This is a genomic window from Paenibacillus puerhi (genome assembly GCF_009846885.1).
Lineage (GTDB): Bacteria > Bacillota > Bacilli > Paenibacillales > NBRC-103111 > Paenibacillus_G > Paenibacillus_G puerhi.
Genome location: NZ_WUWM01000010.1, coordinates 1 through 189892 on the forward strand (window position 1 = coordinate 1; position 189892 = coordinate 189892).

The 189892-nt window shown below is 55.6% G+C and carries 166 protein-coding genes, 1 other RNA gene and 2 other annotated features; of the genes, 140 read left to right on the forward strand and 27 right to left on the reverse strand.

Annotated elements, in window-relative coordinates:
- Positions 1 to 227: 227 nt before the first annotated feature.
- Positions 228 to 1430, reverse strand: a complete 1203-nt coding sequence (locus GSF01_RS10755) for an MFS transporter (protein WP_159883764.1) — start codon at positions 1428 to 1430, stop codon at positions 228 to 230.
- A 279-nt stretch (positions 1431 to 1709) separates the two neighbouring features.
- Here GSF01_RS10755 and GSF01_RS10760 point away from each other — a divergent pair, with 279 nt between their 5' ends.
- The 4 genes from GSF01_RS10760 (at position 1710) to holA (ending at position 6009) form a co-directional block, all read left to right on the forward strand.
- Positions 1710 to 2627 (forward strand): EamA family transporter, encoded by a 918-nt coding sequence (locus tag GSF01_RS10760; RefSeq protein ID WP_159883766.1) that lies wholly within the window; start codon positions 1710 to 1712, stop codon positions 2625 to 2627.
- Between the two features lie 239 nt (positions 2628 to 2866).
- On the forward strand, positions 2867 to 3427 hold the full coding sequence (locus tag GSF01_RS10765; protein WP_159883768.1) for an RNA polymerase sigma factor: 561 nt from the start codon (positions 2867 to 2869) through the stop codon (positions 3425 to 3427).
- Between the two features lie 81 nt (positions 3428 to 3508).
- Positions 3509 to 4834, forward strand: a complete 1326-nt coding sequence (locus GSF01_RS10770; RefSeq protein ID WP_159883770.1) for a zf-HC2 domain-containing protein — start codon at positions 3509 to 3511, stop codon at positions 4832 to 4834.
- A gap of 155 nt (positions 4835 to 4989) precedes the next feature.
- The gene (gene holA / locus GSF01_RS10775; RefSeq protein ID WP_159883772.1) at positions 4990 to 6009 is read left to right on the forward strand and encodes a DNA polymerase III subunit delta; all 1020 of its coding nucleotides are present in this window, start codon (positions 4990 to 4992) and stop codon (positions 6007 to 6009) included.
- 105 nt (positions 6010 to 6114) lie between these two features.
- Here holA and rpsT read toward each other — a convergent pair whose 3' ends face one another.
- Positions 6115 to 6387, reverse strand: coding sequence for a 30S ribosomal protein S20 (gene rpsT / locus GSF01_RS10780; protein WP_159883774.1), 273 nt, complete (start codon positions 6385 to 6387; stop codon positions 6115 to 6117).
- A gap of 194 nt (positions 6388 to 6581) precedes the next feature.
- Here rpsT and gpr point away from each other — a divergent pair, with 194 nt between their 5' ends.
- The 13 genes from gpr (at position 6582) to GSF01_RS10845 (ending at position 20542) form a co-directional block, all read left to right on the forward strand.
- Positions 6582 to 7580, forward strand: coding sequence for a GPR endopeptidase (gene gpr, locus GSF01_RS10785; protein ID WP_159883776.1), 999 nt, complete (start codon positions 6582 to 6584; stop codon positions 7578 to 7580).
- A 186-nt stretch (positions 7581 to 7766) separates the two neighbouring features.
- On the forward strand, positions 7767 to 9029 hold the full coding sequence (spoIIP, locus tag GSF01_RS10790) for a stage II sporulation protein P (protein WP_159883778.1): 1263 nt from the start codon (positions 7767 to 7769) through the stop codon (positions 9027 to 9029).
- An 86-nt stretch (positions 9030 to 9115) separates the two neighbouring features.
- Positions 9116 to 9523 carry a hypothetical protein gene (locus tag GSF01_RS10795; protein ID WP_159883780.1) on the forward strand — a complete coding sequence of 136 codons (408 nt, stop codon included), beginning with the start codon at positions 9116 to 9118 and terminating at the stop codon, positions 9521 to 9523.
- 87 nt (positions 9524 to 9610) lie between these two features.
- Positions 9611 to 11422, forward strand: a complete 1812-nt coding sequence (lepA, locus tag GSF01_RS10800) for a translation elongation factor 4 (RefSeq protein WP_159883782.1) — start codon at positions 9611 to 9613, stop codon at positions 11420 to 11422.
- 162 nt (positions 11423 to 11584) lie between these two features.
- Positions 11585 to 12757, forward strand: coding sequence for a radical SAM family heme chaperone HemW (gene hemW, locus GSF01_RS10805; RefSeq protein WP_159883784.1), 1173 nt, complete (start codon positions 11585 to 11587; stop codon positions 12755 to 12757).
- A gap of 107 nt (positions 12758 to 12864) precedes the next feature.
- Entirely contained in the window at positions 12865 to 13326 is a 462-nt protein-coding gene (locus tag GSF01_RS10810; protein ID WP_201305365.1) for an N-acetyltransferase, read from the forward strand.
- Positions 13327 to 13492: 166 nt separating this feature from the next.
- Positions 13493 to 14524 (forward strand): heat-inducible transcriptional repressor HrcA, encoded by a 1032-nt coding sequence (gene hrcA, locus GSF01_RS10815; RefSeq protein ID WP_159883788.1) that lies wholly within the window; start codon positions 13493 to 13495, stop codon positions 14522 to 14524.
- Positions 14521 to 16062, forward strand: a complete 1542-nt coding sequence (locus GSF01_RS10820; protein WP_159883790.1) for a TCP-1/cpn60 chaperonin family protein — start codon at positions 14521 to 14523, stop codon at positions 16060 to 16062. The genes hrcA and GSF01_RS10820 overlap by 4 nt, the downstream gene beginning before the upstream one ends.
- An 87-nt stretch (positions 16063 to 16149) precedes the next feature.
- Entirely contained in the window at positions 16150 to 16743 is a 594-nt protein-coding gene (gene grpE / locus GSF01_RS10825) for a nucleotide exchange factor GrpE (protein WP_159883792.1), read from the forward strand.
- Between the two features lie 33 nt (positions 16744 to 16776).
- On the forward strand, positions 16777 to 18612 hold the full coding sequence (dnaK, locus tag GSF01_RS10830) for a molecular chaperone DnaK (RefSeq protein ID WP_159883794.1): 1836 nt from the start codon (positions 16777 to 16779) through the stop codon (positions 18610 to 18612).
- Between the two features lie 227 nt (positions 18613 to 18839).
- Positions 18840 to 19949: a molecular chaperone DnaJ gene (gene dnaJ / locus GSF01_RS10835; protein ID WP_159883796.1), complete on the forward strand. Its 1110-nt coding sequence runs from the start codon at positions 18840 to 18842 to the stop codon at positions 19947 to 19949.
- A 171-nt stretch (positions 19950 to 20120) separates the two neighbouring features.
- On the forward strand, positions 20121 to 20261 hold the full coding sequence (locus GSF01_RS10840) for a YfhD family protein (RefSeq protein ID WP_159883798.1): 141 nt from the start codon (positions 20121 to 20123) through the stop codon (positions 20259 to 20261).
- A 74-nt stretch (positions 20262 to 20335) separates the two neighbouring features.
- Entirely contained in the window at positions 20336 to 20542 is a 207-nt protein-coding gene (locus GSF01_RS10845; RefSeq protein ID WP_159883800.1) for a hypothetical protein, read from the forward strand.
- Positions 20543 to 20577: 35 nt separating this feature from the next.
- Here GSF01_RS10845 and GSF01_RS10850 read toward each other — a convergent pair whose 3' ends face one another.
- Together GSF01_RS10850 and GSF01_RS10855 are read right to left on the reverse strand one after the other, a co-directional pair.
- The gene (locus GSF01_RS10850) at positions 20578 to 21054 is read right to left on the reverse strand and encodes a CBO0543 family protein (RefSeq protein WP_159883802.1); all 477 of its coding nucleotides are present in this window, start codon (positions 21052 to 21054) and stop codon (positions 20578 to 20580) included.
- Positions 21055 to 21064: 10 nt separating this feature from the next.
- Complete coding sequence (locus tag GSF01_RS10855; protein ID WP_159883804.1) at positions 21065 to 21550, reverse strand: CBO0543 family protein; 486 nt, start codon at positions 21548 to 21550, stop codon at positions 21065 to 21067.
- A 190-nt stretch (positions 21551 to 21740) separates the two neighbouring features.
- On the opposite strand from GSF01_RS10855, the gene prmA reads away from it, so the two are divergent.
- From prmA to GSF01_RS10920, 13 genes are all read left to right on the forward strand, one after another.
- Complete coding sequence (gene prmA, locus GSF01_RS10860) at positions 21741 to 22715, forward strand: 50S ribosomal protein L11 methyltransferase (protein ID WP_159883806.1); 975 nt, start codon at positions 21741 to 21743, stop codon at positions 22713 to 22715.
- A 7-nt stretch (positions 22716 to 22722) separates the two neighbouring features.
- The gene (locus GSF01_RS10865) at positions 22723 to 23412 is read left to right on the forward strand and encodes a site-2 protease family protein (protein ID WP_159883808.1); all 690 of its coding nucleotides are present in this window, start codon (positions 22723 to 22725) and stop codon (positions 23410 to 23412) included.
- A 134-nt stretch (positions 23413 to 23546) separates the two neighbouring features.
- On the forward strand, positions 23547 to 24353 hold the full coding sequence (locus GSF01_RS10870) for an RsmE family RNA methyltransferase (RefSeq protein WP_159883810.1): 807 nt from the start codon (positions 23547 to 23549) through the stop codon (positions 24351 to 24353).
- The gene (mtaB, locus tag GSF01_RS10875) at positions 24354 to 25775 is read left to right on the forward strand and encodes a tRNA (N(6)-L-threonylcarbamoyladenosine(37)-C(2))-methylthiotransferase MtaB (RefSeq protein WP_159883812.1); all 1422 of its coding nucleotides are present in this window, start codon (positions 24354 to 24356) and stop codon (positions 25773 to 25775) included.
- Between the two features lie 129 nt (positions 25776 to 25904).
- A complete protein-coding gene (locus GSF01_RS10880; protein ID WP_159883814.1) occupies positions 25905 to 26336 on the forward strand; it encodes an NUDIX hydrolase in 432 nt (143 codons plus the stop codon).
- Complete coding sequence (gene deoC / locus GSF01_RS10885; RefSeq protein ID WP_159883817.1) at positions 26337 to 27017, forward strand: deoxyribose-phosphate aldolase; 681 nt, start codon at positions 26337 to 26339, stop codon at positions 27015 to 27017. It abuts the gene before it with no gap.
- 187 nt (positions 27018 to 27204) lie between these two features.
- The gene (locus tag GSF01_RS10890; RefSeq protein ID WP_159883819.1) at positions 27205 to 28575 is read left to right on the forward strand and encodes a class I SAM-dependent rRNA methyltransferase; all 1371 of its coding nucleotides are present in this window, start codon (positions 27205 to 27207) and stop codon (positions 28573 to 28575) included.
- A gap of 109 nt (positions 28576 to 28684) precedes the next feature.
- Positions 28685 to 29257: a nitroreductase family protein gene (locus GSF01_RS10895; protein WP_201305363.1), complete on the forward strand. Its 573-nt coding sequence runs from the start codon at positions 28685 to 28687 to the stop codon at positions 29255 to 29257.
- Between the two features lie 270 nt (positions 29258 to 29527).
- Positions 29528 to 33142, forward strand: a complete 3615-nt coding sequence (gene addB / locus GSF01_RS10900) for a helicase-exonuclease AddAB subunit AddB (protein WP_159883823.1) — start codon at positions 29528 to 29530, stop codon at positions 33140 to 33142.
- Positions 33139 to 37107 (forward strand): helicase-exonuclease AddAB subunit AddA, encoded by a 3969-nt coding sequence (gene addA / locus GSF01_RS10905; protein ID WP_328803667.1) that lies wholly within the window; start codon positions 33139 to 33141, stop codon positions 37105 to 37107. Before addB ends, addA begins: the two co-directional genes overlap by 4 nt.
- Positions 37108 to 37177: 70 nt before the next feature.
- Positions 37178 to 38362, forward strand: a complete 1185-nt coding sequence (locus tag GSF01_RS10910; protein WP_159883825.1) for an exonuclease SbcCD subunit D — start codon at positions 37178 to 37180, stop codon at positions 38360 to 38362.
- Positions 38363 to 38466: 104 nt separating this feature from the next.
- The gene (locus GSF01_RS10915; protein ID WP_159883827.1) at positions 38467 to 42150 is read left to right on the forward strand and encodes an AAA family ATPase; all 3684 of its coding nucleotides are present in this window, start codon (positions 38467 to 38469) and stop codon (positions 42148 to 42150) included.
- A gap of 148 nt (positions 42151 to 42298) precedes the next feature.
- Positions 42299 to 44521, forward strand: coding sequence for a stalk domain-containing protein (locus GSF01_RS10920; protein WP_159883829.1), 2223 nt, complete (start codon positions 42299 to 42301; stop codon positions 44519 to 44521).
- Between the two features lie 121 nt (positions 44522 to 44642).
- Here GSF01_RS10920 and GSF01_RS10925 read toward each other — a convergent pair whose 3' ends face one another.
- Complete coding sequence (locus GSF01_RS10925; RefSeq protein ID WP_159883831.1) at positions 44643 to 46559, reverse strand: FAD-dependent oxidoreductase; 1917 nt, start codon at positions 46557 to 46559, stop codon at positions 44643 to 44645.
- Positions 46560 to 46752: 193 nt separating this feature from the next.
- On the opposite strand from GSF01_RS10925, the gene GSF01_RS10930 reads away from it, so the two are divergent.
- The 24 genes from GSF01_RS10930 (at position 46753) to rnpB (ending at position 67922) form a co-directional block, all read left to right on the forward strand.
- Positions 46753 to 47094, forward strand: coding sequence for a histidine triad nucleotide-binding protein (locus GSF01_RS10930; RefSeq protein WP_159883833.1), 342 nt, complete (start codon positions 46753 to 46755; stop codon positions 47092 to 47094).
- Positions 47095 to 47222: 128 nt separating this feature from the next.
- Positions 47223 to 47396: a 30S ribosomal protein S21 gene (rpsU, locus tag GSF01_RS10935; RefSeq protein ID WP_010491812.1), complete on the forward strand. Its 174-nt coding sequence runs from the start codon at positions 47223 to 47225 to the stop codon at positions 47394 to 47396.
- A 12-nt stretch (positions 47397 to 47408) separates the two neighbouring features.
- Positions 47409 to 47852 carry a GatB/YqeY domain-containing protein gene (locus GSF01_RS10940; RefSeq protein WP_159883835.1) on the forward strand — a complete coding sequence of 148 codons (444 nt, stop codon included), beginning with the start codon at positions 47409 to 47411 and terminating at the stop codon, positions 47850 to 47852.
- A 163-nt stretch (positions 47853 to 48015) separates the two neighbouring features.
- The gene (locus tag GSF01_RS10945; protein WP_235941406.1) at positions 48016 to 49413 is read left to right on the forward strand and encodes an NfeD family protein; all 1398 of its coding nucleotides are present in this window, start codon (positions 48016 to 48018) and stop codon (positions 49411 to 49413) included.
- A 38-nt stretch (positions 49414 to 49451) separates the two neighbouring features.
- A complete protein-coding gene (gene floA / locus GSF01_RS10950; protein WP_159883837.1) occupies positions 49452 to 50450 on the forward strand; it encodes a flotillin-like protein FloA in 999 nt (332 codons plus the stop codon).
- A 42-nt stretch (positions 50451 to 50492) separates the two neighbouring features.
- Positions 50493 to 51095 carry a hypothetical protein gene (locus GSF01_RS10955; RefSeq protein ID WP_159883839.1) on the forward strand — a complete coding sequence of 201 codons (603 nt, stop codon included), beginning with the start codon at positions 50493 to 50495 and terminating at the stop codon, positions 51093 to 51095.
- A 213-nt stretch (positions 51096 to 51308) separates the two neighbouring features.
- Positions 51309 to 51587, forward strand: coding sequence for a sporulation protein YqfC (yqfC, locus tag GSF01_RS10960; RefSeq protein ID WP_159883841.1), 279 nt, complete (start codon positions 51309 to 51311; stop codon positions 51585 to 51587).
- A gap of 21 nt (positions 51588 to 51608) precedes the next feature.
- On the forward strand, positions 51609 to 52790 hold the full coding sequence (gene yqfD / locus GSF01_RS10965; RefSeq protein ID WP_159883843.1) for a sporulation protein YqfD: 1182 nt from the start codon (positions 51609 to 51611) through the stop codon (positions 52788 to 52790).
- A gap of 20 nt (positions 52791 to 52810) precedes the next feature.
- Positions 52811 to 53773, forward strand: coding sequence for a PhoH family protein (locus GSF01_RS10970; RefSeq protein WP_159883845.1), 963 nt, complete (start codon positions 52811 to 52813; stop codon positions 53771 to 53773).
- Positions 53774 to 53793: 20 nt separating this feature from the next.
- Positions 53794 to 56025 (forward strand): HD family phosphohydrolase, encoded by a 2232-nt coding sequence (locus tag GSF01_RS10975; RefSeq protein ID WP_159883847.1) that lies wholly within the window; start codon positions 53794 to 53796, stop codon positions 56023 to 56025.
- A gap of 52 nt (positions 56026 to 56077) precedes the next feature.
- Positions 56078 to 56671: an rRNA maturation RNase YbeY gene (ybeY, locus tag GSF01_RS10980; protein ID WP_159883849.1), complete on the forward strand. Its 594-nt coding sequence runs from the start codon at positions 56078 to 56080 to the stop codon at positions 56669 to 56671.
- Complete coding sequence (locus tag GSF01_RS10985) at positions 56668 to 57369, forward strand: diacylglycerol kinase family protein (RefSeq protein ID WP_159883851.1); 702 nt, start codon at positions 56668 to 56670, stop codon at positions 57367 to 57369. Before ybeY ends, GSF01_RS10985 begins: the two co-directional genes overlap by 4 nt.
- 29 nt (positions 57370 to 57398) lie before the next feature.
- The gene (cdd, locus tag GSF01_RS10990; RefSeq protein ID WP_159883853.1) at positions 57399 to 57815 is read left to right on the forward strand and encodes a cytidine deaminase; all 417 of its coding nucleotides are present in this window, start codon (positions 57399 to 57401) and stop codon (positions 57813 to 57815) included.
- On the forward strand, positions 57815 to 58732 hold the full coding sequence (gene era / locus GSF01_RS10995; RefSeq protein WP_159883855.1) for a GTPase Era: 918 nt from the start codon (positions 57815 to 57817) through the stop codon (positions 58730 to 58732). The genes cdd and era overlap by 1 nt, the downstream gene beginning before the upstream one ends.
- Before the next feature lie 150 nt (positions 58733 to 58882).
- The gene (locus GSF01_RS11000; RefSeq protein WP_159883857.1) at positions 58883 to 59026 is read left to right on the forward strand and encodes a YqzL family protein; all 144 of its coding nucleotides are present in this window, start codon (positions 58883 to 58885) and stop codon (positions 59024 to 59026) included.
- A gap of 52 nt (positions 59027 to 59078) precedes the next feature.
- Positions 59079 to 59831 carry a DNA repair protein RecO gene (gene recO, locus GSF01_RS11005; RefSeq protein WP_159883859.1) on the forward strand — a complete coding sequence of 251 codons (753 nt, stop codon included), beginning with the start codon at positions 59079 to 59081 and terminating at the stop codon, positions 59829 to 59831.
- A 235-nt stretch (positions 59832 to 60066) separates the two neighbouring features.
- Complete coding sequence (locus GSF01_RS11010) at positions 60067 to 60879, forward strand: pyruvate, water dikinase regulatory protein (protein ID WP_159883861.1); 813 nt, start codon at positions 60067 to 60069, stop codon at positions 60877 to 60879.
- A 104-nt stretch (positions 60880 to 60983) separates the two neighbouring features.
- On the forward strand, positions 60984 to 61436 hold the full coding sequence (locus tag GSF01_RS11015) for a YaiI/YqxD family protein (RefSeq protein WP_159883863.1): 453 nt from the start codon (positions 60984 to 60986) through the stop codon (positions 61434 to 61436).
- Between the two features lie 49 nt (positions 61437 to 61485).
- Positions 61486 to 63327, forward strand: a complete 1842-nt coding sequence (gene dnaG, locus GSF01_RS11020; protein ID WP_159883865.1) for a DNA primase — start codon at positions 61486 to 61488, stop codon at positions 63325 to 63327.
- Positions 63328 to 63374: 47 nt separating this feature from the next.
- On the forward strand, positions 63375 to 64499 hold the full coding sequence (gene rpoD, locus GSF01_RS11025; protein ID WP_159883867.1) for an RNA polymerase sigma factor RpoD: 1125 nt from the start codon (positions 63375 to 63377) through the stop codon (positions 64497 to 64499).
- A 136-nt stretch (positions 64500 to 64635) separates the two neighbouring features.
- Positions 64636 to 65481, forward strand: coding sequence for a hypothetical protein (locus tag GSF01_RS11030; protein ID WP_159883869.1), 846 nt, complete (start codon positions 64636 to 64638; stop codon positions 65479 to 65481).
- On the forward strand, positions 65478 to 66287 hold the full coding sequence (locus GSF01_RS11035) for a tRNA (adenine(22)-N(1))-methyltransferase (protein ID WP_159883871.1): 810 nt from the start codon (positions 65478 to 65480) through the stop codon (positions 66285 to 66287). The genes GSF01_RS11030 and GSF01_RS11035 overlap by 4 nt, the downstream gene beginning before the upstream one ends.
- A complete protein-coding gene (locus tag GSF01_RS11040) occupies positions 66254 to 67369 on the forward strand; it encodes a Nif3-like dinuclear metal center hexameric protein (protein ID WP_159883873.1) in 1116 nt (371 codons plus the stop codon). The genes GSF01_RS11035 and GSF01_RS11040 overlap by 34 nt, the downstream gene beginning before the upstream one ends.
- A gap of 108 nt (positions 67370 to 67477) precedes the next feature.
- Positions 67478 to 67922: RNase P RNA component class A (gene rnpB, locus GSF01_RS11045), an RNA gene on the forward strand.
- A 118-nt stretch (positions 67923 to 68040) separates the two neighbouring features.
- Here rnpB and GSF01_RS11050 read toward each other — a convergent pair.
- Complete coding sequence (locus GSF01_RS11050; RefSeq protein WP_159883875.1) at positions 68041 to 69906, reverse strand: S8 family peptidase; 1866 nt, start codon at positions 69904 to 69906, stop codon at positions 68041 to 68043.
- 184 nt (positions 69907 to 70090) lie between these two features.
- On the opposite strand from GSF01_RS11050, the gene GSF01_RS11055 reads away from it, so the two are divergent.
- The 14 genes from GSF01_RS11055 (at position 70091) to GSF01_RS11120 (ending at position 81131) form a co-directional block, all read left to right on the forward strand.
- On the forward strand, positions 70091 to 70591 hold the full coding sequence (locus GSF01_RS11055) for a DUF3907 family protein (protein WP_159883877.1): 501 nt from the start codon (positions 70091 to 70093) through the stop codon (positions 70589 to 70591).
- Between the two features lie 225 nt (positions 70592 to 70816).
- On the forward strand, positions 70817 to 71323 hold the full coding sequence (locus GSF01_RS11060) for a hypothetical protein (protein ID WP_159883879.1): 507 nt from the start codon (positions 70817 to 70819) through the stop codon (positions 71321 to 71323).
- A gap of 58 nt (positions 71324 to 71381) precedes the next feature.
- A complete protein-coding gene (locus tag GSF01_RS11065; RefSeq protein WP_159883881.1) occupies positions 71382 to 72527 on the forward strand; it encodes a glycoside hydrolase family 15 protein in 1146 nt (381 codons plus the stop codon).
- 35 nt (positions 72528 to 72562) lie between these two features.
- Positions 72563 to 72772, forward strand: coding sequence for a DUF1540 domain-containing protein (locus GSF01_RS11070; RefSeq protein ID WP_159884085.1), 210 nt, complete (start codon positions 72563 to 72565; stop codon positions 72770 to 72772).
- A 20-nt stretch (positions 72773 to 72792) separates the two neighbouring features.
- Entirely contained in the window at positions 72793 to 73248 is a 456-nt protein-coding gene (locus tag GSF01_RS11075) for a hypothetical protein (RefSeq protein WP_159883883.1), read from the forward strand.
- A 183-nt stretch (positions 73249 to 73431) separates the two neighbouring features.
- Positions 73432 to 74103: a lytic transglycosylase domain-containing protein gene (locus GSF01_RS11080; RefSeq protein ID WP_159883885.1), complete on the forward strand. Its 672-nt coding sequence runs from the start codon at positions 73432 to 73434 to the stop codon at positions 74101 to 74103.
- A gap of 105 nt (positions 74104 to 74208) precedes the next feature.
- Complete coding sequence (locus GSF01_RS11085; RefSeq protein WP_235941407.1) at positions 74209 to 75408, forward strand: cysteine desulfurase family protein; 1200 nt, start codon at positions 74209 to 74211, stop codon at positions 75406 to 75408.
- Positions 75405 to 76622, forward strand: a complete 1218-nt coding sequence (gene thiI / locus GSF01_RS11090) for a tRNA uracil 4-sulfurtransferase ThiI (protein ID WP_201305364.1) — start codon at positions 75405 to 75407, stop codon at positions 76620 to 76622. Before GSF01_RS11085 ends, thiI begins: the two co-directional genes overlap by 4 nt.
- Positions 76623 to 76648: 26 nt before the next feature.
- Complete coding sequence (locus tag GSF01_RS11095; protein ID WP_159883887.1) at positions 76649 to 77311, forward strand: TerC family protein; 663 nt, start codon at positions 76649 to 76651, stop codon at positions 77309 to 77311.
- 209 nt (positions 77312 to 77520) lie between these two features.
- The gene (gene typA, locus GSF01_RS11100; protein ID WP_159883889.1) at positions 77521 to 79368 is read left to right on the forward strand and encodes a translational GTPase TypA; all 1848 of its coding nucleotides are present in this window, start codon (positions 77521 to 77523) and stop codon (positions 79366 to 79368) included.
- A 113-nt stretch (positions 79369 to 79481) separates the two neighbouring features.
- Positions 79482 to 79748, forward strand: a complete 267-nt coding sequence (locus GSF01_RS11105; protein ID WP_159883891.1) for a YlaH-like family protein — start codon at positions 79482 to 79484, stop codon at positions 79746 to 79748.
- A 36-nt stretch (positions 79749 to 79784) separates the two neighbouring features.
- Positions 79785 to 80258, forward strand: coding sequence for a hypothetical protein (locus tag GSF01_RS11110; RefSeq protein ID WP_159883894.1), 474 nt, complete (start codon positions 79785 to 79787; stop codon positions 80256 to 80258).
- Between the two features lie 6 nt (positions 80259 to 80264).
- Positions 80265 to 80537: a hypothetical protein gene (locus GSF01_RS11115; RefSeq protein ID WP_159883896.1), complete on the forward strand. Its 273-nt coding sequence runs from the start codon at positions 80265 to 80267 to the stop codon at positions 80535 to 80537.
- A gap of 141 nt (positions 80538 to 80678) precedes the next feature.
- Entirely contained in the window at positions 80679 to 81131 is a 453-nt protein-coding gene (locus GSF01_RS11120; RefSeq protein ID WP_159883898.1) for a pyridoxamine 5'-phosphate oxidase family protein, read from the forward strand.
- A 53-nt stretch (positions 81132 to 81184) separates the two neighbouring features.
- Here the strand turns inward: GSF01_RS11120 and GSF01_RS11125 are convergent, their stop codons facing one another.
- A complete protein-coding gene (locus tag GSF01_RS11125; protein ID WP_159883900.1) occupies positions 81185 to 81733 on the reverse strand; it encodes a YhcN/YlaJ family sporulation lipoprotein in 549 nt (182 codons plus the stop codon).
- A gap of 109 nt (positions 81734 to 81842) precedes the next feature.
- Here GSF01_RS11125 and GSF01_RS11130 point away from each other — a divergent pair, with 109 nt between their 5' ends.
- Complete coding sequence (locus GSF01_RS11130) at positions 81843 to 83177, forward strand: PhoH family protein (RefSeq protein ID WP_159883902.1); 1335 nt, start codon at positions 81843 to 81845, stop codon at positions 83175 to 83177.
- Positions 83178 to 83257: 80 nt separating this feature from the next.
- Here the strand turns inward: GSF01_RS11130 and GSF01_RS11135 are convergent, their stop codons facing one another.
- From GSF01_RS11135 to GSF01_RS11145, 3 genes are all read right to left on the reverse strand, one after another.
- Positions 83258 to 83791: a hypothetical protein gene (locus GSF01_RS11135; RefSeq protein WP_235941408.1), complete on the reverse strand. Its 534-nt coding sequence runs from the start codon at positions 83789 to 83791 to the stop codon at positions 83258 to 83260.
- A 30-nt stretch (positions 83792 to 83821) separates the two neighbouring features.
- Entirely contained in the window at positions 83822 to 84943 is a 1122-nt protein-coding gene (locus GSF01_RS11140) for a hypothetical protein (protein WP_159883904.1), read from the reverse strand.
- Between the two features lie 158 nt (positions 84944 to 85101).
- Positions 85102 to 86040: a hypothetical protein gene (locus GSF01_RS11145; protein WP_159883906.1), complete on the reverse strand. Its 939-nt coding sequence runs from the start codon at positions 86038 to 86040 to the stop codon at positions 85102 to 85104.
- Between the two features lie 93 nt (positions 86041 to 86133).
- On the opposite strand from GSF01_RS11145, the gene GSF01_RS11150 reads away from it, so the two are divergent.
- On the forward strand, positions 86134 to 87258 hold the full coding sequence (locus GSF01_RS11150) for a class I SAM-dependent methyltransferase (RefSeq protein ID WP_159883908.1): 1125 nt from the start codon (positions 86134 to 86136) through the stop codon (positions 87256 to 87258).
- Positions 87259 to 87306: 48 nt separating this feature from the next.
- Here the strand turns inward: GSF01_RS11150 and GSF01_RS11155 are convergent, their stop codons facing one another.
- The gene (locus tag GSF01_RS11155; protein WP_159883910.1) at positions 87307 to 87537 is read right to left on the reverse strand and encodes a DUF2626 domain-containing protein; all 231 of its coding nucleotides are present in this window, start codon (positions 87535 to 87537) and stop codon (positions 87307 to 87309) included.
- Between the two features lie 305 nt (positions 87538 to 87842).
- Between GSF01_RS11155 and GSF01_RS11160 the strand changes: the two genes are divergently transcribed.
- The 10 genes from GSF01_RS11160 to GSF01_RS11205 all read left to right on the forward strand — a co-directional run bounded on the left by GSF01_RS11160 (position 87843) and on the right by GSF01_RS11205 (position 99352).
- Positions 87843 to 88484, forward strand: coding sequence for an RsfA family transcriptional regulator (locus GSF01_RS11160; protein ID WP_159883912.1), 642 nt, complete (start codon positions 87843 to 87845; stop codon positions 88482 to 88484).
- 192 nt (positions 88485 to 88676) lie between these two features.
- A complete protein-coding gene (locus GSF01_RS11165) occupies positions 88677 to 89660 on the forward strand; it encodes a ketopantoate reductase family protein (RefSeq protein ID WP_268893708.1) in 984 nt (327 codons plus the stop codon).
- A gap of 27 nt (positions 89661 to 89687) precedes the next feature.
- The gene (locus tag GSF01_RS11170) at positions 89688 to 90080 is read left to right on the forward strand and encodes a DUF3397 domain-containing protein (RefSeq protein WP_159883914.1); all 393 of its coding nucleotides are present in this window, start codon (positions 89688 to 89690) and stop codon (positions 90078 to 90080) included.
- A 369-nt stretch (positions 90081 to 90449) separates the two neighbouring features.
- Entirely contained in the window at positions 90450 to 92117 is a 1668-nt protein-coding gene (locus tag GSF01_RS11175) for a peptide ABC transporter substrate-binding protein (protein ID WP_159883916.1), read from the forward strand.
- 228 nt (positions 92118 to 92345) lie between these two features.
- Complete coding sequence (locus GSF01_RS11180; protein ID WP_159883918.1) at positions 92346 to 93281, forward strand: ABC transporter permease; 936 nt, start codon at positions 92346 to 92348, stop codon at positions 93279 to 93281.
- Positions 93281 to 94195 (forward strand): ABC transporter permease, encoded by a 915-nt coding sequence (locus GSF01_RS11185; protein ID WP_328803670.1) that lies wholly within the window; start codon positions 93281 to 93283, stop codon positions 94193 to 94195. The genes GSF01_RS11180 and GSF01_RS11185 overlap by 1 nt, the downstream gene beginning before the upstream one ends.
- A 28-nt stretch (positions 94196 to 94223) precedes the next feature.
- Positions 94224 to 95255 (forward strand): ABC transporter ATP-binding protein, encoded by a 1032-nt coding sequence (locus tag GSF01_RS11190; protein ID WP_159883922.1) that lies wholly within the window; start codon positions 94224 to 94226, stop codon positions 95253 to 95255.
- Complete coding sequence (locus GSF01_RS11195; RefSeq protein ID WP_159883924.1) at positions 95252 to 96208, forward strand: ABC transporter ATP-binding protein; 957 nt, start codon at positions 95252 to 95254, stop codon at positions 96206 to 96208. The genes GSF01_RS11190 and GSF01_RS11195 overlap by 4 nt, the downstream gene beginning before the upstream one ends.
- A gap of 194 nt (positions 96209 to 96402) precedes the next feature.
- Positions 96403 to 98046: a bacillithiol biosynthesis cysteine-adding enzyme BshC gene (gene bshC, locus GSF01_RS11200; RefSeq protein ID WP_235941410.1), complete on the forward strand. Its 1644-nt coding sequence runs from the start codon at positions 96403 to 96405 to the stop codon at positions 98044 to 98046.
- Between the two features lie 34 nt (positions 98047 to 98080).
- On the forward strand, positions 98081 to 99352 hold the full coding sequence (locus GSF01_RS11205) for an adenosylhomocysteinase (RefSeq protein ID WP_159883926.1): 1272 nt from the start codon (positions 98081 to 98083) through the stop codon (positions 99350 to 99352).
- Positions 99353 to 99541: 189 nt separating this feature from the next.
- On the opposite strand, the gene GSF01_RS11210 is transcribed toward GSF01_RS11205, so the two are convergent.
- Entirely contained in the window at positions 99542 to 99925 is a 384-nt protein-coding gene (locus tag GSF01_RS11210) for a hypothetical protein (RefSeq protein ID WP_159883928.1), read from the reverse strand.
- Positions 99926 to 100172: 247 nt separating this feature from the next.
- Here GSF01_RS11210 and GSF01_RS11215 point away from each other — a divergent pair, with 247 nt between their 5' ends.
- From GSF01_RS11215 to sigE, 19 genes are all read left to right on the forward strand, one after another.
- Entirely contained in the window at positions 100173 to 101357 is a 1185-nt protein-coding gene (locus GSF01_RS11215) for a DUF4349 domain-containing protein (protein ID WP_159883930.1), read from the forward strand.
- 165 nt (positions 101358 to 101522) lie between these two features.
- On the forward strand, positions 101523 to 101960 hold the full coding sequence (mraZ, locus tag GSF01_RS11220) for a division/cell wall cluster transcriptional repressor MraZ (RefSeq protein ID WP_159883932.1): 438 nt from the start codon (positions 101523 to 101525) through the stop codon (positions 101958 to 101960).
- 33 nt (positions 101961 to 101993) lie between these two features.
- A complete protein-coding gene (rsmH, locus tag GSF01_RS11225; RefSeq protein WP_159883934.1) occupies positions 101994 to 102950 on the forward strand; it encodes a 16S rRNA (cytosine(1402)-N(4))-methyltransferase RsmH in 957 nt (318 codons plus the stop codon).
- A 42-nt stretch (positions 102951 to 102992) separates the two neighbouring features.
- Positions 102993 to 103436: a cell division protein FtsL gene (locus GSF01_RS11230; protein ID WP_235941412.1), complete on the forward strand. Its 444-nt coding sequence runs from the start codon at positions 102993 to 102995 to the stop codon at positions 103434 to 103436.
- 28 nt (positions 103437 to 103464) lie between these two features.
- Positions 103465 to 105852 carry a penicillin-binding transpeptidase domain-containing protein gene (locus tag GSF01_RS11235; protein WP_159883936.1) on the forward strand — a complete coding sequence of 796 codons (2388 nt, stop codon included), beginning with the start codon at positions 103465 to 103467 and terminating at the stop codon, positions 105850 to 105852.
- Between the two features lie 73 nt (positions 105853 to 105925).
- Positions 105926 to 107932, forward strand: coding sequence for a stage V sporulation protein D (locus tag GSF01_RS11240; protein WP_159883938.1), 2007 nt, complete (start codon positions 105926 to 105928; stop codon positions 107930 to 107932).
- 71 nt (positions 107933 to 108003) lie between these two features.
- Complete coding sequence (locus tag GSF01_RS11245; protein ID WP_159883940.1) at positions 108004 to 109497, forward strand: UDP-N-acetylmuramoyl-L-alanyl-D-glutamate--2,6-diaminopimelate ligase; 1494 nt, start codon at positions 108004 to 108006, stop codon at positions 109495 to 109497.
- The gene (locus tag GSF01_RS11250) at positions 109494 to 110903 is read left to right on the forward strand and encodes a UDP-N-acetylmuramoyl-tripeptide--D-alanyl-D-alanine ligase (RefSeq protein ID WP_159883942.1); all 1410 of its coding nucleotides are present in this window, start codon (positions 109494 to 109496) and stop codon (positions 110901 to 110903) included. The genes GSF01_RS11245 and GSF01_RS11250 overlap by 4 nt, the downstream gene beginning before the upstream one ends.
- 4 nt (positions 110904 to 110907) lie before the next feature.
- Positions 110908 to 111870, forward strand: a complete 963-nt coding sequence (gene mraY, locus GSF01_RS11255; protein ID WP_159883944.1) for a phospho-N-acetylmuramoyl-pentapeptide-transferase — start codon at positions 110908 to 110910, stop codon at positions 111868 to 111870.
- Between the two features lie 2 nt (positions 111871 to 111872).
- On the forward strand, positions 111873 to 113294 hold the full coding sequence (murD, locus tag GSF01_RS11260; protein ID WP_159883946.1) for a UDP-N-acetylmuramoyl-L-alanine--D-glutamate ligase: 1422 nt from the start codon (positions 111873 to 111875) through the stop codon (positions 113292 to 113294).
- Between the two features lie 103 nt (positions 113295 to 113397).
- Complete coding sequence (gene spoVE / locus GSF01_RS11265; protein ID WP_159883948.1) at positions 113398 to 114495, forward strand: stage V sporulation protein E; 1098 nt, start codon at positions 113398 to 113400, stop codon at positions 114493 to 114495.
- A gap of 8 nt (positions 114496 to 114503) precedes the next feature.
- Positions 114504 to 115577, forward strand: coding sequence for an undecaprenyldiphospho-muramoylpentapeptide beta-N-acetylglucosaminyltransferase (locus GSF01_RS11270; RefSeq protein ID WP_159883950.1), 1074 nt, complete (start codon positions 114504 to 114506; stop codon positions 115575 to 115577).
- 198 nt (positions 115578 to 115775) lie between these two features.
- Complete coding sequence (murB, locus tag GSF01_RS11275; protein ID WP_159883960.1) at positions 115776 to 116681, forward strand: UDP-N-acetylmuramate dehydrogenase; 906 nt, start codon at positions 115776 to 115778, stop codon at positions 116679 to 116681.
- Between the two features lie 15 nt (positions 116682 to 116696).
- A complete protein-coding gene (murA, locus tag GSF01_RS11280) occupies positions 116697 to 117965 on the forward strand; it encodes a UDP-N-acetylglucosamine 1-carboxyvinyltransferase (protein WP_159883962.1) in 1269 nt (422 codons plus the stop codon).
- A gap of 108 nt (positions 117966 to 118073) precedes the next feature.
- Positions 118074 to 118910: a cell division protein FtsQ/DivIB gene (locus tag GSF01_RS11285; protein WP_159883964.1), complete on the forward strand. Its 837-nt coding sequence runs from the start codon at positions 118074 to 118076 to the stop codon at positions 118908 to 118910.
- Between the two features lie 223 nt (positions 118911 to 119133).
- Entirely contained in the window at positions 119134 to 120381 is a 1248-nt protein-coding gene (gene ftsA, locus GSF01_RS11290) for a cell division protein FtsA (protein WP_159883966.1), read from the forward strand.
- Between the two features lie 50 nt (positions 120382 to 120431).
- On the forward strand, positions 120432 to 121574 hold the full coding sequence (gene ftsZ / locus GSF01_RS11295) for a cell division protein FtsZ (RefSeq protein WP_159883968.1): 1143 nt from the start codon (positions 120432 to 120434) through the stop codon (positions 121572 to 121574).
- Positions 121575 to 121794: 220 nt separating this feature from the next.
- On the forward strand, positions 121795 to 122706 hold the full coding sequence (gene spoIIGA, locus GSF01_RS11300; RefSeq protein ID WP_159883970.1) for a sigma-E processing peptidase SpoIIGA: 912 nt from the start codon (positions 121795 to 121797) through the stop codon (positions 122704 to 122706).
- Between the two features lie 67 nt (positions 122707 to 122773).
- Positions 122774 to 123496, forward strand: coding sequence for an RNA polymerase sporulation sigma factor SigE (sigE, locus tag GSF01_RS11305; protein ID WP_159883972.1), 723 nt, complete (start codon positions 122774 to 122776; stop codon positions 123494 to 123496).
- A 106-nt stretch (positions 123497 to 123602) separates the two neighbouring features.
- On the opposite strand, the gene GSF01_RS11310 is transcribed toward sigE, so the two are convergent.
- Positions 123603 to 124700, reverse strand: coding sequence for a MerR family transcriptional regulator (locus GSF01_RS11310; protein WP_328803671.1), 1098 nt, complete (start codon positions 124698 to 124700; stop codon positions 123603 to 123605).
- A 157-nt stretch (positions 124701 to 124857) separates the two neighbouring features.
- Here GSF01_RS11310 and sigG point away from each other — a divergent pair, with 157 nt between their 5' ends.
- From sigG to ileS, 9 genes are all read left to right on the forward strand, one after another.
- Positions 124858 to 125640 (forward strand): RNA polymerase sporulation sigma factor SigG, encoded by a 783-nt coding sequence (gene sigG, locus GSF01_RS11315; RefSeq protein WP_159883974.1) that lies wholly within the window; start codon positions 124858 to 124860, stop codon positions 125638 to 125640.
- Between the two features lie 140 nt (positions 125641 to 125780).
- On the forward strand, positions 125781 to 126080 hold the full coding sequence (locus GSF01_RS11320; RefSeq protein ID WP_159883976.1) for a YlmC/YmxH family sporulation protein: 300 nt from the start codon (positions 125781 to 125783) through the stop codon (positions 126078 to 126080).
- Positions 126081 to 126151: 71 nt separating this feature from the next.
- Complete coding sequence (pgeF, locus tag GSF01_RS11325) at positions 126152 to 127006, forward strand: peptidoglycan editing factor PgeF (protein WP_159883979.1); 855 nt, start codon at positions 126152 to 126154, stop codon at positions 127004 to 127006.
- A gap of 92 nt (positions 127007 to 127098) precedes the next feature.
- The gene (locus GSF01_RS11330) at positions 127099 to 127788 is read left to right on the forward strand and encodes a YggS family pyridoxal phosphate-dependent enzyme (RefSeq protein ID WP_159883981.1); all 690 of its coding nucleotides are present in this window, start codon (positions 127099 to 127101) and stop codon (positions 127786 to 127788) included.
- Between the two features lie 52 nt (positions 127789 to 127840).
- Positions 127841 to 128269 (forward strand): cell division protein SepF, encoded by a 429-nt coding sequence (locus GSF01_RS11335; RefSeq protein WP_159883983.1) that lies wholly within the window; start codon positions 127841 to 127843, stop codon positions 128267 to 128269.
- A 29-nt stretch (positions 128270 to 128298) separates the two neighbouring features.
- Positions 128299 to 128568 (forward strand): YggT family protein, encoded by a 270-nt coding sequence (locus GSF01_RS11340; protein ID WP_159883985.1) that lies wholly within the window; start codon positions 128299 to 128301, stop codon positions 128566 to 128568.
- Between the two features lie 17 nt (positions 128569 to 128585).
- Positions 128586 to 129368 (forward strand): YlmH family RNA-binding protein, encoded by a 783-nt coding sequence (locus GSF01_RS11345; protein ID WP_159883987.1) that lies wholly within the window; start codon positions 128586 to 128588, stop codon positions 129366 to 129368.
- A gap of 171 nt (positions 129369 to 129539) precedes the next feature.
- Positions 129540 to 130019 carry a DivIVA domain-containing protein gene (locus GSF01_RS11350; protein ID WP_159883989.1) on the forward strand — a complete coding sequence of 160 codons (480 nt, stop codon included), beginning with the start codon at positions 129540 to 129542 and terminating at the stop codon, positions 130017 to 130019.
- A 90-nt stretch (positions 130020 to 130109) separates the two neighbouring features.
- Positions 130110 to 130362 (forward strand) — a binding site (T-box leader).
- A 63-nt stretch (positions 130363 to 130425) separates the two neighbouring features.
- On the forward strand, positions 130426 to 133197 hold the full coding sequence (gene ileS / locus GSF01_RS11355; RefSeq protein WP_159883991.1) for an isoleucine--tRNA ligase: 2772 nt from the start codon (positions 130426 to 130428) through the stop codon (positions 133195 to 133197).
- A 108-nt stretch (positions 133198 to 133305) separates the two neighbouring features.
- Here the strand turns inward: ileS and GSF01_RS11360 are convergent, their stop codons facing one another.
- Positions 133306 to 134076 (reverse strand): TraR/DksA C4-type zinc finger protein, encoded by a 771-nt coding sequence (locus GSF01_RS11360; RefSeq protein ID WP_159883993.1) that lies wholly within the window; start codon positions 134074 to 134076, stop codon positions 133306 to 133308.
- Positions 134077 to 134194: 118 nt separating this feature from the next.
- Here GSF01_RS11360 and lspA point away from each other — a divergent pair, with 118 nt between their 5' ends.
- The 3 genes from lspA to GSF01_RS11375 are packed head-to-tail and all read left to right on the forward strand — an operon-like array spanning position 134195 to position 136877.
- Positions 134195 to 134725, forward strand: coding sequence for a signal peptidase II (gene lspA / locus GSF01_RS11365; RefSeq protein WP_159884101.1), 531 nt, complete (start codon positions 134195 to 134197; stop codon positions 134723 to 134725).
- On the forward strand, positions 134722 to 135699 hold the full coding sequence (locus GSF01_RS11370; protein ID WP_159883995.1) for an RluA family pseudouridine synthase: 978 nt from the start codon (positions 134722 to 134724) through the stop codon (positions 135697 to 135699). Before lspA ends, GSF01_RS11370 begins: the two co-directional genes overlap by 4 nt.
- 14 nt (positions 135700 to 135713) lie before the next feature.
- The gene (locus tag GSF01_RS11375; protein ID WP_159883998.1) at positions 135714 to 136877 is read left to right on the forward strand and encodes an aminotransferase A; all 1164 of its coding nucleotides are present in this window, start codon (positions 135714 to 135716) and stop codon (positions 136875 to 136877) included.
- 103 nt (positions 136878 to 136980) lie between these two features.
- On the opposite strand, the gene GSF01_RS11380 is transcribed toward GSF01_RS11375, so the two are convergent.
- The 3 genes from GSF01_RS11380 to dapD all read right to left on the reverse strand — a co-directional run bounded on the left by GSF01_RS11380 (position 136981) and on the right by dapD (position 139720).
- Positions 136981 to 137640, reverse strand: a complete 660-nt coding sequence (locus tag GSF01_RS11380; protein ID WP_159884000.1) for a pyridoxamine 5'-phosphate oxidase family protein — start codon at positions 137638 to 137640, stop codon at positions 136981 to 136983.
- 55 nt (positions 137641 to 137695) lie between these two features.
- The gene (locus tag GSF01_RS11385) at positions 137696 to 138850 is read right to left on the reverse strand and encodes an N-acetyldiaminopimelate deacetylase (RefSeq protein WP_159884002.1); all 1155 of its coding nucleotides are present in this window, start codon (positions 138848 to 138850) and stop codon (positions 137696 to 137698) included.
- Between the two features lie 153 nt (positions 138851 to 139003).
- Complete coding sequence (gene dapD, locus GSF01_RS11390; RefSeq protein WP_159884004.1) at positions 139004 to 139720, reverse strand: 2,3,4,5-tetrahydropyridine-2,6-dicarboxylate N-acetyltransferase; 717 nt, start codon at positions 139718 to 139720, stop codon at positions 139004 to 139006.
- Between the two features lie 413 nt (positions 139721 to 140133).
- Here dapD and pyrR point away from each other — a divergent pair, with 413 nt between their 5' ends.
- The 11 genes from pyrR to GSF01_RS11445 all read left to right on the forward strand — a co-directional run bounded on the left by pyrR (position 140134) and on the right by GSF01_RS11445 (position 152916).
- The gene (gene pyrR, locus GSF01_RS11395; protein ID WP_159884006.1) at positions 140134 to 140709 is read left to right on the forward strand and encodes a bifunctional pyr operon transcriptional regulator/uracil phosphoribosyltransferase PyrR; all 576 of its coding nucleotides are present in this window, start codon (positions 140134 to 140136) and stop codon (positions 140707 to 140709) included.
- Positions 140706 to 141611: an aspartate carbamoyltransferase catalytic subunit gene (locus GSF01_RS11400; RefSeq protein WP_159884009.1), complete on the forward strand. Its 906-nt coding sequence runs from the start codon at positions 140706 to 140708 to the stop codon at positions 141609 to 141611. Before pyrR ends, GSF01_RS11400 begins: the two co-directional genes overlap by 4 nt.
- A 95-nt stretch (positions 141612 to 141706) precedes the next feature.
- Positions 141707 to 142990: a dihydroorotase gene (locus tag GSF01_RS11405; RefSeq protein WP_159884011.1), complete on the forward strand. Its 1284-nt coding sequence runs from the start codon at positions 141707 to 141709 to the stop codon at positions 142988 to 142990.
- Positions 142991 to 143086: 96 nt separating this feature from the next.
- A complete protein-coding gene (gene carA, locus GSF01_RS11410) occupies positions 143087 to 144268 on the forward strand; it encodes a glutamine-hydrolyzing carbamoyl-phosphate synthase small subunit (protein ID WP_159884013.1) in 1182 nt (393 codons plus the stop codon).
- Positions 144255 to 147470: a carbamoyl-phosphate synthase large subunit gene (gene carB, locus GSF01_RS11415; RefSeq protein ID WP_159884015.1), complete on the forward strand. Its 3216-nt coding sequence runs from the start codon at positions 144255 to 144257 to the stop codon at positions 147468 to 147470. The genes carA and carB overlap by 14 nt, the downstream gene beginning before the upstream one ends.
- Positions 147471 to 147600: 130 nt before the next feature.
- The gene (gene pyrF, locus GSF01_RS11420; protein ID WP_159884017.1) at positions 147601 to 148332 is read left to right on the forward strand and encodes an orotidine-5'-phosphate decarboxylase; all 732 of its coding nucleotides are present in this window, start codon (positions 147601 to 147603) and stop codon (positions 148330 to 148332) included.
- A 47-nt stretch (positions 148333 to 148379) separates the two neighbouring features.
- A complete protein-coding gene (pyrE, locus tag GSF01_RS11425; protein ID WP_159884019.1) occupies positions 148380 to 149039 on the forward strand; it encodes an orotate phosphoribosyltransferase in 660 nt (219 codons plus the stop codon).
- A gap of 169 nt (positions 149040 to 149208) precedes the next feature.
- The gene (locus GSF01_RS11430; RefSeq protein ID WP_159884021.1) at positions 149209 to 149730 is read left to right on the forward strand and encodes a sigma-70 family RNA polymerase sigma factor; all 522 of its coding nucleotides are present in this window, start codon (positions 149209 to 149211) and stop codon (positions 149728 to 149730) included.
- A 23-nt stretch (positions 149731 to 149753) separates the two neighbouring features.
- A complete protein-coding gene (locus GSF01_RS11435; RefSeq protein WP_159884023.1) occupies positions 149754 to 151013 on the forward strand; it encodes a hypothetical protein in 1260 nt (419 codons plus the stop codon).
- Positions 151010 to 152038, forward strand: a complete 1029-nt coding sequence (locus GSF01_RS11440) for an ABC transporter ATP-binding protein (RefSeq protein WP_159884025.1) — start codon at positions 151010 to 151012, stop codon at positions 152036 to 152038. The genes GSF01_RS11435 and GSF01_RS11440 overlap by 4 nt, the downstream gene beginning before the upstream one ends.
- Complete coding sequence (locus GSF01_RS11445) at positions 152035 to 152916, forward strand: ABC transporter permease (protein WP_159884027.1); 882 nt, start codon at positions 152035 to 152037, stop codon at positions 152914 to 152916. The genes GSF01_RS11440 and GSF01_RS11445 overlap by 4 nt, the downstream gene beginning before the upstream one ends.
- Before the next feature lie 95 nt (positions 152917 to 153011).
- On the opposite strand, the gene GSF01_RS11450 is transcribed toward GSF01_RS11445, so the two are convergent.
- The 7 genes from GSF01_RS11450 to GSF01_RS11480 form a co-directional block, all read right to left on the reverse strand.
- On the reverse strand, positions 153012 to 153656 hold the full coding sequence (locus GSF01_RS11450; RefSeq protein WP_159884029.1) for a methylthioribulose 1-phosphate dehydratase: 645 nt from the start codon (positions 153654 to 153656) through the stop codon (positions 153012 to 153014).
- A complete protein-coding gene (locus GSF01_RS11455; protein ID WP_159884103.1) occupies positions 153653 to 154321 on the reverse strand; it encodes a 2-hydroxy-3-keto-5-methylthiopentenyl-1-phosphate phosphatase in 669 nt (222 codons plus the stop codon). The genes GSF01_RS11450 and GSF01_RS11455 overlap by 4 nt, the downstream gene beginning before the upstream one ends.
- The gene (locus GSF01_RS11460; RefSeq protein ID WP_159884031.1) at positions 154321 to 155601 is read right to left on the reverse strand and encodes a 2,3-diketo-5-methylthiopentyl-1-phosphate enolase; all 1281 of its coding nucleotides are present in this window, start codon (positions 155599 to 155601) and stop codon (positions 154321 to 154323) included. The genes GSF01_RS11455 and GSF01_RS11460 overlap by 1 nt, the downstream gene beginning before the upstream one ends.
- A gap of 19 nt (positions 155602 to 155620) precedes the next feature.
- Complete coding sequence (gene proC / locus GSF01_RS11465) at positions 155621 to 156496, reverse strand: pyrroline-5-carboxylate reductase (RefSeq protein ID WP_159884033.1); 876 nt, start codon at positions 156494 to 156496, stop codon at positions 155621 to 155623.
- Positions 156497 to 156539: 43 nt separating this feature from the next.
- Entirely contained in the window at positions 156540 to 157829 is a 1290-nt protein-coding gene (locus GSF01_RS11470; protein WP_159884035.1) for a glutamate-5-semialdehyde dehydrogenase, read from the reverse strand.
- Positions 157830 to 157866: 37 nt separating this feature from the next.
- Positions 157867 to 159000, reverse strand: coding sequence for a glutamate 5-kinase (proB, locus tag GSF01_RS11475; RefSeq protein WP_235941413.1), 1134 nt, complete (start codon positions 158998 to 159000; stop codon positions 157867 to 157869).
- A 98-nt stretch (positions 159001 to 159098) separates the two neighbouring features.
- Positions 159099 to 159316, reverse strand: a binding site (T-box leader).
- Positions 159317 to 159391: 75 nt separating this feature from the next.
- Positions 159392 to 160594, reverse strand: a complete 1203-nt coding sequence (locus tag GSF01_RS11480) for a pyridoxal phosphate-dependent aminotransferase (RefSeq protein ID WP_159884039.1) — start codon at positions 160592 to 160594, stop codon at positions 159392 to 159394.
- 240 nt (positions 160595 to 160834) lie between these two features.
- Here GSF01_RS11480 and GSF01_RS11485 point away from each other — a divergent pair, with 240 nt between their 5' ends.
- Positions 160835 to 161635, forward strand: a complete 801-nt coding sequence (locus tag GSF01_RS11485; RefSeq protein ID WP_159884041.1) for a carbon-nitrogen family hydrolase — start codon at positions 160835 to 160837, stop codon at positions 161633 to 161635.
- Positions 161636 to 161855: 220 nt separating this feature from the next.
- Entirely contained in the window at positions 161856 to 162830 is a 975-nt protein-coding gene (locus GSF01_RS11490; protein ID WP_159884043.1) for a diaminopimelate dehydrogenase, read from the forward strand.
- Positions 162831 to 162998: 168 nt separating this feature from the next.
- Here GSF01_RS11490 and GSF01_RS11495 read toward each other — a convergent pair whose 3' ends face one another.
- The 3 genes from GSF01_RS11495 to GSF01_RS11505 are packed head-to-tail and all read right to left on the reverse strand — an operon-like array spanning position 162999 to position 168124.
- Positions 162999 to 164480 carry an alpha/beta fold hydrolase gene (locus tag GSF01_RS11495; RefSeq protein WP_159884045.1) on the reverse strand — a complete coding sequence of 494 codons (1482 nt, stop codon included), beginning with the start codon at positions 164478 to 164480 and terminating at the stop codon, positions 162999 to 163001.
- A gap of 3 nt (positions 164481 to 164483) precedes the next feature.
- Positions 164484 to 167120: a tetratricopeptide repeat protein gene (locus GSF01_RS11500; RefSeq protein WP_159884047.1), complete on the reverse strand. Its 2637-nt coding sequence runs from the start codon at positions 167118 to 167120 to the stop codon at positions 164484 to 164486.
- Positions 167121 to 167176: 56 nt separating this feature from the next.
- Complete coding sequence (locus tag GSF01_RS11505; protein WP_159884049.1) at positions 167177 to 168124, reverse strand: LysR family transcriptional regulator; 948 nt, start codon at positions 168122 to 168124, stop codon at positions 167177 to 167179.
- Between the two features lie 131 nt (positions 168125 to 168255).
- On the opposite strand from GSF01_RS11505, the gene GSF01_RS11510 reads away from it, so the two are divergent.
- The 16 genes from GSF01_RS11510 to GSF01_RS11585 all read left to right on the forward strand — a co-directional run.
- On the forward strand, positions 168256 to 169122 hold the full coding sequence (locus GSF01_RS11510) for a YitT family protein (protein ID WP_159884051.1): 867 nt from the start codon (positions 168256 to 168258) through the stop codon (positions 169120 to 169122).
- Positions 169123 to 169343: 221 nt separating this feature from the next.
- Complete coding sequence (gene leuC / locus GSF01_RS11515; protein WP_159884053.1) at positions 169344 to 170762, forward strand: 3-isopropylmalate dehydratase large subunit; 1419 nt, start codon at positions 169344 to 169346, stop codon at positions 170760 to 170762.
- 57 nt (positions 170763 to 170819) lie between these two features.
- Positions 170820 to 171419 carry a 3-isopropylmalate dehydratase small subunit gene (gene leuD / locus GSF01_RS11520; RefSeq protein ID WP_159884055.1) on the forward strand — a complete coding sequence of 200 codons (600 nt, stop codon included), beginning with the start codon at positions 170820 to 170822 and terminating at the stop codon, positions 171417 to 171419.
- 217 nt (positions 171420 to 171636) lie between these two features.
- A complete protein-coding gene (locus tag GSF01_RS11525; protein ID WP_159884057.1) occupies positions 171637 to 172509 on the forward strand; it encodes a 3-hydroxyacyl-CoA dehydrogenase family protein in 873 nt (290 codons plus the stop codon).
- Positions 172506 to 173720 (forward strand): acetate/propionate family kinase, encoded by a 1215-nt coding sequence (locus tag GSF01_RS11530; RefSeq protein WP_159884059.1) that lies wholly within the window; start codon positions 172506 to 172508, stop codon positions 173718 to 173720. Before GSF01_RS11525 ends, GSF01_RS11530 begins: the two co-directional genes overlap by 4 nt.
- An 88-nt stretch (positions 173721 to 173808) precedes the next feature.
- A complete protein-coding gene (gene asnS, locus GSF01_RS11535; RefSeq protein ID WP_159884061.1) occupies positions 173809 to 175107 on the forward strand; it encodes an asparagine--tRNA ligase in 1299 nt (432 codons plus the stop codon).
- A 69-nt stretch (positions 175108 to 175176) separates the two neighbouring features.
- Complete coding sequence (locus GSF01_RS11540; protein WP_159884063.1) at positions 175177 to 175854, forward strand: DnaD domain-containing protein; 678 nt, start codon at positions 175177 to 175179, stop codon at positions 175852 to 175854.
- A 175-nt stretch (positions 175855 to 176029) separates the two neighbouring features.
- On the forward strand, positions 176030 to 176884 hold the full coding sequence (locus tag GSF01_RS11545) for an ABC transporter ATP-binding protein (protein WP_159884065.1): 855 nt from the start codon (positions 176030 to 176032) through the stop codon (positions 176882 to 176884).
- Positions 176844 to 177941: an efflux RND transporter periplasmic adaptor subunit gene (locus GSF01_RS11550; RefSeq protein ID WP_407945759.1), complete on the forward strand. Its 1098-nt coding sequence runs from the start codon at positions 176844 to 176846 to the stop codon at positions 177939 to 177941. The genes GSF01_RS11545 and GSF01_RS11550 overlap by 41 nt, the downstream gene beginning before the upstream one ends.
- Positions 177941 to 180862, forward strand: coding sequence for an ABC transporter permease (locus tag GSF01_RS11555; protein ID WP_159884067.1), 2922 nt, complete (start codon positions 177941 to 177943; stop codon positions 180860 to 180862). Before GSF01_RS11550 ends, GSF01_RS11555 begins: the two co-directional genes overlap by 1 nt.
- A gap of 7 nt (positions 180863 to 180869) precedes the next feature.
- Positions 180870 to 181757 (forward strand): ABC transporter ATP-binding protein, encoded by an 888-nt coding sequence (locus GSF01_RS11560; RefSeq protein ID WP_159884069.1) that lies wholly within the window; start codon positions 180870 to 180872, stop codon positions 181755 to 181757.
- 44 nt (positions 181758 to 181801) lie between these two features.
- The gene (locus GSF01_RS11565; protein ID WP_159884071.1) at positions 181802 to 183274 is read left to right on the forward strand and encodes an ABC transporter substrate-binding protein; all 1473 of its coding nucleotides are present in this window, start codon (positions 181802 to 181804) and stop codon (positions 183272 to 183274) included.
- Positions 183275 to 183333: 59 nt separating this feature from the next.
- On the forward strand, positions 183334 to 185541 hold the full coding sequence (locus GSF01_RS11570) for a hypothetical protein (protein ID WP_159884073.1): 2208 nt from the start codon (positions 183334 to 183336) through the stop codon (positions 185539 to 185541).
- Positions 185542 to 185727: 186 nt separating this feature from the next.
- On the forward strand, positions 185728 to 186267 hold the full coding sequence (locus GSF01_RS11575) for a GbsR/MarR family transcriptional regulator (RefSeq protein ID WP_159884075.1): 540 nt from the start codon (positions 185728 to 185730) through the stop codon (positions 186265 to 186267).
- A 95-nt stretch (positions 186268 to 186362) separates the two neighbouring features.
- Positions 186363 to 189473, forward strand: a complete 3111-nt coding sequence (locus GSF01_RS11580) for an efflux RND transporter permease subunit (RefSeq protein WP_159884077.1) — start codon at positions 186363 to 186365, stop codon at positions 189471 to 189473.
- Between the two features lie 49 nt (positions 189474 to 189522).
- Positions 189523 to 189892, forward strand: a 370-nt coding sequence (locus tag GSF01_RS11585) for a biotin/lipoyl-containing protein (RefSeq protein ID WP_159884079.1), incomplete at its 3' end; no start/stop codon positions are given.

Genomic DNA, 189892 nt, shown 5'->3' on the forward strand with positions numbered 1-189892 from the left:
GAGTTGCTTGATGAGCACCTTCCATGGAGTCCAGCAGTTAGGCAACATTGTACATAACGCAAAGCCTATGGATTCTCATGAACCATGGGCTTTTCTTTTTCAATACACCTGGTTATTAGACGCTTACACTCTATATAGAAGAAACCCGCTTTGCCGGGTGTTCGGCAAACCGAAAGGTTCACGGAACGCCCCGCAAGCGGGTCTTTGACGGTTGGAAATGAACTGGCTCAGGCGCCTGCCGTATGAACCTCGTTAGCAGGAGCAGGCAGTTCAGCTTCTCGGGCTTTTTTCGAGAAGAAAGGAATCGCCAGGGCGCAGGCAATGGAGATCAGCAGGAGCATAATGAACGGAAGCCCGTGCAGATTTTCGATCCCCAATATCCAGACAAGGATCACGACCCGCGACCCGATCAAGAGCCACTCCCGCCAAATCAATAAACGGGCCTGCTCGATAGCCGAGTGCTTGCTGATCAACCGGAAGTGCTCCGTGTTCCATACGGTTCCGAAATAAAACATACCTATGGTCATCAGGATGTTCGAGATAACGAGAAATACCGACACCTGCAGAAGCGGAAACAGGAACCCCGTGCTCATCGCCACAACGCCGATCACAAGCCAGCGACGTTCAGGCACGCGCAGTTTCCGATAGAGCAGCATGGCGCCCATGGTGGACAACGTATAGAGAACGTTCAGCAGGGCGATGACGAGCTTGTCGCCGGAAACGGAGAAGGTGAAGATCAGCGTAAATAAATTGTGAAACTGCAAGACGACGCCCGCTGCCAAACAAGAGGGGACCATCCACCGCAACGCGCTGTACGAGAACACCTGCCGGAAGCTGATGCTCTGAAAGACAGTCCCCGACTGATCCGACAGCGTGATTTTTGGAATGAAGAAGGATACGACCATCAGAATGGTGACAAAGACGAGCATGAGCATAAAGGAGCCGTTATATCCGATCCATTGAATCACCAAGGCGGATATGACCGGATTGATGATCGAGATGACCTGTCCGACGATACTGGCCGTGGCGAAGTACTGCTCGAAATCCTTCCCCTTGCCGATCAGGCTCAAGGTGATGTTTTGAGTAGAGGCGTAGGTTCCCCACATAATCCCGACCGGGGTAGCCAGTATGGCCATCCAGAGCAGCCGGTTATCCAGCGTCAGAGTCGTCAACAGAAGAAAGGTCAGGCCGCCGCAAACGGCCGTAATCTGGATCAGCAGTCTCGTCGTGAAATGGGTAAGCAGCCGGGAGCTCGTAGCGAAGGAAAAGCCCCAGGCCAGGAACATAATCAGGTTGAACCAGGCGACATCGAAGATCCGATGGCTTTGTTCCCAAATATATAGATTTACGAAAATTCCGATATAGTTGAAAATGATCGTGGAGGACGCGTTCATCAACAGCATTCTGCGTACGGTTCCGGTAAGCTGCAAGCTCATTCCACTCCCTTGAGTCTAGTTGTTTTGATTGGTTATTCTTGGAATCATGACTTGCGGCTGACTTGCCCCTGTACGGCAGTCTGCGGTATGAACGACGGCTCTATTATATATGATTTTGGATGGCTTGGTAAGATGGCGAATTCCATATCTTTCTTCCGGGGAAACTATTCATGTTGTGTTAGGTTTATATTTCTGTTATATTTCACTGTTGGCAGGGGTCTTTCATGAGACCGACATGCGGGTGGGTGAGGGATTCTAGTAAAGAGGTTGAACATGGAAAAAAACAACCGATGGAGGGCTATCGTTTATGTGCTGATCGGTGCGGCATCTTACGGTGTGCTATCCAGTGTGGTGAAGCTGGCCTACGGGGAAGGATTTACAGCGGGAGAAGTGACGGGAAGTCAGGTCTTGACGGGCTGCTTGGCCATGTGGCTGCTCAGCATTCCGCAGTGGCGTCGCTTCCGGCAACTGTCGGGTGCTACCGTTGCCAAAATGATCGGTAGCGGAACGTTTACAGGGATGACGGGTATATTCTACTACCAGTCGCTCCAGAAGCTGGATGCCTCGTTTGCGGTATTGCTGCTGTTTCAATTCGTATGGATGGGCCTCGCGGCGGAATGGCTGTTCCTTCGCAGGCGTCCCGGGCGGATGCAGATTGCGGGAGCGGTCGTCGTGGGGGGCGGTACGCTGCTTGCCTCAGGGCTTTTGGGCGGGAGTCAACCGGCCTATGATGGACTGGGCATTATGCTCGGGCTGCTTGCTGCCGTTTCCTATACGTTATCTATGTATGTTAGCGGCCGAGTAGCCACTGAGGTGCCTGCGACACTCAGAAGCGCCTGTATTCTGACGGGAGCTACTATTTTGACGCTGATGGTATATCCGCCTCATTTTATATGGAATGGATCGCTGCTGGCCGGATTATGGCTCTGGGCGCTTGTCCTGGGCTTGTTCGGGATGATTCTGCCTCCGTATCTGTTCGCGAAGGGGGCGCCGAAGCTGAACACCGGCCTGACCACTATTCTTGGCTCCGTTGAGCTGCCGGTCGTTATGCTCTGCTCGGTTTGGCTGCTCCGGGAACATGCAGATGGCTGGCAATGGCTCGGGGTTGCGATTATTCTGATGGGGATAGGCGTATCCGAATGGAAAGGCCGCTTCCCGTTCCGAAGGAAAAACAAAGCATCTGCGACTTAGCCTCGTCTTGCGGCCGCTCTCCGAACGGAGGCGGCCTTTTCCATTTACTTGCTTTTATCGAGTCGCGGATAAAGGTCTGGCGGCGCTGTCATCCGCCGCACTTTCGCAACAAACCGAAACAAATCCGGCTTTGCCGCGTATAACAGAGCAGCGTATCATCGAAAATTCGATAAGCAAAATCTAGTGCAACATTTTTAAAGACGGGTACGTTTATAAGGTTGCAAGAGAGGGGGATCACCTTGGTAGCGCCAGATTTGATCAAGGCTGCCCAGATGGGCGATCGCGACGCTCTAATTACCCTATTGCGAGAAATAGAGAATCATGTTTATCGCACGGCTTATTACATTCTGGGCAACGAGCAGGACGCGCTTGACGCGGCCCAGGAAGCTTTAATCCGAATTTATACCAAAATCAACTCCTACGAAGAAAAAGCTCAGTTCAAGACGTGGGTACAGCGCATCGTTACCAATCTTTGTATCGACAAATTCCGTCGCACGAAGCCAACGGTCTCGATCGAGCAGCATGATATGAGCTTTACCGATCACAAAACGGTGGAAGACGAGGTTATGTCTACGTATATCGCTCAAGACATTCGGGAGGCGATCGACAAGCTCCCCGAGCACCATCGCTCCGTGGTCGTACTCAGGTATTTGCAGGATTTCTCGTATAATGAGATTGCGGAATCACTGGATCTCCCCATCAATACGGTCAAGTCGTATTTATTCCGGGCGAGACAGCAGCTGCAGGGCATATTGAAGGATTACAACAAGCAACAACGCAGCGATGCGGTGCGGGGATAAGCTAAGCAGCAGTAGAGTCGGTATACGAATCGTTAGGAAAGGTAGTGTACGGGGATGATGTGTCAAGAGGTGATCGAACTGATGCAGAGATACCTTGATCGGGATCTCGAAGAAACCGAATACCGCCGGATGCTGGGGCATCTGCAGCAGTGTCCGGATTGCTCTGAACTGTTCGAACGTCTTGTTCATGTATCGACTGAGCTGGAGAGCTTGCCAAAGGTTATGCCTCCTTATAGCCTGGTCGATGCGATATTGCCTGAAATTGAGCGGATGGAGGCAGGTATCGGGGGAAAAGAAGCCGGATGGCTCTTCCCCGCCCAGGAGGAAGCCGCGGGACAAAGCGCTGAGCAGCCGGACGATTTGACATCTCGGACGCGCTCTAGACAAAAGCTTGGCTGGCGCGGCCAGGTGCGCGAATGGATATCGTTCCCTGTGCTGGGCGGCGTAGTCGCCGCCGGATTGATCTTCGGCTTTTTCGCCTTTCAGCAGGATCTCGCAGTCAAAAATAAGATGGCGGAGGAGGTAGCTTCGAAGTCCGATCGGTTGTTGAGTACGCCTCAGTTAACCAACAAGGCGTCAACCGGCAGCAGCGATTCTTTGTCTGCCGCCGGCAGCAACAGGGCCGATGCTACCACGGCTCCGCCCGCGGTGGAAGGAGGCGGGGGGCAGCAGCCGTTTGACGCGAGTCAGCCGGCGAAGCCTGAGGAGAAGCAGGCCCAGCCTGAAGCCGGACAGACCCCGGCTACTGAAGGGCAGCCGTCTGGCGGGACGGCCCCCAAGCCGGCGCCAGGAGCAGGCGCCGTACAACCCCCTGCAAGAGCGGAGACGCCTAAGTCGGGTGAAGAGGATCGCAAGCCGGCGGCCAGTTCGGCTTTGCCGGTCCCGCAGGAGCCTGTCTCAGGTCTTCCCTCCCCGGGCGAGCAGAAGATAGATGACCAGCAGGGTGCCGTTAGCAAGGGCTTGCCTCCGTCCGGTAGCGTTAACGGGGATCAGCCTCCTGTGGCCGGGACGCCGGCTGACGGCCGTGCAGATGAAATCAACCGGCCGATGGGTCTGGCCGTCCCAGACGAACGGGAGTCTGCTCAAGATCCGAACAACCACGGATCCGCGGATCGGATGATCGGGCCGAGTTATACGATTTCCGGAATTCCGTCTGCACCGAAGCATGATCTTCCGTCCAAGGATGGCAACTATCAGGCGGTGGTCAAGGACAATCAGGTGTTCGTCCATGACAAGAGCGGCAAGGAAGTCTACGCATCCAAATTCGACCAGTGGAACGGCGCGGACCGTATCGAATTGGTCGAATGGAATGGACCTAAACTCAAATACGCAGTTAAAATGAACGAGCAGACAAGAACGTTCGAGATCGATCTGGAGACGCTAACCGAGATCGAGATCAAAAACTGACTCGTTTTGATAATGGTTGCTTCGAGTACCGGGGCAGCAGGTTCAAGGAGGGATTACGTCGAATCCGTGAAACGGTTTTGACGTAATCCCTTCGTTGTTGTTATGATAAATGAACGGTATACCCATAAGAATGATTCTAGCGGAGTTGGATGAGAATGGACTACAAGCAGGCGCTAAAGCAGATTGCGAAGGGACAGGTTGCTCCCGTATACATAGCTTACGGTTCTGAAAGCTATCTGATTCAGGAGCTTGTGCATCGCTTGACCGATAAGCTGATCCCTGAGGATCAGCGGGCATTCGCTGTCGGCAGGTATGACCTGGCGGAGACGTCGATCGATGCCGTGCTGGAAGAGGCGGAAACGCTGCCTTTCCTGGCCGAACGGAAGCTGGTCGTCGCCTCGGGCGCCGCGTTCCTGACGGGAGCCAAAGATACGGGCAAGGTGGAGCATAATCTGGATCGTCTGGCCGCTTATTTAAAATCCCCGGCCGACTTTACGGTATTGGTGTTGACCGTGGATGCCGAGAAGCTGGATGAACGCAAGAAAATCGTCAAAGCTCTGAAGGAAGCGGATGCCCTTATTCCCTGCGGAATGCTAGGCGAGGCGGAGCTGATCCAGTGGGTTCAGCAGCAGGCAGGGAAGGCGGGGTTTTCTTTTGCCCCCGGCGCAGTGGAGCAATTAATCCAGTTCACAGGCACCAGTCTGCAGGCGCTTGTGAAAGAGATCGAGAAATGCTATCTCTACATTGGAGCGGGCGGGACGATAACCGGAGCTGATCTCGATCAGCTGGTGACGAAGACCGTGGAGCAGGACATTTTTCAAATGGTCGAGCACATCGTGCAAATGCGGATGGAGCAGGCGTTCACCATGCTGGCCGAGCTGCTGCGCCGTAAGGAAGAGCCGATCAAGATCGTGATTCTGATCGCCCGGCAGTTTCGCATTATGCTGCAGGTGAAGGATCTGATGCAGCAGGGCTATTCCCAGCAGCAGGTCGCCTCTCAGATCGGCCTCCATCCCTACGCCGTCAAGATCGCCGCCGGCCATGCGGGCCGGTTCGAAGCGAAGCAGCTGATGCTTATTCTCCAGCAGCTAGGTGAGCTGGACTATCAGATGAAGAGCGGCAAGATCGATAAGGTGCTAGGGCTCGAGATGTTTCTGTTGAAGCTGGCTGCCTGACAGGGCAGCCCCAGCCCTGGGCGTCTTGAGCAGACGAAAAAAGACCATGCAGCCTCCCGAAGGGGCGCATGGTCTTTGCTTTTGTCGCATGCTTGTATGTGTCGCTTAGCCTTGAGCGGCAAGCGCGTTAAGCTTTTTAGCGAGGCGGGATTTCTTGCGGGCAGCGGTATTTTTATGCACGAGACCTTTGGTCGCTGCTTGGTCCAGCTTTCTGCTGGCAGTGATCAAAGCTTCCTTAGCGGTTTCTACGTTGCTGCCTGCTGCGGCCGTTTCAAAAGCTTTCACAGCAGTACGAAGCGCGGATTTGTGAGATGCGTTACGCTGACGGCGCTTCTCGCTCACTTTCACACGTTTAATCGCGGATTTAATGTTTGGCATGTGACGTTCACCTCCTACTACAACTTGCGAACAATCATGTGGCATGATTTGTTGACAACTCTAGATATTCTAACATGGGCATTTCCAAATTGCAATAGAGTGAAGTAAAACGTATGCAAGCGCTCCATGCATAAGGAATAAGGATTTATCGCACTCTAAGTGGCGATAGCCGACTAAGAAGGGGGAGCCGCTCGATGAGTTTGGATTTAAGCGCCTATTCGGTGCGAACGGACCTGGCTTTGGAAGCGCATGATCTGGCAGCGTCCTCCGGGACCTCCATTCCCGGGGTGCAGATGTCCAAGCGGGAGGATCAGGGCATCCGTATCAGTCTTATCGATATTACGTCGCAAGAAGGATCGCAGGCGATAGGGAAGCTGCCGGGCCATTATATAACGATTGACGTGCCGGAGCTGCGCAAGCAAGATACCGATCTGCAGAACCGGGTAGCTACCCTTTTTGCCCAAGAGTTCGAGAAATTCCTCGTTAAGCTGAACATTCCGGCTAACGCAAGCGTGCTGATCATCGGACTGGGCAACTGGAATGTCACGCCGGATGCACTCGGGCCCCTGGTAGTGGAGAATGTGATGGTGACCCGGCATTACTTCGAGCTGATGCCTGGCGAAGTAAGCCCGGGATACAGGCCGGTCAGCTCGGTTGCGCCCGGCGTTCTGGGTACGACGGGGATCGAAACCGGCGATATCGTTCAGGGGATCGTGGAACGCTCCAAACCCGATCTGGTCATCGCGATCGATGCCTTGGCCTCTCTTTCGCTGGAGCGGGTGAACACGACGATCCAGATCGCAGATACCGGCATTCATCCGGGCTCGGGGATCGGCAACAAGCGGAAAGGGCTGACGCTGGAATCGCTGGGCGTGCCGGTTATCGCGATCGGCGTGCCGACGGTCGTCTATGCTTCTACTATTGTCAACAATGCGTTTGACATGATGCATGCGCATTTTGCGAGGCAGACGTCCAATACGGGCCAGATTCTGGGGTTGATGGATACGATGCAGGAGCGGGAACGGTTGGAGCTTGTGAAAGAGGTCCTGAACCCGCTAGGCCACGATCTGCTGGTCACGCCCAAGGAGATCGATCAATTTATCGAGGATATCGCCAATATTATCGCCAGCGGGCTGAATGCAGCTCTGCATCAGGCGGTGGATGTGGACAATGTGTCCGCCTATACGCACTGACGGCGTCACAGAACAAGCCTGCTCTTTCGCTCAAGGCGAAAGAGCAGGCTTCTTCTGTGACGAAAACAAGTTCTATCTCTTTGCGAGGACTCATAGAGTAGTTACTAGAGAATCGGGGGAGCACCGTTTCCCCGTACGATGCCAGCAGCGATCGATGCCGGTCCGAAGCAAAGGAGGAATAGAACGATGAAATGGCCTGCCGTTACCGTCAATGCGAGCAAGTTCCGTAGAACGGGACAAGCGCTCGGAATCTACTCCAAAACGTTCTCTTTGTTAATGATAGGGTGTCTCGTCATTTTTATAGCCCTAGGTCTGCTTGGCTATGTGCACTCGCGCGTATCCGGCAGTTCGCCGAACGCTTCGATGAAGGGACTCGCCGCCAGCGTATCGAGCCGATTTTTCATGGATATGATGGGGCTGGAGGTACCCGGACTTAAGGAGGACGGCAAAACCTTTACCTTCTCGCAATCGAATGTCTCCCAGTTCCTGTTCTCGCTCGTGACGGATTTGAATCCCAAGGATCCGAAGACCCTGATCGCTCGCGAAGTTCCGGGGATGTCTCAGATCCGCTCGGTTCCCTTGAATGGGGCGATAGGGGGCATCGATGCGCCGGAGGACTATAGTCCCCGCTCCGATGTATTTGACCGCGATAATCTGGGGGAGGCCGGAGCGATTACCGCCATTCCGGGGACGAGCACGGATGCCCCTCCTGTGGATCTTGCCGCTCCGGGATCCGTTGAGACGTCGGCAAAGCCACCTATTACGGCTGGGAAAAACGTAGCCTTCATCTATCAATCCCATAATCAGGAATCGTATCTGCCGGAGCTGCCAGGAGAGAAGGACCCGGATAAAGCGTACGACCCGAAGAAAAACGTCACCCAGGTCGGATTAAGACTCGCCCAGCGTCTGGAGAAGGAAGGAATCGGAGCCGTTCATTCCGACAAAAATTACCCGGCCATCGAGAAAGGCTTTAACTATTATTATTCCTATAAATATTCCTTGAAAACGCTGCAGGAGGCCTCTGCCGGCCATCCCGATCTGAAATATTACTTCGACATCCATCGCGATTCTCAGCGCCGCGACAAGACGACGGCTACGATCAATGGAAAAACGTATGCTCAGGTGTATTTTATCATCGGAGGCAAGAACCCGAATTACAAGGAAAACTACGAATTCGCCGAGCGCATCGACAAGGTGCTGCAAGCCAAGTATCCGGGCTTATCCAAAGGGATCCATGCCAAATCGGGTGAAGGCAATGGGGTATATAACCAGACGTTCTCCTCGACCAGTGCCCTTATCGAGGTGGGCGGGGTGGACAATTCGCTGGAGGAATGCTATCGAACGGCGGATGCGCTCGCCGTTGCTATAGCCGAAGTGATTACCAACGCCGAGAAGGTGGATGCCCAGCCTGCGCCTGGCAGTGTGGAAGGCGGGAAAGTGGAGGGTTAAGCAAGAAGAGTCAAGACTTGGAGCGTTAAGCGAATACGGTGAACAAGCTCGTTGAACAAGTACGGTGAAGAGGGGGCGTGCCTCGGATGGCTGGTGGAAAAGGTTGGCTCAAGCTTGGTTCGGTAGCGCTGGGTATGGCGTTCTGCCTGTTCTTCGGCGTCTCGCTGGCGACGCAGGGAACCGAGCGGATTCATGGCCCGCTTACTGCGGGGGGAACTGGAGCGCCTGCAGGTCCCGCTCGGGCTTACAGTGCCGAGCCGGCCGGGGCGAAGAAGGTGTCCGGAACGGAAGCAAAGACGGCTGGTGTGAAGTCAAGCGCGAAGGAGAAGGAGGCGCCGGGCGCAACGGGCAAGCCGGTCCCCAGACGACCGGAGGAGCCAGCCGCGGAGACAGGGATTAACCGGGTCGGGAACAAAGCCGGGGAGCTGCTGCAGATCCTCTCCTATCACGCGATCAGGGGCGTTGTCTCGCTTTTTGAAACGCTTCTGAAATAACGGTGTCGATGCTCATTGCTGGCGGACTTCACAACTGCTATAATAAGTTATTGTACAAAAAGCGAGTTTAGTGAGGTTTTGCTGCCAATGGATATTCAAGCCCGTCAGAAGAAAATTAGAAATTTTTGCATCATCGCTCATATCGACCATGGAAAATCGACGCTCGCAGACCGTATTCTTGAATTTACGGGCGCTCTGACAACCCGCGAGATGCAGCAGCAGGTGCTGGACACGATGGACCTGGAGCGCGAGCGCGGCATTACGATCAAGCTGCAGGCCGTTCGGCTCAATTACCGCGCCGACGACGGCGAGGACTATATATTGAACCTGATCGATACTCCCGGACACGTCGACTTCACTTATGAGGTGTCGCGAAGCCTGGCTGCCTGTGAGGGCGCTCTGCTCGTCGTGGACGCGGCACAAGGTATCGAGGCCCAGACACTGGCCAACGTTTATCTGGCGCTGGACAACAACCTGGAGATATTGCCGGTGATCAACAAGATCGATCTGCCGAGCGCCGACCCGGATCGGGTGAAGCAGGAGATCGAGGATGTGATCGGCCTGGATGCCAGCGAAGCGGTACATGCCTCCGCCAAAGCGGGTATCGGCATCAAGGAGATACTGGAGCAGGTCGTGCAGAAGGTTCCGGCTCCGGAAGGCGATTCGACGAAGCCGTTGAAGGCTTTGATTTTTGACTCTCACTATGATCCGTACAAGGGAGTTATCGTCTACGTGCGAGTGATCGACGGCTCGATCCGTGCCGGTTCCCATATTAAGTTTATGGCGACGGATAAGGTGTTCGAGGTGATCGAGGTCGGCGCGTTCAAGCCGCGGATGGGAGCTGTAGATTCGCTGGAGATCGGAGATGTCGGCTTTATCGTCGCGGGGGTCAAGCACGTCGGGGACACCCAGGTCGGGGATACGGTTACCGATGCTAAGAATCCGACGCCCGCTCCTTTGCCTGGCTACCGTAAGATCAACCCGATGGTATTCTGCGGTCTTTATCCGATCGAGACCAGCGACTACAACGATCTGCGCGAGGCGCTTGAGAAGCTGCAGCTGAACGACGCATCGCTCAGCTTCGAGCCGGAGACGTCAACCGCGCTTGGCTTTGGCTTCCGCTGCGGCTTCCTCGGACTTCTGCATATGGATGTCATCCAGGAACGGATCGAGCGCGAGTTTAACATTCCGCTTATCACGACCGCCCCGAGCGTGGTGTTCCGAGTGACGCAGACGAGCGGCGAAGTGATGAGCATCGAGAACCCTTCGCTATTCCCGGAGCCGGGCAAGATCGAGTTCGTGGAAGAGCCTTTCGTCAAGGCGTCGGTCATCGTGCCCAATGACTATGTCGGGACTATTATGGAGCTGTGTCAGGGCAAGCGCGGCGAATTCATCAATATGGAGTATCTCGATACGACACGGGTTACGCTGACCTATGATATTCCGCTGTCGGAGATCGTCTACGATTTCTTCGACCAGCTCAAGTCGAGCACGAAGGGCTACGCCTCGTTCGATTACGAGCTGTCGGGCTACAAGCGGACGAATCTGGTCAAAATGGACATCTTGCTTAACAACGAGCAGGTCGACGCGCTCTCTTTCATCGTACACCGCGACCGCGCCTACAACCGCGGACGGATTATTTGCGAGAAGCTGCGCGAGCTGATCCCGCGTCAGATGTTCGAGGTGCCGATCCAGGCCGCGATCGGACAGAAGGTCATCGCCCGCGAGACGGTCAAGGCGATGCGCAAAAACGTACTTGCCAAGTGCTACGGCGGGGATATCAGCCGGAAGCGGAAGCTGCTTGAGAAGCAGAAGGAAGGTAAGAAACGGATGAAACAGATCGGCAGCGTGGAGGTTCCGCAGGAAGCGTTCATGGCTGTGCTGAAGATCGACGAATAACGGAAGCTTGCCGGGCTCTGTCCGGGAAGCTTGCGCGAAGGAATGAAGCAATGCGCCGAGCAGGGGTTTGCATGATGCGAATCCCTGCTTTTGGCTATGAAACGGCTGTACGAGGCGCCAGGCGCGCAGCCGCGAGAGCAAAAAAGGAGGCTTACCCGAAAGATGAAGCAGCGAACGCAAACGCCGGCCGCAGTCTATTTGCACATCCCGTTCTGTACGAACAAGTGCCATTACTGCGACTTCAACTCGTATATATTGAAGGGCCAGCCTGTGATGGATTATTTGGACGCGCTGGAGCGGGAGATGGAGCGCACGGCTTCGGAGGTGCCTCCCGGGGAGATTGAGACCATCTTCGTCGGAGGCGGCACGCCGACCGTACTGACCCCCGAGCAGATGGAGAGCTTCCTTCGTCGGGTACGGGCCTACTTTGGCAACTGGACGGCGAATATCGAGTTTACGATGGAGGCCAATCCGGGAACGACGGATCTGGAGAAGCTGCAGGCGATGAAGGAAGGCGGCGTGAATCGGATCAGCTTCGGCGTCCAGTCCTTCGACAATGTCTTGCTGGAGCGGATCGGCCGCATTCACAATACGGATGACGTCTACCGGAGCTTGGAAAATGCTAGACAAGCCGGGTTTACCAATATGTCGATCGATCTGATGTTCGGACTGCCCGGACAGACGATCGAGATCATGGAGGCGACGCTGAAGGAAGCGTTGGCCTTGGATTTGCGGCATTATTCCATCTACAGCCTGAAGGTCGAGGAGAATACGCTGTTCCATGCCCTCTATGAGCGGGGAGACCTTCCGCTTCCGGAAGAAGAAGAGGAAGTGGGCATGTTTCTTCATATTATGAAGCGTCTGAACGAGGCCGGGTATGGGCAGTACGAGATCAGTAATTTCGCGAAGCCGGGGTATGAAAGCCGGCATAACTCGATGTACTGGCGCAATCAGCCTTATTATGGTCTGGGCGCAGGCGCCCATGGCTACGTTCACGGAAGGCGCCATGTCAATATAAAGGGCGTTCAGCCTTATATAGAAGGAACCCGAAAAGGACAGCCTCTGCTCGACGTCCAGGAGGTGAGCCTGACGGAAGCCATGGAGGATTTTATGATGGTCGGACTGCGGCTGCTCCGTGGGGTACGCCGAGCCGACTTTGCCGGGCAATTCGATCGGCCGCTGGAGACGGTATTCGGCACGGCTATCCGAAGCTTGGTGCATAAGGGACTGCTGGAGGAGACGGCTGAAGGGTACAGGTTAAGCGCACAAGGGCTGCTGCTTGGCAACGATGTGTTCGGACATTTTCTGGGTGCGGCTGAAGCCGTCGAAGCCTAAAAATATTATTTTTCTTTGCACGAAAAAAGGATTGCCCATTTATACGTTGTGGTGTATATTTATTCATATCATTTTTTTACTTGCGAATGGTGGGATCTCCAGTGACAATGACTCTGACCTGTCGGAAAGCAACCGAACAGGACATCGACACGTTATACGACATAATTCAAGGCTATGCGGAGAAAGGGATCATGCTTCCGCGAACGAGGGAGATGCTGACCGCACAGCTCGAAACGTTCGTCGTTGCCGAGGTCGGCGGGCAGCTTGTCGGCTGCGGATCCAACACCCAGCTCGGTCCTGACTTGGTGGAAATTCGCTCGCTCGGCGTCACCGAAGGCTACAAGGGGCTGGGCATCGGCAAGTCCATCGTCAATCTGCTCATCGAAGAAGCGCGCAAGCTCGGAATTCCCAAAATCATGGCGTTGACCTATGAGGTTGCTTTCTTCGAAAAGATAGGCTTTACCGTTGTGCAGAAGGAGATATTCCCGGAGAAAGTATGGCGGGACTGCATCCACTGTAAAAAACAGCATTGCTGCGATGAAATCGCCGTGCTCAAAAGGCTCGATTGACTTGACACAGACCCTTGAGGTCTGTTATTTTTGTAGTAGCTTAGCACTCGCTCGGATGGAGTGCTAACGAAGTGAACGAAGAGGCTTGCGGCCGGCGGTGTTTCGGACCATGATTCGAAGCGGATAACGGCTTGGGACTTTTGTAAACCGGAGGTGGAGTTCGCCTATGCTAACCGAACGACAAAGACATATATTGAGTGCCATCGTAGACGATTATATCCGTTCCGCGGAGCCGATCGGCTCTCGCAGCATATCCAAACGCGGCGACGTAGGGTTTAGTCCCGCCACCATTCGCAATGAAATGTCGGATTTGGAAGAAATGGGATTCCTCGAGCAGCCGCATACATCGGCCGGGCGGATTCCTTCCCATAAAGGCTATAGATATTATGTCGATCATCTGATGGCGTATGGCGATCAGTCGGTCGACGAAGACATCGGCGTCATGAAGCAGTTTTTCGCAGACCGTCTGCAGCAGATGGAGCGGGTCATTCAGCAGGTGGCGATGATTTTATCTCAAGTGACTCCGTATACCTCGATTGTGATGGGCCCTGAGATGCTGACCACGACGATGAAGCATCTGCAGATTGTCCCGCTTAACGAGCGTACGGCGGTAGCGATCGTCGTCACCAATACGGGACAGGTCGAGAACAGAACCGTTACGATTCCCGAAGGCATTCCGATGTCGGAGATCGAGAAGTTCGTAAACATCTTGAATACGAGACTGAAGAATGTGCCTTTGCTGCACTTCAAGTCCAAGCTTTATACCGAGATTGCTTCGGAGATGAGCCGGTATGTGTCCGGTTATGAAGAACTGCTGGTCATGCTGGATTCGATCATCGAGCGCGAGGAGGAACGAGTCTTCCTCGGGGGCGCGACGAATATGCTGACGCAGCCGGAATTCAAGGATGTCGATAAGGTGAAAAGCATTCTGGATCTGCTCGCCGAGACGCCCAAGATCATTCAGCTATTCGAAGGGACCAGCGCGGCCGGCGGCATCCAGGTCAGGATCGGCAGCGAGAACAAGCTGGAGGCGGTCAATGATTGCAGCTTCATCACGGCTACTTATGCGTTCGAAGGACAGACGCTCGGTACGATCGGCATACTCGGGCCGACACGGATGGATTACGCCAAGATGATCAAATTGCTGGACCATTTGTCCAAAGACATGACCCAGCTCATGGAGCGTTGGTATAAATGAGTCAGAACAGACAGCCGGGCGCAGGCCAGGAAGGCGAGGAAGCTTTCGCCACTCTGCGCAATAATGTGAACGCCGTTCGGGCGATCTGCTCCGCCGTTGAGGGAACGCTGGGCCCTAAGGGACTCGACACGATGCTGGTCGGCGCTCGCGGCGAGGTTATCATTACCAATGACGGCGTCACGATTCTTGAGAAAATGGACGTCGCTCACCCGGCCGCGCAGCTGCTTGTTCAGGTGGCGCGAGCTCAACAGGAGCGCATCGGGGATGGGACTACGACCGCAACGGTGCTTGCCGGAGCGCTTGTCGCCGAAGGAGCCAGACAAGTGATGCGCGGCGTCCCGGTAGCGAAAGTGGTGCGCGGCATCCAGGAAGGGGTCGCGCAGGCGGCGCAATCCTTGACCAGCCGGGCGCGGCCGGTGAAGGGGCTGGACGATCCGGCCTTGTACCGGATCGCCTATGTCGCCGGCAGGGAGCATGCCGATCTGGCCGGGCTGATCGTTAGCGGAGCCCGGCAGCTTGGCGCGGGCAAGCTGCGCGTAGAGAGATTCCGCTTCGCGGACGTCGTGCAGTCGCTCGGCCAGGCTCGCGGCGAGGTATGGCCGGGGGTAATCCTGTCCAAGCGGCCGGCTAACGCACAGGCGGAATTTCCGGCGCAAGCCGCGCAGGTGTTGATTCTCCAAGATGCATTCGCTCCGGAAGAAGTTGAGGAAGAGGCATTGACGACGGAATCCGGTTATGGCAGGCATATGCAGCTGCGGGAGCAATTCCGCGCCGCGCTGGATAGGCTGTCTGAGCTCAAGGTAGGCCTCATCGCGAGCGAGCGCAGCGTGGATGCCGAGGCCGAGCAGTTCTGCACGGATCGCGGCATTATGGTGCTTCAGCGGGTACCGCGGGCTCTGCTCCGGCGGCTGGCCGAATACACCCTGGCCCGTCCGGTCCGGCGCTCGGCGCTGTATCGGCCTGCTGCCGAGTGCGCAGGCTATCTCGGATATGCCGGGCATATCGCTTACGACGAGCGGCTCGAATGCGTCCGGATCGCCGAGGGGCGAGGTCAGGCACAGGTGTCGATTATCGTCGGAGCCAGCACGAACGAGATTGCCGGAGAAAGGCTGCGTATTGCGCGCGATGCCGCCTCCGCGCTTCAGGCTGCGCTCCGGAGCGGCTGGCTGCCTGGCGGAGGCGCAGCCGAGATCACGGCCGCTTATGAGCTGGACCGTCACAGGGAAACCGTGAGGGGGATGGAAGGCTTCGGAGTCGAGGCCGTAGCTCATGCGCTGCGCAAGCCCTTGTCGCAGATTGTCGTGAATGCCGGCTACAATCCGCTGGAGAAGGTCGAGGAAGTCAAAACCGCCCAGCTGGCTGCAGCCAGCGATGCCCTCGGCATTGATTGCGATACCGGAGCGGTTGCCGACATGACCGAAGCGGGAGTAATGGATCCCGCGGATGTGAAGCTTCATGCTCTGCAGGCTGCCGGAGAAGTAGCGGCGGCGGTGCTGCGCATTCATACGGTCATCAAGATGCGTCAACTGGAGGATTAGTCCGTTAAGAAGCTCTGCAAGGTTTCGACACTAGCCAGGTGGTTACAATATATAGAGGGACAGATTTATTTAAGGAGGTGACAGAAATTGAATACGGAACACCAGAACCAGCCGCAAAGCGGCGAGCAAGCTGATAACAAAGAGCAAACGGATAACGCTACATATCAAGCTCCTGAGAATGAGCAGGCGGAACCCGTACAAGCTGACTCTTCCAAGCCCGAGGATGCTGTCGAAGGACAGCTGGAGGAAGCGAAGAAGCAGGCTGAGGAGCATTACCAGCGGTTGCTGCGCACTCAAGCCGACTTCGACAACTTCAGAAGACGGACGCAGAAGGAAAGAGAGGATCTGGCCAAGTATGCATCGCTCAAGGTGATCGAGCAGCTGCTGCCGGTCGTCGACAACTTCGAGCGTGCGCTGTCGGCTAGCAAAGAAAACAATGATTATGACGCCCTTGCCAAAGGGATCGATATGATATTCCGTCAGTTGGAGCAGGTGCTGGCCGCTGAAGGCCTTAAGCCGATGGAAGCGGTCGGTACGCCATTTAACCCTGAGTTTCACCAAGCGGTCATGCAGGTGGATTCGGAAGAGCACGAAGAAGGCATCGTAGTCGAAGAAGTTCAGAAGGGCTACCTCCTGAAGGACAAAGTACTGCGTCCTGCGATGGTTAAAGTAAGTTCTTAAGCAATTCCAACAAAATAAAGGAGGAATTCCCTCATGAGTAAAGTTATAGGTATTGACCTTGGTACCACCAACTCCTGCGTAGCCGTGATGGAAGGCGGCGAAGCCGTCGTAATCCCGAACGCCGAAGGTAACCGCACGACCCCGTCCGTAGTTGGCTTTAAAAAGGATGGAGAGCGGGTAGTCGGTGAAACGGCGAAGCGCCAGGCGATTACGAACCCGGACCGCACGATTATTTCGATTAAACGCCATATCGGTACGAATCATAAGGAAGCGATCGACGGCAAGGATTATTCGCCGCAAGAAATTTCCGCAATCATCCTGCAGAAGCTGAAAGCGGACGCGGAGGCCTACCTCGGCCAAACGGTGACTCAAGCCGTTATTACGGTACCGGCTTACTTCAACGACAGCCAGCGTCAAGCGACCAAGGATGCAGGCAAAATCGCCGGTCTCGAAGTGCTTCGTATCGTCAACGAGCCTACGGCAGCGGCGCTTGCTTACGGCCTTGAGAAAACCGAAGATCAAACGATCCTCGTCTATGACCTCGGCGGCGGTACGTTTGACGTTTCGATCCTGGAGCTTGGCGACGGCTTCTTCGAAGTTAAAGCGACCAGCGGCGACAACAAGCTTGGCGGCGACGACTTCGACCAAGTCATCATCGACTACCTCGTGGCCGAATTCAAGAAAGAGCAAGGCATTGACCTGAGCAAAGATAAAGCGGCTGTCCAGCGCTTGAAGGATGCTGCGGAGAAAGCGAAGAAGGAATTGTCCGGCGTACTGACGACGACAATCTCCCTGCCGTTCATTACAGTAGCTGACGGCGTGCCGCAGCACTTGGAGCTCAACCTGACCCGCGCCAAGTTCGAAGAGCTGTCCGCAGCGCTGGTTGAGCGCACGCTGGGGCCGACTCGCCAAGCGCTGAGCGACTCCGGTCTGTCTCCTGACCAGATCGACAAGATCGTCCTGGTCGGCGGATCCACTCGTATTCCGGCCGTACAGGAGGCTGTCAAGCGTCTTACCGGCAAAGAGCCTCACAAGGGCGTTAACCCGGATGAAGTCGTAGCACTCGGCGCGGCTGTTCAAGCGGGCGTACTGACAGGCGACGTCAAGGATGTCGTACTGCTCGACGTTACTCCGCTTTCCCTCGGTATCGAGACGGCAGGCGGCGTCTTCACGAAAATGATCGACCGCAACACGACGATTCCGACGACGAAATCGCAAGTGTTCACAACGTATGCAGACAATCAGCCAAGCGTAGAAATTCACGTTCTGCAAGGCGAGCGCGCGATGGCGAACGACAACAAGACGCTGGGCCGCTTTATTCTCGGCGATATTCCGACGGCTCCGCGCGGCATCCCGCAAATCGAAGTTACCTTCGATATCGATGCCAACGGGATCGTCAATGTCTCTGCCTTGGATAAAGGTACGGGCAAAAGCCAAAAAATCACGATCACGTCCTCCAGCGGCTTGTCCGACGAGGAAATCGACCGCATGATGAAGGATGCCGAATCGCATGCCGAAGAGGACCGCAAACGTAAGGAAACGGTTGAAGCCCGCAACAACGCGGATCAGCTGGTTTACTCGGTAGACAAAACGATCAAGGACCTGGGCGACAAGGTAGAGCAGGCCGAAATCGATAAAGCCAATGAAGCTAAAGAGAAGCTCAAGAAGGCTCTCGAAGGCGATAATCTGGAAGAAATTAAAGCGGCAAGCGAGGAGTTGACGCAAGTCGTGCAGCAGCTGTCCGTGAAGCTTTATGAGCAAGCGGCACAGGCTCAAGGCGGAGGGGAAGCAGGCGGCGAACCGCAAGGCTCTTCCAAGAAAGACAATGTGGTAGATGCCGATTACGAAGTTGTGGACGACAAGAAGTAAGCAATTGTCGTAGAATAAGAAGAGCGAGTTCAAGAAGTCACCGTTTCGGCACCAAAGGGCCCGGCCCCGGAAGGGGAAGGCAGCGCTTTTGAACTCGCGTCTGACATAGGTTAAAGCCGTGGAGTCAAAGCCGAAAAGCGGCTTTGACTTTCGGTTTTCCTGCGTAGAAAACCCGGCGCCTTGCGAGGACGCCGCTTTAATGGAAGGCTGGGGAGTGGGAGTGAAGGATGAGTAAACGCGATTACTATGAAGTGCTAGGGGTTGGCAAGGACGCTTCGCAAGAAGAAATCAAGAAAGCCTACCGCAAGCTTGCCCGCACGTATCACCCTGACGTGAACAAGGCCGACGATGCCGAATCCAAGTTTAAAGAAGCGAAAGAAGCGTACGACGTGCTGGGCGACGATCAGAGGAAAGCCCAGTATGACCGGTTCGGCCATGTGGATCCTAATCAGGGCATGGGCGGCGGAGCTGACTTTGGCGGCGGCTTCGGCGACTTATTCGACATGTTTTTCGGCGGCGGCCAAAGACGGAATCCGAATGCGCCTCAGCGCGGCAACGATCTTCAATATACGATGACGATCGAGTTCAAAGAGGCGGTATTCGGCAAGAAAACCGATATCGTGATCCCACGGACGGAAACTTGCGATACTTGTCACGGCAGCGGGGCCAAGCCGGGAACGAAGCCGGATACGTGCGGAGTCTGTCATGGCTCCGGGCAGCAGGAGGTCGTGCAAAATACGGCGTTCGGCCGCATCGTGAACCGCCGGGTTTGTTCCGCCTGCCAAGGGCAGGGTAAGATCATCAAGGATAAGTGCGGAACGTGCCATGGTGCGGGCAAGGTCAAGAAGCAGCGCACGATCAACCTGAACATTCCGGCCGGCGTAGATGACGGTGCGCAGCTGCGTGTCACCGGCGAGGGAGAGGACGGCTTGCGCGGCGGTCCTTCAGGAGACCTGTATGTGGTGATCAGGGTCAAGCCGCATGATTTCTTCGAGCGGGAAGGCGACGATATTTATTGTGAGGTTCCGCTTACGTTCACCCAGGCTGCGCTTGGCGATGAGATCGAAATTCCGACGCTGACCGAGAAGGTGAAGCTGAAGATTCCTGCCGGCACGCAGACGGATACGTACTTCCGGTTGAAGGGCAAGGGCGTTCCGCACCTTCGCGGCTACGGACAAGGCGATCAGCATGTGAAGGTGGTCGTGGTAACGCCTACCTCCATGAATGAAGAGCAGCGTGAGCTTCTTCGGGAGTTCAGCCGACTCAGCGGCGAGCATACGCATGAGCAGAACCAATCGATTTTTGAACGCATGAAAAAGGCTTTCCTGGGCGACTAGCCGGGAGGGCGCAATGGTGGACGCAGAGGACGGCGGGAGTACCTGCCGTCTTTTTGTGTTGCCCCGGCTCTTGATAGCTGCAGCAGCTGGCACTTCCTGTGAAATTCGCATATTCGTTTTCGAATATGCGGACAATAGAAAGGAGCAAAGCGCAGAAGGGAGGCTAACGGCATGACTAGACAAGCAGAGGATCGGCAGCTGCCGCAAGCTAAGAATGAGGACGTTGAATTCTCCGAGCAGCTGGCTGACTCGGATGATCGGGAAGCGGCCAAGCGTGCGGCCGAGGCTGACGCCCGACAGGAAGGCGTCTAACAACGGTTCAAGCGGCTTCTGAGAATCCATCGTACATCGTATCGGCAAATCCGAAGAGAAATGAGGCTGGTCTTATGTCGGAGAGAGGAATCATGGCATCCTTCGGCTCGCCTGAAGAAGCATTAAGCTGCATCTCCAAGTTGCAGGCTCTGCGGGCGACCGATCTCCAGGTCGATCACGGGCATCTTCAGTTGTCCGGAGCGGTGAGCGAGTCGGCTTACGAGCAAGCGCTGCGCGTAATTCGCGAAGCGGGCGGCAGCATGCAGGGGCAAATGGGATAGTAACAATACAGAGCGGCTCCACAGCTTGAGACTTCTCAAGCCAGGAGCCGTTTTTGCGCGAAGAACCACATGCAGAACAACCGCGAAAGCATAAGGGTGATGAGCAGCGACAGCCAGGTCCAATACCATTTCCACTGGTGATACTGGATCACATGCAGAGATTTGCTGGTCTCCAGGATTGATTCTACTATCGTGATCACCGTGGAATAAGCTATCGCATATCCGATCTGGTAGAGGATCGAACGGGTGGAAGGATATCGGCTGTTGAACACCGCGCATACGGCCGGAAAAGCAAAATATTCAAAGGTGAAGCTGGCCCGGTTGACATCGGCGAAAAATCGGACCGGATATTCCAGCCAGCCCTTCTCTACGACATAAAGACCGGTTACCCAGGTTATCATCTGCTTGAACAGAAAGGCAGCTTGGCCCACTCTTCTTTTATCCCTCGGCACCGCAAAAAGCAACAGAGCGGCGGAAGTCGCCCATACCCCATATAAGATTAAATAATCCAATGCGGCACCTCTACTCCCCGTTCGGACGGGCGGATTCGGAATAACGGAAAAACCAATAGCAATAAGCTCTGGCAGCTGCGAACTGGCCCGTAAACACGATCCAATTCCAGTACCAGGTATAGCGCTCATAATGGACAAGATGAGTAAACGAAACGAGCAGTACATCGATCAAAACAACCGCCCCTGTCAAGCTGAGCAGCAGGATCCAGTTGATGGTACGCCGATGCACAGGCTCGTTAACCACGTAGAGGCAGCAGAGGAAAGGGTAGAAAAAATATTGGGTCGTAACCAGCAGATGCGTTGCTTTAGGAAACTCGCGCACCGGGAATTCCAGTATCTTATATTGGCTCAGCGAAAGCGAAGATACCCATAGAAGAGCCTGGCACGCTAGAAAAGAGATGACAGCCACGCGGATATGGCGTCTTGGGATGAACAGGAAAGCGAGCATGGCGCTCAGCAGCCATAGAAGGACAAGAACTAAGCGGTCTATCGTCATGAGCAAGAGGCTCCTTGGTCAGATTAAGCAAGCTGCATAGAGTAGGCGCAAGCAGCCCCATCCTGCGCCGTTAGTTTCTAAGGTTTGGCAGGGCCTGCAGCAAGTATGTGCGCACGTTATTTTACCCTCACATCTAATTGTTGTATACTAGGGCGTATGTGATTATTTGAGTTGATAGGGAGGAAACCCGGTGCGTTGGCATGAAATTACGGTTCACACAACCGAAGAAGCGATCGAAATGATCTCCAACTTTATACACGAGCTCGGCGCCGGAGGCGTCTCCATCGAGGAGTCCGGCACCTTAAACAAGCAGAGAGATACCTCTCTCGGGCAATGGTACGAGCTGCCTCTCAACGACATCCCCGAGGGGCGTGCCGAAATCAAGGGTTACTTTGCCGAAGGTACGGATACCGAAGCGGTGCTGGCCGACCTGAAGGCAGCGGTGGATCGGCTGGCCGAGTATGATATCGATACCGGCAGCCCGGTCTATGAGTGGAAGGAAGTGGACGATGAGGACTGGGCAACGGCCTGGAAGCAGTATTTCAAGCCCTTGCGCGTTTCGGATCGTCTGACTATCAAGCCTACCTGGGAGGAATACGAGGCTCAGGAGGGCGAGATTATTCTTGAGCTCGATCCCGGGATGGCCTTCGGCACAGGGACGCATGCAACCACGGCGTTATGTCTGAAAACCTTGGAGAAGGTTATCCAGGGCGGCGAGGATGTCATCGATGTGGGGACGGGCTCGGGGATTTTGTCCATCGCGGCGGCCAAGCTCGGGGCCCGGCATGTGCTGGCGCTCGATCTTGATCCCGTGTCCGTCTCCAGCGCGACAGAGAATACCTTATTGAACGGCCTGCAGGACCGTATCACGATCAAGCTGAGCGACCTCCTGCAGGTGCTGACCGAAACACGCGAAGCCAGTCCTTCCGAGTTGGGCGTCAAGCTGCCGGCGCAGGTCGTTGTCGCCAATATTTTGGCCGAGATCATTCTTCTCTTTATCCAGGATGTGTATGAGGCGCTTGAATCCGGCGGAACGTACATTGTTTCAGGCATTATCAAGAGCAAGCAGGAGGTCGTGCAGGATGCGCTGCAAGCTGCGGGCTTCATCATTTCCGAGGTGAACGAGGACCAGGATTGGGTCGTGCTCGTTGCCAGAAAGCAGTAGGTGAGTCATGGATTGGAACTCCTTCCTGGCCTACCCCGTAGAGGAGCTGCCCTTTGTCTTTCTCGTGCTGCTGCTGGCGTTTACGGTGCACGAGTTTGCACATGCTTATGTGGCGGATAAATTCGGGGATCCTACCCCCCGCGCCATGGGCCGGGTCACGCTGAATCCGCGTGTCCACCTGGACTGGCTGGGAATGATTTTTTTCCTGATCGTCGGGATCGGCTGGGCAAGGCCGGTGCTTGTGAACCGGGCGCGCTTCAAGCGTCCGAGAGCTATGGGCATCACCGTATCGTTCGTCGGACCTTTTAGCAATCTCGTGCTAGGCTTTGTCAGCTTGATCGTGATGTACGCGGTTCATAATTCCGGTGTGCTGCAGGGCATGAGCTCCGGTATGGCTCTGGCGCTCTCGACCTTCCTGAAATATATGGTGATTCAGAACATTTTTCTGTTCATTCTTAATTTAATCCCGTTCCCGCCGCTGGACGGGTACCGGATATTGGAGGACCTTCTGCCGGTACGCTGGGCGATAAGACTGCAGCAGGTACAGCAGTGGCTGTTCTACATCGTGCTGCTTATGTTCTTCATCCCGCCGCTGCGCGCTGTGACGCTCGGCCCGATTTTTGCGCTGCAGTACGATATTTTGGGCGCTTTTATGCGGGTGCTGACCCCCATATTCGGCCCGTTGCAAGCCTTGTGAGGGCTGAAGGGGACCCGCTTTTGGCAAGGCCTGGACTGGTATTTTTAGTGGAAAACGTGTAAGATGAGGGATGACCGTTCTACGTTTCTTGTATAACGGTCTCACCTTTTTTTAAAGGAAAGCGATGGTTGCTTATGCAAAGATATTTCATTCAGCCGGAGGGCTTCTCCGCTGATCATGTTACGATAACGGGCGATGACGCCCATCATTTAATCCGCGTGATGCGCGCCAAGGCCGGGGATCGCGCGATCGTCAGCGATGGATGCGGACGAGAGGCGGTTGTGGTCGTCCGTTCGCTGGAGGGCGGCGAGGTGACAGCCGATGTGGAAGCATGGCTGCCGCCGGACCGTGAGCCGGGCGTGGATGTTTGGATTGCGCAAAGCTTGCCGAAGGGCGATAAGATGGAATTGGTCATCCAGAAGGGGACCGAGATTGGGGCAGCCCGCTTTATCCCTTTCTCATCGGCGCGGACCGTGGTACAGTGGGATGCCAAAAAAGAAGGCAAGCGGCTGGAACGCTGGCAGAAAATAGCGAAGGAAGCGGCTGAGCAGGCGCATCGCAATCGTATCCCGTCCGTGGATTCGGTCCAGAGCTGGAAGCAGCTTCTCAAGCTTGCGGCCGAAGCGGATGCCGCCTGGTTCTGCTACGAGAAGCAGGATGCCCAGGAGCTGCGCAGCCTGATCCGATCGGCGCTGGGGAAGACTGGACGGGCGGACAGGCCGAGCGGGGAGGCCGGGAGCAGCCGGGACCGAGAACGGCTGCAGCTGCTGATCATCGTCGGGCCGGAGGGCGGCTTCAGCGAACGCGAGGCGGAGGAAGCGGAGCAGGCCGGGTGTCGCCCGGTTTCGCTTGGCAAACGGATTCTGAGGACAGAGACAGCCGCGATGGTCGGTCTGACGTGCATTCTGTACGAAGCCGGAGAAATGGGAGGAGAAGAATAGATGGCGACAGTCGCTTTTCACACGCTGGGCTGTAAAGTGAACTTCTACGACACGGAAGCGATCTGGCAGTTATTCAAGCACGAAGGCTATGAACAGGTCGATTTCGAATCGACGGCGGATATTTATGTCATCAATACCTGTACCGTAACGAATACGGGAGATAAAAAAAGCCGGCAAATGATTCGCCGCGCCATACGCCGCAATCCGGAAGCGATCGTGGCGGTGACGGGATGTTACGCGCAGACTTCTCCTGCCGAGATTCTGGCTATTCCCGGGGTGGATCTGGTTATCGGCACGCAGGACCGCGATAAGATCCTGACCTACGTTCAACAGCTGCAGGCCGAGCGTGAACCGATCAATGCGGTTCGTAATATCATGAAGACGCGCGCATTCGAGGAGCTGGACGTGCCGGACTTTGCGGATCGTACCCGGGCGTTCCTGAAAATACAGGAGGGCTGCAATAACTTCTGCACCTTCTGCATCATTCCTTGGTCGCGGGGCCTGATGCGCAGCCGTGAACCGCAAAGCGTGCTCAATCAGGCGCGCATGCTGGTCGATGCCGGGTATCAGGAGATCGTGCTGACAGGTATCCATACGGGCGGTTACGGCGAAGATATGGAAGACTACAGTCTGGCCAAGCTCTTGTGGGATTTGGACAAGGTGGAGGGGCTGAAGCGCATTCGCATCAGCTCGATCGAGGCCAGCCAGATCACGGACGAGGTGCTGGAGGTGCTGCAGCATTCCGACAAGATGTGCCGGCATCTGCATATTCCGCTTCAGGCTGGCAACGACGAAGTGCTGAAGCGGATGCGGCGCAAGTACACGACGGCCGAGTTTGCCGCCAAGATCGAGCATATTCACCGCATCATGCCGGGGGTCGCGATTACTACGGATGTGATTGTCGGCTTCCCTGGAGAGACCGATGAGATGTTCCGGGAAGGTTACCGGTTTATGGAGCGTATGGGCTTCTCGGAGATGCATGTATTCCCTTACTCCAAACGGACGGGAACGCCTGCGGCACGGATGGAGGATCAAGTGGACGAGGAAATTAAAAATGCCCGCGTTCATGAGTTGATTGATTTGTCAGAACGGATGCAGCTGGCCTATGCCGAGCGCTTCGTAGGCGAAGTGCTGGAGATTATTCCCGAGCGGGACTTCAAGGGTCAGCCGGATAGCGGCTTGATTATGGGCTACTCGGACAATTATTTGTCGGTTGTATTCGAAGGCAGCGAGGATTGGATCGGCCGGGTATGCCGGGTAAAAGTAACCGAAGCCCATGTCAATGATTGCCGTGGAGAGATCGTCGAGGAGCCGAGGGCGGCTGCAACGGGGAAAGGCGCTCTAAGACTTGCCTCCCCGTTGAACGCCGCTGCAGGCAGCAACGATACGATTCCCGGACAAGCAGAGAAGGCGATCGTTTAGAAAAGTCCGCAAGAAGCAGGATAATGAGAAGCGACCGAGGATTTCACTTGCGCTGGGAGCCTATGCGTCAGGTGGAATCCTTTCGTTACGGAAGGCTGCTGGTCGTTATTGGTGGAAAGGATGTTGGCGATGAAGGAGATCTCAGCAGGCGGAGTGGTATACCGGAAGACCCATGACGGCGGGCTGCAGGTGCAGATGATTCAGGACAGATATGGAAAAATTACACTCCCTAAGGGGAAAATGGAGCCCGGCGAAACAGTGGAACAGACCGCACTCCGCGAAATTCTGGAAGAGACGGGTATCCAAGGCCATATTATTCAGCCTTTGGAGACGATCGCGTATCAGTTTCAGCTCACTGGAGTCGGTCAGGTAGATAAGGAAGTGCATTACTATCTGGTGGAAGCGACGGGCGGCGAATTACAGGCTCAGGTAGAAGAAATTCGAGGCGTCGAATGGCTTCATCCGCTGGATGCCTGGCAGCAGCAGACGAATGCCGGATATGGGAATAACGACATCGTACTAAAAAAAGCGCTCCATGCGCTTGGATATGAGGTGAATTAGATGAGTTTTGATGTTAGCAAGCTGCCGAGCTATATTGACCATACGTTATTGAAGGCGGATGCAAGCGAAGAGATGATCCGCCAGCTATGTGCGGAAGCGAAGGAGCATGGCTTCTATAGCGTGTGCGTAAACGGTACCTGGGTTCCCCTGTGCCGTGAACTGCTCGCCGGCTCAGGCGTGAAAATCAGCGTCGTCTGCGGGTTTCCGCTCGGAGCGATGGATAGCTCGGCGAAAGCTTGGGAAGCTGCGAAGGCAGCCGAGCAAGGTGCGAATGAAATCGACATGGTGCTGCAAATCGGACGCTTGAAGCAAGGGGACTACCAGGCGGTTCGCGACGATATCCAAGCGGTCGTCAAGGCCGTAGAAGGCAAGGCGATCGTCAAGGTCATATTTGAAACGGGCTCGCTGAATGAGGAGCAGAAGCTGGCAGCCTGCAAGTTGTCTGTAGAAGCGGGCGCGCACTATGTAAAGACGTCCACCGGCTTCGGCCAAGGCGGAGCGACGGCGGAGGATATCGCCCTGATGCGGCGCGCGGTGCCAGAGAGCGTCGGCGTTAAGGCCTCCGGCGGTATTCGAGATCTGGAGACGGCCGTGAAGATGATCGAGGCGGGAGCGACCCGGCTTGGCACAAGCTCGGGCGTAGCGCTGATGCGGGGCTCAAGCGGGTCATCCGCTTACTAGGCCGAAGGATAGATTCAAAAAGCGGGGTTCCGTCTTTCATGGACTGGCGGAGCCCTGAGTTTGTTGCAAGGAGAATCGATGGATGAAGTAGCGGAACCAGGATGTCTTATTGTGCGGCTTTATAAGATACCGTGGTTCCGTTATTTTATGGTTGCAGGCTAATCAGGGAAGGCGGAGGAACGAACGCATGAGTAAAGTTTATTTACATAAAAAAAGGAAAAAAAGACTCGAGGAGGGTCATCCCTGGGTGTATCGCACCGAGATCGAGCGGGTAGAGGGGGAGCCTTTGCCTGGCAGCCTGGTGGCTGTACACCGTCATGACGGAGCTTACCTGGCAACCGGATATTATAACGAAGCTTCCCAGCTTACGGTTCGCATCGTTTCTTATGAGCCGATGGAGAGCTTAACGCGGGAATGGTTCGTGGCGAAGCTGAATGCTTGCCGGCAGCTGCGGGAGCGGTTCGTGCCGGAGGCAAGATCGTACCGGCTCGTCTACGGCGAGTCTGATTTTTTACCGGGGCTGATTGTCGATAAGTTCGAGGATACGCTCGTTGTTCAGATCTTGACGTATGGGATGGAGGCGGCCAGGGAAGAGCTCGTGGCGGCGCTTATCGAGGTTATGCAGCCGACAGGGATCTACGAACGGAGCGACGTGTCCGTCCGGGAGCTCGAAGGTCTGGAGCAGCGTAAGGGTTTGCTGTATGGAGAATGTTCGAGCCCTATCACGATTCGCGAGAATGGGCTGCTTCTGGAAGTCGATATCGTCGAAGGACAGAAGACCGGGTATTTCTTCGACCAGCGGGAGAATAGGGCGGCGATCGCCCCTCTGATGCTCGGCTGGGGCAAGCGCAGCGGCATTCAAAAGGCGGACCGCGTTCTGGACGATGGGACCGTGGCAAGCGTACCGGTTAACAAGAGCGGACAGGAAGTGACCTTCCCTTACTGGGACGGCGCTACGGTGCTCGAATGCTTCTCCCATACCGGCAGCTTTACGCTGCATGCCTGCAAGTACGGAGCGAAGAAGGTAACCTGCCTGGATATTTCGCAGCATGCCGTTGAATCCGCCAAACGCAATGTCGAGCTGAACGGGTTCGGCGATCGTGTTGAGTTTGTGGTGGCCGATGCCTTCGATTATTTGCGCGAACAGGTGCGCGGCCAGGAACATCGGGAGGCAAGAGGACAGGCTGACCGCCGCAAGGTGGACACCTCCGTCCCGCTGGCAGCCAAAGGCCGGACCTGGGATGTGGTTATTCTCGACCCGCCGGCATTCGCCAAATCCCGCAGTGCGGTAGAGGGCGCTTGCCGAGGCTACAAGGACATTAATCTGCATGGCATGAAGCTTGTGAATGAAGGCGGATTTCTCGTTACGGCGAGCTGCTCCTACCACATGAAGCCGGACTTATTCCTTGAAACGATACATGATGCGGCTCAAGATGCGGGCAAGACGCTCCGATTGATTGAATTCCGCGGAGCAGGCAAGGATCATCCCCGGATCTTGGGCGTCGACGAAGGGCATTACTTGAAATTTGCCATTTTCGAGGTTAGAACGCGCCGTTAACAACGGTGAAGCTATACGTCAGGCTGATCGATGGGGGAAGTTCTGCAGTCGGCAAGTAGAAGGCACTGAAGAAGGCACAGAAAAAGGCATGGACGAAGGGAGTAGAATCATGGAAGTATTCGAAGCTATCCGTACGCGAAGGACGACCGGACGCGTGAAGAACGAGCCTGTCCCGACGGAGCTTATCGAGCGTATTCTGGAAGCGGGCAACTGGGCGCCTAGCCATCATGCGACGGAGCCTTGGCGATTTTTCGTCATGACGGGCAGCGGACGGCTGCCGCTCGGAGAGGCTTACGCCGCCATCGCTAGCGAAGAGGCCGGCGTAGCGCTGGACGAAGAGGCTCTGGCCAAGCATCGGGGTAAAGCGCTGAGGGCTCCGGTTGTTCTTGCTGTCGCGGTCTCCCCTTCGCAGGAGAAGGGCGTCATCCGCATCGAGGAATATGCTGCGGTCCATGCGGCCGTTCAAAACATGCTGCTGGCTGCTCATGCGCTGAAGCTGGGAGCGATCTGGCGTTCAGGCGAGCCCATGTACCATCCGCGGATGCAGCGGACCTTCGGGCTTGAAGAGGGCGAGGAGCTCGTCGCTTTGCTTTACATCGGTTACCCGGAGATGAGCCTGCCTGCAGGTAAGCGAAGGCCTGTTACCGGGAAGACGATGTGGATGACGGATGACGGAAGCTAGCCACGTTCGATCAGCCGCCCGTCTCGGATTCACCCCGCAACGAAGGAAGCCTCCCGTCCACTTTGGAAGTGGCGCGGGGGCTTTTTGCTTTCTGCGATTCTTGGAGCGGCGGCTCTATCGGAACAGATGTTCTGAGTGCGTCGAATATGGTATAATTCAGACAGATCATTGGATCGCTTCCATAACCTACCTTTTACCAATACGCCCGAATATTTGGTAGAATAGTAGAACCTTGAGGAAAGCGTTCGGTTGGAAGGGGAGAGCTTGCGAATGGCGTTTCAATATATACTTGGGCGTGCAGGAACGGGGAAGACGACCTATTGTCTGAAGGAGATCAAGCAGAGGCTGAAGGCGGAACCGCAGGGGGCGCCCCTTGTCTGGCTTGTCCCGGAGCAGGCTACCTTTCAGGCGGAGTATGCCCTTGCATCGGACACGGAGCTAGGCGGTACGTTGAGGGCCCAGGTGCTAAGCTTTCGCCGTCTGGCCTGGAGAGTGATGCAGGAGGTTGGAGGAACATCCAGGCTTCCGATCGACGATACGGGTAAAAAATTGCTGCTTTACCGCATTCTACATAGACAACGCGACCGGTTGAGAAGCATGCATGGAGCGGCCGGCCAGACGGGCTATTTGGAACATATAAGCGAGTTTTTCACCGAACTGAAACGATACCGGATATCAGCCGATGAATTAAACGCCTTTTATTCCTCCCGAATTTCGGCTTCCGAACGGGCGGGAGCGTCGTTTTCCAATAAGCTCCACGATCTGCAGCTGGTGTACGCCGAATTTCAGGAAGAGCTATCCCGGCTATATCTGGATGGGGAGGATTATTTGACGCTGCTGGCCGCGCAAATCTCGGAGTCTGCTTATTTGCGCGAAGCTTCGTTCTGGCTTGACGGCTTTCATGGATTTACGCCTCAGGAATCGGCGGTTCTTGAGCAACTGGCGCTGCATGTTCGCGATGTCAGCATGACGCTTACTCTGGACCGTCCGTACGCGGCCGGAGAGCCGGTCCATGAGCTTGAGCTGTTTCACCCGACCGCGCGCACGCAGGTGCAGCTGACCCGCAACCTGGTCGAGCTCGGGGTTGAGGTGAAGCAGCCTGTCTTGCTGGAGGCGCAGCCCCCGGCGAGATTTGCGGCGAATCCCGTGCTGGCCCATCTGGAGCGGCATTGGGGACTTGGAGCCAAGCCCGCCTATCGGATGAAGGCTGAGGAGAAGGCGGCCAGCCGCTTGCGGCTCACGGCGGCCGTACATCGACGGGCCGAGGTAGAAGGGGTGGCGCGCGACATCCGGCGGCTTGTCCGTGAAGAAGGCGTGCGCTGGCGGGATTGTGCGGTAGCGGTGCGCAGCATGGAAGCTTACGGCGATTTGATTGCAGGCACGTTTGCGGATTATGAGATTCCGTTGTTTCTGGACCAGAAGCGCTCGGTGCTGCACCACCCCATGGTAGAGTTCATCCGTTCGGCGCTGGAAGTCGCCCGGCAAAATTGGCGATACGACGCCGTGTTCCGCTGTGTCAAGACCGGTTTTTTTCTGCCGATGCAGCAAAAAAAGGGTAGGGGATCGGACGAAGGGACAGAGCCCGTTTCCCGCTACGGGTTCGATCAATTGGAAAATTACGTGCTGGCCTTTGGGCTTCAAGGAGCCAAATGGCGGGACGGCTCGGATTGGACCTATAGATACGATACGTCCATCGAGCAGGAAGGCGAGCTTAGCGGAGACTCCGGCTTCCTGCGCTCCATTAACCGGTACCGCAGACTCGTTACCGAGCCGCTTGGCGCCTTCCAAGACCGGCTGCGCGAGCGGAAAACGATACGCGGCCGGGTAGAGGCGCTGTACGAGCTTCTGGCCGGGCTGCACATACCGGAGAGGCTGGAAGCCTGGGCCCAGACGGCCTTGAAAGCCGGTCAGCCGGAGAAAGCGCGCGAGCATGCCCAGGTCTGGGACAGGGTGGTCGATATGTTCGACCAGCTTGTCGAGTTGACGGGGGATGAAGAAACCTCGCTGGAGCATTTCGCCAAGCTGATCGAAGCAGGGGTGGAGAGTATCAAGCTCGGTCTTGTCCCTCCTACGCTGGATCAGGTGCTCATCGGCAGTATGGGCCGAACGCGGTCTGCCGGGATCAAGCATTTGTTCGTGCTGGGTGTCAATGAAGGCGTAATGCCTGCCAAAATCGCCGAAAGCGGTGTGCTTACCGAGGCTGAGCGCCTTTATCTGGCTTCGGCGGGGCTGCAGCTTGCGGAAGACAGCAGAAGAAGGCTGCTGGATGAAACATTTCTGATCTACGATACGTTGTGTACGCCCAGCGAGTGTTTGTGGGTTAGCTATCCGCTGGCTGATGAGGAAGGGAAATCGCTGCTGCCTTCGGATGTCATCCGCCAGCTCAAGCGGCTGTTCCCCGACGTGACCGAACGCCTGATGCTAAACGAGCCGGCTGCGCAGACGGAGTCCGGCGAGCAGCTTGACTTTGTTGCCCATCCGGACAAAGCACTTTCCCTGCTGGTTGTTCAACTGAAGCAGTGGTTGCGGGGAACGCCGATGCATGGCGTATGGTGGTCGGTATACAACTGGTTCGCCAGGCAGCCGGAGTTCGGCGGAAAGCTGGCGCGGATGATGGAGTCTTTGCAGTATACGAATCGAACCGCCCCGCTCGCGGAAGCGACGAGCCGGGAGCTGTACGGAGAGACGATCGATACGAGCGTGTCGCGGATGGAACGATTCGTCGCATGTCCCTTCTCGCAGTTCGCCTCGCACGGACTGCGTCTCAAGGAGCGCCGCATGTTCCGGCTGGAGGCCCCGGATGTCGGCCAGCTTTTCCATGCGGCGCTCAGCCGGTTTGCCGAGCAGATCGTCGCCGAGGGCGCCGACTGGGGAGGGCTCACAGCGGCTGAATGCGAACGGCGCGCGGCACTCGTCATCGATGCTTTGTCGCCCAGGCTGCAGGGCGAAATTCTGCTCAGCTCCAAGCGCTATCACTACATTGCGCGTAAGCTGAAGCAGGTCATTGGCCGAGCGGCGTACATGCTGGGCGAGCATGCCAAACGGGGGCAATTTCAACCGATCGGGCTCGAGATCGGGTTCGGAGCGGGACAGCAGATTCCGGCTCTGCAATACGAGCTGGACAATGGGGTGAGCATGAACCTGCGGGGACGTATCGACCGGATCGACCGTGCCGATACCGAGCAGGGGGCGCTGCTCCGCGTGATCGACTACAAGTCAAGCTCCAAGGCTCTTCAACTGGGAGATGTGTATTACGGCCTGTCGCTGCAGATGATGACCTATCTAGATGTAATTCTGACCCATGCCCCGCTCTGGCTGGGTACCGAGGCGCAGCCGGCGGGCGTGCTGTACTTCCATGTTCACAACCCCGTGCTTCAGGTGAAAAATGCGCTGAGCGCCGAGCAGGTCGACAAAGAGCTGAAGAAGCGGTTTAAGATGAAGGGTCTGCTCACGGCCGACCCGGACACGGTGCGCATGATGGATAGCGGACTGATCGGGGCTAGCGGCTATTCCGAGCTGCTTCCTGTCGCTCTGAAGACGGACGGAGGGTTCTACAAGTCGTCATCCGTCGCCACGGAGCAGGAGTGGGGGACGGTCAGACGCCATGTTCAGCGCACGATCCGGGAGATTGGCACCGCGATGACCGACGGTCATATTGCTATCGAGCCTTACCGGAAGGGAACGGCCGTTGCCTGTCAGGGCTGCTCGTTCCAGCCGGTATGCCAATTCGATCCCCAGCTTGCAGGCAATACGTACAAGCAGCTGCCGCTGCTGGGGAAAGAGCTGGCACTGGAGCTGATGGAGCGCAAGGGGTCCTCGCCCGGCAGAGGCGGAGCGAAGGAAAATCACTTGGGCGGGAACGGGAAGGATGGAAACGATCGATGATGATGACGAATCTGATGCCAAAGCCGGAAAACAGCAACTGGACGGACGACCAATGGAAGGCGGTCGCGGTCCGCGGAACCTCGGTGTTAGTTGCCGCCGCCGCCGGCTCCGGCAAGACGGCCGTACTGGTCGAGCGGATCATTCGCCGTATTTCGGACCCGCAGGAGCCGATGGACGTCGACCGGCTGCTGGTCGCGACATTTACGAAGGCGGCTGCCGCCGAGATGCGGCATCGCATCAGCGACGCGCTGGAGAAGGCGCTGACGGCCGATCCCGGCTCCGAGCATCTGCGCAGACAATTGGCGCTTATTCCGCGCGCTTTTATTACAACGCTGCACTCCTTCTGCATGGAGGTCATTCAGAAGCATTACCAGTCGATCGGGCTGGACCCGGGCTTCCGCATCGCCAATGAAACGGAGAGCGCGCTGCTGCGCCAGGAGCTGCTTGAGGAGCTGCTGGAGGAGCGGTACGGCGAGGCGCTGGAGGGCGAGCCATTCTGGCTGCTGGCCGATACGTTCAGCGGGGACAAAAACGATGAGGGGCTTTTCCGGCTTGTGCAGCGGCTGTATGACGATTCCCGAAGCCATCCTTGGCCGGAGCATTGGCTTGCGAGCTGCGTAAGGATGTTCGAGGAACGCCTGGATACCGAAGACCACCCATGGCTGGCTAGTCTCCGTGCGGCAGTTAAGTTGGAGCTGCAAGGGATGGAGGGCTTGCTGCGCGAAGCGGTCCGGCTGGCCGCCGGCCCAGGCGGCCCCGCTCCCTACCTGGCCAATCTGGACGACGATCTTGCCGTGGTGGGTCATTTGCTCGACATGTCCGAAGAATCTTCTTGGGGGCTTCTGTACAACGCCTTCCAAGGCGCTGCGTTCGGCAAGCTGAAGCCCTGCAAGGGCGAGCAGGTGGACAAAACGCTGCAGGAGCAGGTCAAGGATCTGCGGAATGCCGCCAAGGACAAGCTGGCGCAGGTTAAGGAGGAGTGGTTTGCCCGCTCTCTGGAGGAGTATGCCCGGGAGCTTGCCGTGATGGCCCCCTTGATGCAGGCGCTGGCCGATCTGGTCACCGACTTTGGCGAGTCCTACAAGAAAGCCAAGTCGGACAAAGGATTGGTCGATTTTGCCGATCTGGAGCATTATTGCCTGCAAATTCTATGCGGGGCGGACTCGGAGCCGGGGAAACCGCAGCCGTCCGCGGCTGCGCTCGAATACCGCGAGCAGTTCGTGGAAGTGATGCTGGATGAATACCAGGACACCAACCGGGTACAGGAAACGATCGTGGCGCTCATCTCTCGGGAGGAACCGGGCAACCGGTTCATGGTGGGCGACGTGAAGCAGAGCATCTACCGGTTTCGTCTGGCGGAGCCGGGGCTGTTTCAGGAGAAATACAAGAGCTTCCGGCCCGATGGGATCCTACCCGGACAGCGTATCGATCTGGCGCGCAACTTCCGCAGCCGTCCCGAGGTCGTAGACGGGACGAACTATATTTTCCGCCAGGTGATGAAGGAGAGCGTCGGCGAGATCGACTATGACGAGCGGGCGGAGCTTGTATACGGCGCTGCCTATCCGGAAGCGAAAGGGAGAGCGCAGGCAGCCGAGCTCGTGCTGATCGATCGCTCCGCGACGGCAGATCCGGGGGAGGAGCCGACAGCCGACTCCGAAGGAGAGCCGGGAGATGCCGCAGGCGGGATCGAGGGAATGACCGAAGCCAAAGACCTGGAAACCGCCCAACTGGAAGGCAGATTGCTGGCCGAACGGATCCGCCTGATGATGGGTGCGGATGGCGGAGGGAAGTATCAGGTTCTGGATAAGCAGTCGAAGGAGATGCGGGACGTCACTTACCGGGATATCGTCGTACTGCTTCGCGCGACCCAGCAGTGGGCGCCGGTCCTGATCGAGGAGCTGAGGCAGCAGGGCATTCCCGCCTATGCGGAGCTGAATACCGGCTACTTTACGGCTACGGAAGTGCAAGTCGTCTTGTCGCTGTTGAAGATTATTGACAACCCTTATCAGGATATTCCGCTTGCTGGCGTGCTTCGTTCTCCGCTTGTGGGCCTTAGCGAAGAGGAGCTGGCCGCTATCCGTATCGCGCGCAGGAACGGCTCGTATTTCGACGCTGTGCGCGCCTATGTCCGCGGAACCGGAGCTGTGGAGGAGCCGGGCCCCTCTCAAGGAGCCGCTGAGCCGGCACGCGCCTTATACCTTGTGGGCAAGCAGAGCGTCGAGGATAAGGAAAGCTCGCTTCGCAGCAAGCTTGAACGGTTTCTCGCCGCATTAGCCGCCTGGCGAATGCAATCTCTGCAAGGGCCGCTGGCTGAGCTGATCTGGGAGATATACCGGGAGACGGGGTATTTTGACTTTGTCGGAGGCTTGCCGGGGGGCGAGCAGCGGCAAGCGAACCTGCGGGCGCTTTATGATCGCGCGAAGCAGTATGAAGCGACGAGCCTGCGGGGATTGTTCCGCTTCCTGCGCTTCGTCGAGCGGATGCAGGATACGGGGGGCGATCTGGGCACGGCCCGGGCGCTCGGCGAGCAGGAGGATGTCGTGCGCATCATGACGATCCATAAGAGCAAGGGGCTCGAGTTCCCGGTTGTTTTCGTGGCCGGCTGCGGCAAAATGTTCAACCGCCGGGACCTGACGGATGCTTTCCTTCTGCATAAGGAGCTAGGCTTCGGACCGAAGCTGCTGGAGCATGGAACCCGGGTCAGCTATCCCACGCTTCCTTGGCTGGCGATCAAGCAGAAGATCCGCATGGAAATGCTTGCGGAAGAGATGCGCGTCCTTTATGTGGCTCTGACGCGGGCCAAAGAGAAGCTGATTCTGATCGCCAGCGTCCGGGGGCTGGAGAAGCTGCTCGGTTCCTGGGCGCGTTATGTCAGCCATAGCGGGCAGACACTACCGGATGACACGCTGGCAGCGGCGAAATGCTACCTCGACTGGATCGGGCCGGCGATCATGCGCCATCCCGATGGGGAAACGCTTCGTCAGGCGATCGGTCTGGAGGAAGAGCTGCATCCTTCGATGAGGCAGGAGGCGTCCCGGTGGACAATTCAAGTGTTCAGTCCCGATCGCTTTGCGTATATCGCACAGGCGGCCCCCGCTCTGGAGGCGGTGCCGGCTGACCCCCGCAGGTCTTCGCTGCTGCGGCTTGAGCCGGTCGACGGTACGGAGCGGTGGGAGCAAGAGGTTTGGGGACGTTTGTCCTGGGAATACGGTCATCAGGAAGCGACGCAAGTTTTCTCCAAGACGTCGGTTACGGAGCTGAAGCGGCTGTCGGAGCATGAGAGGCTGCTGGAGCTGTTCGCGGAAGAGCCTGCCCCCGTTTTTTGGAACGAGGAAGGACTGGATTCGGGAGCTGGGGAAACCTTGAACGGGCGGCGGCAGCAAGCGGGAGGCGGCTACCGGCCTCTGATCGTAAGAAGACCCCGCTTCCTGGAGCAGCGGGAGGTGAATGCGGCCGAGCGCGGTTCCGTCTTTCATGCCCTGATGCAGCAAATCCCGCTCCGCCGCCTTCCGCAGCAGAGCGATATTGAAGAAACGTTAGCCGACATGGTGCGCCGGGAGCTGCTGACGGAAGCCCAGCAGGTCTTGGTCGATCCGCAGGTGATCGTATCGTTCTTTGCGAGCGACCTTGGCGCCCGGCTGTTATCCGCTCAGCGGGTATACCGGGAGCTGCCCTTCAGCTTCGGCATGCCGGCAGCGGATGTATACGGAGGGGAGAATGCCGGTCTTGAGGCGGAAACTGTGATGCTGCAGGGGGTCATCGATTGTTTGATCGACGAAGGAGACGGCTATGTGCTGGTCGACTACAAGACGGACCGGCTGAAGGGCTCTTCGCCCGACCGGATCGCCGAGCGGTACCGGCTGCAGCTGGAGCTGTACGCCAAAGCCGTGGAAGGAATATGGAAGAAACCGGTTAAGAGCACCTTTGTTTATTTATTCGACGGGGCGCATCTGGTGGAGTTATAAATGCAGACGACCGGTGAACGGCAGCTGACAGCTGACCGGCTTCACCGGGTTTATTGGGGAGGAACTGGGCATGCGTATATTGCATACGGCAGATTGGCATCTTGGGCGAACGCTCGAAGGGCGGAGCCGGTTGGCGGAACAGGAAGCGTTCATCGACGAGCTGGCGGCGATCGTCCATGAGCGGCAGATCGATCTGGTTCTGCTCGCGGGCGATGTGTATGATTCGGTGAATCCGCCGGCTGCTGCCGAACAATTGTTCTATGAGGCGCTTGCCCGACTGTCGGATCAGGGTCACAGGCCGGTTTATGTGATTGCCGGCAACCACGATCATCCTGACAGGCTGGCTGCGGCCGCGCCGCTTGCGGACAAGCTGGGCGTCAAGCTGATCGGCCTGCCCGAGGCGCGCGTTCACCGGATCGCGATCCCGCGGACCGGGGAGAGCGCCGTGCTGTTCGCTTTGCCTTATCCTTCCGAGTCCCGGCTTAAGGAGCTGCTGACCGACGAGACGGACGAAGCCCTGCTCCGCTCGGCCTATTCCGACCGGGTCCGTCATATCGCCTTGGAGCAGGCGCGCCACTTCGGGCCGGATACGGTCAATCTGCTGATGAGCCATTTGTACGTGATGGGCGGCAAGGAAACGGAATCGGAGAGGCCTATCCAGGTCGGAGGCGCCTATACGGTCGATGCTTCGGCGCTATCGGCAGGCGCAAGCTACGCGGCTTTAGGCCACCTGCACCGGCCGCAGCAGCAGATGAGCGGGGACTGCTTGATCCGGTACAGCGGCTCTCCGCTGGCGTACAGCTTCTCCGAGGCGGGGCAAGCGAAGTCGGTGACGATTATCGAGATCGCCCCGGGGGGAGCTCCGGTGCTGGAGGAGCTTTATCTATCCTGCGGGAGGCCCTTGGTCGAATGGCAGGCTCGCGGAGGGCTTGCCGAAGTGTACCGCTGGCTGGAGGAGGGCAAGGACGCCGCAGCGTGGATCGATCTGGAGCTGCATCTGCAGGAGACGATCTCGCTGGAGCAAATTCACCGGCTGCGGCAGGCGCGCGAAGGGTTCATTCATATTCGTCCGGTCTATCCCGAGCTGCAGGCTGAGGCGGACCGGATACGGGAAGTAGCCAAGGTGCCGATGGACGAGCTGTTCCGCCGCTTCTACGAGCGGCAAACCGGAGGGGCTCAGCCGGAGCCGGAGCTGATCCAGCTGTTCCTGGAGCTGCTGGCGGATGAGGAAGACGATCCGGCTTCTGCCGTGTAGATCAACGGAAACGGAATCAGCAGCCACCGGAATCGGAAAGGTCGCCTGGAGGGAAGAGGAGAGGGGACCGCGGATATTGCACTTTTCTAGAAGGAGTCGATGAAATGAGACCCATATTGCTGCAAATTACGGGCCTGCAAAGTTACCGAGAGCTGCAGGAGATCGATTTCGCCGCTTTGACGGGAGCGGGCGTTTTTGGCATCTTCGGCCCGACGGGCAGCGGGAAGTCGTCGCTTCTGGATGCGATAACGCTGGCGCTGTACGGAAAAGTGGAGCGCGCTCCAGGAGGAACGCAGTCCGTCATGAACCAGGCCGAGGACGTGCTGGCCGTATCGTTCAGCTTCGAGCTGGCCGCTCCCGGCGGAGCGATCCGCTACCGGGTGGACCGGCAGTTCAAGCGAAACGGCGATCAGTCCATGCTGGGCAGCTTGTGCCGGCTGATCCGACAGCAGGACGGAGAGACAGTCGTCCTGGCGGATAAAGCAGGCGAGGTCAATCACCAGGTGCAGGAACTGCTCGGTCTGTCTATGGCCGACTTTACTCGGGCGGTTGTCCTTCCGCAGGGCAAATTCGCCGAGTTTCTGACGCTGGCGGGCAAGGACCGCCGTGCGATGCTGCAGCGGCTGTTCCACCTGGAGCCCTATGGGGATCGGCTAAGCGCCAAAACAGCCTCCCGCTACAAGCAAGCCGATGCGGGCGTGAAGCAGCTGCAGGCGGAGCAGCAGGGACTTGGCGATGCGTCTCAGGAAGCACTGGCCTTGGCCGAAGCCAGGCTGGCGGAAGCGCAGGCTGCCGCCCGTGCTGCGCGCGAGGCGCTGACGGCATGCGAGCAGCTCGCGGCCGAGCAGCGCGCGGTGCGCGAGCTGCAGCGCGAGCGCGGCATCCTCGCCGCGCGCGGCGCCGCGCTGGCCGCCGATGCGCCGCGCATCGCCGCGCTGGCGGCGAGGCTCGCGCGCGCGGCCGAGGCCGAGCGGCTGCGCCCGCTGGTGCGCCGCCGCGCAGCCGCCCGCGCGCAGCTGGCCGGCGCGCAGGCCGCCTCTGCGGCCGCGGGCGAGGCGCTGGCCGCCGCCCAACGCTCGCTTGCGGCTGCGGAGGCCGCGCACCAGGCCGCTCGCGACGCGCTGGCGGCCCAGGAGGCGCCGCTGGCCGCGCGCCTCGAGCAGCTGCGCTACGCCGCGGAGCTGGCGGCCGAGCTTGCCGCCGCCCGCGAGCGGCTGGCCGTGCTCGCCGCGGAGGCGAGCCGCGCGGACGCCGGGCTGGCCGCGCAGCGCGCCGAAGAGGCGCGCGAGCGGGGGCTGCGCGAGAAGGCGCAGCAGCGGCAGGCGCAGCTCAAGACGGAGCTGGCGCGCGTCGAGACGCCGGCTGCGGTCCGGACGCGGCTGCAGGATGCGCTGCAGGCCGCCCGCGAGCTGGAGCGGACGGAGGCGCTGGCTGCCGAGCGGCAGGCCGCAGCGAGCGGCCAGCGGCAGGAAGCCGCGCGCGAGCGGCTGCGGCTGCAGGAGCAGGCGGAGCGGGAGCAAGCCTGGAGCGGCCGGGCCGCGGCATGGCTGGCGCATGCCGGGAGTCTGCGTCAGGCAGCGGGCATCGTGGAAGCGAGGCTGCTCGAACTGGAGCAGGCGGCGGCCCGCGAGGAGGAGCTCAGGCGTCGCCGCGATCTGGCGGCCGAGCGCGAAGCCATGGCCGAAGCGCTTGCCGCGCAGCTGCAGGACGGGGAAGAGTGCCCGGTCTGCGGCTCGAAGGAGCACCCGGCGCTGGAGAGGCATCGAGTGCGCGCTGTACCCAAGCAGCCTGATGACGGAGAGGCGGAGTCTGTTGGACCGGCAGGAGCTGCGGGTATGGCCGCGTGGGAAGCCGGAGCCGCGGGACAAAGGAAAGGCATGCGGGAAGCCGGAGGGCTCCCGGATGACGCCGCCGAGCTTGAGCATAGCCGCAAGCGGACCAGAGAGGAGCAGTTCGCCGTGCGCCAGCTGCTTCAGCGGCTGGATTCGCTGGAGAGGCAGTGCGCTCAGCTGCATGGTTCTGCCGCCGGAGCGGACGCGCAGGCAGAGCTGCTGGAAGCCCGCCTGCAGGCAGCGGCCGGCCGGTCGGATCAGTCCCTCGGCTCGGCTGCTGAGCCCCCCAGGGGCTCTGAGATGCCATTTGGTGTGCATACCGGCGAGCGGCAGCCCGAGCATCTGGCGGCTTACCCCAAGGCGGACATTTTCCTGCCGGACTTCGTGGATCTGCTTGAGCATCTGAGTCCCGAATTCCCTGCTTCTTTATCTTCTGCTCACTCGGATTGCGCCGGGGCGCTTCGCCGGTTCGAGCAGAGGGCTGACGAGCTTGAGAAGCAATGGCAGGAGCTGCTGCAGCATTCCCGCCAGGGAGAGCGCAAGCGGCAGGAGCTGGAAACCCGGCTGCAAACCCTGGAGGCCGCGATCGCGGCGGAAGAGGCCAAAGCCGGGGAATGGCTGCAGGCCCTTGCCTCGCAGCGCGAAGCGTGGCAGCGTGCGTACGCGGAGTGGGAGCCTGCCCGGGTCCCGGAGCTTGCGGAGCAGGGAAGGCTTCAGGAGGCGGCTGCGGAGGATATTCGTCAACGTCTGGAGACAAGCGTCGCTTTTCTCCAGGAGAAGGAATCGAGACTTCAGCAGCTTCAGCTGGAGCAGAGCGGGCTGGAGAAGCAGGCGGTCAGGCTCGCGGCCGAGAAGGAAGCGCTGGAGGGGCAGTTCCGGCAGCAGACGGAGCGTCTGCACGGCTTGGTCGGAGATGGCGAGCTCGGCTCTCTTGCAGCCGAGGCGACCGCCAGTCTGCAGCGTCTGCGGGGGGAGGCGGAAGCCTCGGCCGGGCGCCGCGAGCAGGCGCTGGCCGCCCACCAATCGGCTTCCGCCCATGAAGCTGCCGCCAGGCAAGCCGAGCAATCGGCGGAAGCGCTGGACGCCCAGACGCAGAGCGAATGGCTGGAGCAATCGGGGGCGGCAGGCTTCACGGCCGCAGCTGAGGTCGAGGAAGCGCTCGTATCCGACGAGCAGAGATCGGCATGGACCCTGGAAGTGGAGGGGCATGGCAAGCAGGAGCATCAGGTGAATGTCCGTCTTCAGGAGCTGGATGTCCTGCTCGCCGGACGCTCCGTCACCGACGAAGCCTGGGAGCTTACCGAAAGCCGGCTGGCTGCGAGCAAGTCGAAGGACGAGGAGGCGCTGCAGGCCGCAGCAAGAGCGGAGCGGGATTGCGAGGCGCTTCGCGAGAAACACGGGCGCTGGCAGGAGCTGGAGCGGGAACGCGAGAGCTTGCAGCAGGAGCTGACGCTGCTGGGCAAGCTGCAGGGGGTGCTGCGGGGCAACGCCTTTGTGGAATTTTTGGCCGAGGAGCAGCTGATGCATGTAAGCCGGGTTGCTTCAGAGCGTCTGGGACAGCTGACACGCCGGAAATATGCGATCGAGGTCGACTCGGGCAGCGGCTTCGTCATCCGGGACGATGCCAATGGCGGCACGCGGCGTCCGGTTACGACGCTGTCGGGGGGAGAGACTTTTCTGACATCGCTCTCGCTGGCCTTGGCTCTGTCGACGCAAATTCAACTCAAGGGCGAGTACCCTCTTGAATTTTTCTTCCTGGACGAAGGGTTTGGTACGCTTGACCCGGATCTACTCGATGCGGTGGTGACAGCTCTCGAGAAATTGCATGTAGACAACCTGACCGTGGGCGTCATCAGTCACGTACCGGAGCTGCGCGCCAGACTTCCACGCCGGCTCGTCGTGCAGCCTGCTGAACCGGGCGGCCGGGGCAGCCGGGTCGTACTGGAGACGATGTGACCGGCCGGGACCGTGACGAAAGGCCGGGGCAGCCGTTGCTGTGGAACGCGAGGCCGTTGTTTCCGTACATAAGATTATCGCGAAACGCATATGAAGCGGAATAGGGAAATGGACACGACGGCGATGCCGTAAAGGGGAGACAAGATTGATGAATCGTACACGACGGAAATCCGCATGTATCCAGGAACTTCCTTATGCCGCGAATGACGGTGGTGCCGCTTTCCGGAATAACCCTCGCGGGCCCCGGCGATCTCGTAGGGGCGCTGCAGTCCGGTCTTTGCTTGTACTTGCGCTGGGTGCCGGCTTGTTGTTCACCGGGACCGGGACTGTACATGCCGATGAGATATGGAACCGATGGCAGGCGGCCGACAAGGCGGCAGCCGCAGGCAATCCAGCGGGAGCCGTTCCCCATTGGGAGTTTTTAGTGGAGCACTATGCCGGGATTGGCGACTGGCAGAATGCCGCCTTGTTTTGCGGCAGGCTTAACGCTTATTTTGACTCCATCGGGGAATACGAGCGCGCCATCGTTTATTATGAACGCGAGAACGACTACTGGTTGAAGGACGGGAAAGACTGGGGAGCCGTCGATCTGCAAAGAGCCGAACAGATCCGTACGATCGTCGAGGCTTACATCTCTACCTCCGATACCGAGGCGCTGCGCAAGCGGGGGCTTCCTGCGGACGGCAAGCTGGCCAAATTCGAGCCGGAGTACGGGATGTATATCGGCCTGTACCCGGAGCGCGATCCCAAGATGCTCAATTACTACGACCGTTCGGAATCCATTTATGGCAAGAAGCATGCTTTGTACCTCGTTTATACGCAGGTTGGCAAGCCGTTCCCGAAGCAGTATGCGGATCGCGCCAGGAAGGCTGGGGGGAGCTTGCAGATTGCCTGGGAGCCGATGGATGGTCTCGATGCCGTCAAGGAGGCTGTCGTGCGTGAATGGGCGAAGCAGGCCAAGGCCGCCGACATTCCGATCTTCCTTCGTTACGCAAGCGAAATGAACGGCAACTGGATCCCGTGGCATGGCGATCCCGCCAAGTACATCCGTAATTTTCGTATGGTGCACGATATCATGGAGCAGGAGGCCCCCAACGTAGCCATGGTCTGGAGCCCCGGGGATGTGCCGATGTACTCGATGGATGCCTATTATCCGGGAGATGACTACGTCGATTGGGTCGGGGTAAGTCTGTACAGCGAGCCGTATGAGAACGGCGATCCGCAACAAGGGAATATGCAGGGGACCAGTCCCGTTGAAAGGCTCGATTATTTATACCGCACTTACTCGGAGCGCAAACCGCTGATGATCAGCGAAACGGCCGTGTCGCATTACGCCAACATTCCCAAGGAATCCTTCACCGAATACGGAACGATGAACCTGCAGCGCTTGTACGGCATTATGCCTTATAAGTATCCGAGGCTGAAGTCGGTTACGTACTTCAACGTGAATCTGGAAATGTCGGAGAGCAAGAACAATTACCTGCTGGGCGATAACGACGCCATGATGAGTTTGTATAAGCAGCTGATCGCTCCGCCGTATTATTTAACCAAAGTGGAGCAGGGGGCCCGGCCATCCGATCAGACCGGACTTGTCCCGCTGGGGGCGGGTTCCGTTTTCTACAAGCAGGCGAGCATCACGCCATTTATCAAGATTCCCGATATTTATGTGGGCAAGGTTCAGTACAATCTGAATGGCAAGCTGATCGGGGAGCAAACGGAGCCTCCCTACGGGCTGGAGCTGAAGGCGGGACAGGTACCCGACGGCTCGGTGCTCGGTATAACCGTATACAACAAGGCGGGCAAGCAGAGCGCGAACCGGTCATTTCCGCTGGCGTCAGGCATATCGGTTGCGCTGGATGGGAAGGACTTGTCCTTTGAACAGCCCCCGGTCATCCGGGAGGGCAATACGCTCGCGCCGATCCGCGCTATTTTCGAAGCGATGGGCGCGACTGTTGAGTGGAATGCCACGACCCGTACAGCTACGGCCCGAAAGGGAGCCAAGGAGGTAGCTATCGCCATCGGCAGCCGGGAGGCTTCTGTGAACGGGAAGCTTATCGAGCTGGAGGTGCCCGCGCAGCTGATAGGGGGATCGACGCTGGTGCCCGCCCGCTTCGCGAGCGAAGCATTCGGCGGTACCGTCACTTGGGACGGGGCGACGCGAACCGTACACATCCGCAGCGGCGCTAAGTTATCGGCAGCCTCAGCATCCGCATCCGCAGCGTCAGCTTTGTCAGCTTCACTTGCTTCTTCTGCGCCGGATGCCAGCGTCGCGGCTGCTGCAGATGAAAGCTCGGAGCCCGAGGCTGGCTGGGTTGCCTGGGTCAAACGGCAATTCGGACGCCTTGAGGGATTATGGACCCGTTTGGTTTAACGCACGCCAAAAAGCTCTCTTCGGACGCCGCCGTCCGCAGAGGGCTTTTGGCGCAGAAAAAAAGAGCCCTCAGGCTCTGGGCCTGAAAGCTCCTTATTGGTCTTAGCAAGGAAGAGATGACCTAGGCATGAACAGCCAGCTCATCCAAAACATATTTCGCGGCCTGTCTGGCGGTAGAAAAGGCACGTTCGGCCAGTTCCCCCTTGCCCTGACAGCCGTCTCCACAGAAGTAGAAGGGCACGCTTTCGACCCGCGTAGGAAGCAGTCGATTGCCAGCGATGTTTTTCACGCTCGCGACCATCGCTTTCTTGGATACGCGCTTGACCTCCGTAACCTCACGCCAGCCCGGATAATACTCATCGAAGAGAGCTTCCATCTGCTTCGTCTTTTTTTCCAAGTAAGCTTTGCGCTCGGCCTCGTCCACGAATGTATCGCTCAAGTAGGCAATTCCTTGGAGCAGCTGACCGCCTTCGGGAACGAGCGTATGGTCGGTAGCCGATACGTCGCTGATAAACAGCTTGTTGTCCATGTCGCTGATATAGCTGAACGGCCGGGCGACAACATGCTTCAGACCGATGTCATAGACCATAACCTCCGTGGAGCTGTTATGCTCGTAAGGGGCAAGGAACGGCTCCCATGGGGTATCCTTGAGCAGCTTGCATACCTGCTGAACCGGCATAGCGAAAATAACGCGGTCGAATGCTTCCTCCCGGTTCTTGGTGCGTAGCACGTACTGGGAGTCCGCATAGCGAAGATTTTCGACCCCTTCTTGCAGGGCGATGCTCCAGTTGCCGGATTGCTCGATTTTCTCCCGCAGCTGATTCGTAATGACAGCCCAGCTTCCAAGCACGTAATTGACCGGGCGGCTAGACAAAAACAAGTTATGGTAATAGTCGCTGATCACATGACCGGGCACCTTGCGGGCTTCCTCCGGCGCGATAAAGAAGTTGGAGCAAACGAGGTGCTCCCACAGCTCCTTCACATCCTCGTCAGCATCCGATTCGGCCAAGTAGTCGCCAAGGGTCGGGTAATTGCGCAGCTGATGGATGTTTGCGATGATCGCCGTAATCTCACCCACGAAGCGAACCTTCTGCAAGGGGTTTAGCAGCTCGGTGCGCATCAGATTGACGAAATCGAGCGGAGCGGGCGTAAGCTGCCCGTTTTTGGCATACATCACCTTGCGTTTGTCCACCTGCTTGGAGCTGAAGGACAGCCCGAGCTCGCGTTCCATGACGGTCAGCTTGTGACGGTCGATGCCGTAGACAGCGTGAGCGCCATAGTTAAGCGTAAATCCGGCCTTTTCGTATGTAAAGGCGCGGCCGCCAAGCTGCGGACTTCGCTCGAACAACACGCCTTGAATCCCGTGCTGCTCGGATAAATAGGCGGCTGCAGTCAACCCTGCAAGTCCGCCTCCGATGATTGCTACTTTCATAGGATAATCCCCTTTCATTGTGGTACATCTCTCTGCAGGCTCGGGGCTGGCTTCGTGACGGATTCCGGACCAGGTCCAGTTCAACTGCTGGCGAATAAGCTCGGTAAGGTCGCTGTCTTCCTCCTGCGAGCACCAGAGCATCAGCGATCCGAAGTAGGACGTCACGAGTGCGTGGGCTTTGCCCGGGTCGGGCAGCCAGCGCAGGACGGCGGCATACAGAGTGGATCTGAGGCCGTTCATCGCCGCTTGCAGACTCTCGTTCTGAAGCGATAGCGCGATCCAGCTGCGGATGAAGCGGGCAGAGGGAGCGGCATGGGCGGCCAGTTCCAAAAACAGCCGGTTGATATGCTGCTCGAGTGGAGGAACCTGAGTAGGCTTTCGTTCCGACCAGACACGGATTATCTCCATTTGCTGCCTGGGCAAGTCCAGCAGAATCTCATCTTTTCCTTTAAAGTAATGATAAAACGTCCCTTTGGACGTGCCGGTCGCAGCTATGATGTCATCGACGGAGACCTGTTCGTAGCCTCGCTGTATAAACAGACGAATGGCTGCTTCCATCAGCTGCTCACGTTTTTTTCGGGTTGCCGCGCGCATGAATGGCCTCACGGGGCGCCTCCTTTTTCAGGCTCAGAAAGATTGTATACGACCATTATAGGCGATGCCGCCAAGAAATGATACGCCAAATTAGACTTTAAGTCTAATTTGTTCGGCAAGCAGGGAATGCCATTATTTTTCTTTTGGCGCAAATTCATGTATCATAGAAAAAGACGATGTCAAAAGTTGCAGGAGGGAAACGAGCGTGGATTGTATTTTTTGCAAAATCGTCGAGGGGACGATTCCTTCTACCAAGGTTTATGAGGATGACCGAGTTTTGGGCTTTTTGGATATCAGGCCATCGGCGCCCGTACATGTGCTCATCATTCCCAAGAAGCATATCCCGTCTGTCACCGAAGCGGAAGGGGAGGATTTCTCTCTGATCGGCGACATGCACCGTGTGGCGCAGCAGATTGCCAAGGAAAAGGGCGTCGCGGAGTCCGGTTATCGACTCCTTTCCAACTCCGGACCGGATAGCGGCCAGGAGGTTTTCCACCTTCATCTTCACCTTCTGGGGGGAGAGAAGCTAGGGTCGGTGAACGGCTGATTGGGGGCCTGCTTCCCAGCAAGAGTTTTCTATTCTAGGTTGACACTCGGTTGGTCATTGCCCTATAATGAGGTGTGATGAATGTCTTTTATCGTCTTGGACGGTCTGTTCGGAGGGAGGGAAAACTGGTGTCAGAAACTCGAGTTCGCAAGAACGAAACGATAGATGCTGCACTTCGCCGCTTTAAGCGTTCCATCGCTAAAGATGGCGTGTTGGCGGAGGTTAAGAAACGGAAGCATTATGAGAAACCTAGCGTCAAGCGTAAGAAGAAGTCTGAGGCTGCTCGTAAGAGAAAGTTCTAGGGGGCTTAATCGATGAGCTTAAGCAACAGATTGAATGATGACATGAAGCTCGCGATGAAGAGTCAAGACAAGTTTAAACTCTCCGTTATCCGTATGGTTCGTGCCGCTATCAAGAACATTGAGATAGATCAGCGAAAACCCTTGGAAGAACAAGAAGTTCTTGATGTTTTGAATCGTGAGGTTAAGCAACGCAAAGATTCCCTCCAAGAATTTGAGAAGGCCGGTCGTGAAGATTTGGCTGAGAACCTTAGGGCTGAGATCGTCATATTGATGGAATACTTGCCGCAACAGCTTTCCGATGAAGAAGTAAAAGCCATTGTACAGCAGACCATCCAAGAAGTGGGGGCTTCTTCAAAAGCGGATATGGGAAAAGTCATGGGCGCATTGATGCCAAAGGTTAAAGGACGAGCTGATGGTAAAATTGTGAATCAGTTTGTTCAGCAATTTCTTACTTAACTATCATGGGAAACACTCCATAACGGGGTGTTTTTCTTTGTTTTACTGCGGAATGAATCATATTGACGTTTGCTGCGTATTACATTGACGTACTGGCTATTCTATGTAGGAAAGAGGAAAGGCAGTTGTCGAAGTCGAAGTCAGTCAAGAAGGAGGGTACACCATGGGCATCATGCATCCACTTTGGCGGAAGCGCTTCAATAAACAGGGGCGGCTCGTCCGGTTTCTGCTGCCTGCGCTCTTGATCCTGGGCATGCTGATTCCGGCGGCCGGAGTAATGGCGGCTCCAGCGTCCACGCCGCCCCTTGCGGCACCGATCGTCGTAATACCGGTGGAGCACACGATTGAGAACGGTCTCGAACGCTTCCTGCAGCGAGCCTTTCATGAGGCGGAGGAGCTCGGAGCGAAGGAGATCATCCTGGAGATTGATACGCTGGGGGGAAGCGTGGAGGCGGCGGGCAACATCGGACAACTGGTGAAGGAAAGCAAGATTCCGACCATTGCCTATGTGCGGGGTAAAGCAATCTCAGCCGGCACCTACATCGCTCTGAACGCGAATCGCATCGCAATGGGGCCGGGCAGCTCCATGGGGGCGGCAGCCGTCGTAGATGCGACAGGGAAAGAGGTAGATCAGGTTAAGATTATTTCCTATTGGTCCAGCCGCATGTCCGCGGCGGCCGAGCTGCGCGGCCGCGACCCGCTGGTCGCCCAGGCGATGGTCGATAAGCGGATGGGTATCTCGCTGCCGCAGATCGGCCGTGAAGTGGCTAAGGGGGATATTCTGACCCTGACAGCCGGAGAAGCCGTTAAGGTCGGGTATGCGGAGACGCTGGTCGCCGACCGGCAGGCCGTCGTAGCCTTCATCGGCGGAGAGGAGCATCCGCTGGTTGAGATCAATCTAAGTATTGCCGAACAGCTTTCCCGCTGGATCACTCAGCCCTGGGTTTCGGTGATGCTGCTTCTGATCGGCATCGCGGGCGTCGCCATCGAGCTGTTCGTACCGGGGTTCGGGATTGCAGGAATTCTCGGTATTCTGGGCTTCGCTTCCTACTTTTTCGGCCACTACATCGCGGGTTTTGCGGGAGTGGAGGAGATCGTACTCTTCGTCGCCGGGTTTTTCCTGCTGGTGATGGAGATGTTCGTCGCCAGCTTCGGCATCCTGGGCGTGCTTGGGGCATTATGCTTATTCGGCGGCGTCGTGCTGTCGGCGCATAATATGAAGCTGGGCATGGCGAACCTGGGGATCGCGTTCGTACTGGCGCTGATCGTGGTCTTCATCTTCATCCGGGTATTTCGAAAGCGCGGCGTCTGGAACAGATTCATTCTCCAGGATCAGCTCTCCACGCAGGAGGGATATGTATCAGCCGTGAGCCGAGTGGAGCTGGTAGGCATGAAAGGGCAGTCGCTAACGCCGCTTCGCCCATCAGGAACCGCGCTATTCGGCGAAGAACGGCTTGATGTCGTGACGGACGGCGAATTTATTTCTGCCGGGTCGCCGGTCGTGATCACTTTCGTAGAAGGTTCGCGAATTGTAGTCAAGCCTTGGAAAGACCCTTCCTAAGCAAGGGATAACACAACAATAGAGGAGGATATTCGCTTATGGTAGATACCGGTTTAATATCCATGTTAATTTTGGTGGTCGTTATTATTATCGCGCTATCCGTATTTTTCACTTTCGTACCGGTGATGCTGTGGGTTGCGGCACTAGCATCCGGAGTTCGCATCGGTATTATCACGCTGGTTGCGATGCGTCTGCGCCGGGTTATCCCGAGCCGGATCGTGAACCCGCTGATCAAGGCAAGGAAGGCTGGCCTCGACGTGTCCGTCAACCAGCTGGAAAGCCACTTTCTGGCTGGCGGTAACGTCGACCGTGTCGTCAATGCGCTGATCGCTGCCCATCGGGCCAATATTCATCTGGAGTTTGAACGCGCGGCCGCGATCGACCTGGCTGGCCGGGACGTGCTTCAGGCCGTTCAGATGAGCGTTAACCCTCGCGTTATCGAGACGCCGATCGTGTCTGCCGTTGCCAAGGACGGGATTGAAGTAAAAGTCATTGCCAGAGTTACCGTTCGCGCCAACATCGACCGGCTGGTCGGCGGCGCCGGCGAAGAAACGATTATCGCCCGGGTCGGCGAAGGGATCGTTACGACGGTGGGTTCCAGCAATTCCCATAAAGATGTTTTGGAAAATCCGGATATGATCTCCCGTACCGTGCTGGGCAAAGGCCTGGATGCCGGTACAGCTTTCGAAATTTTGTCGATCGATATCGCCGATGTGGACGTAGGTAAAAATATCGGGGCTCATCTGCAGACGGAACAGGCGGAAGCCGACAAGCGGATTGCGCAGGCCAAGGCGGAAGAGCGCCGGGCTATGGCTGTCGCCCAAGAGCAGGAGATGAAGGCGCGCGTCGTCGAGATGAAAGCGAAGGTTGTCGAATCCGAGTCTCAGGTGCCGCTGGCTATGGCTGAGGCGCTGCGCGAAGGAAAGCTGGGCGTGATGGATTACATGAACCTGCAAAACATCGAAGCGGATACTCAGATGCGCTCCAGCTTGGGCAGAACGAATGAATCCGGTCCAAAGCCTGGTGACGACGCGTAATATCCCGTGCCGGGAAGTCAGGAAGAAAGGCGGTGAACGCGGATGAAGCTGCTTGATCTATTGCTGCAGAATTGGGTGTTTGTAGCCATAGCCTTTTTCGTATTGAGCTCGATGTTCAAAAAAAACGGGAGCCGCGGCCAGGACGCCGAGCGCGGACCCGAAACAGGTCCGAAGGGACGCCCGCAGGGGATGCCGACTTTCGGAGGAGGTCCCGACAAGCCGCGGCGGAATCCCATGCCGCCCTTTGGAGGAGACAGGTCCGGCTGGCCGACGTCCCAGGAGTCCCCTCCCGTTCGCAAGAAGCCGGTGGCAGCCGCTCCTCTCAAGCCGGTGCGCCAAGCCGCTGATGAGTACGACCGCGCCGAGCTTCATCGCGAGCGTAGCGATCGAGACGGACGCAGCTACGACTATTCAGAAAGTGGCGACTCCAGAACGTCTGTTTCTCAAGCGTCGGGACAAGAGACGGCGAGGGCAGCGTACTCACCGTCTGAGGCATCGCTTGGCCGCCTCCAGGCCTCCGGGAGCACCTCCGCCGCTTCTGGAGAGCCGTTAGGGGCCTTGCGTCCCGAGGATGTGGCACGGGGCGTGCTGTGGGCTGAGATCTTGGGCCCTCCCCGGGCCAAGAACCCTTACCGCCGCCGCTAACGGCGAACCTGTTGCTGTATAACGCAAGACCGGCAAGCGCCGTCTTCACGAGCATTCGTGAGGACGGCGCTTTTTGCGCGTTTGGCATAAATTGCGAGTTGGGGCATATGGTGTAAATAGCCCGAGATTTGCCGCCGTATACGCACATCCATAGCCGTGTACAGAAGGGTACGCGTGGACATGTAGCTCGCAAGCTGCCGGAGGAGGTTAGGTATGCGCAGTCTTACTCGCAAAATCAATCAGTTTACGGCAAAACTGCTCGACTTGCCTCAAGACGTCGCCTTGGACTTGCCTCGGATCACGATGATCGGGAACCTGCAGTTATACATTGAGAACCATCGAGGCGTCCTTCATTTTTCAAGCGAATCCTTGAAGCTGGCGCTTCCCAAAGGAAAGCTTGAGGTTGTCGGCTCGAATCTGGTCATTCGGGCGATTATGCCCGACGAGGTCATGATCGAAGGAATTATCCGTGATATCCAATATATGCAGTAGTCCGGAAAGGGGTAGAGGAGCTTGAAGCAACCGTTCATTCAGCGCCTGCGGGGCATCGTGCGAGTCGAAGTGACGGGGGCGAAGCCGGAGCGCCTGGTCAATATGCTGTCGGAGAAACGAATGTCCGTCTGGGACATTCGTTATGTGGACGAGAATCGGGTTATATTCCACGTGACCGTGCGTGATTTTTTTCGGCTTCGTCCGCTCCTGAGAGGGACAGGCTCCCGCCTGCGGATCCGCGGCAAGGAAGGGCTGCCGTTCTGGCTGGACAAGCTGGAGCAGCGCAAGTTTTTCGCTATTGGCTTGCTTGGGTTCGTCATCGGGATCTACTTGCTATCCTCGCTGGTATGGCAGGTCAAGGTGGAAGGAAACGAAAAGCTGGAGGCTGAGCGTATTCTGCAGGCTGCACGGGAGGAGGGCATCTTCCGGATGCAGTGGAAATTCAAGCTCCGCCAGCCCTCCGAGCTGTCGCGGGGATTGCAAAGCAGGCTGCCGGAAGCGGCCTGGATCGGGGTGGAGGTACGGGGCACGCACGTCCTCGTCAAGGTGGTGGAGGCCCGGATACCGGTAAAGCCGCCGCTGATGAATCCTCGTCATCTCGTCGCTTCGAAGAGCGCGCTGGTTACCGATATATTTGCCGAGAAGGGGCGTCCGCTCGTGAAACCCAATACATACGTGCGCAAGGGAGACATTCTCATATCCGGAATTCTCGGAGACGAGATTCATACCCAGACTGTCGTTGCAAGCGGCGAGGTTAAGGGCATTGTTTGGTACAAGCCGACGGTCGAAGTGCCTTTGACCCGGCAGTACAAAGTATACACGGGCGAAAGCAAAACACGCTCGTACTTGGTGCTGGGGAGCCGGGGCATCCAGTTGACGGGATACGGCAATGTTCCGTACGAGCAGACGGAGACGATACAGGATCGCAAAACGCTGGTCTGGCGCAGCTTTACGCTGCCGATAGGCTGGCTGAAGGAGAAGGTCATGGAGGTTCAGCTGCTGGAGCAGCCCGTCGATGAAAAAGAAGCGGCGGCGGTCGGACTGGAGCAGGCGAAAGCGAGTATTTTATCCGATGCGGGCAAGCATTCAAGAGTCGTATCGGAAAAAATTTTGCATGAGAAGGCGGAGAATGGTAAAGTTTATATGGAAGTGCTTTTGGAAGTAGAAGAGCCGATCGCGGAAGAACAGCCGATTGTGCCATAACCCTTCATAAGGAGAATTTAATGGAACAAGCGACAACGGTTAAAATATCTTTGAAGACCCCTGCCGAAGGCCAAGCGCTGTTCGGCCCGCAGGACAAGTTCCTGCATCTGATCGAAGAGGCCGTGCCAGCCTCTATCTTTACTCGCGAGGAATCGATCGTCATCCAGGGAGCAGCAGCAGAAACCACGCGACTGGAGCACCTGTTCACGGTACTGCTCGAGTTGATCCGCAACCAGTATGTGCTGACGGAACGCGATGTGAACTATGCGCTGGACTTGTCCCGCGAGATGAAGGCCGATCAATTGCTCGACCTGTTCAAGGGAGAGATCGCAGTCACGCATAAGGGCAAGCCCATCCGGGTCAAGACGATCGGGCAGAAGCAATACGTGAATGAAATCAAGAGAAAAGATATTGTATTCGGCATAGGTCCTGCGGGGACCGGCAAGACGTACATCGCCGTCGTGCTGGCCGTAGCCGCGCTCAAGGAGGGCAGGATCAAGCGGATCGTGCTGACCCGTCCTGCCGTGGAGGCAGGGGAGAACCTCGGCTTCCTGCCAGGAGATCTGCAGGAAAAAGTTGACCCCTATTTGCGCCCGTTGTATGATGCTCTTAACGACGTGCTGGGCCCGGATCAGGTCGTCAAGTCGCTGGAGCGCGGCTTGATCGAGATTGCTCCGCTTGCCTATATGCGCGGAAGAACACTCGACGACTCGTTCATCATCCTCGATGAGGCGCAGAACACGACACCCGAACAGATGAAGATGTTTTTGACGCGTCTCGGCTTCGGCTCGAAGATGGTCATTACCGGCGACGTGACGCAGATCGACCTGCCCCGGGGCAAATCCTCCGGGCTTGTGGAAGCGCGGCGCATTCTAAGTAAAATCGAGGAGCTCGGCTTTATTACGTTTGCGGAGCAGGATGTCGTCAGGCACTCGCTCGTGCAGAAAATCATTGTGGCCTACAATGAAGACAAAGAAGGCTGAGAAAGGGCTGACCTTTCATCATGAACAACCGCGTTTCCATTCAAGGCAAATTTCAGTACCGGCTTGCCGGCTGGAGATACAGCGCCGTCGTGCGCTTTCTTCTATTTTTGGCGCTGGCGATTTTTATGTATGCGACGCTGCTCCATCGGATCGTTCCACAAACGTACGATATTCAGCTGAACTCTCTGGCTGAGAAGGATATCCCTGCACCGCGGGCGATCCTGAACGAGGTGGAGACCGAGAAGGCGAAGGAAGAGGCCGCAGCGCGCGTCCAGCCGGTCTATAAAATCGTATCGCTCAAAAACGAGACGGCTATCGACCTGATGTTCGAGAAGCTGCAGCAGATCAATGCCGATGCCGACGTTTCCACCACAGACAAAGTCAGCATTTACCGAACGGTTATACCGACGATCGTCAAGGACCATCTGAGCCGCCAATTGAAGCTGTTCGAAAACAGCGGGCAGTACAGCCCCGAGCTGCTGGCGGAAATGCGCAAAGCGTTTGATGAACAGCAATACCGGATTCCGGAGGAGTCGTTCTACAAGCTGCCTCGTCTGACGAAGGAAGATCTGGCCGCAATGGAACCGGTGTCGCGCGATATCGTCTCCCGTCTTATGACGGACCAGCTGCTCGACGCCCAGGTCGGACGCGCTAAGGTGGCTGAGCTGGTGAACGCGTCGCCCTTGTCCAAAAACAACGTGCGCGAGCTCGTACAGGAGCTCGTCAGAGCCTCGCTGACGCCCAACAAGTTCTATGATCAGAAAGGGACCGAAGAGGCGAAGGGGCACGCGAGAGACAATGTAAAGCCGGTATATATCAATAAGAATGATGTGCTTGTGCATAAAGGCGATAAAATAACGGAGGATGTGTATCAAAGGCTGGCACAGCTCGAGCTGCTGAAGGACGAGCGGAGCTACTGGCCGCATCTGGGATTGGTCATATTCGTGGCGCTGTGCTGCCTTCTGCTGTACATGTACGTCAAGCAGAGTGCGCTTCCGATCCGTCATAATAATGTCCAATTGGTCATGCTCGTATTGATATTATTCCTGACCGTTACTTTCATGAAGGTGTTCTCGATGATGCAGGGATTGGATTACCCCTTCATCGGGTACCTGGCGCCTACGGCCTTAGGTGCGATGCTGATTACGATTCTGCTCAATCCGCAGATGGCCTTCGTTGCGACCGTCCTGTTCGGGGTGACGGCGAGCATTATATTTAACCCGGAACATGTTCAGGTGTTCGACTTCCGTTACGGGCTTCTTACGCTGGCGACTTCATTCGCCGCCATCTTCTCGATCCAGCGTGCGAGCCAGCGCTCGTCGATTCTTAAGGCGGGGATTATGGTATCGCTGCTGGCGGTGACGCTGGTCGCCTCGATGATGCTGTTCGAGGAGCAGGAGACGAAGCGGGAAGCCATCTTTGCCGCCTCCTTCGCGCTCGGAAGCGGCCTGTTGACCGCGGTGTTCGTCATTGGCTTGCTGCCGTTTTTCGAAGTGGCCTTCGGTATTTTGTCGCCGCTTAAGCTCGTGGAGCTGTCCAACCCGAATCACCCGCTGCTGCGTAAGCTGTTGACGGAGACGCCAGGCACTTATCATCACAGCGTCATGGTGGGCAATCTGTCCGAAGCGGCAGCCGAAGCGATCGGAGCTGACGGACTGCTCTGCCGGGTTGGTGCTTATTACCACGATATCGGCAAGACGAAGCGTCCGAGTTATTTTATCGAGAACCAGACCAATATCGAGAACCCGCATGATAAAATTGATCCAGCGTTAAGCAAGTCGATCATCGTGGCCCATGCGCGGGACGGCTCGGAGATGCTGAGGGAGTTCAACATACCGAAGCCTATCCGGGATATCGCCGAACAGCATCACGGTACGACCTTGCTGCAATATTTCTACCACAAAGCCAGGAAGCAGGCTGAGGAACGGGGCGAGGAGCCGCCGGAGGAGCAGGAGTACCGTTATCCGGGGCCGAATTCCCAAACCAAAGAAGCCGCGATCGTAGGCATTGCGGACTGTGTCGAGGCGGCTGTCCGTTCTCTGCGGAATCCGACCGTGGAACAGATCGACTCGATGGTGCGCAAAATTATCAAGAGCCGGCTGGATGACGGCCAGTTCAATGAATGCGACCTGACGATTAAGGAGCTGGACCAGATCGCCAGGACGTTGAATGAAACGCTGCTGGGCATCTTCCACTCCCGGATCGAATACCCGGCCGAGGCTCAGCCTCCCAAGGCGGAGCCGCTGAAGTAGAACGGCGGCCGAAGGCGCAGAGCATCCATTTTATCGAAGATGAGGTGAACCTATGAGTTTGCGGTTGTCATGGAATAACGAACAGTCCGAGATCGAGATTACGCCAGAGCTGATTGCCAAGCTGGAACAATTGCTGAGCCTGGCGGGCAAGGCCGAAGACGTCCCGCATGGCGAGGTGGCTTTGACGTTTGTCGACGATGCGGCGATTCAAGAGCTTAACAAGCAATACCGCGGCCTGGACAAGGCAACCGATGTCCTGTCCTTCTCCATGCAGGAGATGGGCGAGGACGAGATTGAGATTATCTATGGCGACGAAGAATACGATGAAGAAGAATTCGAATTCATCGATGCGGCCGAAGGAGCCGAGCTTGACGGAGCCGAGGAAGCGGATCTCCGCGAGGATGGGGCTGACGAGGATGAAGACGAGGACAGCTTCGAAGAACCGCTGGGCGATGTCATCATCTCCGTACAGCGCGCTGTGGCGCAAGCGGAAGAGTACGGCCACTCCGTCGAACGCGAGCTGGGCTTCCTGTTCGTGCACGGCTTCCTGCATTTGATCGGTTATGATCATCAGGAAGAGGACGAGGAGAAAGTGATGTTCGGCAAGCAGGAGCTTATTCTGCAGCAGGCAGGCCTAACGCGTTGAGACAGCCCGCCAAGTGGCAGCGAAGCTTCCGGTATGCCTATGAAGGCGTCAAGTATGCGCTAGCGACCCAGCGCAACATGAAGTTCCACTTTTTTGCGGCTTTTGCTGCGCTCGTGGTCGCCCTGCTGTTTGGACTGCCGAAGACGGATGTCCTGTTCCTTCTGCTGGCGGTGACGCTCGTCATCGTGACAGAGCTTATCAATACCGCGATTGAGAAGGCGGTCGATTTGGCGATGCCGGACATACATCCGCTCGCCAAAATCGCCAAAGACGTAGCTGCAGCCGCGGTACTGGTGACTGCAGCTTTTGCCGTTATTACGGGATTGATCGTGTTCTACGAGCCCGTCGATCGTCTGATCCGCAGCGGACGCCTCGTGGAGGGGCATGCGTTTACCGCGGGGGCGGTATGGATCTTGTTATCCTTGGTCATTCTTAGCGTCATCGTGGTCCAGACCCGCTTCACCGACAAGGGAACCTGGGTGAAGCCCAGCCTGCTGAGCGCCGTCGCTTTTGCCGTCTCCACGCTGATTGCTTACCGGACGGAGGATACGCTCGTGTCGCTGCTGGGCTATCTGCTGGCCGTTGTACTGACGCTCGCGCTTCATGACAAGCGGAGACGACCGCTTGGCTCGCTGCTGCTCGGAGCCTTGCTCGGCAGTTTGATTACGGTATTCAGCTTTTATTTGTATTTGTTATAACGACTTGAAGAGGAAGGGAGCGTGAGCGTATGCAACCGGGCGAATTGATTGAAATGGCTAGGCTTGCCAGGGAGAGGGCATATACGCCTTATTCCAAGTTCCAAGTCGGAAGCGCCTTGCTCGATTCGGAAGGCCGTATTCATCTTGGATGCAACGTGGAGAACGCAGCGTTCGGCCCGACCAACTGCGCGGAGCGGACGGCTTTGCATCGAGCGATCGCAGATGGCGTCAAGCCGCGCTCTTTCCAGGCGCTGGCTGTTATCGGGGATACGGCGCTGCCGATCACGCCCTGCGGCGTCTGCCGGCAGGTGATGATCGAGCTTTGTGCGCCGGATATGCCGGTTTACATGGCCAACCTGCAAGGAGATATAGCTCGAACGACCGTAGCGGAGCTGCTGCCGGGCGCGTTTACATCCCATGATCTGGACGGAGGAGCAAGCAACTGATGGCATCAACAGACAATGCGCGAAAAGCGCCATTCAAATCCGGCTTTGTCGCTATTATCGGGCGGCCGAACGTCGGCAAGTCAACCCTTATGAATCAGGTGATCGGTCAGAAAATAGCGATTATGTCCGATAAGCCGCAAACCACCCGCAACAAAATACACGGCGTGTACACGACGGAGCAGTCCCAAATTGTATTCCTCGATACGCCGGGCATTCACAAATCGCAATCCAAGCTGGGCGACTACATGATGAAGGCGGCCGAAAGCGCGCTGAAGGAAGTCGAGGCCATCCTGTTCCTGATCGATGTCGTCGAAGGTATCGGCGGCGGCGACCGTTACATTATCGAGCAGCTGAAGAAGGTCAAGACGCCGGTCATTCTGGTCATGAACAAGATCGATCAGGTGCATCCGGAGGCGCTGCTCCCGATCATTACGACGTACAAGGAGCTGTATCCCTTCGCCGAGATTGTACCGATCTCCGCGATGAACGGCAACAACGTCAACACCTTGCTGGATCAGGTTGTCAAGTACTTGCCGGAAGGTCCGCAGTACTATCCGGCCGATCAGATTACCGACCATCCGGAGCAGTTCGTTTGTGCAGAGCTGATCCGCGAGAAAATTTTGCATCTGACGCGGGAGGAAATTCCGCATTCCATCGCCGTCGGCATTGAGGATATGAAAGTGCAGGATAATGGCGTCGTTCACATCTCGGCGGTGATCTATGTAGAGCGCGATTCCCAGAAAGGAATTATTATCGGGAAGAGCGGGGCTCTGCTCAAAGAGGTCGGGAAGAAGGCGCGCGCAGACATCGAAGCGCTGCTGGGCTCCAAAACATTTTTGGAGCTTTGGGTGAAGGTGAAGAAGGACTGGCGCAATCAGGAGCGAGTGCTGAAGGACCTGGGCTTCCGCCACGAGTAGGCGGAAGCATCCGTTTCAAGTGCGATTCGGCAGGTTAATGGAAGTCATACATGCCAGTTTTTGTGCCGCATACTTCGATGAGCTTCGTATCATCCTACACTTATAAACAGGTATTGTATAAAATACTGGTCAACTAGGGGAGGATGTACCATGAAAGACTTTTCGTGGAAGTATTTTTCAATGACCGGCGACGTGGATGCCTACCTGCTTTATAAAGAATCGAACGGTGAGGAAAGTGAGGCTAAGGAGCCGGAGGACCTTAGCGTCACCCAGGAAACCGAGTGGCTCCAATAGCAAAATAAGCAAACCTGGAGCATGTCCCGGGCAAGCAGGAAAGAGGCTGCCGATGCAATACAGACTCCAAGGCCTTATTATCCGCAGCATGGACTACGGGGAAGGCAACAAAATTGTGACCCTGTTTACCAGGGAATATGGAAAAATGAGCGTCGTAGCCCGAGGCGCCAAAAAAGTAAAAAGCCGGTTCGGGTCAGCCGTTCAACTGTTTACGCTAGGCGACTATGCTTTTTTTAAAGCGGGTCAACAAGGGCTCGGTTCCATGAATCAGGCAGATATCGTGGAAGCCTTTCATTCGCTGAGGGAGGATCTGCATCTTGCGGCTTACGCCTCCTACCTCGCTGAGCTGACGGACAAAATGTTCGCCGACCAGGAAGGCCACCCTTATGTGTACGAACAGTTGAAGGGCAGCTTCCAGGCTCTTCAGGAAGGCAAGGATACCCAGATCGTCGTTCATATGTATGAGATGAAGATGCTGATGCAGGCCGGGTATTCCCCCGAGCTGCACCAGTGTGTCGTATGCGGCTCCAAAGCGGAGCCGGTAGCGCTCAGTGTCGCCTTGGGCGGGACGTTATGCGAGATGTGCAAGCTGCGCGATCCGCAAGGCATTCCCTTAACGACGGGGGCGCTCAAGCTGCTGCGCTTAATGGCTCAGGCGGATGTGAGGCGGCTTGGCTCGATCGATGTCAAGGAGTCGAACCGGCAGCTGCTGAAGCACTTGCTGCGAGTTTATTTCGATACGCATGTCGGAGTTCGATTAAAGTCGCGAGACTTTATCGAGCAGATGGAGCGTTACGGTATTTGAATATTTGGGCTACTTGAAAGGCTAGGTATAATTTGACTGGAACCTGCTATAATGGTATTATTATATGATGTTTTTTCTAAAACTCTCGTTACAAAGTCTATCAAGATAAGGCTTTGAGTAGCGGGATTTTTTGTTGCCTGACTGAAACAAATCGTCGCATTTTTCGTAAGAGAAGAGAGAACACGACGGCCATTTTTCATTTTTACTTACATATTGAATAAAGGGGCGGTTCCAGATGGAAACGAAAGTGAAGCCGGTCATCTTTGTTGCGTCGGATTCGGCCGGGGATACGGGGGAGGCTGCTGTCCGTGCCGCCGCCGTACAGTTCGAGCCGCTGCATGTCGAGATCAGACGCGTGCCCTTTCTGCACGATACGTCGGACATCGACCGATTGATCCTCCATGTGCTGGAGCGGAAAGGCGCCATCGTATTTACCTTGGTGCTGCCCGAACTGAGGGATTATCTGATTCTGGAGTGCGAGCGCAAGGGGATCTTGTATATCGATCTGTTGGGACCGATTATCCGGACGCTGGAGAGCACGCTTAACCAGGAGGCCCGTCATGAGCCGGGGATGATCCATAGATTGGACGAGGATTATTTTAAAAAAGTCGAGGCGGTCGAGTTCGCCGTAAAATATGACGACGGCCGGGACTTCAATGGCGTGCTGCAGGCAGACATCGTGCTGGTGGGCGTCTCGCGTACCTCCAAGACGCCGCTGTCCATGTATTTGGCCCACAAGACGTACAAGGTCGCGAACGTGCCTCTGGTGCCCGAAATCGCGCCGCCTGAGCAGTTATTCACCGTCTCCCCCAACAAGATTATCGGGCTCAGAATCGATCCTTTGAAGCTGAATGCCATTCGAACCGAACGCTTGAAGGCGCTCGGATTGCCGGGGAATGCGACTTATGCCAATACCGAGCGGATTCTGAAAGAGCTGGAGTTTGCGGATCAAATTATGAAGCGGATAGGCTGCGAGGTCATCGATGTTTCGAATCGCGCCGTCGAGGAGACGGCCAGCATGATCATAGACTTCCTCCGCTCGCGATAAATGAAGAACGGCTTATTCTTTGAAGCGAAAAGCAGGATTTTTTGTAATTTCATCGTATATAATATTACGGAAACTTTAAAAGTCAGGAAATCCGGTGGTAGCCAATGACTTATAAATTGATTGTGGATGCCGATGCCTGTCCGGTTAAGACGGAGATCCGTACCGCCGCGGCGAGGTTTAATCTTGGCGTGCTGATGGTCGCTTCGTTCGATCATCGGCTGCAGCCGCAGGAAGGCGTGGAGGTCGTGCAAGTGGACCGCTCCGATCAATCGGTGGACCTGTATATCGCGAACAAAATCCGCCCCGGCGACGTGCTGGTTACGCAGGACTTCGGGCTTGCCGCCCTTGCACTCGGGAAGAAGGCGCATGCGATTTCCAATCGCGGCCAGTGGTTCACGGAACGGACGATCGATTTTTTGCTGGACCGCCGACATGAGCAGGCCCGTTTGCGCCGGGGAGGCAAGCACACGAAAGGCCCGAAAGCGATGACGGAAGCGGATCGGGAGGAATTTCTACAATCTTTGACAAAACTTTTAACCCGATTGCAGGAGAATTGAACGAAACAGCGAATACGTATACGTGTTAATCGGATTGTAGGTGGATAGGATGAGCAACGGACGTATACCTGACGATGTCATTGATGCTGTACTCAAAGCTCATGATATTGCAGAGGTTGTTGGCAGACACGTTCATTTAACAAAGCAGGGCCGATATTTGAAGGGATTATGTCCCTTTCACTCCGAGAAGACGCCATCCTTTACCGTATCACCCGAGCGGCAGACCTTTCACTGCTTCGGATGCGGTGCAGGGGGCAGCGCCATCCGGTTCATATCGGAGATCGAGGGCTTATCCTTTGCGCAGGCGCTGCGCAAGCTGGCGGAGGAAGCTCAGCTGGCTGTTAACCTGGGGACGACTGGCAGCGGGGATAGAACCGGTCCGAATGATAATCCAGAGCGCCTGAAGCTGCAGGAGGCTTACGGATTGGCCGACAAGCTGTACCAGTATATCCTTCATAACACGGAGCAGGGTAAGGCGGCTAAGGAATATTTGAAAAGACGCGGCATCGACGACAAGCTGATGGAAACCTTTGGCATCGGCTACGCCCCTGACCGGTGGGACACGCTGGTGAAGCTGCTGGACAAGAATCAATTCCCCTTGCCCTTGATGGAGCAAGGCGGCCTGATCTCCGCGAAGCAGGACGGGACCGGGTATGTCGACAAGTTTCGCGACCGCGTGATGTTCCCTATCCGCGACTGGAAGGGACAGACGATCGCGTTCGGCGGCAGAATGATGGGCGAAGGCCAGCCCAAGTATATGAACAGCCCCGAATCGATGCTTTTTCACAAAAGCCGGACTTTATACAATCTTCATGCGGCCAGGCCACAAATCCGCAAAACGCAGGAGCTTGTGTTATTTGAAGGGTATATGGATGTGATTCGATCCTGGGATGCCGGAGTTTTGAATGGGGTCGCCACGATGGGGACGGCCTTGACTCCCGAGCATGCGGAAGCGATTCGCCGTCTGGCCGAACGGGTAACGGTAGCTTATGACGGGGATAGCGCGGGGCAGTCAGCGGCGTATAAGAGTATACCGATTCTGGAAAACGCAGGTTGTCAGATCCGAATCGCCGTGCTTCCGAACGGACTGGACCCGGATGAATTTATCGCCAAACATGGTTCTGAGCGATACGTACGCGAGGTGATTGAAGCCGCCGTACCGTCGATCAAATATAAACTTCTTTATTATCGCCGAAACTACAGGATGCAGGAGGATGGGGAGAGGCTAAGATATATACAGCAGGCGCTGCGGATGATTGCGGGACTGGCATCTCCGATCGAGCGGGAGCACTACGTGAAGGACTTGACCTCAGAGTTTCGTTATTCCTATGAAAGTGCGATGCAAACGGTCAACGAGATCCGGCTGCAGGCGGAAAAAACGGATAGTGGCGGGGATAATAAAGCCAATCCGTGGAATAATGTTAGGAATGATGCCAAACCGCGCGAGAAAGCTCCGAAGATCATACCAGCCTACCAATTCGCAGAGCGACAGCTGCTAGCCGTCATGATGCTGGACCGTGAAGTAGCGCAATATGTCGAGCGACGCTTAGGCGACGGGTTTAACCTGGACGCTCATACGGCTATCGCTGCAGGCTTATATGCCTTCTACGGTCAAGGCTATGAACCGAATGCAAGCATGTTCATCGGGACGCTTCAGGATGACAAGCTCGAGAGCTTAGCAAGCTCTTTGACCTTAATAGATAATCGCAGCGGCGTGAACGAAGCCGTGATCGACGATTATATTCGCGAGATTAAGAAGTACCCGCTTCTGCTGGAGTTGGAACAGAAGAAAGAACTGATCAAACAAGCGGAACGGGCGGGAGATATCCCTAGAGCTCTGCAGCTCGGCAATGAAATCATATCCTTGGAAAAGCAGTTGAAGTCATCCTGACGGTTGTGACGGTTTCGGGAGTTTCCAAGGAGGAAGGAGCCCTAATTATGGCGAACGATCAACGCACGGAAATAGAGACAGAGTTGACGTTGGAGCAAGTAAAGGAACAATTGATCGAGCAAGGCAAGAAGCGTTCCGCCATCACTTACAAAGAGATCATGGAAAAATTGGCGCCTTTCGATCAGGACCCGGAGCAAATCGACGAATTTTTCGAGCAGCTTCAGGAGATGGGAATCGATGTGGGCAATGAATCGGACGAGGAAGAAGAGCTCGGCGGAGGACGACTTGAGCGCGAGCATGACGAGTTTCACTTCGATGATGACCTGTCCTTGCCACCGGGCATCAAGATCAACGATCCCGTTCGGATGTATCTGAAAGAAATCGGACGGGTGCCCCTTCTTTCCGCAGAGGATGAAATCGGGCTGGCCAAGCGCATCGAGCAGGGGGATGAGGAAGCGAAGCGCCGGCTCGCCGAAGCCAACCTGCGTCTGGTCGTCAGTATCGCCAAACGTTATGTCGGACGCGGCATGCTGTTTCTGGATTTGATCCAGGAGGGCAACATGGGCTTGATCAAGGCAGTCGAGAAGTTTGACCATGATAAAGGCTTCAAGTTCAGTACGTATGCTACTTGGTGGATTCGTCAGGCAATTACGCGGGCCATTGCAGACCAGGCACGGACGATTCGGATTCCGGTACATATGGTGGAGACGATTAATAAGCTGATTCGGGTATCCAGACAACTGCTGCAGGAACTGGGCCGCGAGCCTACTCCTGAGGAAATCGCCAAAGAGATGGATCTGAGTACGGAAAAAGTGCGCGAGATCATGAAGATCGCCCAGGAGCCGGTATCGCTTGAAACTCCGATCGGTGAAGAGGACGATTCCCATCTTGGCGACTTTATCGAGGATCAGGAGGCGCTCGCACCGGCGGATGCCGCTGCCTACGAACTGCTGAAGGAGCAGCTCGAGGATGTGCTCGACACGCTTACCGAACGGGAAGAGAACGTGCTTCGCCTGCGGTTCGGCCTGGACGACGGCCGCACTCGGACGCTAGAGGAAGTGGGCAAGGTTTTCGGCGTTACTCGTGAGCGTATTCGCCAGATCGAAGCCAAGGCACTTCGCAAGCTCCGCCATCCGAGCCGCAGCAAACGGCTGAAGGATTTCCTGGAATAACCTGATTGAATAAGCTTGAAGACTGATGACGACCTTCTGCGACCGCTCGCAGCAAGGTCTAATTTTTTATGTCCCTGCGGCCGATAATCATTATGAATAAGGAAGCACATGACATGGCTTGGGGGAACCGCTATATATGGATGAAAAAAAGAAATTACTGATCCGCGAAATCGAGCATTGGCGCCGCAGTCGGCTGCTGCCTGAGCAATATTGCGACTTTCTGCTGAACATCTATCTGGACGCCGGTCAGGACAAGGCCGATATCGACACCAAATCGACGATACTGGGACTTTCCTCTGCCAGCATCAGAAACAGCAACTGGAAAATCTGGATGCTGCTTTTGCTGGTGGCAGGCGGTTTGTCCTTTGCTGCTCTTAATTTTAACGCTTTTGAATTACCATTGCAAATGGGCATTTCATTCTTCATTTTGTCTGCTTTATACATATGGGGCGGCTCGAAGCGGGAGAAGGAGCCGATGGCGGCTCAAATCCTGTTAGGCATGGCTTCGCTATTCCTGCTGTTCATCGGGGTATACTTAATGAAGCTGCACGGCATAGAGGCGGCCGTGCCGGTGGTGGGCTATGTATTTGTCACCAGCCTGATCTGGATTATTACGGGCCTTGCGGCGAAGCTTGCTCTGTTCCAGCTGTGCGGGTGGGTGGTGCTTGTGTTCTGCTATGGCTGGCTGCTGCATCACCAGCTGGATACGATGAATTGGGTGACGCTGGAGCTGAGCTGGGCCCCGCTTGCTATACTGTTCTGCTGGATGTCGTGGATGATTCATGAGCGGAGCAAACAGATTGGATTTGTTTTCTTTGTACTCGGTCTAATCGTTTGGTTCATGCCGGAGTTATATGGTATGCTGTATGCCGAGAAGTATGGAGCGCAGACGATTCAGTGGCTGCTGCTCGGCAAAATGTGCGTACAGGCTGCCATATTGTTTGCTTGGCGCAAAAAATGGACGGTGTGGGTATTATCATGATACGTTTATCGAAAAGACTGGAGAAAATCGCATGCGAGGTGCCGAAGGGAAGCCGGCTGGCGGACATTGGGTCCGACCATGCCTTGCTTCCTTCTTACTTGGCTCAGCAGGGCCTCATCGCAAGAGGTGTGGCAGGCGAGGTCAATGAGGGACCTTACGAGGCCGCTTCAAGGCAGGTTCGAGCGGCTGGGCTGAAGGATAAAATTGCCGTCCGCCTGGGCGATGGACTGGAGGTCCTCGAGCCCGGAGAGGTCGATGTGATCACCATTGCGGGGATGGGCGGCGCATTGATCGTCTCGATCCTCGAGGCGGGTAAAGCGAAGCTTTCCGGGGTTAGCCGTCTTGTGCTGCAGCCGAATGTCGGTGAGGATGCCGTTCGCGTCTGGCTGCTGGCCAACGGCTGGGAGCTCGTGGGCGAGCAGATTCTGGAGGAAGACGGGAAGATTTATGAGATATTGACGGCCGACCGGCCTGAAGACGGCGCTGACGGTTCTTTGGGTGAGCCGAACGAGGGTCAGACGGCGAAGCTTAGGCGGCTGTACGAGCCTTTGGTCTTGGCTGACGGACTGGTCGTCGACAAGGAGCTGCTGCTCCGTATGGGACCTTATCTGATCCGCGAAGGGGCACAGGCGTGGATAGCCAAGTGGCGTCTTGAGCTGGATAAGCTGGAGCATATCTGCGCCCAATTGGAGCGCTCGGACACCGAGGCGGCTAGAGCGAGAGAACGCGAATTTCGAATCGAAATGAAACGTATCGAGGAGGTGCTGTCCGCATGTACGCGAAAGGACAAGCCGTCGTTCAATTAATGGAGGAGCTTGCTCCCAAATCTTATGCCGTGGAAGGCGACAAGATTGGGCTGCAGCTCGGTACTTTGCAGAAGGAAATCCCGGCAGCGCTGGTCGCTCTGGATGTGACCGATGAGGTCGTGGATGAGGCGATTCGGGAAGGCGCCAATCTGATTATCGCCCACCATGCGATCATCTTCCGGCCCTTGGCGAATTTGCAAACCGATACGCCGGCTGGACGCTTGTACGAAAAGCTGATCAAGCATGACATTGCCGTTTATATCTCCCACACGAACCTCGATGTAGCGGACGGGGGCATCAATGACATGATGGCGGAGGCGATCGGACTGCAGGTGACCGAGCCTCTGGACGAGGTGCATACGGACAAGCTGAAGAAGCTGGTCGTCTTCGTGCCGGCCGAGCATGCGGATAAGGTTCGCTCGGCGATGTTCGATGCGGGAGCGGGCAGCATCGGCGACTACAGCCACTGCAGCTTTAATATCGAGGGTGTGGGCACCTTCCTCCCTGGAGAAGGCACGAACCCTCATATTGGCCGCCAGGGCCGGCTGGAGCAGGCTCAAGAGATCAGGATCGAGACGATCGTGCCCCAGAGCGCGGAGCGACGTGTCGTTCAGGCGATGCTGAAGGCGCATCCTTATGAGGAGGTCGCCTATGACCTCTATGCGCTGGATCTGAAAACCCGGACGTTCGGTCTCGGCCGTGTCGGCAAGCTGGAGACTCCGGTCACGCTCCGCGAGCTGTGCGAACGGGTGAAAGCTGCCTACGAGGTGCCCATGCTGCGAGTGGTCGGTGATCCGGACCGGTTGATCCGCAAGGCGGCGGTGCTCGGAGGCTCGGGAAGCCGTTACATACGCCAGGCGATGTTTGCAGGAGCCGATGTGCTGATCACGGGAGATATCGATTATCACACGGCGCATGACGCGCAGGCCGCAGGCCTTGCTCTGATCGACCCTGGGCATAACGTAGAGAAGATCATGAAGCAAGGGGTTGCCGACTATTTGCAGCGGAAGCTGGACGGGCGCAAGTGGAACACGCGCATGATCGCATCCAAAGCCGATACGGAGCCTTTTCGATTCATTTAGACGGGGGAAGGAGCCTGTTCCCGGCATTTGCTAACGCGGACGCAGGCTCTGAGCACTTGAGTTTTGCGTCGATACCCTGTATACTAGCAAATGCATCTGTTGCAAAAGAAAGTTTGACAGACAATCGCTGGCGGCCTTGTGCCGCGAGAGGAAAGTCCGGGCTCCATAGGGCAATGATGCTGGATAACGTCCAGTCAACGCGAGTTGAAGGCTAGTGCCACAGAAATGGACCGCCGATGGATGGCTGCCGGTCAAGCCGACGCACGTAAGGGCGGAGGATGGTCGCAGCATCACAGGCAAGGATGGAACCGTGGTGTAAGAGACCACGAGGAGCCATGGTGACATGGTTCCTGGTAAACCCCATCTGGAGCAAGACCTAATGGAACGCTAGTCCCCTTGAGGGACAGCCTCGGCCCGGGGCGCGTTCGGGTTGGTCGCTTGAGCCAGGCAGCAATGTCTGGCCTAGATAGATGATTGTCGCTTCAATGGTGGCAGGGTGGCACCCGTTACGACCACCGGAAGCACAGAACCCGGCTTACGGCAAGCTTTCTTTCAGCCCTATGCCAACCGATGCATGCACCAAGACATGAAAGAAACCGCCTCATGAGGCGGTTTCTTTTTGATTACAGACAACCGTCCGAAGCTATCGGACGGTTATGCGTCGTGCCTCGCTACGTACCGAGCAAGCTCCGCAGCCAGTCGGACCAGGACGAGCCCAGCGTCGTGCCGCCCGGCGTCGAGGCTTCCTGCTTTTGCCCGGCGGCCTGCGGCCGCGCGGCCGCAAGAGCGCGGGCAACGTCGATCAGGCCGTACCCATAATACATATCTTTACCTTTCGGTCCGAGATCGGTAGCGGTGTCGCGCATCAGCTGCATGACTTCCGTGTTCTTGAGCGCCGGGTTGACCGATCGGATCAGGGCGGCCAGTGCCGTGACATGCGGGCTGGCCATAGAGGTGCCCGATAGAGCGGCATACTGATTGTGGAGGTACGTGCTGGCTATACTCACACCCGGGGCAGCGACATCGATATAATCCCCGTAATTTGAAAAGGAAGCCTTGGAGTTGTTGGAATCGACGGCCGCGACGGCGAAGACCTCCGGATAAGCCGCGGGGAACCCGGGGCGGTCCGTGTTGTCGTTGCCGCTGGCCGCGATCATCACGACGTCCCGTTCGAAGGCATATCGGATGGCATCATGGAGAAATTCCGCATCCGCATAGTTGCCCAAGCTCATATTAATGACCTTGGCTCCGTTGTCGACGGCCCAAATGATGCCCTGTGCCACGGAATAAGTACTGCCAGCGCCGGTGCCGTCCAGCACTTTGACGGGCATGATCCGGTTATACCAGCTCATGCCGGCTATCCCGAGGTTATTGTTCACCAATGCGCCGATTACGCCAGATACATGAGTGCCGTGTCCAACATCGTCCTCCGGCGCACTGCCCTGATTGACGACATTAATGCCACCGACCAGCTGATCCCTCAGGTCCGGGTGAGAGAGGTCCGCGCCCGTATCGACTACGGCTACCGTTACCTGATCAGAGCCTTTGGTGAACTCCCAGCCCGCCTCGGTTTCAATCTGAGGCAGGTTCCCTTGGTACCGGCGGTAAAGCGCGTCATTGGGACGGAATATCCCGCCTTCCTGCAACGCCTTTGGTCCGAGGGTCGTGTTGGTCAAATACAGGAAATGCGGCTCGGCATAGGAGACGTTCCACTTGCGGAAATACGCTACGAGCGCTTGGGCTTCCATTCTCGGGGACTCGAACACATACGCATAACCGAGCTTGCTTACCAGTCTGCCGCCAATTTCGCTGCTAATTTGGTTCAATTGAGCTTCTGTAGGCTCTTGCTTGAACTTGACGACGACCTGATCTTTGTGATAATGGCTTGTTCCTGCATTTTCCTCGGGGTGATCCACATGCACGTCCTTCATTGTATCGGAATCGACCGATTCGATCTTATAGCGGCCTTCAGCCGGATAAGGAATAAGCCGCAGGTTTTTACGCTGATGATCGGCGACCTGACGGAGGATGTGCTGGTGCACCACCGCAATGATCCCGCTGCCGCCGTCAGCGGCTGGCTCGCCGAGTACGAAATAGTGCTGTCCGCCTACATTCAGCGGCTCGGATTGATAGCTTTCTCCTGCATCCAAACGGCTCTTGGCGCGATCAATCTCAGCTTGCGCCCGGCTCCTGACAGGCTCCTCTATCGAGCCGACGGTCTCTCCTTGACTAAGCGGTTCGTTCCGCTTGGAATGAATCAGCCATTCCATATGCGGATGCTCCTGCTGCAAGTCCTTCAGCAGCTTCGAGGCTGGGGAAGCTTGGCCGATGGCGCTGCCCACGCGGTGCAGCTCGTAGCTGCATTGAAGCCGGCAAAGCTCGTCGGTGCGCTCCAGATCCTGATTCATGGTCGCTTCCTTCATCCGGATCTCGGATTGGGGCGTCATGGCTTCCGGTTCGGGAAGACGCTCCCCTCTGGGAAAGAGAAGCGCGGCTCCTGCAAGAACGGCGAGCGCGGTAAACGCATATTTTCTCATGGATTCACAGCCTCCTGCGGGTTCGAAGATTCAGTAAGGCTACTATTCCCTGGTTCCGCTTCGGGCATCAGCAGTAAAGTTAACCATTGGATAAGGTCTGTATTTATGGTAGGATATAAGGAGTGCTGTTAAGTTTCATAACAAACCCTGATTGGTTTTCTATGTTGAGGAGGTTTATTCAGCCATGGCTGTTGAACATGTTAAAAACCTATGCGCAACGACAAGAGCGAAACTGAGCGAAGCCATCGTCAAGATGGAGGAGTTTCTGAATGCAAGCTCTTTACAGCTCTTGAATTCCGAGAATGACGCTGCTATGGAAGAATTCTATAAAGGCTATCTTTCAGACACTAGACATCTGCTGGTTTTCTCTGAGGTTTCCTACGAGAAGCTGGGCGTAGCCCTCCGCCGTCCGAATTTCAATCAGGATTATTCCGAGAGAGTGCTGTACGACGTGTATCACAGCTCGGTCAACAGCTTCTTTTACCCTCAAAACGAATGCTACTCCGAGGACGGGCGCTACGCCTATACAGGTCAGGACGCGATCCGCTTCCGCAAAAAGCCGAACCGCGAGGTGCGCGACCTTACGATAGAGCTTTCCAAAATTTTTGAAGAGCTCCGCGAGGATCTGGCCTACTACGAAACGGACTATATCACCCAAAAAAGAATGCAAGGCGAGAAGATTTAAGTTAGATAAGCTATCATCCATACACTTACAACCTAGAGATGCTCCTGGCATCTCTATTTTTATTCAGGATGCATGCGGAGCTCAATGAGGGAGCAGAAAGGGTATTGGTTAATAATTCCGAAATATTGTAAAATAATCTTTATGATGGGAAATTTCTGCTCTTAACACGTCTATAAGGTTAGCTGGCCAGCTAATCATGTATAGAATGGGAGGAGCTTTAAATTGTTGAAAAAGAAGCTGCTAACAAGTACGGTTGTTGTAGGCGTATTGGTGGGTGCAATTACAACGGTCTCATTTACTATCCACAAAAGTTCATGGTTAAGTTTCACCGGGGGAGAGAAATATACTCCTGCTCCACTAGAAGCGGATACTAACTTGGGAGCAGGACCGCTTTCCACCTCAACATTAGTGAGCGAAGAAAAAATTCATCCTTCATACTTTAGGAATAAAGAAGGCAAGACCTTTGGTTCTGCTATATATGCTGAAACTGAAGAACAAATGCCCGATTTCGTCAAGGCTTATGGCGTAGGCGGCACGCGGGGATATCTAAAGAAGGAAGATATGCATGAAGAAATGCCAAAAACACGTGAAGAAGCATTAGCACTGACTCTAGCTAGGAAGGATCGTGAAATACCGCTGTATGACGTTGATGGTGAAACCTTAATTGGAGTGTTTTTAATTCAAACCCCCAGAACGGAAGAATTCGAGATTCAAAGTCAACATCAAGAATAAAACAAAACTGGCAGGCACCGAAGCTAAGTGATGACAAATGTAGGAGGCGATCGACTTAATGAGAAACGATCTGAATCTGCAGCAGCTGGCGGAAGCGAGTATCCGCCTGATCACATGGAATCAGCATGAACGGGGAGCATATACCGCTTCGCCGCTCTTCCCTCATTACGGCTTCGGCTGGCTGCGGGACGGAAGCTTCATTGCCTATAGTATGGATCTATCTGGACAGCATGAAAGCGCAAGGCTGTTCTACGAGTGGGTAAGTCGTATCGTCGACAGAAAGAGGCCCCATATCGATGACTTAATCAATCGCAAGCAGCGGGGCGACTATGTGGAACGTCATCTGTTCTTACATACTCGCTACCAGTTGGACGGACGGGATGATGACCATTCCGAATGGGGACATTTTCAGCTGGACGGCTATGGCACTTGGTTATGGGGGCTATGCGCTCATCTGAGGTTAACCGGGCACGCCTTCATTCCCGAGTTCTTCCGCAAGTCTGTAGATGCGGTGGCGGACTATTTGCAGGCCTTCTGGGAATATACCAATTTCGATTGCTGGGAGGAATACAGCGACTTCGTTCATCCCTCCACGCTCGCTTCCATTTATGGAGGACTGAAGGCTGTAGCGGAGATGGATGGAAGGGATGAGCTGCTGCCGCTGTGCGAGCATATCCGGGAATTTCTGCTGCGGCATGCCGTTCACCCGGACGGATACTTTGCCAAAGCGATCCGCCCGCTATATCCCGAGGGACGCGTGGAGTATGAGATTGGATATGACGGCGTAGATGCCAGCCTGCTTTGGCTGTGCGAGCCTTTCCAGGTATTCGGGGCGGACCATCCCGTCATGGCTGCAACGATCGATCGAATCGTCGCAGATCTCCAGACGTCCCAAGGGGGGATACGGCGGTATGTCGGCGACACGTACTATGGCGGGGGAGAGTGGCTGCTGCTGACCGCCTGGTATGGATGGGTTGCGCTAGCCCAAGGGAAGCGGGTTGAAGCGGAACAAGCGCTCGCCTGGGTAGCTTCCCAAGCGGATCAATTAGGACGAATGCCGGAGCAGGTTCCCCATGCGCTGGATAACCGGGACATCTATGAGCAATGGGTGGACCGGTGGGGGCCGCCCGCATCTCCGCTGCTATGGTCGCATGCGATGTTCCTCGTGCTGTTTCACCGGCTGAATGCCAGGAATACCCCCTGACTCAAGCGGGCAAGCTGTTGACGGAGGTGATTATGATGCCAGATGTCAAATGCAGCGTAGCCAACTGTGCGTTCTGGGCCCAGGGCAACAACTGTCAGGCAGCAGCCATAATGATCGAAGTCGATGGACATGCCAACATGAAGTATGACACCGAGTTTGCCACGGAGTTTGACGATCACCAGGATCATGCGAAAAGTGTTAGAAATACCTGTTGCCACACCTTCGAGCCGAAGAAATCCAAGTAACTCTTAAGGAGGAACTGGAGATGAAACGAAAGCTCGGAGCCCGTTCATCCGGGTTGACCTCTATGGAAGCGGCCAGGAACCGTACCCAGCTGCAGCTGCTGAGGAGGAAATCCGCCCATTACCGGGCCAAGGAGGAATTTGCGGCAGAAGCAAGCTTCGGAAGTCATCCTGCCTCCGTGTCGCGTCGCAAGGCCGATGGAAGTCCGGGAGCCATCCCGGTCTTGGGAAAGGCAGATGCCGGCCGGAGCCCGGCTGAAGCGCGTCCGTTGTTTATCGGCGCCAGATGGCCGGGATATGCCGGTCTGTTGGCATCGGGGCTTGCGCTCTTTATTTACCCGGTTGGGCTGGCCCTGACTGGCATGCTGCTCGGCGTGGCCGCATACCTCGGAGGACAGCGGAAGCTGGCCGCCTGGGCTGTGGCGGTAGGTCTGCTGGCGCTCGTCGGATATTTCTTGCTTGTGCCAAGGTATACCTGAGCACGGACGGCGACAGCAGCCCGTTCACGGCAATCGGCAGACAGGCAGCATGCTGCCTGTCTGTCCGTATTCTCAGGATCGTAAAGGGAAATAAATGAAGTTTTCATAATCGAGGGTAGCTGAGGATTCAAAAAGGGTGTACAATATACTTATCTATTTCATGAATAAGGGGAAGTACACCTCATGACGATAAAGATTGAAGGCTCCGACCTGCATAAGCTTCAACGGCAATCGGAGGCCAGCAAGACGACCCAGGCTGCAGCGCCGGAGCTTGGTCAGGAGGACGGCCATTTTTCCAATCTGCTGGAAGGACTGATGGCGACCCGTGCCGCACAACAGCAGGCTGCTGGCCGATCGACGGCGACTGCATCCGTGAACTTCGCTGCTGCACAGCCTTCTTGGGGAGCTTACCGGTCAGCTTTCCTCGGACAGAGCAGACCGACTCCGTTCGAAGAGCTGATCCAGGGGGCCAGCCAAACCTATGGCGTCGAATCCAGCTTGGTCAAGGCTGTTATCGAAGCGGAGTCGTCCTTTAATCCCAACGCGGTTTCCCGGGCGGGAGCCAAAGGCTTGATGCAGCTGATGGACGACACAGGTGCGGGACTCGGCGTAACGGATCCTTTTGATCCGGCGCAGAATATCGCAGGCGGTACGAAATATTTGTCCAATTTGCTGATGAAATACAACGGCAATCCCTCCGTCGCCCTAGCCGCTTACAATGCAGGCTCAGGCCGCGTGGATCGGCTTGGCATCCGTACGGATCAGGACTTAGAGGGAAAACTTCATTTGCTGCCGGCTGAAACGCAGAAGTACGTGCGCAAGGTGCTCGAGCTGCAAAACGATTTTGCCTCCTGATGAGGAGCCAGCAAGGACCAATTCCCGTCTTTCGCCACGCGAAAACGAGAGGATTGGTCTTTGTTTTCGTTTGTTTAGTACTTTTTGGAAGCGAGGGTCAATAAGTTGTTATATATGGATTATGCGGCGACTGCGCCGATGTATCCCGAAGTCATCGATACGATGACGGAGGTGATGCGCATGCACTACGGCAATCCTTCTTCCCTGCATAGGCTCGGCCTCGAAAGCGAGCAGCTCGTCAATCGCAGCCGGGGCGCTATAGCGGCCGCCTTGCGGTGCAGGCCGGAAGAAATACGCTTCACATCGGGCGGTACGGAAAGCAATAATGCGGCGCTTCGCGGAGCAGCCTATAAGTATCGTCATCGGGGGAGTCATCTCATCACGAGCGCAGTCGAGCATCCTTCGGTGCACGAAACCATGCTGCAGCTTGAGAAGGAAGGGTTCCGGGTTACTTTTTTGCCCGTTTCTCGTACAGGCCATGTCGAGCTTGACGTGCTGCGCGAGGCGTTGACGGAAGATACGATTCTGGTCAGTCTTATGTTGGTAAATAATGAAGTAGGGAGCGTACAACCTGTACGCGAAGTAGGGGAACTGCTTCGCGATCGTCCCAAGACTTTATTTCATGTGGATGCCGTACAAGCCCTGGGCAAGGTTCCGGTCGTTCCTTCGGAGCTCGGGGCTGACCTGCTGTCCGGTGCCGCTCATAAGCTGGGGGGACCCAAGGGGGCGGGGCTGCTTTATGTTCGAGCCGGTCTTGAGCTGGAACCTCTGCTGCATGGGGGAGGCCAGGAGTTCGGCTGGCGGTCCGGCACGGAGAACGTACCGGCGATCGTGGGCATGGCCAAGGCCATCCGGATTGCCGTGGAGCGGCAGCCCGCTTTCTTGGAAAGGACGTCTTTGCTAAGGGAAGGCTTGGCCGGGGTCATCGCGGAATACCCCGCGCTGCAAGCATCCGGTTCCCGGGTTGTCTTGGACGGATCAACCGGGGGGCAAGCCATGGCGCCGCATATCCTTCATTTTGTATATCCGGGGATGAAGTCGGAGGTGTTGGTTCATGCTTTCGAACAGCAGGGCATCTGCGTGTCGGCACGCTCGGCCTGCTCTTCATCCGCGGAGAAACCGAGCCGCGTCCTGCTCGCGATGGGCTATAGCGATAGAGAAGCACGCAGCGGCATTCGGGTAAGCTTCTCGGCCGAACACGATCCAGTCGAAACGACGGCTGTATTCGGACGGGCACTAGGCGAAGTAATGACCAGACTAAGCCCGCAAGCGGTACGGTCGGGGGGGAGAGGGAGAAGAAGATGAAGGCAGTGACGGCAACCATGGCCATCCTCCGGTACGGAGAATTGGTTCTGAAGGGAAAAAACAGGCATCGGTTTGAAAAAACGGTTTACGAGCAGGTGAAACGGGCATTGCGGCCCTTTCCCGGGATCGGGTATGATCGGGAGTTCGGCCGGATCGTCCTGCATCTCCACGGAGCGCCTTATGAAGAAGTGGTGGTGCCGCTCAAGCGCATATTTGGCTTGGCATCCATAAGTCCGGCTATGGCCATTGAGCTTGATCGGCAGCTTATCGAAGAGGCTGCCGCTCGTATGATGCAGGAGCTGAGCCCGCAGCCGCGTACCTTCAAGGTCACCGTCCGCCGGGTCAATAAGAAATTTCCGCATGATTCGCAGGAGATGAATAAGCTTGTCGGAGGCGCCGTGCTGCGCGCGATACCCGGTCTCGGCGTGGATGTGCATCAGCCGGATGTCGAGCTGAAGGTCGAGCTGCGGGGCGAAGGGGCATGGCTGTATGCCCGCACCGACCAGGGAGCCGGAGGATTTCCATACGGCTCGAACGGCAGAGGCATGCTGATGCTGTCGGGAGGCATCGATAGTCCCGTGGCCGGGTACTTGGCGATGCGTCAAGGGCTTAGGGTGGAAGCCGTTCACTTTCACAGCTACCCGTATACAAGTGAAAAGTCGCAGCAGAAAGTGAGAGAGCTGGCCGAACGTCTGGCGGGCTTCAGCGGGTCGATCCGGCTGCATATGGTGCCCTTCACGGAGGTGCAGACGCGTATTCATGCGGCGTATGCGGACAACCTGCTGATCACGCTGCTGCGCAGGGCGATGTACCGCATCACGGAGAAGCTGGCCGAAGCTTCGGGCGCGGGGGCGATCGTCACAGGCGACAGCTTGGGTCAGGTCGCAAGCCAAACGTTGCCGAGTCTGGATGCGATAGGGAGCGCGGCGAGACTGCCGATCCTTCGTCCGCTGATTTGTACGGAGAAGAACGAAATTATCCGGATAGCGAAAAGCATCGATACGTTCGAGCTTTCGATTTTGCCTTACGAGGATTGCTGCACCTTGTTCTTGCCGCCAAGTCCTAGCACGAACCCGAATCTGAACGTAATCCGCAGCATCGAGAACCATATGCCTTGGCTCGACGAGGCAATCGAGGACGCGGTCAGGCGGACCGAATCGACCTGGATCGAGAAGGGAGCCGCTGATAATAGCCGGTTCGCTTCGTTCTTCTAAACCTTGACCATAACGGAGGGCTGCCTATGCTTTGGGAAAATGTGCTCCTGTTCTTCGAGATCATGCTCATAAACATCGTATTGAGCGGAGATAATGCGGTTGTGATCGCGCTCGCCAGCAAAAATCTACCCGTTTCCCAGCGCAAGCAGGCGATCTGGTGGGGCGCATTCGGAGCCATCGCCCTGCGCGTCGCGCTGACGGTCGTTGCTGTCTATGTACTCGATATTCCCTATATCCAGGGGATTGGCTCGCTGCTGCTGCTCTGGATTGCGATCAAGCTGCTGGTCGATGACGAGGGCCATACCGATGTGAGGGAAGCGGCTACGCTGGGCAAGGCGGTCAGCACGATTATTTTGGCTGATTTTGTGATGAGTCTCGACAACGTCCTGGCGATTGCGGCCAAGGCGAAAGGGGAGATCGGCATCATTATTATGGGGATCGGACTCAGCATTCCGATTATCGTCTGGGGCAGCAATCTGGTCGTCAAGCTGCTGAAAAAATTTCCGGTGCTGGTGTTCTTGGGGGCGGGAATTCTCGGCTATACGTCCGGGGAAATGTTTTTGGCGGATACGAGCGTCTCGAACCGTCTCCTGGGGGATACGCCGCATTATATCATCCCTCTTGTCACGACAGTCATCGTGATTGCCAGCGGAGTGATCAAAAAACTGATTACTCCGAAGCACGCTTAAATGAGCTCGTGATTTCCCAATGCTTCCATGACTTGTTAAAGTAAGCGTTTTATGCAAAAAAACGACGTAAATCGGGGGCTATTTTCTTGCCTTTTGACCTAATCGCACGTATAATAAAAAACGGATGATAGCGTCGGCGCTTCGGTGGTCGGCGCTTCTTTGATGAACGGGCTGGACAGCCAAACCAGAAGAGAGGATTTTGTAAACTTATGCATGCAAGAGAAAAGATTCGCAATATCGCCATTATCGCTCACGTTGACCATGGCAAGACGACGCTCGTCGATCAGCTGCTTCAGCAGTCCGGTACGTTCCGCGAAAACGAGGCCGTTCAGGAACGGGCTATGGACTCCGGTGATCTGGAACGGGAGCGCGGCATTACCATTTTGGCTAAAAATACCGCGATCAATTACAAGGATTATCTGATTAATATTATGGATACGCCGGGGCATGCCGACTTTGGCGGCGAAGTGGAACGGATCATGAAGATGGTTGACGGCGTGGTGCTGGTCGTGGACGCTTTCGAGGGCACGATGCCGCAAACGAAATTCGTGCTTCGCAAAGCGCTTGAAGCCGGATTGACTCCGATCGTAGTCGTGAACAAGATCGACCGTCCGAACGCCCGTCCAGGCGAAGTGGTCGACGAGGTATTGGATCTGTTCATCGAGCTTGGCGCTGATGACGAGCAGTTGGACTTCCCGGTTACTTATGCGTCCGGGCTGATGGGAACCTCAAGTCTGTCGCCGGATCCGGCGGATCAGGAAAGCAACATGCAGCCGCTGTACGATACGATCGTCAATCGCATTCCGGCACCGACGGAGAATGTCGATGCTCCGCTGCAATTCCTTGTTACGCTGATGGATTATAATGAATATTTGGGCCGCATCGCCATCGGCCGCGTGAACCGCGGCGTCGTTCGTCAAGGCCAGCCTATCGCGGTCATCAACCGAGAGGGACAGATCAAGCAGGCAAGGGTCGAGAAGCTGTTCGGCTTCCAGGGCTTGAAGCGGCTGGAAATCGACGAAGCGGGAGCCGGTGATATCGTGGCGATCTCCGGTATTAAGGATATCAATATCGGCGAGACGCTCGCGGATCCCGCAAATCCGGAGGCGCTGCCGGTGCTGAAGATCGACGAGCCGACGCTGCAAATGACGTTCGTGGTGAACAACAGTCCGTTCGCCGGCCGCGAAGGCAAGTTCGTTACATCGCGCAAGCTGCGTGAGCGTCTGTTCAAGGAGCTGGAGACCGATGTAGCGCTCCGCGTGGACGAGACAGACAGCCCGGACGCGTTCATCGTATCGGGCCGCGGCGAGCTTCATCTGGGCATATTGATCGAGAACATGCGCCGTGAAGGTTTCGAGCTTCAGGTGTCCAAGCCGGAAGTTATCATCAAGGAAATCGATGGGCAGAAGATGGAGCCGGTCGAGCGCTTGGTTATCGATGTTCCGGAAGACAGCATGGGCGCTGTTATGGAAAGTCTCGGGACGCGCAAGGCCGAGATGGTGAACATGATCAACAACGGCAGCGGCAACGTCCGGTTGGAGTTTTTGATCCCGGCCCGCGGTTTGATCGGCTACCGGACCTACTTCCTGACGCTGACACGCGGATACGGCGTCATGAACCATGCCTTTGACAGCTATGGTCCATTCCTGGGCAGCGGAGTAGGCGGACGCCATGAGGGCGTACTCGTGTCCAGCGAGACAGGCACCTCCACCTTCTACGGGATGCTGTCGGTTGAGGATCGGGGCATCTTGTTCCTCGAGCCGGGAACCGAGGTATATGAGGGCATGATCGTCGGTGAGCATAATCGCGACACCGATATCATCGTTAACATTTGCAAGGAGAAGCAGCTGTCTAACGTTCGTTCCGCGACTAAGGATGAGACGGTCCGACTGAAAACGCCGCGGCTCCACTCCATGGAGCAGGCGCTTGAATACTTGAACGATGACGAGTACTGTGAGATTACACCGAAGTCCATCCGGCTTCGCAAAAAAATATTGAACAAAAGCGAGCGCGAACGGGCGGAGAAGCACCGCAAAATGTCCGAAGCGGGAGTATAAGTTCAGCCTATAAACCGGGAAAGCTCTGAGCGATCAGAGCTTTCTTCGCAGTATGCGAGTATGGCCTGTCATTCCGCTTGAACGTATATTGACCTCTAGGGGGTGTCCATGCTATGACGGATTGGTTCCGCGAGCATCCATGGATTGCATATATTCTGATCTTTGTGCTGATTACCTATGTATACAATAAAGTGTTTCGCGCCCGTAAGCTTCCGCTGCTGAAGGACGCTATTATTTATTTGATGCTGGCGCTCGGCTCGGTCATGCTGCTTTTCTTTCAGCTGGCGGGATTGCCGATTATTATAAGTCTGGCGGTGGCCGTAGGACTGATGCTGCTTGTCCGCATCCGCTACTTTTTCCAGGAACGGGGCAGCAAGTAGAAGCGGTGAAAACGTAAGCAAGGGGGAGGCGGACCGATGGCGGCGTATTGGCTGGTGCCTGTAACGATGCATGGGACCCAGGTCATACTGGGCGAAGAGAGACTGGAGCTGACTCCTGAAGAGCTAAGGGGCAGGTTCAGCCGCTCGATGCAAGCGGTTCATCCGCGGCTGCTTCTGCCGTTCAAAGCTCATCTGCTGCTTTCGGACGAATCCTTGGAAGCTTGCGGGACGGATGAGCTGCCCTTTTCACTCGAAGGACCTGGAAACCTGGTGCTTGATCGAATCGTGGAGGAGTCCGAGAAAGGCTGCGAGGAGGGCGCTGGCGCAGGCCGTCCCGAATGGGGGCTTTCTCCATGCGCAGAGGCTTATGTAGCCGGGTTAATGGCGCCTGCGGAAGCGGCGGCCAAGCTGAAGCTTGTTCAAGTGGAGCCGGGAGCCGAGCCTTGGTATGAAGCGATGGGCGAGTGGCTGGCCGGCAATCGCATGGTCATGATGCTTAGAGAGGACTGAGGGGACATGAAGCTGCAGGATGCTATCTTCAATTGGTTACAGATCAGCATTGTTTCCGAAGCGCGCCCGGATGACGGAGCGGCCAAGGAAACGATGGATTTTTTCGAAACAATCCTGCGGGAGGACCATGCCCTGAGCCGCTTCGGCTACGTTTGCGATGAAGACGTTTACAGGGTGGATTACGAGCTGGACGGACAAGAGAAGCAGCTGCGTTATGACCGGGAGCTGGCCGAGCAATTGCTGGCGGACATTAATTCCAACCCCAAATATAATGAATGACATATATCCTCTCGCGTTTAGATAATATACAATATATGGACGCGAAAGGAGTGTCAGTTGCCTTTGTCTGCAGTGGCTGTTCCAAAACCCTTATGGTATAATTGGTGTAGCAACAGTGACTTCAATCACAGGAGGGACCTTATGGCAGAAACGATCACAGCCTTATCCGAACTCTTGGTCGAACAATTGCAGAAAGAGGCGCTTACTTTGCTCAGCACGATTGACCATGAGCAGGGTGCGCCGGCTATGAATGCTGTCTCTTGGCTGTTTGCCAAGGATGCTTCCACCATTCGTTTTGCCGTGGATCAACGTTCGCGTATTGTAACGAACATCAAGGCAAACCCGCTTGTCACTTTGACCTACATCGGAGCGGGAACCGTCCATGCCATCTATGGCAAAGGCCGCCTTGTGACCGATGCGCTCGAAGAAGTGCCCTTTAAGCTGGCCTGCTTTGATGTGGAGATCACGGAAGTGCGCGATGCGATGTTTTATGGAGCGCGCATTGCAGTTCAACCTGAATATGAGAAGACGTATGACAAGCGTGCCGCTGAGAAGCTGGATACGCAGGTGTTCAGCGCCATGAGAAAAGCCTAGATCCGGTTATCGTTTCTAGGCTTTTTTATACCCAATCGAGAGGTCGGGGAGGACTATAAGGAGCGATTAGGGAGCTGAGGCTCGGCTTGCTGCGGGTTGCCGGGCACAGGACTTACGTCTCTGGGCATCTGCGGGATAATCCGGCCGATGATGGCTGCCATCTCTTCAGCCAAGCCATTGAGGCCTCTGCCGCTTTGGAGCTGGTCGCGGACCTTCCGCAGTCGTTCTCCGAGATCCATATCGGCTGTAACATAGGCATCGACGCCGTAGGGGTCTTTTTTCAAAGCTTCGGCTACCGACAGCTTGACCGTCCCTACCTTGGCCCGGTCCATTCCTTGCGGAACATTGATGCCGACGATGGCTGTGTTGCCGAATACGACGCAGTTGGCGCTCTCGACATTCGGGACGCTGGTAGCTATTTGCTCCAAGCGCTGGGCGACAGCGCCCTGATCCTGTATTTCCTTCTTCTGGGGAGCCGTTTGCCGCACTCTCACCTGCCTGTCTGTATTCGGGGCCTCCGATGGGGCCGCGCCGCGCTGGGTGGAGGCGCAGCCTGACAGAATGGCGGAAAGCAGCAGAAGTACCGAGACAAACTTCAACATCGATCATCATTCCTTTCTTTGTGGTATCTGCTTTGGCTAGTTTGTCCTTAGAGGCTATTTACTATGTAATACGCTTTGAGCCAAACACCAAACCCTGGGAGGAACTCGCATGAGAAAAATATATGTATTGGACACCAACGTCCTGCTGCAGGATCCCAATGCGATCTATGCTTTTGATGAACATGATGTGGTTATCCCCGCGGTGGTATTGGAAGAGATCGACCTGAAGAAAAGGAATGCGGACGAACTGGGACGCAACTCGCGTCAAATCTCCCGTATGCTGGACGCTTTGCGCGCAGGCGGATATTTAAATGAAGGGATAGAGCTTCCCGGCGGGGGACGATTGAAGGTCGAGCTGAATCACAAGAGTTTCGCCAAGCTGCAGGAAGTATTTGCCGAAGCGACGAATGATAACCGGATACTGGCGGTAGCGCTCAACTACCATCTGGAGGAGAAGGAGAAGCCGGATCCTAAGCCTGTTATTCTCGTCAGCAAGGATATGCTGGTGCGGATCAAAGCGGATGTACTAGGCATCACGGCGCAAGACTACTTGACGGACCGGGTAGTCAATGTAGCGGATGACATTTATTCCGGTCATCTAACCCTGCACGTTCACCCGGCCATCATTGACGAATTCTACTCCTATCGATCCTTGAGCGTCGGCTCGCTGAATCTGGCTTATTCCTTGCATCCGCATGAATTCGTCATCCTTAAGGACGAGATGGGGACGAGCAAATCCGCGCTCCTCAAAGTGAATGCGGATGGCAAAAGGCTGGAGCCCCTCTACCTAAGCAATGATCCGGTCTGGGGGATTGCCGCCCGCAATGCCCAGCAAAGGATGGCGCTGGAGCTGCTGCTCAATGACGACATCCCCCTCGTGACCTTGACAGGCAAGGCAGGCACAGGGAAAACGCTGCTGACGCTTGCAGCGGGTCTCATGAAGGTGGAGGATGAGCACAAGTATAAGAAGCTGTTGATCGCAAGGCCTGTCGTCCCGATGGGTAAGGATATCGGCTATCTGCCTGGGGAGAAGGAAGAAAAGCTGCGACCTTGGATGCAGCCGGTCTACGATAACTTGGAGTTCTTGTTCGATACGAAGAAAACCGGCGATATCGATAAAATATTAGCAGGGCTAGGCAGTATCCAGGTCGAAGCGCTCACGTATATCCGCGGCAGATCCATTCCCGGTCAGTTTATCATCATCGACGAGGCGCAGAACCTGTCCAAGCACGAGGTAAAGACCATCGTCTCCCGGGTAGGGGAAGGCAGTAAAATCGTGCTGCTGGGCGATCCGGAGCAGATCGACCACCCGTATCTGGACGCTTCCAGCAATGGCTTGACCTATGTAGTCGAACGCTTCAAAGAACAAAGCATCAGCGGCCATATTCTGCTTGAGCGAGGGGAACGCTCGCATCTCGCCCAGCTCGCCGCCGATTTGCTGTAGGCCGCTTAGGCATAACAAAGGGGGAGCATCCGTATTCGGATGCTCCCCCTTTGTTATGTTTTCAAGAAACCATACCGCCCCTACAGCGGCTTGTACAGCCACTCCAAGCTGCAGCCGTAGGCGCGGGCGATCCCGACCGCTAATTCGTCATGCTGGGATTCCATAGCGTAAGCAGTCTGGCCTTCGGCACCTACCCAGTGGCCGAGCAGATGTTCCTCGAGCTGTAAAGCCGCAGAAACCGGATTGCTGAATGACCCTTGTGAAGAAGGAGAAGCAGGGAACAGTCGGAACAGAACAGCCGTATCCGCGTACAGGTAGAACCGTTCCATCCGGCTCACGAAGCCGAAGTCGGTGAAGGTTGGTCTGGGCGTGAACGATTCGGGCAGAAGAAGCAGATCGATCGGCTCGGCGGGTACGTTATATTGGGACATGACCGGCAGGGCGGACTCCCGGTCGCTGGCCGATAAGAAGATGAACAGTTCCTTATCCCGGTCGAACACGGTGGCTCGTTCGGCCAACGCCTTAATAATCTGCGCGTAGTAACCGGGGCGCTTCCCGCCTGGCAGGGCCATATCCAGTGCGTAGGTAAGACTGGGGGGAGCAGGCATAGTCATCGCGGTGTGTCTCCTTTCCCGGAAGAGGGTTTATAAGACCAGCTTGAGTACGATTTTTAGCAATCCTTCCTCTTGATGGACCTCTGTAACTTGAAGGATGGGGGCTAGCTTTTCCGGATAAATGCTCAGATCCACTTCTTGTTCCAGCATCTCCACGGTCGTAGAGGGAAGCTGGAACCCATTGAAGCGCAGCTCCTCAATTTTGAAGCGTATGAAGGGCTTGGCCTTCGACTCGCCCCTGGAAGCGATAGAGTAGGTGCCCTCCACGGACAGGTCCATCCCGTCCTGACGTCCGGAAGCTACGATTTTCCCGGGAACGAACTTGAAGGTGAGAGCGCTGAACATAGCTTCCTTCGACCTTAAGTACTCATTCAGCTCATCGTCGGTCAATTGGAAGGTCGAGCTTAGGCCGTTGTCAAACAAGCTTAGATTTCGATTGGGCCCGGAGCCCGTACCCGAAGTGATAGCTTGGGGCAATTCCTGCATAGCCTTCGCGAGCTCGTTCAGGTAACGCTTGAAGGCGGGAAGGCCCTGCTCATGCCACTGGCGGTTCAACTCCAGCATCTGCGATTGGAGCGAAGCGGCCTCGGCTTCCGTATCGGTGCGGCTGGCGATTTGTAGATCCAGCTCGGCCTGCAGAGCCAGCTGCTTGTCCAGCTGCGCCTGAAACCGCTGCTTGGCTGTCTGCAGCGATTCCCCGGCTTCGTGGAGCTGGCGTTTAAGCTCGGATTGCTTCTGATAGGCTTCCTGATGCCGGCCAAGCGCTAATCGATCGTTTCCCAAAATCATCTGCAAGTATTCGAAGATGGCGATTCCGTCCGTGAAGGAACGGGCCGAGAAGAGCAGCGTCCAAAGGGAGTCCCGATCGCCCATATAATAAGCGCGGACGACCTTGGCTGCATGCTCGCGAGTCGAATGAACGGCGGAAGCCGATTCCGCCAACGCGCCTTCGGTGCTGGCTATCCGAACGCGCAGCTCGTTTTCCTGCACTTCGATCCGCTTCAGCTCCTGGTCGATTTCGAAGATCGTCAGCCCTTGCTGCAGGATATCGCGGTCGGGTTGTCCCGTTGGCGCAGCGGTGGCGGGCAGCAGGACCAAGAGGCATGAAGCTGTCCATAGCAGTCCGGTCAACAATCGTGTTCGAGCCTTCACCCAAAGTCCCTCCAATCCTCTCAAGTACAGGTTATCATGGGAAAGGGAAATTCATGACAATTACTTTTGGTTTTCTTGCGCTCTGCGGCAAAAGAGGCTGCCGAACAAGTCAGCAGCCCGCTTCGAACCGATTCACGGAGAAATGATCCATCTACTCCTTATTTTGCAGCAGGCGCCTTGGAGGTCAGTTTCAAAATATCAGCCAACGGTTTTGTCAGCTTGGGAATTTCCTTGATAAAGGCTTGAACTTCATTGACTCCATCGATTCTGTGAGTCCAGGCGATCGAGTGTATAGGGCCGCCTTCTTTCAAGCTGAGACGTATATCGCCTTTTTGCTGACGGATAAAGCCTTTGTCGTCAATCCAGATATCCAGCGTAGACGGGGCAACGATTTGCGCGGGAGCGAGCGCCGCTTTCCAGCTGGCAGCCTGAGTCTCGCTCAGCAGTCCGCTTGTTATTCCTTCCTCCAGCAGGGAAGGGAGAATTTTGATCAGGTAGGCGGATACTTGCTTTTGATTTTTTTCCGTAAGCTGGAGCGTGATTCTTTGCGCGGCTTCGCCGCTTGCCAGCTTCTCGTCTTTGCTTCCCGGCTCCAGCCAGCCTGGTTCCAGCTCCTGGAGGAGCTTGGCGCTGACGGCAGAGGAGAGACGACCGGTATGCTTCAGACGCTCGGCGTTTTGTTCCAGCGGCACGCTCAGGTACTCATCGGTTTTATTGATGATTGGCAAGTGAGCGTACATTTTGTTATCTTTAAGTAAAATGGGCAGCTCCCATCCTTGATTCGAGCCTTTAGGCGTAAAGGTAAAGTCTGCTTCTGCTTGTACCGGGTCATTGAGCGAGGATTTTCCCTGATACGTTAGCTTTCCTTCCTTAAAGGCCGATAACATAGCGGCCGTCAGCGGCTGTGCGCCTTGAAAGATAGAGGCGTCGAGCTGGACGTCGGCCTCTCCCGAGAATTGGTAGCTGGTGATCTGCTCCTGCTTGGCGGCGGCTTGTACCCAGTCTTCCTTAAGCTGCTTGCGGTCGGTACAGCCGGAGATGAGCAGAACGGCGCAGCCGATAACGGCGGCATGACGAATGAAACGCGATGGATTCATGGTATTTCTGCTCCCTTCTTTTAAACTATCCGTACTATTATAACGATTTCGGAGAAGTTTGTCTGTAGTGAAATGAGGTTTGGAGGTCGCGGAATGAAAGACGAAGTGAGGAAGGAAGAAAATAACGGACTGCTTGAACGCATTCTCGAGCGCCTGGGCGAAAGTCCGGATGACTTTTTGTCATTTCGAGATTATATGGAAGCCTGCTTGTATGATCCGGAATGGGGCTACTATACAAGCGAGCGTCCGAAGATCGGACACACGGGCGATTTTTATACGGCGGCCTCGCTTGGCGGTCTGTTGGGTGAATGTCTGGCTGCCTACATCTCCGTTCAGCTAAAGTCCTTCGAAGGGACGCTGCGTCTTATCGAGTGGGGGGGAGGGACTGGCAGACTGGCTGCGCAGGTCTTGGATACGATCCGGGAGAAGGAGCCGGAGCTTTACGGCCGGCTTCGATACACCGGTGTCGAGGCGAGTCTTTATCATCGTCGACTTCAGGCGGAAACGCTTCAGGAGCATAAGGAGCTCATAGATATCGTGGCCCCGGAGTCTTGGTCTGCGAGCGGATCTCTGGCGAATACGGTTCTTTTCTCCAACGAACTGCCGGATGCCTTCCCTGTTCATCGGATAGTCTGGCGGCAGGAGGGCTGGATGGAGCTGGGCGTACGATGGAGCCCAGCTGTTGGGAAGCTGGTGGAGACCGAGAGGCCGCTCCGCGGTGAGGAGCTGCTTCGTTACATCGAAGCCGAACAGCTGCCGCGGCGAGTGGACCAACGCTTCGAAGTAAATTTGGACGCGGTCCGCTGGTGTCGGGAGATAGCCGCAAAACTTGCTTCTGGAAGCCTCATGGTGACCATCGATTACGGAGATGTGAGGGAGGAGCTGCATGCTTCCCACCGGATGGAAGGGACGCTGCTCTGCTATCGGGGCCATGTGGCTAGCGATACGCCCCTAGAGCATGCCGGTGAGCAGGATATCACTTCCCATGTGAACTTCAGCGCTTTCATGGAGGCCGGGGAGGCGAAGGGGATGGAAACCGTTCTGTACCAGACGCAGAAGCAGTTTCTCGTCGAGCAGGGGATTCTCGGCTTGCTGCAAAACCACGATGCCTCCGACCCGTTCTCGGAGACGGCCAAAAGAAACCGGGCGATTCGTCAGCTTCTGCTGTCGGATTCGATGAGCGAGCTGTTCAAGGTATTGGTACAAAGAAAAAAATGAGCCGCATGCTGCATGCGGCTCATTTTGCTAACTTGAATGGTGCGATGGCTAGATGGACATTTTGAAGAATGACCAATACGTAACCCCTGTGAACGAGAGAATCATGTAACCCCAAAATAATAATATGTAGGTGCGCTCGGACAGCTTCAGGTAGCCAAGCAGTACGAAGACGGCTGTCTGGGCAAAAAAGATAAAGGCCATTGGAATTAAGTCACCGGCCAGTGCCATTAGCCCGATAACGAGCGTCCAGAAACCGAGTACGCGAAACATGCGATCCATTGTGCATCCCCCTCTCTACATTCACGATTCAAAAAGTGCATTACTATCCAACATTATAACGAAATCATGGTGGTGTGTAAACGTCAAAACAGTGACGAATTTAAGTCATTTTGTTTCAACATCCTATAGGATTACCCGAAATGGGGCTTAAGATGTATGGAGCGCGATAAAAATGGCAATACAAATTACTAGAAATGTATTCTATGAACTCTACCAAGGGCATAGAGTAAAAGTAATACAACACGTTCAGCTATAGTTTCACTCATAGATGATGAATAACGCGAGGGGTTAGGAGGACTGCATCAATGACCGCAATCAGACAGGATGCATGGAGCGATGAAGATGATTTGATACTGGCGGAGGTTACGCTTCGTCATATCCGGGAGGGAAGCACGCAGCTATCCGCTTTCGAGGAAGTAGGAGAGAAGATAGGCAGAACGGCTGCAGCTTGCGGCTTCCGCTGGAATAGCTTTGTCCGTAAAAAATATGAAGCGGCGATTCAGATCGCTAAAGCCCAAAGGCAGAAAAGGAGTCAGCAGCGCAAGCAAGCTCCTGTCTTCGCTAACGTTTCCGGCGCGGTCGAGGTAGCTGAACCTGCCGGTCTCCGCTCGGATGGGGTCGTTGAAGAGCTGTCGATTGATGCCGTCATCCGATTTTTGCGTCAATGGAAGGGCAGCTACCAGGAAATGGTGCGGCATCTCCGCCAGCTAGAGAAGGAATTGAACGAGAAGCAGGAAGAACTGGAGAAGCTGCGCAATGAGAATGAAACGCTCAGCCGGCAAGTAAATGCGGTGTCTACGGATTACAGGGTAGTAAATGATGATTACAAGGCGCTTATTCAAATTATGGATAGAGCCCGCAAGCTGGCCTTCCTGGCCGAAGAGGAAGAAGAGGCGAAAGCGCGCTTCAAGATGGACGAGAACGGGAATCTGGAACGAATCGACTGATATCCCGGCATACGGCATTTAAGCAGGCCTTCTCAGGGGCGAGACCCGGAATGTGATTCCGGCAACCCGCGAGAAGGCTTTTTGTATTTCTAGGGGAGTGATTCTTAACTGACAACTTGCCCAGGACCTGGTTATAATGGAACAAAGGACCCGAATCAGAAGGAGGGACAGAGACTGAGTCGTTATACTTGCATTGGCGCCGGTGCTATCGGCACGCTTTTTGCTGTAAAAATAGCTAAGGCCGGATTTCCCTTAGAAGTGTTCGTGCGCAGGGAGGAGCAGGCCCGGCGGATTGCGGATGCCGGTCTTACGCTGCGCGAAGCTGAGGGCGAGGCGTATGCGGCAAAGCCGCTTGTGCGCCTTTTGCCGAGCCGGACGGAGCATGCGGCCCGGGATTACAAGCCTTCGATGGAAAGCGGAGATGCGGAAGACCCGCACTTTATCTTCCTGAGCGTAAAGCAGAACGCCATCACCGATGAGCTGGCTTCCGACATCCTTGGATTGATGGGGCCGGGTTCCTGGGTGGTCTGCCTGCAAAATGGCATCGGGCATGCCGAGAAGCTCGTCAAGCATCTCCCAGCCGATCGTTTGCTGCTTGCGGTTACCACCGAAGGCGCTCTAAGGGTATCGGACTGCGAATCTATTCATACCGGGCATGGAGAGACTTATATAGGCGCTTTTCGAGAAGGGGACAAGGAAGAAGTCGAAAACAGCCGCATAGTACAAAAAAAACTTGCAAAACAGCTGGAAATGGCAGGATTTCGGATTTCGCTGTCGAATGACATCATAAGTCGAATCTGGCAGAAATTATTGATCAATGCGGCGATTAATCCGTTATCGGCCCTCCTGCAAGTGCGCAACGGCGAATTGCTGGAGCTGAGCGAAGCCCGGCAGCTTATGCAACAGCTTGTCGAGGAAGGGAAGCTGCTGGCATCTGCCTGCGGGATCGAGATAGGAACGGATCTATGGACCCGCGTTCAGGAGGTTTGCGAGAATACCGCTGTCAACCGTTCTTCCATGCTGCAGGACATGCAGGCGGGACGCGTGACGGAGATTGAAGCGATCACGGGGAATATGCTTAACAAGGCTCGGACTGCAGGTCTTGAACTGCACGCGCATCAAAGTGTGTATCTCCTAATTAAGGCGCTGGAGAAACGCAGGTCTGCAGGCGATTGAACCACTAAGGTCGAAGCGGGTGATGTTATGAATGTATGGAACTGGCTTCATCAATTGTACACGATACTTGCACTCGTACCTTTTGTCGTTTTTTTCATCACCTGGCTTATCGTGTATAACTCCAAGCGGGATAAGAGAAAAGCTACCCACCTGAGTATGGATCTTACGACCGTGTTTCTGATCGGATCAGTCGGCTATATGAGCCGTAATTTGTTTAATTCGTCGCTGCTGCTCTGGCTGATCATTTTGCTCTTCCTTATAGCTGCCGGTTTGCTTGGCAGCATGCAGAACCGGATGAAGGGCCGGATCGATCTGAAGAAGATCGTGCGAACCTTGTCCAGACTTGGGTTTCTAGTGCTGACGACCTGCTATGTCATGCTGGTCGTCGTCGGGATCGGCAAGTACATGTTCCTATCCTAAGAGTTAAGTAGAGGGTTGCCTGGGCTAGAAGAAACTAAAGTTGTGATTTTCGTACATACGCATAATTTTACTACAAAAAGAGAGCCTATTTTCATAGGCTCTCTTTTTGTTTATAGAGAAAATGAAGCCGCTGTAGACATGGAAAGACTCAACGTTCCTCTATTCGACAAGAATTGACCAATGACAAAAAGTAGAAGTAGATTTTATTAACCGAGGGTTGTATAATTTCTCAGTGGCAACGGTTTCAGTCATTTACAAATCGGTATAATATATGTATTATCGTTAGTATTCATTATTTGACCAGGTGATGATTCTGAATTATTCATTCAGAATTAACATATAATTACATATTAAAAAGGAGGAGTTATTATGAAATTCAAGAAACTTCTAGTTTTGGCTTCTGTCACCGCCATGCTAGGCTCAGCCGTGGCCGGATGCTCGGGTGCGAATAATCAAGGAGAGGCAGGAGGCGGCGCAGCTGGCGATAAAAATGCGCCGGCACAAGAAATTCGGACTAATTTGTCCGCCGAACCGCCTGCCCTGGATAGCTCTATCGCGACGACGAACCCTACCTTCACGATTCTGAACGCGGTCAACGAAGGCCTGTACCGCCTGGATGCCGAAGGGAAGGCCCAACCGGCTCTGGCTAAGGAGCTTCCCAAAATTTCGCCTGACGGCCTCGTGTACACCATCACGCTGCGCGACGGCTTGAAGTGGGCCGACGGCTCCGCTCTGACCGCTCAAGATTTCGTGTGGGCTTATCAGCGCACGTTGGACCCCGCTACGAAAGCGAAATACGCGTCGATGCTGGCCTGGATCAAAGGCGGCGACGCTTTGAATAAAGCGAAGCCTGAGGAGCTGGAAGCGAAAAAAGCGGCTCTCGGCATTAAGGCTGTAGATGAGAAAACATTGGAAATCACACTGGAGCGTCCGGTAGCCTTTTTCACGGATCAGTTGGCCATGCCGTTATTTTTCCCGCAAAAAGCCGATTTCGTCACTAAGCAAGGCGATAAAAACGGCGCGGACGCCGACAAGGTCATTGGCGCAGGTCCCTTCAAACTGGAAAAATGGGATCATGAGCAGCAGCTGGTTATGGTCAAAAACGACAACTACTGGGATGCCGCGAATGTGAAGCTGAATAAGGTTACGGTAAACATCGTTAAGGATCCGAACACCGCACTTAATATGTTCGAAACCAATCAAGTGGATCTGACCGAGCTTCGCGGCGAGCAGTCCAAAATGTTCCAGGGCAAGCCTGAGCTCGCTATCAAAAAAGAATTCGTAACCGCCTATATCATGTTCCACAACAGCAAGAATCCTGCTTTCGCCAATGCGAAGGTTCGTCAAGCGCTTGGCATGGCCATTGACCGCAAAGCCTATAACGAGGTGGTGTTGGGTGGCTCTTCGATCCCTTCGACAGGTCTTGTTCCTGGGACGGTACTTGACGGCAACAAGCAGGAGTTCCGTAAGACGGCCGGAGATACCCAAACGGCATTTGACGTAGCCAAAGCAAAGGCCTTGCTGGCGGAAGGTCTCAAGGAACTGAATATGACAGCTCTGCCGAAGTTTAAGCTGACTTCGGACGACACGGAAACTTCCAAAAAGACGATTGAATTCATTCAAGCTCAATGGAAACAAAACCTGGGCGTAGATGTTGACGGCGAGCCGCTGCCTTTCGCGCTGCGTGTTAAAAATATGCAAGAAAATAACTTTGACGCGCTGATCGCTCTATGGGGAGCCGATTATAACGATCCGATGACCTTCCTTGACATGTGGGTATCCGATAACAAGTCGTTCAATTACGTTCAATATAACAGCAAGGCTTACGACGATCTTGTTAAAGCGGCGGACAAGGAGGTCGACTTGGCCAAGAGAGCCCAGACGCTTGCTGAGGCCGAGAAATTGTTGATGGCCGATGCTCCGATTTACCCGCTGTACTTCCGTACGAAACCTTATGCGAAAAATCCGAGCGTGGATGGTCTTATTCTCCCTTCCATGTCCAAAGAGTGGGAGCTGCGTTGGGTTAGTCTTAAGTAACTTTGCCCGCACTGTTAGCAGGGAAAGAGGGGGCCGTTCTGAACCAGGGAACGGCCTCGATTTTTCTCGTCAATCCGATCTATCAAAGAATCGGCAGGCAATGCGGAGCTGCTTCGCAAACATAGCCTAGCCGGGAGAGGCCGCTATGCTTGCGAAGCAGCTCGGCTGCCAGTGGCCAAGCTGACCGCTATTTTACTTCTTAGTAGTTACTAGTTCAGGAGGTGTGCCATGCTTCGTTACTTGTTGCGACGTCTTATCTATATGGCGATCACTTTGTGGCTCATCGTCACGTTCACGTTTGTGTTGATGAAAAATTTGCCGGGTGATCCGTTCGGCGAGGACTCACAGAAGATGACTGCCGAGCAGAGGCAGATTTTATATGCGCAATACGGTCTGGATAAACCGGTATGGGAGCAATACCTGAAATATATGAATAACGTGATACACGGTGATCTGGGCGTATCCTACTCCTTTCCGACCCGTAAAGTGACGGATATTATTCAGCAGGCATTTCCCGCATCGCTGGAGCTGGGCTTGTGGGCGCTAGGTATTGCGATTGTCGTGGGTCTCTTCCTCGGTATCATTGCATCGCTGAACCACAACAAAGGTCTGGACATAGGCGCGATGTTTACAGCAATCATCGGAATATCGATTCCTTCGTTCGTGCTGGGTCCGCTCTTATCTTACTTTGTAGGCGTGAAGCTGGGCTGGCTGCCTCCGGGCATGTGGACAGGACCTTCTTCCCGGATCTTGCCGGCGCTGGCCTTGTCCTTCGGTACCATTGCGATTCTGGCGAGGCTGATGCGCACTTCCATGCTTGATGTGCTGAATCAGGATTACATCAAGACTGCCAAGGCTAAAGGCTTGTCCTCCTCGGCTATTGTGGTCCGGCATACGATACGGAATGCGATTCTTCCGGTCGTAACGGTTCTTGGCCCGGTGTTTGTCAATCTGATAACCGGAACGCTCGTTATTGAGCAGATCTTCGTGGTGCCCGGACTCGGGAAGCACTTTGTCCAGTCGATATATTCCAATGACTATACGATGATCACAGGCTTGACGATCTTCTATTCCTTTATCCTGGTGGTTGTGTTGTTTATTACGGACGTCCTTTATGGACTAGTAGATCCGCGGATTCGTCTGACGAAGGGAGCGAGCAAATGATGAATGTGTCCAAAGAGCTGTTTGAGCCCGCCCCTCGCGATCAGGTAGGCCGTGAATCTATCGTTCGTCCTTCGCTCACGTACTGGAAGGATGCCTGGAGGCGGCTGAAGAAAAACAAGCTGGCCATGTTCGGCTTGATCACGCTTTGCGCGCTCGCGCTGCTGTCGATCTTCGGACCGGTTCTGTCCAAGTTCGATTATGCGACTCAAAACTACGAGATTAAAAATTTAGGGCCATCCGCCGAGCATTGGTTCGGTACGGACGACTTCGGTCGGGACCTGTGGGTCCGGGTATGGTGGGGGACGCGGATCTCCCTCGCGATCGGCCTTACTGCGGCGCTGCTCGATCTGGTCTTCGGCGTCATTTATGGGGGCGTCTCGGCGTATTATGGCGGACGCGTGGACGATATCATGCAGCGTATTATCGAAATCGTCTACTCGATCCCGTTTCTGTTGATCTCGATTTTGTTGATCGTCGTGATGGGTCCCGGCTTCAAAACTATCATTATCGCCTATGCGATAACCGGATGGGTGCCGATGGCCCGGCTCGTGCGCGGCCAGATCCTGCAGCTTAAAGAGCAGGAATACGTCCTAGCGGCCAGAACCCTGGGAGCGGGCGGCGCCCGAATTATTATGAAGCATCTGGTGCCTAATGCACTGGGCCTTATTATTGTTCAGATTACCTTTATTGTGCCATCGGCCATTTTCGTCGAATCATTCCTAAGCTTTATCGGTCTTGGCATTCGGGTGCCGCTCGCTTCGCTCGGTTCGCTATTGTCCGACGGCGCGAACTCCATCCGGATGTACCCTCACCGGGTTATTTCGCCGACGATCGTGTTCAGCTTGATCCTGATGAGCTTCAACCTGCTGGGCGACGGTCTGCGGGATGCTCTTGATCCGAAGATGCGCAAATAGCCAGTCATTCATTCGGAGGTGACGATTGATGTCTAAGAATAAACCGATACTGGAAGTTAAGGACCTGCGGGTATCCTTCCGCACGTATGCCGGCGAAGTCCAAGCGGTACGCGGCGTGTCCTTTCATTTGAATAAAGGCGAGGTACTTGCCATCGTAGGGGAATCCGGCTGCGGCAAATCCGTGACCGCGCAGACGCTCATGAGGCTCATCCCTACCCCTCCCAGCATTATCAAAAGCGGCTCGATTATGTTCGATGGAACAACCGAGATTACGAAGCTGTCGAATGCCAAGATGGAGAAAATCCGCGGTTCGGAAATGGGCATGATCTTCCAGGACCCGATGACTTCCCTAAACCCCACCATGACGGTAGGCAAGCAAATAACGGAGGGCCTGATCAAGCATCAGAGCCTGAGCCGCAGAGAGGCCGACCTTAGGGCGATCGATATCTTGAAGCTGGTCGGCATCTCCAATCCGGAAGGGCGCATGAAGCAATATCCGCATGAGTTTTCCGGCGGGATGCGTCAGCGCGTTATGATCGCGATAGCTCTCGCCTGCAACCCGAAGCTGCTGATCGCGGACGAGCCGACGACGGCGCTGGATGTGACGATACAAGCCCAAATCATCGATCTGATGAAGAAGCTGTCCGAACAGACGGAATCGGCCATTATCGTCATTACGCATGACCTTGGGGTTGTTGCCGAAATGGCGCAGCGTGTAGTCGTCATGTATGCGGGCAAGGTGGTGGAGCAGGGGACGGTCGATGAAATTTTCTACCGTTCCCGTCATCCTTATACCTGGGGGCTGCTTCGTTCGGTGCCGCGTCTCGATCAGGAGAAAAACAGCGAGCTCGTGCCGATCCCGGGTACGCCTCCCGACCTGTTCGCACCCCCAAAGGGCTGCGCGTTCGCCGCAAGATGCCCGTATGCGATGAAGGTATGTCTGGAGATCGACCCGGAGCCGACGCCTTTGTCGGGCACGCATTCCGCTGCTTGCTGGCTGCTTCATGAGGACGCGCCGAAGGTAGAACGCCCTGTAGAAGCGGGAGGTGCGGCACGATGAGCAATAAGCCGATTCTGGAAGTGAGAAATTTACAGAAGCATTTTCATCTGGGCGGAGGCCAGACGCTGAAGGCTGTCGACAAGCTGAATTTCTCCATCAACCGGGGGGAAACGTTCGGCTTGGTCGGTGAGTCAGGCTGCGGCAAGTCGACGGCAGGAAGGACCATCATCCGCTTGTACGAAGCGACGAACGGCGAAGTGCTGTTCAATGGGGAAAATGTCCATAAGCTGCGCGGACGCCGAATGCAGGAATTTCGCCGTCAGATGCAGATGGTGTTCCAGGACCCTTACGCTTCACTGAATCCTCGGATGACCGTCGGCAATATTATCGCCGAAGGTCTCGATATTCACGGCATCGCCAGCGGCCGCCAGCGCAAGGAACGCGTGTCGGAGCTGCTTGAAGCCGTAGGCCTGAATGAGGAGCATGCAAGCCGGTTCCCGCATGAATTCTCAGGCGGGCAGAGGCAGCGGATCGGGATTGCTAGGGCGCTGGCTATCGAGCCACAATTTATTATTGCGGACGAGCCGATATCCGCCCTGGACGTGTCCGTGCAGGCGCAGGTGGTCAATTTGTTCAAGAAGCTGCAGAAGGAGCGGGGTCTTACGTATTTATTCATCGCCCATGACCTTGCGATGGTTAAGCACATATCGGATCGGATCGGCGTGATGTATCTCGGCAAGCTGGTCGAGGTGACAACGGCGGAGGAGCTGTATGCGAACCCGCTGCATCCGTATACCCAATCGCTGCTGTCGGCGATCCCTATCCCCGATCCCGAGGTGGAACGCACGCGGGAGCGGATTATTCTTGAGGGAGAGATTCCAAGCCCGCTTAACCCGCCCAGCGGATGCCCGTTCCGGACCCGGTGTCCGAAGGCGATGCCAGAGTGTGCGGCGGTGATGCCGGAGTTCAAAGAAGTGAAGCCCGGCCATTTTACCGCGTGCCATTTATATTAGAAGAAATGCCTCAAGAAAGCGATAGCCTGCTCCTTCCCAGAGCGGGCTTTTTTTCTGCCGTCTTCCCGACTATTCCATGATTTTTTCTCCGCGTTTTCTTTTGACGATTAAGGATATCCTGTGTACAATAAAGTTGTTTGCTGCCTTACATACAAACGGGAGGCAACTAACCAAACATAAGAGAGGCGGCGGGTATGTTGCAGATGGAAGCGATCGACTGGCATTCCGGCCAGTCTTTGACGGACGACTACATACGCCGGTACGCCCTGACGGGCGACCTGTTTGATTATAATCCGTGGTCGGCTTCCAGTTGGGAGGAGCGGGCGGCCTGGCTGGATACGGAGCGTGCCGCGGGAGCCGATCACGGCAAGGTGGCAGATGTGCTCCATGCGTTTAATACCAAGGCGGATAATGCCCCGGAAGCGCTGCAAGCGATCGAGCGCTTGCGGGACCCCAGAGCGCTATGCGTGGTGGGAGGTCAGCAGGCGAGCTTGTTTACCGGGCCGCTGCTTGTTCTCTACAAAGCGATCTCGCTTATTCAGGCGGCCCGAGAGGCAGAGCGGCGCTTGGCCCGGCCAGTGATTCCGGTTTTTTGGATTGCGGGGGAGGATCATGACTTCGACGAGGTCAATCATGTCCATGTGCTGACAAGCGATAGCAAGCTTGACAAGATCAAGCTTGCTCATCCGGGAGGTCCGCGCACGTCAGTCAGCCGCACGGTGATTTCCAGGGAACAGTGGGAGGAAGTGCTGGTCCAGCTGGAGCAATCCCTCCTGCCGACCGAGTACAAGGAGAGGGTGGCGGCACGGCTGCGGGCCGCGGTGCAGTCTTCCTTGTCGCTGGTCGATACATTCGCCAAGCTGCTCGCCCAGCTGCTAGGCAGCGAAGGGCTGGTGCTGCTTGATTCGGATGACCCAGCTTTGCGCGAGCTGGAGGGTCCGATGTTCCGCAGGCTGCTGGAGCGGAGCGGGGAGCTGAATCAGGCGCTGGTCCGCGGAAGCGGCGAGTTGAAGTCGCTCGGGTATGAGCCGCAGGTTGAGCTTCATCCCAGAGGCGCCAATCTGTTCGTCTACGACGAGAGCGGCGAACGAGTGCTGCTGTACGACAATGAAGCCGGGGATGGCTTCACGGATCGGCGCGGGGTACGTCGTTTCAGCCGGGAACAGGTGCTGGCCTGGGCTGACGAAGCTCCGGGGCGACTGAGCAACAATGTGCTGACAAGGCCCCTGATGCAGGATTACTTGTTCCCGGTACTGGCTACGGTGCTGGGGCCATCGGAGATTGTATACTGGGGCCAGACGAGACCTGCGTTCCATCTGTATGGGATGCGGATGCCGATCGTACTTCCCCGCCTGGCGTTTACGCTGCTCGAAGGATCGGTGCAGAAAAACATGCAGAAGCTCCGGCTGACCTTCGAGGATGTAACGCTGAGGCTGGAAGAGAAGCGCGAGGCGTGGCTCCGGGAGCGGGATGATCTTCAGATGGATCGGCTTTTTGCCGAGGCGGCGGAGCGCTTCAAAGCGGACTATGAGCCATTGATCGCGTCTCTTGGTAGGATCAATCCGGGCTTGCCTGTACTGGGGGCGACGAATCTGGGCAAAATTATGGAACAGATGGACTTTCTGCGGCAAAAGGCGGAAGAGGGGCTGCGCACGCAGAACGAAGCGGGACTGCGCCAGTTTACCCGGGTCGGACAATCCGTCGCGCCTGGAGGTAAGCTGCAGGAGCGAGTGCTGAATATCGCGCCATATCTGAATAAATATGGCGAAACTTGGCTGCATGAGCTGGTCAAGACCGATATTCCTCTCGACGGGAAGCATCGTATCTGTTATATGTGATAGAGTGCAAATGAAACTTTAGGAGGAATGACAAGTGGCTAAAAGTACGGCAGACCGCAGTATTATTCGCGACATCTCGCTCGCGCCCGAGGGGCATTTGAAGATCGATTGGGTTAACGCCCATATGCCGGTATTGAATAAGATCCGCGAGCAATTCGAAAAGGAGCAGCCCTTCAAGGGCTTGAAGGTGGCAATCTCGCTTCATTTGGAGGCGAAGACGGCTTACTTGGCCAAGGTTGTACAAGCAGGCGGGGCGGATGTTACGATTTGCGGCAGCAACCCGTTGTCCACGCAGGATGATGTTTGCGCCGCGCTGGTGGAAGACGGCATTACGGTATTCGCCAAGTACAATCCGGAGCCTCAGGAATACAAGGAGCTGCTGATCAAGACGCTGGAAACCGAGCCGGATCTCATCATCGACGATGGCGGCGATCTGGTGACGATTCTTCATTCGGAGCGCAAGGATCTGGCCAAAAACGTACGCGGCGGCGCCGAGGAAACGACAACTGGGATTTTGCGTCTGAAATCGCTGGAGAAGGATGGGCAGCTGCAATTTCCGATGGTGGCGGTCAATGACGCTTTCTGCAAATATTTATTCGATAACCGCTACGGAACGGGGCAATCCGTCTGGGATGGTATTAACCGGACGACAAACCTTGTAGTAGCAGGCAAAACTGTAGTCGTAGTCGGCTATGGCTGGTGCGGCAAAGGCGTTGCGCTGCGGGCGAAAGGTCTTGGCGCCAACGTAATCGTTACAGAGATCGATGCGATCAAGGCGGTAGAAGCTTACATGGACGGATTTGCCGTCATGCCTATGCTCGAAGCAGCCAAGCAAGGCGACTTCTTTGTTACGGTAACGGGGAACCGCGACGTTATTCGCGGGGAGCATTATGAAGTGATGAAGGATGGCGCGATCTTGTCGAACGCCGGTCACTTTGACGTCGAGGTGAACAAGCTGGAGCTGGAGGCCTTGTCGGTGTCTAAGCGCACCGTGCGCCGCAATATCGAGGAGTATACGCTGAAGGACGGGCGCAAGTTCTACTTGCTAGCCGAAGGCCGGCTGGTCAATCTGGCGGCAGGCGACGGTCATCCGGCCGAGATTATGGATATGACGTTTGCTCTGCAAGCCATGTCGCTGAAATACGTCAACGACAACTATAAGCAGATCGGCGGCAAGGTAGTTAACGTGCCTTATGAACTGGACGAACAAGTGGCGCGCTTCAAGCTCGCGGCACTCGGCTTCGGGATCGACTCCCTGACCGCCGAGCAAAAATCGTACCTGGACAGCTGGGCCGAACATGAATAGAAGGGAAGCGCTCTTTAGCTAGTGCTTGTATGGGACTGCCGGTACTGTGCTGCCGGCAGTCCTGCCCTACATCAATAAAGCCAACCTCCGCCGCTTGCGAGGTTGGCTTTATTGCGCATATTCCATTATGAAGAGCAGAGAGTCCTCGAATCCGGCGGTTTGCCGGGCTTGCTAGGTAAGGCGGTTCCGCTATCTTTGATAGACGGATTTGGTTACGGCATTTGTTGTTTTCGCATTCGTTTTAGGGGCCGGAGCTTGTGTGGGAGCTGGAGCCTTTTCCGCCGGAGCGTTGACTGCCGTGACCGATTCTGCGCCTGCCGGCTTGTCGGCGGTTGTCATTGAAGCGGTGCCGCCCGAGGCGGTGTCTTGAACCGTCGGGGCTTCCGGCGCGACCGGATCGGTAGAAGAATTCCCGCTTGCAGGGTCGTTCTCCCCGGCTGGTAAGTTGGCCGCCGTAGCAGGCCTTATTCCTTGCTGCTTCATCGATTGTTCCCAATGCCGATCCCCCAAGATCAACACGAGAATAAGGATTACAAACAAAATGAGTACGCTCCAGCGCTGTGCCGTTATCATGAAAGACGGTCCCCCTGCCAACTCCGTTGTGGATGAGACAAATTATAGCACATCTTGCAAAGGAATTGGATACAGTTAGCAAGGACGGACTGGCTTGATTGCCCGCACCCGCGATGCATCGAGAAATTTTGGTAGGCGCTATGCCGATCGGATGCAACAACCTCTCCCCCTTGCGCGTCAATAGTAGCAGAAGTATCCAGGAATGCGATTGGCGGAGCTTCATGATTCCTACCGAGGGGGCCGGGATATGAGAACAGACAAACCGGAAGAACGGATTGTAAAGCAGGGGACAGGTTTGAAGCGGCTATTGAGCTTTGGAGCAGGAGGATCGGTTATGCCGGGCAGGGCGGGAAGAAAGCTCATGCTGCTGGGCATCGCCGCAGCTATGCTGTTCTCCGGCTGCAGCGGCTCAAACGGCGAGAAGCTGGATCATGCGGTCGCCAACGACGCCAAATCCGCTGCCTCTCCGCAAGCTGCGAATAGCGAAGTCATGGCGGACAGAAACATCACGACGACATCGAAACAGGTAAGCGGCCCAAGTGAGGCTCAGGGTCAAGGCGCGGGAATGACCTCGCAGGCGGCGCAGACTCCGCAGGCTGATGACACGTTCAGCCGAAAAATCATCTACCGGGCTAATCTGACGATGCAGGTCGACAGCTATGAAGAAACGGAAGCACTCGTTCAGGAAGCGGTACGCGCAGCGGGGGGCTATGTGCTGCAGTTCAGCGAGAACGCTTCCGCCACCGAGAAGTTCGGCTCCTTCGTGATCAAAGTGCCGGCCACAGGCTTTGAATCGTTAATCGGCCAACTGGAGAAAATCAATCCGGCCATGCGCAAGTCCATGGAGGGCCAGGATGTCACGGAAGAATATGTGGATTTATCTTCGACGCTTAAAGCTAAGGAGCTCATGGAGGAGCGTCTGCTGGCCTTTATGGAAAAGGCGACGAAGACGGATGAGCTGGTTGCGTTCTCGACAGAGCTCGGCAAGGTCCAGGAGGAAATCGCGCGGATCAAGGGGCGAATGCGATACTTGGAGCAAAACGTGTCCTACTCTACGATTGATCTGCGCATCGTACAGAAGATCGCTTCCGCCGATGTCATAGGGGCAAAGGATCGCGGGCCTCTGGGCAAGCGCGCCTCTCAGGCGCTCGACGGCTCTCTGGCCGTACTGAACTTAATGCTGCAGGGACTCATCGTCATGGGCGCAGGCGCTCTGCCTATTCTAGTCTTGTTAGCGCTGATCGGTGTGCCTGTCCTATGGGCCCGCCGGAAGCGGCAGGCAAGGCAAGCCGAGCTGCGTCGGCAAAGATTGGAGGAGAACAGACGGCAGACGGGTAAGGAAGAGCGAAGGGCCGATGGAACGACAGAGAATCCGGATTCCGGAGGAAGTGGCGGCGAGCGGCCTGGCGAAACCGAACAGACAGAACCATAAGGCGGGGGAAAAGCTGAACCCTGCGGAGTCTAATAACATAGAACTGCGTGCGAAAAAATCCTGTTTCTTCGAGAGAAGAAGCAGGATTTTCGTTTATTTGGGAGAATAGTTACTGTACAGGTGGTGGAAAGTGGGGTAAAGTGGGTAAAAAGGGGGTGGCGCGTGGTGTTCATGGGGGAATATCAGCATACGATCGACGAAAAAGGCCGGATGATTATCCCGGCAAAGTTTCGCGAAGCCCTCGGAGCATCGTTCATCGCCACTCGCGGTTTGGATCAATGCTTGTTCGTTTATCCCATGCAGGAATGGTCGGTTCTGGAACAAAAGCTCAAAGCGCTGCCGCTGATGAAATCAGACGCCCGCGCTTTCACGCGTTTTTTCTTTTCCGGCGCAACGGAGTGCGAGCTCGACAAGCAGGGGCGGGTCAATTTGCCCAATATGCTCGTTGACCATGCCAAGCTCGAGAAAGATTGCGTCGTCATCGGCGTTTCCAATCGGGTAGAGATTTGGAGCAAGGCGATCTGGGAAAGCTATTTCCAGCAATCGGAGGAGTCGTTTGCGGAAATCGCCGAGAAGCTCGTCGACTTCAATTTTGATTTTTAGCCCTGGCAGCAGGCCGATGTAGGAGGAGAAGCCGTGTTCCATCATGTAACGGTACTTAAGCAAGAAGCGGTGGAAGGTTTACATATTCAGTCTGACGGTATTTATGTGGATTGTACGCTTGGAGGCGCCGGGCACAGCCTGGAGATCGCTTCCAGACTAGGCCCGGGAGGGCTGCTGATTGCCTTTGACCAGGACGATGCGGCGCTGGAGAGCGCCAAAGAACGGCTGGCAGGCGTGTGGGACAGGGTAAGGCTTGTTCGCAGCAACTTCCGCTATCTGGAGCAGGAGCTGGCGAAAATACCTGAGGCGTGCCGGTCAGGCCGCCCGCAGGTGAACGGCATTTTGTTCGACCTGGGCGTGTCATCGCCGCAGCTCGACGAGGCTGACCGCGGCTTCAGCTACAATTACGATGCTGAGCTTGATATGCGGATGGACCGTACGGCTCCGCTAACAGCCAAGGATATTGTGAATGACTGGTCGGAGAAGGAAATCTCGGACATTTTATTCCAATACGGCGAGGAGAAGTTTTCCCGCCGTATCGCGGCGCGGATCGTCGAAGCGCGCAGCGTGGCCCCGATCGAAACAACCGGACAGCTGGTCGAGCTGATCAAGGAAGGAATTCCCGCGGCGGCCCGGCGGACCGGTCCGCATCCGGCGAAGCGAAGCTTTCAGGCGCTTCGGATAGCCGTAAACGATGAGCTGGGCGCTTTCGAGGACGCGCTGAAGCAGGCGGTCCGCTGCCTCGCTCCGGGCGGACGGGTCGCCGTCATCACGTTCCATTCGCTGGAGGACAGGATCTGCAAGCAGACCTTTGCCGGTTATGTGGCCAAGTGTACTTGTCCATCGGATTTTCCGCTATGCGTATGCAATCCCGAAGGAGAGCTCAAGCTGGTCAATCGCAAGCCTATCGAACCTGGCCGGGAAGAGCTGGAGGTTAATCCGCGGGCACGCTCGTCCAAGCTGCGGATCGCCGAGAAGCTGACGAAATAAACATTTAGGCAAGACTTTGAATTGACGAATAAGGGGGAGAACATGTTGCCGGCATATATGCATGGGAATCTCGCCGTCGAGCAAAAGACGGAGCAGAAAGCCAAGGTTCAGGAGACTAAACGGGTCGTTTATCGCCGGAAGACGCTGCCTCTGCAGGAAAAGCTGCTATACCTATTTACCGTCTTTATTTGCGTTATTGTAGCGGGGGTCATTATTTTGCGCTATGCGCAAATCTATGAGATGAGCACGCAGATTCGGGATATCGAGCATAAAATTGCCAAGCTCGAGTCGGAGAATAGTATCTTGAAGCAGAAGCTGGATGCTGCGATCGAGCCCCATCGCATGCTGGAGCAAGCGAAGGAGCTCGGCTTCAGTACGGCTGAGCCGAATCAGGTGAAGTCGGGAACCGGCAAGTCAGCCGCAGCCTCCAAGCAGGCAGGTTCCAAATCTACGGCAAACGCCAAGAAAACAAAGGATCAGCCCTGATCCGGGAGGGAAAAGGGGGATGTGAACGATGACGAAAATTGTAAAGCTGCGTTCGCTGCTTATCGGAGGGGCCTTCACCCTCCTTTTTGCTGTGCTGGTCGTTCGGCTTTATTGGGTTCAGGTTGTGCAGGGGGCGGAGCTGCTGGCTATGGCCAAGGAAAGGTGGGCGCTGGACAAGACGATACAGCCTGTCCGGGGGACGATTACTGACCGGAACGGCAAGCTGCTCGCGGAAGACGCGCCGTCCTATACCATCGCTCTGGAGCCCCTAACGATCCGAAACCAGGGAATCGAGCTTGATATCGTGAAGGGTCTCGCTCCTATCCTTGCTTCGGAGGAGGATCCGGGAGCAGTGATGGCGATGGAAGAGCGGATCCGCACCCAACTGAACAAGACGCGGAATGACGGCAAGACGCTTCTAGGACAAGTCCAGCTCGGTAACGAAGGCTGGAAAATCGATGCCGAAACCGGAGATAAGGTAAAAGCTTTGCGCGAGGAGCTGCAAGAAAAGCTGAAGCAGCGGCAGGAGCATCTGCAAGGCAAAAAACCAAGCCCGGAAAGTATCAATACGGGAATTGTGCTGCTGCCCGAGGAGAAGCGGTTTTATCCCGCGGAAAAGCTGGCGGCCCATCTGATCGGCTACACGAACAAGGAAGATACGCCGGTCATGGGGCTTGAGCAATCGTTGAACGATTATCTCAAAGGAGAGCCGGGTGCGCTCTATTATGAGAAGGCGCCCAAAGGCGTCGGACTACCCGATCCTAAAAACCGGTATACGCCGGCGGTCAATGGCAGCAATGTCACGCTGACGATCGACAAGAACATCCAGTTTTACATGGAAAGCGCTATTGAGAAAATATATGACAAGTATAAGCCAAAAAGCATAACAGCGATCGCCGTCGATCCGCATACGATGGAAATTTTGGGCATGGCCAATGCGCCGACCTTTAACCCGAATAAGTATTGGGAAACGAAAGACCAGCGTAATTTCATGAACCATGCGATAGCCTCTCAGTATGAGCCGGGGTCAACCTTTAAGCTGGTTACACTGGCGGCTGCGGTAGAAGAGGGGGTTTTTAATCCCAATGAGGATTTTCAGTCCGGGTCCATTCGGGTAGCAGACCGAAGGTTGCATGACCATAATATCTCGGGATGGGGGAAAATCTCGTATATGGAAGGGCTGAAGCGGTCGAGTAACGTGGCCTTTGTCAAGCTGGGCATCGAGAAGCTCGGCAACGAAAAGCTGAGGAGTTACATCGACAAGTTCGGCTTCGGAGCAAAAACGGGCATAGACATCCCCGGGGAGGTCAAGGGGATCGTCAACATGCGCTATGCGCCCGAGTTCGCAACAGCGACCTACGGCCAAGGGCTGACGGCGACGCTGCTTCAGCAAACCTCGGCTTATGCAGCCGTGGCGAATGGCGGCAAGCTGATGAAGCCGTATGTGATAAAGGAGATTACGAATCCGGATACAGGCGAAGTCGTGAAGCAAACCGAGCCGCAGCTGATCAGGCAGGTTATCTCCGAAGCAACCTCCAAGCAAGTGGGTGAATACCTGGAGCAGGTCATCTCCGACCAATCCATAGGTACCGGCAGGAAGGCTTACATCGAAGGATACCGGATAGCCGGCAAGACCGGTACGGCCAACAAGGTATTGGCTGGTGAGAAAGGATATGCTACCGGGAGGTGGGTCATTTCGTTCATCGGCTATGCGCCGTTAGAAAATCCGCGCATCCTGGTTGCGATCGTCGCTGACGAGCCGGACCTGGGAGGGGATTACCATCTGGGCGGTGATGTGGCGGCTCCAGCCTTCCGCGAGATCGTCTCCCAATCTCTTCGTTCCATGGGAATCGCACCGACCGTGACTACGCCAGCGAAGCCGGCACAGGTAACCGAAAAGGCCAAGCTGCCGGACCTGACGGGGATGAGTCTGGATCAAACGAAGGCCCAGATGAATAAATTAGGCCTCACCGTAGAGCCGCTCGGCAAAGGAAGCGCCGTTCTGGCCCAAAATCCTGCGGCAGATACAGAAATCGGAGCTTCGCAACGAATCTATGTATTAATGGAAGAGCCGGATAACGTAAAGGTGCCGAATCTGGCCGGCAAGTCTCTGCGCGATGCGCTCGAAGTGTGCTCTCTTCTCACGATCCGCTGCCAATCGACTGGCGAAGGATACGTGGCCGATCAATCCTTGAGCGGAGAGAACGAGAATCGGCTGCTGACCTTGACGCTCCGGCCTTACAACGAACTGACTGCCCAACCGACGGGTGATGGGGAGAAGAATGAAGAGAAAGCCCCATCCAAGGCTGCGGGAAGCGAGTCTAAGTCGGTGGCTGATTCAAAGGCCGCTTCTGGAGAATCCGTCAAGTCCAGCAATGCTTCTTCGACAGTCAAAGGAAGCCAGACGTCCAGATAGCTTGTTCTAACCCCGGGTTGTCCTGAATAGGGATGTTATGAAACCATTCTTGTTCGGGAGGGATTGAGCGGGCATGAGGGCATCGAACGTAACGGTTCGCCGACGACTATTCGCCGCACTGATTATTGGAACGATATTGTTTATCGCGCTGGTGGTGCGGCTCGCGTATGTACAGATCTGGATGGGCCCCAAGCTTTCGCAGGAAGCGGAAGACAACTGGCGGCGCAATATCACGGTGAACGCCAAACGGGGAGAGGTGCTGGACCGCAACGGCGTTCAGCTTGCTTATAATATCAGTACGCCTACGGTGATGGCGATTCCTGTCCAGGTCAAGGATCCGAGAATGACGGCGGCTCGCTTGTCCGCTGCGCTCGGTACGGATGAAGAAACCATCTTCAAACAGATTACAGTCAGGCAATCCCAAGTCTATATCAAGCCCGGCGGCCGCAAAATCACGCAGGAAAAAGCACAAGAAATCAGGGCCATGCAGCTTCCGGGCATTGTCGTGGCCGAGGACAACAAGCGGTATTATCCGTTCGGTGGACTGGCTGCGCACATTCTGGGCTTCACGGGCGGCTATAATCAGGGATTGACAGGCATAGAATTAAAATACGACAAGCTGCTGAAAGGAATAAACGGCAGCATCCAGCATATGGTGGATGCCGCCGGAAAGCCGATGCCCGGCTCCAGCGAGCTGTACCGCGGACCGCAGGACGGGCTGAATCTCCAGCTTACGATCGACAGCAATATCCAAGCGATTATGGAGCGTGAGCTGGACCAGGCCATGGTGAAGTACCAGCCGAAGCACGTTATCGCCATCGCGATGGATCCGGGCAACGGCGAGATTTTGGCGATGGGCTCCCGTCCGGGCTTTGAGCCCGGAAACTACGGGGCCTACCCGGTTGAAAATTACAACCGCAATCTTCCGATCTGGATGACCTACGAGCCGGGCTCAACGTTCAAGATCATTACGCTCGCCGCTGCGCTGGAAGAGAAGAAGATCAAGCTGACCGATCCGTTCTTTGATAAAGGCTCCATCGAGGTCGCGGGCGCGCGGCTGCGCTGCTGGAAGCGTCAGGGCCATGGAAGCGAGACTTTTCTTCAGGTCGTCGAAAATTCCTGCAACCCCGGCTTCGTCGTGATGGGGGACCGGCTTGGCAAAGAAAAGCTGTTCAGCTATATCCATAATTTCGGCTTCGGCAAGAAGACGGGCATCGACCTGGGAGGCGAAGAGAACGGCATCATGTTCAAGCCTTCGCGTGTCGGGCCTGTCGAGCTGGCGACCACCTCGTTCGGCCAGGGGGTATCCGTAACCCCGATCCAGCAGGTTACGGCGATCTCGGCGGCGATCAACGGAGGCAAGCTGTACCAGCCGCATGTCGCCAGAGCCTGGTATAGGCCGGAGGACGGCGAGCTCGTGCAGAAGGTTGAACCGACTCTAGTCCGTCAAGTCATTTCTCCCGAGACATCCAAGCAGGTCAGGGAGACGCTGGAGAGCGTCGTTGCGAACGGAACGGGGCGCAATGCTTTCATCGACGGGTACCGGGTCGGAGGCAAGACGGGGACGGCCCAAAAAGTCATTAACGGCCGTTACTCGTCAGACGAGCACATCGTATCGTTTATCGGCTTCGCGCCCGCCGACGATCCGAAGGTTGTCATCTATGCCGCCGTAGATGACCCGCAGGGGATTCAGTTCGGGGGTCTGATCGCCGCGCCGCTGGTGAAAAATATAATGGCCGATACGCTTCGTTACATGAAAGTGCCTCCCCGGCAGGCTCAAATGGAACGCAAGTATGTATACGGAGATACGCCGATCGTCGAGGTTCCCGAGCTGGTGGGCCGTACGGTCGCCGATATTTATGAGGATCTGAATATGAACTTCCAGCTTGCGAAGTCAGGCGTTGGCAAAACGGTGATCAACCAGGTGCCGAAAGCGGGCTCGCGCGTCGAGCGGGGCTCTACCATTCGCATCTACCTGTCCGATAAGGGTGCCCCGGGAGAGCCAGCCCCGACGATTTTGCAGCCTGCCGTCCCCCAGCCCTCCTTCTGGGAGCGGGTTCGGGAGATTTTTAACAGCTAAGCGAAAATAGGCTTTTCAGCTCACTATTTTTTGTACATAATAGATACCATGTGTAAATGGAGGGGACTTCGATGCGGCTTAAGGATCTGTTCGACCCGCTTCTGGTAAGCCGACTGAACGGAGACGGCGATATAGAAGCGACAGGGCTCGCGATCGATTCCAGAAAGGTGAAGGCCGGCGACGTATTTATTTGCATACGCGGCCTGACGAGCGACGGGCACGACTATGCCGAAGCGGCGATAAGTCGGGGAGCGGTCGCTCTGGTAGCCGAACGCGAGCTTGAGCTGGGAGTTCCCGTGCTGGTTGTGAGCGATGCGAGAAGCGCTATGGCGGTACTAGCTAATCATTATTATAACCATCCAAGCCGGGAACTGCGCCTGATCGGCGTGACCGGCACGAATGGGAAGACGACGACTACCTACATTCTGGAGCACATCCTCAGCGATCAAGGGCATACGACCGGGCTGATGGGCAATATTCATATCAAGGTAGGGGCGGAGTTTCGCGAGAACCGGGCTACCAATACCCAGGAGGCGCTGGAGCTGCAGCGCTTCCTGCGGGAGATGGCGGATTGCGGGACGGATTATGCCTTGATGGAGGTATCCTCCCATGGGCTTGATATGGGCCGGGTGAAGGGCTGCCGCTTTCGCACGGCGATCTTTACGAACTTGACCCAGGACCATCTGGATTATCACGGAACGATGGACCGTTACCGCGAAGCCAAGAGCTTGCTATTTTCCCGACTGGGCAACGAGTATGCGGCAGACCCCGCCGAACGCCAATATGCCGTCTTGAACGCGGATGATCCGGCCTCCGAGGCGTTTCTCCGGGCGACGGCGGCACAAGCGATCACCTATGGTATCGATAATCCGGATGCGGACGTCAGAGCCGAGGGCATCGTGATGACGGAGGAGGGTACGCAATTTCGGTGCGTTACCTTCAAAGGGACCGCAGATATTCGAATCCGGCTCGTAGGCAGGTTCAATATTTATAATGTGCTTGCGGCCATAGCTGCCTCTCTTGCGGAAGACATAGCTCTGGAGAGGATCGCCGGCAGTCTGGCAAGGCTCCATGGCGTAGAAGGCCGTATGGAGGTCGTTAGCGCCGGCCAGCCCTACCTGGTGCTGGTCGATTATGCGCATACACCGGACGGATTGGAAAACGCGCTGTCGACGATTCGGCAATTCTCCACAGGGCGCGTGTACTGTGTGTTCGGCTGCGGAGGAGACCGGGACCGGACCAAGCGTCCGGTGATGGGGGCCATCGCTGCTACATATAGCGACTACGTCTATGCGACTAGCGATAACCCGAGAACGGAGGATCCCGAACGTATCTTGCTGGATATCGAGCCGGGGCTGCGCGGAGCGGGAGCGGGCGATGCCGGGTATGAGCTGATTGCCGACCGCAAGGAAGCTATCCGCAGGGCGATCTCTCGGGCGCAGGCGAAGGATGTCGTGCTCATCGCGGGCAAGGGGCATGAGACGTATCAGGAAATAGGCGGCGTCAAGAATCCTTTCGACGACCGTCTGATCGCGAAACAAGCGATAAGGGGCGATCTCACTTGATTAAACGGACTTTAGCGGAAATAGCCGAGATGGCGGGCGGCAAGCTGCACAACGATACCTATGGCGGGGTCGTTGTCCACGGGGTATCCAAGGATTCGCGAACCCTGTCTCCAGGCAATTTGTATATCCCCCTGATCGGAGAAGCGTTCGACGGGCATCGGTTCGCCGAGGCCGCGTTCGAGGGCGGAGCGAGCGCCTCGCTTTGGCAGAGCGATCATCCCGAGCTTCCCGAGGGGAGACCGCTGGTTGTGGTGGACGATTGCCTGGCCGCGCTTCAGCGACTGGCTGCCGCCTACAAGGCGCAGCTGTCCGTTCGTATTGTCGGCATCACGGGCAGCAACGGCAAGACGACGACGAAGGATCTGACGGCCGCGGTCTTGTCCACGGCATATAGCGTGCATAAAACCAGCGGGAATTATAACAATCATATCGGTCTTCCGCTCACGCTTCTGGAGCTGTCGGAGGATTCCGACATTGCGGTACTGGAAATGGGCATGAGCGGCCGCGGAGAAATTGAACTGCTCTCGAGCCTGGCCGGTCCTGAGCTTGCTGTTATTACTAACATCGGCGACGCCCATCTGCTGCAGCTTGGCAGCAGGGAGGAGATCGCCCGCGCTAAGACCGAGATTCTGGCTGGCTTGCAGCCGGGGGGAACCCTTGTGTACAATGGCGATGAGCCGCTCATGGAGCTTGCGCTGGCGGAGCTTGCGCAATCCGGCGATCGGCCGGTCGACTCCTACAGCCGGGTGCGATTTGGAGCAGGAACGGGGAATGACCTGTTTCCCTCGGGCATAAGCATGGATAGGAAGGAATCGCGCTTCACGCTGGGTGCTGCCGGAGGAAGGGAGTTTGCAATCCCGCTGCTCGGGGCTCATAATGTGCTGAACGCGCTCGCGGCTTATGCCGTCGGCCGGCACTTCGGTCTAGATGATTCCTCGATCGCTAAGGGGCTGAGCGGTGTGAAGGTGACCGGGATGCGTATCGAAGTGCTGGAGGCTCCGGGGGGCCTGACGATATGGAATGACGCTTACAATGCAAGCCCTACGGCGATGAGGGCGGCGCTCGCGCTGCTGCATGAAGCGAAGGGCTTCGAACGCAAATATGCTTGTCTGGGCGATATGCTGGAGCTGGGACCGGATGAAGCGGAGCTTCATCGCGAGGTCGGGCGGTTTCTGGACCCGGCGCAAGTGGCAGGCGTCTTTACCTTCGGTCCGCTTTCACTGCATTTGGCCGAAGGGGCTAAGGAGCGGTTTCCGGAAGGAACTGTTTGGCATTTTCGGGAAAAAGAGGAGCTGGCTCACGCGCTCCAGGCTGTCGCATCGCCTCGGGACGTTGTGCTGATCAAGGGATCCCGCGGCATGCGCATGGAGCAGATAGCCGCTTTTGTCATGCAATTGGGGGGGTAAACCGGTGGATTTCAAAATTGTAATGATCACGCTGGGGGTTTCATTTTTACTGGCGTTGATTATGGGGCCGCTAGGCATTCCGCTGCTGCGGAGACTGAAGTTCGGGCAGCAGATCCGGACCGACGGCCCGCAGGGCCATCTGAAGAAGGCAGGCACGCCTACGATGGGCGGCATTATTATAATGCTGGCGCTGGCGCTCGCGGTTCTGCGCTTCGGAGAGAAAAATCTGGAGACGGTCATCCTGCTGCTGGCTTCGCTTGGCTACGGGCTTATCGGTTTTCTGGACGATTATATCAAAATCTTGTTCAAGCGCTCGCTCGGGCTGACGGCCAGGCAAAAGCTGTTCGGTCAGCTTCTCATAGCGGCGATTGTCTGTTATTTGCTCGTCCTGTCGGGACACAGCACCGAGATTCGTCTTCCGTATCTGAACGTGATGTTCGATCTGGGCTGGTTGTATTTCCCGTTCGTCGTCTTCCTGATGCTGGGTACATCCAATGCGGTTAATTTCACCGACGGCCTGGACGGCCTGCTGGCAGGCACGAGCGCCATCGCGTTCGGAGCGTACGCGATTATCGCGCTGAACAATACGCAGCCTAACGTGGCGATCTTCTCGGCCGCCATGGTCGGTGCGGTTCTCGGCTTTCTGGTGTTCAATGCCCATCCCGCTAAAGTATTTATGGGGGATACCGGGTCGCTGGGCATCGGAGGAGGCCTGGTCGCCGTGGCGATTTTGACGAAGGCCGAGATTTTGCTGGCCTTGATCGGGGGCGTATTTTTAATCGAAATCCTGTCGGTCATCATTCAGGTCGTTTCTTTCAAAACCCGCGGAAAGCGCGTATTTAAAATGAGCCCGATCCATCATCATTTCGAGCTTGTCGGCTGGTCCGAGTGGCGGGTTGTCATCTCCTTCTGGACGGCCGGATTAATCCTGGCGGGTGTTGGACTCTATATTAATGAGGTGTTGTAAGGATGGAACATCCTGCTGCTTACCGCGGTCGCCAGGTCGTCGTACTCGGCCTGGCACGCAGCGGCGTCGCCGTAGCCGAATGGTTTCATAAAGCGGGCGCCTATGTGACGGTCAACGATAAGAAAGAGCGCGAGGGATGCCCTGAGGCCGACGAATTGGAGGCTCTGGGTATTTCTGTTGTTTGCGGAAGCCATCCGCCGGGACTGGTGCATGAAGGCATAGCGCTTGTGGTGAAAAACCCGGGAATCCCGTATAGCGTGGAGCCGATCCGTCGTGCAGCCGAGCTCGGGATCGAGACGGTAACGGAGGTAGAAGTGGCATCCCGGCTTTGCAAGGCGCCGATCATCGGCATCACCGGCTCCAACGGCAAAACGACGACGACGACCTGGACCGGACTGATGCTGGAAGCCGGCGGGCTTAAGCCTATCGTCGCGGGCAATATCGGACGCCCCTTGACGGATGCGGCGCTGGAGGCGGAGGAGGACAACCGGATGGTCGTCGAGCTCAGCAGCTTTCAACTGAAAGGGACCCAGTCTTTCCGTCCGGCGGTTGCCAGCTTGCTCAATGTGTACGAGACGCATCTGGACTATCACGGCTCGATGGATGATTATGTCGTGTCGAAGCAGAAGCTGTTCGCCAATCAGCAGCCGGAGGATACGGCCGTGCTGAATTGGGACGATCCGGTATGCCGGGCCACAGCGGAAAGCATACGCTCCCGCATCCTGCCCTTTTCTGTGCGCCAGGAGCTGGAGAGAGGGCTGTACGCGAAGCCGCCGCTGGCCGAAGCGAAGGAAGCCGGACAGGCATCGATGCTCGTCTATCGGGATGAGCAGGGCGTGGAGCACGAGATTGTGAAGCATGACGAGCTCGGGATCCCCGGCAGCCATAATGTGGAGAATGCGCTGGCTGCCGCAGCGATAGCTGTCGCCTCAGGCGTTCCGCTGGATACCATCGCGCGCGTGCTTCGCGATTTCCGCGGCGTGGAGCACCGGCTGGAGTATGTCGCCACGAAGGCGAATGTACAGTTTTATAACGACTCCAAAGCGACTAATCCTACGGCAACCATCAAGACGATCGAGTCGTTCGACCAAGGTATTATTCTGGTGGCAGGGGGACTTGACCGCGGCTCCGACTATATGGAGCTGCTCCCGGCCTTCGGGCGGCAGGTGAAGGGGCTTGTGGCGCTGGGCGAAACCAAGGAGAAAATCGTCCGCGTGGCGAAGCTGGCAGGCATGAGCCGGGTTAAAACCGTCGATACTGCTAAGCATGTACAGGATACGGTAACCGAGGCGGTGCGCGAGGCATTCGCCCTGGCGGAACCGGGCGATGTCGTGCTGCTTTCTCCGGCATGCGCCAGCTGGGACATGTTTCCTTCCTATGAGGAGAGGGGACGCATGTTTAAGGAGTCCGTGCATAACCTTTAAACAGGGGGATGACAAGCTGCCGGAAACCTGCAGCATCTGTCTGCCGGCAGTATCGCGCGGCGGCTGCGCCTCCTAATTTAACCAGGTTAGAGGTGTGAGGCGTATGGTCAAACCGCGGTCGGCTCCGGATCTCTATTTGCTCGGCTCCACGCTGCTGCTGCTTGTTATCGGCGTGGTGATGGTATACAGCGCCAGTGCCGTGCTGGCATTTCGCGAATTCGGAGATGCCTTCTACTACTTAAAGCGCCAGGCGCTTTTTGCCGCTCTCGGCGTCGTTGCCCTTTTTTTCACGATGAACATGGATTATGAGGTGTGGAGAAAATACGCCAAGGTCGTGCTGCTCGTCTGTTTTGTCATGCTGCTCGCTGTGCTTGTGCCGGGAATTGGCGTTGTGCGCGGAGGAGCGAGGAGCTGGCTCGGCATCGGATCGTTCGGCATTCAGCCCTCCGAGTTTATGAAAATAGGGATGATCATGTTCCTGGCGAAGTGGCTCTCCGGTCAGCATCATCCCATCACGCATTTTACCAAGGGACTGCTGCCGCCGCTGGGGCTGGTGGGACTCGCCTTCGGCCTCATCATGCTGCAGCCGGATCTGGGAACGGGCGCTGTGCTGGTGGGAGCCGCTCTGCTCATTATTTATGCGGCGGGTGCTCGTCTTAGGCATCTGTCTTACTTCGGACTGGTGGGCGTGCTCGGCTTTGTGGGCCTTGTCATCGCCGCCCCTTACCGGCTGAAGCGGATCACGGCTTTTCTGGACCCATGGCAGGATCCGCTCGGCGCGGGCTATCAATCCATTCAATCGTTGTATGCGATCGGACCGGGGGGACTGGTCGGACTCGGACTTGGGATGAGCCGCCAGAAATACAGCTATTTGCCGGAACCGCAAACGGACTTTATTTTTTCCATCATTGCCGAGGAGCTTGGTTTTATAGGAGGCTCCTGCGTCCTTCTGCTGTTCATGGTACTCGTCTGGAGGGGCATGCGCACCGCCATCACAGCGCCCGACTCGTTCGGGAGCCTGCTGGCCACAGGCATCGTCGGGATGATCGCCGTACAGGTCGTCATCAACATCGGCGTTGTCATCGGCATGTTCCCCGTCACGGGCATTACACTTCCGCTGATCAGTGCGGGAGGCTCGTCGCTGACGCTTATGCTGACTTCGATCGGCGTGCTGCTTAACATTTCACGTTATTCGAGGTGACCCGTTTTATGAATAAAATCGTCTTTACCGGCGGAGGGACCGCCGGGCACGTAACGCCCAATCTGGCGATCATGCAGCAGCTCGGCGAACGCGGCTGGGAGATGTCGTATATCGGTTCCCGAGACGGCATCGAGCGTGAAATTATCGAACATGAAGGCATTCCCTACCACCCAATCGCTTCGGGCAAGCTCAGACGGTATTTCGATCTGAAAAACCTGAAGGATCCGTTCCGCGTGCTTCAGGGCATCGGCCAAGCTCATGGGCTGCTGCGCCGCATCCGGCCTCATATCGTCTTCTCGAAGGGCGGATTCGTCTCCGTCCCGGTCATCATAGCCAGCCGGATGCTCGGCATTCCGGTCATCTCGCATGAGTCCGATCTGACTCCTGGACTGGCCAACCGGATATCGATGCCCTTCGTATCCCGCATCTGCGTCACATTTCCCGAGACGCTCTCCCATATCCGCGGCGAGAAGGGGACTTGCACAGGACTCCCGATAAGGGAGCAAATGCTGCACGGCAAAGCCTCTCGCGGCATCGCGCTATGCGACTTCCACACGCAGAAGCCGGTTTTGTTTATCATGGGCGGAAGCCTTGGAGCCCAGCGCATCAATCAGGCGATCCGCAGCTCGCTGGAGCAGCTGCTGCAGCGGTATCAAATCATACATATCTGCGGCAAAGGCCATGCCGATGCCGCGCTGAACGGAATTCGGGGCTATCGTCAGTTCGAATACGTGAAGGACGAGCTGCCGGAGCTGCTGGCTTGTGCGGATCTGGTGGTTTCGCGGGCGGGCTCGACGTCCATCTTTGAATTTCTGACCCTTCAGAAGCCGATGCTGCTCATCCCTCTTTCCAGACAGGCAAGCCGGGGAGACCAGATCCTCAATGCCGACTCGTTCGCAAGACAGGGCTTTGCCCGCGTGCTTCAGGAGGAGGAGCTGACGCCCGAGTCGCTAGCAGACGGGTTGGCGGCGCTCCAGGAAGACAGCGAAGCAATGAAGCGGCGGATGGCAGCCAGTCCCTATGGGAACGGCACGGACTCTATCGTCAAGCTGATCGATAGATTCAAGCTTACCGGCTCTTGACGAATTTTGCGTATAGGCGATTGTCACACTCTGAAGCATTCCACATAAACTACACTATAACCGTGACAGACACCCGGCAGGCGGCAGAATGCGGATGTTCCGAGGAGACCAAACACCGGAGCCGCTCTACCGTTATCGATGCAGGCGAGGACCTCGCCGCGTATCGTGCCTCGGCGTTCTGTGAAGGAGGTTGATCCCATGCAACAAGTCATATCGGAATTGCTGGACGGATCGTTCGGAGAGGTTAGACTCCAGGAGCCGCTCGCCTCACACACGACTTGGAAGATCGGCGGTCCTGCCGATTGCCTGCTGATTCCCCGCGACAAGTCGCAGCTGGTTCGGGCGGTGAAGCTGCTCCATGCCAAGCAGATCCCATGGACCGTTCTTGGACGGGGTTCCAACATGCTCGTTGCCGACAAGGGCATTCGCGGCGTGGTCGTCAAGCTTGGAGAAGCGCTGAATACCGTGCGGATTGAAGGGGAGTCTATCGTAGCCGGTGGGGCGTATTCGTTCATCAAGCTTTCGGTAATCGCGGGCAAGGAAGGCTTGACCGGACTTGAGTTCGCCGGAGGGATACCGGGAACCGTGGGAGGCGCCGTCTATATGAATGCCGGGGCGCACGGCTCTGACGTGTCACGCATTTTACAGCGGGCTGAAGTTTTGCTCCCGACGGGAGAGCTGGCAACGTATTACAACGGGGACCTGGCCTATGCTTACCGGCATTCCATCCTGCAAGCGGAGCCCGGTATCGTCACCGAAGCGGAATTTCGGCTGAGGTACGGCGACCGCAAGGAGATCGCTGCGGCGCTGGCTGCCTACAAGGACCGGCGGCTGCGAACGCAGCCTTTGCAGCTGGCTTGCGCGGGCAGCGTCTTCCGGAATCCGGAAGGGCACCATGCGGCCAAGCTGATCGAAGAGGCGGGCCTGAAAGGCCTTCGCGTCGGCGGCGCCGAGGTTTCACCCTTACATGCCAACTTTATCGTCAATACCGGGCAGGCGACGGCCCACGACGTGCTCACCTTAATCGAACAAATCATAGCAGCGGTCCATACCCGATTCGGAGTCAAGCTCGTACCTGAAGTATTGGTGGTGGGTGAGCGGTAAATCGGAGGTGGGATTTTGGAAAAGTTGGTTATCGAAGGCGGGAAACCTCTATCGGGAGCCATCAAAATTCACGGCGCCAAAAACGCCGCTCTGCCGATTCTGGCAGCGAGCATCATGGCGGAAGGCACGGTAGTCATGAACAACGTACCGGAGCTTTCCGATATCGGAGTGATGCTGGGGATTTTACGTTCACTCGGTTGCAAGGCGGAACAAACGGGCGATACCGTAACGATCAATACGGCTGCCGTCCATCAGTTTCACATTCCTGAGCATCTGATGAGTCAGATGAGATCCTCCATCTTCCTGATGGGTCCGCTCCTTGCCCGACTGGGCCGGGTAGAACTGTACCAGCCCGGAGGGTGTGCGATCGGAGAACGGAAGATCGATCTGCATCTGAAGGGTCTCGCCGCCCTTGGGGTGAAGATCGAGGATGACGGCAGCCGGATCGTCTGCATGGCAAGCGAATTGACCGGAGCCGATATCATGCTGGATTACCCAAGCGTGGGAGCGACGGAGAACATCATGATGGCCGCCGCAATGGCCCGCGGTCAAACGACGATCACCAATGCTGCCCGGGAGCCGGAAATCCAGGACCTGCAAAATTTCCTCAATACGATGGGGGCGAAGATTATCGGGGCGGGTACGGACACGATTACGATCGAAGGCGTCCAGGAGCTCGTCCCTTGTACTTACCGAATCATCCCAGACCGGATCGTTGCGGGAACGCTGATGATAGCTGCAGCCGTGACCCGCGGCCATGTCACGCTTCAAGGAGTATGCCCGGCGCATCTGACCTCCGCCATCCATGTCCTGAAGCGCTCAGGTGTTCAAATCACGATCGACGGTGATATAATGGGAATAAGCGCGCCATCCCGCTTGAAAGCGGTGGAGCGAATCGTTACCAGTCCTTATCCGTCTTTTCCAACGGACTTACAATCGCAGATCATGGTCCTTCTCAGCTTGTCTGACGGTGTCAGCATTGTGAAGGAGACTGTTTTTGAGGGGCGCTTTAAGCATGTTGACGAATTATCGCGCATGGGAGCCGATATCCGGGTGGATATGAATGCGGCTATCCTTCGGGGGGTTCCCCGATTGTACGGAGCCACGGTAGAAGCGACGGATCTGCGTGCAGGCGCAGCGCTAGTCATCGCCGGTCTGGCTGCTCAGGGTACGACGGTTATCGAGCAGATCCATCATATCGACCGGGGATACGACCGGATCGAGAGCATGCTCCGGTCACTCGGAGCGACGATTAACCGGACAACGCCGGTTGCCATGGAATAATCGGATTCTCTACTACTCAACATATGAAAACTGCCGCCGGGTTATCCCTCTTTCCTGATGGAAGGAGGGAGGCTCCGCGGTTTAGATACCTGTGAAGAGGAGGCCGTCATGAAGGACAGACTTCCCGTGATGAAGCAGAGCAAGCCCCGGAACCTCAGCAGCAAGAAGCTGCTCTTCTTTCTTTTTCTGTTTTTCATCACGCTCCTGACCATCTTGTTTTTTCAGTCCTCCCTCAGCAAGATCACGGAGGTTACGATCGAGGGACAAGCACTAGTGGCGGAGGAGCAGATCCGCAAGGCTGCGGCGGTTGTGCCGGGCGATCACTTTTTCTCCGTCTCGGGCGACCGGATCGTGAACCAGATCAAGGCTTTGCGCATGATTGAATCGGTCGAGGTCAACAAGCGTTTTCCCGGCCGCATCGATATCCTGGTTAAAGAGTATCCGAAGGTTGCTTATCAATTCGGAGACAATGGCCAGGTAGAAGCGCTGCTATCGGACGGGAGCGTAGTACCCGTAACGATGCAGGGAGCTAAGCTGGACATGCCCATCCTGTCGGGCTGGTCGAAGGACGACCCGCTAAAGATCGAGCTTTGCCGGGCCATGGCTCGGCTGGACCCGTCTCTGTTCGCCGATGTATCGGAGATCATGCCGTGGCCGAGCCAGTCGTTTCCGGACCGGATCAAGATGTATACCCGTTCGCAGTTCGAAGTGGTGACGACGATTGAATTTCTCCCTCAGAAGATGCCAAACATGGAGGGATTCCTAGCAAGTCTGCGCGAGAACGATATTACAAGCGGGGTGCTGACGATGCTTCTGGCCGATTCGCACGCGCCTTTCCCGGCAAACGAACCGGCCGCCGGCTCTAAGAAAACAACAGAAGCCCAGGGGAAAACGCCCGCTTCTCCGCAAGGAGGCAAGGAGGAGAAAATCCCGCCGAAAGAGTAGACGATTGTGTGATGCGATAGAGTCTATAGGCCTATCAATAGTTCCAAAGTTCCTACTTTTGGCGGCAGAATAATGCTATTATTATAATTATGGGATATTTTATGCATACGTTCAAAAAAGAATGCGAAAAAAAGAGGAAACGGCCGGGCCGTGTGGAATAGTAAGAAGCAGGTTTGCTGACCAAAGGCTCATTTATACTACACAATACAGGAGGTGCCACGGGTTGAGCAGCAATGACATCATTGTTAGTTTGGACATCGGTACATCCAAAGTTCGTGCTATTATTGGAGAAGTCGTTAACGGCGCCATTAATATAATTGGAGTTGGATCTGCCGACTCGCAAGGAATACGCAAGGGAGCCATCGTGGACATCGACCAAACCGTACAGTCGATCCGGAGCGCGGTAGATCATGCGGAACGGATGGTCGGCATTCAGATCGCCGAGGTTTACGTCGGCATCGCCGGCAATCATATCGCCTTGCAATCGAGTCATGGAGTTGTAGCTGTATCCAATGAGGACCGCGAGATCGGCGATGAAGATATCGAGCGCGTCATCCAGGCGGCCAAGGTAATTCCTCTGGCGCCGGAGCGTGAAATTATCGGCGTCGTGCCGAATCAATACGTCGTCGATGGAACGGATCAGATCTATGATCCCCGCAGCATGATCGGCGTTAGGCTTGAGGTTGAGGCTACGATTGTTACCGGTACGAAGACAGCCATCCACAACCTGCTCCGCGTCGTGGAGAAGTCAGGCCTGAAGGTATCGGGTCTGATCCTGATGTCGCTGGCGGCCGGTCACTTGGCGTTGTCTAAGGACGAGAAGGCAATCGGGACGGTGCTGGTGGATATCGGAGCGGGAGCTACGACCATCGCCATCTTCGATGAAAATCACCTGGTTGCAACCTCCACGCTGCCTATCGGCGGGGAATACATTACCAATGATATTGCATACGGACTTCGGACGCAGGCTGACATCGCGGAGAAAATCAAGCTGAAGTTCGGCTGCGCGATCGTAGAGCATGCGGCGCCGGAGCAGGTGTTCAAAGTGAACCGGATCGGCAGCAATGTGGACAAGGAGTTCTCGCAGGTTGATTTGGCGAACATCATCGAACCTCGGGTTCAGGAGATTTTTCACCTGATCCGAATGGAGGTCCAGCGCCTCGGTTACGCCGAGCTGCCGGGAGGATATGTTCTCTCGGGCGGTACGGTGTCCATACCGGGGATTCTGCCTGTCGCCCAGCACGAGCTCGCGTCTTCCGTTCGAATTGCCGTGCCCGATTACATCGGCGTTCGTGACCCTTCCTTTACCAGCGGCGTCGGTATCATTCAATACGCGTCGAAATATTTGCGTGGCGCCAAGCAAAACTCCGGAGCCAAGCGAGTGGTTGTAAACAAGAAGGCGTCCTCCGGTCAAGAGCAGAAGCCCTCGGCCATGGAACGTTTTAAAAATTGGTTAAGCGAATTTATTTAGACCGATCGTCATCGCGCGGTTGAAAGCCTAATGAGGGGGAAGACGCTAGTATGTTTGAATTTGATATGGATACGGACCATCTGGCTAAAATAAAGGTCATCGGCTGCGGTGGCGGCGGAAGCAACGCCGTGAACCGGATGATCGAAAATGGCGTCCAAGGCGTAGAATTCATCACGGTGAATACGGATGCGCAAGCTCTTCATCTATCGAAGTCTGAGACCAAGCTGCAGATTGGAGACAAGCTGACACGCGGTCTAGGCGCAGGTGCGAACCCGGAAGTCGGGAAGAAAGCGGCGGAAGAATCCCGCGAGCTGATCTTCAATGCACTGAAAGGCTCGGATATGGTTTTCGTTACCGCAGGTATGGGAGGCGGTACGGGTACGGGCGCTGCTCCGGTGATCGCTGAGATTGCCAAGGAATGTGGAGCTCTGACGGTCGGCGTCGTCACGCGGCCGTTCACCTTCGAGGGCCGTAAGCGGGCACTCCAGGCCGATCAGGGCATCGCCTCCCTGAAGGAGAAAGTCGATACGCTGATCGTGATCCCTAATGACCGTCTTCTTGAGATCGTCGATAAAAAGACGCCAATGCTTGAAGCGTTCCGTACGGCGGACAATGTCCTGCGTCAGGGCGTACAAGGCATTTCGGATTTGATCGCGGTTCCGGGGCTGATCAACCTGGACTTTGCCGACGTTAAAACCATTATGACGGAGCGTGGCTCCGCTTTGATGGGAATCGGTATGGGAACAGGCGAAAATCGCGCAGCGGATGCAGCCAAGCAAGCCATCATGTCGCCATTGCTCGAAACGTCGATCGATGGCGCGCGCGGCGTACTGTTGAACATTACGGGCGGAGCCAATCTGTCCTTGTATGAAGTAAACGAAGCGGCCGATATCGTCGCATCCGCTTCCGATCTGGAAGTGAATATGATCTTCGGTGCCGTGATCGATGAAAGACTGAAGGATGAGATTATGGTCACGGTCATAGCCACGGGCTTCGAGCATAAGAACCTGACAGCTCAGCCTCAGAAGAAGCCGGCTGCTCCAGGAGCTCCGACCGGGGCTGGCCAGCCGCAGGAAGCGGCTGATTCCCGTATGAATAACCTTCGGCCGTTCGGAGGACAACCCTCCAGCGACCAGCTTGATATTCCTGCGTTTTTGCGCAACCGCAACCGCGGTGGTTTCGATAATAAGTAAAAATAATAAAGTACAGGTAATTAGTAGATCAAGAGAAGTTCCCCGGCCGATCCTAAGAGATCGGCTTTTTTGCGTTCAATCAGCGGCTGGCCACCCTCCCAGGAAGCGACAAAAATAGTCTCGTTCGGGCGGCATGATTAGACAGACTTTGGAATAGGATTCTTATATACTTGTCTCATTCGCGGATAGGGCCGGCGGCGCGCGAAGGAGGTGAAGGGAAATGGTCGTGTACCTCGATATCATTTTCCTAATGAATGTGCTGATAGACGGCGCATTGATGTGGACCACCGCCTGGTCGCGAAAGCTGCGTTTTCGATTTTGGCGGCTTTTGCTCGCCGCTATGATCGGCGGCAGCTATGCCATTTTTTTATTTTTTCCGCCGCTTGGCTTTCTGTACACTTTTCTCGTCAAGTTTCTGTTCTCGCTGATCATGTTATGGACGGCTTTTGGCTTCGGGGGACTGCAGCATTTTATGCGGAATCTGGGCATGTTCTATATGGTCAACTTTGTGGCCGCGGGTGTTGTCGTCGGCTGTATGTATGTAAGGCAATCGGCCGATGAACTGCTGAATGGGATATTGCTGGGACGCGGGCTCACCGGTACATTGACGCTGATTGCGGTCGGTATCCCCCTGGCCGTCTGGATAACTCGTACGGTGATTCGGGCAATGAAGCGCAAGCAAGAGCTGTTAACGCACACGGCGAAGGTAGACGTACACATCGATAGTGTAGCTTCCAGCTGCATGGGCTTGATTGACACCGGGAACCAGCTATATGATCCGCTCACGAGAACGCCTGTTATGGTCATGGAGGCTTCACAGTGGGGAGAGTGGATCCCCGAAACGTGGATGGATAAGATACGCCGGGCGGAGGTGGACCAGATCGTAAGCTCGATCGGGACGGATTCCTTCATTTGGCAGGACAGGCTGCGGCTTGTGCCCTACAGAGGGGTGAACCGGGGCACGCAGTTTATGCTGGCCTTGAAGCCGGACAAGGTGGTTATTACAACGGAGCAGGGACAGACCGAGACGTTTAAGGTGCTGATCGGATTGGATGGCGGGCGACTTAGCTCGGACAACGCTTATCAGGCCATCATTCATCCGTCGCTTGTTCAGACAGGCAGCGGAACATAGGGCGGTATGCATACGCGATTGCCGGCAGGCATCGATCAACCACACCTGGAACAGGAGGAAGCCGAACATGCTAGTTAAATGGAAGCTGACGCTGTATATCATGTATTTCCGTCTTCTACTTCTGCTCGGGATCAAAGGGAATGAAATTTACTACATCGGAGGAAGCGAAGCGCTGCCGCCGCCGCTCACCCGCGAAGAGGAAGAGTATTTGCTGGAAAAGCTTCCGTCGGGTGATGCAGCCATCCGGGGGGTGCTAATCGAGCGCAACCTGCGTCTAGTCGTTTATATTGCGCGCAAATTCGAGAATACCGGGATTAATATCGAGGATCTGGTGTCGATCGGCGCGATCGGGTTGATCAAGGCAGTCAATACGTTCGACCCGGAGAAAAAAATCAAGCTCGCCACCTACGCTTCCCGGTGCATTGAGAATGAAATTCTGATGTATTTGCGACGCAACAGCAAGATTCGAACGGAGGTTTCGTTCGACGAACCGCTGAATATCGATTGGGACGGCAATGAGCTATTGCTTTCGGACGTGCTGGGCACGGAGAATGATACCATCTACCGGAATATAGAGGAGCAGGTGGACCGGAAGCTGCTGCACAAGGCATTGGATAAACTGACGGAGCGGGAGCGTATCATCATGGAGCTGCGCTTCGGGCTGCAGAACGGGGAGGAAAAGACCCAGAAGGATGTGGCGGATATGCTGGGCATCTCCCAATCCTACATATCCAGGCTGGAGAAGCGAATCATCAAGAGATTGCGCAAGGAATTCAATAAAATGGTCTAGCAGTCTTCGACTCTGCGAGCTAAAACCCTCAACTCCCGGCAACGGCGGTGTTGAGGGTTTTTCTGCGGGTTATCTATGGCTGTAAAAGTCGGACTCGCTATCGCGTCTATGGCTTACGCGCATACACAATATGCAGCAGGGAGCTGTAGGCTTCGCAGGAAACGTCGCAGCCCGCAGCCTCCAGCTCTTCCCGGAGACTCGCGAGCATGGCGTAATCCTCGATTTCGCTGAGGGGCACCCGGCTAAACTCGTCGTACTGGTGGCGATCGGTCAGAAACTGACGTTTCTGCGTCTCATCCACGAACATAAAGTCCGAGATGCACAATCGGCCGCCTGGCTTCAGCACACGGAGCATCTCGCTGACGGCTACAGGCCTCTGCTCGGGCGACAAATAGTGAAAGGCAAAGCTGGTCGCTGCGAAGTCGAAATGCGCATCCAGATACGGAATTGCCAGGAAATTGCCAAGCCGGGTTTCGAGCGAGGGAAATTTGATCCGGCACTGCTTCAGCATCTCCCTGGAGCTGTCGATCGCAGACATACGGACTCCTGGGGCCAGAAGCTTGCCGGCCAGGTTTCCGGTGCCCGTCCCGATATCCAGTCCCCGTTCGCCGGCCTTAGGTGCGAGCTGCCGGGCAATATGGTCTAGTAGCTGATCATATCTCACGCGGGCGCCGGAGGCCATCTCGCCGTTGCGAACGCGGTCATCGTACGAGGAGGCCTGCTGGTCGAAATTCCAAGCGCTTTCCTTGCGGCTGCGGATTTCGCGAAGCCTCTTGGAGCTCTCGGCGAGCGGGAAGACGTCTTCGGGCGCGAGCGTTTTCTGTTCATCGAGCAGTTCAATCATGCGGTCGGTCGTTTCGATCAGCTGCTTCAGCTCCAGCCATCCTGTAAACATGGCATTGCGCTGCAGCTCCAGATAATGGCGCAGCTCTCCTTCGTTGCCCTCCTCGATATGGGCAAGCGCCTGCTTGATCTCGTGCAGGGAAAGACCAACCTCGCGCAAGGAGAGGATGGTCTGCAGCCGCCAAAGCTCATTCTCGGAGAAGATTCTGTACTGATTGCCGCTATGTTTATCAGGCTTCAGCAATCCTTTTTCTTCATAAAATCGGATCGTGCGCGTGGAGATTTGCAGCCTTTCGGCTAATTCTTTAATGCGGATCGGTAGCCACCGCCTTTCTTGTGCAGCTTTAGTTAGCCTTATTATAAACGTTAACGCAGCGTTAGGGTCAAGGCGGTTTCTCGGCCCGAAACGACGAGAGGGGCTTTCTTACAGGCGTTCCAGCGAGTTGGAAGGCTGCGCATAAAAAATGTACCCGCGGGGATAATGTACATTAATGTTTCTCCTTGGGAGGTAATCACGAATGACCCGAAACAAAGTCGAAATATGCGGCGTCGATACGGCAAAGCTACCGGTTTTGACCAATGCGGAAATGCGTGAACTGTTCGTCGCTTTACAGACGAGAAATGAGCGGTCTGCAAGAGAGAAATTAGTAAACGGCAACCTCCGTCTGGTGCTTTCCGTCATCCAGCGCTTCAATAACAGGGGGGAGTACGTCGACGATTTGTTTCAGGTCGGTTGTATTGGCTTGATGAAAGCTATTGATAATTTCGATTTAAGCCAGAATGTGAAGTTTTCCACGTATGCGGTACCTATGATCATCGGTGAAATCCGCAGATATCTGCGCGATAACAATCCTATCCGGGTATCCCGTTCCTTGAGGGATATTGCGTACAAGGCTTTGCAGGTTCGGGATCAGCTGACGAATCAGAACTCGCGCGAGCCGACGATCTATGAAATCTCCGAGGCGCTGAACGTACCGAAGGAGGATGTGGTGTTCGCTCTGGATGCGATTCAGGATCCGGTGTCCTTGTTCGAGCCGATCTATCACGACGGCGGCGATCCCATCTATGTGATGGACCAGATCAGCGACGATCGCAACAAGGATGTTTCCTGGATCGAAGGAATTGCCCTGCGCGAGGCGATGAGGAAGCTGAACGACCGCGAGAAGATGATCTTATCCATGCGCTTTTTTGACGGAAAAACGCAGATGGAAGTAGCCGACGAGATCGGCATATCGCAAGCTCAAGTATCCCGGCTGGAGAAGTCGGCGATCTCGCAAATGCAGAAGCACGTGAAAAATTGATTGATTAAGGGACCCTGTGGACAATCCGACCAGATCCGCCGAACATATGACGGAGATGGTCTTTTTTGCTTGTTTGCGGACATTTTGCCCAGTTTCCACATAGTATAGAGTAACAACTAAAGCCCGGTGGTGATGGCCGATTGAAAATTTCGGACTTTCAGACCAAGGATGTCATCAATATTGTAGACGGCAAGAAGCTTGGGCAGATCAGCGACCTGGAGCTGGACCTGAGGAACGGACGGATCGAGGCGATCGTGGTGCCGAACTCGCCGCGCTTCTTCGGGCTGTTCGGAGCTGCGACCGATGTCATTATTCCCTGGCGGCATATCGTCAAGATAGGAATGGATGTGGTGCTTGTCAAGATCGATGACATGCGGGCTTACCGCCGCGAAGAGATGGAGACCAGCTACGAGTATAACCGCGAATCCCGTGGAAATTAAGGATTGCGCGTGTTCTTTTGATACGGATCGTGTATACTGAGTGGTAATAGATGACAGGGGGGGAGCCGGACATGGAACCATTTATTCGGAGGCAAGCAGACAATGGCTGCGAATGGCTGGAGCTGGAGCCGCCGATGCGCGCCTATCCGGAGCTTACCGCCGGCTTCACCACGCGATCGGGCGGTGTAAGCCGGGAACCGTTCGGCAGCTTGAACTTGGGGCTTCACGTAGAAGACGATCCTTCCGATGTGGTTGCGAACCGAAGAAGGCTGGCGGAGGCGCTCGCGTTCCCGTTCGAGAACTGCACCTATGCCGAGCAAGTGCATGGCAAGGAGATTCAGGTCGTCACGAAGCGTGAACGCGGCGCGGGAAGGGATTCCCGGGAAACGGCCCTTCAAGCCAAGGACGGCTTCGTCACCAATGAGCGCGGAGTGATTCTTCACGCGCTGTTCGCAGACTGCGTTCCCTTGTACGTGTACGACCCGATTCGTCAAGCTGTAGGCTTGGCCCATGCGGGCTGGAAGGGAACCGCGCTCCAGATCGCAAAGTCGCTTCTGGAGACGATGAGCGCCGCTTACGGGACGAAGCCGCGGGATGTGAGGGCGGCGGTCGGTCCCTCGATCGGGGCGTGCTGCTATGAGGTGGATGAAGCGGTGGTACGGAGAATGGATCGCGTCATCGCGGAGACGGGAGCTGCTAAAGCGGGCGAGGACGCACAGGCTTCCTTTTATGTTCCGCAGCCCGACGGCAAGTTCAAGCTGAACTTGCAGCAGCTTAATCGACAAATCTTCATCCAAGCAGGAATTTTGCCGTCTCATATCGAAATAAGTGGTTTATGCACGAGCTGTCGTACCGACTTGTTCTATTCGCATCGGAAGGAAGGCGGAAGGACGGGGAGGATGGCGGCGTGGATCGGCCTGCGCTAGCGGCGCCAGACTTGCCGGACAAGAGCAGCCTTGAAGCTTGCCGGGATGACCCTGGGTGTAGAGCAGGGCTTATGACAAGGGGAATCGTATTCATGAATAGTCAACTGCAGCAACGCATACAACAGGTAAAGGAACGGATTGACGCGGCGTGCTCGCGTTCGGGGCGAGACCCGCGCGAGGTTAGGACGATTGCCGTTACAAAGTATGTATCTTTGGAAACAACCGGAGAGGTTCTCCGCTCCGGTCTGGATCAGATTGGCGAGAACCGCTGGCAGGATGCAGCCGGGAAGTGGGAGGCATTCGGTGAGCAGGGCACCTGGCATTTTATCGGTCACCTGCAGACCAATAAGGTGAAGGACGTCGTAGGCAGGTTTGCTTACATTCATTCGCTGGACAGGCTATCTCTCGCGAAGGAGATCGACAAGAAGGCAGTGGCACTCGGTATCCAGGTCCCCTGCTTCCTGCAGGTAAACATCTCCGGCGAAGAAACGAAATACGGGCTTGCGCCCGAGGCGCTGCTTCCGTTCGTGGAGGATATCCGGGGTCTCGACGGGATTCGGATCGCCGGGCTCATGACGATGGCTCCTTATGAAGCAGAGCCGGAGGAAACAAGACCTGTCTTCCGGGGGCTGCGCGAGTGGCGCGACCGGTTGAATGAAAGCGGGCTCCTGGGCTATGAAGTGAAGGAGCTATCGATGGGGATGTCCAATGACTTCGAGGTAGCGATTGAAGAAGGCGCTACATGGGTGCGTCTCGGGTCCGTCCTCGTGGGTAAGGAGTAGGAAGGATTGTCGGCAGACGGCACACACTGAATGATCAAGGAGGCTATCAACCATGGGCGTATATAACAAGTTTATGAATCTTATCGGCTTGCAGGAAGAGGAAGAGACGATCGAGCGGGACCGGCATCCGGAGCAGCATGAAGAAGTTGAAACCCCAATGCAGGAATCACGTAAGAATAAAGGGAACATCGTCAGCATTCACTCGCAAAAAAATATCCGGGTCGTTCTGCACGAGCCCCGTTCGTATGAAGAAACGCAGGAAATTGCCGATCATCTGCGCAACCGCCGGCCTGTCGTCGTGAACCTGCATCGCGTCCGTCCGGACCAGGCGACGAGGATCGTTGATTTTCTGAGCGGAACGGTATATGCCTTGAACGGCTCCATTTCGAAGATCGGACCGAATATTTTCCTTTGCACGCCGGATACCGTGGAGATTCACGGGTCCATCTCCGAATTGCTGCATGCCCAACCGGAAGAATAAGCATTTAAACTTAAGACGAGGTGAACAGTTTGGGCTCCATTGAGGGTTATATTCTCACGCTTGTTAATATTTATCAATACGTACTAATTGCCTATGTCCTGTTGTCCTGGCTGCCAAATGCGCGTGAGAGCTTTATTGGCGAAATTCTGGGCAAGCTGTGCGAGCCTTATCTGGGCATATTCCGCCGCTTTATTCCGCCGATCGGCGGCATGATCGATATCTCGCCTATCGTCGCGCTTATCGCGCTTCGGTTTATCGGGATGGGTATCATCGTGGTGATTGGCTTCATTATTCCGTAATTGCAGGTGAACAGAACTTGACACGCGATAACATCTATGTACATTTTCACCCGGATGAGCACCGCTTCGTCGACCAGGCGGCCGAATGGATAAGCAGGGCCGAACAGCATGCCGTGAAGCTGACGGATTTCCTGGATCCCCGGCAGGCTTTTATTCTAACTTCGCTTGCGAACGCCCATCCGGATGTTCACGTCCGCTTCGAAGGCGGTTATCCCGGAGCCGAGCGCCGCAGGGCGATCGTCGCGCCGGATTACCGGGTGTTGGATGACGAGGATCCGGGCATTCGCGTTCTGGCGATCTACTCGCCTGACGATAGCTTGGCCGATCTGGATCATGGCGATTATATGGGAGCTATCCTGAATCTCGGCCTGAAGCGGGACAAGATCGGGGATATCCATCCACGGGCCGACGGATGTCATATCGTAGTCGCGGAGGAGAACGCCGACTACATCGCCTTGCAGCTGAATCAGGTACACCGGATACATGTAAGAACCGAGCTCCTTGCTCCCGAGCAGCTTCTGCCTTCGGAGACCAAGCTTGAGGAACTGCAGCTTTCCGTAGCTTCGATGAGACTCGACGGCATTGCAAGCGATGTGTACCGGCTCAGTCGGGCCAAAATCCTGACGCCGATCAAGGCGGGCCGCTGCAAGGTGAACTGGAAGCAGGAGGAAGATCCGAGCAAGCCCTTGAAGGAGGGCGATGTGGTCTCCATGAAGGGCTTCGGGCGCTTCAAGCTTCTCGAAGTGGAAGGCGTGAGCAAGAAGGGCAGACAGCGGATTCGAATCGGCAGATATGTCTAGTTGCCGATTTTTTTGCTGCGATCAGGGGAGCGGGCATCGCGGAAGGGTGAGACAAACCGGACTTTTTTGTATGCGTGTGCAGGAAAATGCCAGCAGCTGTCGAATATAGCAGTACGCATGGATGCCGATTGTCCGGGCCTAACGCTTGTCAAATTTGCAGGAGGTGCAACAATGGCTTTAACACCGCTCGATATACATAACAAAGAGTTCAGTCGTTCGTTCCGCGGGTATGACGAGGATCAGGTCAACGAATTCCTCGATCAAGTGATCAAGGATTATGAAGCGTTGATCCGCGAGAATAAAGAGCTGCAAAATCAGCTCGTAACGATACAAGAGCGGCTGGATCATTTTGCGAACATCGAAGAAACCTTGAGCAAGACGATCATCGTGGCTCAGGAGGCGGCTGACGAGCTGAAGGCGAATTCCAAGAAAGAAGCTCAGCTTATCCTGAAGGAAGCGGAGAAAAATGCAGACCGCATCATCAATGAGTCGCTCTCCAAATCCCGAAAAGTCGCCGTAGAGATCGAAGAACTGAAAAAACAGGCTTCGATCTACCGTACTCGTTTCCGGACCTTGATCGAGGCGCAGCTGGAGCTGCTAAGCAAGGAAGATTGGAACTCCCTTGAACGTACGGAAATCGAACAGCCCTAAGCGGCTATGTTGACGTTACGCTTATTTTTGGATATACTCCTGCTATGTGAGTTCCAAGCTCTTTTGAGCCACATTCATGAGTTATTATAGTGCAAAGCGTTGAGTGGGACGAGTACTTGGTTTCCCGCCGAAGCAAGCGAACCGGGAATTGGTGAGAGCCCGGCCTTCGGCAGCCAAGGAATATCACCCAGGAGCGTCTCTTGAACGGATAGTACGTAGAGAGCATCGGATGATCCCGTTATCGATCGCCAAGCGAAGACTTCGAGCTAGAGTGACTGGGAATCAGTTGCCGGGCTTGATAGGTCTTAATTAGGGTGGTACCGCGAGACTTCTCGTCCCTTTGGGATGCGAGGTCTTTTTTTGTTGAATCAAGCTTTGTTGAATCAAGTTAGGAGTGAGTAGATCAATGTCAAACGTAGATTATGGAAAAACGCTAAACCTGCTGCAAACGGAATTTCCGATGCGCGGAAATTTGCCCCAGGCGGAGCCGAAGCTTCAGCAGCACTGGGATGAGATCGATATATACCGACTAGTAAGGGAAAGCCGCAAGGGCAAGCCCAAGTTCATCCTGCATGACGGACCTCCTTACGCCAACGGAGACATTCATATCGGTCATGCGCTCAATAAAGTATTGAAGGACATCATCGTTCGCTTCAAGACGATGCAAGGCTATGATGCGCCTTACGTACCGGGCTGGGACACGCATGGTCTGCCGATCGAGCAGGCTATCGCAAACGGCGGCAAAGTCGACCGCAAGAAGATGAGCGTGTCGGAGTTCCGCGACTATTGCAAAGACTATGCGCTCCAATGGGTGGAAAAGCAGAAGCAGCAGTTTAGACGTCTTGGTATCCGGGGCGACTGGGATAACCCTTATATTACGCTTCAGCCGAAATACGAGGCGCAGCAGATTCGCGTCTTCGGCGGCATGGTGAACAAAGGCTACATCTATAAGGGTCTGAAGCCGGTGTACTGGTCTCCTTCATCGGAGAGCGCACTTGCCGAAGCGGAGATCGAATACAAGGACAAGACGTCCACTTCCATCTATGTGGCCTTCCAGGTGCAGGACGGCAAGGGGAAGCTTCCTGAGGATGCGGCGATCGTCATCTGGACGACGACCCCTTGGACGCTGCCGGCCAATCTGGGCATCAGCCTGCATCCGGACTTCAACTATGTGCTGGTGGAAGCCGCAGGACGCAAGTTTGTACTGGCAGAGGGCTTGCTTGAGGCGGCCTCGAAGGAAATCGGCTGGACGGATGTGAACGTGCTGGCTTCGTACAAGGGCAGCGACCTGGAGCATGTATTGTGCAAGCATCCGCTATATGACCGTACCTCGCTGGTCATGGTCGGAGAGCATGTCACGCTCGATGCCGGTACAGGCTGCGTTCATACGGCTCCCGGTCATGGGGAAGACGACTTCGCGATCGGCCAGCGCTATAACCTGGGCGTGCTGTGTCCGGTAGACGATCAAGGGCATTTCACCGCAGAAGCTCCCGGCTTTGAGGGCATGTTCTATGAGAAAGCCAACAAGGTTATCGTTGACGGTCTTCAAGAAAGCGGGCATGTGCTTCATTCGACGACGATCCAGCATCAGTATCCGCATGACTGGCGTACGAAGAAGCCTGTCATCTACCGGGCGACTGAGCAATGGTTTGCTTCTATCGATAAGTTCCGGCAGGAGATGCTTGACGAGATCAAGCGAATTGATTGGACGCCGGAATGGGGAGAGATCCGTCTTCACAATATGATCGCCGAGCGCGGCGACTGGTGCATTTCCCGTCAACGCGCATGGGGCGTGCCGATTCCGATCTTTTACTGCCGCAGCTGCAACGAGCCGCTCGTCAACGAGTCCACGATCGAGCATGTAGCTCAAATCTTCGAAGAGGAAGGCTCGAACGCCTGGTTCCTGCGCGATGAGAAGGAGCTGCTGCCGTCGGGCACGGTATGTCCTTCGTGCGGACATGATCATTTCCGCAAAGAGACCGATATTATGGATGTTTGGTTCGACTCAGGCTCCAGCCATGTGGCGGTTCTGGAATCGAGGGAAGAGCTGCAATGGCCGGCGGATTTATACCTTGAAGGCTCAGATCAGTATCGCGGCTGGTATAACTCGTCGCTAATTACCGGGGTTGCCGTCAAAGGCCAGTCTCCCTATAACGGCATCCTGAGTCATGGCTTCACGCTGGATGGCGAAGGTCGGAAAATGTCCAAGTCCCTGGGCAACACCGTAGATCCGAATAAGGTTTGCGACAAGCTGGGAGCGGACATTTTGCGGCTATGGGTATCGTCTACGGACTTCCAGGCGGATCAGCGAATCTCCGACAATATCTTGACGCAAACGTCGGAGGGATACCGGAAAATTCGCAATACGCTGCGCTTCCTGCTCGGCAATCTGTCTGATTTTAACCCGTCTGCCGAACGGGTGGACGTATCGCAGCTTGGCGAGCTTGACCGGTTCGCTCTGATCCGGCTTCACCGGATGACGCAGAAGGTTATCCAGGCTTATGACAACTATGAGTTCCATGTTGTGTATCAAGCCATTCATCATTTCTGCGCTGTGGAGCTGAGCGCCTTTTATCTGGACATTCTGAAGGACCGTCTGTACGCCAGCGCTGCGCATGACTCGGAACGCAAAGCGGCGCAAACCGTATTGTACGACACGCTTACGGCAATAACTAAGCTGATTGCTCCTATCTTGCCGCATACGGCCGATGAGGTGTGGAAATACATTCCGGGCGTGGAGGAAGCCAGCGTGCAGCTTGCTTACTTGCCGGAAGTAGATACTACGCTGTTCAATCAGGAGTTGGAAGAAAAGTGGGAGAAGTTCAACGACTTGCGCGACGACGTGCTGAAAGCACTGGAGGAAGCGCGCAAAGAGAAGCTGATCGGCAATTCCTTGAGCGCCTCGGTGCATCTGTATCCTACCGAAGAAACGGCCAACCTGCTTTCGGGCTTCGAGCGTCTCGACCTGCTGTTCATTGTATCGGATGTCGTGGTGAACGAAGCGGGAGCAGCTGCTCCGGAAGGCTCGGCGCATTTCAAGAATACGAGTGTCCGCATCGCAGTAGCGGATGGCGAGAAGTGCGAGCGCTGCTGGATCGTGACGCCTGAGGTAGGCCAGGACGAGAAGCACCCTACGCTGTGCAAGCGCTGCGCTGAAGTATTGGAAGCAAACGCTTAGGCTAAGGTTTCGGAAAGGCTTAAGTACGTTAAGGGCCCCAGCGGCCCTTAACGTACGGCTAAGAAGCGGAAATCCGAATGAACTGCAGAGTCTGCAGTTCATACCCGGTCAGCGGGTAGGATCGTAGTCGTCCTCCAGCATATTCTCCGACTCCAGCAGGGAGTCGCCTTCGCCGCTTTGGATGTAATCCCGATAGGCCCTGTTGCGGACAATAGAGACATGCTGCCCGTACAGATCGGTGGCGACAAAGCTTTCGAAGGACTCGACGTAGCCGTCGTGCTCATCGGCTTCAATTTCCATCTGGTCATACGTGGATGATACATTGGGGTTTTCAGCCATTGCAGGCGTGTTGGAGGTGCCCCAGCTTTCGACGATCTGCCATGCGTCTTCGCCGTCAAACCGGTTCTGTTCCGTCCTCTCGTCCAGACTTGTCCGGCCGAAGGGAGGAGCGAGCAGCTTTTCTTCAACCGGCCGCCGCTCGGACTCATTCGGGTCAAGCACATGCTCCATGCAATAAGAAGCGGTGGGCAGGGCCTGCAGCCGCTCGAAAGGGATAGGCTGACCGCAGGCGAGGCAGCTGCCGTACTTTCCGTTTTCCATACGGGACAGAGCGGCTTGGACGTCGGAGAGATGTCGCTCCGCATTTTCCAGCAGAGCGATATCCTTGCCGCGCTCGAACATTTCGCTGCCCAGATCGGCCGGATGGTTATCATAAGCGGATAGCTCGCCTGTTTGGTCGCGCATTGAATTCTCCAGCCCTTTGTGCTGGTCTTCCGATATATGCGCCTCCAGCCAGCGGCCTTCCTCCCGGAGCTGTGCGCTTAATTCGCCCAATTGCATGTCGGTCAAGTGGTTTGGCCGGGATGGAACGGGGGACATGATCTTCGCCTCCTTGAGTGTGTTGCATAAGCATAGTGTAAGCGGACCGGTATTTTTTTAGCTAGGTAAATCCTTGTAGGTACGTCAGAGGCGATAAGGGGCTGTTACCATGAAATTTCTGAAATATTATATCATCGCGTTTGTCGTTCTCGTGCTGGATCAAGTCACCAAGTGGGTGATCGTCAACCGTTTGATGCTGAATGAAACGCGATCGGTGATCGGCGAATTTTTCCAAATTACCTCCCATCGGAACAAAGGAGCGGCCTTTGGTATTCTGCAAAACCAGAGATGGTTCTTTATCGTAGTTACGATCCTGGTCGTCATCGGGATTGTCTGGTATCTGAAGAAGACGGTTGATGAGGGCAAAAGATTACTGCCGATTGCACTCGGTCTGCTGCTCGGAGGAGCTGTGGGCAACTTTGTCGACCGCGCTTTATTCGGAGAGGTTGTCGATTTCCTGCAATTTAATTTTGAGTTCAATTGGTTTAATCCGCCGATCTACTATACGTTCCCGATCTTTAATCTGGCTGACTCGGCGATCGTGATCGGCGTAGCTCTCGTTTTCTTGGATGCGCTGATCAGCTGGCGCCGTGAAGCCAAGGAGAGCGCGCAATCGACCAAAGGGGAAAGCGGGGACGTCCAGCCGTGAGCAGACCCAGTGAAGAACACCATCAAGATCATGACTATGCCGATTCCCGATGGGAGCAGCGGCAGGAATGGACGGTAGAGGAGCACGAAGCCGGCGAGCGGATCGATAAGTTTCTCACGGATGCGCTGGAGGAGGACACGTCACGCACCCAAGTTCAGCAATGGATTAAGGATGGCTGTGCGACCGTGGACGGACGCACCGTAAAGCCCAATTATAAGCTGAATGCAGGCGAAGCCTTGTCGTTGTTAATCCCCGAGCCCAAGGAGCTGGAAGTAACAGCCGAACCTATTCCGCTGGATGTCGTGTACGAGGATTCCGATCTCATCGTGGTGAACAAGCCTCGCGGGCTTGTCGTCCATCCGGCTGTGGGGCATTACAAGGGAACGCTGGTCAATGGGTTGCTGTATCATTGCAAGGATCTGTCGGGAATCAACGGGGTCATGCGGCCGGGTATCGTGCATCGGATCGATAAGGACACGTCAGGATTGCTCATGGCCGCCAAAAATGATTTGGCCCATAGCGGCTTGGCCGCGCAGCTTAAAGTGCACAGCGTCAATCGCAAATATGTGGCTCTTGTCCATGGCAATGTGCCCCATGACACCGGCACGATCGATGCTCCCATCGGGCGTGATCCAAGAGACCGCAAATTGTACACCGTGACGGAGCGCAACAGCAAGCATGCGGTGACCCATTTCCTCGTGCTGGAGCGCTTCGGCGATTATACGCTGATGGAGCTGAAGCTGGAGACGGGAAGAACGCATCAAATCCGGGTGCACATGAAGTTTATCGGTCATCCGCTGGTAGGCGACCCGGCATACGGACCGTCTAAGAGCAAAGGTGTTATGATGGAGGGCCAGGCTCTGCATGCGGCGGTGCTTGGGTTTGATCACCCGAGGACCGGTGAACATCTGGAGTTTGAAGCGCCGATTCCTGAAGATATGCGTCGTTTGATCGACGTATTGAAACTGCGATAAGGACGGAGTTAGGGATGAAGCAGCTGGAGCAATGGATCAACCCTCGTGTGAAGGATATCGAAATCTCCGGTATCCGGAAAATGTCCAATCTGGTCGCCCGGTATCCGGGAGCGATCACGCTGACAATCGGTCAGCCGGATTTTTCGACGCCCGACCATATAGTCGAAGCAGGCAGGGAGGCGCTCGCGTCGAACAAGACCGCGTATACGCCGAATGCCGGACTGGCGGAGCTTCGTGAGGCTATAGCCGGCTTTGTCCTTGCGAAATACGGTCTTGAGTACGCCGCGGCTGACGAAGTCATCGTGACGGCTGGCGCCAGCCAAGCCTTGGACATTACGCTGAGGACCCTGCTCACCGAGGGCAGCGAGGTCATCCTGCCGGGCCCGATCTATCCGGGCTACGAGCCGCTGGTTCGTCTCTGCGGCGGAAAGCCGGTGTATGTTGATACGACCGGGAACGGCTTCAAGCTAACGGCTGAGCTGCTGGAGCCGTACCTGACAGACCACACTCGATGCGTGGTACTATGCTATCCCTCGAACCCGACGGGACGTATATTGTCGGCGCGGGAGCAGGATGAGCTGGGAGAGCTGTTGGCCGATCGCGGGATCTTCGTGATCTCGGATGAGATCTATAGCGAGCTGATTTATGATGGCGCTCATCGTTCCTTCGCTTCGGTAGCCGGTATGAGGGAGAAGACGGTGGTCATCAACGGCTTGTCCAAATCCCATGCCATGACCGGTTGGAGAATCGGCTATACGCTTGCGCCGGCCTATCTGTCCCGGCATATGGTCAAGGTACATCAATACAACGTGACTTGCGCCAGCTCCATCAGCCAGTATGCGGCTGTCGAGGCGCTGACCGTCGGCATAGACGACGCGCTGCCGATGAGGGAGGAATACCGCCGGCGCAGGGATTACACGTTTGACCGGTTGGCCACAATGGGCTTCGAGCTGGACAAGCCGGAAGGAGCGTTTTATTTATTCCCTTCGATAAAGCGCTATGGACTTTCCTCGATGGAGTTTGCTATGAGGCTATTGGACGAGCATCAGGTGGCGGTTATGCCGGGAGATGCATTCTCCCGCTCCGGGGAAGGGTACATCCGCTTGTCGTACGCTTATGCGATGGATGTGCTGGAAGCCGGATTGGATCGGTTGGAGGCGTTCGTGCGTAAGCTGTAAGAGACTGAAGAGCTAGGCAGCAAAAAGCCGCTGACATCAGCGGCTTTTTATTATTCGCAGCGAGATAAACCTTGAATCCGGCCGCTTTCGTATTTCTTCCCAATCAGTACATTCGCTTCGTGTAGCTTTCTTGCAGCAATCCGTCTACCTGCTCTGCGCTGACCTCCAGACGACCTTTCACTTGGTCGGCTAACATCCGGCTGATAGCAGGCAGCTCGTCATGCTCGTGCCAGCTATCGGGCTCCCACAGCTTGGAGCGGCGGAAAGCCTTGGCGCAGTGGACGAAAATTTCTTCCACTTCCACGCCGATTGCCAGCATAGGCGCACGTCCCTGCACGGACATGGACTCCAGCAGCTCAGGATCGCGCACGATACAGGCCTTACCGTTGATTCGCAGGGTTTCGCCGAGTCCCGGAATCATAAATAACAAGCCGATATGCGGATTGCCCAGTATATTGCGGATCGAATCCATTCTCCGGTTGCCGGGACGTTCCGGGATGGCCAGATGGCGGTCATCCAGAACCGATACAAAACCGGGAGCGTCTCCTCTTGGGGAAGCATCGCATAGCCCTTGTTCATTGGCCGTCGAAAGCACCAGGAAAGGGCTTAGGGCAATAAAACGACGGCAGTGCGCATCCAGGGTGCGGACGGTTTTGTGCAAGGCAAGCGGACTTGGTTCACCGAGAATAGAGCGAAGAGCTTCGAATTCGGACCATGAGGCAACCAAATCACGAAATGGGCTGTTTTCCTTCTTTTCGTTCACGGGGCACCTGCTTTCGGATAAAGTGTATTCCTCTTCCCTTCCTAACCTGCTGGACTTACTGACTTGACCTCCAGGTCAGATAGCGCGTCATGACGCCGATAGCCGCATCGATAGCGCCTTCGTCCGGCTCCAGTCTGGCATGATGCAGACCGTAGGGAGCATGTACGCCAAGCCAGAACATAAAGCCCGGTATGGCTTCGAGAAAATAACCGAAATCTTCGCCGGTCATAGCTTCCGTGCATTCGAGCAGCGTGATGCCGTAGGGTTCCTGCGTTTCTCGAAGCCAAGTCATAAAGTCGGCCGTTACTTGTTCTTCATTGTATACCTGCCTGTAAGTGGAGCCGTAATCGATGCGGGCCTGGCAGGAAAAAGAAGTCTCGATGCCGCCTACGATAGCTTCCAATCTCGATTTGACAAGCTCCATCGTACCTGCGGATAAGGTGCGGATCGTTCCTTCCAGCCGAGCCTGCTCCGCAATGATGTTCTGCTTGGCGCCTCCTTCAATTTTCCCGATCGTAATCACCGCCGAGTCTAGCGGGTTGACGTTGCGGGAAATAATCGTCTGCAGCTGCCCGACCAGTTGGCAGGCGGCGATGACCACATCATTCGCTTGATGGGGGTAAGCCGCATGGCCGCCCTTGCCGACCAAGTCGATGAACAGCTCGGAGGTGTTGGCGAACAAGATGCCGGGCTTGACGGCAAGGGTGCCCACCGGGTACTCCGGTGCAATATGCAGAGCGAAGATTTCATCCGGTCGCAAGTCCTGAAGCTCTTCGCTTTGCAGCATAGGGAGGGCACCGCCCGGACCTTCTTCCGCAGGCTGGAAGATGAAGGTCAGATCGTCTGAGATCGGATGCTCGGTAAAGTAAGTGAGAACGCCTAAACCGATGCTCATGTGAAGGTCATGTCCGCAAGCGTGCATCAGCCCGGGATGAGCGGAGCGATAGGCGCAGCCGGTATCCTCTTGAATCGGAAGCGCGTCCATATCGGCCCGGTAGCCGTATCTGCGGCGAGGTGCAGGTCCCGTGCCTGTGAGGTTAACGAGGATGCCGGTGCGCCAGGTGCGAATCTCCATTCTGTCCTGGGGGAGAGAGGTCAGATAATCCAGCAAATAAGCCTGTGTCTTGAATTCCTGAAAGCCCAGCTCCGGAATCCGGTGCAAGTCACGGCGTATTTGGACGAAACGGCCCGGAGAGGATGTGTCGGTCATCGTGAAGCCCTCCTTCATAAAAAATACAGTTGCCGGACAAGCAAGCTGCCCCGGCACGGGGAACAGGGCATCCCGGACGAGGCCGGGATGCTTGTGAGTCAAAGAAAACCCGGCGCTGCATGCACCGGGCTCACCCAAGCTGCCTGCGCCGAATTACAAGTTGCGCAGGTCTTTTAACATTTCGGTTTTCGACTTGGTCTTGTCGTCGACCTTCTTGATGACGCGCGCCGGAGTGCCGGCCACTACGCTGAATGCCGGTACGTCCTCGACGACGACGGCGCCGGCGGCTACGACCGACCCCTGGCCCACGCGGATGCCTTCCAAAATCACGGCATTGGCGCCGACAAGCACGTCGTCTTCGATGACCACCGGCTGTGCCGAAGGCGGCTCGATGACTCCGGCCAGCACGGCTCCGGCTCCGATGTGGCACATCCTGCCGACCTGGACGCGGCCGCCCACCACAACGCCCATGTCGATCATCGTGCCTTCGCCGATGGAAGCTCCGATGTTAATAACCGCACCCATCATAATGATGGCGTTGTCTCCTATATCGACCATGTCGCGGATGATCGCCCCCGGTTCGATTCGCGCATGAATGCCCTTCAGGTCAAGCAAAGGAATCGCAGAGTTGCGGCGGTCGCTCTCCACCACATAGTCCTCGATCCTCTCGGCTTGTTCGTCAAGCACAGCCTTAATGTCTTTCCACTCGCCGAACAGTACGCCGCTCTTGCCGGAAACAAAAGTCTGGATGCCGTCGCCGAATGCGATGCTCTCCAGATCGTTTCCTTTGATGTATACCTTGACTGGCGTTTTCTTCTTGCTTGTTTTGATGGCGTTGATGACTTCCTCCGTATTCATCTCGATCGACATAGTGCTGTGGTTCACTCCTTAAGTAAAAGTCCCGCTAGTAGACAAGCGAAGACGAGCTAAATCTTTTATAGCATAAATTGACTGCTTCTAGCAATAATTTGCTCCAATCGTACGGTGTGCGGGAGGGGGTTTTCATAAAAAACGCGTTCGACATGTATTGACATTCGGCGCTCTACGTGGGATAATGCTGGTAACTGAAAAGCACCTTTAAACGCAGTCCCGTGAGGCTGACAAGGTGAACGATGAATCGAACGGTCCATGCTGGAGCGCTCCGACAGGCGCTGCCTGCCGGATGATTTTCCGACGGACTTGTTCTTTTTCCGTGCACGCAACCTTGTCTAAACGGCAAGGTTTTTTTGTGTCTTGCCGTGACTATCGACAGAAAGCAACAGCGGACAGGAGGCCTGAGCACTATGCAGCAAACGGATCACGTTCTGATGGATGAGACGGCGATTCGGAGGGCGTTAACGCGGATCGCTCACGAGATACTGGAGCGTAATAAAGGCTTCGAGGATTGCATCCTCGTAGGCATACGCACCCGCGGCATTCATCTCGCCAGGAGGATAGCCGACAAGATTCACGAAATCGAGGAGGCCACGGTACTGGTCGGCGAGGTGGATGTCACCGATTACCGCGATGACCGAACCGTCTCGCTGGAGAAGGTCGGCGCTTTGAGCGGCGGGCAGGCGGCCGACCCTGTTCAGGAAGAGCTTGCCGTGCATAATAAAAAAATCATTCTGGTAGATGATGTGCTATATACGGGAAGGACGGTTCGGGCAGCGATGGATGCGCTGATGGATCTGGGTAGGCCTCAGATGATCCAACTGGCCGTGCTTGTCGACAGGGGCCACCGCGAACTGCCGATCCGGCCCGACTACGTCGGTAAAAATATACCGACCTCACGAATGGAAAGCATCGAGGTACAGCTGGTCGAATCGGACGAAGCCGACCAAGTGATCATTACAGGACAGAGGAGGGCAAGCGAATGACACAGCTGCTTCAATCCGGCAAGCATTTGCTAGGCACAAAAGGGTTGAGCGAGGGTGAGCTGCTCTCGATTCTGGATAGGGCGGCGTATTGGGAACAATATCCCGTCAAGGTGAAAGGTCATCTGCAGGGCCGCTTCGTCGCCAATATGTTTTTCGAAAATAGCACCCGCACCCGATTCTCCTTTGAAGTCGCGGAAAAACGCCTCGGCGCTGAAGTATTGAACTTTGCAGCTGCGGTTTCCAGCGTACAGAAGGGCGAATCCATCTATGATACGGTTCGGACGCTTGAATCTATGGGGATCGATGCCGGAGTCATCCGGATGAAGCCGAACGGTCTGCTGCAGGAGCTGGCTGCTAAAATCAAGGTTCCCTTGATCAATGCCGGGGACGGCAACAACGAGCATCCGACACAAGCGCTGCTTGATCTGTATACGATGCGCAAGCAATTCGGCGAGTTCAAAGGACTGAAGGTTGCCATCATCGGCGATATTCAGCACAGCCGCGTAGCGCGCTCCAACCTGTGGGCGCTCCAAACGCTCGGCGCTAAGGTAAGCTTTTGCGCGCCGCCGACGATGAGGGCCGAGGAATTGGCCGAGCATGCGCCTTACGTCACGATCGACGAGGCGCTGCAGGCCGACGTGGTTATGATGCTGAGGGTACAGCTCGAGCGCCACGAAGGAACGGTGTTTGGCTCGGCCGAGGAATATCGGGCCGCTTACGGGCTAACGACGGAGCGGGCATCACGGATGGCTCGACATGCGATCATCATGCATCCGGCTCCGTTCAACCGCAATGTCGAGATTGACGACGAGCTGGTCGAATGCGAGAAGTCGAAAATCTTCGAGCAGATGAGCCACGGAGTTCCGATCCGGATGGCCGTCATCGAGCGGGCTTTGAGCTAGAGGCCGGCCGGACTCCAGACACGATATTCGGCAGTTGCCGGACAATTGCTTCTACTATAAGCTTCAACACACCATCTACTAACGGGAGGTTCCTCATGGGCATTTGGATACTGAACGCCAGCGTCGTCGGCGCAGGTAATGAACAGGTGACTAAGCACGTACTGGTCGAGGGCCGGACAGTGGCTCGCATCGTAGAGGCCGGGGGAGCTGATCCGGATACGGACGGACATACGGTCGTCGATGCGGCGGGCAAGCTGCTCGCGCCGGGGCTGATCGACATGCACGTGCATCTTCGCGAGCCGGGATTCGAGCATAAGGAGACGATCGCGACCGGAACCCGGTCGGCAGCCCAGGGCGGCTTTACGACGATCGCCTGCATGCCGAACACGAGACCGGTCATTGACACAGTCGATACCGTGAAGTACATCCTGGACAAAGCCGAGACCGATGGCGTTGTCAGGGTGCTCCCTTATGGCTGTATCACCAAGGGCGAGCTGGGCCGCGAGCTGACTGATTTCGACGCGCTGAAGGAAGCGGGAGTCATCGGTTACACGGATGACGGAGTCGGCGTCCAGAGCGCTCAGATGATGAAGGATGCGATGGCGAAGGCAGCGTCGATCGGTATGCCGATCATTGCCCACTGCGAGGACAACACGCTGGTCGAGGGCGCGGCTTTTACGGAAGGCGAGTTCTCGCGCAAGCATGGGTTGAAGGGGATCCCCAACGAGTCGGAGGCGATCCATGTCGGCCGGGACATTTTACTGTCAGAGGCGACAGGCGTTCATTATCATGTGTGCCACGTGAGTACGGAGCAATCGGTCCGCTTGATCCGTCAGGCGAAGCAGATCGGCATCAAAGTGACAGCGGAGGTATGCCCGCATCACCTTCTGCTGTCCGACGAAGATATCCCGGGCATGGATGCCAACTGGAAGATGAACCCTCCGCTGCGTACCCCGCGCGATGTACAAGCCTGCATCGAGGGACTGGTGGACGGTACGATCGACATCATCGTCACCGACCATGCGCCGCACAGCGAGGAAGAGAAAGCACGCGGCGTGCAGCTTGCGCCGTTCGGCATAGTCGGCTTTGAGACGGCCTTTCCGCTTCTCTATACGAAATTCGTTGCCACCGGGCAGTGGACGCTGGAGTTTCTGGTCGACAAAATGACCAAGCTGCCAGCCGAAGTATTCGGACTGCCATGGGGGACCATCGAGGAGGGCAAGCCGGCAGACCTGACCTTGATCGACCTGGAGACGGAGCGCGAGGTCGATCCGGCATCGTTCGCATCGAAGGGCCGTAACACCCCATTCACGGGCTGGAAGCTGCAAGGCTGGCCGACCCTTACGATGGTGGACGGCAAGATCGTCTGGAACGCTTAGTCCATAGCGATTTCGGAACAAACCTGCGAAGAGACGACATCAGACGGACCTTCGCCAACTATATAGCCAGACCATTCACAGAAGGAGTGAAGAGCGATGCAGGCAAGATTGTTGTTGGAAGACGGTACTTTGTTTACCGGCAAAGCGTTCGGAAGCACAGGCGACTCGGTAGGCGAGGTCGTTTTTAATACAGGCATGACGGGTTACCAAGAGGTGATCTCTGATCCTTCGTACTGCGGCCAGATCGTCACGATGACGTATCCGCTGATCGGCAACTACGGCATTACCCGCGATGATTTCGAATCGATCCGTCCTTTTATTCACGGCCTCGTCGTACGCGAGCACGAAGCGGTGCCAAGCAACTGGAGAGCGGAATATTCGCTGGAGAGCTTGCTTAAGGAATATGGAGTCATCGGAATCAGCGGCGTCGACACGCGCATGCTGACTCGCCGCATCCGCCATCAAGGGGTCATGAAGGGAATCCTCACCACTTCGAACAAGCGGGTGGAAGAGCTGCTGGAACAGATGAAGGATACGCCTCTCGTAACCGATCAGGTCGCACGGGTTTCTACGAAAACTTTATTCAGCGCGCCCGGTACGAAAGAGCGCATCGTGCTCGTCGATTACGGTTCAAAGAACGGTATTTTGCGCGATCTGACGAAGCGGGGCTGCGATGTGGTCGTCGTGCCTCAGGACGCAAGCGCGGAGCAAATCCGCCGGCTGGCTCCGGACGGCATCCTGCTGTCCAACGGCCCTGGGGATCCTAAGGAAGTTCCGCATGCGGCGAAGATGATCGCTGAGCTGCTGAGTGAATTCCCGATTTTCGGCATCTGTCTCGGTCACCAGCTGTTCGCACTGGCAAGCGGCGCGGATACGGAGAAGCTGAAGTTCGGACATCGGGGCGGCAACCACCCGGTGAAGGATCTGGCCTCCGGCCGCTGCTTTATCACTTCTCAGAACCACGGCTATACGGTGAAGGAAGAGTCGATCGCGAGCACGGAGCTTGAGATCACGCATATTAACAATAACGACAGAACGATCGAAGGTCTGCGTCATAAGAAGTATCCGGCTTTCTCCGTCCAATATCATCCTGAAGCGGCCCCTGGTCCGTTCGACACGAGCTTTTTGTTCGACGACTTCCTGAACCTGATCCGCGATCATAAGCGGAATTCGCCGAAGACGCCTCGCCAGGCGCAAATCGCTGCGGATTTCGAAGCTTCCAGGTCGGCAGCAGCCGGCACCGATTCGAAGGGAGAATTAACCTATGCCAAAAAATAATGATCTCAAAAAAATTCTCGTTATCGGCTCGGGCCCGATTGTCATCGGTCAAGCGGCTGAGTTTGACTACGCCGGCACGCAAGCTTGTCAGGCACTGAAAGAAGAAGGTTATGAAGTCGTTCTGATCAACAGCAATCCGGCTACCATCATGACGGACACCAATATGGCCGACAAGGTATACATTGAACCGATTACGCTGGAATTCGTCACCCAGATCATTCGTCAGGAACGCCCGGACGGCCTGCTGCCGACGCTGGGGGGCCAAACCGGTCTGAATATGGCTGTGGAGCTCGCGCGCGCAGGCGTTCTGGAGCGCGAAAATGTAAAGCTGCTCGGTACGCAGCTGACGGCAATCGAGAAGGCGGAAGACCGGGACTTGTTCCGCGATCTGATGCGCGAGCTGGAGCAGCCGGTACCGGATAGCGTGATCGTCACCAGTGTTCAGGAAGCGGTAGACTTCGCCAATGAGATCGGATATCCGATCATCGTACGTCCCGCTTACACGCTGGGGGGAACGGGCGGAGGCATTTGCGCGAACGAAGAAGAGCTGCGCGAGACCGTAGCTTCCGGGATCCGCTACAGCCCGATCAGCCAGTGTCTGATCGAGAAGAGCATCGCCGGTATGAAGGAAATCGAGTATGAAGTCATGCGCGATGCTAACGACAACTGCATCGTGGTGTGCAATATGGAGAACTTCGACCCAGTCGGCGTGCATACGGGCGATTCCATCGTCGTAGCGCCAAGCCAGACGCTTTCCGACCGTGAGTACCAAATGCTGCGCTCGGCTTCCTTGAAAATTATCCGCGCGCTGAGCATCGAGGGCGGCTGTAACGTACAGTTCGCGCTTGATCCGCACAGCTATCAATATTATGTCATCGAAGTGAATCCGCGCGTAAGCCGGTCATCCGCTCTGGCTTCCAAGGCGACAGGCTACCCGATCGCGAAGATGGCAGCCAAGATCGCGATCGGCTACACGCTCGACGAGATCGTCAATCCGGTTACGGGGCAGACGTATGCTTGCTTCGAGCCGACGCTGGACTACATCGTATCGAAAATACCGCGCTGGCCTTTCGACAAGTTTACAGCTGCAAACCGTAAGCTCGGTACGCAGATGAAAGCGACGGGAGAGGTTATGGCGATCGGACGTACGTTCGAGGAGTCGATCCACAAGGCGATCCGCTCGCTCGAAATCGGCGTACACCGCCTGTTCCTTAAGGAAACCGACGAATTGGATCAAGAGACGCTGGAAACCCGTCTGGCAAAGCCTGACGATGAGCGGATGTTCCTGATCGCCGAAGCGCTGCGCCGCGGGTACTCGGTTCAGCAGCTGCAGGATCTGACCAAGATCGATTGGTGGTTCCTGTATAAGCTGGAGGGCTTGATCAAATTCGAAGAAGAGCTGCTCGCGCCTGAGCTGACTGCCGAGCTGTTGCTGGAAGCGAAGCGCAAAGGCTTCACAGACCGTGCGATCGCCGAAGTGCGCCGCGGGGCGGACAAAGGATTGAACCTGACTCAAGAGGCAGACGTTCGCGCGTTCCGTCTGGGTCTGAGCATCAAGCCGGTGTACAAAATGGTCGACACCTGCGCAGCCGAGTTCGAGGCGACCACGCCTTACTACTACTCGACTTATGAGACGGAAGATGAAGTAAAAGAAACGACGAAGCAGAAGGTTGTCGTTCTTGGCTCCGGACCGATCCGCATCGGACAAGGCATCGAGTTCGACTACTCGACGGTGCACGCGGTATGGGCGATTCAGGCTGCCGGCTACGAAGCCGTGATCATCAACAACAACCCGGAGACGGTATCGACGGACTTCAACACGTCCGACCGGCTGTACTTCGAGCCTCTGTTCTTCGAGGATGTCATGAATATCATCGAGCGCGAGCAGCCGATCGGCGTTATCGTCCAATTCGGCGGACAAACTGCGATCAATCTGGCAGCTCCGCTCTCCGCGGCAGGCGTCCGCATTCTGGGGACGGATCTGGAGAACATCGATGCGGCGGAGGACCGGAAGAAATTCGAAGCGCTGCTGCGCGGCCTTAACATCGCCCAGCCTCCAGGCGGCACCGTGACTTCGGTGGACCAGGCGGTAGGCATGGCAGCCAACTACGGGTATCCCGTGCTTGTCCGTCCTTCCTACGTCCTTGGCGGCCGTGCGATGGAGATCGTCTACTCCGATGAAGAGCTTCTCGGCTACATGGAGTACGCCGTCAAAATCAATCCGGAGCATCCGGTTCTGATCGACCGTTATATGCTGGGTAAGGAAGTGGAAGTTGACGCGATCTGCGACAAGGATACGGTTCTGATCCCGGGGATCATGGAGCATATCGAGCGGGCGGGCGTCCACTCCGGCGACTCGATCGCCGTCTACCCGACACAGACGATCTCGGATGAGCTGAAAACGAAGATTGTTGAAATCACGACGAAAATCGCCCGCGGTCTTCAGATCGTCGGACTTGTGAACATCCAATTCGTCATCTATCAAGATGAAGTGTACGTCATCGAGGTGAACCCGCGGTCTTCGCGTACGGTGCCTTTCCTGAGCAAAGTGACGAAAATTCCGATGGCTAACGTGGCGACACGCGTCATCATGGGCGAAAGCTTGAAGGAAATGGGGTATGAGACAGGACTGTGGCCGGAAGATCATTACGTCTCGGTCAAGGTACCGGTATTCTCCTTCGCCAAGCTGCGCCGTGTAGACACGACGCTCGGACCGGAAATGAAATCGACGGGCGAGGTTATGGGACGCGACAAAACGTTTGCCAAAGCGTTGTACAAAGGGCTGATCGGCTCGGGTATGAAGGTGCCGCCGACCGGCGCCATCATCGCGACAGTCGCCGACAAGGATAAAGCGGAGGCAGTCGACATTCTGCGCGGCTTCTACACCTTGGGCTACCGCATCGTTGCGACGGGCGGGACAGCGGATGCACTGGAAGAAGCGGGTCTGAGAGTCACGCGAGTCAACAAGCTGAGCGAGGGCACGCCGAATATTCTGGATCTGATCCGCAATGGCGAGGCACACTTTGTGGTCAATACGTTGACCAAAGGAAAAGCGCCGGAGCGCGACGGCTTCCGGATCCGCCGCGAAGCGGTGGAGAACGGCGTCGTGTGCATGACCTCTCTGGATACGGTCAAAGCGCTGCTGCACGTGCTGGAATCGATCTACTTCCAGTCGACGGCCATGCCTGTACATCACGAATAATTCGATATCATCGCTTACGCAGTAGCACAGCGTTTCCCGGCAGGGAGGCCTGTGCTACTCCCTTGATGGGAGACATTTCAGGCGGATGGCTGCCGCCGATGGCGTCTATGGACGGGAGGAGAAACGTTTTATGAGTGAACACCAGACATCCGTGGCTGAGAGGATTATCGTCGCGCTGGATTATGCGAGCGCACAGGAGGCAGAAGCGCTTGTACGGTCGCTGGAGGGCATCCCTTGCTACTTGAAGGTAGGGATGCAGCTGTTCTACAGTGCAGGTCCGCAATTCGTACAGAGCCTAAAGAAGAAGGGCTATCGCGTCTTTCTGGATCTGAAGATGCATGATATCCCGAACACGGTTAAAGGCGGAGCCGAAAGCATTACAAGATTGGGCGTGGATATGTTCAATGTCCATGCGGCAGGCGGCAAGCTGATGATGGAATCCGCCCGCGAAGGAGTCGACAAGGCCATGACCGGAGCGGGGCCAGGCAGCAAGCGTCCCCTTCTGATCGGAGTTACGCAGCTGACCAGTACGAATCAGGCTACGCTCAATGACGAGATCGGCATTGCCGGCAGTGTGGAGGATGCGGTAGTCCGCTATGCGGAGCTCGTCCGCTCGTCCGGGCTGGATGGCGTCGTCGCTTCTCCTCTGGAGGTTGTACGTATCAAGCAAGCATGCGGGGCAGGCTTTGTCACCGTCACTCCGGGCATTCGTCCTGCTGGAGCGGACATCGGTGACCAGTCGCGGATTATGACGCCTCCTCAAGCCTTTGCACAGGGCACCGACTATGTCGTAATCGGGAGACCTATTACGGGGGCCCAGGACCCAAGAGCGGCCCTTGAGGCGATTATAGCTTCTGTCTAGTTGTACACGACTGCCCTACATTATTTGAACCGAAGGAGAGATCTCTCATGAGCTCAACGACCATTCGTACCAACTCACAACTATCCGAGCAAATTGCCTCCGACCTGCTGGCTATCGGAGCCGTCGCGCTTCGTCCTCAGCAGCCATTCACCTGGACCTCCGGCTTGAAATCGCCGATCTATTGCGATAACCGTCTGACGATCTCGTATCCCGAAATCCGCGAGCGGATTGCCGAAGGCTTCGTTACGCTGATCCGCGAAAATTTCCCTGAGGCCGAGGTTATTGCAGGAGCGGCCACAGGCGGGATTCCGCATGCTGCCTGGGTAGCGGCCAAGCTGGGACTGCCTATGGTCTACGTACGCGATAAAGCGAAGGGGCACGGCAAAGAAAACCTGATCGAAGGCTTGATCAAGCCAGGTCAAAAAACCGTCGTCATCGAGGACCTCATCTCGACAGGAGGCAGCTCGCTCAAGGTGGCGCTGGCGGTCAATGACGCCGGTGCGGAAGCGTTGTCCGTGCTCGGAATATTCTCCTACCAGTTCGACAAAGCCAAAGAAGCGTTTGAGCAGGCAGGCATTCCGTTCGAAACCTTGACGAATTATTCGACGCTGGTCAACGTGGCCGTCGGGCAGGGAAGCATTCAGGAGCAGGACGTGGCAGCACTCCAGGCGTGGAGAGCGAATCCGAGCGAATACGGCAAGGCTTGAGCAGCAGCGGGTATCCTCCATATCTAATAGCATAAGAGAAGAAGACTTCGGCCAAGCGGCAAGCGGCGGAGTCTTTTTTTGTTGATTCCACAATTCGGACTCTGTCCTGCTACAAATACCCGCTTCGGTACGTCTTCTATATAGCTGCAGCCGAAAGGAGGCTATTTCATTGGAACATCCGGATTCCGATTATTTCAGAGAAATGTTTCATACGCACTATCCTGCCGTAAGGCGCAAGCTTATCGCTTTGCTAAAGGAAGAGGCGATTGCCGAGGATTTGGCGCAGGAGGTATTCCTGCGGCTGTACCGCAACCCGCCGAACGAGCCGGGAGCGATCGGGGCATGGCTCCAGCGTGTGCTGACCCGTATCGCCTATGATCATATGAGGAAGATGGCCAGGGAGACGGCTCTTAGGAAGAAGCAGGAGCAAGCTATGCACACAACCCTGCAGCAGCAGTCCTCCAGCGAGGAGGAGCTTCTGCAGAGGATGGAGCATCAAGAGCTTAGGGAATGGCTTGAAATGCTGCCGAAGCGGGATCGCCAAGTGCTGCTGCTCCGATATTCAGGCTATAGCTACGCAGAGATTGCGGAACAGATGCAAGTGAACCCGCCCTTGATCGGATCGTGGCTGCAGCGTGCTACCGACCGGTTAAAGCGACAGGCCGAATCGGGTTCAACCTCCGGCACATGATCATCGAAAGGAGCTGAACGTGTATGAAGGAGCAAAGTGTTAAGTCAAATGATACAGATAACAGGCAGAAGCCTCTTGACCTCATAGAGAATCGACAGAAGCTGCCGTCTCCTCAAGTAAAAGAGGTTGACAAGGAGAGTGAGCTGACTGCCATCGCTTGGGAAAAGCTGCAAGCCAGGCTGAAGCCGGAGGAGCGTGCGCCCGAGTGGACGGCATGGTCTCGTGGAACGGCTGAGTTGCCGTCATTCGAGCTGGACGAAGCTTTCGCCCCAGAGGCTTCGCGGAATGATGACCTAGAGGTTAGGAGCGGGAAGGATGGCGCAGCCACCTTGTACCCAGCAAACACCGGTTTTTCTTCCGCAAATGGGAAGCGTCGCACGGAATCGTCACACCCGAGAGCTGGCCGTACAAGACGGTTCGCGATCCGCTATACCAAATGGGCCGCAATCGCGGCTGCGGTATGCATCGGCGTTGCGGTTATTGCCACGCCTTCAGGCAATCAGGCCCTTGCCTCGCTGCTGAACCAGTTCCGCATGCAGCAGGTTACGGAAGTGCATGTGGATGATCTGGAAAGGCTGCTTTACTCTGCCGTAGGCGACGGCAACCGGAGGGAAGAAATTAATAAATTCGGGACGTTTACCCGGCAAACTGGAATGAATTATGGGAAGGTCAGCGCCGAGCAAGCAGAGTCGGTCATCGGCAGTCCGCTTGTACTGCCGGCTGAGCTAAGAAGCGACAGCTATAGCTTGAACCTGTCGGCCGTGGATGAAATCACTTTTACGATCAATGTGAAGGAGATCAATCAAGCGATGAAGCGCATGGGGGCCACCAAGCTGCTGCCAGAGTCGGTCAACGGCAAGACGATCAGACTGAAGACAGGTCCGAAGCTCCATGCGATACCGGGCCGTGAGAAAGGAGGCTACTCGTTATCCCAGCAGCCGGTTCCTGTCGTCGAAGTCGAGGGTTCCGTACCGATTACGGAAGCGATGGAGGCTGTGCTTGACTTCCCGCTCCTTCCCGAGTACATCAAGGAGAACTTGCGCCGCGCCGATATGACGAGCGGCGGAAGCATACCTCTGCCGGTCATCACAGGCCAGCAGACCGAGAAAGTGAAGATCGATTCGACGGATGTGCTGCTGATTATGGATCAGGACTGGGAAAATTCGGTGTATTATTCCGCTTCGTGGGTGCAGAATGGCTTATTGATCCAGCTGTATGGCAACGGTTCGCTGACAAGCCGCGAGGCGATGCTCGATAAGACGAAGGAGCTGATCAACTCGTGAGTCAGGCAGCCATAGAAGCGGTGGCGTTAACGAAGGATTACGGCAATGGACGCGGCTGCCGCGATATTACACTGCGTGTGGAACAGGGGGAAGCCTTCGGCTTCCTCGGTCCCAATGGCGCCGGCAAGAGTACGTTCGTCAAGATGCTGGTCGGGCTCGTGCGCCCGACGAGCGGACATGCGACGCTGTTTGGTCAGCCTATCGGCTCTTTGGAGGCGAGAAGGCTGATCGGCTATTTACCGGAGCTGTACCGGTATCAGGAATGGCTGACAGGGGAAGAGGTGCTTACGCTTCACGCAACTTTATGCGGCCTCAGCAAGGAAGAAACGAAGCGGGCTTTGCCGGAGCTGCTTGATGAGGTCGGGATCGGTCGGCGCGGTCGGGACCGGGTGAAGTTTTATTCGAAAGGAATGCAGCAGCGGCTTGGGCTGGCCTGTGCCCTTGTAGGCGGCCCGAAGCTCGTATTTCTGGACGAGCCCTCATCGGCGCTCGATCCGCTGGGAAGGCTGGACATTCGGGAACTCTTGCAGCGTTTGCGGCAAAAAGGCATTACGATTTTCCTTAATTCTCATCTGCTCGAAGAGGTGGAGACGCTTTGCGACCGCATAGCGCTGCTGAACGATGGCCGCATTCTGGAGACCGGGGCCGTCCGCGAGGTGCTTGAGGGGAAGACGACCTGGCATTTCCGCGTAGGCGGGTTCACGCTCCCTGTACTGGATTGGCTGCGGGAGCTATCGGGGATTGATCTTCGTCTGGGCTTGGAGACCGGTCGGGGTTCGGAGAAGGAGATAAGGCTTGAGCTTACAAAAGGGAAACAGGTTGATACCAATCGAATGTCCGCTCTCCAATCCGGTGAAGTCTGGCTGGAGGCGGACCTCGAGGATGACGAGCAGGCAGGATGGCTGAACGTCCTCTTGATCGAGCAAGGCTTAACCTTATACGAGACGCGTAGATCAAAAAATAGACTCGACGAATGGTTTGTTGGAGCCGTTGCCGGGCTTAATCACAGGGGGGAACGAGCATGAAGACGATCATCCTCATGACCTGGAGGGAGCTGCTGAGAAAAAAGGTAGTTCTGGTCACGGCATTGATGACCGTCCTCTTTTGTCTGATCTTCGCTTATATAGGGAACGCGGTCAGCATTGAACTGAGGAGGCCCGGTTTAGATAAAGAGGGAATTTCCTTTCTGTTGGAGAGCTATGGGCGGGGGAGCATGATTCTTTCGCTGGGCTTCTTTTTCGGCTCATTTGTAGTGGCTTTTCTAAGCATTTTCAGTTCGTTCTCCGTCATCTCGGGAGAAGCAGAGCAGGCCGTGCTGCTGTCGGTGTTGCCTAGACCTTTGCCTCGAACGCATTGGTATGCGGGCAGATGGCTAGGCTTCGTGAGCTTCGGTATCGCTTATGCCGCTCTTTTATTTATGGCTATTCTGATGATTACAAGTCTGTTTGCAGCTATTCCCCGCAGTCCGGAGGCCATCCTGATCTCTTTTCTGCTGTTTGCCGCAGTCGTGCCTTTGCTCGTATCGGTATCGATGCTCGGTTCCTGCCTCTTCTCCGCAATCGGCAACGGCGTGGTTCTGACGATGTTGTATGGCGCAGGCTGGCTGGGGGGCATGATCGACAAGGTTGCGGGCACCTTAGGAATAGCGGACAGGTCGATCGAGCCGCTGCTTCGCATCGCGGGACTGATTTCGCTGCTTATGCCGGCCGACTCGCTCCAGAAGAGAATGTTGACAGAATTGCTTAGCCTTCAAAACAAGGACGTGCTTGTCAATGTGCAGCGGTGGATGGGATTGTTTAATGTCGGAGAGGTACCAACGAATGCATTTCTAGGATATGCCTTTGGTTATACGGTATGTGCCTTCGCTCTGGGCATGTGGCTGTTCCGGCGCAAGGATTTTTAAGCGGCTGCTGTGCAAGCGAAGGGTTCTTCGCTCAAAAGAAAATGAAAACGAAAACGACCCACCGCCAGCGGAAGGTCGTTTTGTGTTTCAGCTGTTTATTTGTTGAGCAAAGCCAAACGGTAGGCATACTCGAATAAAAATTCGAAGGCTTCCAAATGCCGCTTGGCTTCGAAGGCATTGGCCCCCCAGGCGCAGACGCCGTGCTTGCGGATAAGGATGCCGGGAATGCGGGGAAGGATGGAACGCTCGACCAGCTCCGCGATCCGCGGGATCTCCGCGTAGTTCGGCAGGATAGGGATCTCGATCTGCGCCTCTTCGTCCCAGATGTTGAAGGCCTTGATCAGCTCGACGCCGTCGATCGGCACGCTGCCCCGGTTGCCATACAGCTCCGAGATGACATTGTTGAACACGGTGTGCACGTGAAAGATAGCGCCGGCCCCGGTTGCTTTATAGATCTCGCAATGGATCAGCGTTTCGGCGGATGGGCGCAGCGAGGTCGCTTCGATCGCCTTGCCGTGCTGATCGACGAGCAGGTAATCCGATGGCGTATGGACGGACTTGTCTTTGCCGCTCGCCGTAACGGCGAAGGCAAACTGCTCGCGGTCGAACGGTCCGACTCGGACCGACAGGTTGCCGCTTGTGCCCGGGAACCAGTTGCGGCTTGCGAGCAGCGTTTTGATCTCCCGCAGCTCGGCGAAGGCCTGCTGCTTTTCCTCTAACGTAATGTGATGGAAGCTCACCTTGCGTTCATCTCCTCCAAATGGGTTATCACGTCGTGAAACGTTTCAAACGGCTTGTAATTCAAGCTTAGCTCCTCGCACAGGTCGATCAGATGCGCTCTTGCGAAAACGGTGTCGACCAGCTTCGCGCCTGCGAAATCCGTGATGCTGTCTCCGATCAGGATGCGCTCGTATTCAGCCGCCGGATAGCTGCGGATGATGGTCGTTTTGCACATTCCGCAATCATTGCCGCAATGTTCATCGCAGGCATGGGTCCATAGGATGCGGATATGAGAGCCGTTGAAGTCGCTGCCGTTGCAGTAGATATGCTCCTGCGGGATAGGAAACCCGGACAGCACCGGATAGACGAAGAAATCGATGCCTCCGCTCGTGACGAGGAATAGGATGTCTTCCCGCTCGCAATAAGCCAGCAGCTCTTCGAAGCCCTCTCTAATCTTCACGTTGCCGATGGCATAATCGACGATCTCTTTCTTACGGGACGTAGGCAGAAGGGCGAACATCCGCCCGACCCCTTCCCGTACCGAAACCTCCTTGCTGATGACCTGCTCGACCAGCTTATCCCAGCCATCCGGCTTGAAGTGCTTCATGATGGCGACGATATTGTCATTGACGGTAATCGTGCCGTCAAAATCACAGAAAATGATACGCCGTTTAGCCTTCGTCATCATTCCTTAGCCCCCCAGGCCTCGATAGCGGCCTGCAGTTCCGGATGTCCATCCGCCGCGTAGGCACGCAGAGGAGACCCGATCAGGCAGGCCTCGATCGCCTGACGGAAAGCACGCCCGCCTGCTGCCGCGCCCTGCGGATGACCGTGTACGCCGCCACCGGCATTCACGACGACATCCCGGCCGAAGTCGCGCAGAATCCAGGGCACAAGTCCCGGATGGATGCCTGCGGAGGGGACGGGGAAGCTCGTTGCCAGCCCGAGCGGCTGCTCCGCCGAAGCGCCGAGCGAATAATCCGCCGCCTGCTTCGTGAGCAGAGCGTCCTTGATCGCCATATTTTCTTCAAGCGGCATAACGACCGAGCCGTAAGGAGAAGGGAAGAGCACCAGATCCGCACCGGCAAGCCTCATCAGCTTGCCGAGCAGCACATTCGCCGAGATGCCGTGATAGGCGGACGGGTAATAGGCGCCTGCCAGCGCAGGATGCGCCATAATCGGCACGCTTACGTCGGGATGGCGGCTAAGTTCGCTGAGTGCATCGAAGCCGTAGGCCAGCACATTGAACAGCAGCGCGTTGGCGCCTGCTCCGATAGCCCGCTTGGCTTGCTCGACAAGGCCGAAGGTCGGTCCGGTCAGATTGGCGGCATACAGCAGCTTTTGTCCAGTCTCGCTTCCGGCTTGGGCCGCAGCCTGCATGCACGCTTCTACACGGCGCTCGATAGGCGTCAACGGATTTTCGAACAAGATCTCGTCATCCTTGATCAGATCGACGCCGCCCAGCGCTTGCTGGTAGAACTGCTCGCGCAGGGCGGAAAGGTCGTGGCCGATGACGGACTTGAAAATGCTCATCAGCAGCGGGCGCTCGTGGACGCCGAGCAGCTCGCGAACGCCGGACAGTCCAAAGCGCGGTCCGGGGAATGCGGACAAAAAGCCATCCGAGAACGAGAGGTCGATCAGCTTGATTCGCCCATCCATGGACAGCTTGCCGAATACGGTAACGAGCAGCGCGGGAATATCCCGGCTGAAGTTGACGTCCGGGTAGGCAATCCGGATATCGGCGTAGCGTTCGCCGGGTCCGACGCCCGCCGGCTCGTGGATGCTAACGTCGACGACTTGCCCAAGATGCTTCTCCATCTCGGTCTTGCGCGCTTCGGGCAGGTCGGTCCAGCTGCCGACCGTCAGGCCGACAGCGATACCGAGCGCCTTCTTCTGAAAGTCGGCTTTATCGTCATAAGAGCGGTAAGTTGCTACGCAATACGATTGATAAGAGGTTACACTCAAAGCGGAATCCACCTTTGCTTTAATCTTTTTTGTCAGGAGCGGCCGCAGATTCGCCGAGCGCCGAGCCGATCTCGGCCGCTCGGCTAGCCGAGCGAAGGACGGCTTGCGTAACCGCTTCAGGGAAGCCTCGACCGGCCAGCAGCTCCAGGGCTGCCTGAGTCGTGCCGTTCGGCGAAGTCACCTTACGTCGCAGGTCGGATGGGTCCTCGCCGGTCGTCTCGACCATGCGGGCAGCTCCCAGCACGGTCTGGACCGTAAGGCGCCGCGCTTCATCGCGGTCCAGGCCGCCCTGGACGCCACCCTCGATCATTGCTTCCATCATATAGTAGATATAGGCGGGTCCACTGCCGGACAAGCCGGTGATCACATCGAGCAACGGTTCTTGGACCACGCTCACGATACCTGTAGAACGAAACATTTGCTCTGCGATGCCGCGCTGTTCTTCCGTGACGGCGGACGAGAAGCTGAGTCCCGTCGCGCCCAGTCCGATCGTGCTGGACGTATTGGGCATCGTCCGGGCAACGGGAATAGCTCTGTTTCCGAGAAGCCCCGACATCGTCTCGATGGAAAGCCCGGCGATCACGGACACGAGCAGCTGCCGTTCCTCCAGCATCCCTTGAAGGCTGCGAACGCCCTCAACGGCATCCTTGGGCTTGAAGGCAATGACGACGACATCGGCTTCCCGAATGGCCCGTTCCTTATCTTCCCTTTGCAGGGATTGACGTATGCCGTAAGCTTGCTCAAGCTCCTGCAAACGGATGGCGTTGGAGCGGTTGGTTACAAAAATCTGCTCGGGACGCATGCCGCCTTGATCGATCAGGCCGCGGATAACCGCTTCGGCCATGGAGCCTGCGCCAATAAAGGCAATGTTCAGGGATGACCAGGTAGTGGACATGAGGGCACAGCTCCTTTGATTTTGATTTCGCTGAGCAAAGCGGTCAGCCGCGGATTTGACCGCTGCCGACAATAACGTACTTGGTGGAGGTCAAAGCGGGAAGTCCCATCGGTCCGCGCACATGCAGCTTCTGGGTACTGATGCCGATCTCGGCGCCGAAGCCGAATTCGAAGCCGTCGGTAAACCGGGTGGACGCATTATGATAGACGGCGGCCGCATCGATCTCGTTCAGGAAACGGACGGCGTTCACCTCATCCTCGGTCACGATGCATTCGGAATGCTTGGTACCGTGGTCGGCGATATGCTGCAGCGCTTCCTCGATGTTGTTCACCAATCTGATGTTAAGGATATAGTCGTTGTACTCGGCGTCCCACTCCGGGGCGGCTGCTTGGCTTATGGCAGGAATCAGCTCCCTGACAGCGGCATCGCCGCGGAGCTCGACATTTTGCTGGACGAACTGCTCGGCGATGACCGGCAGATGGAGGGCGGCAAAATCGCGATGAACCAGAAGCGTCTCCATCGAATTGCAGACGGAAGGCCGCTGCACCTTGGCGTTGATGGCGATGCGCAGCGCCATATCCGGGTCAGCGCTGGCATCGACGAACGTGTGGCAGATCCCTGCCCCGGTCTCGATAACGGGTACGGATGCATTTCTGACGACGTTCTGGATAAGCGAGGCGCCTCCGCGCGGAATCAGGACATCAAGCAGGCCGTTCAGCTTCAGCATCTCATCGGCAGAGGAACGGCTTGGGTCCAGGATGAGCTGAAGTGCATCGGCGGGCATTTCGGTCTTCGCGAGCGCTTCGTGCAGCACCTCGATGATACGCCGGTTCGACTCCAGCGCTGCCGAGCCGCCGCGCAGGACGACGGCATTGCCTGTCTTCAGGCAAAGGCCCGCCGCGTCGACAGTCACATTCGGACGCGCCTCATAGATCATGCCGATCACGCCCAGCGGCACCCTAACCTTGCGGATGGAAAGTCCGTTCGGGCGCTCAAAGCTCTCCAATTCCTCCCCCACAGGATCGGGCAGCAAGGCTACCTCGCGGAGACCTTCGGCCATTGCTGCGACCCGCGTTTCATTCAGGGCAATCCGGTCCAGCAGGGATGCGCTGGTGCCGTTTTCGCGTCCGCGGTGGAGATCCTGGGCGTTAGCCGTGATGATAGAGGAAGTCTCCTCAACCAAGGCGTCAGCCATTAGCTGCAGCGCCTGATTTTTTTGCTCGGTGCTGAGCAGGGCGAGCCGGGGAGCGGCAGCCTTGGCCAGCCAGGCCTTGCGGAAGACCTCGGATACTTGCTCGGATGACGATAGGGTATCGATGATGCTTTGAGACATAGGGATGACCTCCTTCTAATGGGTCCGGCATTCGGTATTAGGACGTGGCGCTGTCCTTAACCTTGCCGGCTGTCGTTAATGTGATCCATTCGTCGCGATGGATAACTTCCATTCGCTGAACCTCGATTCGCTTCTGCACCTCATCGGTGCTTAATCCCGCCACCGCTTGCAGCTGCCAGGATGCGTAGTTGACAACGCCTCGCCCGATGGTCCGCTGCGAGGCGTTGACCACCTCAATCACGTCGCCGGGGTGGAAATCGCCGGCTACCTCGCGGACCCCTGCCGGCAGCAGGCTCCGGCCGCCGGCTACAAGCGCTTGCTCGGCTCCTTCGTCTACGACTACGGTGCCTTGCGGCTGAGAGTGAAAGCCGAGCCACTGCTTTTTCATCGGCAGGCTGTGAGCGGTTGTATCGAAGTAAGTGCCTTTTCCATCGCCATCGACGGCAAGAGCGGTATCGCCGGGACTGGTCACGCGGCCGATAAATAACGGAATGCCGCCGCGCATCGCGATGCGTGCCGCTTCCAGCTTGGAACGCATGCCGCCGGTGCCGACCGAGGAACCGGAGCCTCCGGCGAGCTGGTACAGATCCTCATCGATCTCGGTAACCCGATCGATCCGGCGGGCGCTTGCGTCGCTGCGCGGATCGCCGGTATAAAGCCCGTCGATATCCGTGATGATGACGAGCTTCTGTGCCCGGACCAGGTTGGCAACTAGCGCCGACAACGTATCGTTATCGCCGAATTTCAGCTCGTCGACCGATACGGTGTCATTCTCGTTGATGATGGGGACCATGCCGCGCCGGAGCAGCTCCTCCAGCGTCATCTGGGCATTATGGATCCGTTTGCGGCTGACGAAGTCGGAGCGAGTAAGCAGAATTTGTCCGACCCCGATGCCATGGCGGCCGAATGCTTCATGGTAGGCTTGCATCAGCAGCGCCTGTCCGACCGAGGCCGAGGCTTGCTTCTCATGAAGCTGCTTGGGACGAGAAGGATAGCCAAGCTCCCGAAAGCCCGCGGCGACAGCCCCCGAGGTTACCAGCAGCACGGGATACCCGCGGCGGTGCAGGGAAGCGAGCTCGGTGGCGAAAAAATCGATTTGTTGCCGGTTGAGGCCGCCTTCGCTGGAAGTTAGCGAGCTGCTCCCGATTTTGATTACGATCGCTTGCTGCATAGAAATCACACTTCTCTCTTCTGTACGATGTAGAACTAGGCGCATGAAGGAGGCGGGTCCTGGGACGATTGCCTTGAAACATGAAAAAGGCCCCGTCCATGAAGGACGAAAGCCTGTAACTTCCGCGGTACCACCTTGCTTGATGACATCCGTCATCCGTCTTTAAGTCCCTCATAACGGCAGGGAATGCCGTCCAACTCTTCGCTGGCCGTTCAGGGGCGGGTTCGGATAGTCTTCACGGTAAATTCTCGCAGCCGGTGGAATTTACTCTCTGATCGTGCAGGGGCTTTCCTACTATTCCCTTCATTACGTTTTCTATTTTCTAAGGATATCATGGGATTGAGCGGTTTGTAAAGGCGGACAGCTTCTTCGTCGATCGGCGAACAGCTTCCTAGAACAGACCCAGCGCCTCCACCCGGCGCACCGCTTCGCGAAGACGGTCCTCCGAGCTGAGCAGGCCAAGCCGGACATAGCCCTCGCCATGCTCGCCGAAGCCGACGCCCGGAGCGACGACGATCTTCGCCTCGTTCAGCAGCAGATCGGCGAAGGACTCGGACGTGTACGCTTTGGGGACGGGCAGCCAGGTGAAGAACGAGCCCTGCGAGCGCTTGGCCTGCCAGCCGATCCGGTCAAGCTCGGTGTAGAGCGCGCTGCGCCGCGAGGCGTAGACGCTAACCAGCTCGCTCACGCAGTCCTGCGGACCGGTGAGCGCTGTCGCTGCGGCTTCCTGGATACCGCCGAACAGGCTGCAGTAATAATGATCCTGGATCAGGTTGATCATCCGGACAATCTCGGGGTTGCCGAGGCAGAAGCCAACCCGCCACCCCGCCATATTGTAGGTTTTCGACAGCGTATAAAATTCGACCCCGACTTCCTTGGCCCCCGGCACCTGCAAAAAGCTGACGGGCTTCTGCTCTTCAAAACCGATGGCGCCATAGGCGAAATCGCTGGCTACGACGATGCCATGCTTGGCGGCGAAGCGAACCGTCTCTTCATAGAACGGCAAGTTGGCGGAAGCGCCGGTCGGGTTGTTCGGGTAATTAATAAACATGAGCTTCGCTTTATCGACATCGCTTGACGTTAGCGAATCGTAATCCGGCAGGAAGTTATGGGATTCCTTCAGCGGCATAAAGGCCATCCGGGCTCCCGCGAGAGCAACGCCCGACCAATAGTCGGGGTAGCCCGGATCGGGTACGAGGCAGACATCCCCCGGGTTGAGCAGGCATTGGGCGATCTCGACCAGGCCGGTCTTGCCGCCGAACAGAATCGCGACTTCGCTCTCAGGATCCAGCTCGACGCCGTAGTCCTCCAGGTAGCGCTGAGCAACCGCCTGCTTCAGAAACAGGTAGCCGTTAAATGGCGGGTACTTATGGTAGAGCGGATTTTCGGCTGCCCCCTGGAGGGCTTTGACGATATGAGGCGGCGTAGGGCGGTCGGGATTTCCCTGACCCAGGTTGATGACATCGTGTCCAGCCGCGATTTGCTCGTTTGCTTTGCGCACAAGCTTGGCAAAAAATTGGGTCGGCAGCTGCTGCAGACGGTCAGCCGGCTGCATAGGAAAGGCGCTGACGGCGCGCCCGGAAGTTGGATTCATGACGATTCACTCCATTGCTAAAATTCAGTATGCTTGCAAAGCCCTTATGTCGGATAGCCTTACTGTATCATGAAAAAGGAGCACTGTATACCTGCCTGTGTTGGGGCCGGAAGGGCAGGGGCAGACCGAAACCTGGATCCCTTTGAAAGGATGAAGGACTGCCTAGCGGGAGCGAGCATTGAACTTGTCGCGGGCTTCCACTATAGTATAAAGATAACGCAAACGAAGAGGATGAGAAGAATGACGCAATCGACTTGGAATGTAGCGCTGCTGCAGATGGATATCGCTATCGGAGAGCCCGAGCGCAACTACGGCAAGCTGGAAGCATTATTAAATCAATCCTTGCAGGATAACGCAAAGCCAGACGTCATCATTATGCCCGAGATGTGGAATACCGGATACGCACTCGATCGGATTCAGGAACAGGCCGATCCGGAAGGAGAGCGGACAAAAGCGCTTCTATCTTCGTTCAGCCGGGAGCACGGAGTGAACATCCACGGCGGTTCTGTAGCGGTCAAGCGGGAAGACGGCATCTATAATACGACGTACATATTCGACAGAGAAGGACGCGAGGCCGTTTCCTATTCCAAAATCCATTTGTTCCGGCTGATGGATGAAGAGAAGTACTTGCAGAGCGGAGAAACGATCGGTCGGCTTACCTTGGACGGTATTCCTTCCGGGACGATGATCTGCTATGACATTCGCTTCCCTGAGCTATCCCGGAAGCTGGCGTTAGGCGGCGCGCAGGTGTTGTTCGTGCCGGCGGAATGGCCGCATCCACGCCTGCATCATTGGCGGACGTTACTGCAGGCCAGAGCCATCGAAAACCAGATGTTCGTGATTTCCTGCAACCGGGTCGGCATCAGCGGGACGACCGAGTTTTTCGGACACTCGATGGTGATCGATCCTTGGGGAGAAGTACTTGCCGAGGGCGATGAGAGCGAGCAGATCGTCCGGGCCACGATCGATCTGGGGCTGGTGAGCGAGGTGCGCAAGCGCATCCCGATCTTCGAGGACAGGCGGCCAGGATTGTACGAGTAATACATCTGCAGTAGACGCTGCCGTCGTCAAGAAAGCAGAACCCTGATTAGCCCTGATTCGACAAGCCTAACTTGATATGATAATATGCTATTAAATGGCAGAAGCCTTATAGGCATCCAACTCCTCGGAGTAGGGTGCCTTCCTGCCGTCCGTTGGAAGCTTACAATACAATGTACGGATGCCTGTCGATCAAGCCTTCGTACGGAATAGGGGTATTTACATGTCCAAGTTAAAAATCGGAATCGTAGGTTATGGAAATTTGGGTCGCGGCGTAGAATCGGCTATTCAGCAAAACGCTGATATGGAGCTGGTCGCTATCTTTACGAGACGCCAGCCGGAAGGATGGACAGCGGCCGCCGAAATCGTACATATATCGGAGATTGAAAAGTATACAGAGAAAATCGATGTGATGATTTTATGCGGAGGTTCGGCCACAGACCTGCCGGAGCAGGGACCGCAGATCGCATCTTTGTTCCATACGGTGGATAGCTTTGACCGACATGCCAAGATTCCGGAGTATTTCGAAGCTGTCGACGAAGCCGCCCGGAAAAGCGGACATGCCAGCGTGATCTCCACGGGATGGGATCCCGGACTGTTCTCCTTGAACCGGCTGCTGGCCGAAGCGGTACTGCCGGAAGGAAATGAATATACGTTCTGGGGCAAGGGTGTCAGTCAAGGGCATTCGGATGCTGTACGACGTATTCAAGGCGTGAAGAATGCGGTGCAGTATACGATTCCTAATGAAGAAGCGGTGAATAAGGTAAGAAGAGGAGAAAATCCGGTACTCGCGACAAGAGATAAGCATTTCAGAGAATGCTTCGTTGTGGCCGAGCCTGGCGAAGATCTGGCCCGCATCGAGCAAGAGATCAAAACGATGCCTAATTATTTTGCCGATTACGATACTCAGGTGAATTTCATCAGCAGCGAGGAGCTCCAAGAGAAGCATTCCTTGATGCCTCACGGCGGACTTGTGCTTCGCAGCGGCAAAACGGGGGTTAACAGCCAACAGGTCATCGAGTTCGGTCTGAAGCTTGCAAGCAACCCGGAATTTACGGGAAGCGTCCTGGTGGCTTATGCCCGAGCTATCCACAGATACGCCAAGGAAGGCTTTGCAGGCGCAAAGACCGTTTTGGATATTCCATTTGGCTACCTGTCGCCCAAGTCCGCTGAACAGCTTAGACGCGAGCTTCTGTAAAGTTTGATACCAAAGAGGACGTTGCGCTTCGGATAAGAAGTCGCTTTGACCCAGCAGGAACGGGCTTCGTCCCGTACCTGGAATCAGTAACCCGACCGGCAGAACTCCGGTCGGGTTACTGGCATTGCGGCTAAAGCGGCGGCTTTCGCGGATCGGTCTTCAGTCAGATCAGATCCGGCAGGCCTTCCGATACCCGGGATGCGCGTAGTCAAACACTTGGATCGGACTGAGCGCAGTCAGATAATGGCCGACGAAAACAGACACCGCAAAGGGGCCGTTCAAAAATAAGTACAGTTCCTCGATTCCATCCGCTTTAAGACGATCCGCCTCCCGCTTGACCTCCTTGGCAAAGGCGACTGCCTCCTCCGCGTTGGCGATGCTATCTTGCTTGGCTCCCGATGGGGGAGCGAGGGAGAGAAAGCTTCGATAGGCGAGAGCAGATTGCTGCAGAAAATCCAGGACAGGAATCTCTATCGAATTGGAGACGCTCAGTACGATAACGGCAACACGGCTAAGTGGGCTGGATTTCTGATTATGCTCTGTTTTGTGTACCCGGTAGGACGGCGCAGCTTGCTGGGATGACCATAATTCCTTGTCTTGCTGGACTTCAAGGACGGCCCCTCTCGTATGACAGAAGCGGCTTCCCACCATAATCCCTCCAGGCAGACTAAGCCTTGCGTGAAGTCGCAGACGGCCGCCGTGATGCGTCCAACTACCAGCCCACTCGGTGGAAACTTGGTCCAAGGAGGCGGACAGATGCATCCAATCGCTATCGCTGGGCAGCTTGCGGGGAGAGGTCGCCCGAAAGTAGGGGGTCCAGTCCAAGCTTATCGTGGCCTCCTGAACCTCATGCTGCTTGACGAAGCCGTGGATGTGAAGGACAAACGGATCCGGGGCTCTGGAAGCAGGTCGAAGCTGACGGGCAATAAACTGCCTGATCGTCAATAATGCAGTGTGGTCGGCATCTAGCTTGCTTATGCCCGTGTGAGTTTCATCAATGGCGCATACTTCCGCTCCCACATACAGAGGGGAAGCGGATAGCTTGGCGACCGCAAAGTCTCTTTCCCCGCGCAGGATTAGTTGATCTATAGGAAGGTTCTCTGGGTTCGCTCCGGTATGAGCTCTGTAACGGGTCCATGAGTCTTCGAGCCGGCTTAGCGGCTGACTTTTTTTTCTTAACGATTGCAGCTGCTTGTTGGCCGCCCAGCGTGGGATCAGATTGGCGAGTGCGGATCCGCCGAATGGCACGGCTAAATAAACAATTCCCCTGATCTGTCCGAGCGCCCCCGTATCCGAGGCCTCAAATCGATCTACCACATATTGTTGAACGGCCAGGCCGCCCATGCTATGCGCGATAAAGACGAGACGACGCCCAGTCAGTCGGGCACGGATTTCGCTACGAAGCAGCTCAGCTACGGACTTGAAATCGTACTGGAAGGGAGACAGTCCGGTCCGGTAGCCGAAGCTGTAGCAGCTCGCTTCCTGCAGCTCAGGATCCTGCCTGAGCAAATCGGCTAGGGTGTGAGCCGCGTTCTTCCTCCGCCAGGTGCGGTCAGGGTCTCCACGCAGCCCATGTACGAATATAATTGCCGGGCCGCTCGCTGTTGTGCCCTCTGCGAGCTGATAGAGCTTTGCTTGTCCCGTTCGCATATTCTATTCACCTGCTGTATCGGTTTTGTTGATTGTATGCCCTTCGCTACTGAGCTCTTCCAAGGCAGCTGCTGTCTCATCGTCGTCTAACTCCAGAGAAGCGCCATATTCCATAAGAGCCTTTCGCAAAACTTCGCTATCCCTTTTTTTGGTTTTTTTATGGTTGTAGATGGAGATAGCCTTATGGAAATAGGACAGATCCTGCTTCACAATTTGCATAATAATAGGAAGCCGCGATTCCTGTGATTTCGTGAGTTCGGCTGTTATCAGGTCCTCCAAAGCTTCTGTCCTTTTCCCCATCGTTATGTATAAATAAGAGCGGTTTCTGTAAGTCGGTGCATCGATATTTTTTCTCATGCTGATCGCCTGATTAAAGTCTTGCAGGGCTTGGTCGAAATAGCGGTGTTTTTCCTCTTCATCGGCTTTCAGGCCTATACGATGCAGGGCATTGCCCCGGCAGTTGTAATCGTTGGAGATCAAGTCCGAAGCCTGGGCCGTATCAATAATAGTATCGAAGTAACGGGCGACTTCCTTGTAGGCTTCCGTTTTCTCCTCGGCAGACAACTCCTCCTTGTCATCTCTCACGTAGCGAAACAAGGATAAAGCCTGCGCGCGATTATACGTTACATAAAATTTTCCGCACAGTTCCAGGCCTTTGGAATAATAGCGGTGAGCATTCTTATACTGTTGTTTCTCGAAAAAGACGTCTCCGATAATGAAATACTGGAAATGGTCGATCAATCCTTCCGAAATCAGATTGAGGCGTTCCTCGAAGTCGGTGAGCATGTCTTGGGTAAGCTCATGGTGTTCCTTGATGTAATCGACATATTCGGTAACGAGTTGGCGGACGCTCGCTTCATTGTGCAGCTCGGGAATAAGGTCCACGGTCCCATCCTCGGAGATGATCGCTATAACGCACGGTTTTGCGCCATTTTTGTCCAGCCGCAGCTTCTCCTGGTAACGGTAGGCGGAGTGATAGCGGGCTCCGCGACTTGCATCGCCCTGATGCTCTTGGGCCAAGCCGTCCAGAATGACGCCGATGGCATGGCAAGCTCCGGACGTATCCAGATAGATGGCGCCGTCGATAGAAGTTAAATAACCGATGAAAGCGGGCTTGATCTCTTTCGGCTTGATCAGCGTCGATTGCTTGCGTAATATTTTTAATTCTGCTTCGGCGGTCGCAAGCTCTGTTATTACAACCATCGTTCCGCTTTGTTGGTCCTTGGCCTGTTGAACGAGTAACTGAAGCTTTTCGATCGATTCCTCGCTGAGGGGCAAGCGAGGCTGATCGAATTGAGCTTTTAATAGTTGTCTGAACCGCTCGGGCGTATAGCCTCCGTCGAGTGCTACCGGTCGTTTAAAGGAAACGCTGAGCAGCGGGTGAGGAGAAATTTCATAATTTACGGTTTGCTTGAACGTTTTTTTATTATCGGTCGACACCATGCTCGATTCAGAGCCTTTCTTCGGATGCACGGTCAGAAGTTGTATGTCGTAGCGAGACAAGCCCTTGAATTCCACCTTGATCAGAAGCGTATCGTCCACCTCGCTCCAGTCGATCTCGCCTATTCCGTATACGCCTTGAGGATCGGCTATGAGATAAAGATCGCTTTCCGTGTTCGTTAGCTCCAAGAGCTTGCGTATACGTCTGGCATCATCGAAGCTAAGTCGATCATCCTCGCTTTGAAACTGGATAGCATACTTCACAAGGCGGTCGTTCATGAGCTTGTCGCGGTTCATTAGCAGCATGCAGCCGAAGGGACTTTCCCCCTCATATGTTCGTGTGGAGATGCCGTCGATTTTCTCGAGCAGGTTGTTTATATAAAACTGAGGAGCGCCTGACGTTAGATCCGGGAGTAAAGAAGACAAGCTCTTCAAGCCTGTTCCGCTGACAAGCAAATCTTCGATCTTACCGACGAACAGCCGGATCATGCGCTGCAAAAATGTTATGCTATCTTCACGGTATTTTTTGACAAGCTCCCCGTCGTGATGAGTTCGCACCACAAATTCAGATTCGAAGTCGGGATGGTTCTCGTAGAAATCAATGAAATAGTAGTCTAATATCATTCTCAAAAAGGAAACATTCGATTTTTCCCAGAACAAGAAACGGGTCTCAGGATCGGCATACTGTACAGCCGCCATGTAGGTGATATTTTGAAGGTCGGCTGCTTCGGTCTGAAGGCAGAGCCTGCCGGCATAAAATAAATCCTTGCCTGCGGATCCCGGCGTAATCGTTCCATCTCCTTCGTACGGAGCAGCAAGGTCCCCGCTATCATCCGGTCCAGCAGTATCGGATAATGACTTGGATGGGGAGCCGGATTCCGATATGGACTGAGGCTGTGGGACCAAGGAACTGAACGAAAAGTGAGCGGGATCATCCAACAACCTCCTTAACTCAACGACCGAATCCCCGCCTACCAAGCCAAGCTTGGAGAAAACATCCTCGGGAGCGGAAAGCTCCTCCGAGATGATGTGGGTTTCGCGATCATTGATTTTGGCAAGCATGCGCTGAATTCGAAATGCTTTCAACTGATGGGCCTGATCCACGCCGGCTATAGCAAATAATTTCAAATTCAATCGGCTGTCCAGCCTCTGGATAATGGATTCGAGATGCTCGAAAACCTGTTTATGGACTGCTTCCAACGACAAACGCCCCTTTTATTCATACAGACATACATCTATGATATTTTTTGTAAATATCATTTATTGTATAGATTCCGGTTGGAATTGTCTATATTTACCTGATCTATGGCCATCACTTCGCGGAACGTATCCATAAATGCTTCTACCGCCTTGGATAAATAGCGTCCTTTCTTATAAGCGACGACCAGCGTTCGGAACGGACGGCTGCGGAGCGGAAGATACACGGGCGCCAGCTCGCTCCAGCGTCCTCTCGACACCATATGAGGTACCATGGCTATGCCCATGCCTGCTGCAACGAGCGACTGAACCGTTTCGATATTGCTGCTTTCAAAGACGATTCGCGGCATGAACCCGGCACCGCTGCACAGCTCGACCGTAATTTGCCGGAAGCCCTGTCCCTTTTTCAAGGCAATGAAAGGCTCGTTTTGCAGCAGGGCAATGTCGACCGGGGCCGGATCCGAGGCCATAGCCAGCTCGGCCAGCGGATGGTGCTGCGGCACGGCCAGCACGATCTCCTCTTCGATGACCGGCTCATAAGCGAGCGCGTCGTCGATCAGCGGCAAGGACAGCAGGCTGATATCCGCTTGCCCGCTTGCGGTTAGATGCTCCAGATTCGACGTCGTCTCCTCGACAAGGACGATATCTATTTCAGGGTAGCGCTCCTGGAACACAGGCAGCACGAGCGGCAGCACATGGGCGCCCGTGATCGGCAGACTGCCCACGACGAGCCTTCCTTTGCGCATCTGCGAGATATCCTCCATCTCTTGCTTCAGCTGCTCGACCATGTCGAGTATTTTCTGGGCCTTTTCCACAAATAACGACCCGGCGTGGGTGACCTCGACGGAATTGGTGGTTCGCTGGAAGAGAAGGACGCCAATTTCCTTCTCGAGCTTGGACAATTGCTGGCTTAGGGAAGGCTGGGCGATGTGCAGCTTTTCGGCGGCGCGCGAAAAGTTTTTGTCTATGGCAATCTGCAAAGCATATTGAAGCTGCCGAAGTTCCATGTGGAGAAAATCCCCTTCCGTTATATAAGTAATGTGGGAATAAATGTTCGAATTGTGATGCAGGCCTTCATCATGTAAACTGAACACTATACAAAAAGTGACAAGCTTGCAGGAAGGCGAGGAAATTAGGCTTGGCAAAGAATCATAGAAAGTTATCTATCGTTGAGTTTATCCAGCGTTTCATCTTTATTACGATCGGCGCCATTCTTATGGCTACGGCTCTCGAGCTGTTTCTGGTACCTAACACGGTTCTGGACGGCGGCATCACCGGTATTTCCATTATGGTAGCCAAACTGACCTCAATGCCGCTAGGTTTGTTCATATTTGTATTCAACATTCCTTTCCTGCTGGTCGGGTACAAGCAAATCGGCAAAACGTTTGCCATCTCCACGCTGTACGGTATTTCTGCCATGTCAGTAACGACGCTTCTTCTGCATCATGCCGATCCCTTTACGAATGAGAAGGTGCTCGCAGTGCTGTTCGGCGGTCTGATTCTCGGCTTCGGAGTCGGGCTGGTCATCCGTTATGGCGGCTCGCTGGACGGTACCGAAATTGTGGCTATTCTGCTGTCCAAACGGTTCAGGATGCCGGTCGGACAGATCATCATGATGATCAACGTTGTCATCTTCATCGTAGCCGGATTCGTCTTCGGCTGGGATTCCGCGATGTATTCGATCTTCACCTTCTATATCGCATCCAAGGTTATGGATATTGTGGTCGAAGGTCTGGAGGAGTCCAAGTCGGCTACTGTCATCTCCTCCGAGTATGAGGAAATATCCGATGCGATCATGAACAGACTCGGTCGCAGCACGACGTTTATTTATGCCAAAGGCGGCTATTCCAAGGAAGATACGCAGATGATCTACTGTGTCGTTACGCGTCTGGAGGTCGCCAAGCTGAAATCGATCGTTCAGGAAATCGACCCCAAGGCGTTTATCTCGATTCAGCAAGTCTCCGACGTGCTCGGCGGCAACATGGAAAAGAAAAGCATTCATTAAAGCGGATTATAAGCGAATTACGGAAAGCAGGCCTTTCTCGGAAGAGGAGGGGCTGCTTTTATTTGTATCGAAGCTGCCTTTCTTTATAGTTATTAATTATCAATCCTATAGATATTATATCTTGGAACAATGAAGTTGAACATGGTAGGATGTTCATTAAGCAAGGAAAACAAAGCAGCAAGACCTTAAGAATTATTCCTACAAGACTAGAGGTGTAACCGATGGCAAAAACAATGTTTGAAAAGATTTGGGACAACCATGTTATCCATTCGGAGCAGGGGAAGCCAAGTATCATCTACATCGACCTGCACTTGGTTCATGAAGTAACGAGCCCGCAGGCATTCGAAGGCCTTCGGCTTGCCGGCCGTCAGGTGCGCCGTCCCGATCTGACGTTCGCGACGATGGATCATAACGTACCGACCAAGGACCGTTTCAACATCACAGACCCGATCTCTAAGCAGCAGATCGATACGCTGAGCAAGAACTGTGCGGACTTCGGCGTCAAGCTGTTTGACCTGGACAGCATCGACCAGGGTGTCGTACACGTTATGGGACCTGAAGTGGGTCTGACGCATCCGGGCAAAACGATCGTCTGCGGCGACAGCCACACGTCTACGCACGGCGCATTCGGCGCACTTGCGTTCGGTATCGGTACAAGCGAAGTGGAGCACGTGCTTGCGACGCAATGTCTGCAGCAATCCAAGGCAAAGACGCTGGAAGTGCGCATTAACGGCAGTCTGAAGCCGGGCGTAACTGCGAAGGACTTGATCCTGGGCGTTATTGCCAAGTACGGTACGGACTTTGCAACGGGCTATGTCATCGAATATACGGGCGAGGCGATTCGTGCCTTGTCGATGGAAGAGCGGATGACCGTCTGTAACATGTCGATCGAAGCGGGCGCTCGCGCCGGTTTGATCGCTCCGGACGAGACGACGTTCGAATACTTGCGCGGACGCGACTATGTGCCTCAAGGCGAAGCCTTCGACCAAGCCGTAGCGGAGTGGAAGAAGCTGACGACGGATGAAGGCGCCGTGTATGACCGTGTCGTTGAATTTGACGCTGACAGCCTGATTCCGCAAGTAACCTGGGGAACAAGCCCGGGCATGGGCACGGACATCACGAGCAGCGTGCCGAATCCTGCGGATTTCACTACGGAGAATGAACGCAAGGCTGCCGAGAAAGCGATTGAATACATGGGTCTGACGCCGGGAACGCCAATGAGCGAAATTCCGATCGATTATGTATTTATCGGATCCTGTACGAACGGACGGATCGAAGACCTTCGCGCTGCGGCAAGCGTCGCTCAAGGGCATAAGGTATCGCCGAACGTGACGGCGATCGTGGTTCCAGGCTCTGGCCGCGTGAAGATTCAAGCCGAGAAGGAAGGCTTGGATAAAATTTTCACAGAAGCCGGATTCGAATGGCGCGATGCGGGCTGCTCGATGTGTCTTGCGATGAACCCCGACGTGCTTCAACCGGGACAACGCTGCGCTTCGACGTCCAATCGTAACTTCGAAGGCCGTCAAGGACGCGATGGACGGACGCATCTCGTCTCGCCTGCCATGGCTGCTGCTGCCGCCATCAAAGGCCGCTTCACAGACGTTCGCGACTGGGAGTTCAAAGTTAAACAAGAAGCGTAAGCCTATTATCATAGAACGGATCACTACCATTTTCCCGATGTAAGGAGCAGATTCGACATGGAAGCTTTCAAACAGCATACCGGACTCGTTGGCCCGGTCGACCGTGTGAATGTCGATACGGACGCGATTATTCCCAAACAATTTTTGAAGCGCATCGAGCGCTCGGGCTTCGGCCAGTTTTTATTCTACGAATGGCGTTTCAGCCCGAAGGGCGACGTTATTCCCGAGTTCAGTCTGAACCAGCCGCGTTATCAAGGCGCGTCGGTGCTGATCTCCCGTGCAAACTTCGGCTGCGGATCATCCCGTGAGCACGCCCCGTGGGCGATTCAGGATTACGGCTTCAAAGTCGTGATCGCGCCTTCGTTCGCCGACATTTTCTATAACAACTGCTTTAAGAACGGCATCCTGCCGATCAAGCTGAGCGAAGAGCAAGTGGAGGACCTGTTCCAGCGTACCGCTGCTCAAGAAGGCTACAAGCTTACCGTCGATCTGGAGAGCAACACGATTACGGATGCTCAAGGTCTTCATATTCAGTTCGAGCTTGACGAGCATCGCCGTCAGTTCCTGCTGCTCGGTCTGGACGATATCGGTCTGACGCTGCAGCATGCTGATAAAATCGCCGCTTACGAAGAGGCTCGCGCGGCCCGCTTGGCGTAAGAGCATCTTCAAAGTCTTGCCCGCCTTCCGTTGGATTGTCCACGGGAGGCGGGTTTTTTACTAGGCATTCCCGCTGGTATGGCGGTCTGAACGAAACTGTCCGCGTTCACCGATATGTCTAGATTTAGTCGTTAACGTGTGACATTTGTTTTATGAAAACGACCTGTCATTGTGTATAATATCACTGGGAAGGTGTAGGAAGGGAGAGAGACAACCTATGATATTCACCAAAATCGGTGTCGTCGGAGCAGGTACAATGGGGCAAGGCATCGCTGAGATGCTCGCTGCAAAAGGGCTTGATGTGTTGCTGGTCGAACGTTCGCCCGAACGTCTGGAGCAAGCCTGGGGACAGATTGAAATCAGCCTGGACAAGCAATTGGAAAAATGGGCCATAACGGTCCCGGAGAAGAAATTAATTTTATCCAAAATCCAAAAGGTTACGGATTGGAGCCGCCTGGCGGAATGCGATATGGTCATAGAATCCGTTACCGAGGACCTGGAGCTAAAAAAGCAGGTGTTCGCCCGGTTGGACGAGCTTTGCCCGACGGAGGTCGTGCTGGCCTCCAACACGTCGACTCTCAGCTTAACGGAGATGGCAGCCGAGACGAATCTTCCAGAACGGGTTATCGGACTTCATTTCCTGTACCCGGTTTCGAAAATTCATCTTGTGGAAATCATAAGGGCGGTCAAGACGAGCGAGGAAACGTTCGAGAAGACCAAACGATTTGTGGAGGACACGATTCAGAAGCGCGGTATACAGGTGTACGAATCTCCTGGATTCATCACTACGCGGCTCATCTGCATGCTGATCAACGAAGCGATGCACGCGCTCTCCGAACGTGTCGCTTCCGCCGAGGATATCGATAGCGCGATGCGGATCGGCTATGACTTTCATTACGGCCCGCTGGAAATGGCCGACCGCTTCGGTCTGGACGCCGTGCTGGCCGCTATGGAGCGGATGTTCCGCGAGTTCGGCGAGCTGAAGTACCGTCCCTCGTTCCTGTTGAAGCAGATGGTCCGCGCTGGAACTCTCGGTACGAAGACAGGACAAGGATTTTTCCGTTATGACAAGGATGGTGACCGGTTATGATTGTGCTCGTCATTAATGCGGGCAGCTCTTCCCTCAAGTTCCAGCTGTACAAAATGGAGGATGAGTCGGTGCTGGCCAAGGGCAAGGTCGAACGGATCGGGATGGAGTCGGCGATTTTGACCTATGAGCCTGAGGGGAAGCAGGATATCCGAGAGGTTCGGGAAATATTGGAGCATACGACCGCGATTCGCCGCGTGCTGGATATGCTGGTACACCCCGAATTCGGCGTGTTAAAGTCGGTTCGCGAGATTGAAGCCGTTGGCCATCGAGTGGTGCATGGAGGCGAGTCCTTCTCAAGCTCCGTGCTCGTGGATGAAGAGGTCAAGCAGGAGATCAAGCGGTTATTTGATCTGGCTCCATTGCATAATCCGGCCCATATGCTCGGCATTCAGGCCGTTGAGGCCAATATGCCGGATATTCCCCAGGCGGTCGTGTTCGATACGGCCTTTCACCAGACGATGCCGGCTGTCTCTTACCTATATCCGATTCCGATGGTGCTCTACAAGAAGCATCAAATTCGCCGCTATGGATTCCACGGAACCTCGCATGCGTATGTAAGCGAGCGAGCGGCGTCCTATATGGGCCGGCCGATCGAAGAATTGAAGCTTGTTACGTGCCACATCGGCAACGGGGCGAGCTGCGCGGCCGTGCTTCACGGCAAGTCCTTTGATACGAGCATGGGAATGACCCCGCTCGAGGGTCTGATGATGGGGACGCGGAGCGGCAATATTGATCCGGCCATCGTACCCTTTGCCATGGTCAAGGAGGAGTTGACGTTGTCCGAGGTGAACTCGATGCTGAACAAGCATAGCGGGTTGATGGCCATCTCGGGTCTCAGCAGCGACATGAGGGAAATTACGCAGGCGATGGGAGAGGGCGACAAAAATGCCGCCTTGGCCTTCGAGATGTACGAATATCGGCTGCGCAAATGCATCGGAGCCTACGCGGCAGCAATGAACGGCATTGATGCGATCGTCTTTACTGCAGGCGTCGGCGAAAACTCGGCCCCGCTCCGAGCCGCGGTATGCCGCAACCTGACTTATCTCGGGCTTCGTCTGGATGAGGAAGCGAATGACCGGCGGTCGCAGGATGACCGTGCCATTTCGACGCCGGAATCCCGGGTTCAGGTGCTGGTTATTCCGACGAATGAAGAGCTGGTTATCGCCCGGGATACGTACCGGTTGATTTTAGATCGCAATCCTGTAGAATAACGTGTAGAATGGGAAAAGGGCGCCGGTCGAACGTTTGTTCGCCGGCGCTCCTTGAGTTCAATCCATAGGAAGCGGGGAGGATGGCGGAATGAGCCGGAATGTAATCATGATCTCCGAGATTGGTCGGCATGTAGAGCAAACGATCACCATCGGAGGTTGGCTGCACAATATGCGGTCGAGCGGAAAGATCCGTTTCCTGCAGCTGCGCGATGGCTCCGGGTATATCCAGGGAGTGATCGTGAAGAGCGAGGTTTCGGAGCAGGTATGGGAAGACGCAGCGAAGCTGACGCAGGAAAGCTCGCTTTATGTAACGGGAGTGGTTCGGGAAGATACACGGAGCAAGGATGGCTTTGAGCTAAGCGTAACGGATGTCCAGCTCATTCAGCTGGCGACGGATTACCCGATTACGCCGAAGGAGCATGGCGTCGATTATTTGATGGACCACCGCCACCTGTGGATTCGGACGCCACGTCAACGGGCGATCCTTGCCGTGCGCTCGCACATTATACGGGCCGTGCAGCAATTTTTCGACGAACGCGGCTTTCATCTGGTCGATCCGCCGATTCTGACTCCATCCTCCTGCGAGGGAACGACCAACTTGTTCCATACGAAATATTTCGACGAGGACGCTTACTTAACGCAGAGCGGCCAGCTCTATATGGAGGCAGCCGCTATGGCGCTAGGCCGGGTGTATTCCTTCGGTCCTACCTTCCGCGCGGAAAAATCGAAGACTCGTCGGCATCTGATCGAGTTCTGGATGATTGAACCGGAGATGGCATTCGTCACTCATGAGCAAAGCTTGGAGATCCAGGAGCAGTTCGTTGCCTATGTGGTCCAGTCGGTGCTCAAGGCTTGTCCCAAGGAGCTGGCCGCCTTGGATCGGGATATTTCCAAGCTGGAGCGCATTCAAGCTCCGTTCCCGCGTATAACGTATGATGAAGCGGTGCAGTTCCTGAAGGATAACGGTCATGAATTCGAGTGGGGCGAAGATTTCGGCGCTCCTCATGAAACGGCCATTGCTCAGAGCTACGACAAGCCTGTCTTCATCACCCATTACCCGACTGAAATCAAAGCCTTCTATATGAAGCCGGACCCCGACCGTCCTGAGGTTGTGTTATGTGCGGATATGATTGCACCCGAGGGTTACGGGGAGATTATCGGCGGGAGCCAGCGGATTGACGACCCGGAGCTGATGGAGGAAAGGTTCAGGCAGCATGAGCTGTCCAAGGATGCCTATCAATGGTATCTCGATCTGCGCAAGTACGGTTCGGTGCCGCATTCCGGGTTCGGTTTGGGTCTGGAGAGGACCGTAGCCTGGATCTGTGGACTCGATCATGTGCGTGAAACGATTCCGTTCCCTAGGCTCCTGAATCGCTTGTACCCTTAGCCGTTGCAGGAGATGGAGCCTTGCGCACGAGAGAACAAGGGTAGTAAAAGCAGGGGGAGGACTTAAGTCTTGAGAGGAAATGATCGTGAGCTTGATGAGTTGTCAGCGATACTGATCGGCGGGTTGGCGGATAGTTATGCCGAAATTCCTTATTGGCTGCTCCGTTATTACCCGCGGCTGAGGCTGTCTGAGCTCGAGGCTATGCTGATTATTCAGGTGATGGCCTTTAAGCAGAAGGAGCAGAAAGATTTTCCGACCTTGGAGGAGCTGCAAGCCCGTATGTCCGTGCCGCAGGAAAAGGTGATCGCCGCGGTGCAGAAGCTGATGCTCGAAGGCTTGCTGCTTATCGACGAGTCGAGGGATCCTGCGACCGGCATTCACAGCGAAGCCTATAATTGGACGCCGCTGCTTGAGAAGCTGGCGGTTCTCCGGGCGGAGGAGTGGCTAGAGGAGCGGGCGAACCGGAGGCTTGCAGCCGCAGCTCGCGGGGAGCGAAAGGATATTTTCTCGATATTCGAGCGGGAATTCGGCCGGCCGCTGACCCCGATGGAGCTTGAATCGATTGCGGGCTGGCTCGACAAGGACGGTCATCCAGAGGCGCTGATCTTGGCGGGACTGAAGGAAGCGGTATTTGCCGGTAAAATTCATTTTCGTTATATCGATCGCATTCTGCTGGAGTGGCAGCGCAACCGGATCATGACCGTTGAGCAGGCCAAGGAGCATTCCCAGAAATTCAGAAGCCGATAGGCTGAAAGCGAACAGGCATTCGTCGCGGGACGGATGCCTGTTTGCTAGGCAGGCAAGTTGGAAGCAATTATTAATTTTTCCATAGGTGCTGTAACTTTTTGAACGACTTCATCGTCTATCAAGGTGTGCATACATAGCGTAAACTGTCGATATTGAAAAGTAAAGGAGGGTCAGCATGATCCGTTGGCTGCGCAAACATAAAGAGCAAGCCGAGATGGCGGCTGCAGGATCTGCTTCTCCGGGGGAGAAGGAGGGCACAGGCGGCGGACCGGATGATCGTCATATTCAGGAGGCCGCTCCGACAGTCGAGGCCCGGCAGGTCGGGATGAGCCCGCAGCCGGCGATCGATACGAGCGTGCCGCTGCTGACAGTGTCCGGCGTGGAGCGATCGTTCCCGGTAGGAGGACAGCAGCTTCATGTGCTCAAAGGGATCGACCTTTCGTTGTATCCGACGCAGCTTGCGATGCTGAAAGGCAGGTCAGGCTCGGGTAAAACGACGCTGCTGAATTTGATCGGCGGTCTCGACCAGCCGAATAAGGGCGAGATCAGGTTCAAGGAGCATTTGTTTCATCAATGCGGCGATGATGAGCGGACATACATACGCAGGAAAGAAATCGGTTTTATTTTTCAGTCATTCGCTCTCATGCCGCTGTTGTCCGCCTGGGAAAATGTCGAGCTGTCCATGCGGATGGCAGGTATCCCGAGAGCGCAATGGAAGCCGCGGGTTACGCACTGTCTGGAGCTTGTCGGCTTGGCCAAACGGATGCATCATCGTCCGTTCGAGCTGTCCGGAGGCGAGCAGCAGCGGGTAGCCATCGCCAAAGCCATCGCGCATAAGCCGAGCCTGCTGCTTGCGGACGAGCCGACCGCCGAGCTTGACTCGCAGATGGGCGCACAGGTGATGGGCGTGTTCCGCGACATCATCGAAACGGAGCGCATGACGATCTGTATGACGACACATGATCCGACAATAATGGAGGTAGCCGACCGTGTTTTCGAAATGGTGGATGGGAAATTTATCAATAGCTAAACAAGCGGCTAGGCCCGCGGCTTTAGCCTGCTTGGCATTATCGATGGCTTTAGCCTCCGGCTGCTCGCTGCTGCCCAAGGAGGAGGAAGAGGAGACGATTCCGGTTATCCAGGCTCCGAAGCTGTCCAAGAAGCCGGAATATCAGGTGAAAACAGGGACGCTGGAGTCTACAGCAAGGGGATCCGGCCGGATGATGGCAACGGTCGAGGAGGATTTGTACTTTACCGACGAGACGAGCCGCAGGATCAAAAATATGCTGGTCAAAACCGGCGATAATGTCGTTCAAGGCCAAGTGATCGCGGAGCTTGACGTTACGGAGCTGGAGAGCGAGCTCAAACAGAAACGGCTTCAGACCCGCAAGGATGAACTCGCGATGATCGAAACGCTGCGCAACGCCGACGGCAAGAGCGCAGAGGAGATCGAGCAGGCGAAGATCTCCTTTGAGCTGGAGAGGGAGAAGCTGAACAAGCTCGAAAGCACGATTGCCAAAGCGAGCCTGACGGCTCCGTTCTCCGGCACCATCGTCTCTGTTTATATGAAGAAGGGCGATTCGGTCAAGGCGTACGATGCAGTCGCCACGATAGCGGATCTGTCGCAGCTGACAGTGGCCGCCACTTTGAGCGCAGACGATCTGAAGAAGGTGGCCGTCGGCATGGAGGTGCGCGTCGATATCAACGCTCTCGGACAGCACAAAGGCACAGTTCAGCAGCTGCCTAATCCGAAGACGAACGAGAACAACAACAATGGCGGCTATCCGGGAGACGGGCAGAGGCAGCCCGATTCCATCGAGAATTATATGCTCGTGAAGCTAGACCCGTTCCCGCAGGGCGTCGACCGCGGCAGACCGCTGAGCGTCACCGTCATTACCAATCGCAAGGAGAACGCGGTGGTCATCCCGGTCGCTGCGCTTCGTTCGTATTCCGGACGCAACTATGTACAAGTGCAGGAAGCTGACGGAAGCAAGCGGGAAGTGGATGTGGAGATCGGCCAGCAAACCCCGACTGAGGTGGAGATCCTGAAGGGTCTTACGCCTGGGCAGAAAGTAGTGGGTCGCTAATGCCGATGCTTCGTTTTCTTTTCCGGAAAATGTGGAATACCAGGTGGCTGACGCTCAGCACACTGGTCGGCCTTATCATGGCCGTCGCTTTCACTACCAGCATACCTATGTATGCGGACGGCTCGCTGAAGCGTGTCGTCGCCAAGACACTGGAAGAGAAAAGCGACGGACTGCCTGCAGGCTCCGTGATGATCCGCTATCAGGCCAGCGGCAGCGAACGTGCCGATCTGAATGACCTGAAGGAAGTGGACGGGTATATCGCTGAGGAGCTGCCCAAGGAGATCGCTTTTCCATACGATGCCTTCGTTCGTACATACTCCATCCGAGCAGCCCAGATTACGCCGGAGGATCCGACGAAGGTGGATGCCAGCAAGCGCCGCCAGCTCACGTTATTTGCCCAATCCGGGTTAAAGGAGAAGGTAGAGCTGACCCAGGGTGCCTGGTTCTCGGAGCAGCCGCAAAATGGCGTCGTCGAGGTAGTCATGTTCGAGGAGGGGCTTTATCGGGGCGATATGCGCGTCGGAGATACGTTTACCTATCCGATCGCGGGCGGGCTCGGCATAGCGCCGATCAAAATCAAGATCGTCGGCGCCTATAAGCCGCTGGACGATAACCATCCCTATTGGTACCAAGGTCTGGAAGGGCTGCTCAGTTCGGCTTTTATGAGCGAAGCGGGCTTTCAGGATCACCTGTTGACCAGCAAAAAAATACCGCTGAATCTGGCGAATTGGTATTATGCCTTCGATCTGCGCGAGATTCAGACGAGTCAGCTGTCCATGCTGGAAAGGAAGCTTGACCGGCTTGGGATGACACTGTTCCAACTGCTTAAGAATACGCGCGTGGACATCTCGTTCATTCCGCTGCTTCAGGAGTTCAAGGTGCAAAGCGTCCAACTGCAGATTATGCTGTTCACGCTGGCTGCGCCGATGATCGCGATGGTATTCTACTACATCGTCATGAACGCGAGGCAGTCGCTTGACAAGCAGCGCACCGTCATTGCTGTCATTCGAAGCAGGGGAGGCAGCACGGGGCAAATTATTTGGATCTATTTGCTTGAAGGCTTGCTGCTTGGCGGCATAGCTCTCGTGCTTGGGCCGATGCTGGGCTGGTTCATGGCGAAGAGTATAGGCTCCTCCAGCGGTTTCTTGACCTTCGTAGACCGGAAGGCCGTGCCGGTCGGCGTGTCTGCGGATGCGCTGCTGTACGGAGCGGCCGCGGTGGTCATTGCGATTCTGGCCAGTGTCATTCCGGCGATCATATTCGCGCGCGCCTCGATTGTCAGCTACAAGCAGAAGCTTGCCCGGTCGGACAAAAAGCCGTTTTGGCAAAAATGGTTTCTGGATGTCGCTTTGCTGGGACTGGTCGGTTATGGGTATTATCTGTTCGGCCAGCGCCAGGACTTATTCAGTCAGACGGGTATGACGACGGATCAACTGCAGGTTCATCCGCTGCTGTTCTTCATTCCGGCACTATCGATTATCGCACTTGGGCTATTCTTCCTGCGGTTGTTCCCATGGCTGCTGCGCATCGGAAACTGGCTTGGCAAGCGGCTGCTGCCGGTACCGGTTTACTTGACGCTGACCCAGCTCAGTCGTTCATCAACGGCCTATTATCCGCTGATGATCTTGCTTATTCTTACACTAGGCCTGGGGATTTATAATGCCTCGGCAGCCCGTACGATCGATCTGAACTCAACGGACCGCATTCTTTACGCCTACGGTACCGACGTGATCATGCGGGCCGACTGGGTCGCGGTTTCTGATGAGCTCCCTCAGAACAATTCCTCGCAAGGGGGGCAAGGAGGCCAAGGTCAAGGACAGGGAGGTCAGGGCCAAGGCCAAGGCCAAGGCCAAGGCGGTCAAGGAGGAGGCGCGGGCCCAGGGCAGGGCGGTCAGCAGGGCGGCGCTCAGCCGCCTCCGAAGCTGCGCTTCATCGAGCCTCCGTTTGAGCTGTTTCGCGAGCTGGAGGGCGTCGAGCACGCAGCACGCGTCATGACCCTGAAAAGCAATGCGGTTGTCTCGGGCAAATCGATCGGCCAAGGGATGCTGATGGGGATCGACAATGTCGATTTTGCCGAGGTCGGCTGGTTCCGCAAGGATCTGTTCAAGATTCATCAAAATCAATATCTCAACCTGCTTGGACAATATGAGCAAGCGGTCATTATCCCGACCAAGCTTGCCGAGCGGCATAACATCAAGCCGGGCGACCTGATGAATATTACGATATCCGGCCAGTCCGTCGAATTCGTCGTCGTCGCCTCGCTGCCTTACTGGCCGAGCCAATATCCCGATGAAATCCCGTTTTTCATCGCGAATCTGGAGTATGTGTATGACCAGGCTCCCGTGGTGCCTTACGATGTATGGTTGAAGCTGAAGGACGGGGCAAAGGTAACGCCTATGCTTGAGGCATTACGCGCCAAAAACGTAGACATTGCCACTGTGAAGGACGTGAAAAGCGAGCTGGTTATTCAGAAGAAGCATCCTGCTAGGGGCGGCGTTTTCGGTATATTGAGCCTTGGCTTCTTAGTTTCCGTATTCGTCTCGTTAATCGGCTATGTGTTGTACTGGTTTTTCAACCTGTCGAGCCGCGTGGTTCAATTCGGGGTATTGCGCGCCATGGGCTTATCGCGCCGCCAACTGACAGGTATGCTGCTGCTTGAGCAGTTGTTCACCGCAGGTCTTGCAATCGCTCTGGGCTTCGGAATCGGTAAGCTGACGAGTTATTTGTTCCTGCCCTTCCTGCAGAACTCCGAGAATGTGCAGACCCAGGTGCCGCCGTTCCGTGTGATCTTTGACTCGCGGGATACCAGTCAATTGTATCTGGTTGTCGCAGTCATGATGCTGACCGGCGCGAGCCTGCTGTTCCTCCACATCCGGCGATTGCGGGTTCATCAGGCCGTGAAGCTTGGAGAGGAGAAGTGATGCTGCAGTGATTTACTGTGAGGGACTCGTCAAAATATATAAGACCGACGACCTGGAGGTCGTCGCGCTGCAAGGCCTCAATATTGAAGTGGCTCCCGGTGAGATGATGGCAATTATCGGGAACAGCGGCAGCGGGAAATCGACGTTGTTGAATATTTTGGGCGGTCTGGACCGCCCTTCCGCCGGTCAGGTTCGTGTTGGCGATTGGAACCTGCTCAAGATTACGGATGAAGAGCTTGTTCAGTATAAGCGAAAAACAGTCGGGTTTATTTGGCAGAATAACGCGCGGAACTTGATTCCGTATCTAACCGCTCTGGAAAACGTAGAGATGCCCATGATGCTGAGTGGGGTCTACGACCGCGCCTATGCCAGACAGTTGCTGGAGTGGGTCGGTCTGAAGGAACGGATACATAACAAGCTGCAGCAGCTCTCCGGCGGGGAGCAGCAGCGAGTGGCGATTGCCATCTCGCTTGCCAACCGACCTTCCTTGCTGCTCGCGGACGAACCGACCGGATCAGTCGACACGAGAACGTCGGATATGATTATGGATATATTCCGCCGCCTGAATAAAGAGCTTGGAGTGACGATCGTCATCGTTACCCATGATATGACGCTCGCTGGGAAAGTGGATCGGGTCGTCGCTATCCGGGATGGCATGACGAGCACCGAATTTATCAAACGCAACCCGAGCCTGGATCAGACGGAAGCAGAGGCTGCAGCTGCGCTTGGAGGCGTCCACGAGGAATATGTAGTGCTCGACCGCGTGGGCAGGCTGCAGATCCCGGCGGCCTACCTGAAGTCGCTGGGGATCGAGGGCAAAGCTTCGATGGAATTTGACGGGGAGCAGATCATTATCAAAACACCGAAATCGCTGGACGGGCAGACAGACGAATGACCAAAAGTAAAGATCAGCTAAACGAAATCGGAGGGAAAAGAAAGATGAATAAACGTTTAAAACGCACAATGCTGGTCACGCTCAGCGTCGGACTCATGGTGCCTGTACTGCAAGCCTGCACGAAGGCGGGAAGTACCGACGATAAGACGGAGAAGGTGCTGCGAATCGCGACGACGATGTACGCCGGCCCCAATGATGAGTATTTCCGCCAGCGCTTTACCGAGCTTTATGAATTCGCGAACAAAAATGTGAAGATCGAGATCATTCCTACGATGGATGACCGGTATATGTATGGATATGGACGCCCTGATCCGAATGAAAAGCCGAAGGACCCGGCTGAGAAGCTGAAGGAACTGATGAATGGCGACAATCCGCCCGATGTTGTGATGTTTGGTTATGAGCAGCTGCCGAATTTGGTGGAGGAAAACCTGCTTACCCAGCTTGATCCGCGCATAAGCACTGACAAGTTCGACACGACTGACATCGTCCCTGCGGTGCTGGATGGAATCAAGAAAGCCGGCGACGGCAAAATTTATGGGCTTTCCCCAACATTTAATTCCTCGGCCGTTATTTACAATAAAAAGATGTTCGATGAAGCGGGTGTGGAATATCCTACGGATAAGATGCCTTGGCCGGATATGTTTGATCTGGCGCGCCGGCTGTCCAAGGGCGAGGGGAAGGACCGCAAATACGGCTTCTCCTTCTCCACCTATAGCATGGGCGGCGATATTTACTATACCACTCAGTCTTACACGATCCCGCTTCAGCTTCGTATATTTGATGACAAGGCGGAGAAAATGACGGTCAATACCGACCAATGGGAGAACGTCTGGAAGACATTGGTGCAGCTGAAGACGGAAAAGCTTCTGCCGGAGCCCCTGGACATGAGCAATATGCACATGCAGGCACCCGAAGACTACAATCCTTTCCAGCATGATGACTTTTTATCCGGCCGCACGGCGATGGCTATCACCTATTACGGTGATCTTGATCGGATTAACAATGCCATGAAGAATGGTCAAAATATCAAGGGCTTCACTCCGTTCGAATGGGATGTAGTGACGCTGCCCGTCCACCAGGAGGCGCCGGATGTAGGAGCCAATATCGGCATGGAAAGCGTGATGGGGATCAACGCCAAGGCGCAGAACGCCGAAGAGGCCTGGAAGTATATCCAGTTCATTAACGGCGAGGATTGGGCTAAGCTCAAGGCAAGCAGCAATCATAATATCGTATCCCGTCAAAAATATATCAAGAAAAAAGACGGTCTGGATTTCAACATGAAGGCATTCACTACGTTAATGCCGGCACCAATGCAGGAGGATTTCAAGCTCTACCGCGAGAATCAAAACTTGTATCAGGTGAACAACATCGGCGCCCGCCTGTTCCAGGAAGCGGCCGAGGGCAAGATGTCGGTGCGCGATGCCTTGAAGCAATGGGAAACCGAGGGCAATCAAATGCTGCAGAGAATCAAGGATAATCCGAATGGTCCCATAGATGCCATGCCGATGGCGGGTTAGCCGTACGATCATCAAACATTGATATCACTCACCATGTCTAGAGGAGGATCACCACAAACATGAACATAAGACGCAAACGCAATCAGCGGGCCAGCCTCTGGCTCCTTGCCTCCACTCTTGCTCTCGGCAGCGCCGTCCCCGCTTATGCGGCGGACGGTTCCGGCGGGACCGGCGCCCCAAGCGCTGCCGTCCTGTCTACGGGAACTGCGCCGGCGATCGGGCAGGTGGCAGTAACGCCGACAGGCACGTTCGAGCTTAAAAATCTGTATATGATGCCGGAGCAAGGTGGAAAAACCGTTATCTTTACTTTGACGGTGAATAATAACGGGACAAGCGACCTGCAGTTTATCGACTATTGGGTGAGGCTGCGGACGAAGTCCGGCAATCAGATCACGGTAAAGGTACTGCCGCAGGATAAGGAAAAAAACCGCGTGACCCCGAAATCGAGTCAGGATATCGGCTTTTATGCTACCGTGAATCAAGCGACCGAGCTGAAAGATCTCATTTTCGATGTTATTAAATGGGATTTCACACAAGCGAACTTCGAGCGAACCATCGGTCAAATCCCGGTTCCAGATACGTACAGTATCGTTACAGCTCCGGGCAGCTCACAGACGATCTCCATGAATGACAATCCCGTCAGCACGACGGTCGAGAAGGTCTATGTGGGCAAGAATGAGAAAAATTATACGCCGACCATTAAGCTTAAAATGGCGAATACCGGCAGCCGGAGCGTAACCGTTCCCACCTATCAATATATGATTCGCACGGCGGAGGGCTATATGTATCCGCTCAATGCGAAGGGCGCGAAGGAATTGACGATCAACCCGCAGACGGACAAGAGCCTCGAGCTGACCGGTTCGGTCCCTGTGTCGCTTAAGGTGGAAGGGTGGCAGCTGGTGATTGTCCAACATGCCGCTGATTTAAAGCTGAACCTGCCGGTGGCATTCTTTGCCCTGCCTCCCATATCCGAGCCCGATAGCGTAGGCACGGGTCAGACCTATGACTTTACGAACAAGGATGGCTCCTACACCGCCGAATTGAATTCTGTTTATCGTACGCCTTGGGAAGATCAGGACATCCTGGCCGCCACGCTAACGCTAGGCAATAAGGGCAGCGAATCGCTCCCGCTTCCAGCTCTCACCGGATATTTCATGCTGGATGACAACATCAAGGTAGAGGCGAAGCTGATCCGTACGGATAAGGTGATCGGTCTGTCCGCAGGCGGCAGCCTGCAGTATCAATTTATCGGCAAGATTCCTTATACGTACGAATTTGCCAAGGCGAAGCTTGTGCTGCAGGAAAAAACGGGCGGAACGGGAGACGGCTCAGGTACAGGCGGCTCTACGGATACGAGTACGACCGAGGATTTGCTCGAGTTCGTGCACAGCTCGGAGCTCATGAGCATCCCACTGAACAATGTCGGGGATACCTATATGGTGACGAGCGTAGGGCGGAGCTCCAGCTACAAAGTCCGCAATCTGACGACCTATTCGGGCGACACCTCGGATACGATCGCCGTTCAACTGGAAGCCGTCAACCTGGAGAAGCGCTCCAATGACATGCCTAAGCTGGTGACCTCCTTCCGTGCGGCGGACGGCTCCGTGCTGCCGGCTGCGAATCCGGAGATCAAGAGCAAAATTACACCGGGAGGCACCGCGCTGCTCTTTCTGACCACTCCCGTGAAGAAAGGATTTTCTGTAGAAGGCTTGCAGCTTCTGATCGGCGATGCGATTACACAGGATAAGCTGAGCGAAGGCAAGGATGAGCCTGATGCTTACGTGAATGCCGCTTCGTTCTGGCTGCCTGCCGAAAACCAGGAGGTTAAGTCGAAGGCGCAGGATATGGAAGTTGGTCCATACAAGCTGTCCATGAGCAAGATTCATACACGCGGAGACGAGACGGGGATTCAGCTCTACTTTGATTATGAGCTGACGAAAAGCTTGTTGAGCGAAACGAATCTGGAAGGCCGCAAGCTGACCATTGCTGTTGAGGACCGAGAGGATAGGGTCAAGTTTAGCTGGGATATGGACCTTTCCAAATTTGAGGAGCAGAATACGGAGAATGGAACGGATCCGCTGCAGAACCAAACCGGACAAATCAAGCTGGGCAAGAAAGAGAAGTTCAAGCTGAGCAAAGATAATAGAGAATTTATGTATATGGTCAGATTTCTAAAAGATTACGATTTGAAAGTCTACGAAACATTTAACGGTCAAAAGAAGCTTTTGGCTTCCCAGCAAATCTCCTGGTTCGAAACGACGGACTAATCCTCTGATATTTTTAAAAAAGTTTGGAGCAGGGAATGAAACCGTTTCTGCCCGGGTGCGTAAAACCTGGCAGGGACGGTTTTTGTTTCATTGAAAAAATGGTTGACAGAACCGGTTTCAAGTATTACGTTTGTATCGTTAACATCCTTCTTAACGATCAAAACATACATAACTGAGGAGAGCAAGATGAATCAAACACCGCATTCGTTTACGGATCTGAAGCGCTTGGTTAGCCATGCGATGTCCCAGTCTTTCGAGTCGGAAGGCTTCAGCCCGCTGGTAGGTCGGATTTTTGGGCTGCTGCTGTTCGCTCCGGAGCCTGTGAGCCTTCAATCAATGGCTGAGCAGCTGGGCGTGTCCAAAGCCGCTGTAAGCGTCCAGGTACGTACTCTGGAGCGAAATTCCATGTGCCAGAAGCTTACAAGCAGCAGCGACCGGAAGGACTACTATTACATTGCTGATGATGTCAATGCGACCGCCCTTCGTTCAACCAAGCAGAAGATGGACGCTATGACTCAGCAGGTTCAATCCACGCTGTCCGCTATGGAGACACTGACGGATATCGCCCCTGACGAACAGAATTCCTTCCAAGCTGCGAAAAGGCGATTTGAAGAATCTGTAGCGATGTATGGTCTTATATCTTCGAAGCTAGAAGGACTGGAGGAGGAGTGGCTGCTCGTTAGACAACAGCTTTATGAGGGTCAAAATGGCAAGGAGATAACTTAATACAGTCGTTATCCTCGATTTATTTGCATAAATTGAAGGGTTCCCTGAAAAAGCTGCGTCTAAGTTGTCAGCAATTCTAATGGAGGAGTAGAGAGATGAATCAATTAACGAATTTTTCCATGAAAAACATCACGGCTGTTATCATCATCGTCCTTCTTTTGTTCGGAGGTGGAGTCTTTGCATCAACGACATTGAAGGTCGAAAGCATGCCGGACATTTCGTTCCCGGTAGTGCTCATTACTACTCAGTACACGGCGCCTCCTAAGGATGTACTGGATGGCGTCACCGAGCCGCTGGAGAAGGCGGTAGCAAGCCTGGAGGGGCTAAAGAATCTCAGTTCCTCCTCAAGCGATAACTTCTCACAGATTGTATTGGAGCTGGAGCAGTCGGTAAATACAGACGACGCCAAGCGCGATGTAGAGGGCTTGATCTCCAATGTGAGATTGCCGTCCGGCTCCGAGAAGCCGAAGGTAACAACGTTCGGCTTTGCCTCCGAGCCGGTATACTATTTATCGCTTTATGCGCAGAACGGCATGGGGCAGCAAGAGCTTGATAAGCTGTATAAAGATGTGATCGAGCCTGGCTTTAACGCGATGAAAGGGATCGACCATATCGACTCTATCGGTAATCAGGAGTCGGTACTGACGATGAAGCTGAACGGCAATGCGATCAACAACTACGGCCTGACACCGGTTCAAGTTTCCCAAAGCATCAGGGCGGCGCTTGCGACGAGTCCTGCAGGTACGGTCGACTTTAACGGGACCGAGCAGATGGTCAGGGTCAAAAGCGATCTGAACACCATCTACAGCCTAGAGAATATGAAGATCAGTACGGCTTCCGGTACGACGGTGTCGCTTAAGGATATCGCGAAGGTGGAAGCCATCACGGAATCTACGTTTATCTCCCGGTTGAACGGACAACCGGCCATCGGCGTGCGCTTGTACAAGACTAAAAATGCCAACGCGGTGGAATTCGGCGACGAGGCCGACAAGCTGATGGAAGGCTGGAAGCAGCAGTACCCGAATATTACCTTCCAAGGTATTTATAACAGCGCCAAGGATATTAAGGAATCGATTAACGGAATGCTGAAAGAGGGCATCCTGGGCGCCTTGCTCGCCTCCATCATGATTTTGCTCTTCTTAAGAAATGTTCGGATGACGATCATCGTTTTGGTCTCCATCCCTCTCTCGATGCTGATTACGCTAATGGTCATGGCGCCGCTAGGGATTTCTCTTAATATTATGACGCTCGGCGGTATGGCCATTGCGATCGGCCGTGTAGTCGACGATAGTATTGTCGTCATCGAGAATATTTACAGTCAACTGCAGAAGGCGCAGGAGCGAAATGAATCGGTCATCAAGATGGCTACGGCCCAAGTGGCCTCTGCCATTACCTCCTCTACGATTACGACCGTAGGCGTATTCGCCCCGATCGCCTTCGTTAGCGGCGTGCTGGGAGAAGTGTTCCGCCCGTTCGCTATCACGCTGGGCGTGGCGCTGTTATCCTCGCTGATCGTTGCGGTCACGGTTATACCGATGCTAGCCAAACTGCTCGTACTGAGCAGTAAAAATATTAAAACCCATGATGAAGCAGCGGTAGGTAAAGTGTCTATTGGTTACAAGAAGGCGTTGCTCTGGTCACTCAACCATCGGATTCTGACGGTTATTATTTCGGTAGTGCTTCTGGTTGTCTCCATTGTGGGGACGGTGCCATTCCTTGCTCAGAGTTTTATGCCGGAGAGCGATTCGGATAAAATGATGCAGTTCTCGATTAAAATGCCTCGTGAGACGACCATTGAGTCTATGAACGAGAAGGTCAAAGAGATCGAAGCCATGATGTTCGAGTCCAAAGACCCGGCCGGTCAACCGACCTTCGATTATGTAGAGTCTTCGATTGGGTATAACATGGGCAGCGATCGTATCCCGTACCGCTCGTCCTTCTTCGCGGTAGCTTCCGAAGCTTCGGATGCCAAGGCGGTCGCCCAAGAATTCAAAACTCGGATCGGGGAATTGCTCCCGGCCGGCTCAGAAGCTGAAGGAGCGGTGCTAAGCATGGCCGGCACGGGAAGCGGGGGAGCGGACTTCAACTACATGCTGAAGGGCGAAGATATGCTCTATCTCCAGGAAGGCGCCAAACAGGTTAAAGAAAAGATGAAAGAATTCCCTGAGCTTGTCGATATCAAGGACAGCTTGAGCGAATCCAAGATGGAAGTGGAAATCAGCGTCGATCAGAACAAGGCTCGTTTGTATGGATTGTCCTCCTCGCAAATCATGGAAGGCGTACATATTTGGCTGGCTGAAGAGAAGATTGGTGATCTAAAGTTTGATAATGCGACCTTCGAAACAAAGGTAATGGTAGATCCCAGCTTCAAAGACTCCATTGATAAAATCGGACGTTTCTCGATTATGACACCGACGGGCGTGAAGGTAGCCTTAAATGAAGTAGCCAAGGTCAATCAGATCGAAGCGCCTGCCACGATCACTCGTGATCAGCAGACGCAGTTCTTACGGGTAACAGCCAAAATCGATTCTGCTGATAAGGGCGGCATAAGCGCGAAGGTGACGAATGAATTGAATAAGCTCGAGCTGCCGCCGGGCGTACGTACGGAAGTAAAAGGGGTAACGGACGATATTCAGGAGAGCTTCAAACAAATGTTTGTCGCGATGCTCGCTTCGGTCTTTATTGTGTACTTGATCATGGTGCTGGCGTTCGGCAACGGTAGCGCGCCATTCGCTATTCTCTTCTCGCTGCCACTGGCTGCGATCGGGGGACTGGTAGCGCTGCTGATTACGGGTGAGTCGATCAATATCACGTCGCTCATCGGCTTCCTGATGCTGATCGGGGTCGTGGTCACGAATGCTATCGTTCTCGTGGACCGTGTTCAGCAGCTTCGCGAAGAAGGGCATTCGGTCCGCGATGCGCTGATCGAGGCAGGTATGACCCGGCTTCGTCCGATTATCATGACAGCCGGGGCAACGATTATCGCTCTGATGCCGCTCGCCTTGGGCTTCTCGAAGGGAGCTATTATCTCTAAAGGTCTTGCGGTAGTCGTAATCGGGGGGTTAACCACATCTACGCTGTTGACGCTTGTCGTCGTACCGGTTGCCTATGATCTGATCGAAGGATTCAAGCGTCGCATTGGCCGACGTTTCCGCAAGAAGGAGAAAGCGGCCGTCGACGCGAACGTCACTTCCGCTACCCATTAATCCTGTAATCAGAGACATAGACAGATATAGGGAAAAGGAGAATCGATCCATGAATCCGAAAAAGAAAAACAAAATGACATCCAGCTCCAAGGTGCTGAGTGCCGTCGTGATCAGCACAGCGCTGGTCGCCGGCTGCTCGGCCCAACCTGCCGAGCAGCCCGCCGTAACCGCCGAGTCGCAAGTGAAAACCGTTAAGGTAGCTCCGGTGGAGAAGAAAAAAATCGGCGAGCCGCTGGAGCAGGTGGCCGATATCTCCGCCTCCGTCCAGATGGATATCGTAGCCAAGGTCAATGGGGATGTGCTCCAGGTCTTGAAAAAACGCGGCGAGTTCGTCGAGCAGGGCGACATTCTGTTCCGCATCGATCCGACTGACCTGCAGATTCAGAAGGAAAAGGCGCAAATCTCGGTAGCGGGCACCC

Excerpts from the sequence above, each read along its gene's own strand:
- GSF01_RS10760 (WP_159883766.1), top strand. The coding sequence starts at position 1,710 with ATGGAAAAAAACAACCGATGGAGGGCTATCGTTTATGTGCTGATCGGT.
- GSF01_RS10770 (WP_159883770.1), top strand. The coding sequence starts at position 3,509 with ATGCAGAGATACCTTGATCGGGATCTCGAAGAAACCGAATACCGCCGG.
- holA (WP_159883772.1), top strand. The coding sequence starts at position 4,990 with ATGGACTACAAGCAGGCGCTAAAGCAGATTGCGAAGGGACAGGTTGCT.
- rpsT (WP_159883774.1), bottom strand. The coding sequence starts at position 6,387 with ATGCCAAACATTAAATCCGCGATTAAACGTGTGAAAGTGAGCGAGAAG.
- gpr (WP_159883776.1), top strand. The coding sequence starts at position 6,582 with ATGAGTTTGGATTTAAGCGCCTATTCGGTGCGAACGGACCTGGCTTTG.
- spoIIP (WP_159883778.1), top strand. The coding sequence starts at position 7,767 with ATGAAATGGCCTGCCGTTACCGTCAATGCGAGCAAGTTCCGTAGAACG.
- GSF01_RS10795 (WP_159883780.1), top strand. The coding sequence starts at position 9,116 with ATGGCTGGTGGAAAAGGTTGGCTCAAGCTTGGTTCGGTAGCGCTGGGT.
- lepA (WP_159883782.1), top strand. The coding sequence starts at position 9,611 with ATGGATATTCAAGCCCGTCAGAAGAAAATTAGAAATTTTTGCATCATC.
- hemW (WP_159883784.1), top strand. The coding sequence starts at position 11,585 with ATGAAGCAGCGAACGCAAACGCCGGCCGCAGTCTATTTGCACATCCCG.
- GSF01_RS10810 (WP_201305365.1), top strand. The coding sequence starts at position 12,865 with ATGACTCTGACCTGTCGGAAAGCAACCGAACAGGACATCGACACGTTA.
- hrcA (WP_159883788.1), top strand. The coding sequence starts at position 13,493 with ATGCTAACCGAACGACAAAGACATATATTGAGTGCCATCGTAGACGAT.
- GSF01_RS10820 (WP_159883790.1), top strand. The coding sequence starts at position 14,521 with ATGAGTCAGAACAGACAGCCGGGCGCAGGCCAGGAAGGCGAGGAAGCT.
- dnaK (WP_159883794.1), top strand. The coding sequence starts at position 16,777 with ATGAGTAAAGTTATAGGTATTGACCTTGGTACCACCAACTCCTGCGTA.
- dnaJ (WP_159883796.1), top strand. The coding sequence starts at position 18,840 with ATGAGTAAACGCGATTACTATGAAGTGCTAGGGGTTGGCAAGGACGCT.
- GSF01_RS10840 (WP_159883798.1), top strand. The coding sequence starts at position 20,121 with ATGACTAGACAAGCAGAGGATCGGCAGCTGCCGCAAGCTAAGAATGAG.
- GSF01_RS10845 (WP_159883800.1), top strand. The coding sequence starts at position 20,336 with ATGTCGGAGAGAGGAATCATGGCATCCTTCGGCTCGCCTGAAGAAGCA.
- GSF01_RS10855 (WP_159883804.1), bottom strand. The coding sequence starts at position 21,550 with ATGACGATAGACCGCTTAGTTCTTGTCCTTCTATGGCTGCTGAGCGCC.
- GSF01_RS10865 (WP_159883808.1), top strand. The coding sequence starts at position 22,723 with ATGGATTGGAACTCCTTCCTGGCCTACCCCGTAGAGGAGCTGCCCTTT.
- GSF01_RS10870 (WP_159883810.1), top strand. The coding sequence starts at position 23,547 with ATGCAAAGATATTTCATTCAGCCGGAGGGCTTCTCCGCTGATCATGTT.
- mtaB (WP_159883812.1), top strand. The coding sequence starts at position 24,354 with ATGGCGACAGTCGCTTTTCACACGCTGGGCTGTAAAGTGAACTTCTAC.
- GSF01_RS10880 (WP_159883814.1), top strand. The coding sequence starts at position 25,905 with ATGAAGGAGATCTCAGCAGGCGGAGTGGTATACCGGAAGACCCATGAC.
- deoC (WP_159883817.1), top strand. The coding sequence starts at position 26,337 with ATGAGTTTTGATGTTAGCAAGCTGCCGAGCTATATTGACCATACGTTA.
- GSF01_RS10890 (WP_159883819.1), top strand. The coding sequence starts at position 27,205 with ATGAGTAAAGTTTATTTACATAAAAAAAGGAAAAAAAGACTCGAGGAG.
- GSF01_RS10895 (WP_201305363.1), top strand. The coding sequence starts at position 28,685 with ATGGAAGTATTCGAAGCTATCCGTACGCGAAGGACGACCGGACGCGTG.
- addB (WP_159883823.1), top strand. The coding sequence starts at position 29,528 with ATGGCGTTTCAATATATACTTGGGCGTGCAGGAACGGGGAAGACGACC.
- addA (WP_328803667.1), top strand. The coding sequence starts at position 33,139 with ATGATGATGACGAATCTGATGCCAAAGCCGGAAAACAGCAACTGGACG.
- GSF01_RS10910 (WP_159883825.1), top strand. The coding sequence starts at position 37,178 with ATGCGTATATTGCATACGGCAGATTGGCATCTTGGGCGAACGCTCGAA.
- GSF01_RS10915 (WP_159883827.1), top strand. The coding sequence starts at position 38,467 with ATGAGACCCATATTGCTGCAAATTACGGGCCTGCAAAGTTACCGAGAG.
- GSF01_RS10920 (WP_159883829.1), top strand. The coding sequence starts at position 42,299 with ATGAATCGTACACGACGGAAATCCGCATGTATCCAGGAACTTCCTTAT.
- GSF01_RS10940 (WP_159883835.1), top strand. The coding sequence starts at position 47,409 with ATGAGCTTAAGCAACAGATTGAATGATGACATGAAGCTCGCGATGAAG.
- GSF01_RS10945 (WP_235941406.1), top strand. The coding sequence starts at position 48,016 with ATGGGCATCATGCATCCACTTTGGCGGAAGCGCTTCAATAAACAGGGG.
- floA (WP_159883837.1), top strand. The coding sequence starts at position 49,452 with ATGGTAGATACCGGTTTAATATCCATGTTAATTTTGGTGGTCGTTATT.
- GSF01_RS10955 (WP_159883839.1), top strand. The coding sequence starts at position 50,493 with ATGAAGCTGCTTGATCTATTGCTGCAGAATTGGGTGTTTGTAGCCATA.
- yqfC (WP_159883841.1), top strand. The coding sequence starts at position 51,309 with ATGCGCAGTCTTACTCGCAAAATCAATCAGTTTACGGCAAAACTGCTC.
- GSF01_RS10970 (WP_159883845.1), top strand. The coding sequence starts at position 52,811 with ATGGAACAAGCGACAACGGTTAAAATATCTTTGAAGACCCCTGCCGAA.
- GSF01_RS10975 (WP_159883847.1), top strand. The coding sequence starts at position 53,794 with ATGAACAACCGCGTTTCCATTCAAGGCAAATTTCAGTACCGGCTTGCC.
- ybeY (WP_159883849.1), top strand. The coding sequence starts at position 56,078 with ATGAGTTTGCGGTTGTCATGGAATAACGAACAGTCCGAGATCGAGATT.
- cdd (WP_159883853.1), top strand. The coding sequence starts at position 57,399 with ATGCAACCGGGCGAATTGATTGAAATGGCTAGGCTTGCCAGGGAGAGG.
- era (WP_159883855.1), top strand. The coding sequence starts at position 57,815 with ATGGCATCAACAGACAATGCGCGAAAAGCGCCATTCAAATCCGGCTTT.
- GSF01_RS11000 (WP_159883857.1), top strand. The coding sequence starts at position 58,883 with ATGAAAGACTTTTCGTGGAAGTATTTTTCAATGACCGGCGACGTGGAT.
- recO (WP_159883859.1), top strand. The coding sequence starts at position 59,079 with ATGCAATACAGACTCCAAGGCCTTATTATCCGCAGCATGGACTACGGG.
- GSF01_RS11010 (WP_159883861.1), top strand. The coding sequence starts at position 60,067 with ATGGAAACGAAAGTGAAGCCGGTCATCTTTGTTGCGTCGGATTCGGCC.
- GSF01_RS11015 (WP_159883863.1), top strand. The coding sequence starts at position 60,984 with ATGACTTATAAATTGATTGTGGATGCCGATGCCTGTCCGGTTAAGACG.
- dnaG (WP_159883865.1), top strand. The coding sequence starts at position 61,486 with ATGAGCAACGGACGTATACCTGACGATGTCATTGATGCTGTACTCAAA.
- rpoD (WP_159883867.1), top strand. The coding sequence starts at position 63,375 with ATGGCGAACGATCAACGCACGGAAATAGAGACAGAGTTGACGTTGGAG.
- GSF01_RS11030 (WP_159883869.1), top strand. The coding sequence starts at position 64,636 with ATGGATGAAAAAAAGAAATTACTGATCCGCGAAATCGAGCATTGGCGC.
- GSF01_RS11035 (WP_159883871.1), top strand. The coding sequence starts at position 65,478 with ATGATACGTTTATCGAAAAGACTGGAGAAAATCGCATGCGAGGTGCCG.
- GSF01_RS11040 (WP_159883873.1), top strand. The coding sequence starts at position 66,254 with ATGTACGCGAAAGGACAAGCCGTCGTTCAATTAATGGAGGAGCTTGCT.
- GSF01_RS11050 (WP_159883875.1), bottom strand. The coding sequence starts at position 69,906 with ATGAGAAAATATGCGTTTACCGCGCTCGCCGTTCTTGCAGGAGCCGCG.
- GSF01_RS11055 (WP_159883877.1), top strand. The coding sequence starts at position 70,091 with ATGGCTGTTGAACATGTTAAAAACCTATGCGCAACGACAAGAGCGAAA.
- GSF01_RS11065 (WP_159883881.1), top strand. The coding sequence starts at position 71,382 with ATGAGAAACGATCTGAATCTGCAGCAGCTGGCGGAAGCGAGTATCCGC.
- GSF01_RS11070 (WP_159884085.1), top strand. The coding sequence starts at position 72,563 with ATGCCAGATGTCAAATGCAGCGTAGCCAACTGTGCGTTCTGGGCCCAG.
- GSF01_RS11075 (WP_159883883.1), top strand. The coding sequence starts at position 72,793 with ATGAAACGAAAGCTCGGAGCCCGTTCATCCGGGTTGACCTCTATGGAA.
- GSF01_RS11080 (WP_159883885.1), top strand. The coding sequence starts at position 73,432 with ATGACGATAAAGATTGAAGGCTCCGACCTGCATAAGCTTCAACGGCAA.
- thiI (WP_201305364.1), top strand. The coding sequence starts at position 75,405 with ATGAAGGCAGTGACGGCAACCATGGCCATCCTCCGGTACGGAGAATTG.
- GSF01_RS11095 (WP_159883887.1), top strand. The coding sequence starts at position 76,649 with ATGCTTTGGGAAAATGTGCTCCTGTTCTTCGAGATCATGCTCATAAAC.
- typA (WP_159883889.1), top strand. The coding sequence starts at position 77,521 with ATGCATGCAAGAGAAAAGATTCGCAATATCGCCATTATCGCTCACGTT.
- GSF01_RS11105 (WP_159883891.1), top strand. The coding sequence starts at position 79,482 with ATGACGGATTGGTTCCGCGAGCATCCATGGATTGCATATATTCTGATC.
- GSF01_RS11110 (WP_159883894.1), top strand. The coding sequence starts at position 79,785 with ATGGCGGCGTATTGGCTGGTGCCTGTAACGATGCATGGGACCCAGGTC.
- GSF01_RS11115 (WP_159883896.1), top strand. The coding sequence starts at position 80,265 with ATGAAGCTGCAGGATGCTATCTTCAATTGGTTACAGATCAGCATTGTT.
- GSF01_RS11120 (WP_159883898.1), top strand. The coding sequence starts at position 80,679 with ATGGCAGAAACGATCACAGCCTTATCCGAACTCTTGGTCGAACAATTG.
- GSF01_RS11125 (WP_159883900.1), bottom strand. The coding sequence starts at position 81,733 with ATGTTGAAGTTTGTCTCGGTACTTCTGCTGCTTTCCGCCATTCTGTCA.
- GSF01_RS11130 (WP_159883902.1), top strand. The coding sequence starts at position 81,843 with ATGAGAAAAATATATGTATTGGACACCAACGTCCTGCTGCAGGATCCC.
- GSF01_RS11135 (WP_235941408.1), bottom strand. The coding sequence starts at position 83,791 with ATGACTATGCCTGCTCCCCCCAGTCTTACCTACGCACTGGATATGGCC.
- GSF01_RS11145 (WP_159883906.1), bottom strand. The coding sequence starts at position 86,040 with ATGAATCCATCGCGTTTCATTCGTCATGCCGCCGTTATCGGCTGCGCC.
- GSF01_RS11150 (WP_159883908.1), top strand. The coding sequence starts at position 86,134 with ATGAAAGACGAAGTGAGGAAGGAAGAAAATAACGGACTGCTTGAACGC.
- GSF01_RS11155 (WP_159883910.1), bottom strand. The coding sequence starts at position 87,537 with ATGGATCGCATGTTTCGCGTACTCGGTTTCTGGACGCTCGTTATCGGG.
- GSF01_RS11160 (WP_159883912.1), top strand. The coding sequence starts at position 87,843 with ATGACCGCAATCAGACAGGATGCATGGAGCGATGAAGATGATTTGATA.
- GSF01_RS11170 (WP_159883914.1), top strand. The coding sequence starts at position 89,688 with ATGAATGTATGGAACTGGCTTCATCAATTGTACACGATACTTGCACTC.
- GSF01_RS11175 (WP_159883916.1), top strand. The coding sequence starts at position 90,450 with ATGAAATTCAAGAAACTTCTAGTTTTGGCTTCTGTCACCGCCATGCTA.
- GSF01_RS11180 (WP_159883918.1), top strand. The coding sequence starts at position 92,346 with ATGCTTCGTTACTTGTTGCGACGTCTTATCTATATGGCGATCACTTTG.
- GSF01_RS11185 (WP_328803670.1), top strand. The coding sequence starts at position 93,281 with ATGAATGTGTCCAAAGAGCTGTTTGAGCCCGCCCCTCGCGATCAGGTA.
- GSF01_RS11190 (WP_159883922.1), top strand. The coding sequence starts at position 94,224 with ATGTCTAAGAATAAACCGATACTGGAAGTTAAGGACCTGCGGGTATCC.
- GSF01_RS11195 (WP_159883924.1), top strand. The coding sequence starts at position 95,252 with ATGAGCAATAAGCCGATTCTGGAAGTGAGAAATTTACAGAAGCATTTT.
- bshC (WP_235941410.1), top strand. The coding sequence starts at position 96,403 with ATGTTGCAGATGGAAGCGATCGACTGGCATTCCGGCCAGTCTTTGACG.
- GSF01_RS11210 (WP_159883928.1), bottom strand. The coding sequence starts at position 99,925 with ATGATAACGGCACAGCGCTGGAGCGTACTCATTTTGTTTGTAATCCTT.
- GSF01_RS11215 (WP_159883930.1), top strand. The coding sequence starts at position 100,173 with ATGAGAACAGACAAACCGGAAGAACGGATTGTAAAGCAGGGGACAGGT.
- GSF01_RS11230 (WP_235941412.1), top strand. The coding sequence starts at position 102,993 with ATGTTGCCGGCATATATGCATGGGAATCTCGCCGTCGAGCAAAAGACG.
- GSF01_RS11235 (WP_159883936.1), top strand. The coding sequence starts at position 103,465 with ATGACGAAAATTGTAAAGCTGCGTTCGCTGCTTATCGGAGGGGCCTTC.
- GSF01_RS11240 (WP_159883938.1), top strand. The coding sequence starts at position 105,926 with ATGAGGGCATCGAACGTAACGGTTCGCCGACGACTATTCGCCGCACTG.
- GSF01_RS11245 (WP_159883940.1), top strand. The coding sequence starts at position 108,004 with ATGCGGCTTAAGGATCTGTTCGACCCGCTTCTGGTAAGCCGACTGAAC.
- murD (WP_159883946.1), top strand. The coding sequence starts at position 111,873 with ATGGAACATCCTGCTGCTTACCGCGGTCGCCAGGTCGTCGTACTCGGC.
- spoVE (WP_159883948.1), top strand. The coding sequence starts at position 113,398 with ATGGTCAAACCGCGGTCGGCTCCGGATCTCTATTTGCTCGGCTCCACG.
- GSF01_RS11270 (WP_159883950.1), top strand. The coding sequence starts at position 114,504 with ATGAATAAAATCGTCTTTACCGGCGGAGGGACCGCCGGGCACGTAACG.
- murB (WP_159883960.1), top strand. The coding sequence starts at position 115,776 with ATGCAACAAGTCATATCGGAATTGCTGGACGGATCGTTCGGAGAGGTT.
- GSF01_RS11285 (WP_159883964.1), top strand. The coding sequence starts at position 118,074 with ATGAAGGACAGACTTCCCGTGATGAAGCAGAGCAAGCCCCGGAACCTC.
- ftsZ (WP_159883968.1), top strand. The coding sequence starts at position 120,432 with ATGTTTGAATTTGATATGGATACGGACCATCTGGCTAAAATAAAGGTC.
- spoIIGA (WP_159883970.1), top strand. The coding sequence starts at position 121,795 with ATGGTCGTGTACCTCGATATCATTTTCCTAATGAATGTGCTGATAGAC.
- sigE (WP_159883972.1), top strand. The coding sequence starts at position 122,774 with ATGCTAGTTAAATGGAAGCTGACGCTGTATATCATGTATTTCCGTCTT.
- sigG (WP_159883974.1), top strand. The coding sequence starts at position 124,858 with ATGACCCGAAACAAAGTCGAAATATGCGGCGTCGATACGGCAAAGCTA.
- pgeF (WP_159883979.1), top strand. The coding sequence starts at position 126,152 with ATGGAACCATTTATTCGGAGGCAAGCAGACAATGGCTGCGAATGGCTG.
- GSF01_RS11330 (WP_159883981.1), top strand. The coding sequence starts at position 127,099 with ATGAATAGTCAACTGCAGCAACGCATACAACAGGTAAAGGAACGGATT.
- GSF01_RS11335 (WP_159883983.1), top strand. The coding sequence starts at position 127,841 with ATGGGCGTATATAACAAGTTTATGAATCTTATCGGCTTGCAGGAAGAG.
- GSF01_RS11350 (WP_159883989.1), top strand. The coding sequence starts at position 129,540 with ATGGCTTTAACACCGCTCGATATACATAACAAAGAGTTCAGTCGTTCG.
- ileS (WP_159883991.1), top strand. The coding sequence starts at position 130,426 with ATGTCAAACGTAGATTATGGAAAAACGCTAAACCTGCTGCAAACGGAA.
- GSF01_RS11360 (WP_159883993.1), bottom strand. The coding sequence starts at position 134,076 with ATGTCCCCCGTTCCATCCCGGCCAAACCACTTGACCGACATGCAATTG.
- GSF01_RS11375 (WP_159883998.1), top strand. The coding sequence starts at position 135,714 with ATGAAGCAGCTGGAGCAATGGATCAACCCTCGTGTGAAGGATATCGAA.
- GSF01_RS11385 (WP_159884002.1), bottom strand. The coding sequence starts at position 138,850 with ATGACCGACACATCCTCTCCGGGCCGTTTCGTCCAAATACGCCGTGAC.
- dapD (WP_159884004.1), bottom strand. The coding sequence starts at position 139,720 with ATGTCGATCGAGATGAATACGGAGGAAGTCATCAACGCCATCAAAACA.
- pyrR (WP_159884006.1), top strand. The coding sequence starts at position 140,134 with ATGCAGCAAACGGATCACGTTCTGATGGATGAGACGGCGATTCGGAGG.
- GSF01_RS11400 (WP_159884009.1), top strand. The coding sequence starts at position 140,706 with ATGACACAGCTGCTTCAATCCGGCAAGCATTTGCTAGGCACAAAAGGG.
- GSF01_RS11405 (WP_159884011.1), top strand. The coding sequence starts at position 141,707 with ATGGGCATTTGGATACTGAACGCCAGCGTCGTCGGCGCAGGTAATGAA.
- carA (WP_159884013.1), top strand. The coding sequence starts at position 143,087 with ATGCAGGCAAGATTGTTGTTGGAAGACGGTACTTTGTTTACCGGCAAA.
- carB (WP_159884015.1), top strand. The coding sequence starts at position 144,255 with ATGCCAAAAAATAATGATCTCAAAAAAATTCTCGTTATCGGCTCGGGC.
- pyrF (WP_159884017.1), top strand. The coding sequence starts at position 147,601 with ATGAGTGAACACCAGACATCCGTGGCTGAGAGGATTATCGTCGCGCTG.
- pyrE (WP_159884019.1), top strand. The coding sequence starts at position 148,380 with ATGAGCTCAACGACCATTCGTACCAACTCACAACTATCCGAGCAAATT.
- GSF01_RS11435 (WP_159884023.1), top strand. The coding sequence starts at position 149,754 with ATGAAGGAGCAAAGTGTTAAGTCAAATGATACAGATAACAGGCAGAAG.
- GSF01_RS11445 (WP_159884027.1), top strand. The coding sequence starts at position 152,035 with ATGAAGACGATCATCCTCATGACCTGGAGGGAGCTGCTGAGAAAAAAG.
- GSF01_RS11455 (WP_159884103.1), bottom strand. The coding sequence starts at position 154,321 with ATGACGAAGGCTAAACGGCGTATCATTTTCTGTGATTTTGACGGCACG.
- proC (WP_159884033.1), bottom strand. The coding sequence starts at position 156,496 with ATGTCCACTACCTGGTCATCCCTGAACATTGCCTTTATTGGCGCAGGC.
- GSF01_RS11470 (WP_159884035.1), bottom strand. The coding sequence starts at position 157,829 with ATGTCTCAAAGCATCATCGATACCCTATCGTCATCCGAGCAAGTATCC.
- proB (WP_235941413.1), bottom strand. The coding sequence starts at position 159,000 with ATGCAGCAAGCGATCGTAATCAAAATCGGGAGCAGCTCGCTAACTTCC.
- GSF01_RS11480 (WP_159884039.1), bottom strand. The coding sequence starts at position 160,594 with ATGAATCCAACTTCCGGGCGCGCCGTCAGCGCCTTTCCTATGCAGCCG.
- GSF01_RS11485 (WP_159884041.1), top strand. The coding sequence starts at position 160,835 with ATGACGCAATCGACTTGGAATGTAGCGCTGCTGCAGATGGATATCGCT.
- GSF01_RS11490 (WP_159884043.1), top strand. The coding sequence starts at position 161,856 with ATGTCCAAGTTAAAAATCGGAATCGTAGGTTATGGAAATTTGGGTCGC.
- GSF01_RS11495 (WP_159884045.1), bottom strand. The coding sequence starts at position 164,480 with ATGCGAACGGGACAAGCAAAGCTCTATCAGCTCGCAGAGGGCACAACA.
- GSF01_RS11505 (WP_159884049.1), bottom strand. The coding sequence starts at position 168,124 with ATGGAACTTCGGCAGCTTCAATATGCTTTGCAGATTGCCATAGACAAA.
- leuC (WP_159884053.1), top strand. The coding sequence starts at position 169,344 with ATGGCAAAAACAATGTTTGAAAAGATTTGGGACAACCATGTTATCCAT.
- leuD (WP_159884055.1), top strand. The coding sequence starts at position 170,820 with ATGGAAGCTTTCAAACAGCATACCGGACTCGTTGGCCCGGTCGACCGT.
- GSF01_RS11525 (WP_159884057.1), top strand. The coding sequence starts at position 171,637 with ATGATATTCACCAAAATCGGTGTCGTCGGAGCAGGTACAATGGGGCAA.
- GSF01_RS11530 (WP_159884059.1), top strand. The coding sequence starts at position 172,506 with ATGATTGTGCTCGTCATTAATGCGGGCAGCTCTTCCCTCAAGTTCCAG.
- asnS (WP_159884061.1), top strand. The coding sequence starts at position 173,809 with ATGAGCCGGAATGTAATCATGATCTCCGAGATTGGTCGGCATGTAGAG.
- GSF01_RS11545 (WP_159884065.1), top strand. The coding sequence starts at position 176,030 with ATGATCCGTTGGCTGCGCAAACATAAAGAGCAAGCCGAGATGGCGGCT.
- GSF01_RS11555 (WP_159884067.1), top strand. The coding sequence starts at position 177,941 with ATGCCGATGCTTCGTTTTCTTTTCCGGAAAATGTGGAATACCAGGTGG.
- GSF01_RS11565 (WP_159884071.1), top strand. The coding sequence starts at position 181,802 with ATGAATAAACGTTTAAAACGCACAATGCTGGTCACGCTCAGCGTCGGA.
- GSF01_RS11570 (WP_159884073.1), top strand. The coding sequence starts at position 183,334 with ATGAACATAAGACGCAAACGCAATCAGCGGGCCAGCCTCTGGCTCCTT.
- GSF01_RS11575 (WP_159884075.1), top strand. The coding sequence starts at position 185,728 with ATGAATCAAACACCGCATTCGTTTACGGATCTGAAGCGCTTGGTTAGC.
- GSF01_RS11580 (WP_159884077.1), top strand. The coding sequence starts at position 186,363 with ATGAATCAATTAACGAATTTTTCCATGAAAAACATCACGGCTGTTATC.